148 protein-coding genes, 3 tRNA genes and 5 pseudogenes are annotated in these 167,130 nt (G+C 73.0%); 94 read left to right on the plus strand and 62 right to left on the minus strand.

Annotated features, from left to right (window positions below; all coding sequences use genetic code 11):
• Positions 1-133: 133 nt before the first annotated feature.
• From ACZ462_RS24910 to ACZ462_RS24920, 3 genes and pseudogenes are all read right to left on the minus strand, one after another.
• Complete coding sequence (locus ACZ462_RS24910) at positions 134-1,099, minus strand: Yip1 family protein (protein WP_467805675.1); 966 nt, start codon at positions 1,097-1,099, stop codon at positions 134-136.
• Positions 1,100-1,725: 626 nt separating this feature from the next.
• Positions 1,726-3,933: pseudogene (locus ACZ462_RS24915) on the minus strand (heterodisulfide reductase-related iron-sulfur binding cluster); the annotation flags it as partial.
• A gap of 110 nt (positions 3,934-4,043) precedes the next feature.
• On the minus strand, positions 4,044-4,739 hold the full coding sequence (locus tag ACZ462_RS24920) for a sugar transferase (protein WP_467805674.1): 696 nt from the start codon (positions 4,737-4,739) through the stop codon (positions 4,044-4,046).
• Between the two features lie 217 nt (positions 4,740-4,956).
• Between ACZ462_RS24920 and dnaK the strand changes: the two genes are divergently transcribed.
• From dnaK to ACZ462_RS24940, 4 genes are read left to right on the plus strand one after another with little or no spacing between them, the layout of a single operon-like run.
• On the plus strand, positions 4,957-6,798 hold the full coding sequence (gene dnaK, locus ACZ462_RS24925) for a molecular chaperone DnaK (protein ID WP_467805673.1): 1,842 nt from the start codon (positions 4,957-4,959) through the stop codon (positions 6,796-6,798).
• Positions 6,798-7,487 (plus strand): nucleotide exchange factor GrpE, encoded by a 690-nt coding sequence (gene grpE, locus ACZ462_RS24930; protein WP_467805671.1) that lies wholly within the window; start codon positions 6,798-6,800, stop codon positions 7,485-7,487. Before dnaK ends, grpE begins: the two co-directional genes overlap by 1 nt.
• A 48-nt stretch (positions 7,488-7,535) precedes the next feature.
• Positions 7,536-8,708: a molecular chaperone DnaJ gene (gene dnaJ, locus ACZ462_RS24935; protein ID WP_467805670.1), complete on the plus strand. Its 1,173-nt coding sequence runs from the start codon at positions 7,536-7,538 to the stop codon at positions 8,706-8,708.
• Position 8,709: 1 nt separating this feature from the next.
• Positions 8,710-9,180 carry a heat shock protein transcriptional repressor HspR gene (locus ACZ462_RS24940; protein WP_467805669.1) on the plus strand — a complete coding sequence of 157 codons (471 nt, stop codon included), beginning with the start codon at positions 8,710-8,712 and terminating at the stop codon, positions 9,178-9,180.
• A 154-nt stretch (positions 9,181-9,334) separates the two neighbouring features.
• On the opposite strand, the gene ACZ462_RS24945 is transcribed toward ACZ462_RS24940, so the two are convergent.
• Complete coding sequence (locus ACZ462_RS24945) at positions 9,335-10,351, minus strand: helix-turn-helix transcriptional regulator (RefSeq protein WP_125543357.1); 1,017 nt, start codon at positions 10,349-10,351, stop codon at positions 9,335-9,337.
• Positions 10,352-10,453: 102 nt separating this feature from the next.
• Here ACZ462_RS24945 and ACZ462_RS24950 point away from each other — a divergent pair, with 102 nt between their 5' ends.
• On the plus strand, positions 10,454-10,708 hold the full coding sequence (locus ACZ462_RS24950; RefSeq protein ID WP_246042259.1) for a hypothetical protein: 255 nt from the start codon (positions 10,454-10,456) through the stop codon (positions 10,706-10,708).
• Positions 10,705-11,019: a Rieske (2Fe-2S) protein gene (locus tag ACZ462_RS24955; protein ID WP_114053450.1), complete on the plus strand. Its 315-nt coding sequence runs from the start codon at positions 10,705-10,707 to the stop codon at positions 11,017-11,019. Before ACZ462_RS24950 ends, ACZ462_RS24955 begins: the two co-directional genes overlap by 4 nt.
• Before the next feature lie 177 nt (positions 11,020-11,196).
• Here ACZ462_RS24955 and ACZ462_RS24960 read toward each other — a convergent pair whose 3' ends face one another.
• Complete coding sequence (locus tag ACZ462_RS24960; RefSeq protein ID WP_467805667.1) at positions 11,197-11,610, minus strand: pyridoxamine 5'-phosphate oxidase family protein; 414 nt, start codon at positions 11,608-11,610, stop codon at positions 11,197-11,199.
• Between the two features lie 130 nt (positions 11,611-11,740).
• Here ACZ462_RS24960 and clpB point away from each other — a divergent pair, with 130 nt between their 5' ends.
• From clpB to ACZ462_RS24980, 4 genes are all read left to right on the plus strand, one after another.
• Positions 11,741-14,326, plus strand: coding sequence for an ATP-dependent chaperone ClpB (gene clpB / locus ACZ462_RS24965; protein ID WP_467805687.1), 2,586 nt, complete (start codon positions 11,741-11,743; stop codon positions 14,324-14,326).
• Positions 14,327-14,447: 121 nt separating this feature from the next.
• On the plus strand, positions 14,448-14,984 hold the full coding sequence (locus ACZ462_RS24970) for a YbjN domain-containing protein (RefSeq protein WP_467805665.1): 537 nt from the start codon (positions 14,448-14,450) through the stop codon (positions 14,982-14,984).
• A 285-nt stretch (positions 14,985-15,269) separates the two neighbouring features.
• Complete coding sequence (locus tag ACZ462_RS24975; protein WP_467805664.1) at positions 15,270-15,755, plus strand: prevent-host-death family protein; 486 nt, start codon at positions 15,270-15,272, stop codon at positions 15,753-15,755.
• Complete coding sequence (locus tag ACZ462_RS24980) at positions 15,752-16,102, plus strand: hypothetical protein (RefSeq protein WP_467805663.1); 351 nt, start codon at positions 15,752-15,754, stop codon at positions 16,100-16,102. Before ACZ462_RS24975 ends, ACZ462_RS24980 begins: the two co-directional genes overlap by 4 nt.
• A gap of 70 nt (positions 16,103-16,172) precedes the next feature.
• Here ACZ462_RS24980 and ACZ462_RS24985 read toward each other — a convergent pair whose 3' ends face one another.
• The 5 genes and pseudogenes from ACZ462_RS24985 to ACZ462_RS25005 all read right to left on the minus strand — a co-directional run.
• Positions 16,173-17,342, minus strand: a complete 1,170-nt coding sequence (locus ACZ462_RS24985) for a pyridoxal phosphate-dependent aminotransferase (protein WP_467805662.1) — start codon at positions 17,340-17,342, stop codon at positions 16,173-16,175.
• 13 nt (positions 17,343-17,355) lie between these two features.
• Positions 17,356-18,672: a restriction endonuclease subunit S domain-containing protein gene (locus ACZ462_RS24990; protein ID WP_467805661.1), complete on the minus strand. Its 1,317-nt coding sequence runs from the start codon at positions 18,670-18,672 to the stop codon at positions 17,356-17,358.
• The gene (locus ACZ462_RS24995; RefSeq protein WP_467805685.1) at positions 18,672-20,174 is read right to left on the minus strand and encodes an N-6 DNA methylase; all 1,503 of its coding nucleotides are present in this window, start codon (positions 20,172-20,174) and stop codon (positions 18,672-18,674) included. Before ACZ462_RS24995 ends, ACZ462_RS24990 begins: the two co-directional genes overlap by 1 nt.
• Positions 20,175-20,179: 5 nt before the next feature.
• Positions 20,180-20,371 (minus strand): hypothetical protein, encoded by a 192-nt coding sequence (locus ACZ462_RS25000; RefSeq protein WP_385970871.1) that lies wholly within the window; start codon positions 20,369-20,371, stop codon positions 20,180-20,182.
• Between the two features lie 241 nt (positions 20,372-20,612).
• Positions 20,613-21,392 (minus strand): annotated as a pseudogene (locus tag ACZ462_RS25005) (aminotransferase class I/II-fold pyridoxal phosphate-dependent enzyme); the annotation flags it as partial.
• Positions 21,393-21,521: 129 nt separating this feature from the next.
• Between ACZ462_RS25005 and ACZ462_RS25010 the strand changes: the two are divergent.
• The 7 genes from ACZ462_RS25010 (at position 21,522) to fbaA (ending at position 28,240) form a co-directional block, all read left to right on the plus strand.
• Complete coding sequence (locus ACZ462_RS25010; protein WP_467805660.1) at positions 21,522-21,818, plus strand: hypothetical protein; 297 nt, start codon at positions 21,522-21,524, stop codon at positions 21,816-21,818.
• 331 nt (positions 21,819-22,149) lie between these two features.
• Positions 22,150-22,692, plus strand: a complete 543-nt coding sequence (locus ACZ462_RS25015; protein WP_467805659.1) for a DUF2617 family protein — start codon at positions 22,150-22,152, stop codon at positions 22,690-22,692.
• Positions 22,693-22,884: 192 nt separating this feature from the next.
• The gene (locus tag ACZ462_RS25020) at positions 22,885-24,528 is read left to right on the plus strand and encodes a polyamine aminopropyltransferase (protein WP_467805658.1); all 1,644 of its coding nucleotides are present in this window, start codon (positions 22,885-22,887) and stop codon (positions 24,526-24,528) included.
• A gap of 67 nt (positions 24,529-24,595) precedes the next feature.
• A complete protein-coding gene (locus tag ACZ462_RS25025) occupies positions 24,596-25,528 on the plus strand; it encodes an SRPBCC family protein (RefSeq protein WP_467805657.1) in 933 nt (310 codons plus the stop codon).
• Positions 25,529-25,561: 33 nt separating this feature from the next.
• A complete protein-coding gene (locus ACZ462_RS25030) occupies positions 25,562-26,362 on the plus strand; it encodes an aldose epimerase family protein (protein WP_467805656.1) in 801 nt (266 codons plus the stop codon).
• 31 nt (positions 26,363-26,393) lie between these two features.
• The gene (pyrE, locus tag ACZ462_RS25035) at positions 26,394-26,933 is read left to right on the plus strand and encodes an orotate phosphoribosyltransferase (RefSeq protein ID WP_467805654.1); all 540 of its coding nucleotides are present in this window, start codon (positions 26,394-26,396) and stop codon (positions 26,931-26,933) included.
• Between the two features lie 284 nt (positions 26,934-27,217).
• Complete coding sequence (gene fbaA / locus ACZ462_RS25040; protein WP_467805653.1) at positions 27,218-28,240, plus strand: class II fructose-bisphosphate aldolase; 1,023 nt, start codon at positions 27,218-27,220, stop codon at positions 28,238-28,240.
• A gap of 90 nt (positions 28,241-28,330) precedes the next feature.
• Here the strand turns inward: fbaA and ACZ462_RS25045 are convergent, their stop codons facing one another.
• Positions 28,331-29,677 (minus strand): IS701 family transposase, encoded by a 1,347-nt coding sequence (locus ACZ462_RS25045; protein ID WP_467805651.1) that lies wholly within the window; start codon positions 29,675-29,677, stop codon positions 28,331-28,333.
• 244 nt (positions 29,678-29,921) lie between these two features.
• Between ACZ462_RS25045 and ACZ462_RS25050 the strand changes: the two genes are divergently transcribed.
• From ACZ462_RS25050 to ACZ462_RS25065, 4 genes are all read left to right on the plus strand, one after another.
• Entirely contained in the window at positions 29,922-30,335 is a 414-nt protein-coding gene (locus ACZ462_RS25050; protein ID WP_467805649.1) for a DUF3151 domain-containing protein, read from the plus strand.
• Between the two features lie 223 nt (positions 30,336-30,558).
• On the plus strand, positions 30,559-31,404 hold the full coding sequence (kynA, locus tag ACZ462_RS25055; RefSeq protein ID WP_467805648.1) for a tryptophan 2,3-dioxygenase: 846 nt from the start codon (positions 30,559-30,561) through the stop codon (positions 31,402-31,404).
• Positions 31,397-32,608 carry a kynureninase gene (gene kynU, locus ACZ462_RS25060; RefSeq protein WP_467805646.1) on the plus strand — a complete coding sequence of 404 codons (1,212 nt, stop codon included), beginning with the start codon at positions 31,397-31,399 and terminating at the stop codon, positions 32,606-32,608. The genes kynA and kynU overlap by 8 nt, the downstream gene beginning before the upstream one ends.
• Positions 32,609-32,792: 184 nt before the next feature.
• Entirely contained in the window at positions 32,793-33,680 is an 888-nt protein-coding gene (locus ACZ462_RS25065) for an alpha/beta hydrolase (protein ID WP_467805644.1), read from the plus strand.
• Positions 33,681-33,756: 76 nt separating this feature from the next.
• Here the strand turns inward: ACZ462_RS25065 and wrbA are convergent, their stop codons facing one another.
• Entirely contained in the window at positions 33,757-34,359 is a 603-nt protein-coding gene (gene wrbA / locus ACZ462_RS25070; protein WP_467805643.1) for an NAD(P)H:quinone oxidoreductase, read from the minus strand.
• Between the two features lie 102 nt (positions 34,360-34,461).
• Here wrbA and ACZ462_RS25075 point away from each other — a divergent pair, with 102 nt between their 5' ends.
• Both ACZ462_RS25075 and ACZ462_RS25080 read left to right on the plus strand, forming a co-directional pair.
• Positions 34,462-35,061, plus strand: coding sequence for a TetR/AcrR family transcriptional regulator (locus tag ACZ462_RS25075; RefSeq protein ID WP_467805641.1), 600 nt, complete (start codon positions 34,462-34,464; stop codon positions 35,059-35,061).
• Between the two features lie 94 nt (positions 35,062-35,155).
• Complete coding sequence (locus tag ACZ462_RS25080; protein ID WP_467805639.1) at positions 35,156-35,803, plus strand: hypothetical protein; 648 nt, start codon at positions 35,156-35,158, stop codon at positions 35,801-35,803.
• A gap of 110 nt (positions 35,804-35,913) precedes the next feature.
• On the opposite strand, the gene ACZ462_RS25085 is transcribed toward ACZ462_RS25080, so the two are convergent.
• Positions 35,914-37,197: an adenylosuccinate synthase gene (locus tag ACZ462_RS25085; RefSeq protein WP_114053471.1), complete on the minus strand. Its 1,284-nt coding sequence runs from the start codon at positions 37,195-37,197 to the stop codon at positions 35,914-35,916.
• 184 nt (positions 37,198-37,381) lie between these two features.
• On the opposite strand from ACZ462_RS25085, the gene ACZ462_RS25090 reads away from it, so the two are divergent.
• On the plus strand, positions 37,382-38,188 hold the full coding sequence (locus tag ACZ462_RS25090; protein ID WP_467805638.1) for a diacylglycerol kinase: 807 nt from the start codon (positions 37,382-37,384) through the stop codon (positions 38,186-38,188).
• On the opposite strand, the gene ACZ462_RS25095 is transcribed toward ACZ462_RS25090, so the two are convergent.
• The 8 genes from ACZ462_RS25095 to ACZ462_RS25130 all read right to left on the minus strand — a co-directional run bounded on the left by ACZ462_RS25095 (position 38,172) and on the right by ACZ462_RS25130 (position 47,047).
• On the minus strand, positions 38,172-39,407 hold the full coding sequence (locus tag ACZ462_RS25095) for an MFS transporter (RefSeq protein ID WP_467805637.1): 1,236 nt from the start codon (positions 39,405-39,407) through the stop codon (positions 38,172-38,174). The two genes, ACZ462_RS25090 and ACZ462_RS25095, sit on opposite strands and share 17 nt — an antisense overlap.
• A 77-nt stretch (positions 39,408-39,484) precedes the next feature.
• On the minus strand, positions 39,485-40,681 hold the full coding sequence (locus ACZ462_RS25100) for a cytochrome P450 (RefSeq protein ID WP_467805635.1): 1,197 nt from the start codon (positions 40,679-40,681) through the stop codon (positions 39,485-39,487).
• A gap of 89 nt (positions 40,682-40,770) precedes the next feature.
• Complete coding sequence (locus tag ACZ462_RS25105; protein ID WP_467805634.1) at positions 40,771-41,430, minus strand: response regulator; 660 nt, start codon at positions 41,428-41,430, stop codon at positions 40,771-40,773.
• A complete protein-coding gene (locus ACZ462_RS25110; protein ID WP_467805632.1) occupies positions 41,427-42,761 on the minus strand; it encodes a sensor histidine kinase in 1,335 nt (444 codons plus the stop codon). The genes ACZ462_RS25105 and ACZ462_RS25110 overlap by 4 nt, the downstream gene beginning before the upstream one ends.
• An 87-nt stretch (positions 42,762-42,848) precedes the next feature.
• The gene (locus tag ACZ462_RS25115) at positions 42,849-43,526 is read right to left on the minus strand and encodes a response regulator (protein WP_467805630.1); all 678 of its coding nucleotides are present in this window, start codon (positions 43,524-43,526) and stop codon (positions 42,849-42,851) included.
• Between the two features lie 9 nt (positions 43,527-43,535).
• Entirely contained in the window at positions 43,536-44,852 is a 1,317-nt protein-coding gene (locus ACZ462_RS25120; protein WP_467805629.1) for a sensor histidine kinase, read from the minus strand.
• Between the two features lie 10 nt (positions 44,853-44,862).
• Entirely contained in the window at positions 44,863-46,062 is a 1,200-nt protein-coding gene (locus tag ACZ462_RS25125; RefSeq protein WP_467805627.1) for an acyltransferase family protein, read from the minus strand.
• Complete coding sequence (locus tag ACZ462_RS25130; RefSeq protein ID WP_467805626.1) at positions 46,055-47,047, minus strand: alpha/beta hydrolase; 993 nt, start codon at positions 47,045-47,047, stop codon at positions 46,055-46,057. Before ACZ462_RS25130 ends, ACZ462_RS25125 begins: the two co-directional genes overlap by 8 nt.
• A gap of 337 nt (positions 47,048-47,384) precedes the next feature.
• Between ACZ462_RS25130 and ACZ462_RS25135 the strand changes: the two genes are divergently transcribed.
• A complete protein-coding gene (locus ACZ462_RS25135; protein WP_467805683.1) occupies positions 47,385-47,855 on the plus strand; it encodes an HIT family protein in 471 nt (156 codons plus the stop codon).
• 145 nt (positions 47,856-48,000) lie between these two features.
• Here ACZ462_RS25135 and ACZ462_RS25140 read toward each other — a convergent pair whose 3' ends face one another.
• Both ACZ462_RS25140 and ACZ462_RS25145 read right to left on the minus strand, forming a co-directional pair.
• Positions 48,001-48,528, minus strand: a complete 528-nt coding sequence (locus ACZ462_RS25140) for a MarR family winged helix-turn-helix transcriptional regulator (RefSeq protein WP_467805624.1) — start codon at positions 48,526-48,528, stop codon at positions 48,001-48,003.
• Entirely contained in the window at positions 48,521-49,159 is a 639-nt protein-coding gene (locus ACZ462_RS25145) for a DJ-1/PfpI family protein (protein WP_467805622.1), read from the minus strand. The genes ACZ462_RS25140 and ACZ462_RS25145 overlap by 8 nt, the downstream gene beginning before the upstream one ends.
• Positions 49,160-49,424: 265 nt before the next feature.
• On the opposite strand from ACZ462_RS25145, the gene ACZ462_RS25150 reads away from it, so the two are divergent.
• The 4 genes from ACZ462_RS25150 to ACZ462_RS25165 all read left to right on the plus strand — a co-directional run bounded on the left by ACZ462_RS25150 (position 49,425) and on the right by ACZ462_RS25165 (position 54,869).
• Complete coding sequence (locus ACZ462_RS25150; protein ID WP_467805620.1) at positions 49,425-50,789, plus strand: aminotransferase class III-fold pyridoxal phosphate-dependent enzyme; 1,365 nt, start codon at positions 49,425-49,427, stop codon at positions 50,787-50,789.
• A gap of 97 nt (positions 50,790-50,886) precedes the next feature.
• On the plus strand, positions 50,887-51,567 hold the full coding sequence (locus ACZ462_RS25155; protein WP_467805618.1) for a GntR family transcriptional regulator: 681 nt from the start codon (positions 50,887-50,889) through the stop codon (positions 51,565-51,567).
• A complete protein-coding gene (locus ACZ462_RS25160; RefSeq protein WP_467805616.1) occupies positions 51,564-54,068 on the plus strand; it encodes a glycosyltransferase in 2,505 nt (834 codons plus the stop codon). Before ACZ462_RS25155 ends, ACZ462_RS25160 begins: the two co-directional genes overlap by 4 nt.
• A gap of 150 nt (positions 54,069-54,218) precedes the next feature.
• Entirely contained in the window at positions 54,219-54,869 is a 651-nt protein-coding gene (locus tag ACZ462_RS25165; RefSeq protein WP_467805615.1) for a hypothetical protein, read from the plus strand.
• A gap of 61 nt (positions 54,870-54,930) precedes the next feature.
• Here the strand turns inward: ACZ462_RS25165 and ACZ462_RS25170 are convergent, their stop codons facing one another.
• Positions 54,931-55,698 carry an SLATT domain-containing protein gene (locus ACZ462_RS25170; RefSeq protein ID WP_467805613.1) on the minus strand — a complete coding sequence of 256 codons (768 nt, stop codon included), beginning with the start codon at positions 55,696-55,698 and terminating at the stop codon, positions 54,931-54,933.
• Positions 55,699-55,953: 255 nt separating this feature from the next.
• Here ACZ462_RS25170 and ACZ462_RS25175 point away from each other — a divergent pair, with 255 nt between their 5' ends.
• The 7 genes from ACZ462_RS25175 to ACZ462_RS25205 all read left to right on the plus strand — a co-directional run bounded on the left by ACZ462_RS25175 (position 55,954) and on the right by ACZ462_RS25205 (position 62,117).
• Positions 55,954-56,298, plus strand: a complete 345-nt coding sequence (locus ACZ462_RS25175) for a YbaB/EbfC family nucleoid-associated protein (RefSeq protein ID WP_114053486.1) — start codon at positions 55,954-55,956, stop codon at positions 56,296-56,298.
• 42 nt (positions 56,299-56,340) lie between these two features.
• Positions 56,341-56,940 carry a recombination mediator RecR gene (gene recR, locus ACZ462_RS25180; protein ID WP_189811461.1) on the plus strand — a complete coding sequence of 200 codons (600 nt, stop codon included), beginning with the start codon at positions 56,341-56,343 and terminating at the stop codon, positions 56,938-56,940.
• Positions 56,933-57,607 (plus strand): DUF5063 domain-containing protein, encoded by a 675-nt coding sequence (locus ACZ462_RS25185; RefSeq protein WP_467805611.1) that lies wholly within the window; start codon positions 56,933-56,935, stop codon positions 57,605-57,607. The genes recR and ACZ462_RS25185 overlap by 8 nt, the downstream gene beginning before the upstream one ends.
• 147 nt (positions 57,608-57,754) lie before the next feature.
• Positions 57,755-59,035 (plus strand): aspartate kinase, encoded by a 1,281-nt coding sequence (locus tag ACZ462_RS25190; RefSeq protein WP_125544936.1) that lies wholly within the window; start codon positions 57,755-57,757, stop codon positions 59,033-59,035.
• Positions 59,032-60,105, plus strand: coding sequence for an aspartate-semialdehyde dehydrogenase (locus tag ACZ462_RS25195; RefSeq protein ID WP_467805610.1), 1,074 nt, complete (start codon positions 59,032-59,034; stop codon positions 60,103-60,105). Before ACZ462_RS25190 ends, ACZ462_RS25195 begins: the two co-directional genes overlap by 4 nt.
• A 171-nt stretch (positions 60,106-60,276) precedes the next feature.
• Positions 60,277-61,053: a SigE family RNA polymerase sigma factor gene (locus tag ACZ462_RS25200; protein WP_467805609.1), complete on the plus strand. Its 777-nt coding sequence runs from the start codon at positions 60,277-60,279 to the stop codon at positions 61,051-61,053.
• On the plus strand, positions 61,050-62,117 hold the full coding sequence (locus ACZ462_RS25205; protein ID WP_467805608.1) for a hypothetical protein: 1,068 nt from the start codon (positions 61,050-61,052) through the stop codon (positions 62,115-62,117). Before ACZ462_RS25200 ends, ACZ462_RS25205 begins: the two co-directional genes overlap by 4 nt.
• On the opposite strand, the gene ACZ462_RS25210 is transcribed toward ACZ462_RS25205, so the two are convergent.
• A complete protein-coding gene (locus ACZ462_RS25210) occupies positions 62,089-62,925 on the minus strand; it encodes an SURF1 family protein (protein ID WP_467805607.1) in 837 nt (278 codons plus the stop codon). The two genes, ACZ462_RS25205 and ACZ462_RS25210, sit on opposite strands and share 29 nt — an antisense overlap.
• A 44-nt stretch (positions 62,926-62,969) precedes the next feature.
• Complete coding sequence (locus ACZ462_RS25215; RefSeq protein WP_467805606.1) at positions 62,970-64,775, minus strand: S9 family peptidase; 1,806 nt, start codon at positions 64,773-64,775, stop codon at positions 62,970-62,972.
• A 116-nt stretch (positions 64,776-64,891) separates the two neighbouring features.
• Between ACZ462_RS25215 and ACZ462_RS25220 the strand changes: the two genes are divergently transcribed.
• From ACZ462_RS25220 to ACZ462_RS25235, 4 genes are all read left to right on the plus strand, one after another.
• A complete protein-coding gene (locus ACZ462_RS25220; RefSeq protein ID WP_467805604.1) occupies positions 64,892-65,059 on the plus strand; it encodes a hypothetical protein in 168 nt (55 codons plus the stop codon).
• A gap of 40 nt (positions 65,060-65,099) precedes the next feature.
• On the plus strand, positions 65,100-66,425 hold the full coding sequence (gene codA, locus ACZ462_RS25225; protein WP_467805603.1) for a cytosine deaminase: 1,326 nt from the start codon (positions 65,100-65,102) through the stop codon (positions 66,423-66,425).
• An 89-nt stretch (positions 66,426-66,514) separates the two neighbouring features.
• Positions 66,515-67,027: an HD domain-containing protein gene (locus ACZ462_RS25230; protein WP_467882639.1), complete on the plus strand. Its 513-nt coding sequence runs from the start codon at positions 66,515-66,517 to the stop codon at positions 67,025-67,027.
• A gap of 48 nt (positions 67,028-67,075) precedes the next feature.
• Positions 67,076-67,585, plus strand: coding sequence for a DUF5956 family protein (locus ACZ462_RS25235; protein ID WP_467805602.1), 510 nt, complete (start codon positions 67,076-67,078; stop codon positions 67,583-67,585).
• A gap of 27 nt (positions 67,586-67,612) precedes the next feature.
• Here the strand turns inward: ACZ462_RS25235 and ACZ462_RS25240 are convergent, their stop codons facing one another.
• Positions 67,613-68,725, minus strand: coding sequence for a sulfite oxidase (locus tag ACZ462_RS25240; RefSeq protein WP_467805601.1), 1,113 nt, complete (start codon positions 68,723-68,725; stop codon positions 67,613-67,615).
• Positions 68,726-68,788: 63 nt separating this feature from the next.
• Between ACZ462_RS25240 and ACZ462_RS25245 the strand changes: the two genes are divergently transcribed.
• The gene (locus ACZ462_RS25245) at positions 68,789-69,133 is read left to right on the plus strand and encodes a VOC family protein (protein WP_467805599.1); all 345 of its coding nucleotides are present in this window, start codon (positions 68,789-68,791) and stop codon (positions 69,131-69,133) included.
• Here ACZ462_RS25245 and ACZ462_RS25250 read toward each other — a convergent pair.
• The 4 genes from ACZ462_RS25250 to ACZ462_RS25265 all read right to left on the minus strand — a co-directional run bounded on the left by ACZ462_RS25250 (position 69,128) and on the right by ACZ462_RS25265 (position 72,307).
• Positions 69,128-69,532, minus strand: coding sequence for a hypothetical protein (locus ACZ462_RS25250; RefSeq protein ID WP_467805598.1), 405 nt, complete (start codon positions 69,530-69,532; stop codon positions 69,128-69,130). The genes ACZ462_RS25245 and ACZ462_RS25250 overlap by 6 nt on opposite strands.
• 67 nt (positions 69,533-69,599) lie before the next feature.
• Positions 69,600-71,000 carry an MGMT family protein gene (locus ACZ462_RS25255; protein WP_467805597.1) on the minus strand — a complete coding sequence of 467 codons (1,401 nt, stop codon included), beginning with the start codon at positions 70,998-71,000 and terminating at the stop codon, positions 69,600-69,602.
• A 194-nt stretch (positions 71,001-71,194) separates the two neighbouring features.
• Positions 71,195-71,268: transfer RNA gene (locus ACZ462_RS25260), tRNA-Pro, on the minus strand.
• A gap of 100 nt (positions 71,269-71,368) precedes the next feature.
• Positions 71,369-72,307, minus strand: coding sequence for a metallophosphoesterase (locus ACZ462_RS25265; protein ID WP_467805596.1), 939 nt, complete (start codon positions 72,305-72,307; stop codon positions 71,369-71,371).
• A gap of 67 nt (positions 72,308-72,374) precedes the next feature.
• Here ACZ462_RS25265 and ACZ462_RS25270 point away from each other — a divergent pair, with 67 nt between their 5' ends.
• The gene (locus ACZ462_RS25270; protein ID WP_467805594.1) at positions 72,375-72,836 is read left to right on the plus strand and encodes a GatB/YqeY domain-containing protein; all 462 of its coding nucleotides are present in this window, start codon (positions 72,375-72,377) and stop codon (positions 72,834-72,836) included.
• A 197-nt stretch (positions 72,837-73,033) separates the two neighbouring features.
• Here ACZ462_RS25270 and ACZ462_RS25275 read toward each other — a convergent pair whose 3' ends face one another.
• Positions 73,034-75,310, minus strand: coding sequence for a transglycosylase domain-containing protein (locus ACZ462_RS25275; RefSeq protein ID WP_467805593.1), 2,277 nt, complete (start codon positions 75,308-75,310; stop codon positions 73,034-73,036).
• A gap of 397 nt (positions 75,311-75,707) precedes the next feature.
• On the opposite strand from ACZ462_RS25275, the gene ACZ462_RS25280 reads away from it, so the two are divergent.
• Positions 75,708-76,058: a WhiB family transcriptional regulator gene (locus ACZ462_RS25280; RefSeq protein WP_467805680.1), complete on the plus strand. Its 351-nt coding sequence runs from the start codon at positions 75,708-75,710 to the stop codon at positions 76,056-76,058.
• A 38-nt stretch (positions 76,059-76,096) separates the two neighbouring features.
• Here ACZ462_RS25280 and bagB read toward each other — a convergent pair whose 3' ends face one another.
• Positions 76,097-77,383 carry an ATPase BagB gene (gene bagB, locus ACZ462_RS25285; protein WP_467805592.1) on the minus strand — a complete coding sequence of 429 codons (1,287 nt, stop codon included), beginning with the start codon at positions 77,381-77,383 and terminating at the stop codon, positions 76,097-76,099.
• 143 nt (positions 77,384-77,526) lie between these two features.
• Entirely contained in the window at positions 77,527-78,504 is a 978-nt protein-coding gene (bagA, locus tag ACZ462_RS25290) for an ATPase BagA (RefSeq protein ID WP_467805591.1), read from the minus strand.
• A 123-nt stretch (positions 78,505-78,627) separates the two neighbouring features.
• Between bagA and ACZ462_RS25295 the strand changes: the two genes are divergently transcribed.
• From ACZ462_RS25295 to ACZ462_RS25315, 5 genes are all read left to right on the plus strand, one after another.
• Positions 78,628-78,789 carry a DUF4177 domain-containing protein gene (locus tag ACZ462_RS25295; protein WP_007264966.1) on the plus strand — a complete coding sequence of 54 codons (162 nt, stop codon included), beginning with the start codon at positions 78,628-78,630 and terminating at the stop codon, positions 78,787-78,789.
• On the plus strand, positions 78,786-79,259 hold the full coding sequence (locus ACZ462_RS25300; RefSeq protein WP_467805589.1) for a RidA family protein: 474 nt from the start codon (positions 78,786-78,788) through the stop codon (positions 79,257-79,259). The genes ACZ462_RS25295 and ACZ462_RS25300 overlap by 4 nt, the downstream gene beginning before the upstream one ends.
• 129 nt (positions 79,260-79,388) lie before the next feature.
• The gene (locus tag ACZ462_RS25305) at positions 79,389-80,300 is read left to right on the plus strand and encodes an NUDIX hydrolase (protein ID WP_467805588.1); all 912 of its coding nucleotides are present in this window, start codon (positions 79,389-79,391) and stop codon (positions 80,298-80,300) included.
• Complete coding sequence (locus tag ACZ462_RS25310; protein ID WP_467805587.1) at positions 80,297-81,142, plus strand: MBL fold metallo-hydrolase; 846 nt, start codon at positions 80,297-80,299, stop codon at positions 81,140-81,142. The genes ACZ462_RS25305 and ACZ462_RS25310 overlap by 4 nt, the downstream gene beginning before the upstream one ends.
• On the plus strand, positions 81,139-81,444 hold the full coding sequence (locus ACZ462_RS25315; RefSeq protein ID WP_467805586.1) for a hypothetical protein: 306 nt from the start codon (positions 81,139-81,141) through the stop codon (positions 81,442-81,444). Before ACZ462_RS25310 ends, ACZ462_RS25315 begins: the two co-directional genes overlap by 4 nt.
• A 26-nt stretch (positions 81,445-81,470) precedes the next feature.
• On the opposite strand, the gene ACZ462_RS25320 is transcribed toward ACZ462_RS25315, so the two are convergent.
• Both ACZ462_RS25320 and ACZ462_RS25325 read right to left on the minus strand, forming a co-directional pair.
• Positions 81,471-82,271 carry a nucleotidyltransferase domain-containing protein gene (locus tag ACZ462_RS25320; protein WP_467805585.1) on the minus strand — a complete coding sequence of 267 codons (801 nt, stop codon included), beginning with the start codon at positions 82,269-82,271 and terminating at the stop codon, positions 81,471-81,473.
• Positions 82,272-82,423: 152 nt separating this feature from the next.
• Entirely contained in the window at positions 82,424-83,098 is a 675-nt protein-coding gene (locus ACZ462_RS25325; RefSeq protein ID WP_014046869.1) for a Crp/Fnr family transcriptional regulator, read from the minus strand.
• Positions 83,099-83,451: 353 nt separating this feature from the next.
• Here ACZ462_RS25325 and nth point away from each other — a divergent pair, with 353 nt between their 5' ends.
• From nth to ACZ462_RS25340, 3 genes are all read left to right on the plus strand, one after another.
• Positions 83,452-84,249, plus strand: coding sequence for an endonuclease III (nth, locus tag ACZ462_RS25330; protein WP_467805583.1), 798 nt, complete (start codon positions 83,452-83,454; stop codon positions 84,247-84,249).
• Between the two features lie 145 nt (positions 84,250-84,394).
• On the plus strand, positions 84,395-85,150 hold the full coding sequence (locus ACZ462_RS25335) for an NUDIX hydrolase (protein WP_467805582.1): 756 nt from the start codon (positions 84,395-84,397) through the stop codon (positions 85,148-85,150).
• Positions 85,151-85,163: 13 nt separating this feature from the next.
• Positions 85,164-86,366 carry a MarP family serine protease gene (locus tag ACZ462_RS25340; RefSeq protein ID WP_467805580.1) on the plus strand — a complete coding sequence of 401 codons (1,203 nt, stop codon included), beginning with the start codon at positions 85,164-85,166 and terminating at the stop codon, positions 86,364-86,366.
• Positions 86,367-86,708: 342 nt separating this feature from the next.
• On the opposite strand, the gene ACZ462_RS25345 is transcribed toward ACZ462_RS25340, so the two are convergent.
• The 5 genes from ACZ462_RS25345 to ACZ462_RS25365 form a co-directional block, all read right to left on the minus strand.
• Positions 86,709-87,665, minus strand: coding sequence for an alpha/beta fold hydrolase (locus tag ACZ462_RS25345; protein ID WP_467805579.1), 957 nt, complete (start codon positions 87,663-87,665; stop codon positions 86,709-86,711).
• Positions 87,662-88,120 (minus strand): phage holin family protein, encoded by a 459-nt coding sequence (locus tag ACZ462_RS25350; RefSeq protein WP_467805578.1) that lies wholly within the window; start codon positions 88,118-88,120, stop codon positions 87,662-87,664. The genes ACZ462_RS25345 and ACZ462_RS25350 overlap by 4 nt, the downstream gene beginning before the upstream one ends.
• Positions 88,121-88,224: 104 nt before the next feature.
• On the minus strand, positions 88,225-89,676 hold the full coding sequence (gene nhaA / locus ACZ462_RS25355) for a Na+/H+ antiporter NhaA (protein ID WP_467805577.1): 1,452 nt from the start codon (positions 89,674-89,676) through the stop codon (positions 88,225-88,227).
• A 212-nt stretch (positions 89,677-89,888) separates the two neighbouring features.
• On the minus strand, positions 89,889-91,844 hold the full coding sequence (gene acs / locus ACZ462_RS25360) for an acetate--CoA ligase (protein WP_467805575.1): 1,956 nt from the start codon (positions 91,842-91,844) through the stop codon (positions 89,889-89,891).
• Positions 91,845-92,048: 204 nt separating this feature from the next.
• Complete coding sequence (locus ACZ462_RS25365) at positions 92,049-94,490, minus strand: SulP family inorganic anion transporter (RefSeq protein WP_467805573.1); 2,442 nt, start codon at positions 94,488-94,490, stop codon at positions 92,049-92,051.
• Positions 94,491-94,788: 298 nt separating this feature from the next.
• Between ACZ462_RS25365 and ACZ462_RS25370 the strand changes: the two genes are divergently transcribed.
• Entirely contained in the window at positions 94,789-96,087 is a 1,299-nt protein-coding gene (locus ACZ462_RS25370; RefSeq protein WP_467805572.1) for a polysaccharide deacetylase family protein, read from the plus strand.
• Here the strand turns inward: ACZ462_RS25370 and ACZ462_RS25375 are convergent.
• On the minus strand, positions 96,041-97,081 hold the full coding sequence (locus ACZ462_RS25375) for an ATP-binding protein (protein WP_467805571.1): 1,041 nt from the start codon (positions 97,079-97,081) through the stop codon (positions 96,041-96,043). The two genes, ACZ462_RS25370 and ACZ462_RS25375, sit on opposite strands and share 47 nt — an antisense overlap.
• 109 nt (positions 97,082-97,190) lie before the next feature.
• Between ACZ462_RS25375 and ACZ462_RS25380 the strand changes: the two genes are divergently transcribed.
• The gene (locus tag ACZ462_RS25380) at positions 97,191-98,012 is read left to right on the plus strand and encodes a Fic family protein (protein WP_467805570.1); all 822 of its coding nucleotides are present in this window, start codon (positions 97,191-97,193) and stop codon (positions 98,010-98,012) included.
• A 380-nt stretch (positions 98,013-98,392) separates the two neighbouring features.
• Here the strand turns inward: ACZ462_RS25380 and ACZ462_RS25385 are convergent, their stop codons facing one another.
• Positions 98,393-99,277, minus strand: coding sequence for an HAD family hydrolase (locus ACZ462_RS25385; RefSeq protein ID WP_467805569.1), 885 nt, complete (start codon positions 99,275-99,277; stop codon positions 98,393-98,395).
• 487 nt (positions 99,278-99,764) lie between these two features.
• On the opposite strand from ACZ462_RS25385, the gene ssd reads away from it, so the two are divergent.
• The 7 genes and pseudogenes from ssd to ACZ462_RS25420 all read left to right on the plus strand — a co-directional run.
• Positions 99,765-100,982, plus strand: coding sequence for a septum site-determining protein Ssd (ssd, locus tag ACZ462_RS25390; RefSeq protein ID WP_467805679.1), 1,218 nt, complete (start codon positions 99,765-99,767; stop codon positions 100,980-100,982).
• Complete coding sequence (locus ACZ462_RS25395; protein ID WP_467805568.1) at positions 100,979-102,127, plus strand: TadA family conjugal transfer-associated ATPase; 1,149 nt, start codon at positions 100,979-100,981, stop codon at positions 102,125-102,127. Before ssd ends, ACZ462_RS25395 begins: the two co-directional genes overlap by 4 nt.
• Entirely contained in the window at positions 102,124-103,002 is an 879-nt protein-coding gene (locus tag ACZ462_RS25400) for a type II secretion system F family protein (protein ID WP_467805567.1), read from the plus strand. Before ACZ462_RS25395 ends, ACZ462_RS25400 begins: the two co-directional genes overlap by 4 nt.
• A complete protein-coding gene (locus tag ACZ462_RS25405) occupies positions 102,999-103,784 on the plus strand; it encodes a type II secretion system F family protein (protein ID WP_467805565.1) in 786 nt (261 codons plus the stop codon). Before ACZ462_RS25400 ends, ACZ462_RS25405 begins: the two co-directional genes overlap by 4 nt.
• An 84-nt stretch (positions 103,785-103,868) precedes the next feature.
• On the plus strand, positions 103,869-104,060 hold the full coding sequence (locus tag ACZ462_RS25410; RefSeq protein WP_467805677.1) for a DUF4244 domain-containing protein: 192 nt from the start codon (positions 103,869-103,871) through the stop codon (positions 104,058-104,060).
• Entirely contained in the window at positions 104,047-104,436 is a 390-nt protein-coding gene (locus tag ACZ462_RS25415) for a TadE family type IV pilus minor pilin (RefSeq protein ID WP_467805564.1), read from the plus strand. The genes ACZ462_RS25410 and ACZ462_RS25415 overlap by 14 nt, the downstream gene beginning before the upstream one ends.
• Positions 104,433-104,693, plus strand: a pseudogene (locus ACZ462_RS25420) (Rv3654c family TadE-like protein); the annotation flags it as partial. The gene ACZ462_RS25415 and the pseudogene ACZ462_RS25420, both read left to right, overlap by 4 nt.
• Positions 104,694-104,861: 168 nt before the next feature.
• Here the strand turns inward: ACZ462_RS25420 and ACZ462_RS25425 are convergent.
• Positions 104,862-107,345 carry a DEAD/DEAH box helicase gene (locus ACZ462_RS25425; RefSeq protein WP_467805562.1) on the minus strand — a complete coding sequence of 828 codons (2,484 nt, stop codon included), beginning with the start codon at positions 107,343-107,345 and terminating at the stop codon, positions 104,862-104,864.
• Between the two features lie 82 nt (positions 107,346-107,427).
• On the opposite strand from ACZ462_RS25425, the gene bldG reads away from it, so the two are divergent.
• The 11 genes from bldG to ACZ462_RS25480 all read left to right on the plus strand — a co-directional run bounded on the left by bldG (position 107,428) and on the right by ACZ462_RS25480 (position 123,537).
• A complete protein-coding gene (gene bldG, locus ACZ462_RS25430) occupies positions 107,428-107,769 on the plus strand; it encodes an anti-sigma factor antagonist BldG (protein WP_030152678.1) in 342 nt (113 codons plus the stop codon).
• A 128-nt stretch (positions 107,770-107,897) separates the two neighbouring features.
• Positions 107,898-108,335, plus strand: coding sequence for an ATP-binding protein (locus ACZ462_RS25435; protein ID WP_467805561.1), 438 nt, complete (start codon positions 107,898-107,900; stop codon positions 108,333-108,335).
• A gap of 259 nt (positions 108,336-108,594) precedes the next feature.
• On the plus strand, positions 108,595-110,997 hold the full coding sequence (locus ACZ462_RS25440; protein ID WP_467805560.1) for a sodium-translocating pyrophosphatase: 2,403 nt from the start codon (positions 108,595-108,597) through the stop codon (positions 110,995-110,997).
• Positions 110,998-111,133: 136 nt separating this feature from the next.
• On the plus strand, positions 111,134-111,694 hold the full coding sequence (locus ACZ462_RS25445) for a small secreted protein (RefSeq protein ID WP_467805558.1): 561 nt from the start codon (positions 111,134-111,136) through the stop codon (positions 111,692-111,694).
• Positions 111,695-111,768: 74 nt separating this feature from the next.
• Positions 111,769-113,289: a DUF7059 domain-containing protein gene (locus ACZ462_RS25450; protein ID WP_467805557.1), complete on the plus strand. Its 1,521-nt coding sequence runs from the start codon at positions 111,769-111,771 to the stop codon at positions 113,287-113,289.
• 136 nt (positions 113,290-113,425) lie between these two features.
• Positions 113,426-113,623, plus strand: coding sequence for a hypothetical protein (locus tag ACZ462_RS25455; RefSeq protein WP_114053526.1), 198 nt, complete (start codon positions 113,426-113,428; stop codon positions 113,621-113,623).
• A 268-nt stretch (positions 113,624-113,891) separates the two neighbouring features.
• The gene (gene topA, locus ACZ462_RS25460) at positions 113,892-116,726 is read left to right on the plus strand and encodes a type I DNA topoisomerase (RefSeq protein ID WP_467805556.1); all 2,835 of its coding nucleotides are present in this window, start codon (positions 113,892-113,894) and stop codon (positions 116,724-116,726) included.
• Positions 116,727-116,932: 206 nt separating this feature from the next.
• On the plus strand, positions 116,933-120,184 hold the full coding sequence (tmk, locus tag ACZ462_RS25465; protein WP_467805555.1) for a dTMP kinase: 3,252 nt from the start codon (positions 116,933-116,935) through the stop codon (positions 120,182-120,184).
• Between the two features lie 209 nt (positions 120,185-120,393).
• Complete coding sequence (locus ACZ462_RS25470) at positions 120,394-121,605, plus strand: DNA polymerase III subunit delta' (RefSeq protein ID WP_467805553.1); 1,212 nt, start codon at positions 120,394-120,396, stop codon at positions 121,603-121,605.
• A gap of 172 nt (positions 121,606-121,777) precedes the next feature.
• Positions 121,778-123,346: an alpha/beta hydrolase gene (locus ACZ462_RS25475; RefSeq protein WP_467805552.1), complete on the plus strand. Its 1,569-nt coding sequence runs from the start codon at positions 121,778-121,780 to the stop codon at positions 123,344-123,346.
• A 117-nt stretch (positions 123,347-123,463) separates the two neighbouring features.
• Positions 123,464-123,537: transfer RNA gene (locus tag ACZ462_RS25480), tRNA-Thr, on the plus strand.
• Between the two features lie 131 nt (positions 123,538-123,668).
• Here ACZ462_RS25480 and ACZ462_RS25485 read toward each other — a convergent pair.
• Genes ACZ462_RS25485 through ACZ462_RS25510 form a run of 6 tightly spaced genes read right to left on the minus strand, consistent with a single transcriptional unit; the run spans position 123,669 to position 129,889 of the window.
• Positions 123,669-124,703, minus strand: a complete 1,035-nt coding sequence (locus ACZ462_RS25485) for a hypothetical protein (RefSeq protein WP_467805551.1) — start codon at positions 124,701-124,703, stop codon at positions 123,669-123,671.
• Positions 124,697-125,719, minus strand: coding sequence for a glycosyltransferase (locus tag ACZ462_RS25490; protein WP_467805550.1), 1,023 nt, complete (start codon positions 125,717-125,719; stop codon positions 124,697-124,699). Before ACZ462_RS25490 ends, ACZ462_RS25485 begins: the two co-directional genes overlap by 7 nt.
• Before the next feature lies 1 nt (position 125,720).
• The gene (gene serS, locus ACZ462_RS25495; RefSeq protein WP_467805548.1) at positions 125,721-127,013 is read right to left on the minus strand and encodes a serine--tRNA ligase; all 1,293 of its coding nucleotides are present in this window, start codon (positions 127,011-127,013) and stop codon (positions 125,721-125,723) included.
• A complete protein-coding gene (locus ACZ462_RS25500; RefSeq protein ID WP_467805546.1) occupies positions 127,006-127,719 on the minus strand; it encodes a histidine phosphatase family protein in 714 nt (237 codons plus the stop codon). Before ACZ462_RS25500 ends, serS begins: the two co-directional genes overlap by 8 nt.
• Positions 127,716-128,642, minus strand: a complete 927-nt coding sequence (locus ACZ462_RS25505) for an aminoglycoside phosphotransferase family protein (RefSeq protein ID WP_467805545.1) — start codon at positions 128,640-128,642, stop codon at positions 127,716-127,718. Before ACZ462_RS25505 ends, ACZ462_RS25500 begins: the two co-directional genes overlap by 4 nt.
• Entirely contained in the window at positions 128,642-129,889 is a 1,248-nt protein-coding gene (locus ACZ462_RS25510; protein WP_467805544.1) for a methionine adenosyltransferase, read from the minus strand. The genes ACZ462_RS25505 and ACZ462_RS25510 overlap by 1 nt, the downstream gene beginning before the upstream one ends.
• Positions 129,890-130,095: 206 nt before the next feature.
• Here ACZ462_RS25510 and ACZ462_RS25515 point away from each other — a divergent pair, with 206 nt between their 5' ends.
• Positions 130,096-131,319 (plus strand): helix-turn-helix domain-containing protein, encoded by a 1,224-nt coding sequence (locus tag ACZ462_RS25515; protein ID WP_467805676.1) that lies wholly within the window; start codon positions 130,096-130,098, stop codon positions 131,317-131,319.
• Positions 131,320-131,329: 10 nt separating this feature from the next.
• Positions 131,330-131,812, plus strand: coding sequence for an NUDIX domain-containing protein (locus ACZ462_RS25520; protein WP_467805543.1), 483 nt, complete (start codon positions 131,330-131,332; stop codon positions 131,810-131,812).
• Between the two features lie 60 nt (positions 131,813-131,872).
• Here ACZ462_RS25520 and ACZ462_RS25525 read toward each other — a convergent pair whose 3' ends face one another.
• The gene (locus ACZ462_RS25525; RefSeq protein WP_467805542.1) at positions 131,873-132,355 is read right to left on the minus strand and encodes a hypothetical protein; all 483 of its coding nucleotides are present in this window, start codon (positions 132,353-132,355) and stop codon (positions 131,873-131,875) included.
• A gap of 372 nt (positions 132,356-132,727) precedes the next feature.
• On the opposite strand from ACZ462_RS25525, the gene ACZ462_RS25530 reads away from it, so the two are divergent.
• Positions 132,728-132,836 (plus strand) — tRNA-Thr (locus tag ACZ462_RS25530).
• A 130-nt stretch (positions 132,837-132,966) separates the two neighbouring features.
• On the plus strand, positions 132,967-134,178 hold the full coding sequence (locus tag ACZ462_RS25535; protein WP_467805540.1) for a serine hydrolase domain-containing protein: 1,212 nt from the start codon (positions 132,967-132,969) through the stop codon (positions 134,176-134,178).
• A 6-nt stretch (positions 134,179-134,184) separates the two neighbouring features.
• On the opposite strand, the gene ACZ462_RS25540 is transcribed toward ACZ462_RS25535, so the two are convergent.
• Positions 134,185-135,912 carry a bifunctional 3'-5' exonuclease/DNA polymerase gene (locus tag ACZ462_RS25540; RefSeq protein WP_467805538.1) on the minus strand — a complete coding sequence of 576 codons (1,728 nt, stop codon included), beginning with the start codon at positions 135,910-135,912 and terminating at the stop codon, positions 134,185-134,187.
• A gap of 622 nt (positions 135,913-136,534) precedes the next feature.
• Between ACZ462_RS25540 and ACZ462_RS25545 the strand changes: the two genes are divergently transcribed.
• Positions 136,535-137,713 (plus strand): DUF2786 domain-containing protein, encoded by a 1,179-nt coding sequence (locus ACZ462_RS25545; RefSeq protein ID WP_467805536.1) that lies wholly within the window; start codon positions 136,535-136,537, stop codon positions 137,711-137,713.
• A 158-nt stretch (positions 137,714-137,871) separates the two neighbouring features.
• Positions 137,872-138,108: a DUF397 domain-containing protein gene (locus ACZ462_RS25550; RefSeq protein WP_114053532.1), complete on the plus strand. Its 237-nt coding sequence runs from the start codon at positions 137,872-137,874 to the stop codon at positions 138,106-138,108.
• A 117-nt stretch (positions 138,109-138,225) separates the two neighbouring features.
• On the opposite strand, the gene ACZ462_RS25555 is transcribed toward ACZ462_RS25550, so the two are convergent.
• On the minus strand, positions 138,226-138,744 hold the full coding sequence (locus ACZ462_RS25555; RefSeq protein WP_467805534.1) for an ATP-binding protein: 519 nt from the start codon (positions 138,742-138,744) through the stop codon (positions 138,226-138,228).
• Between the two features lie 351 nt (positions 138,745-139,095).
• Between ACZ462_RS25555 and ACZ462_RS25560 the strand changes: the two genes are divergently transcribed.
• From ACZ462_RS25560 to ACZ462_RS25585, 6 genes and pseudogenes are all read left to right on the plus strand, one after another.
• Positions 139,096-139,974, plus strand: a complete 879-nt coding sequence (locus ACZ462_RS25560; protein ID WP_467805532.1) for a helix-turn-helix domain-containing protein — start codon at positions 139,096-139,098, stop codon at positions 139,972-139,974.
• 86 nt (positions 139,975-140,060) lie between these two features.
• Positions 140,061-141,518 (plus strand): aldehyde dehydrogenase family protein, encoded by a 1,458-nt coding sequence (locus ACZ462_RS25565; protein WP_467805530.1) that lies wholly within the window; start codon positions 140,061-140,063, stop codon positions 141,516-141,518.
• 61 nt (positions 141,519-141,579) lie between these two features.
• Positions 141,580-143,658: a penicillin-binding protein 2 gene (mrdA, locus tag ACZ462_RS25570; RefSeq protein WP_467805529.1), complete on the plus strand. Its 2,079-nt coding sequence runs from the start codon at positions 141,580-141,582 to the stop codon at positions 143,656-143,658.
• A gap of 88 nt (positions 143,659-143,746) precedes the next feature.
• Complete coding sequence (locus ACZ462_RS25575; protein WP_467805527.1) at positions 143,747-144,304, plus strand: DinB family protein; 558 nt, start codon at positions 143,747-143,749, stop codon at positions 144,302-144,304.
• 134 nt (positions 144,305-144,438) lie between these two features.
• Entirely contained in the window at positions 144,439-145,197 is a 759-nt protein-coding gene (locus tag ACZ462_RS25580; protein ID WP_467805525.1) for a MerR family transcriptional regulator, read from the plus strand.
• A 131-nt stretch (positions 145,198-145,328) separates the two neighbouring features.
• A pseudogene (locus ACZ462_RS25585) lies at positions 145,329-145,979 on the plus strand (DedA family protein); the annotation flags it as partial.
• A gap of 162 nt (positions 145,980-146,141) precedes the next feature.
• Here ACZ462_RS25585 and ACZ462_RS25590 read toward each other — a convergent pair.
• Both ACZ462_RS25590 and ACZ462_RS25595 read right to left on the minus strand, forming a co-directional pair.
• Positions 146,142-147,797, minus strand: coding sequence for a threonine/serine exporter family protein (locus ACZ462_RS25590; RefSeq protein WP_467809997.1), 1,656 nt, complete (start codon positions 147,795-147,797; stop codon positions 146,142-146,144).
• Positions 147,798-147,980: 183 nt separating this feature from the next.
• Positions 147,981-148,472, minus strand: coding sequence for an inorganic diphosphatase (locus ACZ462_RS25595; protein ID WP_030199665.1), 492 nt, complete (start codon positions 148,470-148,472; stop codon positions 147,981-147,983).
• A gap of 147 nt (positions 148,473-148,619) precedes the next feature.
• Between ACZ462_RS25595 and dacB the strand changes: the two genes are divergently transcribed.
• The 6 genes from dacB to folE all read left to right on the plus strand — a co-directional run bounded on the left by dacB (position 148,620) and on the right by folE (position 156,328).
• Positions 148,620-150,053 (plus strand): D-alanyl-D-alanine carboxypeptidase/D-alanyl-D-alanine endopeptidase, encoded by a 1,434-nt coding sequence (gene dacB, locus ACZ462_RS25600; protein ID WP_467809707.1) that lies wholly within the window; start codon positions 148,620-148,622, stop codon positions 150,051-150,053.
• 115 nt (positions 150,054-150,168) lie between these two features.
• A complete protein-coding gene (locus ACZ462_RS25605) occupies positions 150,169-151,293 on the plus strand; it encodes a zinc-dependent metalloprotease (RefSeq protein WP_467809709.1) in 1,125 nt (374 codons plus the stop codon).
• Positions 151,294-151,684: 391 nt separating this feature from the next.
• The gene (gene tilS, locus ACZ462_RS25610) at positions 151,685-152,767 is read left to right on the plus strand and encodes a tRNA lysidine(34) synthetase TilS (protein WP_467809710.1); all 1,083 of its coding nucleotides are present in this window, start codon (positions 151,685-151,687) and stop codon (positions 152,765-152,767) included.
• A gap of 66 nt (positions 152,768-152,833) precedes the next feature.
• Positions 152,834-153,394, plus strand: a complete 561-nt coding sequence (gene hpt, locus ACZ462_RS25615; RefSeq protein WP_114053543.1) for a hypoxanthine phosphoribosyltransferase — start codon at positions 152,834-152,836, stop codon at positions 153,392-153,394.
• A 206-nt stretch (positions 153,395-153,600) separates the two neighbouring features.
• On the plus strand, positions 153,601-155,613 hold the full coding sequence (gene ftsH, locus ACZ462_RS25620) for an ATP-dependent zinc metalloprotease FtsH (RefSeq protein ID WP_125541794.1): 2,013 nt from the start codon (positions 153,601-153,603) through the stop codon (positions 155,611-155,613).
• 109 nt (positions 155,614-155,722) lie between these two features.
• On the plus strand, positions 155,723-156,328 hold the full coding sequence (folE, locus tag ACZ462_RS25625) for a GTP cyclohydrolase I FolE (protein ID WP_467809711.1): 606 nt from the start codon (positions 155,723-155,725) through the stop codon (positions 156,326-156,328).
• 75 nt (positions 156,329-156,403) lie between these two features.
• Here the strand turns inward: folE and ACZ462_RS25630 are convergent, their stop codons facing one another.
• The 6 genes from ACZ462_RS25630 to ACZ462_RS25655 form a co-directional block, all read right to left on the minus strand.
• Positions 156,404-156,895, minus strand: coding sequence for a DUF3180 domain-containing protein (locus tag ACZ462_RS25630; RefSeq protein ID WP_114053546.1), 492 nt, complete (start codon positions 156,893-156,895; stop codon positions 156,404-156,406).
• Positions 156,896-156,956: 61 nt separating this feature from the next.
• Positions 156,957-157,565, minus strand: coding sequence for a 2-amino-4-hydroxy-6-hydroxymethyldihydropteridine diphosphokinase (gene folK / locus ACZ462_RS25635; RefSeq protein ID WP_114053547.1), 609 nt, complete (start codon positions 157,563-157,565; stop codon positions 156,957-156,959).
• Complete coding sequence (gene folB / locus ACZ462_RS25640) at positions 157,562-157,921, minus strand: dihydroneopterin aldolase (RefSeq protein ID WP_365506258.1); 360 nt, start codon at positions 157,919-157,921, stop codon at positions 157,562-157,564. Before folB ends, folK begins: the two co-directional genes overlap by 4 nt.
• 128 nt (positions 157,922-158,049) lie before the next feature.
• Positions 158,050-158,493, minus strand: coding sequence for a nuclear transport factor 2 family protein (locus tag ACZ462_RS25645; RefSeq protein WP_467809712.1), 444 nt, complete (start codon positions 158,491-158,493; stop codon positions 158,050-158,052).
• 43 nt (positions 158,494-158,536) lie between these two features.
• Entirely contained in the window at positions 158,537-159,409 is an 873-nt protein-coding gene (folP, locus tag ACZ462_RS25650; RefSeq protein ID WP_467809713.1) for a dihydropteroate synthase, read from the minus strand.
• A gap of 186 nt (positions 159,410-159,595) precedes the next feature.
• Complete coding sequence (locus ACZ462_RS25655) at positions 159,596-161,455, minus strand: phosphatidylglycerol lysyltransferase domain-containing protein (RefSeq protein ID WP_467809714.1); 1,860 nt, start codon at positions 161,453-161,455, stop codon at positions 159,596-159,598.
• 155 nt (positions 161,456-161,610) lie between these two features.
• Between ACZ462_RS25655 and ACZ462_RS25660 the strand changes: the two genes are divergently transcribed.
• Complete coding sequence (locus tag ACZ462_RS25660) at positions 161,611-162,720, plus strand: alpha/beta hydrolase (protein WP_467809715.1); 1,110 nt, start codon at positions 161,611-161,613, stop codon at positions 162,718-162,720.
• Positions 162,721-162,814: 94 nt separating this feature from the next.
• Here the strand turns inward: ACZ462_RS25660 and ACZ462_RS25665 are convergent, their stop codons facing one another.
• On the minus strand, positions 162,815-163,786 hold the full coding sequence (locus ACZ462_RS25665; RefSeq protein ID WP_467809716.1) for an ABC transporter ATP-binding protein: 972 nt from the start codon (positions 163,784-163,786) through the stop codon (positions 162,815-162,817).
• 165 nt (positions 163,787-163,951) lie between these two features.
• Here ACZ462_RS25665 and ACZ462_RS25670 point away from each other — a divergent pair, with 165 nt between their 5' ends.
• The 4 genes and pseudogenes from ACZ462_RS25670 to ACZ462_RS25685 all read left to right on the plus strand — a co-directional run.
• Complete coding sequence (locus tag ACZ462_RS25670; protein WP_467809717.1) at positions 163,952-164,674, plus strand: ABC transporter permease; 723 nt, start codon at positions 163,952-163,954, stop codon at positions 164,672-164,674.
• Between the two features lie 2 nt (positions 164,675-164,676).
• A complete protein-coding gene (locus tag ACZ462_RS25675) occupies positions 164,677-165,342 on the plus strand; it encodes an ABC transporter permease (protein ID WP_467809718.1) in 666 nt (221 codons plus the stop codon).
• A 42-nt stretch (positions 165,343-165,384) separates the two neighbouring features.
• The gene (locus ACZ462_RS25680; protein WP_467809719.1) at positions 165,385-166,362 is read left to right on the plus strand and encodes an ABC transporter substrate-binding protein; all 978 of its coding nucleotides are present in this window, start codon (positions 165,385-165,387) and stop codon (positions 166,360-166,362) included.
• Positions 166,363-166,451: 89 nt separating this feature from the next.
• Positions 166,452-167,033 (plus strand): annotated as a pseudogene (locus tag ACZ462_RS25685) (hypothetical protein); the annotation flags it as partial.
• Between the last annotated feature and the right edge of the window lie 97 nt (positions 167,034-167,130).

Raw genomic sequence — 167,130 nt, forward strand, 5'->3', positions numbered from 1 at the left:
CCCCCCCCCCCCCTCCCCCCCCCCCCCCCCCCCCCCCCCCCCCCCCCCCCCCCCCCCCCCCCCCCCCCCCCCCCCCCCCCCCCCCCCCCCCCCCCTCCCCCCCCCCGGGCCCTTCGTCCTTCGCTGCGGCTCCCTACAGGGTGCCGAGCTTGATGATCGACAGCAGCGCCACCAGCTGGATCGCTGACGCGCCCAGCGCCTTCGGCCACGGCAGGTCGTGCGACTTGCTGATCAGCGACGTGAACAGCGCGCCCGCCGCGACCCAGGTCGCCCAGCCGAGCACCTGGACGAACATGTTGTCGCCGCCGAGGAACACCGCGAAGATCAGGCGCGGCGCGTCCGAGATCGACATGACCAGCATCGACAGGCCGACCGTCGGCTGCCAGGACCCCTCGCCGCCCAGCTGGCGGGCGAGGGTGTGGGTGACGGCGCCGAGGATCAGGCCGCAGATGACGAACGCCACGCCGGCGCTGAGGACGATCGGGACGGCGTTCGCGAGGGTTGCGTTGATGACGTCCTTGCGGGCGTCGTCGAAGCCGAAGACCGCGAGCAGGCCGTACAGGAACGTCACGATCAGCGCGGGGCCCCACACCGGGTAGTCGCGCATCTGGAAGAACGTCGGCCCCGGGCGCATCACGATGCCCTTGAGCAGTTCCTTCCACGGCAGCCGCGGGCCGGCCGGAGCCGCGGCGGCCGCGCCGCCGTCCGCCTGGTACGTGCCGGGCGGGCCGTACGGGTCCTCGCCGTAGGAGAAGACCTGGGTGTGGCCGGGGTTGTCGTTCGCGTACGAGCCGCCGCCGTGGCCGCCCTGGCCGCCGGGCGGGCCGTACGGGGGCTCCTGCGGGTACGCCTGCGGGGGCTGCTGCCGGTGCCCCTGCTGGTGGCCGTGCGGGTGCCCGTACGGGTCGAAGTACTCGGGCTCGCCGTGCCCCCCGCTCGCGGCCTGCTGCGGCCACTGCTGCTGGGGAGGGTAGGGCTGCCGGCCGTACGGTGCCGCCTGCGGCGGCTGCTGCGGGTGCTGCTGACCGTACGGCTGCTGCCGCGGGGGTTGTTGCGCGCGGTCGTCGTCCCTGCCGCGTCCGATCCTGAATCCAGCCACGTGATCGAACGTACCTGGTGCCGGGCATTCGGGTGCAGTCGGTGCCCAAATAAGCACCCTTTGCGGCTGAGCTGTGACATCCCCTAGGGGAACCCCGGGGGGCAGGCCCCCCTTCTGCTCGCGGCCGGTGAGGGGAAGCGGGGAAGCGGAACGGCCGGCCCCCGGGCGGGGGCCGGCCGTTCCGGCGCGGGTTGCGCTGAGGTGCCGCGCGGCTCGGGCTACTTGGCCGTGCCGGCCCCGGCCGCGTCGCCGCGGGTCCCGGACCCCGGCTCCTCGCCGGGCGCGGGCTTGCTCTCGGCTGCGGGCTCGTTCTCGGTGCCGGCCTCGTCCGCCGCCGTCGCCTCGGGCTTCGCCTCGGCCGCGGTCTCGGCCTTCGCCTTGGCGTCGGCCTCCGCCTTCGCCGCAGCCTCGGCCTTCGCCTTGGCCGCCGCCTCCGCCTTGGCCGCCTCCTCGGCCTTGGCCGCCGCCTCCGCCTTGGCCGCCGCCTCGGCCTTCGCGTCGGCTTCCGCCTTCGCCGCCGCCTCGGCTTTCGCCTCGGCTTCGGCCTCCGCCTTGGCCGCCGCCTGGGCCTTCGCCTCGGCCTCGGCCTCCGCCGCGGCCGCCGCGAGTTCGGCCTCCGTCGGGGCCGGGGCCTTCACCGACTCCAGGAGCAGCTGGGCCACGTCCACGACCTGGACGGACTCCTTGGCCTGGCCGTCGTTCTTCTTGCCGTTCACCGAGTCGGTCAGCATCACCAGGCAGAACGGGCACGCCGTCGACACGATGTCCGGGTTGAGGGAGAGGGCCTCGTCGACGCGCTCGTTGTTGATGCGCTTGCCGATCCGCTCCTCCATCCACATCCGCGCACCGCCGGCGCCGCAGCAGAAGCCGCGCTCCTTGTGGCGGTGCATCTCCTGCTGGCGCAGGCCCGGGACGGCGGACATGATCTCGCGCGGCGGCGTGTAGACCTTGTTGTGGCGGCCCAGGTAGCAGGGGTCGTGGTACGTGATCAGGCCGTCGACCGGGGTCACCGGCAGCAGCTTGCCCTCGTCGATGAGGTGCTGGAGCAGCTGCGTGTGGTGGATGACCTCGTACTCGCCGCCGAGCTGCGGGTACTCGTTCGCGATGGTGTTGAAGCAGTGCGGGCAGGTCGAGACGATCTTCTTCGCCGACTTCGGCTTCTTCGTCGACTCGTCCTCGTCGTCCTCGCCGAAGGCCATGTTCAGCATGGCCACGTTCTCCTGGCCCAGCTGCTGGAACAGCGGCTCGTTGCCCAGGCGGCGCGGCGAGTCGCCGGTGCACTTCTCCTCGCCGCCCATGATCGCGAACTTGACGCCCGCCATGTGCAGCAGCTCCGCGAAGGCCTTGGTGGTCTTCTTCGCCCGGTCCTCCAGGGCGCCCGCGCAGCCGACCCAGTACAGGTAGTCGACCTCGGTGAGGTCCTCCACGTCCTTGCCGACGATCGGGACCTCGAAGTCGACCTCCTTGGTCCACTCGACGCGCTGCTTCTTCGCCAGGCCCCAGGGGTTGCCCTTCTTCTCCAGGTTCTTGAGCATCGTGCCCGCCTCGGACGGGAACGCGCTCTCGATCATCACCTGGTAGCGGCGCATGTCGACGATGTGGTCGATGTGCTCGATGTCGACCGGGCACTGCTCCACGCACGCGCCGCAGGTGGTGCAGGACCACAGCACGTCCGGGTCGATGACGCCGTTCTCCTCGACCGTGCCGATCAGCGGGCGCTCCGCCTCGGCGAGGGCGGTCGCGGGGACGCCGGCGAGCTGCTCCTCGGTCGCCTTCTCCTCGCCCTCCATCGTCTTGCCGCCGCCGGCCAGCAGATACGGGGCCTTGGCGTGCGCGTGGTCGCGCAGCGACATGATCAGGAGCTTCGGGGAGAGCGGCTTGCCCGTGTTCCAGGCGGGGCACTGCGACTGGCAGCGGCCGCACTCGGTGCAGGTGGAGAAGTCGAGGATGCCCTTCCAGGAGAACTGCTCGACCTGGGAGACGCCGAAGACGTCGTCCTCGCCCGGGTCCTCGAAGTCGATCTCCTTGCCGCCCGAGGTCATCGGCTGGAGGGCGCCGAGCGCGGACGCCCCGTCGGCGTTCCGCTTGAACCAGATGTTCGGGAAGCCGAGGAAGCGGTGCCAGGCGACACCCATGTTCGTGTTCAGCGAGACCGTGATCATCCAGATCAGCGAGGTGCCGATCTTGACCATGGCGGTGAAGTAGATGGCGTTCTGGAGGGCCGTCGTCGACAGGCCGTCGAACGCGAGCACCAGCGGGTACGACACGAAGTACGCCGGCTCGTACGAGTCGACGTGGTGGATGGCGCCCTCGAGGCCGCGCAGGGCGAGGATCGCCAGGCCGATCGTGAGGATGACGTACTCGACGAAGTACGCCTGCCAGGCCTTCGAGCCCGCGAAGCGCGACTTGCGGCCGGCCCGCGACGGCAGCGACAGCAGGCGGATCACCATCAGCACGGCGATGCCGACGACCGTCATCAGTCCGATGAACTCGATGTACATCTCGAACGGCAGGAACCCGCCGAGCACCGGCAGCGTCCAGTCGGCCTGGAAGAGCTGGCCGTACGCCTGCGCCAGGGTCGGCGGCAGGGTCAGGAAGCCGATCGCGACGAACCAGTGCGCGAAGCCGACGATGCCCCAGCGGTTCATCCGGCTGTGGCCCAGGAACTCGCGGACCAGGGTGAGCGTTCGGGCCTTCGGGTCGTCCGTGCGGCTGCCCGCCGGCACGGGTTGGCCGAGTTTCACGAACCGGTAGATCTGCGCCACGGCTCGGGCGAGCAGCGCGACGCCGACCACGGTCAGGACCAGCGACACGATGATCGCGGCGAGTTGCATGGGAGGGCTCCTCGGGCGGGACTTACTAAGCAGTAACTTATTGAGTCAGGGCTTGAGGTTACCCATTCTCCGCGCTGCGCTGTAGGTGAACGTGCGGTGATCTGTGTCGCTCAGGCATGCCTGTGTTCACGGGCCGCGCGGGGGGTACGGGCGAGGATCGCGAGATCCATCCCCAGCCAGTGGCTCTCCACATAGTGCCGGTCCAGGAGGGCCATCTCCTCCCAGGGGAGGTCCGACCGCGCGCTGACCTGCCACAATCCGGTCATTCCGGGGCGTACGAGCAGCCTGTCGGGCCGGTCGGTACGGGCCTCCGGCCGCGGCCCGACGAGCGACATCTCGCCCCGGAGCACGTTCAGGAGCTGCGGCGCCGCGTCCAGCCCGCACCGCCGGACCGCCGCTCCGACGCGCCCGGCCCCCTCGGTGCGCAGCCGCCACGTGCGGAACGGGCGCCCGCCCAGCCCCGCCGCCGGCTCCCGCAGCAGGATCCTGCCGCCCGCGCGCGGCCGGGCCAGGAACAGGGTGGCGGCCGCAGTGAGCAGCGCCGGCAGGGCCGCGGCCAGCAGGAGGAGGCCCGCGGCGAGGTCGAAGGCCCGCTTGGCCGGGTACGCCGGCATCCGCGGCATCCGCGGCACCCGCAGTACGGGCTTCGGCAGCCGCAGCGCGGGCCGGGGGATCCGGAGCGCCGGCCGCGGCAGCCGCAGGGCGGGCCGGGGGAGGGGGCGTCGCGGGGCGGCGGGGTGCGGGCGGGGGTCGGTGCGCCGGGCGGGGCGCCGGACCCGGGGGAGGGGGAGGGGCGGCAGCGGCATGCAGGCACCGTGCACCGCCCCCGCGCAGGTTGCCGGGCGCCGCGCAGCGCGCGGGCGCCCGCGTCCCCCACTCGGGCGCGCCCCGCTCGAAGTCCGCTCGCGGCTGAGCATAAGACCCAGATAGAAGTTGAGCCGACCCGACTCACCTCTGTTGACGGAGCCGGGCCGGTGCGGCACCCTTGAGTCTGTTCCACTCAAGTCAGCTGGAGGAATCGAAATGGCACGTGCGGTCGGCATCGACCTGGGCACCACTAACTCCGTCGTCAGCGTTCTCGAAGGCGGCGAGCCCACCGTCATCACCAACGCCGAGGGCGCCAGGACCACGCCGTCCGTCGTCGCCTTCGCCAAGAACGGCGAGGTCCTCGTCGGCGAGGTCGCCAAGCGCCAGGCGGTCACGAACGTGGACCGCACCATCCGCTCGGTGAAGCGCCACATGGGCACCGACTGGAAGATCAACCTGGACGGCAAGGACTTCAACCCGCAGCAGATGAGCGCCTTCATCCTGCAGAAGCTGAAGCGCGACGCCGAGGCCTACCTGGGCGAGAAGGTCACCGACGCGGTCATCACCGTCCCGGCGTACTTCAACGACTCCGAGCGCCAGGCCACCAAGGAGGCCGGCGAGATCGCGGGCCTGAACGTCCTGCGCATCGTCAACGAGCCGACCGCCGCCGCCCTGGCGTACGGCCTGGACAAGGACGACCAGACCATCCTCGTCTTCGACCTCGGCGGCGGCACCTTCGACGTGTCGCTGCTGGAGATCGGCGACGGCGTCGTCGAGGTCAAGGCCACCAACGGCGACAACCACCTCGGCGGCGACGACTGGGACCAGCGCGTCGTCGACTACCTGGTCAAGCAGTTCGCCAACGGCCACGGCGTCGACCTGTCCAAGGACAAGATGGCGCTCCAGCGCCTCCGCGAGGCCGCCGAGAAGGCGAAGATCGAGCTGTCCTCCTCCACGGAGACCACGATCAACCTGCCCTACATCACGGCGTCCGCCGAGGGCCCGCTGCACCTGGACGAGAAGCTCACCCGCGCCCAGTTCCAGCAGCTGACCGCCGACCTGCTGGAGCGCTGCAAGACCCCGTTCCACAACGTCATCAAGGACGCCGGCATCGCCCTGAGCGAGATCGACCACGTCGTCCTCGTCGGCGGCTCCACCCGCATGCCCGCCGTCGCCGAGCTCGTCAAGGAGCTGACCGGCGGCAAGGAGGCCAACAAGGGCGTGAACCCGGACGAGGTCGTCGCCATCGGCGCCACCCTCCAGGCCGGCGTCCTGAAGGGCGAAGTCAAGGACGTCCTGCTCCTCGACGTCACCCCGCTGTCCCTCGGCATCGAGACCAAGGGCGGCATCATGACCAAGCTCATCGAGCGCAACACCACGATCCCGACCAAGCGGTCGGAGATCTTCACGACGGCCGAGGACAACCAGCCGTCCGTGCAGATCCAGGTCTACCAGGGTGAGCGCGAGATCGCGGCGTACAACAAGAAGCTCGGCATGTTCGAGCTGACGGGCCTGCCGCCGGCCCCGCGCGGCGTCCCGCAGATCGAGGTCTCCTTCGACATCGACGCCAACGGCATCATGCACGTGACCGCGAAGGACCTCGGCACGGGCAAGGAGCAGAAGATGACCGTCACCGGCGGCTCCTCGCTCGGCAAGGACGAGGTCGACCGGATGCGCCAGGAGGCCGAGCAGTACGCGGAGGAGGACCAGCGCCGCCGCGAGGCCGCCGAGACCCGCAACCAGGCCGAGCAGCTCGTGTACCAGACGGAGAAGTTCGTCAAGGACAACGAGGACAAGGTCCCGGGCGAGGTCAAGACCGAGGTCGAGGCCGCCGTCGCCGAGCTGAAGGAGAAGCTCAAGGGCGAGGACACCGCCGAGATCCGCACCGCCACCGAGAAGGTCGCCGCCGTCAGCCAGAAGCTCGGCCAGGCCATCTACGCCGACGCGCAGGCCGCCCAGGCCGCCGGCGGCGCCGGTGACGCGGGCCAGGCCAAGGCCGACGACGACGTGGTCGACGCCGAGATCGTCGACGAGGACAAGCCGAAGGGCGCGCACTGATGCCGGAGGAGACCCAGGGTTTCGACGAGAAGCCCGAAGTCCCCGACGGCGCCGCCCCTGAGGACGCCGCCGAGCCGAAGACCGCCGACTCCTCCCCGGAGGAGCCGGCGGCCCCGGCCGGGGACTCCGGAGCACGGTCCGCCACGTCCGCCCCGCAGGACGCGGACGCGGCCCTCCTGGCGCAGCTGGACCAGGCGCGCACGGCCCTCGCCGAGCGCACCGGCGACCTCCAGCGGCTCCAGGCCGAGTACCAGAACTACCGCCGCCGCGTGGAGCGGGACCGGGTCGCCGTCAAGGAGATCGCGGTCGCGAACCTGCTGACGGAGCTGCTGCCCACCCTGGACGACATCGGCCGGGCGCGGGACCACGGCGAGCTGGTCGGCGGCTTCAAGTCGGTGGCCGAATCGCTGGAGACCGCCGTCGCCAAGCTCGGCCTGCAGCAGTTCGGCAAGGAGGGCGAGCCCTTCGACCCGACGATCCACGAAGCCCTGATGCACTCGTACGCGCCGGACGTCACCGAGACGACCTGCGTGGCGATCCTGCAGCCCGGGTACCGGATCGGGGAGCGCACGATCCGCCCCGCGCGGGTCGCCGTGGCCGAGCCCCAGCCGGGCGCGGCCCCCAAGTCCGAGTCCGCGGAGGGCGACACGCCGTCGGACAAGGACGCGGATGCTCCCGAAAAGGGCTGACGTCCCGGGGCGTGGTCAGATGAAGGCACGGGAGGAGGGACACCGGGGATGAGCACGAAGGACTTCGTCGAGAAGGACTACTACAAGGTCCTCGGTGTCCCGAAGGACGCCACCGAGGCCGAGATCAAGAAGGCGTACCGGAAGCTCGCCCGCGAGTACCACCCGGACGCCAACAAGGGCGACGCCGCAGCCGAGGAGCGCTTCAAGGAGATCTCCGAGGCGAACGACGTCCTCGGCGACGCCAAGAAGCGCAAGGAGTACGACGAGGCCCGCGCCCTGTTCGGGAACGGCGGGTTCCGCCCCGGTCCCGGCGCGGGCGGCTCGTTCAACTTCGACCTGGGCGACCTCTTCGGGGGCGCCCAGCCCGGCGGCGCCGGCGGCTTCGGCGGCGGCCTCGGCGACGTGTTCGGCGGGCTGTTCAACCGCGGCGGCGCCGGTCCGGGCGCCCGGACCCAGCCGCGCCGCGGCCAGGACATCGAGTCGGAGGTCAGCCTCTCCTTCACGGAGGCGGTGGACGGGGCCACGGTCCCGCTGCGGATGTCCTCCCAGGCTCCCTGCAAGGCCTGTTCGGGCACCGGCGACAAGAACGGCACCCCGCGGGTGTGCCCGACCTGTGTCGGCACCGGCCAGGTGTCGCGGGGCAGCGGCGGCGGCTTCTCGCTGACCGACCCGTGCGCGGACTGCAAGGGCCGCGGCCTGATCGCGGAGAGCCCCTGCGAGGTCTGCCACGGCAGCGGCCGCGCCAAGTCCTCCCGGACGATGCAGGTCCGGATCCCGGCGGGCGTCTCCGACGGCCAGCGGATCCGGCTGCGCGGCAAGGGCGCACCGGGCGAGCGCGGCGGACCCGCCGGCGACCTGTACGTCGTGGTCCACGTGGGCAGCCACCCGGTGTTCTCCCGCAAGGGCGACAACCTGACGGTGACCGTCCCGGTCACGTTCACCGAGGCGGCCCTGGGCGCCGACATCAGGGTCCCGACCCTGAACGGCCCCGCGGTGACGCTGAAGCTTCCGCCGGGCACCCCGTCCGGCCGCACGATGCGCGCCCGCGGCAAGGGCGCCGTCCGCAAGGACGGCACCCGCGGCGACCTGCTCGTCACGGTGGAGGTCGCGGTTCCGGCCGCGCTGTCGGACAAGGCCCGTGAGGCCCTGGAGATGTACCGCGACGCGACGGTGTCGGAGGACCCGCGCGCCGCGCTGTTCGAGTCCGCGAAGGGAGCATGACATGGACGGCCGCCGACGACAGCCGCGGTTCGGTGGCGGGGCGTACGAGCTGACCGACGAGACCCCGGTGTACGTGATCTCGGTGGCCGCCCAGCTCTCCGGCCTGCACCCCCAGACGCTGCGCCAGTACGACCGTCTCGGCCTGGTCTCCCCCGACCGGACCGCGGGCCGCGGCCGGCGGTATTCGGCCAGGGACATCGAGCTGCTCCGCACGGTGCAGGCGCTTTCCCAGGACGAGGGCGTCAACCTCGCCGGCATCAAGCGCATCATCGAACTCCAGAACCAGGTGGCCGCCCTCCAGGCGCGCGTGGCCGAGCTGTCGGCCGCGGTCGACGGAGCGGCCGCGGTGATGCAGCAGCGCGAAGCCCAGGTGCACGCCTCGTACCGGCGGGATCTGGTCAAGTACCAGCCGCCGGCGGCGGGCAGCGCCCTGGTCGTCTGGCGGCCCGCGCCGAAGCGGTCCGCGGACTGACCGCGGCCCCCGCTGCGCCCCCGCCCAGGCGCCCCCGCGGGGGCCCGTACGGTGCGCGCAAGGCCCCGCCCGGTCCTCCGGGCGGGGCTTTGCGCGTCCGGCCGCCGGGGGCCGGCCTCAGGCGTCTGCGCGGGCCTGCCGGGCCCGCCCCCGCTCACTCTGGGTCGTCCTCCTCCAGGATCCCCGACCGGGCGATGAGAAAGCCGAGTTGGGCGCGGCTGCCGCTGCCGAGGATGCCGGCGAGCTTGGCGATGTGCGCGCGGCAGGTGCGTACGTTCATGCCCAGCCGGCGGGCGATCGCCTCGTCCACGTGCCCCTCGACTAGGAGTTGGGCGATGGTGCGCTGCACGCCCGAGATGCCGTCGCGGGTGTGCCGGTAGGTGACCTCCTCCTGGAGCGGCACCGCGCGGTGCCACAGCTGCTCGAACACCTTGATGAGGTAGTCGACGAGGCCGGGGTGGCGCAGCTCCAGGGCGACCTGGCGGTCGTCGCTGGCGGGGATGAAGGCGACGGTGCGGTCGAAGATGATGAGCCGCTCGAAGAGCTCCTCCAGCGTGCGGACTTCGACCTTGCCGGCCTTCAGGATGTCGATGTACGCGAGGGTGCCGCGGCTGTGGCGGACGGTGTGCTGGTAGAGGGTACGGATTCGGACACCGCGGTCCGTGAGCGGCTGGTCCCGCTCCAGGGCTTCCGTAAGCTCCAGACTGGGGCGTGCGCCTCCGGGCTGGACGGTCAGCATCTCGGTGTGGCACTCGGCGGTGGCCAGGTTGAGGGCGGCGTTGATGGCGTCGAAGCCCTCCAGCACGGTGATGGCGTGGGTGCTGGCGGGTGCCTGCGCGCTGATGGCGAGGAACGGCTCGAATGCCTCGGACAGTTCGAGGGAGTCGCGCCGGCGGTCGCGGATCTCGCGCTCGATCGGGTGCAGCCGCTGGGCCAGTGCGACCGCCGGCGGAACCGGGCGGAGCGAATTGACGTCATCGGGATCCGGCTGCAGCAACGCCAGATCGAGCAGGCAAGGAGCCGTTTTCACGTCCGCACGTGCGATGCGGCCGGTGCGCAGCGCGCTCGTATAGAGCCGTGCGCCCTCGCTGCACAGGTCGGTGACCGCATGGGGATGTGTCGCTTTTGTTGTGTTTAGTGCCAAATCTCCACCCCCCAGGGTCCTGAACATGCAAGAACATGATGCATCGTCCCTGTGGCAGCGACGTGCCTGAATGAGCCATCGTCTGACAGGCGGGGGAGAGGATTTCATCAAGTGAGGACGAAGCCGACCATGAACAAGAGAATGCTTCGCTCGGCGCTTGCCACCGTCATCTTCTCGGCTGTGGCCGGTCTGGGACTCGCCGGAGCCACGCTGGGGGGCGCCGGAGGGGGTGCCGCGGACATCCGGGCGGCGCTGCTGGAGGACAGCGGATGGCGTGAGCCGTCGATGGACAGCGGGTGGCGTGCCGCCCCGCTGGACAGCGGATGGCGCTCCGCCCCCGCCGACACCGCGTCCGCCGGACTTGTCGTGGAGAGCGCGGCATGACCCCCGACGACCGCGGCTTCCGCCGCGAGATGGCTTCCGCATACCGCTCCGGCTGGCAGTTCATCGACCTCGCGACGGCCATCCCCCAGGTCGGCGACTCGCTGATGGTCACCCTCTTCGGCCAGCCGATCGTGATCACGCGCGAGGAGGACGAGGACGTCCGGGCCTACCGCTGCCTGCGCCGCCCCCGCGGCGCGCCGCAGCCGGTCCGCTGCGAGGTGCGCTACGGCATGGTCTTCGTGAACCTCGATCAGCGCGACCACCAGCTCTTCGAACCCGACATCACCACCGCCACCCCCCGCAGTGCCTGAGGCGATTCCCCCGTCGTTGCAGATCGCCCCAGGTGCTTCCCCCACACAACGGCGCCATCGTGGACCTGACCACGATGGCGCCGTTGTGATGTCCGCGTCCAGTAGCCGAACCGGACAAGCAGAACCGGACAGCACCCGCGGGGGCGGGCCCGCGGCCCGGCCCGCACGGCCGTCCGCTCAGGCGCGGCCCATCGCCCGGTCCAGGGCGATCTCGATCACGACCCGGTCCGGGTTCGGCGAGGGTGTGCGCCCGTAGCGCTCCGCGTAGCGCGCCACCGCGTCGGCGACCGCCTCCGCCTCCGTGCGGACGACCGCGCGGCCCTCCAGCGTGGCCCAGCGGCGGCCCTCCATCTGGCACACGGCGACGCGCGCCGCGCCGGCCGGCGACGCCTGCGCGGCCAGCACGTTGCGGACCTTCTTGCTGTGCCGGTTGCTGATCACCCGGGCGAGCCCGGCGGCGGGGTCGTAGGTGACGCCGACCGGCACCACGTGCGGGGTGCCGTCCGGGCGGGGCGTGGTCAGCGTGCACACGTGCCGCTCCCGCCAGAAGGCCAGGTACTCGGGCGCCGGATGGCGAACGTCATGGGACATGCGGAGAGACTACGATCCCGGGCTTGAGTGGAATAGACTCAACTTTGCGCACGTTGTCTCTGTCAGATCCTGCGGCACCGACATGCACCCGCAGCCGCACCCGCACCCGTACGGAGAGGAGAAGCCGCCCGTGGACGCCGAGCTGACCAACAGGAGCCGGGACGCGCTGAACAACGCCACCAGCCGTGCCGTCAAGGACGGGCACGCGGACCTGACCCCGGCCCACCTCCTCCTCGCCCTCCTCGCGGGCGAGGACAACGAGAACGTCACCGACCTCCTCGCCGCCGCCGAGGCCGACCAGGCCGCCGTCCGCGCCGGCGCGGAGCGGCTGCTCGCCGCCCTGCCCAGCGCCACCGGCTCCACGGTCGCGCCCCCGCAGGCCACCCGCGAGCTCCTCGCCGTCCTCGCCGAGGCCGACCAGGAGGCGGGCAGGCTCGGCGACGACTACCTCTCCACCGAACACCTCGTGATCGCCATCGCCGCCAAGGGCGGCGCGGCGGGCGAGGTCCTCTCCGCCCAGGGCGCCACCGCGGCCAAGCTGCTGGACGCCTTCCGACAAGCACGAGGAGGACGGCGGGTGACCACCCCCGACCCCGAGGGCCAGTACAAGGCCCTGGAGAAGTTCGGCACGGACTTCACCGCAGCCGCCCGCGAGGGCAGGCTCGACCCCGTCATCGGACGCGACCACGAGATCCGCCGCGTCGTCCAGGTCCTCTCCCGCCGCACCAAGAACAACCCCGTCCTGATCGGCGAGCCCGGCGTCGGCAAGACCGCCGTCGTCGAGGGCCTGGCCCAGCGCATCGTCAAGGGCGACGTCCCCGAGTCCCTGCGCAACAAGCGCCTCGTCGCCCTCGACCTCGGCGCGATGGTCGCCGGCGCCAAGTACCGCGGCGAGTTCGAGGAGCGCCTGAAGACCGTCCTCGCCGAGATCAAGTCCAGCGACGGCCAGATCATCACCTTCATCGACGAGCTGCACACCGTCGTCGGCGCCGGAGCCGGCGGCGACTCCGCCATGGACGCCGGCAACATGCTCAAGCCCATGCTGGCCCGCGGCGAGCTGCGCATGGTCGGCGCGACCACCCTCGACGAGTACCGCGAGCGGATCGAGAAGGACCCGGCGCTGGAGCGCCGCTTCCAGCAGGTCCTCGTCGCGGAGCCGACCGTCGAGGACACCATCGCGATCCTCCGCGGCCTCAAGGGCCGCTACGAGGCCCACCACAAGGTGCAGATCAACGACAGCGCCCTGGTGGCCGCCGCGACCCTGTCCGACCGGTACATCACCTCCCGCTTCCTGCCCGACAAGGCCATCGACCTCGTCGACGAGGCCGCCTCCCGGCTCCGCATGGAGATCGACTCCTCCCCGGTGGAGATCGACGAGCTCCAGCGCGCCGTCGACCGCCTCCGCATGGAGGAGCTGGCGCTGAAGAACGAGTCCGACCCGGCCTCCGTGGAGCGCCTGGAGAAGCTCCGCAAGGACCTCGCCGACAAGGAGGAGGAGCTGCGCGGCCTGACCGCCCGCTGGGAGAAGGAGAAGCAGTCCCTCAACCGCGTCGGCGAGCTCAAGGAACGCCTGGACGACCTGCGCGGGCAGGCCGAGCGCGCCCAGCGCGACGGCGACTTCGACACCGCCTCCAAGCTGCTCTACGGGGAGATCCCGGCCCTGGAGCGCGAGCTCGACGAGGCCTCCGAGGCCGAGGCGGAGGCCGCGAAGGACACCATGGTCAAGGAGGAGGTCGGCCCCGACGACATCGCCGACGTCGTCGGCGCCTGGACCGGCATCCCGGCCGGCCGCCTGCTGGAGGGCGAGACGCAGAAGCTGCTGCGCATGGAGGCCGAGCTGGGCCGCCGCCTGATCGGCCAGGGCGAGGCCGTCCGCGCCGTCTCCGACGCGGTGCGCCGCACCCGGGCCGGGATCGCCGACCCGGACCGCCCGACCGGCTCGTTCCTGTTCCTCGGCCCGACCGGCGTCGGCAAGACCGAGCTGGCCAAGGCGCTCGCCGACTTCCTCTTCGACGACGAGCGCGCCATGGTCCGCATCGACATGTCCGAGTACGGCGAGAAGCACAGCGTGGCGCGGCTCGTCGGCGCCCCTCCCGGCTACGTCGGCTACGAGGAGGGCGGCCAGCTCACCGAGGCGGTGCGCCGCCGCCCGTACAGCGTGGTCCTGCTGGACGAGGTGGAGAAGGCCCACCCCGAGGTCTTCGACATCCTGCTCCAGGTCCTCGACGACGGCCGGCTCACCGACGGCCAGGGCCGCACCGTCGACTTCCGCAACACCATCCTCATCCTGACCTCGAACCTCGGCAGCCACTTCCTGATGGACCCGACGGCCACGCCCGAGGAGAAGCGCGAGCGGGTCCTGGAGACGGTGCGGGCCTCCTTCAAGCCGGAGTTCCTCAACCGCCTCGACGACCTGGTCGTCTTCTCCGCCCTCAGCGGGGACGAGCTGGCCCGGATCGCCGAGCTCCAGGTGGCGCGGCTGGCCAAGCGGCTCGCCGACCGCCGCCTCGCCCTCGACGTCACGCCCGCGGCGCTGGCCTGGCTGGCGGACAAGGGCAACGACCCCGCGTACGGCGCCCGGCCGCTGCGCCGCCTGATCCAGACGGCCGTGGGCGACCGCCTCGCCAGGGAGATCCTGGCCGGCGAGGTCCGCGACGGCGACACCGTCCGGGTCGACGTCGACGGGGACGGCCTCCGCGTGGGCCGGGCCGAATAGGCCCGCGACCGCTCCGGGCGGACCAATCGTGTCCGCTCGGAGCGGATCGCACGTGCGGGGCTGGACACGGGGTAGGCGCCATGGGGGAGGATGACAGCATCCGCACGAAGGGAAGAACACGGTGAGCATCGACCCGGCCTCGATTCCGAATTTCGGAGGGCAGCAGCCCGAACCGCAGGCCACAGGACCGGCGGGCCCCGTGGTCCCCGACCAGGATCTGGTCAAGCAGCTGCTGGAGCAGATGGAGCTCAAGTACGTCGTCGACGACGAGGGCGACCTCGCGGCGCCGTGGGAGGAATTCCGCACCTACTTCATGTTCCGGGGTGAGGCCGAGCAGCAGGTCTTCTCCGTCCGCACCTTCTACGACCGCCCCCACGCGATCGAGGAGAAGCCCAGGCTCCTGGAGACCATCGACGACTGGAACCGCCGCACCCTGTGGCCGAAGGTCTACAGCCACACCCACGACGACGGCTCCGTCCGCCTGATCGGCGAGGCGCAGATGCTGATCGGCACCGGCGTCAGCCTGGAGCACTTCGTGTCCTCCACGGTCAGCTGGGTCCGCGCCTCCATCGAGTTCGACAAGTGGCTCGTGGAGCAGCTGGGCCTGGAGAAGGACCTGGAGGCCGACGAGGAAGGCAAGGACGGCGAGGAGGGCTGACCCCTCCGGCAAGCCGCCGCACCCGAACGGGAGCACGGGCGGGCCCCGCGGCCACACCGGCCGCGGCGCCCGCCCGCGCCGCGTCAGGAGCCCAGCCGCCGAAGGCGGGCCAACCTGATCCGGAGCAGCTTCGTGTGCCGTGCGGAAGCCCTGACGGGGGCGGCCGCAGAACAGGGCCGGTCTGGAGGAGCCAGCGGCCCGGGTGCCGCGCGTACCCGCCCACCCGTCCTGCGCACGGAACACCGAGGTCTGGCACTCAGAACACGATCTGAGTAAAGTCTGAGTATGAGCCTTGCTTACCTGGGAGCCGAACCCGAGTCGGTTTCGTTCACGGATCTGTCGAGAAACCCGAAGGCCGTAGCTGCCCGGGCCGCCGCCCTCGGTGCTCTGCGTGTCACGCATCGGGACGCGCCCGACATGGTGCTGACGACGGCCGTGCACGCGGAGCGCACCGAGGAGAACCTCACGACGGCGTCCCGGCTCTTTCTCGCGCTCATGAAGCACGATGACGGAGTTCGGTCGCTCCTGCTGGCGCTGCCGGATGTCTTCCCGTGGGTGCGGCATCTGGACGACGAAGAGATGCGCGCGTTCACCGTGGAACTCCTGGAAGCGCTTTCCGATGCGGCGGAGCTGGGTGCGCGGGAGGCCGTGCACCGCGCGCTCGTCTCCTGGAGGGCGACGGCTCGTATCAACGCGGATCCGGAGCAGCTCAAGGAAGCTCTGCGTCCGCTCGACGGGGATGGCCTGGGGTTGGTCGAGGTGGGCGGGTGAGCCCGAAGAAGGGCGATCGTGTCAGCGTCCCACCCCTGAGCGGGTGGAACGTGGTCTTCGGGACCACGGAAGCCGTGACGGGGTGGGAGGAGCTGTGCCGCGCGGCGCTTTCCAGTGCCCACCGCTGCCTGGAGGCGCTGCGCACCGACCCGCTGTCGCGTGACAACTGGAACCGTCAGCACCAGCTACGCGGGCGGCTCGCCACCAAGGAGTGGAAGGGCTCCGCTTTGGAGCAATGGGAGTTCGAGGTTACGAGTGGCGGCCGTGTGCGCTATCTGGTCAGCCCCGAGACGTCGACCGTCCTCCTGGTCTACGCATCCACGCGGCACCCAAAGGACACCGAGTAACCCGTAGTTCCCGTGCGGCACGGGCTCCGGCTGAATGGGCCCCGTGCCTGCACGTCCGTCTGGCTTGCGCTCAGCGAGACAGTCGACCGAGGCGCTCGACCGCCTCTTCCAAAACAACCGTCCGCTTGCAGAAGGTGAACCGGACCTGGCTGCGGCCTGCTTCGGGATCGTCGTAGAAGACGGAGTTGGGGATGGCGACGACGCCGCAGCGTTCCGGGAGGACGCGGCAGAAGGCGTAGGCGTCCTTCTCGCCGAAGGGCGTGATGTCGGTGGTGATGAAGTAGGTGCCCTCCGGCTGGTAGACCTCGAAGCCGGCCGCCCGAAGGCCGTCGCCGAGGACGCCGCGCTTGCGTCGCAGGTCGGCGCGGAAGCCGTCGAAGTACGTGTCCGGCAGGCGGAGGGCTTCGGCGACCGCGTACTGGAAGGGGCCGGCGCTGACGTAGGTCAGGTACTGCTTGGCGGTTCGGACGGCGGAAACGAGCGGGCCGTCCGCCATGACCCAGCCAACCTTCCATCCGGTGAAGGAGAAGGTCTTGCCGGCGGAGGAGATGGAGACGGTGCGCTCGCGCATGTCGGGGAGGCTCGCGATCGGGACGTGGGCGGCGCCGTCGAAGACCAGGTGCTCGTACACCTCGTCGGTGACCACGAGCAGGTCGTGCTCGACAGCGAGCGCGGCGATGGTGCTCTGCTCGTCGGCGGTGAGGACCATCCCGGTCGGGTTGTGCGGGGTGTTGAGGAGCAGGAGGCGAGTTCGCGGGGTGATCTTGGATCGCAGCTCGTCCAGGTCCGGGCGAAAGGACGGGGCGCGCAGGGTGAGCGGTACTCGCTTCGCGCCGGCCATGGCGATGCAGGCCGCGTAGGAGTCGTAGAAGGGCTCGAAGGCGATCACCTCGTCGCCGGGCTCCAGCAGCGCGAGCATGGTCGCCGCGATCGCCTCCGTCGCGCCCGCGGTGACCAGGACCTCCGTGTCCGGGTCGAAGGTCAGGTCGTAGAAGCGGCGCTGGTGGTCGGCGATCGCCTCGCGCAGCTCCGGGATGCCCAGGCCCGGCGGGTACTGGTTGCCGCGGCCGTCGCGCAGCGCTCGTACGGCGGCCTCGCGTACGGACTCCGGGCCGTCCGTGTCCGGGAAGCCCTGGCCCAGGTTGATCGCGCCCGTCGCTGTCGCCAGTGCCGACATCTCCGCGAAGATCGTCGTCCCGAGCCCGTCCAGCCTGCGGTTCAGCAGCGGCCTGCCGCCCATGTCTCCACCGTCCTCACTCGTGTCCCCGTCGATTCTCCAGGGACCATCCTGGCTCACGGCCGGTCCTGCTCTCTCGGGGTGAGGGGACCTCAGTGAGGCGAGGAGCGTGAGAGCCCCGTTCGTCCGGCTCGGCGGTCGGCTCCCGGAGAACGCCGGCTTTCGCCGAGATGTCGCGCAGGAGTGTGTCCCGCAAGGCATGCAGTGTCGTGATCTTGGAGACCAAGAATCTTGCCATCGCGTGCAGGGGCTCGGCCGTCCTGTGGAAGTCAGCGCGCGTGCACCGGTCCGGCCATGTGACCTCCAGGCGTTTGAGGGCGCCGGCGGAGATTTCCCGGCCATTCTGGCCTTGCGCTAGCCGTGTGATGTCACCGCTTCGGCTCCTGAGCTCGTGGAACAGCCACCAACCGTTCTCGACCTCGATGGGCCTGACAGCGACGACACCTCTGAGTGGTGTCGCCGGTCGACAGGGCACAGCGATGTGCGCGCCGTCGGAACGGGTGCTCAGCATGAGAGTGCCGGGAGGATGTACCTCACCGGTGCTCGCTGAGCCGCTCAGACGGAACTTCTGGACGTGAGGTACGGGGAGGTCGTAGAGGTCTCTGGGGGCGACTACATCGATGGTGGGTTCTGTGGCCAACGGGGGAAGCGAGCGCTCGGCACCTTTACCGGTCTTCGGTTTGGCGACTTTCGCCAGCGACTGTGTTTCCCACGGTGGAGCCGACGATGCGCAGCTGTCGTGCAGTGCATCGGCCAGCTCCACCGCCTTGCGCGCGGTTGCCTGGTAGAGGGAGGACATCTCTTCGATGAGGCCGAAGGCCCGGTGGTAGGCGGTGATGACGTCCGGTGGGGGCAGCGGAAACGGCATGCGGCGGAGGGTGTCAAGGCTGATGGTGGGCTCGACGTGGGCCGTCACGTCCTCGTCGATCCTGGCCTTCGCCGTGGGTGTCTGAAGCCAGATGCGCAGCCATCGCGCGATGTCGGGCTCGGCGCGGATGATGCCGATCGACCTGGTTGCTGTCCATCCCGCGTGCTCGGCGGTGACCAGCGCGGAATCGCCCACTCGCCGGACGAGTACGACGGCCAGGTCTCCCTCCCTGAGAGTTGCCCGGCTGGGTGCGGAGTCGCCCGGACGGCACTCATTGGCCCTGGGCGAGAGGATCTTGCCGTCCTGGACGAAAGTCGAGCTGACGACTCCTGCCGGCTGGTCGGCAGCCGCCTCGTCGAGGTAACCGGAGGTGGTGTAGATGTCTCTGCGGGTCCGCTCGATTTCGATGGAGGTCGTCTGCCAAGCCGCTTTACCCGAGGAGACCTGGTTGACATTGGCTTCCATTAAATCTCCTCCAGGACGTCCAGCAGTCGAAGTTCCAGCTCACGCATCTGCTCGAACTGATCGGCCAGTTCGAGCTTGAGCTGCTCGACCCGGCTCCGCGTGTCCCGTTCAGGGCTGGGAGGCTCCACCGCGTACGAAGTCGGCATCAGGCTGTACTCGCGGTCGGCGATCTCCTCGGTGGAGCAGCTTCGGGACCAACCGGCTGCGTCGTTGTACGGCGAGGCCGCAGCACCGTCCTCGGAGAGGCCACGCCAGGCCGCCAGGGTGTTCAGGATCAATGCCGTGTTCTTGTCGCCCAGCCTCCGCGCTCTCGAGTCCGGGACCGGTTCGAAGGCTCGCCGTGCGTTGACGAAGAGCACCTGCCGGCGACGGTCCAGGGCACCCCAGCCAGGTCGCGCGCTCTTGTCTTTGTTGAGCACCCACAGACAGGCGGGGGCCTTGGTGTGACCGAACACGCGAGGCGGCAGAGCGATCACGCACTCGACGAGATCGTCACGCAGGAGGCGTTCGCGGAGCCTTCGGGTGACGGGCTGTCTGCTGTTGGCGACACTGTCGGCCATCAGGAAGACGGCGCGTCCGCCCGGAGCCAGGGCATGCGCGATGTGCTGAATCCACGCGGAGTTGGCGGATCCTCGGGGCGGCGGTTCTTCCGGCCACCGGGGATCGATAGGGACTGGGGTCCCCGACCGGCGGGTGCCCTGCTCTGTCTTGTCCTCCGGCGCCCAGCCGCGCTGGTTGAAGGGAAGGTTGGCCAGGATGATGTCGTAGGGATCGGGTTCCGGCTCCGCCAGGCTGTCCCCGGGTGGGAAGACATGAGCCGTGATCCCCCGCACCGCGAAGTTCATGCGGGCCACCTGTGAGGTGTGGGCGTGCTGCTCCTTTCCCTGCAAGGACAGGGCCGGGTGCAGCTCGACGCGCTCGCGGACATAGCGGTGACTCTCGATGAGCAGTCCCCCCGAACCGCAGACCGGGTCCAGCACTCTGTGCCCGTCGCGGGGGACGGCCGCACCGACCATGAGCCGCGCCATGTCACTCGGCGTGAAGTAGTGACTGCCGTCTGCCTGGTCCGCCGAGAGGTCACGGAGGCACTGGTCGAGCAGGGGCCCAACCCGCTGGGCGGCGCCGAGGACCTGGACGAGAGCGTGCAACGGGCCTTCGGAACCAGGGGGCGGAACGGGCATCAGGTTCCTCGTGTCCGCGTCGGCGCCTTGTTCGTCGGCTGCGGGAAGCCAGTGGCTCAGACACTTGCTCACGGCAGCGCGGAATCCCGAACCGCGCCCTGACGGCTGCCTCAGCAACCACGACCAAGTCGGCACGCCGGTGCCGGTGCCGGTGGCGGGGTGCGCGGTCCGGCTCAGGTACAGCAGCCCGAGGACGAGGCGAGTCGCGTCGTGGGCGTTCATCAGCCGCGAGAGGTGGGCGCGGTGTCGGCGTACCTTCGCGAGCACCTCGTCGAGCGAGGAGGCACCCTCGGTCTGCACACGCCCTCCCAGGGAGTCCATGCCGCTCACGAGCCCACCACCCCCAGGGCCCCCATGACGACGACAATGAGCGTCAGGGAACCGCCGAAGGTCAACGCTCCGGTCTTGAATGCCGCCGTGGGACGCCCTCCCTCGACGACGGTCACGACGCTGCCGATCAGAGCGGCGACAAGCGCCGCGAGGACGGCGATGATCACGTACATCAGCCTCAGCTGCACGGGTTTCCTTCCTGAGGTCGGGGGATCTCCCAGTGGATGAGCGAGCCGGTGATCCCGGCTTCAGGAAGGACAGTAGAAGAGGTAGGCCACGCGCTGCGAGGTGCACGCCGTTTGGGATTTCTCTAGGCGCGCGCCCGGATTCCAAGTGCTTTCGTCGAGTGCACGTCGTTTGGGATTAGAGACAGTGAGTCAGTGAGGGGTGTGTTCGGGCATCCGTCTTCCCGATCAAATAGGTAGGCGAAGAATCCTTGACCCAGCCGACCTTCCAGCCGGTGAAGGAGAACGTCTTGCCGGCCGAGGAGATCGTGACCGTCCGGTCGCGCATGCCCGGGAGCGACGCCAGCGGCGTGTGGACGCCCTCGAAGACCAGGTGCTCGTACACCTCGTCCGTCACGACCAGCAGGTCCCGCTCGACCGCCAGCTCCGCGATCGCGGCCAGCTCCGCGGGGCCCAGCACGGTGCCCGTCGGGTTGTGCGGGCTGTTCAGCAGCAGCAGGCGGGTCCGCGGGGTGACCGCGGCCCGCAGCTCGTCGAGGTCGAGGGCGAAGGCGCCGCCGTGCGGGCGGAGCGTGACCGGGACGCGGGTGGCGCCCGCCATGGCGATGCAGGCGGCGTACGAGTCGTAGTACGGCTCGAGGGCGACGACCTCGTCGCCCGGTTCGAGCAGCGCCAGCAGCGAGGCGGCGATCGCCTCCGTGGCGCCCGCGGTGACCAGCACCTCGGCGTCCGGGTCCCAGGCCAGGCCGTAGAAGCGCTGCTGGTGGCGGGCCACGGCGGCGCGCAGCTCGGGCACGCCCGGACCGGGCGGGTACTGGTTGCCGAGCCCGGTCAGGACGGCGCGGGAGGCGGCCTCGGCGATCTGCGCGGGCCCGTCGGTGTCCGGGAAGCCCTGGCCGAGGTTGATGGAGCCGGTGCGCGCGGCCAGCGCCGACATCTCCGCGAAGATCGTCGTGCCGAAGGACGCCAGGCGGCGGTTCAGGAGGGGGCGGCGGCCGGCCGCGGGTTCGGTCATGGGCGCCATCCTGCGGCGAACCTCTGGAGTTGCTCAAGTGCGCTTTGGCCGGGACGGCGCCCGGGCATCGTTGCAGCACGCGGGACGCGGGGATCCCGCTCCTCGGGGGACCGAGGCCTAGGCAAAGGGGGTCGGACGATGCTCCTGGCTCTTCTCGTACTGGTGGCCGCGCTCGCCGTCGGCCTGGTGATCGTCGTGGCCGTCGCCGTCAAAGGCGCCGCCGCCGCGCCCGTCACGTCCCTGTCCAAGCCCGCGGCCAAGCGGCACGGCTCGTCGTCGTCCTCGTCCTCCTCGTCCTCGTCCCCGTCGTCCGGCTCCGGCTGGTGGGCCGGCGGGGCGTCCTGCGGTTCCTCCTCGTCCTGCGGTTCCTCCTCCTCGTCCTGCGGATCCTCCTCGTCCTCGTCCTGCGGGGGCGGGGGCTGCGGCGGCAGCTGACACGGGGCGGCTGCACCGCGCACAAGGGGGCGCCCGGCGGCGCGGGGAAGGCGCCGGTCGCCCCCGTGTTCGTCACCCGGAAGGGGCAAGCGGCAGGGTTCGGAAATGCTGCCGGTGAACACCTGAACTGGCTGGCCCCCGCGGGGATGTAAACCCAACCAAGTTGGGTAAAAACGCTGTGAGTGCCGTGCCTTTCATGATTCCCTCGGTTGAGTAGACCAGTCCCCGGGCCTCGCGGGACCTCCTGTGGCCCGAGCCGGTTTCCCCCCACCCGTTGACCACCGCTGGCGGGGTCCGGCCCCTCTCCCTCGCGCGTTTGCGGAGCCGACTCATGCTCACGACCCTCCAGACCACCTACACCGACACGCGTGCTGCCGACCTGGCCTGGGCCCTGGGCCGCGGGCGGCTGCCCGCCCTGGCCGTGCTGAACCTCGAACTGAACGGCGCCAGGGTGGAGTTGCGCCTGCTGGGGGCCTCGCACCAGGTGCTCCTTGAGGAGGGCGAGGTCGTCTGTTCGGAGACGGTCGCCTGCATGCCCGGCAGCAGCACGCCCCTCCCGCTCGGCGTGGCGAAGCGGATGAGCGGCTGGGAGTACGAGTTCGCGGCGCGCGTCGAGACCCTGTCGCAGGGCTCCTTCGCGGGCCGGGCGCAGGAGCTGCTCGCCCTGGTCGCGGACCACCCGAACGGATTGGCCGGAACCTTCCCCGGCAGCCCGCACGCCTTCACCGCGATGCTCGCGCAGCGCCACGAGGGGCAGGTGGGCTGGCGGACCTGGCACGCGTACCCGCAGGAAGGCCAGCTGGTGGCCACCTGTACGAAGGTCGGGGTGCGCGCGGGTGCACCGGCCGGCGCGTTGCGGACGGTCGCGCCGTAGCGGCCACCGGTGCGCCCCCGCACGGGCGCCGCAGCCGCCCTCCTGCGCACATCGCTGCCGGGGCCGGGGGCGCAGGGTCTCGCGGCCCGCGTGCACCGGCCCCGCATGTTGCGCCAACCGGATGGAACAGGCGGGTACTTGCACCCATGTGGGTGACTCGATGCCCGTGGGCGGTGACGTACGGTTCGCTGCATGATCGACCGTTCCGTCCCCCACCGGGTGCGCCCGGCTCCGGAGCCGCCGGACGCGGCGGCACCGGCGGCCGCCCTCCCCGTACGGCCCCGGACCGGCCGACTCCTCGTCCTGGCCACCGTCTTCGTCTGCGCCGCCTGCGGCCTCGTCTACGAGCTGGAACTGCTGGCCCTCGGCTCCTACCTCATCGGCGACTCCGTCACCCAGACGTCCGTCGTGCTGTCCGTCATGGTCTTCGCCATGGGCGTCGGCTCCCTCCTGGCGAAACGGCTGCGGACGCGGCCCGCCGTCGGCTTCGCGCTCATCGAGGCGGCCCTCGCCCTGCTCGGCGGACTGTCGGCGATGGCGCTGTACGCGACCTTCGCGTGGCTGGGCGAGTCCCGGCCGGCGCTCGTCGCGTTCTCCCTCCTGATCGGGGTGCTGATCGGCGCGGAGATCCCGCTGCTGATGGCCCTCATCCAGCGGATCCGCAGGCAGGACGCGGGCGGCGCGGTCGCCGACCTGTTCGCCGCGGACTACGTGGGCGCGCTCGTCGGCGGCCTGGCCTTCCCCTTCCTGCTGCTGCCGGTGCTCGGCCAGCTCACCGGCGCCCTCCTGACCGGCACCGTCAACGCCGTCGCCGGCGCCGGACTGGTCCTGTGGCTCTTCCGCGGCGACCTCAGCCCCCGCTGGCGCCGGCTGCTCCTCGCCGCGAACGCCGCCGTCCTCGCCGTCCTCGGAGCAGCGACCGTCCTCGCCGACGACTTCGAGGAGGTCGCGCGGCAGGCCGTCTACGGCGGGGAGGTCCGCGTCGCCCGGCAGACCGGCATGCAGGAACTCGTCCTGACCGGCCCCGCCGACGGCTCGCCGCGCTCCCTCGACCTGTTCCTCGACGGGCGCCTGCGGGTCAGCGGCTACGACGAGTACCGCTACCACGAGGCGCTCGTCCACCCCGCCATGACCGGCCCGCACGAGCGGGTCCTCGTCCTCGGCGGCGGCGACGGCCTCGCCGCCCGCGAGGTCCTGCGCCACCCCGGCGTCGCCTCCGTGACCGTCGTCGACCTCGACCCCGGCGTGGTCCGCCTCGCCCGCACCGATCCGGTGCTGTCCGCGCTCAACGGCCGCGTCCACGAGGACCCGCGCGTCACCGTCGTCACCCAGGACGCGTTCCGCTGGCTGCGCGGCCCGGCGGCCGCCCTCCGCTTCGACGTCATCGTCTCCGACCTGCCCGACCCGGGCGTCACCCCCAGCAGCAAGCTGTACTCGCAGGAGTTCTACGGGCTCGCGGCCCGCGCCCTGGCCCCCGGCGGCCGCCTCGCCGTGCACGCCGGGTCCCCCGCCGCCCGCCCCCGTACGTTCTGGACCGTCGACGCCACCCTCCGCGCGGCCGGCCTGGCCACCGCCCCCTACAGCGCGGGCGGCCGCCTGGCCGGCTTCACCGGAGGGCCCGACCGCAGCCCGCGGGCCGGCGACGCACCGCCGCAGGAGTGGGGCTTCGTCCTCGCGGGCCGCGGGCCGGACGCCCCCGAGCTGCGCGTCGACCAGGGCACGCCCGGGCTGCGCTCGCTGACCACGCAGTCCCTGCGCGACGCCGCCCGCGACGCGGAGCGGACCCGGGTGGCGGGCCTGCCGCCGTCGACGCTCCCGCACCCGCGCTACTCCTGACCGCCCCCGCGGATTGCGGAGCGCCGCGGGAGGCCCCGGGGGCGGTTGCGTCGGTAGGCTCGACCGCATGGAGCATCAGGTCTTCCTCCCGGTACCGGCCGACCGCCTCCGCGCCGTGCTGCGCGACCCCGCCCTGGTGGCCCGCTGCGTGCCCGGCCTCCAGCAGGACGCCGACGCGGCCGCCGCGGGCGCCGGCCCGGGGCAGGTCGCCGGCCGGCTGAGACTGCGGGTCGGCGGGAACACCGTCACCTACCGCGGCACCCTCGCCGTGGCCGCGCGCGGCCGGGACCGCTTCACCGTCGAGGGCGAGGGCGTCGAGATCCGCGGCAGCGGCACCGTCAAGCTGACAGTGGAGCTGAGGCTGGCGCCGGCCGGGGAGGGGAGCTCCCTCGAGTTCACCGCGGCGGGCGAGGCGGGCGGGCGGGCCGCCGGCTTCGCACCGGATGCCGTCGAGGCCGCCGTCCGCAGGCTGCTCGACAGGGCCGCCGCACAGCTCGCCGTCCTCGCCGGCGCGCCGCACGCCCCGGACGCCCCCGACGCGGGCACCGGCCTCCCCGCCGCCGAGGACGCGGAGGACGCGGACGCGGAGGACGCGGACGACGCCGAGGACGCCGGGGGCGGCCGGGCCGCCGGGGCCGCCTCCTCGGTGTACGACACCGAGGTGCCGCCGTCCTCCCCCGACCCGGCCCTCGACCCCCTCCTCGACGGCGACTTCGAGGACCTCGGCGGCATCTCCGACTTCGGCGAACTCGATCGCCTCCACGGCGGCGACGCCTACGGCGCCGACCAGCCCCCCGCCGAGGCCGCCCACGCCCGCCGCACGATGATCGGCCGCAGCGCCGAGGAGGTCGACCACGCGCCCCCGCGCGGCCGCTACGCCCCCGTCCCCGCACCGGCGTCCGCCGCCGCGGGGGCCGGCCTGCGCTGGATCGCGCCGGCCGCCGCGTTCGCCCTCGCCTCGGCCGTCGTCATCGGCCGCGCCCTCCGCAGACGCCGCTGAGGCCCCACCGGCCACAGCACTAGGCTCGGCCGCATGAGTACGCAACTGTCGGCCGGCGGCGCGGAAGTGACCGTCGACCAGGAGAACGGCTGCCGGATCAGCAGCCTGCGCATCGACGGGACGGAGCTGCTGCGCCAGGGTGCGCACTACGGCTGCTTCCCGATGGTGCCGTGGTGCGGGCGCACCGCGTACGGCGAGTTCCGCGACGGCGCCACCGTGCACAAGTTGCCGGTCAACCAGCCGCCGCACGCCATCCACGGCTTCGGCCGCGACGCGGCCTGGCGCCCGGCGCCCGCCGCGGTGACCGCGACCGACGCCGCGTTCACGTACGACCTCGCCGACCCGTGGCCCTACCCGGGCCGGGTCACCCAGACCGTCAGCCTCGACCCGGGCGGCGGCTCCCTGACCCTCGCCATGGGCGTGGAGACGTACGGCGACTCCTTCCCCGCCCAGGCCGGCTGGCACCCCTGGTTCCTGCGCAACCTCGGCGCCGGCGGCGAGGACGTGACGCTGGACTTCGACCCCGCCTGGCAGGAGGAGCGCGGCCCCGACCACCTCCCCACCGGCCGCCGCACCGACCCGCAGCCCGGCCCCTGGGACGACTGCTTCGGCATGCCGTACGGCGTCGAGGCGGTGCTGACCTGGCCCGGCGAGCTGGAGCTGAAGGTGGCCAGCCGCGCCGAGTGGCTCGTCGTCTACGACGAGCAGCCGGAGGCCGTCTGCGTCGAGCCGCAGTCCGGGCCGCCGAACGGGCTGAACACGCTGCCGCGCCTGGTGACGCCGGTGGATCCGCTGGAGGTCTCCATGACCTGGGCCTGGCGCCGCCTGTCGTAGCGCCCGCGCACACGCAACTAAGCTCGGGGCCATGAGTGACGTACGCGATGCGCTTCTGCAGCAGATCAAGGACAAGGCCGTCGTGCACGGCAAGGTGACCCTCTCCTCCGGCAAGGAGGCCGACTACTACATCGACCTCCGCCGGATCACCCTCGACGGCGAGGCGGCCCCGATGGTCGGCCAGGTCATGCTCGACCTGACCGCCGAGCTGGACTTCGACTGCGTCGGCGGCCTGACCCTGGGCGCGGACCCCGTCGCGACGTCGATGCTGCACGCCTCCGCCGCACGCGGCGGCCGCCTGGACGCGTTCGTCGTCCGCAAGGCGCAGAAGGCGCACGGCATGCAGCGCCGCATCGAGGGCACCGACGTCAAGGGCAAGCGCTGCCTCGTCGTCGAGGACACCTCCACCACCGGCGGCTCCCCGCTGACCGCGGTCGAGGCCGTCCGCGAGGCCGGCGGCGAGGTCGTCGCCGTCGCCACCATCGTGGACCGCGGCGCCGCCGACGCGATCGCCGCCGCGGGCCTGCCGTACCTGACCGGCTACCGCCTCGGGGACCTCGGCCTGGCCTGAGCGCGCTGCCCCCCGGGGCCTCCCGCGACGGGGACCGGCCGCGGCGCGTCCGCGGCCGGTCTTGCATTCCGGACCGCCGACCGGCTTCCCCGGAGCCCGCCCGCACCCCGGGGCACCCGCCCTGAGCTGCGGTTTTCCGGGCCGGTGGCCTGATTGCCGGAAATCGCCGCGACCGGCGCGGGTCGAGTGACACGCGGAGCGTGGAAAGATAGGCGCGACGGTTACGTCGCCCCCAGGTCAGGGTCAGCAATCGCACACTCCCCGCACAACAGAGGAGCGGACAGATGCCCATCGCAACCCCCGAGGTCTACAACGAGATGCTCGACCGGGCGAAGGCAGGCAAGTTCGCCTACCCGGCCATCAACGTGACCTCGAGCCAGACCCTGCACGCTGCCCTGCGCGGCTTCGCGGAGGCCGAGAGCGACGGCATCATCCAGATCTCCACCGGCGGTGCGGAGTTCCTGGGTGGCCAGCACAGCAAGGACATGGTCACGGGTGCGGTCGCCCTGGCCGAGTTCGCGCACATCGTCGCGGCGAAGTACGACGTCAACATCGCGCTGCACACCGACCACTGCCCGAAGGACAAGCTGGACGGGTACGTCCGCCCGCTGATCGCCCTCTCCGAGGAGCGCGTGAAGGCCGGCCGCAACCCGCTCTTCCAGTCCCACATGTGGGACGGCTCCGCCGAGACCCTGGCCGACAACCTGGCCATCGCGCAGGAGCTGCTGCCCCGCGCCGCCGCCGCCAAGATCATCCTTGAGGTCGAGATCACCCCGACCGGCGGCGAGGAGGACGGCGTCACCCACGAGATCAACGACGAGCTGTACACCACCGTCGAGGACGCGATCCGCACCGCCGAGGCCCTGGGCCTGGGCGAGAAGGGCCGGTACCTGCTGGCCGCCTCCTTCGGCAACGTGCACGGCGTGTACAAGCCGGGCAACGTCGTCCTGCGCCCGGAGCTCCTGAAGGACCTCCAGCAGGGCGTCGGCGAGAAGTACGGCAAGACCAGCCCGTTCGACTTCGTCTTCCACGGCGGCTCCGGCTCCACGGAGGAGGAGATCGCCACCGCGCTGGAGAACGGCGTCGTGAAGATGAACCTCGACACCGACACCCAGTACGCCTTCACCCGCCCGGTCGCCGACCACATGTTCAAGAACTACGACGGCGTCCTGAAGGTCGACGGCGAGGTCGGCAAGAAGTCCACCTACGACCCGCGGACCTGGGGCAAGCTGGCGGAGGCGGGCATGGCCAAGCGCGTGCTGCAGGCCTGCGCCGACCTCCGCTCCACCGGCACCCGCCTGAAGTAGCCGCCGGCCGGACCCGGTCCGGCCCGGATGCGCAGCCGGAAGGGCCCGGTGCTCCCCGCCGATCGGCGGGGGCGCCGGGCCCCTCCGTGTTCACAGGGCCGCGAGCGCCGGCCGGCGTACGGCGGCGGTGTGCCGCCCGCGGGCCGCGACCGGAACCGGAACCGGAACGGTGTCGGGCGTCCTGGCCGGACGGGAGGCGGCGGCGACGGATCCGGCCGCCGGCGCGGCCAGGCAGAGCGCCGCGTGCGCCACCGACGCCAGCGTCACGTGCCGGTGCCAGCCGGGCAGGGACCGGCCGGAGAAGTCCCGCAGGCCCACCCGCTGCACGCTCGCCGCGGACGCGGCCGACACCCGCAGCGCCGTCTTCGTCATCCGCACCAGCGCGGCGGGGTCGGTGCGGACCATGTCCGTCACCCACAGCTGCGTCGGCAGCCGGCGCGCCGCCTCCCACTCCCCGAACAGCAGCACCTCGCGCCGCCGCCCCGGCGCCGGGTCCGGGACCATCACCCGCACCGCCGCCACCAGCGACGTGCGCCGCACGCCGGGCACCTCCGGGTCGGGCCACTCCACCGGCATCCGCAGCCCGCGCACGTTCTGCAGGACGTCCCGCGCGGCCATCGTGCCCGCCCCGAACCCCGGTACCCGCGGGTCGGTCACCAGCAGCCGCGCCTCCGCGCCGATCCGGGCGACCACCGGCACCCGCGCCTCGGCGAAGCGGTGCAGTGTCGACCGGGTCGCGATGTCCCGGACGTCCAGGACGACCGGCCGCCCCGGCAGCCGCGCCTCGCGCACCGCGTTCAGCACGCCGCTGACCGCGCAGCCCGCGTACGACTCCTCCTCGCCGGTGCCGCACCCCTGCACCGAGTCCTGCGAGGGCGCCGGCGCCGACTCCTCGTCGAGGAAGAGCCGCCACCCCACCGGCGTCACCACCGGCGCGGAGGTGTACCACAGCCCGAACGCCTGCTGCCCGCGGAACATCTGACCCCGGTGCGGGTCGAAGCGGTGCCCGGCGCCGACCGAGTGCTCGCCGCCCTTCGGGATCGCCATCGGCTGCGCCACCCAGGCGCTCAGCGGGGCGGACCGCCCCAGGTACTCGGCCAGGGCGGTCCGGATCGGCTGCCAGTCCCAGGTCGAGGCGGCGATGAAGTGGTGCAGGCTCTGCTCCGTGGCCGCGGCGCCGGCGCCGCCGGCCGCGCCCGCCCGGTCGAGCTGGAGGGCGATGTTGCGGATCGACTTGCGGCCCTCGGCGGCGAGCAGCCCCTGCACGTACTGGCGGCCCCGCTCCCGCTGGTCCTTGCGGCGCAGGGAGGCGAACACCGCGGAGCACAGCTCCTCGACTGCCCCGTCCGCGCCGGCCGGTGCGGCGGCGCGGCTGCCGGAGGCGGTGCGGGCGGCGGCGGTGCGGTCGGCGGTGCGGGTGCTGGTGGCGGCGTTCACGACTTCCCCCTTCGTCGATGGCCCCCTTACGGTCCGCCGCCGCCCCCCGCCGCGGGGAGGTGTGCCGGGCACACGGCTCGGCCGCCGGGTGGTGGGGCGCCCACCACACCCCGCCGGCCGCCCCGGCGGCGGTGGGCCGGCCACCGCCGGGTGCGCGGCCGCCGCGGCGCGCGGGGTGCCGGGTGCCGCGCCGCTGCCGGGGGAGGGGCCGCCGTACGGGCGCCGGATGCCCCAGACTTGGGGCATGTCCATTCACCAGAACCTGCTCGGGGGCCCCGCCCCCACCCACCTCCCCGACGAGCCGGGCCGCGAGGCCATCGCCGCGGGCACGCCCGCCGTCGAGGTGGCCGCCGCGCACCCGACGTCCTCGCTCGCCTGGGCGGTCCTGTCCGACGAGGCGTTCGCCGCCGGCCGCAGCGTCGAGGCGTACGCGTACGCGCGCACCGGATACCACCGCGGGCTGGACGCGCTGCGCCGCGCCGGCTGGAAGGGCCACGGCCCCGTGCCGTGGGAGCACGAGCCGAACCGCGGCTTCCTGCGCGCCCTGTACGCCCTCGCCCGTGCGGCCGAGGCCATCGGCGAGAAGGACGAGTACGAGCGCTGCAGCACCTTCCTGCGCGACTCCTCGGAGACGGCGGCTGACGTTCTGGGCGCCTGACCCGGGCGTTCGCCCCGAGGCAGCGGCGGCGCCGGACGGCGGATCGGCCGTCCGGCGGCCCGCCGATCCCGGGGGGTGGGTAAAAAGTCCGTGTGACGACCGTCACGCACCATTGGAGGACCCCGGGGGAGCGGTTTTATGATGCGGGCAGGGGACCGGGGCTCCACACACCCTTTCGGAAGGAGCGGACCGCTACCCGGAAGCACGTGTCGAGGAGACAGCGATGTCGAACACCCTTGATGCCTCCGGAGCCGGTTCGGACACCCCGAACCTCGACTTCGCCGGCACGACCCCGTACGAGGACTACGTCCAGGCGGACGTCCTCACCCACCTCCAGCACCCCCGCTCGGACGACCCGGGCGAGATGGTCTTCCTGGTCACCACCCAGGTCATGGAGCTGTGGTTCACGGTCATCGTCCACGAGTGGGAGACGGCCGCGAAGGCCCTGCGGGAGGACCGCGTCCCCGTCGCGATGGACGCGCTGAAGCGGTCCCTCCGCGAGCTGGAGGCCCTCAACGCCTCCTGGCGCCCGCTCGCCCAGCTCACCCCCGCCCAGTTCAACTCCTACCGCGGCGCCCTCGGCGAGGGCTCGGGCTTCCAGTCCGCGATGTACCGCCGGATGGAGTTCCTCCTCGGCGAGAAGTCGGCGTCCATGCTGGTCCCGCACCGCGGCGCGCCGCGCGTCCACGCCGAGCTGGAGAAGGCGCTGCACGAGCCGAGCCTGTACGACGAGGTGCTGCGGCTGCTGGCCCGCCGCGGCCTGCCCGTCCCGCAGTCCGTCCTCGACCGCGACCTGTCGCGGCGCTACGAGCCCTCGCCCGAGGTCGAGGCCGTGTGGACCGCCCTGTACGAGGACCCCGACGCGCACCCCGACCTGCACCGCCTCGGCGAGGCCCTCACCGACGTCGCCGAGCTGGTGTGGCGCTGGCGCAACGACCACCTCGTCGCGACGCGGCGCGCGATGGGCGCGAAGACCGGCACGGGCGGCTCGGCCGGCGTGAGCTGGCTGGAGAAGCGCGCGTCGAAGAACGTCTTCCCCGAGCTGTGGACGGCGCGCAGCCATGTCTGAGACCACCGCCATCCGGGCGGCGGAGCTCGCGGAGCGCGCCGCCGCGCTCGACGCCGCCGACCCGCTCGCCGGGCTGCGCAAGCGGTTCACCCTCCCCGACGGCGTCGTCTACCTGGACGGCAACTCGCTCGGCGCGCTCCCCGCGGGCGTGCCGGAGCGCGTCGCGGAGGTCGTCTCCCGCGAGTGGGGGACCGAGCTGATCCGGTCCTGGAGCGGGGGCACCTGGTGGACGGCGCCGGAGCGGATCGGCGACCGGATCGCCCCGCTGGTCGGCGCCGCGCCCGGCCAGGTCGTCGTGGGCGACTCCACCAGCGTCAACCTGTTCAAGGCGCTGGTCGGCGCCGCCCGGCTCGCCGGGCCGGGCCGCACCGAGCTGCTCGTGGACGCCTCCACCTTCCCGACCGACGGCTACATAGCCGGTTCGGCGGCCCGGATGACCGGCCTGACCGCCGTCCCGGTGGACCCCTCGCGGGCCGCCGAGGCGATGGGAGAGCGCACGGCCGCCGTCCTGCTCAACCACGTCGACTACCGCGCCGGCCGGCTCCACGACCTGCCCGGCCTGACGCGCGCCGCGCACGCCGCGGGCGCGCTGGCCGTGTGGGACCTGTGCCATTCGGCGGGCGCCCTGCCCGTCGGGCTCGACGCCCACGGCGTGGACTTCGCGGTCGGCTGCACGTACAAGTACCTCAACGGCGGGCCCGGTTCGCCCGCGTACCTGTACGTCGCCGAACGCCACCAGGAGGGCTTCGACTCGCCGCTGCCCGGCTGGAACGGCCACGCGGACCCGTTCGCGATGACCCCGGAGTACGCGCCCGCCGCGGGCGCCGTCCGGGGCCGGGTCGGCACGCCGGACATCCTGTCGATGCTGGCCCTGGAGGCGGCGCTCGACGCGTGGGACGGGGTCGAGGTGGAGGCGGTGCGGGCGAAGTCCCTCGCGCTGACCGACTTCTTCCTGGAGTGCGTCGCGGCGTACGTGCCGGAGGGCCGGGTGGAGTCGGTGACTCCGGCGGCGCACGCCGAACGCGGCAGCCAGGTGTCGCTGCGCGCGGAGAACGCCCGCGCGGTGATGGACGAGCTGATCGCGCGGGGCGTGATCGGGGACTTCCGCGCCCCGGACGTGCTGAGGTTCGGCTTCACCCCGCTGTACGTCGGCTTCGCCGACGCGGAGCGGGCGGCCCGGACACTGGGTCACGTTTTCGGGTGATCTCGGGGCGAAACGTCACGGCACGGGGCGGGCGGGGCGCGGTCCCGCCCGTCACCGCCCGCTCCCGTGCCGGGGCCGGTGACGGGAAACCGCCTCCCCCGGACAGGCCTGTTCCGGCCTGATACGGTCCCGCTCTGCCGGAACACCGGAACACCAGTCCCACGCGTTACGAGAGGTGGAGCCGATGTCGGACCCCGCAGTCGAACGGGACGCCGCCGAGGCCGCCTCGGCCTTCGCCCATCCGCCGGTCGCCCCGGACGCGACCGCCGCGTACGGGGAACACCCGGACCACGTCGTCGACTTCTACGCGCCGCGGGCGGGGGACGGCTCCGCGGCCTCCGCGCCGCTGGTGGTGCTGCTGCACGGCGGTGCCTGGCGCGCCCCGTACGACCGCGCGCACGTGACGCCGCTCGCGGACTTCCTGGCGCGGCGGGGTTTCGCCGTGGCCAACGTGGAGTACCGGCGCGGGAGTTCGCTGCCGCACCAGGACGCGGACGGTCCGGTCGCGGGGCGCTGGCCGGAGACCTTCGACGACGTGGCGGCGGCGATGGACGCCCTGCCGGGGCTGGCCGCCGCGGCGCTGCCGCAGGCGGACCTGCGGCGCACGGTCGTCACGGGGCATTCCGCGGGCGGCCACCTGGCACTGTGGGCGGCCGCCCGGCACGTGCTGCCCGCCGGTGCCCCGGCCGGCTGGCGGCTGCCCGAACCGCCGCCGCTGCGCGGCGTGGTGGCGCTGGCTCCCATCGCGGACTTCGAGGTCGCCGGCAAGCTCGGCGTGTGCGGCGGGGCGGCCGAGCAGCTGCTGGGCGGCGGGGCGCGCCTGGCGGAGCGGTCGCCGTACGCGGACCCGGCGGCGCTGCTGCCGACGGGCATCGCCACCGCCGTGGTGCACGGCCGGGAGGACATCGTGGTGCCGACGGCGGTCGCCGAGTCGTATGTGGAGGCGGCGGCCCGCGCCGGTGAGACGGTGGGGTTGACCCTGCTGGACGGGATCGGGCACTTCCCGCTGATCGACCCGGGCGCGGACGCCTGCGCGGTCGTCGCCGAGGAGATCTCGCAGCTGGCCTGGTAGGCGCGGGCGCGCGGGCCGGCCGCCGGCGCGGGTCACGCCGGCGCGGTCATGCCGCTGCCGGTCATGCCGCCGCCGGTCAGGCCGTCGCGGCGAGGCGGGCGGCGAAGCGGGCCAGGCGTGCGCCCTGGTGGCGGGCCGCTGCCAGGGCCTCGTCGGTCACGGGGCCGCTGCCGCCGGGGTGCGAGGAGCCGTACGGGTTGCCGCCGGCGGCGAAGACGGCCGGGTCGGTGAAGCCGGGGGCGACGATGACCGAGCCCCAGTGGTGGAAGGTGTTGTAGAGCGCGAGCAGGGTGGACTCGTTGCCGCCGTGGGCGTTGTGCGCGCTGGTGAAGCCGGTCGCCGGCTTGTCGGCGAGGGCGCCCTGCTGCCAGAGGCCGCCGGTGGTGTCGAGGAACTGCTTCAGCTGGCCCGCGATGTTGCCGTAGCGGGTGGGGGAGCCGATCGCGTAGGCGTTGGCCCAGGAGAGGTCGTCCAGGGTGGCGGTCTCGACGTCCTTGGCGGCCTCGACGTGCTCGCGCCATGCCGGGTTGGCATCGATGGCGGCGTCCGGGGCGAGTTCGGGCACGCGGCGCAGGCGCACCTCGGCGCCGGCCTTCTCGGCGCCTTCGGCGACGGCCTGCGCGAGGGCGTGCACGTTACCGGTGGACGAGTAGTAGACGACGGCGACCTTGGCACCCATGGCGACTTCCCTCCTGATGAAGCGGAGCGCTATCCGCTTTTGCTGGACCCGAGTCAAGCGGATAGAAATCCGTTTGGCAAGGGCATCCGGTAGCCTGCCTGCATGAGCCGCACCGAGCTTCCCGTCACGGGCCAGGCTCCGCCGGAACGCGCGGACGCCGCCCGCAACCGGCGCAGGATCCTGGACGCGGCCGCGCGGCTGGTCGCCGATCAGGGCCCGGAGGCCGTGACCATGAACGCCGTCGCGCACGCGGCCGGCATGGGCGTCGGCACCGTCTACCGCCGCTTCGGCGACGTCAGCGGACTGCTGATCGCCCTGCTCGACGAGGACGAGAAGCGCTTCCAGGAGGCGTTCCTCGGCGGCCCGCCGCCGCTGGGGCCCGGGGCGCCGCCCGAGGAGCGGCTGCGCGCGTTCCTGCACACGCTGGCCGAGCGGCTCTCGGCCTGCCGGGCCGTGATGGGCGCCGCCGAGGCCGCGTCGCCGGGCGCGCGGTACGGCAGCGGCGCCTACCGCACCATGCACACGCACGTCACCCTGCTGCTCCGGCAGGCCCGCCCGGAGGCGGACGCGCCGGTCCTGGCCCACCTGCTGCTGGCCCCGTTCGTCCCGAGCCTGTTCGAGCACCTGACGGCGGAGCGGGAGGTGTCGGCCGACCGGATCAAGGCGGGCATCGACGCCCTGCTGGGCGCGGCCCGGGGGTGAACCACCCGGCGCCTCGGGGGGCCGCCCGCTGTGATCAAGCCGTGGCCTGATCGGGATCGCCGGAAGCGGGAGCGTCCCGCAGGGGGCCACCGCCGTGGCGCTCAACCTGACCGCCACCGGCCCGCGGGCGGCGGGCCACCTGACCGCTTACCCGAGCGGGCAGGCCGCTCCGGCCACGTCGAGCCTGAACTTCACCGCCGGCCAGACGGCCGCCAACGCGGTGATCGTGCCGGTCGGCGCCGACGGAAAGATCACCGTCCGCAACGGCAGCTGGGACACCGCGGACGTGGTGGTCGACGTCGTCGGCTACTACAGCCGCGACAGCCGGTCCGCCTTCGTGCCCGTCGGACTGCCCTACCGGATCATCGACTCCCGCAAGGACAGCTGGGGCCGGAAGGCGGGCCCGATCCCGGCCCGTACGTACCTTCCCCTGCGGCTCGAGGGCGACACCACGACTCCCGACGTCGACGGCTGGGCGCTGAACACGACGGTCACCCACACCACCGGTTCGGGCTTCCTGTCGGTCGCTCCCGACCCGAACTTCTGGTCCGACTACCAGAAGGGCACCGCGGTGGTGCCGCAGCGGCCGGTCGCATCGGCCCTCAACTGGACGGCGGGGGCGACGGTCGCGAACGTGGCGCAGACGCCCGGAGGCAAGGGCGGCATGGTCGACCTGTGGAATCAGGGCTGGGAGGACATCGACCTGATCGTCGACCTCGTCGGCTACTACCAGAAGCCCTGAACCGCGGGCCGGAGCGCGCGAAGGGGGGTGGTGCACCATGCGGTGCACCACCCCCCTTCGCTATGGGAGGGAGCCGGGGCTTCCCTGCGGAAGGCAGCCGGCCCTTCCGTCTAGAGGAACGAGTTGATCTCGATCGTCTCGGTGCGGCCCGGGCCGACGCCGATCGCGGAGATCGGGGCGCCCGACATCTCCTCCAGGGCCTTCACGTACGCCTGCGCGTTCTTCGGCAGGTCGGAGAAGGTCTTGGCCTTGGTGATGTCCTCGGACCAGCCCGGCAGGTTCTCGTAGATCGGCTTCGCGTGGTGGAAGTCCGTCTGCGAGTACGGCAGCTCCTCGACGCGCTTGCCGTCGATCTCGTACGCGACGCACACCGGGATCTGCTCCCAGCCGGTCAGCACGTCGAGCTTGGTCAGGAAGAAGTCCGTCAGGCCGTTCACGCGGGTGGCGTACCGGGCGATCGGGGCGTCGAACCAGCCGCAGCGGCGGTCGCGGCCGGTGGTGACGCCGCGCTCACCGCCGATGCGGCGCAGGTCCTCGCCGTCCTGGTCGAACAGCTCGGTCGGGAACGGGCCCGCGCCGACGCGGGTCGTGTACGCCTTCAGGATGCCGATGACGCGGCTGATCCGGGTCGGGCCGACGCCCGTGCCGGTGCAGGCGCCGCCCGCGGTGGGGTTCGAGGAGGTCACGAACGGGTACGTGCCGTGGTCCACGTCGAGGAGGGTGCCCTGGCCGCCCTCGAACAGCACGACCTTGTCCTCGTCCAGCGCGTTGTTGAGGATCAGGGTGGTGTCCGCGACGTACGGCTTGATCTGGTCCGCGTACTGGAGCATCTCCTCCACGATCGCGGCGGCCTCGATCGCGCGGCGGTTGTACAGCTTGGCGAGCAGCTGGTTCTTGTTCTCCAGCGCCGCCTCGACCTTCTGGATGAGGATCGACTCGTCGTAGAGGTCCTGGACGCGGATGCCGACGCGGTTGATCTTGTCCGCGTACGTCGGGCCGATGCCGCGGCCGGTGGTGCCGATCTTGCGCTTGCCGAGGAAGCGCTCGCCGACCTTGTCGAGGGTGACGTTGTACGGCGTGATCAGGTGGGCGTTTCCGCTGATCAGCAGCTTCGAGGTGTCGATGCCGCGCTCGTTCAGCCCGCGCAGCTCGGACAGGAGCACGGACGGGTCCACGACGACGCCGTTGCCGATGACCGGGGTGCATCCGGGGGACAGGATGCCGGACGGGAGAAGGTGCAGCGCGTACTTCTGGTCGCCTACGACGACCGTGTGGCCGGCGTTGTTGCCGCCCTGGTAGCGCACCACGTAGTCAACGGATCCACCGAGCAGGTCGGTGGCCTTCCCCTTGCCCTCGTCACCCCACTGAGCTCCGAGCAGCACAAGAGCGGGCACAGGCGTACACCTCTTCCGGATGGGGCATGTCCAAGGCCAGGGGGCGTACGACGATGTACACCGCAGGCTGGGCCGTCGGACCGGTACCCCGGAATAGACGAAGGCCCTGGCGCAATAGCGCAAGGGCCTCTTGCACAAAGATGCTACCCGAGGAAGGACCGAGGTGTCGGCTCCGGAGCCCACCATGAGCCCTGCGGGCGCGCCGGTCGGCGCCCTGCTGGTGCTCGTCGACCCGGTCGCGCGCCGTCTCGACGGAGAGTCCGTGCGCATCGCGAGGGACGTGCTGTCGGCCGGGGCGGCGGCGAAGATCTGCCTCCCCCAGTCGCCCGAGGAGTTCGCGCGGGCGCTCGCCCGCCGCGGCCATCGGCGGCCGGTGATCGTCGGCGACGACCGGGCCCTCGTACGGGCGGTCGGGCTGCTGCACCGGGAGCGGGAGCTCGACGGGGAGGCCCTCTCGGTCGTCCCCGTGGGGCAGGCGGGCTCGCTGGGGCTGGCGCGGCTGCTGGGGGTCCCGACGTCGGCGGTGTCCGCGGCGCGGGCGGCCCTGGACGGGGTCGTCGGCGTCCGCGACCTGCTCGTCGACGACGGCGACGGCGTCGTCCTCGGCGGCCTGCGCATCCCGCCCGCCCGGCCGCCCGTGCCCCGGGCGGCGGGCGCCTCGGTGCGCAGTGCCTACCGGTCCCTGGTGCGCACGCTCGCCGGGCCGCCGGCGGCGCCGGCCGCCGGGCACCGGCTGCGGGTGGAGGCCGACGGGGTGGTGCTGGCCGACGTGGACCGCCCCGTCGACGACGTCGCGGTCGCGCCCGGCGGGGGCGGCCTGGCCGAGGTCGTCGTCCGGGCGGAGGGCTCCGTGGTCCGGGCCCGTGCCGCGGCGGTCACGGTGGCGGGCGCCGACTTCCGCTACCGGGCCGACGCGGCGGTCTCCGGGCCGGTCCGCCGGCGGACGTGGACGGTGCGGCCGGCGGCGTGGGGGCTCATCCTGCCGCGCTGACCGGCGTACGGGCCGTCTCGCGCAGCACCTGGCGGCGGGACAGGACGGTGACGGCGAGCGAGGCGGCCGCGAGGGCCGTGATCGCCGCGGCCGGGCCCACCGCCTGCGCGGCGGCGCCGGCGAGGGCGGCGCCGAGGCCCTGCCAGGTCATCCGCCCCGCGGACTCCGCGCCCTGGACCTGGCCGCGGAACGCGTCCGGCGTCAGCTCGAGGAGCTGCTCCTGCAGCGGCAGCGTCGCCGCGAAGCCGGCGCCGGCGAGGAACACGGCGACGGCGGCGGCCGGCAGCGGCGGGTGCCACGCGAACACGAGGAACGGCGCGGCCATCAGCATCCGGAGCGGGAAGGCGGCGCGGCGCCTGCCCTCGGCGGTGAGCAGCCGCCCGACGGCGAGGTCGCCGAGGAGCAGCCCCGCGGACGCTGCGGCCAGGAGGTGGCCGGCGTACTGCCCGGCGTACGGGATGAACAGCGCCTCGCAGCCGACGACCAGGCCGTTCGGCACCCACAGGTTCAGCAGCAGGGCCCGTCGGCCGGGGCGGCCCAGCAGGTCGGCGTTGCCGGCCCAGGTGCTGCGCAGGCCGGGGCGTCGGGCGACCCGGATCGAGCGTTCGCGCAGGGTCGCCGCGGCGGCGGCCAGGGAGAGCGCGGTGAGCGCGGCGGCGGCCGCGAACAGCCCGTGCGGGCCGATCGCGCGCAGCAGCAGCGCGCCGGAGGCGTAGCCGAGGACGGACACGGTGCCGGCGGTGATGTTCATCAGCGAGCGGGCCGGCGCGTAGGCGGCGGCGGGGACGATCTCGGCGAGCAGGCCCATGCGGGTGCCGGTGCCGAGGGACTGGAAGAAGCCGAGGGCGAGCAGGAGCGCGAAGCGGGCGGCGAGCGGCAGCCCCGGCACCGCCTGGGCTGCGATCCCGGCGAGGGAGGCGCCTTGGAGGGCGAGCAGGGTGCGGCGGGGGCGGCTGCCGTCGGCGACGGACATCAGGGTCAGCGCCCCGAGCACGGTCGCGAAGGTCGCCCCGTACATGCTGACCGCCGTCAGGAAGGGGGAGCCGGTCTGGCGGTCGACGAGGCTGCCGAGGGCGAACCCGGACAGGGCGCTCGCGGCGGCGGTGAGGGCGAAGCCGGCGAAGAGCCCGGCGAACTCCCGGTTCCGCAGCAGCTCCCGGTACCCGGGGCGGGCGCCGGACGGCACGGGCAACTTGGGTGATGAGGCGTCAGAAGGCATGAAAAAAGCCTCCGTTCGCTCCCGTCAGGGAGAGCCGGAGGCCTTGGAGTGGACCATAGCACGCGAGGGCGGGGCCCTCAGAACTCGACGAGCAGCTCCCGCAGCCCGCGGATCACGTACCCGGGCTGCCACTCCGGTTCGCGGACGAGTTTCAGCGGGGGCACGCCGTCCGCGAGGAGTGCGCCGAAGGAGGCCGCCAGCTCGCGGCGGGCGAGCGGGGCGCCCAGGCAGTAGTGGATGCCCGCGCCGAAACTGAGGTGCGGGTTGTCGGTGCGGGAGAGGTCGAGGGTGTCCGGGTCCGCGAAGCGGGCCGGGTCGCGGTTGGCGGAGCCGAACAGGAGGGCGACCTCCGCGCCGCGGGGGATGGCCGTGCCGCCGATCTCGATGTCGTCCAGGACCCACCGCTCGAACATCTGGAGCGGGGTGTCGTAGCGCATCAGTTCATCCACAGCTGTGGACAACTTTTCCCGGCGGAGCGCGGCCAGCTGTGCGGGATTGCGGAAGAGCGCCCACCAGCCGTTGACGGTCGTGTTCACGGTGGCCTCGTGTCCGGCGTTCAGCAGCAGCACACAGGTAGAGATCATCTCCTGTTCGCTGAGCCTCCCCTCCTCGTCGTGCGCGGCGATCAGACCGGAGACCAAGTCCTCGCCGGGCTGCCTGCGCCGCCGGGCGATCAGCTTCCGCAGGTAGGCGCTGAACTCGGTGCTGGCCTGCACGGCCCGCCGCGCCGTGTCCTCGTCGGGCCGCAGCTCGAACATCCCGCAGATGTCCGCGGACCACGGCCGCAGCAGCCCCCGGTCCCCCTCCGGCACCCCCAGCAGCTCCGCGATCACGGCCACGGGCAGCGGCTCGGCGACCACCGTCAGCAGGTCACCGCCGCCGTCGGCGAGGAGCCGGCCGACCAGCTCCCCGGCGAGCCGCTCCACCGCCGGTGCGAGCCGCTCCACCGTCCGCGGTGTGAACGCCTTCGACACCAGCCGCCGCACCCGCCCGTGCGCCGGGTCCTCCAGGTCGAGCAGCCCGTTGTCGTTGAGCACGTGGAACGGCTCGTGCTCCGGCGGCGGCGCCGTCCGCCCGAACTCCTCGTGTGAGAAGCGGTGCAGGTACGTCCGCCCGAGCCGCCGGTCGCGCAGCAGCGCGCTGACGTCGGCGTAGTGCGGCACCAGCCACTGCCCGGTGGCCTCGCACCACACGGCCCGGCCCTGCTCCCGCAACTCCCGGTAGGCCGGGTACGGATCGGCGACGAACGCGGCATCCCACGGATCAAAGCCCATGCCCGCAGCCTAGTGCTGTTACCGCACAGGGCAGCCGGACCGCGCATGGCAGCCGGTCCGCGCACGGCAGCCGGGCCGCGTCGGGACGGCTACGCCGGGGTGACGAGGCGGGTCTCGTAGGCGAAGACGGCCGCCTGCGTTCGGTCCCGCAGGCCCAGCTTCACCAGGATCCGGCTGACGTGCGTCTTGATGGTGGACTCGGCCACCACCAGCCGGTCCGCGATCTCGGCATTGGACAGCCCCTGCGCTATCAGGACGAGTACCTCCGTCTCCCGGTCCGTCAGCTCCCCCACACCGGCGGCGCCGACCGGCCTCGGCGCCGCCGACAGCCGGGAGAACTCCAGGATCAGCCGCTTGGTGACCGTCGGCGCCAGCAGCGCCTCCCCGGACGCCACCACCCGCACCCCCTCTGCCAGTTGCCTGGCAGAGGCGTCCTTCAGCAGGAACCCGGAGGCTCCGGCGCGCAGTGCCTGGTACACGTACTCGTCGAGGTCGAACGTCGTCAGGACCAGCACCTTCGCGTCCGTGCCCATGGCGGCGATCTCACGCGTCGCCTCCAGCCCGTTCATCACCGGCATCCGGACGTCCATCAGTACCACGTCCGGCCTGAGGGCCGCCACCTGTGCGATGGCCTCCCGCCCGTCGACGGCCTCGCCGACCACCTCGATGCCGTCCATCGCGTTCAGCAGGACCGAGAAGCCCTCCCGGACCATCATCTGGTCGTCGACGATGAGAACCCTGATCGTCATACGTTTTCCCGCGCCGTCTCCCGGGCCGCTTCCTGCCCGCGCACGGGTATGAACACCGCCACCTCGTATCCGCCTTCCGCCGTCTGCCCGGCCGTCATCTCCCCCTCCAGCATGGCCACCCGCTCCCGCATGCCGGTGATCCCGTGTCCCGCGCCCGGCGAAGGCCGCACGTTCCCGGTCGGCGCCCCGTTGACGACGCGTATGCCGAGCCCGCCCAGCACGTACGACACCTCGACCTCGGCGGACGCCCCCGGCGCATGGCGCAGGGTGTTGCTGAGGGCCTCCTGCACGATCCGGTACGCCGACAGCTCGACCCCCTGCGGCAGCTCCCGCACCGGGCCCGTCACCGTCTTCTCCACCCGCAGGCCGGCCTCCCGCACGTTGGCCACGAGGCCGTCCAGCGAGGCCAGCGTCGGCTGCGGGGCGTCCGGCGCCTCGTAGTCCTCGGAGCGGACCACTCCCAGCACCCGGCGCAGCTCCGTCAGCGCCGCCACCGCGTTCTCCCGGATCGTCGCGAACGCCGCCTCCAGCTCCGGCGGCGGGTTCTTCACCCGGTACGGCGCGGCCTCCGCCTGGATCGCCACCACCGACATGTGGTGGGCCACCACGTCGTGCAGTTCGCGCGCGATCGTCGTCCGCTCCTCCAGCAGCGTCCTCCGGTCCCGCTCGACCGCGGTGACCTCCGCCTGTGCGCTCACCTCCTGCTCCGCCGCGCGGCGGGTGTGGCGGACCGTCACCACCAGCAGGGAGACGGCCAGCAGGAACAGCATCGGTGCGGCGTTCTCCGAGTCGCCCCCGGCCAGGACGGGGGCCGAGATCCCGAACAGCAGCGTGACCACCCACATCCAGCCCGCGGTCCGGGGCCGGGTCCGCATCGCGACGACGGTCACGGTGAACAGGTACGAGACGAAGCTCGCCGGCCCCCACGGCCAGGTCCCCCCGTCCTCGACGCCCGCCAGGGCGAGCGCCGCGGTCGCCGCCAGAGCCGCCCAGAACGCCCCGACGGGCCGGACCAGCGTCATCAGCACCGGCGCGGCCGCGATCGCGGCCAGCAGAAGCGCTCCCGGAGGCCACAGGAAGTCGTTCGCGGCGAGCGCGAACAGCACCACCAGCAGGGCCGCGCCGGCGATCACCGCATGCGGCAGGAACGGCGCCTTCGCCCTTATCCCCGCAGGCAGACGCCGCACCACCGGGCCGTCCGTGCGCATCGGCTTCAGGGGCCGGTACGCGAAGGCGTCCGTGATCAGCTCCTCGCGCAGGCTCCGGAGGATTCCCGAAGCCAGCCGGATCTCGGGGGTCCCGGGATTCGCCCCGGAAGTCTTCTCGGTCATGGCACCACCGTAGGTCCGCGCCCGTCTCGTCCGCGTCGCCGCACAAGGGGATCTGCGCGCCTCCCCCTCAGGTACTACCCGGGCCCCTCAGTAGCCCGTCGGACGGACCAGACCCGTCTCGTACGCGAAGACCGCCGCCTGCGTGCGGTCCCGCAGGCCGAGCTTCACCAGGATCCGCCCCACGTGCGTCTTCACGGTCTGCTCGGCCACGACGAGCCGCCCGGCGATCTCCGCGTTGGACAGCCCCTGCGCGATCAGCGCCAGCACCTCCGTCTCCCGCTCGGTCAGCTCCGCGATCCGCGCCTTCGACGGCGCGCGGGGCGCGCCGAGCCGCGAGAACTCGGTGATGAGCCGCTTGGTGATGTTCGGGGACAGCAGCGCCTCGCCGGCCGCGACGACCCGCACCGCCTCGGCCAGCTGGTCCGCGGAGGCGTCCTTCAGCAGGAACCCGGACGCGCCGGCCCGCAGCGCCTCGTACACGTACTCGTCGAGATCGAAGGTCGTGAGGACCAGCACCTTCGCCTCGGAGCCCGACGCGGTGATCACCGACGTGGCCTCGATGCCGCCCATCCCCGGCATGCGGATGTCCATCAGCACCACATCCGGCCGGAGTTCGGCCGCCTTCGCCACGGCGTCCGCGCCGTCCACGGCCTGCCCGACCACCTCTATGTCGGGCTGTGCGTTGAGCAGGACGGTGAAGCCCTGCCGCACCATCATCTGGTCGTCGGCGATCATCACCCGGGTCGGTTCGGCCGTCGTCGTCATGGCGTCCTTCTAGTCCTTCGTCCGGGGGTCCACGGGGAGCACGGCGCTCACCTCGTACCCGCCGCCCGGCCGCGGTCCCGCGGCGAGCTCGCCCCCCAGCATGCCCGCACGCTCCCGCATGCCGAGCAGCCCGTGCCCTGCGCCCTGCGAGGGCGGGGCCTGCCGGGTCGGCGCCGTGTTGGCGACGCACAGGTGCAGCTCCCGCGGGCCGTACGCGATGCCCACCTCCACCCGTGATCCAGGGGCGTGCCGAAGGCAGTTGCTGAGCGCCTCCTGCACGATCCGGTATGCGGTGAGCTCCACGCCCGGCGCCAGCGGCCGCCGGATGCCCGCGATCGCCGTGGTCACCTCGAGCCCGGCGCTGCGCACGTTGGCGACGAGTCCCTCCAACTCGGCGAGAGTGGGCTGCGGGTGGTGCGGGTCCGCCGGGTCGTCGGCCTGCTCGGAGCGCAGCACGCCCAACACCCGCCGCAGCTCGGTGAGGGCCTCGAGGGCGTTCTCCCGGATGCCCGCCAGGTTCTCCCTGAGCTCCGGCGGCGGATCCTGGACCAGGTGCGGGGCGACCTGCGCCTGGATGGAGATGACCGACATGTGGTGGGCGACCACGTCGTGCAGTTCGCGCGCTATGCGGCTGCGCTCCTCCAGCAGGGCCCGGCGGGCCCGCTCCTCCTCGGTGAGCGTCTCCTGCTCGACGAGTCTGCTGCGGGCCAGGCGGCCGGCGCGCAGGGCGTATCCGAGCACGCCGGCGAAGGCGAACAGCAGCAGGGTGGCGGGGATCGTGCTGTCGCTGCCCGGCGGGCGGAACCGCACCTCGGCCAGCGCGCCGAACGCGACGGACAGCCCGACCACTGCCGTGGTCACCCGGGGCGGCACCCGCAGCGCGACCAGCAGCACCACGAACGCGAACAGCACCACGCCGACCGGCGTCCACGGCCAGCTCTGCCCCTCGCCGGCGCGGCCGTGCGTCTGCACGGCCACCATGAACGCGGCCGCGAGCGCCATCCACCAGCCGGCGATGGGCCGGAACATGGCGAGGATCACGGACGCGCCGCCCGTCACGGCCGCGAGGAGCGGGTAGCCGCCGGTCACTCCGTAGTCGGAGGACATCTGCTCGGTCGTCAGGAACGTGCAGAGCACCGCCACGTAGGCCAGGCCCAGGTGCGGCAGCCGGGCCAGCCACCGCGGCCGGGACATCCCGGGCAGCGGGTTCCGTTCGAGTGTGAACAGGGCTGCGGCGAGGGCCCGCAGCGGCGCGAACCGCCGCCCGGTGTCCGCGCCCGGCCCGGATCCGGGTGCCGCGGCCGGGGTGCTGTGCTGCTCGTTCACGCGGACCACCCTAGACACGGGACGCCTCCCGGCTCCGGGCCGCCCCGACCGGGCGGACGCCGTCGCCGGCCCCGGCGGTGCCGGTGCCCGTCCGCCCGGCGCGCTCATAGGCGTGGAACGCGGCCAGGCAGACGGCCAGCGCCGCCGCGAACACGGGCAGCCACAGCAGTCGGGCGGGTATCCACAGCGGGGAGTCGGGGACGGTGTGCAGCCCGGGCAGTCCGACCGGGGAGGTCAGGCCGAGCGCGGTGACGGCCATCATCGCCGTCTGGTGCCAGAGGAACACGGTCATCGCGGACAGGTTGAGCAGGGCGACCGCCGCCCACAACCGCGGACGGGACAGCAGTCTCGCCAGCGGCTCCCGCAGCAGCAGGGCGAGCCCGCACTGCGCCAGCCCGAACGCGACCGCGGCCAGCGTCGGCGGGTTCAGGTTCGAGACGGCCGCACCGGGCACGCCCACCATGGACGCCGGGTAGCCGCCCCACAGCACCAGCACCGCGGCGCCCGCGGTCCCGCCGGCCAGCAGCGCCAGGGCCTGGCCGCGCCGGGCGAGCCCCCCGCGCGCCCAGGCCGCGCCGAGGGTGTACGGGACGAGCCAGCCCGCGGCCACGTTGACCCAGGCGATCCACTCGGGCCCGCCGCACCCGAACCGCCACGCGTCCACGGCGGCCACCACAGCCCCGGGCCACACCGGGTGCAGCCGCGCGGCCAGCGGCGTCGCCGCCGTCAGCACGGCGAACACCAGCAGGAACCACAGCGGCGACAGCACGAGCCGCACCAGCGCGTGGACGGTGTCCCAGGCGGCCCCTCCGAGCAGCATCCCGCCCGCGGCCACCGTCCACAGGGCGAGGACCGCGGCGACCGGGCGGAACAGCCGGGACAGCCGCCGCCCCACCCAGGCCCCGTACGGGACGCCCCGCCCGCGGGCTGAGGCGTGGCCGCGGGCGGCGACCCGGCCGCCGACGAAGAAGAACACGGCCAGCGTCTGGAACACCCACGACACGGGCGCCAGCCACGGCATGTGGGCCAGCGGGCTGCTGGTGGCGAGCGCGCCCTCCGAGGAGGTCATCGCCGTCACCAGCCAGTGGCCGAGCACCACGCCGAGGATGGCGAGGGCCCGCAGGGCGTCCACGGACCGGTCCCGGTCGGCGGGGGTGCCCGCCTCGACCCGGTCGGCGAGGCCGGACCAGCGGGCCCGGAGGCTACGCACGGGGCACCTCCGGGGTGGCGCCGGCGGCGCCGAGGACGATGCCGGCCAGGCTGTCCAGGGACGCCGTGCCGGGCTTCAGGTAGTCGCTGTGGCCGCCCGGCCCGGCACGGAACGGCCGGGCGCCGAAGGCCGGGTCGGCCGGGTCCGTACCGAAGCCGACCACGCCGAGGCGGACGTGCGGCACGCTCCCTATCCAGTCCGACCCGCCGCGGCCGGCCCAGACGCGGGCAGCGGTGGGCAGTTCGGCCGCCGAGCGGGCGCCTGTGCCGGGGCTGCCGTACAGGACCACATCGGTGACGGGGGAGCGGGTGGCGGTGCGGGCGCAGACCACCGACCCGTAGGAGTGGCACAGCAGCGACATCCTGGCTCCGGGGCCGGCGCGGCGCGCCAGGCGGGAGAGGAACGGGCCGAGTTCGGCGGCGGCCTCGTCGGCCCGGCCGGCGGTCAGGACGGACGCGCTGACCGTGCCGGGCGTGTCGTACCCGAGCCAGGTGACCACTGCGGACCGGGGGTGCTCGGCGGAGAGCCGCGCGTACAGCGCGGAGGCGCCCTCCCTGAACCGCTGGTAGGTGTCGAGTGTGGTGTCCGAGCCGGGCACCAGCACCGCAATCCGGTCGGCCGCCGCGAGGTCGCCGAACACCTCCACCGCGCGGCCCGCCCCCCTGCCGTCGAAGGCGAGGAACTGCGCGGCACCACCCGCTTCCATGGCGCGCAGCCGGGCCGCCCGGCCGGGGCGGCCGGCGTCCTCGGCCATGCGGGCGGCCGCGGCGAGTCCGGTGCGGTGCGCGGCGTACACCGCCTGCAGCGGCTCCTGCTCGCCGACTGCCGACGGCACGGGTGCGGGCACGGCCGGGGAGGCGGCCGCGGACACGGGCAGCACCACGGCCGCGGCGACGGCACCGGCCAGCAGGGTGCGGCGCAGGCGGCCGCGCAGGCGGTGTCCCTCGCGGCGGCCTCCGGGGCGTCCTTCGCTGCGGCTGGTCATGGTGGTCCCCTGCTCCTTCGTCCTGCGCGTGTCGCGCTGCCAGAGGGGGCCGGACGGGACCTTCACGGCCCGGTTCCGCCTCCCGTGACGAAGCTATGGATCAGGGGCCGTCGCCCGCGTCCCGCCGAGGAGCGTCCTTTGTGAATGGCTCTCAGGTATGACAGGGGAGACCCGCGAGCTACCCGCACGCGCCCCGCAGGCCGTCCCGGTCCGCCCCCGGGACGCATCCCCAAGGCGGCCACCGCCCCCGCCGACCCCCCGAGGCCGGGCCGCCCTTCCAAGCCGACTACCCGTTTCCGGCCCCCTGTCGGAAGCGGCCGCCTACGCTTCACCCGTGATCAACACCGACTGGCGCGCCGATCGCATAGGCAGCGCGCACCGAGGGGAGAACCCCACCGTCCTGCGCCGCCTCGACCAGGGCTTCGCAGTGATCGGCGACCGCCAATTCCTGCCCGGCTACTCGGTCCTGCTCACCGACGACCCCTCGGTGACCCGGCTCTCGGACCTGCCCCGGCCGCGCAGGACGGCGTACCTCGCCGGCATGGAGCGGCTCGCCGAGGCCGTCGAACGGGCCTGCCGCCGCCTCGACCCGGCCTTCCGCCGCGTCAACATCGAGATCCTGGGCAACACCGACCCGTACCTGCACGCCCACGTCTGGCCCCGCTACGACTGGGAGCCGGCCGACCTGGTCCGGCTGCCCGTCTGGCTGTACGGCGAGCAGTACTGGAGGGGCAGCGAGCACGAACTCGGCGACCGCCACGAGGGCCTGCGCACGGCCATCGGCGAGGAACTCGACCGACTCGCCTGAGCCCGCCGAAGCCGGCCGGCCGGGCCGTCGGCGACCAGGCGCCGGTTCGGGTGCCGGGACCGGCCCTGTCTCCGCATCGTCGCCGACAAGGCCCTCCCGGCGGCGGCGACGCGGAGGACCTCGACGGATCGCCCCTCGGAGCAGTTCAGTCGCCGGCCGGGGGAGCGGGCGGCCCCGGCAGGGCGTCCATGGCCGCCGCCAGCCGGTCCAGGGCGGCGACGACCTCCCGGAACGACTCGTCGCCCAGCCGCTCCGCCAGCGCCGTCGCCGCCGCCGCGTGCCCCGGTCCGATACGGGCGATCGCCGCGCGCCCCTCCCGGGTGGGGCGCAGCAGTTTCGCGCGCCGGTGCGCCGGGTTGGGCACGTACTCGGCGAGCCCCTGCGCGGCCAGGAGGTCCGCGACGCGCTGGACGCTCTGCCGGGTGATGCCCATGGCGCGGGCGATGCCGGCCACCGGCAGCGGCTCCCGCAGGACCGCGCCGAGCACCTGCCAGCGCGCCGCGGTCAGCCCGGCCGGCCGGGCCAGCTCCTCCGAGAGGGCGAGGAACCGGCCGTTCAGGCCGAAGACGCCGAGCGCTGCCGCGCTGAGGAGTTCCTGCCGCTCCCGCGTGGACAACCCCCCGCTCCCGCCGCTCCCGGCCGCGCCCGCCGCCGCGGCCGCGCCCTCAGGCATCGCCCCGCTCCGCCGCCGCCATCAGCACCGGGAAGGCGCTCGCGTCCGAGTGGCGGAACAGCCGGTACCACGCGTCGAGCACCTCCGGCCCGTACACGTCAAGCCGGGCGAAGACCTCCCGTGCGAACGCCACCGGCTCCGTCGGCCCGGCGGTGATCAGGTCGCCGTCCGTCACCGCGTCGGCCTCGACGTACCGCCCGGCCCCGCCGTAGCCCGGCTGCTCCGCCAGGTACGCCGCGGCGCCGCTGGTGTGGGCGCGCCCGTCCAGCAGCCCGGCGCGCGCCAGGCCGGCCGTGGCCCCGCAGATCGCCGCCACGGGCACCCCGGCGGCCAGGAACTCCGCCGCCTTCGCCGCGAACGGGGCCAGGTCGTCTCCGGTGTCCCACAGCGACGCGCCGGTCAGGATCAGCAGGGAGGAGTCCTGCGGTGAGAGGTCGGCCAGCGCCCCATCGGGGCGGATGCGGACGCCGCCCATCGTGGTCACCTCCTGCCGGCCGCCGTCCGCGACGGTGCGGACGCGGAACCCGCGCTGGGCGAGGTGGGCCGTGGTGTGGCCGGTCTCCCAGTCCGCGTACGTGTCGTACACGGCCAGGTGGACCGGCTTGTCGGTGCGGTTCGCGGTCATGTTCATCGCCTCCCGTGCGCATCGGCGGGCCGCCGCGGCTAGCGCCGCAGGCCGCCCGTCCGCTTCTTCGGCCGACTGCTTATGACAGCAGACTGTCATTACGTCAGCATGCTGTCAACAGCCCGCCCGCGCCCCCCGCCCGTTCGCACCCGCGCCCCCCGTTTCACCCCGCCCCGCCCCCGTCCGCGGCGACAGACTGCCGAGGCCCGGCCCCGACCCCCATACACTCCGCCGATACCCCCTCCCACCTGCGCACTTCTAGCGTGGCCGCATGACCCCTCACCTCCCCGCCGACGCGGACGGCGCCGCCGTCAAGGCCGCCGATCGCGCCCACGTCTTCCACTCCTGGTCCGCCCAGGCCCTGATCGACCCGCTCGCCGTCGCCGGGGCCGAGGGCTCGTACTTCTGGGACTACGACGGCAACCGCTACCTCGACTTCTCCTCCCAGCTGGTCAACACCAACATCGGCCACCAGCACCCCAAGGTGGTCGCCGCCATCCAGGCCCAGGCGGGCCGCCTGTGCACCCTCGCGCCCGGCTTCGCCGTCGACGTCCGCTCCGAGGCCGCCCGCCTCATCGCCGAACGCACCCCCGGCGACCTCGACAAGGTGTTCTTCACCAACGGCGGCGCCGAGGCCGTCGAGAACGCCGTCCGCATGGCCCGCCTGCACACGGGCCGCCACAAGGTCCTCTCGGCGTACCGCTCCTACCACGGCGCCACCGCCGCCGCGATCAACCTGACCGGCGACCCGCGCCGCTGGCCCTCCGACACCGGCTCCGCCGGGGTCGTCCACTTCTGGGGACCCTTCCTCTACCGCTCCCCCTTCCACGCCGCCACGGAGGCCGAGGAGTGCGAGCGGGCCCTCGCCCACCTCGCCGACACCATCGCCTTCGAGGGGCCGGCCTCCATCGCCGCGATCATCCTGGAGACCGTCCCCGGCACCGCCGGCATCATGGTGCCGCCCGCCGGCTACCTGGCCGGCGTCCGCGAGCTGTGCGACCGGTACGGCATCGTCTTCGTCCTCGACGAGGTCATGGCCGGCTTCGGCCGCACCGGCCGGTGGTTCGCCGCCGAGCACTGGGGCGTCACCCCCGACCTGATCACCTTCGCGAAGGGCGTCAACAGCGGCTACGTCCCGCTCGGCGGCGTCGCCATCTCCGCGGCCATCGCCGAGACCTTCGCCACCCGCCCCTACCCGGGCGGACTGACCTACTCCGGACATCCGCTGGCCTGCGCCGCCGCCGTCGCGACGATCACCACGATGGAGGAGGAAGGTGTCGTCGGGCACGCCGCCGACCTCGGCCGGAACGTGATCGGGCCCGCCCTCGCCGAGATCGCCGAACGCCACCCGTCCGTCGGCGACGTCCGCGGCCTCGGCGCCTTCTGGGCCGTCGAGCTCGTCCGCGACCGGGAGACCCGCGAGCCGCTCGTCCCGTACAACGCCTCCGGCGCCGACAACGCGCCGATGGCCGAGTTCGCGGCCGCCTGCAAGGCGTCCGGGCTGTGGCCGTTCGTGAACATGAACCGCGTGCACGTCGTTCCGCCCTGCACCGTCACCGAGGCCGAGGCGAAGGAGGGCCTGGCCCTGCTGGACGAGGCGCTGACCGTCGCCGACCGGCACACGGCCTCCGCCTGACCGGGGCCGAACTCGGTAACAGCACCGAATCGATCGGTTTTCGGCCGCGCTGCCTGGCCTAAGGTGTCCGAAGTTCACCCAAGGAGTAAGGACCCCCATGGCAGGCAGCGCCGCCGTCACCCGCAACACACTCCGCCGGCAGGTCGCGGACGCGCTGCGCGACGAGGTGCTGGCGGGCCGTCTGCCACCCGGCACCGAGTTCACCGTCAAGCAGATCGCCGAGCAGTACGGCGTCTCCGCGACGCCCGTGCGCGAGGCGCTCGTCGACCTCGCCGCGCAGGGGCTGCTGGAATCCGACGAGCACCGCGGCTTCCGCGTGCGCGTCTTCACCCTGGACGACTTCCGGGGGATGATCGAGGCCCGTACCCTCATAGTCGACGGGATCTTCCGGCGGCTCGTGGAGCGCGGCACCGCACCCGGCTGCGGCGAGAGGCTGGTGTCGGTGCGCCGTCGGGCCGAAGAGGCGTGCCGGGCCGTGCAGAGCGGCTCGCTCGACGTGCTGATCGGCTACGACCTGCGCTTCTGGAGGGAGCTGAGCGGGCTGGTCGGCAACACGTACATCTCCGATTTCCTGCACCGCATCCGCGTGCAGTGCTGGGTCTTCGCCGTGCCGCACCTGAAGGCGGCACCGGACCTGAACGCCGGGCTGTGGTCCGGCCACAACGAGCTGATCGACGCCGTGACCCGCGGCGACGCCAACGAGGTGCGCCGCCTCGTGTACGCCTACAACCAGCACGGCCTGGACTGGGCCGCCACCCTGAAGACGGCCGACGCATGAGCGCCGCGAACGCGGACTCCACCGCCGCCACCCCGCCCTCCGCCACCCCGTCGCAGGCGGCCGCCCCGCACGCCCCGGCCCCCGCCCGCGGCGGCCCCGCCGCGCCCGCCGGCCTGTCCGTCGTCATCCCCGCGTACCGCGACGGGCACCGCATCCGCGCCACCGCCGCCGCCCTCCGCGAGCACCTCGACTCCCGCCTCGGGACCGGGCCCGCCGCCTGGGAGATCGTCGTCGCCGACGACGGCTCCGACGACGGCACCGCCGCCGCCGTCGCGGCCGAGGCGGCCGCCGATCCGCGGATCCGGCTCGTCCGCCTCGACGCCCCCCGCGGCAGGGGCGCCGCCCTGCGCGCCGGAGTCGCCGCCTCCACGGGCCGCCGCATCCTCCTGGCCGACGCCGGGCTCGGCGTACCGCCGGAGGAACTGGACCGCCTGGAACCGCTTCTGGCCCCGCCCGCGGACCCCTCCGCCGACCGTGCCCCCGCCCCCGAACCCCCCGTCGCCGTCCTCGGCCGGACCGGCGGCCGCCTCGTCCGCGCCCTCGGCATCCCCGGCGTGCCCGGCTTCCGCGCCGATACCTGCGGCTTCGCCCTCCTCGACGGCGACCGGGCGCGCGCCGCCTTCGCCGCCTCCACCCTCGACGGGCCCGCCATCGACGCCGAGGCCACCCGCCTGCTCCGCCGCGAGTCCGGCCCCGGCGCCGTCGCCGAAGTGCCCGTACGCCGCTCCGCCGCACCGACCGGCCCGCCCGGCCGCCGCTCCGCGGGCGCCCGCCGCCGCGCGCTCGCCGACCTGTGGCGCCTGAACGCCGGAGGCCTCGCGGTCGCCGGGGTGTTCCTCGCCCTGTCCTTCTACCTCTTCCACGGCCTGTGGGCCGACCTCGACGGCCGCTACCTGCGCGACGCCCTCCAGGACCAGAACCAGTGGGAGTGGTTCACCGGCGTCGTCACCGACAACGTCACCCACCTGCGGAACCCCCTCTTCACCACCGCCCAGGGCATGCCCGACGGCGTGAACCTGATGGCGAACGCCACGATGCTCGGCCTGAACGTCCCGTTCATCCCGGTCACGCTGCTGTTCGGGGAGACCGTCACCTTCGCCCTCGTCCTCACGCTCGGCATGGCCGCCAGCGCCTGGACCTGGTACTGGCTGATCCGCCGCCGCTTCGTCCGCGGCCGGTGGGCCGCCGCCGCGGGAGGCGCGCTCGCCGCGTTCGCGCCGCCTATGGTCTCGCACGCCAACGGCCACCCGAACTTCGTCGTCCTCTTCATGCTGCCGCTGATCGTCGACCGGGCCCTGCGCCTGTGCGAGGGCCGCCGCGTCGTCCGCGACGGGGTGCTGCTCGGCCTGTTCGCGGCGTACCAGGTCTTCATCGGCGAGGAGCCGCTGCTGATCGCCGCGCTCGGCATGCTGTTGTTCTGCCTGGCGTACCTGCTGGTCGACCGGCGGCGCGCCCTGGCCGCCGCGCGCCCCCTCGCGCGCGGCCTCGCCGTCGCGCTGGCCGTGTGCCTGCCGCTGGTGGCGGTCCCGCTGTACTGGCAGTTCCTCGGCCCGCAGAGCTACCACTCGGTCCTCCACGGCGACAACGCCGGCAACAGCCCGCGCGCGCTGATCGAGTACGCCGCCCGGTCCCTCTTCGGCGACGCCGAGACCGCCGCCCGGCTCTCCATGAACACCACCGAGCAGAACGCCTTCTACGGGTGGCCGCTGCTCGCCTTCGGTACCGCCGTGTGCGTCTGGCTGTGGCGCAGGCCCGGCATCCGCGCCCTCGCGCTCACCGGCGCAGCCGCGCTGCTGCTCTCGCTGGGGCCCCGGGTGCGGCTGCCGCTCACCGACATCGTGCTGCCCGGCCCCTGGGCGCCGCTCGCCCACGCGCCGCTGTTCGAGTCGGTGATCGAGGGGCGCGTCGCGATGGTGTGCGCCCCGATCCTCGGCATCCTGCTGGCCCTCGCGCTCGACGGGGCCGCCCGCACCCGGGCGCGCGAGCTGCGGACACTCGGCCTGCTGGCGGCCGCGGCCGCGGTGATCCCGGTGCTGCCGCTGCCGCTCGCGGTGCGGGACCGGGCGCCGGTGCCCGCGTTCATCACCTCGGGCGCCTGGAAGGAGTACGTCCGCGAGGGCGAGGCCCTCGTCCCGGTGCCCCTCCCCGACCCCGGCCAGGCCGACGCGCTGCACTGGCAGGTCGAGGCGGACTTCGGCTTCCGGCTGGCCGGCGGCTACTTCAACGGCCCGTGGGGCGAGGAGCGCATCGGCATCTACGGCGCCCCGCCGCGCCACCTGTCGAACCTGCTGCGGGACGTCCGCTACGGCGCCCCGGCCCCGGAGGCCACCCCGGAGTGGCGGGAGCAGGCCCGCCAGGACCTCGCACACTGGAAGGCGGGCGCCGTGGTGCTGCCGTCCCAGGACCGGGCCGACGAGCTGCGGGGCCTCCTGACGGGCCTGCTCGGCGGGGAGCCGGAGCGGGTGCGGGACGTCTGGGTCTGGAGGGTGGGCCCCCGGTAGCCGCCGGGCCCGCCCCGGGGCGGCCGGCACCGGTCCCGGGCCTGCCGGCGTGTGGCCCACGGGGCCCCGGGTTCTGCGCAGCCCTTCGCTCCGCGTGTCCGGAGCACTACGCTGGCGGCACCGGTGCGGCAACGACTGATCGGAGCCCGAGTGGCCTGTGACCTGTGGCTGGTTCCCCTTGTCGACGTGCTGTGCCACAGCCCCGACAACCCCTTCGCGGAAGAGATCGCCTCGTACGACAAGGCGCTGCGCGAGGCCGGGCTGCCGTCCGTGCCGGTCTTCGCGTACATGCCGGGGCTGAGCGGGGACGTCGCCCCGGTCGCCGGGTTCGACTACGACGCCCTGCACCTCCTGCGGCGGGCCTACCTGCTGCGGGTCTGCGGACTGCCGGTCACCCCCGTCGACGAGCTGGGCGGGGACTACGAGCAGCTGCTGGAGATGTTCGAGGCGGCGGCCCAGCAGTCGCACCTGGTCTGGCACTACGACCACGCGGGCGCGTACGTGCCGGTCGACTTCGGGGCGCCGCTGGCGAACGAGGAACTGCTGGCCGGGGGCGGCCCGCTGGGCTCGGGGCAGGGCCTGCTGCGCGAGCTCGCGGTGGTGGCCCCGTCGATCGGGATCGACCCGGCGAACCCGCCGGCGGCCCCGGCCCCGCCCGGCCGGGCGACATCGCTGGAGGAGCCGGCGGTGCCGATCCCGTACGACGACAGCCCCTTCGCCCGGGAGCGGCACGTGTGGCTGGGCCTGCACGCGGCCGCGACGCGGAGCCTCGGCCAGGGCTCGATGATCATCTTCAGCTGAGGCCCCGCCCCAGCGCACACGGCCCGCGCACGGCCCCGCCCGCCGCCCCTCGCGGCGGGCGTCAGCGGGGCTGCTCGGGCGGCCGCTGCCGCGGCATGTTCGGGCGCGTCCCCGGCGGGAGCGGGAAGCGGGCCGGCGGGGCGCCGGCCTCCGAGGCGCGGCCTGCGGACCCGCCGAGGGACTGCATGACCAGCGGAGCCGGGCCGACGCTGAACTCGACCATCCACTCGGCCGTCTCGGAGCGCACCAGCTCCGTGATGTCCTCCGAGAAGCGGCGCAGGACCGTCAGGCAGCGCTCGGCGGCCTCCCCGGCGGTGCCCTCGGTGGGCCCCAGCACCTCGCGCACGTTCTCCGAGGCCCAGTCGAACTGGAGGGTCTGGAGCCGGCGCTGCACCGCCTGCGCCGTGGCGACGTCCCGCATCCAGCCCGAGGTGAGGCCGAAGAACCGGTCGCAGGCCAGGCACGCGGCGCTCAGCAGCAGCGCGAGGTAGCCGTACTGGGCCGCGCCGTGCGCCGCCCCGGCCAGATCCAGCAGCGGCATCGCGGCGCCGGCGACCGCGCCGGCCGCCGTCCCGGCTCGCAGGATCCGCGCGCCCCGCCGCTTGAAAGCCCGGTCGGAGAGGTACCAGTCGGCGGTGCGCAGCGCGTCGGCCTCCACCCGCCGGTACAGCTCGTCCAGCCGCTCGGCCGGCTCGCCCCAGTCCCCCAGGGGGAACGGCCCGCCGGTCAGGTCGCCCGCCGCCATCGGCCCGCCGCCCTCCTCCCGGGCGTCCCGGGGCTCCCGGGGATCCCGGGCCGGCCCCTCGGGCTGCATCTCCGGCTGGCTCACCCGGCGCTCCCTCTGCTGCGCTGACGTGTGGTGGTGCGCGTGTGCTAAATGGTGCGCATGCCCTTTCCTACCTTCGAAAGGCGGCCGGTGGGCGGGGAATCCCCGGTTTTCCGCCCGCAGGAAGGTCCCCATCAGCGATGCGCACGCCGCGCCCCTCACTCGAAAGAGTTGGTCCTCTCGGCGTAGGGCGCTGCGCGCGGTGAGCACGTAGGCTCGGATTGACCAAGCGTCCCGACGTACGGAGTGAATCACCTGATGTTTCCCGGTGGCGGTCAGCCCAACATGCAGCAGCTGCTCCAGCAGGCCCAGAAGATGCAGCAGGACCTCGCGGCGGCCCAGGAGGAGCTGGCGCGCACGGAGGTCGACGGCCAGGCCGGAGGCGGCCTGGTCAAGGCGACCGTCACCGGCTCCGGTGAGCTGCGCGCGCTGGTGATCGACCCGAAGGCGGTCGACCCGGAGGACACCGAGACCCTCGCCGACCTGGTCGTGGCCGCCGTGCAGGCGGCCAACGAGAACGCCCAGGCGCTCCAGCAGCAGAAGCTGGGCCCGCTGGCCCAGGGCCTGGGCGGCGGCAGCGGTATCCCCGGCCTGCCGTTCTAGCCCCTCCCCGCACCCCCACCCATAGCGAAAGAAGGCGTTCCGTTGTACGAAGGCGTGGTCCAGGACCTGATCGACGAGCTGGGCAGGCTGCCCGGCGTCGGGCCCAAGAGCGCGCAGCGGATCGCCTTCCACATCCTGCAGGCGGAGCCCGCGGACGTCCGGCGCCTCGCGCACGCCCTGCTGGAGGTCAAGGACAAGGTCCGGTTCTGCGCGGTCTGCGGGAACGTGGCGCAGGAGGAGCAGTGCGGCATCTGCCGCGACCCGCGCCGCGACACCTCGGTGATCTGCGTGGTGGAGGAGCCGAAGGACGTCGTCGCGATCGAGCGGACCCGCGAGTTCCGCGGCCGGTACCACGTGCTGGGCGGGGCGATCAGCCCCATCGAGGGCGTCGGCCCCGACGACCTGCGCATCCGCGAGCTGCTCGCGCGGCTCGCGGACGGCGCGGTGAACGAGCTGATCCTGGCCACCGACCCGAACCTGGAGGGCGAGGCGACCGCCACGTACCTCGCGCGCATGATCAAGCCCATGGGCCTGAAGGTCACCCGCCTGGCCAGCGGGCTCCCCGTGGGGGGAGACCTGGAGTACGCGGACGAGGTCACGCTCGGGCGTGCCTTTGAAGGAAGGCGACTTCTCGATGTCTGACGCAACGCTGCACGCCCTGGGACAGGACCCGGACGACTTCGCCGTCCAGATCGCGGACCAGATCGAGTCGTTCATCGTCGCGGTCACCGAGGTGGCCAAGGGCGAGGATCCCGACAGCGCCGTGCCCTTCCTCCTGCTGGAGTTCTCGCAGCTGCTCCTGGCGGGCGGCCGGCTCGGCGCCTACCAGGACGTCCTGCCCGACGAGCGCTACGAGCCCGACCTGGGACCCGAGCCGGACGTGGACGAGCTCCGCGAGCGCTTCGCGTACCTGCTGGAGCCGGTAGACGTCTACTCGGAGGTCTTCGACCCGTACGAGCCCCGGAAGGCGCCGGTGGCGCACCGGATCTCCGACGACGTGGCCGACGTGGTGGCCGACCTGCGGCACGGCCAGGCGCACTACCGGGCGGGCCGGACGGCCGAGGCGCTGTGGTGGTGGCAGTTCTCGTACTTCTCCAACTGGGGCTCGACGGCCTCGGCGACGCTGCGCGCGCTGCAGTCGCTCGTCGCGCACGTGCGGCTGGACCAGCCGCTGGCGGCGCTGGACGGGCTCGACACGGACGAGGACCTCGCGGAGGACGACCTCGCCGAGCAGGCGGGCCTGGTCATGGCCGAGGAGCTGGGGAACGTCGGCCGCCGGCCCGTCCGCGACGCGGTCGGCGAGCGGTAGGCGGGGCGGCCCGCTCCCGCGGGCGGCGTGGCGCGGCGCGATCATGGGCTGAACGGAATGTCTCATGATGCGGTACACGTCGGCCGTATCGCGGTCGCTCGTTAGACTGGCCCGCGACCGCAGTACAGGAATGAGCGAGGAGCGCACGTGGGCCTTGTCGTGCAGAAGTACGGAGGCTCCTCCGTAGCCGATGCCGAGGGCATCAAGCGCGTCGCCAAGCGGATCGTGGATGCCAAGAAGAACGGCCACCAGGTGGTCGTCGTGGTCTCCGCGATGGGCGACACGACGGACGAGCTGATCGATCTCGCCGAGCAGGTATCCCCGATGCCTGCCGGGCGGGAATTCGACATGCTGCTGACCGCCGGGGAGCGGATCTCCATGGCGCTGCTGGCCATGGCGATCAAAAACCTGGGCCACGAGGCCCAGTCGTTCACGGGCAGCCAGGCGGGCGTCATCACCGACTCGGTCCACAACAAGGCGCGCATCATCGATGTCACGCCGGGCCGCATCCGCACCGCGCTCGACGAGGGCAACATCGCCATCGTCGCCGGCTTCCAGGGCGTGTCCGCGGACAGCAAGGACATCACCACCCTGGGCCGCGGCGGCTCGGACACGACCGCCGTCGCGCTCGCCGCGGCGCTCGACGCCGAGGTCTGCGAGATCTACACGGACGTCGACGGCGTCTTCACCGCCGACCCGCGCGTCGTGAAGAAGGCGCGGAAGATCGACTGGATCTCCTCCGAGGACATGCTGGAGCTGGCCGCCTCCGGCTCCAAGGTGCTGCTGCACCGCTGCGTCGAGTACGCGCGCCGTTACAACATCCCGATCCACGTCCGCTCGTCCTTCTCCGGACTGCCGGGTACCTGGGTCAGCAACGAGAAGCCCGAGTCGCAAGGGGACGAGCAGGTGGAGCACGCCATCATCTCCGGAGTCGCCCACGACGTCTCCGAAGCCAAGATCACCGTCGTCGGCGTCCCGGACAAGCCGGGCGAGGCCGCGGCGATCTTCCGCGCCATCGCGGACGCCGAGATCAACATCGACATGATCGTCCAGAATGTGTCCGCGGCCTCGACCGGTCTGACGGACATCTCCTTCACCCTCCCCAAGACCGAGGGCCACAAGGCCATCGACGCGCTGGAGAAGGCGAAGGCCGCGATCGGCTTCGACTCGCTGCGCTACGACGACCAGATCGGCAAGATCTCCCTGGTCGGCGCGGGCATGAAGACCAACCCGGGCGTCACCGCCTCGTTCTTCCAGGCGCTGTCCGACGCGGGCGTCAACATCGAGCTGATCTCCACCTCGGAGATCCGCATCTCGGTGGTGACCCGCCAGGACGACGTCAACGCCGCCGTCGTCGCCGTCCACACGGCCTTCGGCCTGGACTCCGACAGCGACGAGGCCGTCGTCTACGGAGGCACCGGACGATGAACCCCGCCCGGTCCTCCGGCCCGGTGCTCGCCGTGGTCGGGGCGACCGGGGCGGTCGGTTCCGTCCTGCTCCAGCTCCTGTCCGTACGGGCGGACGTCTGGGGCGGAATACGCCTGATCGCCTCCCCGCGCTCGGCCGGCCGCCTGATGGCCGTCCGCGGGGAGGAGACCGAGGTGCTGGCCCTCACCGAGGACGCCTTCGACGGCATGGGCCGCGGCGACGTCGTGGTGTTCCTGACCCCGGCCGACGTCTCGGCCCGGTGGGCGCCCGCCGCCACCGCGCGCGGCGCCGCCGTCGTCGACCAGTCCGCGGCCTTCCGGGCTGACCCCGAGGTTCCGCTGGTGGTGCCGGAGGTCAACGGCGAGGACGTACGGGTCCGCCCGCGCGGCATCGTCGCCGGCCCCGACTGCGTCACGGCCGCCATGGCCGCGGCCCTCGGCGCCCTCCACGCCGAGTACGGGCTCCGCGACCTCACCGTCTCCTCGTACCAGGCCGCCAGCGCGGCCGGCCGGGCCGGCTCCGAGGCGCTGCGCCGCCAGATGTCCCTGGTCGCCGGGACCTCGCTCGGCGGGATGACCGGCGACGTGCGGCGCGCCGTCGGCGAGGACACCGGGCCCTTCGCGGGCCCCCTCGCCCTGAACGTCGTCCCCTGGTGCGGCGACCTCGCCGCGGGCGGCTGGTCCACGCACGAGCTGGCCGTCCGGGCGCAGACCCGCCGGATCCTGCGGCTCCCGGCGCTGCCGGTGGCCGTGACCTGCGTCCAGGTGCCGGTGGTGACCGGCCATTCGCTGAGCATCCGGGCCCGCTTCGACGCCGCCGTGGACGCCGGCCGGGCCCGGGAGGTCCTCCAGGCGGCGCCCGGCGTCGTCGTGGTCGACGACCCGGCGGCCGGCGAGTTCCCCACCCCCGTCGACGCGGCGGGCACGGACCCCGCCTGGGCGGGCAGACTGCGCGCCTCCCTCGACGACCCGTGCTCGCTGGAGTTCTTCGTCTGCGCGGACAACCTGCTGCACGGATCGGCGCTCAACGCCGTCCAGACCGCGGAACTGATCGCGGCTGAATTCGCGTAATGCACTTTGTAGGATCAGGTGCTGATCCCTAGATCAAGGTGATGGCCTGACTGCCGCCTGGACGGACTGGGGCAATCAGGAAGAGCGAGTACGCATGAGGGCAATGAACATGTTGCTGGTGAAGCAGCCTCGCGCGTACAACCCTGGCGGGGGGACGCGTGTCCAACGGGCGTGGCAGAGGCACTTCTCGACTTCGCCGGCATCCCGGTGCGCAGCACGATCGCCGTACCCCGGCGACGGCCCGGCCCGTCCGGCGGGTTCCCGGTGACCGTCCCGATGCCGCCCGCCGTTCCGCCGAACGCGCTGTCCGCCGTGCCGACCCGGGGCGGACTGGTGCCCGCGCCGCGCGGTAGCGCGGGCGCGCCCGGCGAGGGCGGGGCGTGCGAGGACGCCGCGGACGGCGAAGCCGCCGAGGTGCAGGCGGCCGCCGCCGAGCCGCGGGAGATCGTCGCCGGCACCACCGTCGACCACCTCACCGAGACCTACCGGGCCCACTACCGCTCCCTCCTCGGCCTCGCCGCACTGCTCCTCGACGACACCGCCTCCTGCGAGGACGTCGTCCAGGAGGCGTTCATCCGCGTCCACTCGGCCCGCAACAGGGTCCGCGACCGGGACAAGACGCTGGCGTACCTGCGCCAGACCGTCGTCAACCTCTCCCGCTCCGCGCTGCGCCGCCGCATCCTCGGCCTCAAGCTGCTGTCCAAGCCGATGCCGGACATGGCCAGCGCCGAGGAGGGCGCGTACGACCAGCTGGAACGGGACGACCTCATCAAGGCCATGCGGGGGCTCCAGCGGCGGCAGCGCGAGGTGCTGGTGCTGCGGTACTTCGCGGACATGACCGAGGCCCAGGTCGCCGAGACCCTCGGCGTCTCCCTCGGATCGGTGAAGGCGTACGGATCGCGGGGCATTGCCGCGCTGCGTGTGGCGATGGAGGCTGCGCAGTCATGATGGACGACCACACCGGCCCGCGCGGCGGCGAGGAGCAGGAGCTCCGGACCCTGCTGCACTCCGCCGTCGCCGGACTGGAACCCTCCGACGGCGCCCTGGAGCGGCTGCGCCACGCCGTCCCCGCCCGCCGGACCCGCCGGCGCCGGGCCCTCGTCGGCGCGGCGGCGGCCGTGCTGCTGGCCGGAGCCGGCGTCCCGACGGCCGTCCACCTGAGCACCACGGCCGGCAGCGGCACCGCCGGCCACTCCGCCATGGCGGGCCACGGGCACGATCCCACCGCCGCGGGCGCCGGCACCCGCCACGACGGCCGCCACGAGTCGAACGCCACCCCCGACGGCGGCCGCGGCACCGCCGGCCCCGACCCCTCGGGCACCGGATCGCCCGGCGGCGGCACCACCGGCCCCGCGGCCTCCGGCGCCCCGTCGGGCGGCCCCGCGGTCCCCGGATCCGGCCCCATGCCGCCCGTGTCCGCCCAGGGCGCGCCCCCCGGGTGCAGCGCCGACCAGCTCGGCGTCCGCGGCAGCGCCCAGGCCCCCGAGCCCGACGGCAAGGTCTACGGCAGCTTCAAGGTCACCAACGTCTCCGGCCGCGGATGCACCGTCACCGGCCCGGACACCGTCACGGCGGCTCCGGTGAGCGCGGCCGCGGCCGGCAAGGGCGTCGCGGTCGTCGGCCACACCGCCGGCGACCCCGCCGCCAAACTGCCCGACCCTGCGGCCGAGGCACCGCTGCTGGTGCTCCAGCCGAACACCGCCTACGAGGTCCGCTTCGCCTGGGTGCCCTCCGGGGAGCCCTGCCCGGCCGCCACCTCGTCCGGCACCGGCAGCGCCCCGCCGGCCGGCGGCTCCCCGCAGGACGAGCAGCGTACGGAAGCGGGCGGCGGCGCGACGGGCAGCACCGACCAGGGCACCACGCCGGCCCCGGAGACGGCGGGCGTGGAGGTGACGCACACCCCGGCCGCGGCGGGCGCGGCCGCCCCGACCACGCAGACGACGATCCCCGCCGCCTGCGGCGGGACCGTCTACCGGACGGGCGTCATTCCGCTGGACGAGCCGAAGCAGTGACCTGCGTGCCGTCCGCCTCATCGGAGGCGGCGGCAGGGGCGGGGGCTGCGGCGCCGGCCGGCAGGAGGCCCGCCTCGGCGTCGCGCAGCGCCTCCACCTCGCGGCGGTACAGCCGGAACCACATGAACAGCACGAACGCGACGAAGACGAACCACTCGCCGGTGTAGCCCAGGTTCTGGAACGCCTTCAGGTCCAGGCCGGTGTTGGTCGGCGCCTGCGCCGGCACCGGAGTCATCCCGTCCGCCGGCGTCTGCACCGTCAGCCACGCGTCGTACAGCTCGTACGGCACCATGTTGACCAGCGAGGCGGCCCCGATGACGCCCAGCTGCCCGGCGGGCAGCCCGCCGCGGGAGTACACGCCCCTGCTGGTGGACGTCTCCGAGGCCTGGAGGGCGCCCGTGACCTCCACCCGCCCGGTCGGCGCGGCCGGCGCCCGGCCCGCGTCCGCCGCCCCCGGCAGCCAGCCCCGGACCACCGGGACCGCCCTGCCGGAGTCGGTCCGCAGCAGCGTCAGGACGTAGAAGCCGGTCCTCCCGTCGAGCCGCCGCTCCGGGACGAGCAGCTGGTCGGCGTACTCCCCGGAGACCGAGGCGAGCCGGCCGGAGGTCTTCTTGTCCACCGGAAGCAGCGAGTCGAGCGGGGCCGCGGCCTCGCGGGCGGGCCGCTCGGCGGTGGCCTCGCGGTGCGTGGCCACGCGGTCCTCGAACCGGCCGAGCTGCCACGAACCCATGAACAGGCAGAACGGGACGGCGAGCGCGACGAAGACGTTGATCCCCCACCACCGCGGGGTCAGGAGAAACCGGTGCACCCCACCACGGTACGGGGGGTGCACCGCGGCCGCGGTGGCGGGGTTCAGCGCGGGAGGTGCTTCAGCGCGAAGTCGATCTCCATGCCGACCTGCTTGATCCGCTCCTCGACGACGAGCGAGCCGTGGCCGGCGTCGTAGCGGTACACCTCGTGCACCGCCCCGCGCGCCGCCAGCCGGTCGACGTAGTTCTCGATCTGCCGGATCGGGCAGCGCGGGTCGTTCACACCCGCCGCGATGTGCACCGGAGCCCGCACCGCGTCCACGTACGTCAGCGGAGAGGACGCCGCGAAACGCTCCGGGACCTCCTCCGGGGTGCCGCCGAAGAGGGTGCGGTCCAGGGACTTCAGCGCCTCCATCTCGTCGTGGTACGCGGTCACGTAGTCCGCGACCGGCACCGCGGCCAGGCCCACCGCCCACGCCTCGGGCTGCGTGCCCAGGCCCAGCAGCGCCAGGTAGCCGCCCCACGAGCCGCCCGACAGCACCAGCCGCGCCGGGTCGGCGAGCCCGCTGCCCACCGCCCACGCGCGGACCGCGGCGACGTCCTCCAGCTCGATCAGGCCGACCCGGTGCTTGAGCGCGTCCGTCCACGCCCGCCCGTACCCGGTCGAGCCGCGGTAGTTCACGCGGACCACCGCGAACCCGTGGTCCAGCCAGGCCGCCGGGCCCGCCGCGAAGGCGTCCATGTCGTGCCAGGTCGGGCCGCCGTGCAGCTCGAACACCGTCGGGAACGGGCCCTCGCCGCGGCCGGCGGGCCGCTGCACCAGCGCGTGGATCCGGCCGCCGGGCCCCTCCACCCACGCGTCCTCCACCGGGACCGAGCCGGGCGGCCGGAAGCCCGGCGGCTCCAGCACGACCCCGCCCGCCGTCGACCGCACCGCCGGGGGCTCGGCCGCCGACGACCACTGGTACTCGACCGTGCCGTCCGGCCGCGCCGTCGCCCCCGAGACCGTCCCCGGCGGGGTGTCCACCCGGGTCAGCTCCCGCGCCGCCAGGTCGTACCGCCACAGCTCGCTGCGTGCCTCGAAGCCGTGCTCGACGAGCAGGGCCGAGCCGTCCGGATACCACTCGGCGGCCACGTCGCCCGGCAGGTCGAGCGCCAGGTCCGTCTCGGCTCCCGTCGCCACGTCCCACACCATCGGCTCCCAGCGGCCCCGCCGCTGGTGCCCGACCAGCAGCCGGGTGTCGCCCGGGACCGGTGCGAAGCCGAGGACCTCCAGGCCCAGCTCCTCGGTGCCGCCCCGGGAGTCGTCGAGCTCGGCGACTGTCCCCCCGTCGAGGGTGACCACGCGCAGCGACGAGTGCATGGCGTCGCCGTGCTCGGTGTGCTCGATCGCGACGAGCGTCCCGTCCCACGACAGATCGCCCACCCCGGCCGACTCGCGGTGCCGGTAGATCTCCACCGGCTCACCGCCCGGCCGCACCACGTGGATCGTCGAGCCGTCCTCGTCGGTGGACCGGCCGACGACCGCCGTACCGTCCCGGCCGAGCGCCAGGCCGGCCGGGTACGCCGGCTCCAGGCCCGGGACGGCCGGCTCGTCGGGGCCGCCCGCGAACGGCTGGCGCACCCAGACGCCGAACTCGTCGCCGTCCGTGTCGCGGAACCACCAGATCCACTCCCCGTCGGGGGACAGCGTGCCGTCGGTGGTGCCGTGCGGCCGGTCCGTCGCCTGCCGCTGCGCGCCGGTGGCCCGGTCCCACGCGTACAGCTCGTAGGTGCCCGTCGCGTTCGACACGAACAGCGAGCGGTCGGGGGCGTCCTGCGCCCACTCGGGCAGCCCGACGCGCGGCGCCCGGAAGCGCTTCTCCCAGTCGGGCATGGACGGGGCCGGCGGGGCCGTGTTGTCAGTCATGCCTCTATGTAAGCCGATCGGCCTCGCGAACCGATCGGCCGAGGGGATGCCGCGGGCCTCGGACCGGAGGACAGTGGAGGCATACGTACGCCTCCGGCGACCGAGGGAGGACGGCCATGGCCAAGAAGGAGCGCGCCGGCGCGGCGCAGGCCGCGGAGCGCCAGCGGGAGCGGGCGAAGAACACCGCCGCGGAAGCCCGCGCGAAGTCCGCCGCCCGCGACGCGCAGTACCTGTCGGCGAAGACGCGCGGCATGCAGCAGAAGTCCCAGGCCAAACGCGGCTGAACCGCTCCGCGGAGGCCGGCCCGGACCTAGGGTGTTGCCCATGCGGATGACCGTGCGCGGCGCCCGGCTGCCGGAGGCCGGCGGTACCGGGGTGCGCCCCGGGCTGTACGACGTCCACGTCGGGGACGACGGGCGGATCGCCCTTATCCGGCCCCACGAGGAACAACACGCCTCCGGATCCCCGCCGCCCGCCGCGGTACGAGTGGACGCGGACGGCGGGCTGCTCAGCGCCCCCTTCGCCGAGCCGCACATCCACCTCGACACGGCCCTGACCGCCGGGGACCCGCGGCCCAACGCCTCCGGCACCCTCTGGGAGGGCATCGCCTGCTGGAGCGCCCGAAAACCCATGCTGACCAGGGAGGACGTCCTCGCCCGCGCCACCGAGGTGCTGCGCTGGCAGGCGGCGCAGGGCGTCCTGCACGTACGGACCCACTGCGATGTCACCGATCCGGCGCTGACCGCCCTGGACGCGCTGCTGGAGCTCCGCGACCGGGTCCGGGACTTCATGACCCTCCAGATCACCGCCTTCCCCCAGGAGGGCATCGTCTCCTTCCCCGGCGGGGAGGCCCTGCTCCGCGAGGCCGTCGCCCGCGGCGCGGACGTCGTCGGGGCCATCCCGCACTACGAGGACACCCGCGAGGACGGCGTCGCCTCCCTCGGCATCGCCTTCGCCCTCGCCGAGGAGCACGGCCTGCGCCTCGACGCGCACTGCGACGAGATCGACGACGAGCACTCGCGGTTCGTGGAGGTGCTCGCCGCGCACGCCCTGCGCAGCGGGCTCCGCGACCGGGCGACGGCCTCGCACACCACCGCCATGGGCTCGTACGGCGGCGCGTACAGCCTCAAACTCCAGCGCCTCCTGGCCCGTTCCGGCATCAACCTCGTCGCCAACCCCTTCGCCAACCTCAACCTCCAGGGCCGCTTCGACGCCTATCCCAAGCGGCGCGGCCTCACCCAGGTCAAGGAGATGCTGGCCGCCGGGGTGAACGTCGCGTTCGGCCACGACGACGTGATGGACCCCTGGAACGCGCTCGGCACCGGCAACCCCCTCCAGACCGCCCTCGTCGGCCTGTACGCCGCCCAGCTGACCGGCGCCGCCGAGATCCCCGAGGCGTTCGCGATGGTCACCACGCGGGCCGCCCGCGTCCTCGGCCTGACGGACGCCGAGTACGGCATCGCGGAGGGTGCGCCCGGCTCCTTCGTCCTGCTGCCCGCCCCCACACCGCAGGAGGCGCTCCGCCGCCAGGTCCGCCCCCGCCTCGTCGCCGCGCACGGCAGGGTCGTCGCGGAGACCCCGCCGGCGCCGGCGCTGCTGTCGTGGCCGCCCGGCGCACCGCCCGAGGAGGTCGATTTCGGCCGCGGATAGGGTGAACGGCCATAGGGACATGGACACGTGACACCGCATCGGCCCGAGCGGCGCTGGAGATCGCGGCCGAGTACGCCGACGCCACGCTGCTGAACCACTCCGTCCGCTCGTACGCCTTCGGCGCCGAGTACGCCGCCGTCCACGGCCTCTCCTACGACGAGGACCTCTTCTACGTCAGCGCGCTCCTCCACGACCTCGGCCTGACCGCCCCGTTCGACAGCCACACCCTCCCCTTCGGGGAGGCCGGCGGGCACGTCGCCCGCGTCCTGACGGCCGGGCTCGGCTGGCCCGCCGAGCGGCGCGCCCGCGCCGAGGAGGTCATCGTCCGGCACATGCGCGACGACGTCACCGCCGACGAGGACGTCGAGAGCCACCTCCTCCAGGTCGGCACCAGCGCCGACGTGTCCGGCCTGCGGGTCGCCGAGTTCGACCCGGCGTTCACCGCCTCCCTGCTCGCGGCCCACCCGCGGCTCGGCTTCGGCGGGGCCTTCACCGCCCTCGTCCGCGACCAGGCCGCACGCAAGCCGGCCTGCGCGGCCGCCGCCTGGATCGCCTCGGGCGGAGCCGGACGCGCCGCCTCCAACCCCCTGGACCGGCCGTAGCGGCGGGGCTGAGCGGTACCGGCCCGCGGCGCCGGTAGCCTCTCGCGCATGTCGTGGGACGAGGACGGAACACCGCACCCGCTCGCACAGCGCCGCTCCGGCCGCAGCGAACAGGAACCGGACCGGCTGCCGGAGGTCCGCGAACTGGAGGCGCTCGGCTGGGAGCCCGCCCCCGAGGAGGCAGCCTGGGTGTTCCTCCCCTACGTCTGGCCGCCGGCCGACCGCACCTGGATCCCCGACCGGTCCACCCACTGGGCGGTCGACACCGTCCTCGACGGCCACGGCCACATCACCGACGTCCGCGCGGAACCGCTGGCCGGGCCGGACCTGCGCGCCCTCGACCGCGAGACCGACGAGGCCGTCGCCGCGCTCGGACTGCCGCCCCGGCCGCCCGGCCGGCTGTGGCTGCTGCGGCCCGTGGGGCGCTTCACGGGCGTGGGAGCCGTCCTGGACCACCTGCGCGGGCTGGCCGCCGGGCGCGGGGTCGAGCCCGCGGCGACACCCGCCTTCATGGAGCTGGTCCGCGCCGAACTGGCGGAACTGGCCGCGGCGGACTAGAGCCTGCCCGAACCCTGGCGCCCCCGCTCACGCGCAGAGCACCGGCACGTACTGGACGAGGTTGTTCCCGAAGCCGCCGCGGTTCCACGGCTGCTCCAGCGGCTGCACGCGGCCGGCGGCATCCGCGGCCCGCGCCGTCAGCACGTACCGACCCGGCGCCGCCTCCCACACGGCGTGCCAGGCCTGCCAGGCGCAGCGCTCCGCGCCCGGCGCTGCCAGGTCCGCGTCCGCCCAGGTCAGCCCGCCGTCGGTGCTCACCTCGACCCGGATGACCGGCCCGAAACCCGACCAGGCGCGGCCCTCCAGGCGTACCGGGCCCGGCCGCACGACGCGGGTGCGCGACATGAAGTCGGGGAACCCGGGCGGCATGAGCAGGGCGCGCGGGGCGATACGCGTGACGGGCTCGCCCGGCTCGTCCGGCGTCCGCCGGTACCGGTAGGCCACCGTCTGCTGGAAGCCGGTGAACGGCTGCCCGACCAGGGTGACCGCCTTCAGCCACTTCACGTGCGCCATCCCGTACCAGCCGGGGACGACCAGCCGCAGCGGGTGCCCGTGCTGCGGGGGCAGCGGCCCGCCGTTCATGGCGTACGCGAGCAGCGCGCCCGGGTCGTCGCCGATCGCGGCGTCGAGCGGCAGGCTGCGCCGGTAGTCCTGCTCGACACCGCGCTCGATGCCGTGGTCGGCGCCCGTGAAGACGGCCTCGACGGCGCCCGGGCGGATGCCGGCCGCGTCGAGCACGGTGCGCAGCGGGACGCCCGTCCAGTCGGCGGTACCGACCGCCTCGACGAGCCACGGCTGGCTGACCGGCCGAGGCTCCAGCCGGGCCCGGCCGTTGCCCGCGCATTCCATGGTGACGCGGCGGGTGACGGACGGCAGGGCGCGCAGCGCCGCCAAGTCCAGCTCCAGCGGCGTGCGGACCAGGCCGTCCACGGAGAGCCGCCAGGCGCCGGCGTCCGCGGGGGGGATGTCGTAGTGGACGAGTACGTAGTGCAGGCCGGGCGGGGTGACCTCGTAGCGCAGCGCCTCCAGCGGCATGCCGTGGTTGCGGGCCGCCAGGGCCAGCTCGTCCGCGCCGATCCCCTCGTCCGGCCCGGCGATACGGGGCGGCGCGCTCACGTCGGCGGGCCACGGCGTGTCCATGCCCCCATCGTCTCCCCGGCCCCGGCCGGGCGCCCGCGGGAGCCGGGGCCGTACGCTGCCGGCATGCGCGTACGCCTGCACCAGATCGTCGTGGACTGCCGGGAGCCGGGGGAGCTCGTGCGCTTCTGGGCGGAACTCTTCGGGGTGGAGCCCGTGGAGCGGGCCCGCGGATGGTTTCACGTGAAACTGCCCGGGGTCGCGCGGCTCGCGTTCCAGCCGGTCCCGGAGGGCAAGTCGGTGAAGAACCGGCTGCACCTGGACCTGGCGGTCGACGACCTCCCCGCGGCGGTGGCCCGCGCCGTGGCCCTCGGGGCCGCATCCGTCGGCGGGACGGTCACCGACGACCAGGGCTCCTTCCAGGCGATGCGCGACCCGGAAGGCAACGAGTTCTGCTTCGTGACGTCATGAAGCGCATGCCCGGGCGCTACAGCACATCCCCGCCGATCTCCTCGTACGCCCGGCGCAACTGATACCGACCGGGTGGGAGGGGGCCAGCCCGACCCCGTCGACGAGGCTCACGGCCCGGACCCCGACGGCCGCGTTCGTGGCGAACGCGGCCTCCACGCCCGCGACGTCGCCGAGCCCCACGGTCGCCGAGCCGTACGGGCGGACCTGCTCGAGCAGCCGCATCGTCACCCCGCCGAGGCACTCGACCGCGGACCCGGCCGGGAGCAGCTCCCGCAGCCGGGCTGTTGCGTCCCGGGCGAAGCAGGAGCCCACCTCGGGCATCCACACCCGGCAGCCGCACCCGCACCAGCCCCGCAGCGCCGCGGAGTTCCAGGGTGTCGCCGTCCACGACCGTCGCACCACTCCGCGCCTCGGACGCCCCGGCACTCAGCGGCGGCTCTGTGGTCGGTGGGCCGTAAGGCGTGGCTCAGTCGCCGAGCAGGCGCCGGAGGTCGTCCGAGACGAGGCGTGTCTCCTGGGTGGCGGCGCCTGCGTCGAAGCGGACGCCCTCCGCTGCGAGGACGTCGGCGGGCGCGTCCGTGCGGGTGGGGTCGGTCCAGCGGAAGCCGGGGCTGACTCGGCCTGCGGTGTTGAGGACCCGCCAGGCGTTGGGGCACTGGCCGCAGGTCGCGAGGTGGGTGCCGACGGGGACGGCGTGGCTGCCGATCGCGGTGGCCACGTCTCCGTACGTCGTCCACCGGCCGGCGGGGAGGGCCGCAAGGAGCGCGTGCAGGCTGCTCCAGTCCTTGCCGGTGCGGCCGAGCTGCTTGGCCAGGCGTGCGAGGCTGGCGCCGGCCAGAGACCCCCATGCGTCGGGGTCGACGCTGTCGGGGACCTGGGCGGTGTCGACGTCCCACCACGTGGTGCCCTGGATGCCGTCGGCCTTGCGCTCGGTCACGCTGTGGAAGATGTGGTTGGCCAGCCCGGTCGGGGTGTACGCCGTGCCGTCGGCCTGCCATGTCAGCGGCTTCGCGGTGTTGTTGCGCCATATGGCACTCGCTCGGCTGCCGTCCTCACGCACCCAGGCGAGTATCTTCTCGCGAATGCCTTCGGTCACGCCGTGCCTCGGCGTCAGCGTGAGGCGGGTGCCGTCCGGGAGCAGTCCGGCGCCGACGATGACGTGCACGGCGTTCCGGGCCCGCGAACGCTCCTCCAGCTTCTGGGCCGCGGCCTTGGCCTCGCTCCGGGCCGGGGCGAGCGTGAACTCCTCCACCTCGGGCGTGGGGTAGACCTTGCTGAAGCCGGCGACCAGCTGGCCCTTCACCTTCCACAGCCCCACCTGGACGAGGTCGATGTCGAGGTTCATCTCCGACAGCCAGACCACCGTGTGGGTCACCTGCTTGGGGAAGTCGGCGGCGATGATCACCTGCCGGGGGCGCTGGAGGAGCTCCGGACTCCACTCGCCGTCCACGTGGTCCAGGAGGCGCTGTCGGCACTCGTCGATGTCGAGCGGCTCGCCCCGGCTCTTCCGGAAGTCCCGGTGCGCGTGTGCCAGTGTGTCGAGGTCGAACCGGGACACCAGGGCGGCATAGGTGATCGCCTGCAGGTGGACGTCCCGGTCGGCCGTGCCCCGCTTCAGCTCGGCCACCACGAGCCGCCCGGTGGCGTCCAGCCCCAGCACGTCCAGGCGGTCCCGGGCCGGCACTCCGTCCGTGTCGGCCCACCGGTCGAACTCGGAGGTGATCACGAGCACCGACTCGCCGAGGACCTGGGGATGGGCGATCACCCACTCCTGCAGGTGCTGCCGCTCCAGGAGCCCTTCCGCCGCGAGGACGGTCGGCGAGACGGGCGTGGCCGCGCCCCCGTCGACGGTGAAGAGATGATCCACGCTGCCCCCTGCCCCCGGTTCCTGCTGCTGTCGCGTCCTCGCGAAAGCGGTCTCGACCCTACGGGCGGGGTGTGCCCCGGGTCAGCTGATCGCGGCAGATCGCGCCAGGCCGGGAAGCCTCCCGGGAGCCCGGGGAGAAACAGCCAGAGCCGGTGTCCTTGGAAGGACACCGGCTCTGAGCTGGTCTTACTCTGTCGGGGTGGCGGGATTTGAACCCACGACCTCTTCGTCCCGAACGAAGCGCGCTGCCAAGCTGCGCTACACCCCGATCGCCGCCTTGCCGGGCCGTTGCCCTGGCGACATCGATTACTTTAGCGGACCCTCGGCCGGAGACGAAATCCGGTTTTCGCGGGGGTGCAGCGCGGGGGTCAGGCCTTCGGGGCCAGGGTGAGGAGCGTGGCCTCCGGGGGGCAGGCGAAGCGGACCGGGGTGAAGCGGTTCGTGCCGCAGCCTGCGGAGACGTGCAGGTAGGAGCGGTGGCCTGCCGCCTCGTGGGTGGAGAGGCCCTTGACCCGGTCCGTGTCCAGGTCGCAGTTCGTGACGAGTGCCCCGTAGAAGGGGACGCACAGCTGCCCGCCGTGGGTGTGGCCGGCCAGGACCAGCGGGTAGCCGTCCGCGGTGAAGGCGTCCAGGCTGCGCAGGTACGGGGCGTGCACCACGGCGATGGAGAAGTCGGCGTCGGCCTCGGGCCCGCCCGCCACCTGCTCGTAGCGGTCGCGCTTGATGTGCGGGTCGTCGAGTCCGGTGAAGGCGAGTTCCAGGCCGTCGAGCTTGAGCCGGCCGCGCGTGTTGGTCAGGTTGACCCAGCCTGCCGCGTCGAAGGCGTCCCGCATGCCCTCCCACGGGTTGTGGACGGCGCCGACGACCGGCTTGTTGCCGTTCAGGCCGTGCCGGCCCTGCATCTTCTCGATCAGGTAGCGGCCGGGGTTGCGCAGCCGCGGGCCGTAGTAGTCGTTCGACCCGAAGACGTAGACGCCGGGGAAGGACATGAGCGGGCCCAGCGCGTCGAGGAGTTCGGGCACGCCCCCGGTGTCGGAGAGGTTGTCGCCGGTGTTGACGACGAAGTCCGGGCGGAGCCCGGCCAGGGACTGGAGCCAGGCCCGCTTCTTGCGCTGCCCGCACACCATGTGGATGTCGGAGACCTGCAGGACGCGCAGCGGCCGCATCCCGGCGGGGAGCACGGGAACGGTGACCCGGCGCAGCCGGAACGACCGGGCCTCGAATCCGGCGGCATAGGCCACTCCGGCGGCCCCCACCGCCGCGATTCCGGCGGTGACCTTCAGTGGTACTCCGTAACGCGCGCGCATGGCCCCATCGTCTCAGACGGGGAAAACCGGCGGGCGCCACCGCCCCCGCACCTGGCAGACTCGGGTCATGACCACGCTCAAGGCCAAGCTGCAGGAAGACCTCACCACCGCGATCAGGGAGCGGAACGAGCTCCACTCGTCCACGCTCCGGCTGACCCTCGCCGCCATCACCAAGGAGGAGGTCGCGGGCAAGGAGGCGCGCGTCCTGTCCGACGAGGAAGTCCTCAAGGTGATCGCCAAGGAGGCGAAGAAGCGGCGTGAGGCCGCGGAGGCGTTCGCGCAGGGCGGCCGGGCCGACCAGGCCGCGCGGGAGACGGCGGAGGGCGAGTTCCTCGACACGTACCTGCCCAGGCAGCTGACCGACGACGAACTCGGCGCGATCGTGGCGCAGGCCGTCGAGGAGGCGCGGGCCGCGGGTGCGGAGGGGCCGCGGGCCATGGGCGCCGTCATGAAGATCGTGAGCCCGAAGGTGGCGGGGCTGGCCGAGGGCGGGCGCGTCGCTGCCGCCGTCAGGAAGCACCTCGCGTAGCCGCCGCAGGAGAACGCACGAGGGCCCCGGTCGCCGGTTCTTGGGTTCAAGGGGTCGTCGCAACACCGCTTGGTTTCAGGTGGTGAGTAGATCACGTAGACGCTCGGCTGGGGTAGCCCAGTCGAGCGTCTTGCGTGGGCGGCCGGGGCCCTCCCGTGTGCGGGGCGGCTGCCCGAAGGGTGCCGTCTCCGTACCGACTACTGGGTGTCGCGGCCCCCGACGATGCCGGGCTCCAGGCTGATGCCTGGGAACGGGTCGGTCGGCATGCCGCCCGTGCCGCCGGTGGCCTGGCCGCCGGTCTGGCCGCCGGGGCGGCCGCCGGGCTTGCCGTCGCCGCCGGGCTTGCCCGGCTTGGCCGGCTTCACGGGCGTGGTCGGGGTGCCGGGACGGGCGCTTCCGCCGGCGGCTCCCGCGTCGGGCAGTCCGACGGTGGTGAAGCTCGCCACCTCCCGACCGGCGAGGGCGCCGCTGACGGCCTGCTTCCAGATCGGGCCGGGCAGGCCGCCGCCGTACACCTTGTCGTAGTACCTGCCGCCGATGGTGATGTTCTCCATCGACACCTGCTTGGCGCCGCCGGAGCCGACCCACGTCGCGCCCGACATGTTCGGGGTGTAGCCGACGAACCAGGCGTTGTAGCGGCTGTCGGTGGTGCCGGTCTTGCCGGCGCTCTGCCGGTCCGTCAGGCCGGCCTGCGTGCCGGTGCCGGAGTCGACCACGCCGAGCAGCAGCGTGTTGATGGTGTCGGCGGTCCGCTCGGACATCACCCGCTCGCACTTCGACTTCGGCACCGACAGCGCCTTGCCGTGCGCGTCGGTGATCGACTCGATCGACACGGGCGTGCAGCGGACGCCGCGGTTGGCGAAGGCGGCGTACGCGTTGGCCATGGTCAGCGGGGACATGCCCTCACTGCCGAGCGCGATCGCCGGGACCTCGGGCAGCTTGGTGCCGTCGGCGGGGATGACGCCGAGCTTGGTGGTCATCTCGGTGACCGGGCACAGGCCCGTCTCCGCGATCATCTCGACGAAGTACGTGTTGACCGACTTCGCCATCGCCTGGGTCATGCCGTACGGGCCGACCTCGGACTCCTGCTCGTTCTCCAGGCGCTCGTTGTCGGTGTTGACCCACGGCTTGTCGCCGCAGGTCTGCACGGGGCTCGGGTACTGCATCTGGTAGGGCGAGTTGTAGACCCGGCCCGGGGAGATGCCCTGCTCCAGCGCGGCCGCCGCGACGAACGGCTTGAAGGTGGAGCCCGTCGGGAAGCCGAAGTTCGAGCCGCCCATCCGCTTGTCGACGGAGTAGTTGATCTGCGTCTCGTTCTTGCCGAAGCCGTACGGCTTCGACTGGCCCATCGCGAGGACGCGGCCGGTGCCGGGCTGGACCAGGGTGACCGCCGTGGCGATCTTGTCCTCCTGGTTGACGTGGTCCTTGATGGACTCGTTGACGGAGTCCTGCGCCTGCGGGTCGAGCGTCGTGCGGACGGTCAGGCCGCCCTGGTTCCACAGCTTGGCGCGCTCCTCGCGCGTCTTGCCGAAGACCGGGTCGGTCAGGAAGGTGTTGCGCACGTAGTCGCAGAAGAAGCCCGCGCCCTTGACCGCGGTGATGCAGCCGTTCTTCGGCCGGGTCACCTTCAGCTGGACCGGCTTGGCCTTCGCCTCGTCCGCCTCGGCCTGCGAGATGTCCTTGACGTCGGCCATCCGCTGGAGGACGACGTTCCGGCGCTTCATCGCCTCCTGCGAGTCGTTCACCGGGTCGTACCGGCTCGGCGACTGCACCAGGCCGGCGAGCAGCGCCGACTCCTCCAGCGTCAGGTCCTTGGCGGGCTTGCTGAAGTAGCGCTGGGAGGCGGACTCGATGCCGTACGCCTGCTGCCCGAAGTAGGTGATGTTGAGGTAGTTCTCGAGGATCTTCTTCTTCCCGAGCTCCTCCTCGACCTGGATCGAGTACTTCAGCTCGCGGATCTTGCGGCCGAGGCTCTTCTCCTGGGCCTCGCGGACCTTCGTCTCGTCGTCGCCGGCCTCCTCGACGAAGACGTTCTTCACGTACTGCTGCGTCAGCGTCGAGGCGCCCTGCGCGGCGGCGCCCTCCTGCGCGTTGCGGTTGACCGCGCGCAGGATGCCCTTGAGGTCGACCGCGCCGTGCTCGTAGAAGCGGGAGTCCTCGATCGCGACGATGGCCTTCTGCATGTACGGGGAGATGGCCGTGAGCGGCACGACCTGCCGGTCGCGGGAGTACACGGTGGCGATCAGGCCGCCCTCGGCGTCGAGGATGGTGGTGCGCTGGCTGAGCGGTGGTGTCTTGAGGTTGGCCGGGATCTCGTCGAAACCCTCGACGGTGCCCTTGGCGGCGAGCCCCAGGGCGCCGGCGCCCGGGATGGCGATGCCGGCGAGCACGACGCCGGAGAGGACGGACAGGCCGAGGAACTTGGCGGCCTGCTGCGGCCCCGTGAGCCCGGCGCCCGAGCGCTTCTTTCCCATGGAGGGCAGCCTACGTTCTCATTCGCCGGACACGTGCGAATGCCTTGGCCTAAGCTGGCCCCAACTGTCACAGCAGTGTGGTGCGACATCAACCCCTCGGCCTGATTTTCACCCTTCCCGAATGGGGTGGACTGATGTCCGAATCCCGCTCCTCACTCGGACGGCCGCTCGTCACCACTTCGCCGATTTCATCCGAATCGCCGGAATGGCCGGGCATGTCGCCGGATCACTCCGTCGGGTGATCTGCCGCTTACGCATAGTCCGTTCGGACCATTCAAGATTGGGCCCGTCGGGGGTGTTGCACTGTGCTCGCCTTCCGTAACGTCCTCAACTGGCAGCGGTGAATATGCCGCTACCGCCGTGGGGGAGCCTCGATTCGGGAGAGGACGGCGCCGGGATGGGCTGGGTTACCGACTGGAGTGCGCAGGCAGCCTGCCGCACTACCGATCCGGATGAACTGTTCGTTCAAGGAGCGGCACAGAACAGGGCCAAGGCGGTGTGCACCGGGTGTCCGGTGCGTACCGAGTGCCTGGCCGACGCGCTCGACAACCGCGTGGAATTCGGCGTGTGGGGCGGAATGACCGAGCGGGAGCGCCGCGCACTGCTGCGCCGGCGGCCCACCGTCACCTCGTGGCGGCGGCTGCTGGAGACGGCCCGCACGGAGTACGAGCGCAGTACGGGCATCCTCACCGTGGATGTCGACGCGGAGATCGACGCGCCGTACGAGACGTACGCGGCAGCAGGGTAGGCCCACCGGCCGCCCCGCAGCCGTACACGTACGGACGCCTACGCTCCGGCCGGCACCCCGGCCGCGAGGCGTTCTCCGATGGCCCGCAGCCCGGCGAGGTCGTGCACATCGCCGGGAAGGGCCGCCACTTCGGTCACCGCCACTTCCGGATGCAGCGAAGTGAAGCGGTCCCGCGTGCGCTGTTCGCGCGCGATCAGCTGCATGCGCTCGGCGTGCAGACGCAGCAGTCCTGCCGTGATGCCCTCCACATCGGCGCCCTCGGGGGCGTCCGCGTCGGCGCCTGCCTCGGCGCAGTCCGTTTCCGGTGCGACGCTTCCGCCCGCGGGGGAGTGGGCGGCGGGGGCACCGAGACCAGCTTTCCCGGCCTCCTGATCCACAATGCCGCCTTCTTCAAGATTCTCCGCGGCCGCCAGCGCCCGCTCCGCCGACAGCTGGGCGGCGCCGCTGCCGTGCACCCGGTTGAGCACCAGCCCCGCCAGCGGCATCCGCTCCGCCCCGAGCCGCTCCACGAAGTACGCGGCCTCCCGCAGCGCGTCCGGCTCCGGCGCCGCGACCACCAGGAAGGCCGTGCCCGGCGCCTGCAGCAGCCGGAAGGTCGCGTCCGCGCGCGTGCGGAACCCGCCGAACATCGTGTCCATCGCCGCCACGAACGTCTGCACGTCCCCCAGCAGCGAAGCCCCCATCAGCTTGTTGAGCGTCCCCGTCATCAGCGACATGCCGACGTTCAGGAACTTCATCCCCGCCCGGCCGCCGACCTTCGCCGGCGCCATCAGCACCCTGATGAACTTCCCGTCCAGGAAGGAGCCCAGCCGCTTCGGGGCGTCCAGGAAGTCCAGCGCGGACCGGCTCGGCGGGGTGTCCACGACGATCAGGTCCCAGTCGTCGCGGGCCCGCAGCTGGCCCAGCTTCTCCATCGCCATGTACTCCTGCGTACCGGCGAAGCCGGCCGACAGGGACTGGTAGAAGGGGTTCGCCAGGATCGCGGCGGCCCGCTCCCCGTCCGCGTGCGACTCGACGATCTCGTCGAACGTCCGCTTCATGTCCAGCATCATCGCGTGCAGTTCGCCCCCGCCGGCCACGCCCGCGACCTTCCGCGGGGTGTTGTCCAGCGAGTCGATGCCCATCGACTGGGCCAGCCGGCGCGCCGGGTCGATGGTCAGCACGACCACCTTCCGGCCGCGCTCCGCGGCCCGCAGGCCCAGCGCCGCCGCCGTCGTCGTCTTGCCGACCCCGCCCGCGCCGCAGCACACGATGATCCGGGTCCCCGGGTCGTCCAGCAGCCGGTCCACGACCAACTCCGGCGGCATGTCCATGCCCGCTCCCATCCCGATCCGCGCCCCCGTCCCCGTTCCCGTTCCCGTTCCCGTTCCCGTTCTCGTCCCGGCGCCCGTCGCCGCGACGCCCGCACCCGCGCCTGACGCCGCGTCCGTTCCCGCTCCCCCGCCCGCCGCCGGGCCCACGGCCCCGCTCACTCCTCGTCCGCCTGCTTGCGCAGCTCCGCCGCCAGCTCGTACAGGCCCGCGAGGTCCATCCCCGTCCCCAGCAGCGGCAGTTCGTACGCCGGCACCTCCAGCCGGGCCAGCACCCCGCGCTGCGCCCGCTCCAGAGCCACCCGGCTCGCGTGCTCCGCCGCCTGCTCCAGCAGCGGGTCCACCAGCCGCTCCGCGAGCCCGCCGCGGCGCGCCCCGCCGAGCCCGGCCCGGGACAGGGCCCGCGCCACGTCCTCGCGCACCTCGCCGGCGGCCTGCAGGGCCTCGTCGTCCAGGTGGTGCGGGCGGACCATGTTGACCACGACCCGCCCCACCGGCAGTCCCGCCTGCGCCAGCTCGGCGATCCCGTCGGCCGTCTCCTGGACGGGCATCTCCTCCAGCAGCGTCACGAAGTGCACCGCCGTCTCCGGGGACTTGAGCACCTTCATCACGGCCTGAGCCTGGTTGTGGATCGGCCCGATCCGGGCCAGCCCCGCCACCTCGTCGTTCACGTTGAGGAACCGGGTGATCCGCCCCGTCGGCGGCGCGTCCATCACCACGTGGTCGTACACGTACCGGCCGGACCGGTCCTTGCGGCGGACCGCCTCGCAGGCCTTTCCCGTCAGCAGCACGTCCCGCAGTCCGGGCGCGATCGTCGTCGCGAAGTCGATCGCGCCGAGCTTCTTCAGCGCCCGGCCCGCCGACCCGAGCTTGTAGAACATCTGGAGGTAGTCCAGCAGCGCCTGCTCCGCGTCGATGGCGAGCGCGTACACCTCCCCGCCGCCGGCCGCGACGGCGATCTTCCGCTCCTCGTAGGGGAGCGCCTCCGTCCCGAAGAGCTGCGCGATGCCCTGCCTGCCCTCGACCTCCACCAGAAGAGTCCGCCTGCCCTCGCGCGCGAGGGCCAGCGCGAGTGCCGCGGCGACCGTGGTCTTCCCGGTTCCGCCCTTGCCGCTGACCACCTGGAGCCTGCTCACAGCCTCTGAGCCTAACCACTCGCTCCCCGGGCCGCGCAGGACCCTCTCCCCTCGGACCCCGGTCCCGCCCCGACCCGGTCCGCCCGGCGCGCCCCGCCCGCGGCAGGCGATACGCTCGCCCCCATGACCAAGAAGTTCGAATACGCGACGGTCCCGCTGCTGGTCCACGCCACGAAGCAGATCCTGGACACCTGGGGCGAGGACGGCTGGGAGCTCGTCCAGGTCGTGCCCGGCCCGAACAACCCGGAGCAGCTCGTGGCCTACCTCAAGCGGGAGAAGGCATGAGCGGCGCCGTCGAAGCGAAGCTGGCCGAACTCGGCCTGACCCTCCCCGAGGTCGTCCCGCCGCTCGCCGCGTACCAGCCGGCCGTCCGCTCCGGCGCCTACGTCTTCACCGCGGGCCAGCTCCCGATGGTCAAGGGCAGCATGCCGGTCACCGGCAAGGTCGGCGCCGAGGTCTCCGCCGAGCAGGCGAAGGAGCTCGCCGCGACCTGCGCGCTGAACGCGCTGGCCGCCGTCAAGTCCGTCGCGGGCGACCTCGACCGGATCGCGCGCGTCGTGAAGGTCGTCGGCTTCGTCGCCTCCGCACCCGACTTCACCGGCCAGCCCGGCGTCCTCAACGGCGCGAGCGAGCTGCTCGGCGAGGTCCTCGGCGACAAGGGCGTCCACGCCCGCAGCGCCGTCGGTGTCGCCGTCCTCCCGCTGGACGCGCCCGTCGAGGTCGAGATCCAGGTCGAGCTCCTGCCCGACGCCTGACCGGCACCACCGTCGTCCCGCAGGCCGGGCCCGTACGCCGACCGAGGCGCGGGGCCCGGCCTGCGGCACGCCGCCCCGGGGCGGCGGGCGGCTCTCGAACATCGGGCCGGATGGCCGTAGCATCCCCGCATGCCCAACGGTGAGCAGGGACAGCAGCAGACACCCGGAGCCAGGCCCGCCGGAGGCCAGTGGTACCCGCCGGAGTGGCCCGACCGCATCCGGGCCCTCGCGGACGGCAGCCTGACCCCGGTGGAGCCCCGCCGCGCGTCCACCGTGATGCTGCTCCGCGACACCGCCGCCGGGCCGGTCGTGCACATGCTGCGGCGCCGCGCCTCCATGGCCTTCGCGGGGGGTGCGTACGCCTACCCGGGCGGCGGCGTCGACCCGCGCGACGAGGAGCAGCTCGTCGGCTGGGCCGGCCCCGGCCTCGGCGCGTGGGCGGAGCGGCTGGGCACGGACGCGCGTACCGCCCAGGCCATCGTGTGCGCGGCGGTCCGCGAGACCTTCGAGGAGTCAGGCGTCCTCCTCGCGGGCGAGAGCGCCGGCACGGTGGTCGGCGACACCACCGGTGACGACTGGGAGGCCGACCGGCGGGCCCTCGTCGCCCGCGAGCTGTCCTTCGCGGAGTTCCTCGACCGGCGCGGGCTGCGGCTGCGCTCGGACCTGCTCGGCGCGTGGGCCCGCTGGATCACCCCCGAGTTCGAGCCGCGCCGCTTCGACACCTGGTTCTTCGTCGCCGCCCTGCCGGAGGGGCAGCGGACCCGCGACGTCTCCGGCGAGGCCGACCGCACCGTGTGGATCCGCCCCGCCGACGCGGCCGACGGCTACGACAGGGGCGAGCTGCTGATGATGCCGCCCACCATCTCCACCCTGCGCTCGCTGGAGCCGTACGGCAGCGCCGCCGGCGCCCTCGCCGCGGCCCCCGGGCAGGACCTCGCGCCCGTCCTCGCGCAGGCGGCGCTGGAGAACGGCGAGGTGGTGCTCAGCTGGCCCGGCCACGACGAGTTCACCAAGCGCGTCAGCTTCGGAGGTGCCTCGTGACCGACGCCGCCGCACTGCCCGGCCGGCCCCGCGGAGCGGTCGCCTCCGGCCGGGCCACCCCGCGCGCCTTCAACGTCCTGGCGCCCAACCCGTCGGCGATGACCCTCGACGGCACCAACACCTGGATCGTCGCCGAGCCCGACTCGGACCTCGCCGTCGTCATCGACCCCGGGCCCCTCGACGAAGGGCACCTGGCGGCCGTCGTAGCGACGGCCGAGCGGATGGGCAAGCGCGTCGCGCTGACCCTCCTGACGCACGGCCACGCCGACCACGCCGCGGGCGCCGGCCGGTTCGCCGAGCTCACCGGCACCACGGTGCGGGCCCTCGACCCGGCGCTCCGGCTGGGCGACGAGGGGCTGTCCGCCGGGGACGTCGTCCGCACCGGCGGCCTGGAGCTGCGGGTCGTCCCCACGCCCGGGCACACCGCCGACTCGCTGTGCTTCCACCTGCCCGCCGACCGGGCCGTGCTGACCGGCGACACGATCCTCGGCCGCGGCACCACCGTCGTCGCCCACCCGGACGGGCGCCTCGGCGACTACCTCGACTCCCTGCGCCGGCTGCGGTCGCTGACGGTCGACGACGGGGTCCGGACGGTCCTGCCCGGCCACGGCCCGGTCCTGGACGACGCGCAGGGCGCGGTGGAGTTCTACCTCGCCCACCGCGCGCACCGGCTCGCGCAGGTCGAGACGGCCGTCGAGGACGGCTACACCACCCCCGAGGCGGTCGTCGCCCACGTCTACGCGGACGTCGACCGGGCCCTGTGGACGGCAGCCGAATGGTCCGTGCGCGCACAACTCGAGTACCTTCAAGATCACGGACTGATCCCCGGAGGACCCGAGTGACCACCCTTTACCTGCTGCTCGCCCTGCTCGCCGTCGCGGCGTGGGTCACGTCGACCGTGAGCCTGCGCATGAAGGCCCTGGAGCGGCGCGCCGAGCGGCTGGAGCGGCGCCTCGGCCTCGTCCTCGCCCACCTGGGCGTCGAGGAGCCCGAGCCGGCCGGCCTGGAGGAGGTGCGGGCGCTGCTGCGGGAGGGCCGCACCGTCTCCGCGATCAAGGCGTACCGGGAGGCGACGGGCGCTGGACTGGCCGAGGCGAAGGCGGCGGTGGAGGCGCTGGCGGAGCTGGAGGCGGACCGCGTCTGACCCCCGGGGGCGGCCGCCCGGCCGCCTCACCCGCCCTTGGTGCCGATGCGGGCCGCGTACTCGGCCGCGAGCCACGGGCCGAGGTCCTCGACCAGGTCCCGTACGGCGGCCCGGTCGGCCGCGGGCTCCAGGGCCAGCGCGGCCGCGGCCCGCATCTGGGCGGCCCGCTGCGGGTAGTACCGGCCGAAGACCTCCGCGGACTCGGCCAGGTCGCTCGTCCAGCCGCCCCAGCGCGGCATCACCAGGGTGAAGCCGGTGCGGACCAGGTGGCGGGACCAGCCTCGGGCCAGTCTGCGGAGCTCCTCGGGGCCGTCCGCGGCCGCGAGCCGCTGCCGCCAGGCGGGCAGCAGGTCGGCCAGGCCGCCGTTGGTCTCGCGGGCGAGGCGGGTGTCGGGGCGGTAGCGGGGGAGGTCCTCGGCCAGGTCGGGGCCGAGCAGCGGGGTGCACAGGCAGGCGAGGAACCAGCCCAGGTCGTAGCGTTCCTGCTCGCTCAGCAGGCGGTCCCGCCCGTACAGCAGCAGCCCGACCCCGTCGATCTGAGGGAAGTCCTCGTCGAGCGTGCGGGCCAGGACCTCGGCGGTGTCCCGGTCGTCGCCGGCGGGCTCGTGGTGCAGCGCGAGCAGCAGGTCCAGGTCGGAGCGGCCGGGCCGGGCCGTGCCGCGGGGGACGGACCCGTACAGGTAGGCGCTGTGCAGCCGGGGCCCGTAGGCATCCCGGATTCTGAGGCGCGCCGCGGCGACGACGGCGGTGAACGGCTCGCGGACCCGGCCGAGGGAGCCCTCCCGCTCGAAGTAGCCGTACGCGTCGACGCCTCGCTGCTCGCCCATGGCCCTACTGTGCCCTGCGGTGCGGCGGAAGGGGTTTTCGGGGGCCGTGGGGCGTTCGGAGACGCGCGGAGGGGACCCGCCCGGTTGCGCCCCGGGCGGGTCCCCTCTCGTTGCCTCTGCCGCTTGCCTCTGCCGCGCTCGGGCGGCGCCGGTCAGCGCGAGCGCTTGGCCAGGCGCTCGACATCCAGCAGGATCACGGCGCGGGCCTCCAGGCGGAGCCAGCCGCGGCCCGCGAAGTCGGCCAGGGCCTTGTTCACGGTCTCGCGTGAGGCGCCGACGAGCTGGGCCAGCTCCTCCTGCGTCAGGTCGTGGACGACGTGGATGCCCTCCTCGGACTGCACGCCGAAGCGGCGCGACAGGTCCAGGAGCGCACGGGCGACGCGGCCCGGCACGTCGGAGAAGACCAGGTCCGACATCTGGTCGTTGGTCTTGCGCAGGCGGCGGGCCACCGCGCGCAGCAGCGCGGTTGCCACCTCGGGGCGGGCGTTCAGCCAGGGCTGGAGGTCGCCGTGGCCCAGGCCAAGGAGCTTGACCTCGGTGAGGGCCGTCGCCGTGGCGGTGCGCGGGCCGGGGTCGAAGAGCGAGAGCTCGCCGATCAGCTCGCCGGGGCCGAGGACGGCCAGCATGTTCTCGCGGCCGTCGGGCGAGGTGCGGTGCAGCTTCACCTTGCCCTCGGTGACCACGTACAGCCGGTCACCGGGGTCGCCCTCGTGGAACAGGGCGTCACCGCGCGCGAGAGTCACCTCGCTCATGGAGGCGCGGAGCTCCGCGGCCTGCTCGTCATCGAGCGCCGCGAAGAGCGGGGCGCGCCGCAGAACGTCGTCCACGAGTCTCTCTCCTATGTCGACCAGCTCAGGGGACCGTGTTCCCCATTTTGCCGGACGGCTCAAACAGTGCGATCAATCACAAGGATGCCGGACGTACGGGCGTGCTGTGCTGCGAGCGCCCAAACGGAGTGGTGTTACCAGAGGTCCGGGCGGGTGCCCGCGGGCGGGCTTAGGCTGGCCGGGTGTCCAATAAGCCGGTGAGAGCACAGGCCAAGGGGTCCGCGGGAGTGACGCTCGCGCCCGATTCAGCCGTGGGCGAACAAGCCCCCCGAAAGGCGCCCGCCAAGCCGCCGACGGCCCGCGCGAAGCCCGCGGGCAAAGCTTCGGCCAAGAAAACGGAATCCCGCCTGGCCATGGTCCGCAGAGCGCGCAGGATCAACCGGGAGCTGGCCGAGGTCTACCCGTACGCCCACCCGGAACTCGACTTCCGGAACCCGTTCGAGCTGCTCGTCGCCACGGTCCTGTCCGCCCAGACCACCGACCTGAGGGTCAACCAGACGACGCCCGCGCTGTTCGCGGCCTACCCGACTGCCGAGGACATGGCCGCGGCCGTCCCCGAGGAGCTGGAGGAGCTCATCCGGCCGACCGGGTTCTTCCGGATGAAGGCGAAGTCCCTGATGGGCCTGTCCGCCGCGCTCCGCGACCGCTTCGGCGGCGAGGTCCCGGGGCGGCTGGAGGACCTCGTCACCCTGCCGGGCGTCGGCCGCAAGACGGCCAACGTCGTCCTCGGCAATGCGTTCGGCGTGCCCGGCCTGACCGTGGACACCCACTTCCAGCGACTGGTCCTCCGCTGGAAGTGGACCGAGCGGACGGAGCCGGAGAAGATCGAGGCGGAGATCGCCGCGATCTTCCCCAAGAGCGAGTGGACGATGCTCTCGCACCGGATCATCTTCCACGGCCGCCGCATCTGCCACGCCCGCAAGCCGGCCTGCGGCGCCTGCCCGATCGCCCCGCTGTGCCCCGCTTACGGGGAGGGCGAGACGGACCCGGAGAAGGCGAAGAAGCTCCTGAAGTACGAGAAGGGCGGACAGCCGGGCCAGCGGCTGAGCCCGCCGCCGGACTATCCGGGCAGCCCGGCCCGCCCGCTGGAGCCCGCGGCGCGGCAGCCGGCGGACGGCGGTACGGGGGACGGCGGCGCGGCCGCCTCCTGAGCAGGGCGCGGGCCCGCCGCCCCCGGCGGGCCGCGCAGGAACGAAACCGGAGCGGCGAGGCGTTGCCCCGGTGCGGGACGGCGCCGGCAGCGGCGGGCGGCACGGCACGACGGCACGGCACGAAGGCAGGGAGCGGGGATTGCCCATGACGCGCGGAGCAGGCGACGACAGCAGCGTGGCCCAGGCGGCCGCACCACCGGGCCACGGGGACGGCAGGCCGCGCGGCCTCCCGCCCGCCCCCGTGGTCAGCACCGACGGCCTGCCCGACTGGCTCGACCCCGTCGTCGAGGCCGTGCGCACGGTCCGCCCGACGCAGCTCAGCCGCTTCCTGCCGCCCGAGGACGGCCGCGGCCGCCAGTCCGCCGTCCTCATCCTCTTCGGCGAGGGACCCCGGGGCCCGGAGCTCCTCCTGATGGAGCGTGCGGGAAGCCTCCGCTCGCACCCGGGCCAGCCCTCGTTCCCCGGCGGCGCCCTCGACCCGGAGGACGGCGATCCGCACACCACCGGCCCGCTGCGGGCCGCCCTCCGCGAGGCCGAGGAGGAGACCGGGCTCGACCCCGCCGGGGTCCAGCTCTTCGGCGTGCTGCCGCGTCTGTACATCCCGGTCAGCGAGTTCGTCGTCGCGCCGGTCCTCGGCTGGTGGCGCGAGCCCAGCCCGGTGGGCGTCGTCGACCCCGCCGAGACGGCCCGCGTGTTCACGGTGCCCGTGGCCGATCTCACGGACCCCGCGCACCGTGCGACTGCCGTCCACCCCAGCGGCCACCTGGGGCCGGCGTTCACCGTGCACGACGCCCTGGTCTGGGGTTTCACCGCCGGGGTGATCGACCGCATGCTCCACTTCGCGGGATGGGAGCGCCCCTGGGACCGCTCGCGGCGGGTCCCGCTCGACTGGCGCGCATGAGACGGTGGCCCATGTGAACGTGCTGGACATCCTGTTGCTGGTCGCCGCCGTGTGGTTCGCGATCGTCGGTTATCGCCAGGGCTTCGTCGTCGGCATCCTGTCGGTGATCGGTTTCCTCGGCGGCGGTCTCATCGCCGTGTCGGTGCTGCCCCTGGTCTGGAACCAGGTGACCGACGACGGCGCGCAGGTGTCCACCACCGTCGTGGTGGCCGCCGTCGTCGTGGTCATCATCTGCGCCTCCATCGGGCAGGCCTTCACCACCCACCTGGGCAACCGGCTGCGCCGCCACATCACGTGGTCGCCGGCGCGCGCCCTCGACGCGACCGGCGGCGCCGTCGTCAACGTCGTCGCGATGCTGCTCGTGGCCTGGCTGATCGGCTCGGCGCTCGCCGGGACCTCCCTGCCCACCCTGGGCAAGGAGGTCCGCAACTCCAAGGTGCTGCTGGGCGTGTCGCGGGTGCTCCCGGCGCAGGCGAACACCTGGTTCTCGGACTTCTCCTCCGCCCTCACGCGCAACGGCTTCCCGCAGGTCTTCAGCCCGTTCTCCAACGAGCCGATCACCGCGGTGCGGGAACCGGACCCGGCGCTGGCGACGAGCCCCGTCGCCGAGGCGGCCAAGCGCTCGATCGTCAAGGTCGTCGGCACCGCCCCCAGCTGCAGCAAGGTGCTGGAGGGCACCGGGTTCGTCTTCGCCCCGGGCCGGGTCATGACCAACGCCCACGTGGTCGGCGGGGTCAGCGAGCCGACCGTGCAGGTCGGCGGCGAGGGCAAGCTGTACGACGGCAAGGTCGTGCTCTACGACTGGGAGCGCGACATCGCCGTACTGGACGTGCCCAAGCTGAAGGCGCCGCCGCTGGAGTTCACCGAGCGGGACGCCGTCAGCGGCAGCGACGCGATCGTCGCCGGCTTCCCGGAGAACGGCGCCTACGACGTCCGCTCGGCCCGCGTCCGCGGCCGTATCAACGCCAACGGCCCGGACATCTACCACCGCGGCACCGTCCGCCGCGACGTGTACTCCCTGTACGCGACCGTCCGCCAGGGCAACTCCGGCGGCCCGCTGCTCACGCCCGACGGCAAGGTGTACGGCGTCGTCTTCGCCAAGTCGCTCGACGACCCGAACACCGGCTACGCGCTGACGGCGGACGAGGTCCGCGACGACATCCGGCTCGGCAGGACGAACGACCGCCGCGCCGACACCCAGGGGTGCGCCATGTGACCGGGGGCCGCTGAGCCGCGGGGCCCGCACGGGCCCCGGCCCGGACGGCTATGGCGTGCGCTGGTGGCGCAGCCTGGCCGAGACCCAGCGGGCCCTGCGGCGCAGGATGCGCGGGATTCCGAGCTGTGGGTCGTGGGCCTCGCGGCCCGTCCTCCCGTACGCGCCCGGCGTCGCTGCCGGGCGGCGGTCGCGTGCGGTGTCACCGTGGTTGTGCGTCCAGCCCATACAACGAGCTGTGCCCGTGCCCCAAGGTCCGTAACCCCTTCCGCGGCGGCCAATTGGCCTATGCGCGCGGCAATTGAATGCCTGTAGGACCGCGCGGCCGACAATCCGTCAGGTCGGTCAGCGGTCGGGCTCGGGGTCCTTCAGCCAGCCGATCAGCTCGGAGGAGAAGGCGCCCGGGTCCTCCTCGTGGGGAAAGTGCCCGAGGCCGTCGAACAGGCGCCAGCGGTACGGGGCTTCGACGAACTCGCCGGAGCCGGCGGCACTGCGCGTGCGCATCACGGGGTCGAGCGAGCCGTGCATGTGCAGCGTCGGCACCCGTACCGGCATCTTCATCCTGCGGTTGAACTGGAGCCCGTCCGGCCGGGCCATGGAGCGCATCATCCAGCGGTACGGCTCGATCGAGCAGTGGGCGGTCGACGGGATGCACATGGCCCGCCGGTAGACCGCGAGGTCGTCCTCCGCGCCGTCCTCGCGGAGCCGCGGCCCGGACCAGTCGCGGATGAGCCGGCCGACGAGCGCCCCGTCGTCGGCGACGAGCTGCCGCTCGGGGATGAACGGCCGCTGGAAGCCCCAGATGTGCGAACTCGCCCGGGTCTGGCCGACGTCGGACAGCATCGCCGACCGCCAGCGGCGCGGGTGGGGCATCGACACGACGGCGAGCCGGCGTACCAGCTTGGGCCGCATCACGGCGGCCGTCCAGGCGAGGTAGCCGCCGAGGTCGTGCCCGACCACCGCGGCGTCCGGCTCGCCGAGGGAGCGGATCACCCCGGTGACGTCCAGGGCCAGGTTCGCGGGGTCGTAGCCGCGCGGGGTGCGGTCGCTGCCGCCGACGCCGCGCAGGTCCATGGCGACCGCGCGGTAGCCGGCGTCGGCGAGGGCGGTCAGCTGGTGCCGCCAGGTCCACCAGAACTGGGGGAAGCCGTGCAGGAGCAGGACGAGCGGGCCGTCACCGAGTTCGGCGACGTGGAACCGGGCGCCGTTGGCGGCGACGTCCCGGTGGGTCCACGGCCCGTCGAGGCGCACCGCGGTCGCGGCGGTGGGCGGTGTGCTGGAGTCCGGTGCGCTCGCTGTCATGAGGACGAGCGTGCCACACCCACCGCCTTGTCACTCAACGGCCGCGGGTGCGGCTTGACGGTCCCGACGACGGCCGCGGTCTGCTTCATGGAGGCCATGGACTTCTCCGGCGGCTTGACCTTCTTGAGCTTGGCCCCTCCGATCAGGATGAGCAGGCCCGCGATCAGCAGGAACGCCACGCCGACGATGAGGAACGACCAGGCGAGGCCGAGCCCGAGGTTGTGGATCCCGTACGCCGCGGCGAAGCTCAGCACCGGCAGGGAGAACAGGGCGAACACCCCTGCGACGGAGATGGCGGCGCCGCCGATGCCCGCGCGCTTGACGTCCTGGCGGAGCTCCGCCTTGGCGAGGGCGATCTCGTCGTGCACCAGGGCGGACATCTCGGCGGTGGCCGAGGCGACCAGCTGGCCGAGTGTGCGCTCGGCTCCTTGCGCCCCTTGGTCCACTGCGGTCATCGCTCTCTCCCTCTGTCGTCTGCCGGCGGCTGTCCTCCGTCGGACACAAGCGTTCAGTTCAGATCATGCCGGACGCTCGCCCGCGGCGCTGGACCCGGAGGCCCTCAGGTTGTGCCGCCGGGCGCGCCGGAGCCTGCGCCGCCGCTCCCGGGGGTGTCCGCGGCGGCCGCCGCGGCGCGGGCCAGGCGGCGGTGCTCGGCGGCCTTCTCCTCGTGGATCCGCGCCATGCGCAGGTGGTACTCCGGGTTGTCCGCCTCGTAGACGTCGGGGATGCCGTCGTGGTCGTCGTCCCGGTCCTCCGCCTCGGTGAGGGCGCGGTACGTGCGGTTGCGCAGCTTGAGCAGCACGCCGGCGAGGACGGCGGCGATGAGGGAGCCGACCAGGACGGCGGCCTTCACCTCCTCGGTCAGCGCGAGGTCCTCCTTGAAGGCGAGTTCGCCGATCAGCAGCGAGACGGTGAATCCGATGCCGGCGAGGCCGGCCACGGCGAGGACGTCCGGCCAGGCCAGATCGCGGTTGAGCTCCGCCCGCGTGAAGCGGGCGGCCAGCCAGGTGCCGCCGAAGACGCCGACCGTCTTGCCGACGACCAGGCCGAGGACGACGCCGAGGGGCTCCGGCCGGGTGAAGACCTCGGCGAGGGCCCCGCCGGAGAGCGGGACACCGGCGGAGAGCAGGGCGAACAGCGGTACGGCGATACCCGCCGACAGCGGCCGGACCAGGTGCTCGATGTGCTCGCCGGGGGAGTGCTCCTCCCCGTCCCTGCGGGTGCAGCGGAGCATGAGGCCCATGGCGACGCCGGCGATGGTGGCGTGGACCCCGCTGTTGTACATGAGCCCCCAGACGGCGAGGCCGAGCGGGACGTACACGTACCAGCCGCGCACGCCCTTGCGCAGCAGGAACCACATGAGGGCCAGGCCGACGAGGGCGCCGACGAGCTGCGGGAAGTGGATCTGGCTGGTGAAGAAGACCGCGATGATCAGGATGGCGAAGAGGTCGTCGACGACGGCGAGGGTGAGTAGGAAGGCCCGCAGGGCCGAGGGCAGGGAGGTGCCGAGGACCGCGAGGACGGCAAGGGCGAAGGCGATGTCGGTGGCGGTGGGGACCGCCCATCCGCCGAGGGAGCCGCCGCCCGCCGTGTTGACGGCCACGTAGACCAGCGCGGGCACGGCCATGCCGCAGATGGCGGCGATCACGGGCAGGGCGGCCGACTTGGGGTCGCGGAGGTCGCCCGCGACGAGTTCGCGCTTGAGCTCGATGCCGGCGACGAAGAAGAAGATCGCGAGGAGGCCGTCGGCCGCCCAGTGCTGGAGCGAGAGGTCCAGGCCGAGCGCGGCGGGGCCGATGTGCAGGTTGCGGACGGTGGCGTAGCTCTCGGATATCGCGGGGATGTTGGCCCACAGCAGGGCGGCCACCGCGGCCAGGAGGAGGAGGATGCCGCCCACGGTCTCGGTGCGCAGGGCGTCCGCCACGTAGCGGCGCTCGGGCAGGGAGAGGAGGCCGAGGAACGAGCGGCGCGAGGAGTGGTCGGTGGGGCTGGGCGTGCGGGGCGCGGCCACAGGGCTACCTCCGGGGTCGACGGCATGGCGGAACTCGCTGCCGACCAGACTTCCCGGCGCACCCTGTGAACTGTCTACATGCGGTTTTTACGATTCTCATACCTTACAGGTGTGCGCGAGCGTACAGCGGACGATCTTCACCTTATGCGCGAAAGGGGCATCCGGCGCGGCGGTCGCGTCGAATGCCCCTTCCGGCGGGCGGGTCCCGGCGGTCAGTCCTCGGAGGACGCCGAGGGCAGCTTGGTCTGGATGAGGTCCATGACCGAGGAGTCGGTGAGCGTGGTGACGTCCCCGAGCTCGCGGTTCTCCGCCACGTCGCGCAGGAGGCGGCGCATGATCTTGCCCGAGCGGGTCTTGGGCAGTTCGGCGACCGGCAGGATGCGCTTGGGCTTCGCGATCGGGCCGAGGGTGGCGGACACGTGGTTGCGGAGTTCGGCGGTGAGGCCGTCGTCCTCGCTCGCGGTGCCGCGGAGGATGACGAAGGCGACGATTGCCTGGCCGGTGGTCGAGTCGGCGGCGCCGACGACGGCGGCCTCGGCGACCGCGGGGTGGGAGACGAGGGCGGACTCGACCTCCGTGGTGGAGATGTTGTGGCCGGAGACGAGCATGACGTCGTCGACGCGGCCGAGGAGCCAGATGTCCCCGTCCTCGTCCTTCTTCGCGCCGTCGCCGGCGAAGTAGCGGCCGGGGAAGCGGGACCAGTAGGTGTCGGTGTAGCGCTGGTCGTCGCCCCAGATCGTGCGGAGCATCGACGGCCACGGCTCCGTCAGGACCAGGTAGCCGCCTGCCCCGTTCGGAACTTCGGCCGCTTCGTCGTCGACGACGGTGGCGCTGATGCCGGGCAGGGGGCGCTGGGCGGAGCCCGGCTTGGTCTCGGTGACGCCGGGCAGCGGCGAGATCATCATCGCGCCGGTCTCGGTCTGCCACCAGGTGTCGACGATCGGGCAGCGGTCGCCGCCGATGTGCTTGCGGTACCAGATCCACGCCTCGGGGTTGATGGGTTCGCCGACCGAGCCGAGGATGCGCAGGCTGGACAGGTCGAACTTGGCGGGGATGTCGTCGCCCCACTTCATGAACGTGCGGATGGCGGTCGGGGCGGTGTAGAGGATCGTGACCCCGTACTTCTGGATGACCTCCCAGAAGCGGCCCTGGTGCGGGGTGTCGGGCGTGCCCTCGTAGAGCACCTGGGTGGCGCCGTTGGCGAGGGGCCCGTAGACGATGTACGAGTGGCCGGTGACCCAGCCGATGTCGGCGGTGCACCAGTACACGTCGGTCTCGGGCTTCAGGTCGAAGACGGCGTGGTGCGTGTAGGCCGTCTGGGTCAGGTAGCCGCCGGAGGTGTGCAGGATGCCCTTGGGCTTACCGGTGGTGCCGGAGGTGTAGAGGATGAACAGCGGGTGCTCGGCAGGGAAGGGCTGCGGGGTGTGCTCGCTGCTCTGGCGGTCCACGATCTCGTGCCACCACACGTCGCGGCCCTCGGTGAAAGCGGTGTCCTGACCGGTGCGCCGGACGACGAGGACGTGCTCGACCTGCGGGCACTTGGCGAGGGCCTCGTCGATGGCCGGCTTCAGCGCGGAGGGCTTGCCGCGGCGGTGGCCGCCGTCGGCGGTGATGACGAGCGTGGCGTCGGCGTCCTGGATGCGGGAGGCGACGGCGTCCGCGGAGAACCCGCCGAAGACGACGGAGTGGGCCGCACCGATGCGGGCGCAGGCGAGCATCGCGACGACGGCCTCGGGGATCATGGGCAGGTAGATCGCCACGCGGTCGCCGGCGGTGACGCCGAGTTCTGCCAGGGCGTTCGCGGCGCGGGACACCTCGTCCTTGAGCTGGGCGTAGGTGATCGTGCGGGTGTCGCCCGGCTCGCCTTCGAAGTGGAGGGCTACCCGGTCGCCGTTGCCGGCCTCGACGTGCCGGTCCACGCAGTTGTAGGCGACGTTGAGGGTCCCGTCGGCGAACCACTTCGCGAACGGCGGGTTGGTCCAGTCCAGGGTCTCGGTCGGCTCCTGGGCCCAGGTCAGGCGGCGGGCCTGCTCGGCCCAGAAACCCAGCCGGTCCGCCGCGGCCTGTGCGTACGCCGCCTGCGTCACGTTCGCTTCGGCCGCCAGACCGGCAGGCGGAGCGAACCGCCGCTCCTCCTTGAGCAGATTGGCCAGGCTCTCGTTGCTCACGACATCTCCCTTTCCCAGGGTGCCCGTTGTGTCCCCGGGCATAGCTCATCAGTCGAACGGGCCGGTGACAAGGGGTAACCCGAAATTGGTTTAGACCTATTACGGTGTCGTCACCTGCATACGAGCGGCCCCCTCCCGCCGGACGGGGGAAGGGGCCGAACGATGGCACGGAACCGGGAGGGTATCGGTTCGGGTGGGTCCTGATCAGGCACGCCGGCCGACACTGTCAAAAACACGGCAGTCGAAGAAGTCCTCCCCCTCGGACAGCAGGTAGGCCTGGGCCTCACCCACGTGGAAGTACATGCCGTGCAGCTCCAGCGTCCCCTCCGCGAGCCGCCGGGCCACCGACTCGTGCGCCCGCAGGTGCTCCAGCTGCTGCACCACGTTGGTCAGGCACAGCTGCTCCACGGCGTCCGCCGGGAGCCGGCCGGAGATCCGCGCCCAGGCGTGGTGCGGGCTGTCCATCCGCTCCAGGCTCGGCCGGCCGTGCCGCAGCCACCGGCCGAGCGGGCTCGCCGGCTCCCCGGGCGCGGAGTCCAGCAGGGCCTGCATGGCCCCGCAGCCCGAGTGCCCGCACACCGTGATGCTGTCCACCCGGAGCACGTCCACGGCGTACTCGATGGCCGCGGCGACCGAGTCGTCCCCGGTCTCGGCCCCCGGCAGCGGCACCAGGTTCCCGACGTTGCGGACGGTGAAGAGGTCGCCGGGGCCGCTGGCCGTGATCATGCTGGTGACGAGGCGTGAGTCCGCGCAGGTCAGGAAGAGCTGCGAGGGCCGCTGCCCCTCGCGGGCCAGCCGGGCCAGCTCGTCGCGGACGTGCGGCGCGGTGTCCCGCTGGAAGGCCGTGATCCCGCTGGCCAGACGGCTGGCGCCGCGGCTGCGCGGGGCCGCGGCCGGGTCGCGACCCGCAGCGTGGTCGGGACCCGCGGCGTGGTCGGGACCCGCGGCGGCGGCCGCCGGGCCGGTGTCGGCCGGCGCGGGCGCAACCGGAGCGGCCGCCGGGTGCGTACGGTCGCCGGCTGCCTGGTGGTCGCAGTGGTTCTTCCACGGGGTCCAGGGCCGGCAGCAGTGGTGGTCGGAACCGGAAGCGGAAGCCGTGCGGAGGGCGGGGGCGGTGTGGTTCCCCGGCTCCGCCTGCGGGCCGCTGACCTCCAGCGAACCGCCGTGCGCCAGATGGGACTCCTGCCAGTCGTGCAGCGTCTCGTACGCGGCGTGGTCCATGAAGGAGCTCTCCAGCTCCATCACCACATGCCCCTTGTGGGGGATCTGCGCCAGGGTCCGGCTCAGCCGCGGCACCGCGAGGAAGGTCAACTGGCCCCGCACCGCCAGATGGTGGACGCCGTCCCGCGCCTCCACCGTGATCCTGGTCCGGGCCAGCCGGTGGAGGGCCAGCGCCACGGCCACCGCGATCCCGACGGCGACGCCCTCCAGGACGCCGCCGAGAACGACGGCCGCGATGGTGGTCGCGTACACGGCGATCTCCCGGTGGCGGGTGACCGTCCGCATGTGGGTGATGCTCACCATCTGCACGCCCACCGCCATGACGAGCGCGGCCAGCGCGGCCAGCGGGATGAGGTCGAGTACGGGCACGAGGAACCCGGCCGCGAGCACCACCCAGAAGCCGTGCAACATGGCCGATTTGCGGCTCATCGCTCCGGACTTCACGTTGGCCACGCTGCGGACCGCCACACCGGTGATGGGCAGGCCGCCGAGCGCGCCGGAGACGATGTTCGCCGCGCCCTGGCCGCGGAGTTCGCGGTCGAGGTCGGCACGGGGCGGCCGGGCGCCGGTGGGCCGCTCGGAGGCGATCAGCTTGTCCGTGGCGACCGAGGACAGCAGGGACTCGACGCTGCCGACCAGGGTGATGGTCAGGACAGCGGCGATGAGCCCGAGGACCGGGCCCTCGGGCAGCTCGGGCAGGGCGTGGCTGCTCCACGAGGGCAGGTCCACGCGCGGGAGCCGCAGGCCCGCCACGGTGGCGACCGCGGTGGCGGTGCCGACGGCGGCGAGCGCGGGGGGCACCTTGCGCAGGGCCCCGCCGGCCCGCCCGGGCAGCCGCGGCCAGGCGATGAGGAGGAGCAGCGTGAGCGCGCTGATCCCGAGGGCGGTCGGGTGGATGTCCGCGAGCTGCGAGGGCAGCTCGCGGACGTTGGCGAGGGCGGAGCTCTGCGGGGTGCCGCCGAGGACGATGTGCAGCTGGGCCAGGGCGATGGTGACGCCGATGCCGGCGAGCATGCCGTGCACGATCGCCGGACTCACCATCAGGGCGGAGCGGGCGGTGCGCAGCGCGGCGAGGCCGAGCTGGCAGCAGCCGGCGAGGACGGTGATGGCGCAGGTGGTCCGCCAGCCGTACCGCTGGATCAGTTCGGCGGTGACGACGGTGAGCCCTGCGGCCGGGCCGCTGACCTGGAGCGGGGCGCCCCCGAAGTACCCGGCGACGAGGCCGCCGGCGGCTGCCGCCACCAGGCCGGCCTGGAGCGGGGCGCCGGTGGCGAGGGCGATGCCGAGGGAGAGGGGCAGGGCGATGAGGAAGACGGTGAGGGAGGCGGAGAGGTCCGCCGCCAGGTCGGTCCGGCGGGGCGGGGAGGGGGTGCCGGGCTTGGGGCCGACGGTGTCGGCGGGGGGCTTGGGGAAGGTGGCTGTCACGGGGTCCCGTCTCCTCTGTGAGGGATGAAGCGGCGGGAATCAGCGGAAAACAGTCGTCGGCAGTCGGAAACGGTCGCCGTTCGATGCGGACATCTACGGCAGTACCAACAGTCAGTAAATGAAAGGTAATCCTGAGTAAAGCACTGCGGAAGGTAATGCGGGCAAACGGTCCAAAGATTCCCTCCCAGTGCTGAATAAGCATTTTTTACGGCTTGTCACACCATCTCCGAGACGGGCGGCGTGGGACGTTGCGGCCCGGAAGCGAAGTCCTGCGAGGCAAGCGAGGAGAGGTGGACGGATGATCGCCGCCACGAAGAAGACCGCCGGCTGCCTGGTCGCCATGGCGCTGGTGCTGGGCGTCGCCGGGTGCAGCGGTTCGGAGTCCGCCGGCCCCTCCCGCGGGCCCGGCGGGAAGAAGGGCGCGGCCGCACCGGAGGCCCCGGGCAGCGTCAACCGGCCGATCGGCGACGGCTCGACCGCGTACACCGGCCCACAGCCCCATGTGGCCGCGCAGCAGCGGATGAAGCCCGGAGAGAAGCCCCCGCAGTTCGTGGTCTTCTCCTGGGACGGCGCCGGCGAGGACAGCCAGAGGCTCTTCTCGCACTTCCGCGAGGTCGGCAGGAAGTACAACGCCCGGATGACGTACTTCCTCTCGGGCGTGTACATGCTTCCGGAAGAGAAACGTTCCCTCTATGTGGCGCCGCAGCACGAGCCCGGCCGCTCCGACATCGGCTTCGGCGACCTCCAGGGCATCAAGGACACCGCCGCGCAGATCCGCGCCGCGTGGCTGGAGGGCAACGAGATCGGCACCCACTTCAACGGGCACTTCTGCGGCCCCGACGGGGGCGTCGGCACCTGGTCCGTCGACGAGTGGAAGAGCGAGATCAACCAGGCCAAGTCCTTCGTCAAGAACTGGAAGACCAACTCCGGCCTGAAGGACCTCCCGGCGCTGCCGTTCGACTACGACAAGGAGCTCATCGGCGCCCGCACGCCCTGCCTGGAGGGCCAGAAGAACTTCATGCTCGCCGCCAAGGACATGGGCTTCCGCTACGACTCCAGCGGCATCTCCAAGCAGGTCTGGCCCAAGAAGGCGGACGGCCTCTGGGACATTCCGCTCCAACTCGTGCCCCTGCCCGGCCGCGCCTTCGAGACGCTGAGCATGGACTACAACTACCTCGTGAACCAGTCCGGGACGACGACCCAGGGCGACCCCTCGCAGCACGTCTACTGGGGCAACCAGATGCGCGACGGCCTCCTCCAGGCCTTCGAGCGCGCCTACCAGGGCAACCGCGCGCCGCTGATCATCGGCAACCACTTCGAGTCCTGGAACGGCGGCACCTACATGCGTGCCGTCGAGGAGACCATCAAGGGCGTCTGCACCCGCGCCGAGGTCCGCTGCGTGCCGTTCCGCGAGCTGGTCGACTGGCTCGACGCCCAGGACCCGAAGGTCCTGGAGCGGATGCGGACCCTCGGCGTCGGCGAGGCGCCGAAGGAGGGCTGGGCGACGTTCCTGACGGCCGCGCCCGCCTCCCCGTCCGCCGGGGCCGCGGTCAAGCCGGCTGCGGGGCCTGCCGCAGCGGAAGCGGCGCAGGACTGAGCAGTTCCGCCGCGGCGGGCCCGCCGCCGGAGCCCTCGCGCAGGACGAAGCCGGGATCGACCTGGGCCGCCAGGTCGAGCCCGGTCCTGGCGTTGCCCCAGCTCTGCGCGTTGCGCAGGTGGAAGTGCACCATCTGCGCCGTGTAGCGCTCCCAGTCCCGCAGGGCGTACGAGGCGTCGGCCGCCTCCCGGAGCGCGTCCAGGGCCCGGCGGCTGCCCTCCTCCAGCCGTGCGAACGGCGCCGGGCGGCCCTTCTCCATCGCCCGCACCCAGTCGGAGTGCCCGACCGCCACCAGCAGGTCCTCGCCCACCTCGTCCCGCAGGAAGGCCAGGTCGTCCTCGCCCTGCACCTTGTTCCCCACGACCCTCAGCGCCACCCCGAAGTCCCGTGCGTACTCCTTGTACTGCCGGTAGACGGAGACGCCCTTGCGGGTCGGCTCGGCCACCAGGAAGGTCGTGTCGAAGCGGGTGAACATGCCGGAGGCGAAGGAGTCCGAGCCGGCGGTCATGTCGACCACCACGTACTCGCCCGCCCCGTCGACCAGGTGGTTGAGGCAGAGCTCCACCGCCCCGACCTTCGAGTGGTAGCAGGCGACCCCCAGGTCCGATTCGGTGAACGGGCCCGTGGCCATCAGTCGTACGGCCCCGCCGTCGAGGGGCACCTCCCGCGCGCACGCCGCGTAAATCGGGTTGTCCTCGGTGACGCGCAGCAGGCGCGATCCGGCGCCGGGAGGCGTCGTCTTGATCATCGAATCGGCCGAGGCGATCCGCGGGTTGGAGCCCCGCAGGTACTCCTTGATGAGGGGGAGGTGGGCGCCGAGCGCGGGGAGGGCGGCCGCCTGCGCGTCGTCGAGGCCGAGGGCGGCGCCGAGGTGCTGGTTGATGTCCGCGTCGACGGCGACGACGGGCGCGCCCGCCGCGACGAGGTGGCGGATGAACAGGGAGGACAGGGTGGTCTTGCCGCTGCCTCCCTTTCCGACGAAAGCGATCTTCATGTTCACGAAGGGTAGCCGTTCGATCGCTTTGGGTGGTGGGGGTGAGTGGGGAAGACCACTCCAAGGAGGGGTCGGTGGCACGGCCCGGCAGTGCGTAGGCTCCCTACCTATGAGTAGCGCTGCCGACCCGCTGGCCGCCCTGGGCTCCCTGCCGGGCGTCGCCGAAGCCGTGGATTCCGTACGCAAGGCCGTGGACCGGGTCTACGGGCACCGCGTCATGCGCCGGCGCAGCGGCGAGATCACCTCCGAGGCCGCCCTGCGCGGCGCCCGTGCCAGCGCCGCCCTGTCCGGGGCGGACTGGGCGCTGGAGGAGGTGCGCCGCCGCACCGACTTCAGCGCGGACGCGGAGGCGCGCACGGTCGGCGCCGCCCTCCGCCTCACCGCGGAGGCGGGCCAACTCCTCAGCATCTGGCGCCAGTCGCCCCTGCGCGTGCTGGCCCGCCTGCACCTGGTGGCGGTGGGCTCGACGGCCGACGGGGACGCGGTGGGCCGCCCGCGCCTGGCCGGGGAGCCGGTGGACGAGCCCCTGGTCGTGCAGTCGCTGCCGTCGGCCGACGAGGTCGCGGGCCGGCTGGACGGCCTGTCCCGACTGGTCCTCGCCGGGAGTTCGGCCCCGGCGCTCGTGATGGCGGCGGTGGTGCACGGCGAACTGCTCGCGCTGCGCCCCTTCGCCTCCCACAACGGCCTGGTGGCGCGGGCCGCCGAGCGGATCGTGCTGATCAACAGCGGCCTGGACCCGAAGGCCGTCTGCCCCGCGGAGGTCGGCCACGCCGAACAGGGCCGGGACGCCTACCTGGAGGCCTTCGAGGGCTACCTGTCGGGCACGGCCGAGGGCATGGGCCGCTGGATCGCGCACTGCGGCCGGGCGGTCGAGCTGGGTGTCCGCGAGTCGACGGCGGTGTGCGAGGCGCTCCAGCGCGGCGCGGCCTGAGGGCCCGTACACACGGGTTGCGGCGACACCGTCCTGCTGTGGTGTCGCCGCTGGCACTCCCGCCGGGTTACCAAGCGTCCTCGATATGTGCCCATCAGGCCGGGGTCTTTGCCCGGTTGCCTGGTGCGGCTGGCCCGTAATCGACGGGTCGACGTCGCGTGGGTGCTCGGCGTTCGTGCATTCGGTCCGTGGGCCTTACTGCGTTCTTAAAGATGATCCTCTCGGATGTTCTTCGGTCTCGCGGGCCGTGACTCCTTTGTACTCCGCTTGCCGGATAAGTGGAACCCCTTGCTGCTTTTTTTACTTTCCGGGGCGCACAGGGGCGAATCGGACGCCCTGAGTGCGTGCGGGCCGGTGCGGGGGAGCGGGGCGCCGCGGGCTCAGGCGGTGGCGGCCGTGGCGGCCGCGGCGAGGGCGCCGGCCCTGCGGCGGCTCGCGTACCAGACCAGGCCCGCGGTGGCGGCTGCGGCGCCCACCGCGGCGGCGGCGACCAGGGCCGGGCGTGCGGGCATGGAGAAGCCGGGCAGCCGCTGCTTGAGCCGCACGGGCCGGTTGAACACCAGCACCGGCCATTCACGGGCCGTCGCTTCACGCCGCAGCGCCCGGTCGGGGTTGACCGCGTACGGGTGCCCGACCGCCTCCAGCATCGGGACGTCGGTGATCGAATCGCTGTACGCGTAGCAGCGGGAGAGGTCGTAGCCCTCGGACTCGGCGAGCTCCCGCACCGCCTCCGCCTTGGTGGGCCCGTACGCGTAGTACTCGATGTCGCCGGTGAAGCAGCCGTCCTCGCCGATCACCATGCGCGTGGCGACGACCCGGTCCGCGCCGAGCATCTCGCCGATCGGCTCGACGACCTCCGCGCCGGAGGTCGAGACGATCACCACGTCCCGGCCGGCGGTGTGGTGCGCCTCGATCAGGGACGCGGCCTCGTCGTAGATCAGCGGGTCGATCAGGTCGTGCAGGGTCTCCGCGACGATCTCCCGCACCTGCTGCACGTTCCACCCCTTGCACAAGGCGGACAGGTACTCCCGCATGCGTTCCATCTGGTCGTGGTCGGCGCCGCCGACCAGGTAGATGAACTGGGTGTAGGCGGTGCGCAGCACGGCCCGGCGGTTGATCAGGCCGCCGTGGTAGAACGACTTGCTGAACGTCAGCGTGCTGGACTTCGCAATGACCGTCTTGTCCAGGTCGAAGAAGGCTGCGGTGCGGGGCGACGAGTGCGGCAAGGGCTGGATTTCCACGCCCCGAGCATATGCGCCCACCATTCGGCGTAAGGTGTGGCGCGTGGGTTTGCCTGAGAGGCCTCTCGGGTACACCATGGAAGTCACGGATCGTTCGCGACCGTGCTAACCCGGTCTGGCTCCTCCCCCCCCGAGTCGGACCGTGGGGACGACCCCCGCTCTCCCCCCCGGCGGGGGTCGTCGCATGTCCGGACGCGGTTCGCGTCCCTTCCGCCGGTCTCCATCGCTCACTGCCGCCCCCTTGTCCGTCCGCCGGGCCGGCGCGGTGCAGGCCCTCACCCCTCCAGACTCGTCACGGTGCGTGATGGTTCCGCAGCGCTGGGGAACTCGCCTGCGAGGGTGACGGAGTTATTCACAAGGCTCCCGTTGTCCACGGTTTTCGAGCAAGATCCACTTCTTTTTCCCGATCGCTGCACGGTGATTGCGGGCCGCGAAGTCCGCGGCGCCGGGATTTGCAGCGAGAAGGGCCGAGATCGTGGCTGGATCGAAGTCGGGCAACATGACGAACCGGATGGGCGCAGGCGGAATCCGGACGGCGGAGGCCGCCGGCGGGGCGGTGCCGCCGGGCGGACGCCCGCTGATCATCACCGAGGACCCGTTGCTCCTGGACGACCTGCTGCGGCTGTGCGCCGCCGCGGGCGCCGAGCCGTACGTGCACCACGGGCTGCCGGAGCCAAACGGAAGCGGAGGCAGCCGACCCGCCGACGGCGCGCCCCCTGGCGTGGAACCCGGCGGCGCGGGCGGCGGGCCGCCCGCCGCACCGCCCGGCAACGGATGGGAGTCCGCGCCCCTCGTCCTCGTCGGGGACGACGCGGCCCGCAGGGTCCGCGGGGCCCCGCGACGCGGCGGTGTCCTCCTCGTCGGCCGGGAGGCGGCCGAGGGCGACCCGGCGGTCTGGCAGCGCGCGGTGGAGATCGGCGCGGAGGAGGTACTGCGGCTCCCCGCGGCCGAGGGCCGCCTCGTCGACCGCATCGCCGACGTGGCGGAGGGAGCCGGCCGCAGCGCCCTCGCCGTCGGGGTCATCGGCGGCAGCGGCGGCGCCGGAGCGTCCACCCTCGCCTGCGCCCTGGCCGTCCGCGCCGCGCGGGCCGGCGAGCGGACCCTCCTCATCGACGGGGACCCCCTCGGCGGCGGGCTGGATGTCCTGCTCGGCGGCGAGAGCGCCGCGGGCCTGCGCTGGCCGGACCTCGCGGGGTCCCGCGGCCGGGTCGGGGCGGGAGCGCTGGAGGAGTCGCTGCCCGAGCTGCACGCGCTGCGGGTGCTCAGCTGGGACCGCGGGGAGCGGGTGGCGGTGCCGCCGGGCGCGGTGCGCTCGGTCGTGGCCGCCGCCCGCCGCCGCGGCGGGGTCGTCGTCGTCGACCTGCCGCGCCGCGTCGACGAGGCGGTCGCCGAAGCCCTGGCCCAGCTCGACCTCGTGCTGCTGGTCGTCCCGGGCGAGCTGCGTGCGGTGGCCGCCGCCGGCCGGGTCGCCGCAGGCGTGCGCATCGCCGCCCGGGACGTGCGTGTGGTCGTACGGGGCCGCTGCTCCGGCGGGCTCGATGCCGAAGCGGTGGCCGGGCTGCTGGGCGCGCCGCTCGCCGGGGAGGTGCCGGTCGAGGTGGGCCTGCCGGGGCGCGTCGCCGACGGCGAACCGCCGGGGGCGCACGGGCGGGGGCCGCTCGCCCGCTTCTGCGACGGCTTCTGGCGGCGGGCCCTGGGCCCCGTACCCGAGCGGGAGGTGACGGCATGAGCGCCGTACTCCTGGACGCGGTGCGCCAGCGGCTCGCCGAATCGGGGGCCGAGCCGACCCCGGCCCGGGTGGCGGCGGCCCTGCGAGCCCAGGGCCGCCTCCTCGGGGACGCCGAAGTGCTGGGCGTCGCCGCCCAGTTGCGGTCCGAGCTCGTCGGCGCGGGCCCGCTGGAGGCGCTCCTCGCCGACCCCGCCGTCACCGACGTGCTGGTGGCCGCCCCCGACCGGGTGTGGGTCGACCGGGGCGGCGGGCTCGAACTGACCGCCGTCACCTTTCCCGACGCGGACGCCGTCCGGCGGCTGGCCCAGCGGCTGGCCGCCGTCGCGGGCCGCCGCCTCGACGACGCCCGACCCTGGGTGGACGCCCGCATGCCCGACGGCACCCGGCTGCACGCGGTGCTGCCCCCGGTCGCCGTCGGCTCCGCCTGCCTCTCCCTGCGCGTGGTCCGGCCGCGCGCCTTCACCCTCGACGAACTCGTGGAGGCAGGCACCCTGCCGCCCGGCGGCCAGCACCTCTTCCGGGACATCATCGGCGCGCGGCTGTCCTTCCTGGTCTCCGGCGGTACCGGAACCGGGAAGACCACCCTGCTGAGTGCGCTGCTGGGGCTCGTCGGCGCGGGGGAGCGCATCGTCCTCGCCGAGGACTCGGCCGAGCTGCGCCCCGACCATCCGCACGTGGTGCGGCTGGAGACGCGGCCCGCCAACCAGGAGGGGGCGGGCCTCGTCACCCTGGCCGACCTGGTCCGGCAGGCGCTGCGGATGAGGCCGGACCGGCTTGTCGTCGGCGAGGTCCGGGGCGCCGAAGTCGCCGACCTGCTCGCGGCCCTGAACACGGGTCACGAAGGCGGCTGCGGCACTGTCCACGCCAACGCGGCGGCGCACGTCCCGGCCCGCCTCGAAGCGCTCGGCACGGCCGCCGGCCTCGACCGGGCCGCCCTGCACAGCCAGCTGGCGGCCGCCCTCACGCTGGTGGTCCACCTGGTCAGGGACCGGGCAGGGCGGCGCCGGGTGGCCGAGGTGCACGTACTGGAGCGGGATGCCGCCGGCCTGGTGGTCACCGTGCCCGCGCTGCGCTGGTCGGCCCGCGGCTTCGTACGCGAGCAGGGCTGGGAGCGGCTGCGGCCGCTGCTGGGAGGGGCCCGGTGAACGCCGCGGCGGTGCCCGTGCCGGTGTTCGCCGGCGTGCTGTGCGCGGCCACGGCCGCATGGACGCTGGCCGGCTGGGAGCGGGCCGCCCGCCGGGCCCGGATCGTCCTGGCCGGAGGCGGCGCCGAGCCACGCGGGCCGGGCCGCGGGCAGCTGCTGGCGGCCGCGGTCCGGGTGCGGGCCGAGCGCTGGCGGGAGTGGGCCGGCCTCGGCGCCGGGCTGCTGCTGGCGCTGATCGGTGCGTCGGTGATCCCGCTGGTGGCCGGCGCGGCGTCGGTGCCGCTGCTGAGGCGTTGGCTGCGGGCCCGGCAGCGGCAGCGGGAGCGGTCGGCGCGCCGGGCGGAGGTCGTCGCCCTGTGCGGGGCCGCCGTGGGCGAACTGCGGGCCGGGGCGCAGCCGGGCCAGGCGCTGACCGCGGCCCTGCGCCGGTCGGCCGTCGGCACCGGGGCGCCGGGGCCGGCGGAGACGGCGGTGCTGGCGGCAGCCGCGTTCGGCGGGGACGTGCCGGCGGCGCTGCACGAGGCGGCCCGGGAGCCGGGAGCGGAGGGGCTGGCCGGCATGGCGGCCTGCTGGCGGATCTCGGTGGACGGCGGCGCGGGCCTGGCCGCCGGCCTGGACCGGCTGGAGGGGGCGCTGCGGGCGGAGCGGGACCGGCAGGAGTCGCTGCGGGCCCAGCTGGCCGGGGCCAGGTCGACCACGGCCGTGCTCGCCCTGCTCCCGCTCGTCGGGCTGCTGATCGGCTCGGGGCTCGGCGCGGACCCCCTGCGGGTGCTGCTCCACACCCCTGTCGGCTGGGGCTGCCTGCTCGCGGGAAGCCTGCTGGAGGGGCTGGGGCTGCTGTGGTGCAGCCGCATCGTGCGTGAGGCGGAGCGGTGACCGGCGCGATGGCCGTCCACAGGCTGGGGGCAGTGCTCTGCCTCGCGGCGGCGGTGCTGTGTGCGGCCGCCGCGGTCGCCGCGCGGCTGCGGCTGCGGGCCGCCCGGCGCAGAACGGCCGCCGTGCTGGCGCTGCCGCAGGTACGGCGGCGGCCCCTCCCCGGGCCGCGGGTGCGGAGCGCCGCTGCCGAGTGGGCGGTCCCGGCGGTGGTGCTGGCCGCGGTGTGGCTGCTGGTCGGCGGCCCGGTGGGCGCTGCCGCGGGCGGCGCGGCGGCGCTCGTGGTGCGGCGGCTGCGGCGCCGGCCGCGGCCGGACCCGGGCACGGAGGTGGATCCGCGGGAGGTGGAGCGTCGGCTGCCGTTCGCGGCGGACCTGCTGGCGGCCTGCCTGGCCGCCGGGGCCGGGCCGGTGCAGGCCGCGGAGGCGGTCGGCGAGTCGCTGGGCGGGCCCGTCGGCGAGGGGCTGGCGCTGGCCGGGGCGGAGGTGCGCCTCGGCGGCGAACCGTACGCCGCGTGGGGGAGGTTGGCCGCGATACCCGGCGCGGCCCCGCTGGCGCAGTGCCTGGAGCGGGCCGCCCGGACCGGGGCGCCGGCCGCAGAGCAGGCCGCCCGCCTGGCGAACGCGCTGCGCGAGGAGCGGGCCCGGTCGGCGGGGGCCCGGGCGCAGCGTGCCGCGGTCCTCGTCACGGCGCCGGTGGGGCTGTGCTTCCTCCCCGCGTTCCTGGCGGTGGGAGTTGCCCCGGTCGTGATCGGAATGGCTACGGGCCTGCTCTCCACCCGCTGAACAGGAATCAGAAGTGCCGGATGGGGCGCAAAGAGAGCTGAGAGAACGTCAGTAAAAGGATTTCCACAGGAGGTTGCCGTGAAGATGATCTGGTTTCGTGTGCGGGCCGCGGTCGGCGGGCGTGCCGGCGATGCCGGGATGTCGACTTCGGAATACGCCATGGGGACGATCGCGGCGTGTGCGTTCGCCGCGGTTCTGTACAAGGTGGTGACGAGCGACGTGGTCTCCGCGGCGCTCCAGTCGACCATCGGAAAGGCGCTCGATGTGCCTTTCTGAGGAAAAGCCGCGGCGGGCTCCGGTTCGGCCGCGCGACGGCGGATTCGCCACCGCGGAGGCCGCCCTGGTGATTCCGGCCCTGGTGCTGTTCGCCGCCCTGCTCGTGTGGGCGCTGATGGCGGCCGCCGCGCAGATCCGCTGCGTGGACGCGGCCAGGGTCGGCGCCCGGGCCGCGGCCCGCTCCGAGCCGGGGCAGGACGCGGCCGCGGCGGCCCGGGCGGCCGCCCCGTCCGGGGCGGAGGTGGCCATCGAACGCAAGGGCGACTTGTGGCACGTTCGGGTGGATGCTCCCGCGCCGGGGCCGGCCGGGCTGCAGGTGCGGCTCGGGGCCAGGGCGGCGGCCCTGGCCGAGGACAGCGTGGGGCCGCCGCCATGAGGGGCGACCGGGGCTCGGCGACCGTGTGGGCGGCCCTGGTGGCCACTGCCCTCGGAGCGGTGTTCGGCGGGGTGCTCCTGCTCGGCCAGGCGGTGAGCGCCCGCCACCGGGCGGCCGCAGCCGCCGACCTGGGGGCGCTTGCAGCGGCCGCCACCTGGGCCCACGGCCCCGAGGCCGCGTGCGGCGCCGCCGGGCGCGTGGCGGCGGCGCAGGGCGCCTCCGTCGCCGCCTGCGCCCTCCACGGGGAGGTCGCCGAAGTGGCGGCACGCCCCGCCGCGGGCCCTTTCACCCCGGTGATCACGGCCCGCGCGGGCCCGCCCCTCACGGACGACGCGCCGCCCCCGGCGGGGACGGGGCCGTCTCCGGCCGGGGACGGGCCGCCCCGTGCCGGTGATCCGTCCTCGGCAGGGGGCAGGTCGCACGGCTCAAGGGATGGGCGGGTGGTTCTCGGGGGCGTCCGGGGCGGGGGCGTTGGCGAGGAGGCGGGTCAGCAGGCGGATCGCGCCGCGCTTGTGGAGCGGGTCGTTGCCGTTGCCGCATTTCGGGGACTGGATGCAGGAGGGGCAGCCCGCCTCGCACTCGCAGGAGGCGATGGCGTCGCGGGTCGCCGTCAGCCAGGCACGGGCCGTGTGGAAGGCCCGCTCCGCGAAGCCGGCGCCGCCGGGGTGGCCGTCGTAGACGAAGACCGTCGGCAGCAGGGTGTCCGGGTGCAGGGGGACGGAAACACCGCCGATGTCCCAGCGGTCGCAGGTCGCGAACAGCGGCAGCAGGCCGATGGAGGCGTGCTCGGCCGCGTGCAGGGCCCCGCCGAGGATCTCCGGGCCGATCCCGGCCTCGTCCAGCTGGTCCTCGGTGACGGTCCACCACACGGCGCGGGTGCGCAGGGTGCGCGGTGGCAGGTCCAGCTTGGCCTCGCCGAGGACCTCGCCGGTGATCAGCTTGCGCCGCAGGTAGGACACCACCTGGTTGGTGACCTCCACCGAGCCGTAGCAGAGCCGGGCGTCCCCCCAGGGGACTTCGGCGTCGGTCTCCAGCACGGAGATGGCGGTGGTGTCGCGGGCGGTCGTGGAGAAGGGCGGGCTGGCCTCCTCGACCAGGGCGACGGAGTCCTCCAGGTCGAGGCGCCGCACCAGGTAGGTGCGGCCCTGGTGGAGGTGGACGGCGCCGTCGTGGACGGCGGTGTGGGCGGCGGACTCGTCCACCGTGCCCAGCAGCCGCCCCGTGGCGGCCTCCACGATCTGCACCGGGCGGCCGCCGCCGCCCCGGATGTCCGCCAGGTCGGCGGCCCGCTCCCGGCGCGTCCAGTGCCAGGCCGTGGCCCGTCGGCGCAGCAGCTTCGCGGCCTCCAGCTGCGGGACGAGCTCCCGGGCGGCCGGCCCGAACAGCGGAAGGTCCGCCTCCGTCAGCGGGGCCTCCGCGGCGGCCGCGCACAGGTGCGGGGCCAGGACGTACGGGTTGTCCGGGTCGAGGACGGTGGCCTCCACCGGACGGCTGAACAGCGCCTCCGGATGGTGCACGAGGTAGGTGTCGAGCGGGTCGTCGCGGGCGATCAGCACCGCGAGGGCGCCCTGGCCGGAGCGGCCGGCCCGGCCCGCCTGCTGCCACAGCGAGGCCCGGGTCCCCGGATATCCGGTGATCAGGACCGCGTCGAGCCCCGACACGTCCACGCCCAGCTCCAGGGCCGTCGTCGCGGCCAGGCCCAGCAGCTCGCCGGAGTGCAGGGCCGCCTCCAGGGCCCGCCGCTCCTCCGGCAGGTAGCCGCCGCGGTAGGCGGCGACCCGCCCGGGGAGCGACCGGTCCACCTCGGCGAGCCGCTCCCGGGCGATCACCGAGATCAGCTCGGCGCCCCGCCGGGACCGGACGAACGCCACCGTCCGGACGCCCTGCACGACCAGGTCGGTCAGCAGGTCGGCGGTCTCGGCCGTGGCCGTGCGGCGCACCGGGGCTCCCCGCTCGCCCCGCAGGTCGGTCAGCGGCGGCTCCCACAGGGCGAAGACCACCTCGCCCCGCGGCGAGGCGTCGTCGGCGACCTCGCGGACGGACAGGCCCGTCAGGCGGGACGCGGCGGCCGCCGGGTCGCTCGCGGTGGCGGACGCCAGCAGGAACACCGGGTCGGCGCCGTAGCGGGCGCACAGGCGCCGCAGCCGGCGCAGCACCTGCGCCACGTGCGAGCCGAAGACGCCCCGGTACGTGTGGCACTCGTCGACGACGACATAGCGCAGGGCGCGCAGGAAGGAGGACCAGCGGGCGTGGGCCGGCAGGATCCCGCGGTGCAGCATGTCGGGGTTGGTCAGGACGTAGTTGGCGTACTGGCGCACCCATTCGCGTTCTTCCACCGGCGTGTCGCCGTCGTACACGGCCGGGCGGACCGAGGTGCCGAGCGGCGCCGCCAGTTCGCGCACGGCGCGCCGCTGGTCGGCGGCCAGGGCCTTCGTCGGGGCCAGGTACAGGGCGGTCGCGCCCCGCCCGTTCGGGGCCTCGCTGCCGTCCGCGAGGGCGGACAGGACGGGCGCCAGGTACGCCAGCGACTTGCCGGAGGCCGTCCCGGTGGCGACGACCACGGACTCGCCGTCCAGGGCGTGCTCCGCGGCCGCCGCCTGGTGGGCCCAGGGGTGCTCGACACCCGCGGAGCGGATCGCGGCCACGACATCCGTTCGGATGCGGTCCGGCCACACTGCATGACGGCCCTCCCGAGGGGGCAAGTGCTCCGTATGAGTGATGCGTGCAGCCCTGTACGGCCCCCGTGACAGGCGGTCCAGGACCGTGCCGGGAGCGGGTTTCGGGTCCCCGGGCGCCATACGGCGACCGGGGCGGTGAGTATTGGCCATTGGAACCGAGTGTGTCACCGGCGTGCAGGACAATGGTCGGAAGGCGTCGTGCGCGCCTGCCGGTAAGTGGTTGAATGCCATCGCGGCAGCCAATCTCTTCCCCGCCCGCGGGTGGGGGAGGCCCCTGGGGGGCGCCGCTCGATAGCAAGGTGCTGGAGGATCCGTGGACCTGTCCCTGTCGACTCGCACTGTCGGCGACCGCACGGTCGTGGAGGTCGGTGGCGAGATTGATGTGTATACCGCGCCCAAGCTGCGCGAGCAGTTGGTCGAGTTGGTGAACGACGGCAGCTACCACCTGGTTGTCGACATGGAGCGGGTGGACTTCCTCGACTCCACCGGCCTCGGTGTGCTCGTCGGCGGCCTCAAGCGCGTCCGCGCGCACGAGGGCTCGCTGCGCCTGGTGTGCAACCAGGAGCGCATCCTGAAGATCTTCCGCATCACGGGTCTGACCAAGGTGTTCCCGATCCACACGACGGTGGAGGACGCCGTCGCCGCCACCGACTGACGTCCGTCCCCGCCCCGGGCGCGGCCGTACGGCCGCACCCGGGCAGCGGGGGCGCCGGAGAGGAGCGGGGGCGCGGGCCGCAAGCGGCCCGGGCCTCCGCAAGGCACGCCCAGTCCGAGGGGGACGCAATGGCCACCGTTGAACTCCGCTTCAGCGCCCAGCCCGAGCACGTCCGCACGGCCCGCCTGGTCGCGGCCGCCGTGGCACGGCGGGTCGGCGTGGACGAAGCCGTGCTCGACGAGGTCCGCCTCGCCGTGGGCGAGGCCTGCTCGCGCGCCGTCGGACTGCACCTGAGCAACGGGCTCACCGCGCCCGTCCGGGTCGTGCTCACCGAGGAGGAGAAGTCGTTCTCCATCGAGGTCGGCGACGAGGTCCCCGGCCCGTCCGGCGGGGCCGTGCCCGGCCTGGAGGCCGCCCTGGACCCGGACGGCGACGCGGAGGACGAGATGGGGCTCGCCGTGATCAGCGGCCTCGTCGACGACGTCGAGGTGATCAGCGGCGAGGCCGGCGGCACCATCCGCATGAGCTGGCCCGTCTCCGGCTCCGGCGAAGGCGAACTGCCTTAGCCGGTGTTCCCTGAATATTTTTGGATCTTATTCAAGGCCCTGCCGAGCAGGGCCTTTTCTCATGCCCGGGCCGGTATTCCGGATCAATGACCAGGCGTCAATGCCTTTGCACCGTTACTTCTTTCGGGGGTAATGGAGTGACGCGATCTATTGGTGGGGTGCAAGAGCAGGCCAATTCCGTTTCCCGTGCACTGTTTTGATGCGGAAGAGGTCCCTACAATCCGTCCACATCTTGAGCTCATCACGTCAAGGAGGACGAATGACGGGGCTCTTCACCCCCAACGCGCCGGACGGCACCACCGATCTGGCAGCCGCAGTACTCACCGAAGACAATCGGCTCATCGTCATGGTGATCGCGGCCGTGGCAATCGCCGCACTCGTCGTCGCGCAGATCCTGGTCCGCCAGGTCCTCTCCGCCGACGAGGGAACCGACAGCATGAAGAAGATCGCCGCAGCCGTCCAGGAAGGCGCCAACGCCTACCTCGGCCGGCAGCTGCGCACCCTCGGAATCTTCGCCGTCGTCGTGTTCTTCCTGCTGTTCCTGCTGCCCGCCGACGACTGGGGCCAGCGGGCGGGCCGCTCCGCCTTCTTCCTCGTCGGGGCCCTCTTCTCGGCGATCACCGGCTACATCGGCATGCGCCTCGCCGTCCGGGCCAACGTCCGCGTCGCCGCCGCCGCACGCGAGGCCACCCCGGCCGAGGGCGAGCCCGCCAAGGACCTGACCGATGTCTCCCACCGGGCGATGCGCATCGCGTTCCGCACCGGCGGCGTCGTCGGCATGTTCACCGTCGGCCTCGGCCTGCTCGGCGCCTCCTGCGTCGTCCTGGTCTACGCCGCCGACGCCCCCAAGGTCCTGGAGGGCTTCGGCCTCGGCGCCGCCCTGATCGCGATGTTCATGCGCGTCGGCGGCGGCATCTTCACCAAGGCCGCCGACGTCGGCGCCGACCTGGTCGGCAAGGTCGAGCAGGGCATTCCGGAGGACGACCCGCGCAATGCCGCGACCATCGCCGACAACGTGGGCGACAACGTCGGCGACTGCGCGGGCATGGCCGCCGACCTCTTCGAGTCCTACGCCGTCACCCTCGTGGCCGCGCTCATCCTCGGCAAGGCGGCCTTCGGCGACCTCGGCCTCGCCTTCCCGCTCATCGTCCCCGCCATCGGCGTCGTCACCGCGATGATCGGCATCTTCGCTGTCTCCCCGCGCCGCTCCGACCGCAGCGGCATGACCGCCATCAACCGCGGCTTCTTCATCTCCGCCGCGATCTCGCTGGCCCTGGTCGCCGCCGCCGTCTACGCCTACCTGCCGTCCTCGTACAAGGACCTCGTCGGCGTCGAGAACGCGGCGATCACGGGCCACTCCGGCGACCCCCGGATCCTGGCCCTGGTCGCCGTCGCCATCGGCATCGTCCTGGCCGCACTGATCCAGCAGCTCACCGGCTACTTCACCGAGACCACCCGGCGCCCCGTCCGCGACATCGGCAAGTCCGCCCTGACCGGGCCGGCCACCGTCGTCCTCGCCGGCATCTCCGTCGGCCTGGAGTCCGCCGTCTACACGGCGCTCCTCATCGGCCTCGGCGTCTACGGAGCGTTCCTGCTCGGCGGCACCTCGATCATGCTCGCGCTCTTCGCGGTGGCCCTGGCCGGCACCGGCCTGCTCACCACCGTCGGCGTGATCGTCGCCATGGACACCTTCGGTCCCGTCTCCGACAACGCCCAGGGCATCGCCGAGATGTCCGGCGACGTCGAGGGCGCGGGCGCCCAGGTCCTGACCGACCTCGACGCGGTCGGCAACACCACCAAGGCCATCACCAAGGGCATCGCCATCGCCACCGCCGTGCTCGCCGCGGCCGCGCTGTTCGGCTCGTACAACGACGCCATCTCCACCGCGGTGAAGGAAGTCGGGGCCAAGGCAGGGGAGATGAACCTCAGCCTCGACATCGCCCAGCCCAACAACCTCGTCGGCCTGGTCCTCGGCGCCGCCGTGGTCTTCCTCTTCTCCGGCCTCGCCATCAACGCCGTGTCCCGCTCCGCGGGCTCCGTCGTCTACGAGGTGCGCCGCCAGTTCCGCGAGCACCCCGGGATCATGGACTACACGGAGAAGCCCGAGTACGGGCGAGTCGTCGACATCTGCACCAAGGACGCGCTGCGCGAACTCGCCACGCCCGGCCTGCTCGCCGTCATGGCGCCCATCGCCGTCGGCTTCGTCCTCGGTGTCGGCGCGCTCGGCGCGTTCCTCGCGGGGGCCATCGGCTGCGGCACCCTGATGGCGGTGTTCCTCGCGAACTCGGGCGGGGCCTGGGACAACGCGAAGAAGCTCGTCGAGGACGGCCACCACGGCGGCAAGGGCAGCGACGCCCACGCCGCGACCGTCATCGGCGACACCGTCGGCGACCCGTTCAAGGACACCGCCGGCCCGGCCATCAACCCGCTGCTGAAGGTCATGAACCTGGTGGCACTGCTGATCGCGCCCGCCGTCGTGCAGTTCAGCTACGGCGCCGACACCAGCCCGACCGTCCGCGCGATCGTCGCGGCCGTCGCGATCACCGTCATCGTTGCCGCGGTCTACGTCTCCAAGCGGCGTGACATCGCCGTCGGCGACGGCGGCGACGGGGCCGCGGCCGAACGGGTGGCCAAGCCGTCCGACCCCGCGGTGGTCTCCTGACCCGGTCGGACCCCTCGGCGGACCACGGAGGCGGACGGGCGGCGCGTACGGGCGCGCCGCCCGTCCGCCTTTCCGCGGCGGGCCGCGGCGGCCGTGTATCTTCCCCGCGGAGAGCCTCCTCGAAGGGACCGATCCGGTGAACAAGAAGCTTGCGGCCGCGGTATCCGGCTGTGCGGCGCTGGTGCTCGTGCTGTCCGGCTGCGGCGACGACGGCGACGAGAAGGCCAACGCCTGGGCCAAGAAGGTCTGTGACGTGTGGCAACCCCACCTGGAGAAGATCGAGAAGGCGAACGCCGAGATGAAGCGGGTCTCGTCGCAGGACAGCAAGTCCGACGAGGTCCAGAGGGTCGACTCCGCCGCCTTCCAGACGCAGGCCGAGGCGTACACGGCGATGGCCAAGGCCCTGCAGGACGCCGGGGCACCGCCCGTCAAGGACGGGCAGTCCACCCTCGACGCGTCGGCCGGCGGCTTCGAGACGGCGGCCAAGGGCTACGCGGACGTGAAGACGAAGATCGATGCGCTGGACGCGAAGGACCCGGCGAAGTTCGCCGACGGCCTCGAAGCGCTCGGCGGCGACATCGACGCGGCGAACCAGGGCAGCAAGAACGCCTTCGGCGAACTCAACGAGAGCGGCCTGGCGAAGGCGTTGAACGCGCAGAAGGGCTGCAAGGTCGCGGCCCCCGCGCCGACGGGCTGAGCCGCCGGGCCGCCGCCCGGCGCCCCCGGCCGCGCGCCGCACGCATCGGCGGCGCCGGCCGACACAATGGACGGGTGAGTACCTCCAGCCTCCCCACGCCAGACCGCGCCGCCGAACTCCGCACCGCGCTGCTCGCCGCCGGCTTCACCGCCGACGGGCTGCTCGACCTGCTCGGCGCCCCCGCCTACGCCGCCCTGGCCCGCAGCGAGACCGTGCCCGCCCTGCGCGCCACGCGGAGCGCCGGCAGCAGCCCGCTCGCGAGCCTGGTCCGGCTGTTCCTGCTCCGGCAGACCGTGCCGACCGCGGACGCCGCACGGGCGCTGCCTCTTGAGGCCGCACTGGCCGACGGCTGGCTGCACCGCGCGGACGGCGCCGGCGGGGACGCGGTCCGCGCCGCCGTCGACGTCCGCCCGTACGGCGGGCCGGACGGCGAGGACTGGTTCATCGTCTCCGACCTCGGCTGCGCCGTCGGCGGGGCCGGCGGGATCGGCTCGCGCGAGGAGGGCGTCGTCCTCGGCGTCGGCGGCGCCTCCACCACCCTCGCCGGGATCACCGTGCGCACCCCCGTCGGCACCGCCCTCGACCTCGGCACCGGATCCGGCATCCAGGCGCTGCACGCCGCCGGGCACGCCACCCGCGTCACCGCCACCGACGTCAACCCCCGCGCACTGGAATTCACCCGTCTGACGCTCGCGCTGTCCGGGGCGCCCGAGGCCGAGCTGCTCCTCGGATCGCTGTTCGAGCCCGTGGGGGACGCCGCGTACGACCTCATCGTGTCCAACCCGCCGTTCGTCATCTCGCCCGGAGCCCGGCTGACGTACCGGGACGGCGGCATGGGCGGCGACGACCTGTGCCGGACGCTCGTCCAGCAGGCCGGCGCGCACCTCAACCCCGGCGGCTACGCGCAGTTCCTCGGCAACTGGCAGCACGTGGAGGGCGAGGACTGGCGCGACCGGGTCCGCTCCTGGGTGCCGCGCGGCTGCGACGCCTGGATCGTGCAGCGCGACGTCCAGGACGTGACCCAGTACGCCGAGCTGTGGCTGCGTGACGCGGGCGACCACCGCACCGCGCCGGAGGAGTACGCGCGCCGGTACGAGGAATGGCTCGACGAGTTCGAGGCGCGCAAGACCAAGGCGGTCGGCTTCGGGTGGATCACGCTGCGCCGCAGCGGCGCGGAGGAGCCGTCGATCGTGATCGAGGAGTGGCCGCACGCGGTGGAGCAGCCGCTCGGCGACGCGGTCGCCGCGCACTTCGCCCGACAGGACTACCTGCGCGACCACGATGACGCGGCCCTGCTGGAGGCCCGCTTCGTCCTGGCCGGCGAGGTCGTCCAGGAGCAGGTCGGGGCGCCCGGCGCGGAGGACCCGGAGCACGTGGTGCTGCGGCAGAACCGGGGCATGCGGCGGGCCACCAAGGTCGACACGGTCGGGGCCGGCTTCGCGGGCGTCTGCGACGGCTCGCTCAGCGCGGGCCGGATCCTGGACGCCATCGCGCAGCTGGTGCAGGAGGACCCGGTGGGGCTGCGGGACCGGACCCCGGAGGCGATCCGGCTGCTCGTCGAGCAGGGGTTCCTGGAGCCGGTCGCCGACCGCTGAGCCGTCACCCGGGGTTCGCCCTCCGTTCCCCTGCGGCTGGCATGCTCCGGCCAAGGGGTACGGCCCCGGGGGCCCCGGAGTGCCGGGGGGACGCCGGGGCTCCCGGGGGCGGCCCGGGCGACGAGGGGGGAACGGCATGGAACGCGGTCCGGCGGTGTTCGCGGCAGCGGTGTTCCTCCTGTACGGGACCGCCCTGCTGGCCTGGACGGGGGCGTGCGTCCGACGCGGCGCGCCGGTCGCCGAGGGCGTGCGCCCCTCGCTCGCCCTCCCGGCGGCCCTGCTCGGCGCGGCGGTGTCCCTGGGCCTCGGGGCGTGGTGCCTCGCACACCTCTGACTCCGCGCGCCCGGCAGGCCGCGGCCCGCGGAGCAAAGCGGGACGTCAGGAGGGGTGCGGGGGCGGGGCCAGACGGCCCCCTGGCCACTCGGGCCGGTGATCGGGACGGGTCCGGCGGGGTATCCGGGCGGCAGAAACGGCACTAGTCGGGTTACCGTTCGAGTGGCCGTTGCGGGCTTGTGCCGTTTGACACGGGGGCGGGTTGTACCGTCACACTCCGCAGCGTCGCCGTACTGCGACCGAGTGCCGACCGGAGAGAAGAGCCAAGTTGTCCCCGACTAGCGAGACCGCACAGGGCGGCCGCCGACTCGTCATCGTCGAGTCCCCTGCCAAGGCGAAGACGATCAAGGGCTACCTCGGCCCGGGATACGTCGTCGAGGCGAGCGTCGGGCACATCCGCGACCTCCCGAACGGCGCCGCGGAGGTACCCGAGAAGTACACGGGCGAGGTGCGCCGCCTCGGCGTGGACGTCGAGCACGACTTCCAGCCGATCTACGTCGTCAACGCCGACAAGAAGGCCCAGGTCAGGAAGCTCAAGGAGCTGCTGGCCGAATCCGACGAGCTCTTCCTGGCCACCGATGAGGACCGCGAGGGCGAGGCCATCGCGTGGCACCTCCAGGAGGTCCTCAAGCCCAAGGTCCCCGTCCACCGGATGGTCTTCCACGAGATCACCAAGGACGCGATCCGCGACGCCGTCGCCAACCCGCGCGAGCTGAACCAGCGCATGGTCGACGCCCAGGAGACCCGCCGCATCCTCGACCGGCTCTACGGCTACGAGGTCTCCCCGGTGCTGTGGAAGAAGGTCATGCCGAAGCTCTCGGCGGGCCGCGTGCAGTCGGTGGCCACCCGCCTCGTCGTCGAGCGCGAGCGCGAGCGCATCGCCTTCCGCTCCGCCGAGTACTGGGATCTGACCGGCACCTTCTCCACCGGCCGGCCCGGCGACCCCTCCGACCCGTCCACCCTCGCCGCCCGCCTGAACACCGTCGACGGCAAGCGCGTCGCCCAGGGCCGCGACTTCGGTGCGAACGGGCAGCTGAAGAACGCCGAGGTGCTGCACCTCGACGAGGCGAACGCCCGCGCGCTGGCCGCCGCCCTCGCGGACAGCTCCTTCACCGTCCGCTCGGTCGAGTCCAAGCCGTACCGCCGCTCCCCGTACGCCCCGTTCCGTACGACGACGCTCCAGCAGGAGGCCTCGCGCAAGCTCGGCTTCGGAGCCAAGGCGACCATGCAGGTGGCGCAGAAGCTGTACGAGAACGGCTTCATCACCTACATGCGAACCGACTCCACGACGCTGTCCGACACCGCCGTGGCCGCGGCCCGGGCGCAGGTCACGCAGCTCTACGGCGCCGACTACCTGCCGGAGAAGGCGCGCGTCTACGCGGGCAAGGTCAAGAACGCGCAGGAGGCGCACGAGGCGATCCGCCCCTCGGGTGATCGTTTCCGAACGCCGGCCGAGACCGGTCTCACCGGCGACCAGTTCCGGCTCTACGAGCTGATCTGGAAGCGGACCGTCGCCTCCCAGATGAAGGACGCGACCGGCAACTCCGTCACCGTCAGGATCGGCGGCACCGCACGCGACGGCCGGGACGCCGAGTTCACCGCGTCCGGCAAGACCATCACCTTCCACGGCTTCATGAAGGCGTACGTCGAGGGCGCGGACGACCCGAACGCCGAGCTCGACGACCGCGAGCGGCGCCTGCCGCAGGTCGCCGAGGGCGACGCGCTCGCCGCCGACGAGATCACCGCGGACGGCCACGCCACGAAGCCGCCGGCCCGTTACACCGAGGCCTCGCTGGTCAAGGAGCTCGAAGAGCGCGAGATCGGCCGCCCGTCTACGTACGCGTCGATCATCGGCACGATCCTCGACCGCGGCTACGTCTTCAAGAAGGGCACGGCCCTCGTGCCGTCCTTCCTGTCGTTCGCCGTGGTCAACCTGCTGGAGAAGCACTTCGGCCGGCTCGTCGACTACGACTTCACCGCCAAGATGGAGGACGACCTCGACCGCATCGCCCGCGGCGAGGCCCAGGCGGTGCCGTGGCTCAAGCGCTTCTACTTCGGCTCCGAGGAGGCCTCGGGCATCGTGCCGGCCGACGGCGACCACCTCGGCGGCCTGAAGGAACTCGTCACCGACCTCGGCGCGATCGACGCCCGCGAGATCTCCTCCTTCCCGGTCGGCGAGGGCATCGTGCTGCGCGTCGGCCGCTACGGGCCGTACGTGGAGCGCGGCGAGAAGGACGCCGAGGGCCACCAGAGGGCCGACGTGCCCGACGACCTCGCCCCCGACGAGCTGACGGTGGCGTACGCGGAGGAGCTCTTCGCCCGGCCGAGCGGCGAGTTCCAGCTGGGCGCCGACCCGGTCAGCGGCAACCAGATCGTCGCCAAGGACGGCCGGTACGGGCCGTACGTGACCGAGATCCTGCCCGAGGGCACGCCCAAGACCGGCAAGAACGCGGTCAAGCCGCGCACCGCCTCGCTGTTCAAGTCGATGTCCCTGGACACCGTCACCCTCGACGACGCGCTGAAGCTGATGTCGCTGCCGCGCGTCGTGGGCACCGACGCCGAGGGCGTCGAGATCACCGCGCAGAACGGCCGGTACGGCCCGTACCTGAAGAAGGGGACGGACTCGCGGTCGCTGGAGTCGGAGGAGCAGCTCTTCACGATCACGCGCGACGAGGCGCTGGCGATCTACGCCCAGCCGAAGGTCCGCGGGCGGGCGGCGGCCAAGCCGCCGCTGAAGGAGCTGGGCACCGACCCGGTCAGCGAGCGGCCCGTCGTCGTCAAGGACGGCCGCTTCGGCCCGTACGTGACGGACGGCGAGACGAACGCGACGCTGCGGCGCGACGACGACGTCGAGACGATCACGCCGGAGCGCGGCTACGAGCTGCTCGCCGAGAAGCGGGCGAAGGGGCCGGCTAAGAAGACGGCCAAGAAGGCCGCCGTGAAGAAGGCCCCGGCGAAGAAGGCGACGGCCGCGAAGAAGACCGCCGCGAAGAAGACGGCGGCGGCCAAGACGACGACGGCGAAGAAGGCCGCGGCGAAGAAGGCGACCACCGCGAAGGCGGCGGCCGCGAAGAAGACGGCCGCGGCGGCAGCCGAGGAGTAGGCGGAACGGCAGGATCCGGCGGGGGCGGGGCGTCGCCGCGCGTCAGCGCGGGGCACCCGCCCCCGCCGCACGTCCGGCCCGTGCGGCCTTTGCCGTGCCGGCGGTGCCGGGTGGTGCAGGGGGAGGCCGGGCGGGAGCGGGGGAGGGGCGGCCGGGGTTGTCCACAGGCCTCCGCAGCCGTCCGGCGCAGCGGATAGGCTGGGCGGATGACGCGAGCCGAGCAGCCGACTGGCGTGACCGCCCCCGTGAACCCCTCCTACGACGAAGCCCTCGCCGCGGACTCCCGCGAGCGGGCGGTGCGCGCCCTGCTGCGCACACCCAGGCTGCGGCGGCTGTGGAGCGCCCAGCTCGTGAGCGGCATCGGCGACGCCCTCGCCCTGCTGGTCCTGGTGCTGCTGGCCTTCCAGACAGCCGTCTCCCAGGAGGCGTTCGGCGGCGGCTACCGCGGCTGGGCCCTGACCGTCGCCGCCGTCTTCGGCGTCCGCATCGCCGCGACCCTGGTCTTCGGCGCCGTCCTGCTCGGCCCGCTCGCCAAGCTCACCGCCCCCGGCGGCAAGCTCGACCGCCGCTGGACCATGATCGCTGCCGACGGCGTCCGGATCGGGCTGTTCGTCGTCGCCCCGCTGTGGCTCGACTGGATCCCGGCGCACGCGCTGACCGCACTGCTGGCCACCGTCTTCGTCTCCGGCGCCGCCGAGCGGCTGTGGACCCTGGCCAAGGACAGCGCCGCCCCCGGCCTGCTGCCCGCCGCGCCGCCCGAGGGCGCCGCCGTACGGCCGCTGCCCGACCACCTCGACGCGCTGCGCCGGCTCACCCTGCGCACCTCCTTCGCCGCGATGCCCGCCGCCGCGGGCGTGCTGCTCGCCGCCACCCTGATCGGCAAGGCCCTCGGCCTCGGCGTGGACTGGCTCGCCGCGAACCAGGCCGCCCTCGGCTCGTACGTGGCCGCCGGACTGTTCGCCGCGTCCCTGTCGCTGCTCGTCCCGCTGGTCCTGCCCGACGGCAGGACGCCCCGCCCGCGCTCGCCGCTGGAGGGGCTGCGCGCCCCCAAGGCGGGGGACCGGCCCGACAAGGGGCGCACCGGCTCCATCCCGCTGTTCGTCCTGGCCTGCGCTGCCGTCGCCGGAGCAGTCGCCGGCGCCGCCGCCGTCGCCGTGCTGCACGCGTACGACCTCGGAGGCGGCCCCGCCACCTTCGCGCTGCTCGTCCTCGCCCTCCTCGGCGGGACCGCCGCCGGCATCCGCGCCACCCAGGCCGGGAAGGTGCTGCCCGCCCTGTCCCGGCGCCGCCTGCTCGCCCTCGCCACCGCGGTCGCGGGCGCCGCACTGCTGCTGAGCGGCCTGGTGCCCGACACCGCGACCGTGCTGCTGCTGTCGCTGCTCGCCGGCGCCGCCGCGGGCGTCGCCGCGAACACCGGGCACACCCTGCTCGACCTGGAGACCGAGGAGCTCCGCCGCGGCCGCGTCACCGAGCACCTGCAGGCCGTCGTACGGGTCGGGGTCGGGCTCGGGGCGCTCTGCGCCCCCGTCGTGGCGGCCGGGATCGGCCCGCACCGGCTCACCGCCGGCGACCTGGTGTTCCGGCACGGCGGCGCTGCCTACACGCTGATGATCGCCGGTGCGCTGCTCCTGCCGGTCGCCGTGATCGTGCTCGCCAAGGCCGACGACCGGGGCGGCGTACCCCTGCGCCGCGACCTGCGTGACGCGCTGCGCGGCGGGGAGCCCCTCCAGGCCCCGGCCGCCTCCGGTTTCTTCATCGCCCTCGAAGGCGGCGACGGCGCCGGCAAGTCCACCCAGGTCCAGGCCCTCGCCGAGTGGATACGGAGCAAGGGCCACGAGGTCGTCGTGACGCGCGAGCCTGGCGCCACCCCCGTCGGCAAGCGGCTGCGCTCCATCCTGCTCGACGTCTCCTCCGCGGGGCTGTCGAACCGGGCCGAGGCCCTGCTGTACGCCGCCGACCGCGCCGAGCACGTCGACACGGTGGTCCGGCCCGCCTTGGAGCGCGGCGCCGTCGTCATCAGCGACCGCTACATCGACTCCTCCGTGGCCTACCAGGGCGCCGGCCGCGACCTGTCCCCGACCGAGATCGCCCGCATCTCGCGCTGGGCGACCGACGGGCTCGTCCCCCACCTGACCGTGCTGCTCGACGTCTCCCCGGAGACCGCGCGCGAGCGGTTCACCGAGGCCCCCGACCGGCTGGAGTCCGAGCCCGCCGAGTTCCACCAGCGGGTCCGGGCCGGCTTCCTCACCCTCGCCGCGGCCGACCCCGGCCGCTACCTCGTCGTGGACGCCGGGCAGGACCCGGAGGCGGTGGCCACCGTCGTACGCCACCGCCTGGACCGGATGCTCCCGCTCTCCGAGGCGGAGGCGGCCGCCCGGGTCGAGGCGCGCCGCAAGGCGCTGGAGGAGGCCCGGCGCCGCGCGGAGGAGGAAGCCGCGCGCAAGGCCGAGGAGGAGCGGCTGCGCGCCGAGGAGGAGGCCCGCCGGGCCCGCGAGGCCGAAGAGGCCCGCCGCCGCGCCGAGGCCGAGGCCGCCGAGGCACGCCGGATCGCCGAGGAGGAGGCCGCGCGCAAGGCCGAGGAGGAGCGGCTGCGCGCCGAAGAGGAAGCCCGCGCCCGCGCCGAGGCCGAGCGGCTCCGCGCCGAAGCCGAGGCGAAGGCCCGCGCCGCCGAGCAGGAGCGGCTGCGCCTCCAGGCGGAGGAGGAGGCCCGGCTGCGCGCCGAGGCCGAGGAGCGGCGCCGGGAGAAGCAGCGGCGCGCCGAGGAGGCGCTGCTGAAGGCCGAGGAGGCGCGCCGGCTGGCCGAGGCCCAGGCGACCGCCGCCGCAGCGGAGGCCGCCCGCAAGGCCGCCGCGGCCGCTGCCGCCGCGCCCGCCGAACCCGCCCCGCGGGTCTCCATGACCAAGGAGCCCCACCCGGACGACGCGGTGACCGTGGAGACGCCCATGGTCCGGCCGCCGGTGGACAAGCGGGTCGTCCGCCCGGACGACGTGACGCAGACGGTGCCGATGCCGAAGGCGGACCCGGCGGGCTCCGCCGACCGGGCCGCCGACCGGGCCGCCGACCGGGTAGATCCGGCGGCGGAGACCGCCGTCCTGCCGCCCGTGCCGGCGTCCGGCCCGGCCGACGAGACGGCCGTTCTGCCGCCCGTACGCCCGGACGGGCCCCGGCCCGGCGGGCGCGGAGCGGACGAGGCCCGTCCGCAGGCTCACTCGGCGGTCCGGCCGACGGCCCGGCGCCCCGACCACGACCCGGCGGACCGGGTGCCGCCGGGCATCTTCCGGGAATCCGGCGACGACGCGACCCGCGAGCTGCCGCTCCTCGACGAGGCCGGCCGGCCGCGCGCAGGGCGCCCGTCGTGGGCGGAGGACGCCCCCGAGGACGACGACCTGCCGACCCTTGCGGACGAGCTGCTCGGCCCGCGCCGGGACGACGACGAGGACGGCCGGCGCCGCCGCTGAGCGGGGCGGGGACGGCAGGCAGTGAAGGCGCCTGGCCCATGCGCCGGCCCGGCTCCGGGCCGGGATCCCGGGCCGGAGCCGGGCACGGCCGGGACTGTCGGCGGCGGGCGCCACACTGGAGGGCGCACACGCCGGTCCGGAAACGGCCGCACGGCCGTCACCGACAGCCGGGCGAATGGCACAGGAGCACGTGGAAGGCGGTGGGCGGGATGCCCGTGTGGGACGACCTGGTGGGCCAGGAGCGGGTGCAGGCGCAGCTTGCCGCGGCCGCCCGTGACGCCGACGCCCTGGTCACGGCCGTGGAAGCCGGGCAGGAGCCGCCCGCCGCGTCCAAGATGACCCACGCCTGGCTCTTCACCGGCCCGCCCGGCTCCGGCCGGGCCTCCGCAGCCCGCGCCTTCGCCGCCGCCCTCCAGTGCACCAGCCCCGACCGGGCCCTCGGCGGCGAGCCCGGCTGCGGCTTCTGCGACGGCTGCCACACCACCATGGTCGGCACCCACGCGGACGTGGAGATCGTCCGGACCGACCTGCTGTCCATCGGCGTCAAGGAGACCCGCGACCTCGTCCGCCGAGCCCAGCTCTCCCCGGCCGTCGGCCGCTGGCAGGTCATCGTCCTGGAGGACTCCGACCGCCTGACCGAGGGCGCCGCCAACGTCCTCCTGAAGGCCGTGGAGGAGCCCGCTCCGCGGACCGTGTGGCTGCTCTGCGCCCCCTCCCTGGAGGACGTGCTCCCCACCATCCGCTCCCGCTGCCGGCACCTGACGCTGCGGACCCCGCCGGTCGCAGCCGTCGCGGACGTGCTCGTACGGCGCGACGGCATCCCGCCCGACATGGCCGCCTTCGCCGCCCGGGCCACCCAGGGGCACCTCGACCGCGCCCGCAGGCTCGCCCAGGACCAGTCGGCCCGCGCCCGGCGGGCCTCCGTCCTGAAGCTGCCGCTGCGCGTCGGTGACGTCGGCGGCTGCCTGAAGGCCGCCCAGGAGCTCGTCGACGCCGCCGCCGAGGACGCCAAGCAGCTCGCCGAGGAGGTCGACGCGAAGGAGACCGAGGAGCTGAAGGCCGCCCTCGGCGCCGGAGCCGGCACCTCCGGCCGGCTGCCGCGCGGCACGGCCGGCGTGATGAAGGAACTGGAAGACCGCCAGAAGCGCCGCCGCACCCGCACCCAGCGCGACAGCCTCGACCTCGCCCTGACCGACCTCACCGGCTTCTACCGCGACGTCCTCGCCCTCCAGCTCGGCAGCGCCCTCGCCATCGCCAACGAGGACCTGCGCCCCGACCTCGAACGGATCGCCCGGGCCGGCGGCCCCGAGCGCACCCTGCGGCGGATCGAGGCGATCAGCGCCTGCCGCGAGGCCCTCGACCGCAACGTGGCGCCGCTCCTCGCGGTCGAGGCCATGACGATGGCGCTACGCGCGGGCTGACAGCCGCGGGCCCCTCCGCCCGCCGGAGCCGGGCCCGCCGCAGTCGACCGCGGTTGACCCCTCACCCGTACGAGCGAACCGCCCGGTCGCGGCGCACGAACGCCGGGCACCGTCCGGGCGGCCGCCCGAGGCTCACCCGGCCGGGCCGCCCGCCAGCACGTAGGCTCCGAGGATGGACACCAGTCGCCTCCTGCGCACCACCGGCACCGTCCTGGCGGCGGCCGGGCTGCTGCTCTCCGGCTGCACCTCGGACGGCTCGACCGCCTCCCGCGCCTCCGCGTCCGCGGTCCGCGGCACCACGCCGTCCCCGCAGCCGACCGCCGTGCCCGCCGCGCTGCGCCCGTACTACGAGCAGAAGCCGGCCTGGCGCGACTGCGGTGTCCCCGGATTCCAGTGCGCCACGATGAAGGCCCCGCTGGATTACGACCACCCCGAGTCCGGCCAGGACGTCGACATCGCCGTCGCCCGCCGCCCCGCCACCGGCCCCGGCAAGCGCCTCGGCTCGCTGGTCGTCAACCCCGGCGGGCCGGGCGGCTCCGGTATCGGCTACCTCCAGGCCTTCGCCGGCATCGGCTACCCGGCGTCCGTGCGCGCCCAGTACGACATGGTGTCCTTCGACCCGCGCGGCGTGGACCGCAGCAGCCCCGTCCAATGCCTGACCGGCCCCGGCATGGACAAGTACACGCAGGTGGACCAGACCCCCGACGACGAGGCGGAGCGCGCCCGCCTCGTCGCCTCCTTCAAGGAGTTCGCGGCCGCCTGCCGGGAGCGCTCGGAGCGCATCCTGCCGCACGTCTCCACCGTCGACGCGGCCCGCGACATGGACATGCTGCGCGCGGTCCTCGGCGACGAGAAGCTGACGTACGTGGGGGCCTCGTACGGCACCTTCCTCGGCGCCACGTACGCGGACCTCTTCCCCGGCCGGGTCGGCCGGCTCGTCCTGGACGGGGCGATGGACCCCTCCCGCTCGGCGATCGACATGAACCGCGACCAGACCGCCGGCTTCGAGACCGCCTTCCGCTCCTTCGCCCGGGACTGCGCGAAGCAGCCGGACTGCCCGCTCGGCAAGGGCGGACCGGACGCGGTCGCCGCCCGCCTCGGCGAGTTCTTCACCGCGCTCGACGCCGAGCCGGTGCCGAGCGGTGACCCGGCCCGCCCGCTCGGCGAGTCCCTCGCCACGACCGGCGTGATCGCCGCCCTGTACGACGAGAGCGCCTGGCCGCAGCTGCGCGAGGCGATCGCCGCGGCGATGGACGGCGATGGCTCGGGCCTCCTCGCCCTCGCCGACACCTACTACGAGCGCGAGCCCGACGGCCGGTACGCGAACCTGATGTACGCGAACGCCGCCGTGAACTGCCTCGACCAGCCGCCCTCCTTCTCCGGCCCCGAAGCCGTCCAGGCCGCCCTCCCCTCGTTCCGCAAGGCGTCCCCGGTGTTCGGCGCGGGCCTGGCCTGGGCCGCGCTGAACTGCACGTACTGGCCGGTCAAGGCCACCGGGGAGGCCCGCCCGCTGACCGCGAAGGGGGCCGCGCCGATCGTGGTCGTCGGCACCGTCCGGGACCCGGCGACCCCGTACAAGTGGGCGCAGGCCCTGGCGGGCCAGCTCGACTCGGGCGTCCTCCTCACGTACGACGGCGACGGCCACACGGCGTACGGCCGCGGCAGCACGTGCATCGACAACACGATCAACACGTACCTCCTGGAGGGCAAGCCGCCCCAGAACGGCAAAAAGTGCACGTAACACCCCCGCCCGGCGGCCGCCTCGCAACCCGGTTCGGGGCACCCCGTCCGAGCCTGTAGACTAGGCGCCGCTGCTGATGAGCGAACCCCACCAGGGGAACACTTGTCTACCGGCGGTGCCGCCTTAGCTCAGTTGGCCAGAGCAACGCACTCGTAATGCGTAGGTCTCGGGTTCGAATCCCGAAGGCGGCTCAGAGAAAGGCCAGGTCAGATACCAGCTGACCTGGCCTTTTCTGTTGCTCGAGGCATGATGAGTCACACGCCCGGAGTGCCGTGACTTTGTCGGCGTATTTCTTCCGCCTGGCCTTCGCCGTCCCGGTCTTCTACGCCTCCTCAGCGGCAGGACTGGCCTGCGCTTCTCGCTCGGTTTTGGGGCTTCTCTCGATCATGCGAGCGATCTCCGGCCATGGAGCACGCAAGGCGTCGAAGAGCGACCAGTAGTCGTAGGCAGCTCGAACCATGGCGCTGACGCCGAGGCGGGTGGCTTCGGGATCGATGGCGCCTATGACGCGCCGTGTGATTCCGCCGGCACCCCGAGCTGCTGGGGCGATCCCGTTGCCGAGCAGGAGCGTGGCGGTACGGAGGGCGTCCAGCGTCGGTGGTGTCGCCATCTGTGCGAAGCGCCCAAAGATCAGGGGGCGCCAGCTCGCCCTGGTACGCGCCCAGGCCAGGCGTTCCAGCCCAGTACCGAGGTCAACGGCCATCCGGTCCGGGTGATCCGTGTTCCACAGGAGGACGATGTCGCCAAGGGTGAGGTCCAGGTGGCGGAAGCGCAGTGTGATGCCTTCGACCTGCCGTCGGCGCCACGGGGTGAGCGCTCCGTAGATGCTCAGGTGCCGTGCATGAAAGCCGAGTTGGGAGAGGACGGTCAGCCAGCCGTCGAGGATGGCGCCGTACTCGTCCAGCCCGACTATGGGTTGGACTCGGGAGACGTTGACGAAGGAGGTTAGGAAGCCGTCCATCAACTGGCCGTCCGCGTCCCTTTGGCCGGTGAAACGGACGACCGGCTGCGGAATGAATCCGCTGCGATATGTACGCAGTTGGCCGTTCTTGAGGACCGGGTCCAGGGCCTGGACGGCGGAGATCGTCAGTTCAGTCTCCCTGCCCCATCGGAGTGGGAGGCAGGCGTCACGTGGGGCGCCGTCCCGCGCGAAGCCGGCTTCCAGGGAGTCGAGGATCTCCCTCCACGTGGGTGATCTGCGTGGCGGCTGGTAGGGGCTTCCCCGGTGCGGGTGAAGAATCTCGATGTGGGGGCCGTCGGCGGTGAACTCCCAGTGGGGGCCTAACGCGGCGCTCAGTACGTCGGGTATCCGCTGGGCCAGGTCGTCTCCGACGGTGCCGGCGGCGCGGGTCAGCACGATCGGGCCGACATCGCCTGGAAGTGCCGCGCCGGGTCGAAGCGCTGCAGTCCGATCGCCTGGACGCGCTGGTGGTCGAGGCTTTCCGCCTGTTCGATCGCGTCGGCGAGCCTCCGTGCCGCGGTCTCGTCTTCCTCCCTGGGGTCGACGACCGCGACCGCGCCCGTCTCGTCGCACAGGGCGGCGTGGGCGCAGGTTCCTTCGCGCCAGGTCAGGGCGGCCATCGGAGTGCCGGCGCGGAGGGATTCGCCGAAGACCGCGGCACCGGCTTCCACGTACGTGCGGGCGTACGTGTAGACGAAGACTGAGGCGTCGGCGATGGCTGCGGTCTTGGCGGGACCGCCGAGTTCGCCGATCCACTTCACGTGGTCGGCGCCGAAGAGCCGTTCGTGGCGTCGCACGTACGCCTCGTCGAAGACGGGGCCGACGATCCGAATGCGGCGACCGAGGATCTGGGCCGCCCGCACGGCGATGTGCGGTGCCTTCTCCTCGTCGATCCGGCCGAGCCAGACGAGATCGGTGCCCGCGGTGGCCGGCGGCTCCTCCTCGTCGAGGCCGAGATGGACGGCGAGCTCAGGGATCGGCCGGTGGTCCGCGTACCGTTCGATCATCTCGGGCGAGTAGCAGTAGAGCCGCGAGCGCTGGCCGTCGAAGGCGGTGGCGGTGTGCTGGAAGACGGGCGAGTGCTGGAAGGTGGCGACGTCGCAGTCCAGCTCGTTCCAGGTGCGCGTCCACGCGGGAAGCGACGGGTACTCGTGGCCGACGACCAGGAGGCCGTACCCCGTGTCGCGCAGCTCGCGCTCGGCGAGCGATCCGGTGGAGATGTCCTCGAGCCGGACCGGCTTGCGGACCCAGTCGTGCTCCAGGTCCGTGAGCCAGCCCGGCCCGAGGAGGTGTACGTCGGCGCCTGCGGCACGGGCGCCTACGGCGACCGCCCACAGCCATCGTTCGATCCCGCCGTATCCGGCGGGTGGAAAGGCGTGGCTACCAGGGAAGTCGCAGACGCCGACGAGCACGTTATGCCTCCGGTGTTCCGTCCGCCGAGATACGGCGGAAGCCGAGATACGGGAAGAGTGATTCGGGCAGGACGATCGAGCCGTCCTGCTGCTGGCACTGCTCAAGGAGCGCGGCCAGGGTGCGGCCGACAGGCAGACCGGAGCCGTTGAGGGTGGCGACGAGCTTGGGCTTGCCGTCCTCGCCGCGGGTCCGGATGTTCGCCCGGCGGGCCTGGAAGGTTCCGAAGTTGGAGACCGAGGAGATCTCGCGGTACGTGTTCTGGCTCGGGATCCAGACCTCGAGGTCGTACGTGAGCTGGGCGGAGAAGCCGGTGTCGCCGGCGGGCAGCTTGATGACCCGGTAGGCGAGGCCGAGCTCCTTGAGGCACGCCTCGGCGTGGCCGACCATCTCCTCCAGCTCGGCGTCCGCCGTCTCCGGATCGACGATCTTGACCATCTCGACCTTGGCGAACTGGTGCTGGCGGATGAGACCGCGGGTGTCGCGGCCGTACGAGCCGGCCTCGGACCGGAAGCACGGAGTGTGCGCCGTGAACGCGAGCGGCAGCTCGGCGGGCGGGATGATTTCGTCTGCGTGGAGGTTGGTCAGCGGAACCTCGGCCGTCGGGATGAGGAACAGCTCCCGGTCGGCGACGCCGGTCTTGAACAGGTCCTCCTCGAACTTCGGGAGCTGGCCGGTGCCGGTCATCGTCTTGCGGGTGACCAGGTACGGGACCGCGTACTCGACGTACCCGTGGCGGCGGGTGTGGAGGTCGAGGAAGAGCGCGGCCAGGGCTCGCTCCAGAGCAGCGCCGGCGCCGCGGGAGACCGCGAAGCGCGGGCCGGACAGCTTGGTCGCGCGGCCGAAGTCGAGGATGCCGGTGGCCTCTCCGAGATCGACGTGGTCCTTCGGCTCGAACGGAAACGCGGGAGGCGTGCCGATGCGCCGGATCTCGATGGCGAACTCCTCGGAGTCGCCATCAGGCGCCGAGTCGTCCGGCAGGTTCGGGATGCTCAGGAGCAGATCACGGAGCTGGGCCTCGATCTCTTCCTGCCCCGCTTCGATGTCGCGGACCTGCTCCTTGATCTCGCGGGCGCGCTCCTTCAGCTTGCTGATGTCGCCGCCCTGCTTGGCCGTCTGCTGAACCTCACTCGCCACCCGCTTGGACTCGGCCCGCAGCTCGTCAGCCGAGCGGATGTTCTGGTTCCGACGAGTCTGGAGCGACTCCAGCTCGGACAGGTCCAGGGAGTAACCGCGACGAGCGAGCCGACGAACCGCTTCGGCACCCATTTCAATCAGGGCGCGGGCATCATGCATGAGGAAGATCCTTCTGATCCGGCGAGTGGTGGGATACGGGATCGACGGTAGCAACCGCGGCCCCTTCGCCGATCCGCATTACCTCCCTGTCACCAGAGCCGACCGCGTGATCGAGAACGCCAGTTTCAAGATCGTTCATCAGGGCCCCGACGAATACCGGCAACTCGTCATCGGGGATGGCGACCGGCTCGATGTACGGGGCTTCCGGGAAGAAGAGGGGCATGGCCCCGCCAGGAGTCCGTTCGCGGTGCCACAGAAGCACGGAGACCAGCAGGCCGTGGGCCACCAGGACGCGGGGTCCGGGGTGCTCCAGGGCCGCGAGCACCCCGGTGAGCATCCTGCGGATGCCCTCGCGCTGCGACTCGCTGCCGTCGGGCGGGCGCTCGTGGGCGCCGTGCCCGTCGAGCCAGACGGCGTATTCCAGGAACGGGTTTCCCTCGAATTCTCCGTAGTCGAGTTCGTTCAGCCGAGGATCGGTGATCAGTTCCGGCCCGGGGACTCCCATCAGGAGGTTGGCGGTCTGCTGAGCGCGGGGGAATTCGCTGGCCAGCCACGTTTTCACGCTGTGGAGGGGGACGCTGCTCCATCCTCTGTTCAGCGACCGGCGGCCTTCCTCGCTCAGGCGGATGGGCTTGGTCGGATCGCCGTTGACGAGATAGCGCCGGCTGTAGTTCGTCTGTCCGTGACGGAGGACGTAGGTCGTCATGATCGGTTCCTTGGGGTCGGCGCCGACAGCCACGCGAGGACGTCGGCCATCCTCGGCGCGCGCGGATCACCGGTGTCGAGGTAGAAGAGCAGGCCGTCCAGGGCCAGGGCCCTGCACCATGGCGCCAGGACGGGCACGGGGATGCGGGAGATCCGGGCGGCTGTGGCCAAGCGAGCGTCCGTGCCGTGCCCGAGGTCGTAGTACACGGTCCAGAAGGCCCAGTCGAAGGCTGCGTCGCCCACCATCGGCAGGGGATCGATCAGGCGGGGGTGGCCCAGCCAGTCGAAGAGGACGTTCTCTCGGTAGAGGTCCGCGTGCAGGACGGTGGATCGAGCGGAGTCCTCCTCCAGGGCCACGAGGGCCGGGACGGCCGCGTCGACGTGCTCCTGCCACGGGCTGGCGTCGACCGATTCCAGTCGGCGCCGCACCCTGGGGCGTACCTCCTGGTCGAGGTACGTGGTCAGGAGCGGAAGGTGACGCGGCCGGCGCCGACGGCGGCCGAAGGTGTGGAGGCCCTGGAGGGCGGCGGCCACGGTCGGAAGCTCGCGAGGCGGTCGCTCATCGCCACCGGGGCTCTCTCCGATCATCTCCAGGGCCGCCACGGCCAGGTCGTCCGCCGCCTCGACGACGCCCGCCGTTGGCCCGCCCGCCCACAGGCGTAGGGCGTTGCCCTCGTTGCGGAACCGGGCGGGATCGGCCCACGCCTTGAGAAGCAGCGGACGCCCGTCGAAGGTTCCGGCCGTGACGACCACCGAGGCGTGTCCGGCGTCGTGGTAAGTCCCTAGCGTGAGCTTCCAGCGCTCCGCCGCGCGCTCCATCAAGGTGGGCACGGCGTCGAGCCAGCCGGAGACTCCAGGACCGTAGTGCGTGACCAGCCGCCGTCGGCATTCCTCGGAGACCTCGCCGAGCGTCCGCTCCTCCATCAGCTCAGCACGATCCCGTCGGAGACCAGCTCGTCCGTGAGGGCGGGGAAGCCCTCCAAGGATTCGGCGACGAGGGCCTGGACCTTGTCAGTCTCGACCTCCGAGGAGGACAGCCGGACCAGGATCCGCCACGGCTGGTCGAGGCGCTGGCCGGTGGTGCTGACGAGGTGCACCTCCGCGTGCCCGTCGGTGGCCTCGTACAGCCGCTGGGCCAGGCGCTGGGCGGCGATGTTGTAGAGCTTGCCGACGTGGTAGACGGGGTTCTTGCCGTTGGCACCCTCCAAGTTCATCGGCCGCAGTGGCGTGATCAGTCCGTTGACCCGGTTGCCGCGGCCGACGACGCCCTCGTCGCCGGACTCGATCGAGCTGCCGGTGTAGGTGAGGTACAGCTCGTCCTTCTCCGGCACGTCGCGCGCGTTGAGCCGGAAGCGCGTCTCGGCTCCGGGCAGGCGGCGGCCGGCCATCCGGTGGCACTCGGCGAGGACGCTCTCGGTGTTCCGCACGTACTCCGCGCGGCTGGCGACGAGCCGCGACTTCTGCGGGACGCAGAGGACGACGTCCGCCTGTTCACCGTCCCAGTAGCCCATGAGTTTCACGTCCGATCCGCACCAGGCATGGGAGAGGGTGAAGTCGCTCTCCCCGGAGAAGTGGTCCACCAGCTCGCGGACGAACGACTCGAAGGGGTTCTCCGGCGCCCAGCCGGTTCCGAGGGAGGTGTCGTTCGACAGCCGGACCCGGCGCTCACGCAGGTCGTCGATGGAACGGGGGTTGAACCAGCGGGTGCGGTCCGGCACCGCGTCACCGGTGAGGACCGCTCCGGGGCTGGAGTTGCTGGTGATGTTAAAGGTGATGTTGAGGTGCTCCGACACCTCCGGGAGCCGCTCGGCGAAGAATGCCCCGACCTCGGCCTCGACGATCTCCTCGACGGGGATCTTCTCGCCCCCGCACATGGGCGCGGCCCGCCCGTTGACCAGGACGCGCACAGGGGCTGTCATGCGGCCAGCGCCGTAGCGGACCTCGCTGGCACCGCCGAGGAGGGCGAGCTTGTCGAAGTTGTGGTGCAGCACCGAGCCGAAGCGCTCGACGGTGTAGCGGCTGTACGCGCGGGACAGTCGCTCGGCGAGGTGGTCGGCCAGGGTGTCCGGGTGACCGAGCCCCTTCCTCTCGACGATCGTGGTCGCACCGGGCTTGGCGGTGCCCGTCTCAATGGACAGGTAGCCACCCTCGGTCGTGATGGTTTCGCGCATGACAAACTCCGATCTCTCAGCCTGAGGAAGACGGGTGGGACGGATGAACGTCCTCGGTCAAAGCCGTTTGCCACGGGCTGAGTTGCTCGCATCGCCCTGCGGCGTTCTCGGTCTGCTGCGACAGTAGCCAGGGCACCCCAGGGCACCCCGGAAATTCCTTCCGGGGTCCACTTCGGCCACGAGGTGATGATCAGGACATGCGCGGGATGACACAGAACCTGACCATCGGGGAGCGCGTCGCCTGGTACCGGCGTCGGCGCGGCCTCTCCCAAGAGGTCCTGGCCGGCCTTGTCGGCCGGACGACGGACTGGCTGAGCAAGGCGGAGAACAACAGGATCGAGCTTGATCGCCTTTCGGTGATCACCTCACTCGCCGACGCGCTCGACATCTCCCTCGGAGACCTGCTTGCCGAGCCGACCCTCATGGAGTGGTCGGCCGACAGCGGGCGCCGGACCGTCCCTGCGCTGCGCGAAACACTCATGGACTACAAGCAGCTCACTCCTTTACTGAGCCTCGCAGCCGAGGATGAGCCACCTGCCCTGCAGGACCTTCGAGGCAACGTGCGCGATGTGCTCGATGCCTACCAGGCATCCCGGTACGGCTTTGCCACCCGACGTCTCCCCCTTGTCCTGGCCGATGCCCTCGCCGCGTCCCGCGCCTACTCGGGGCACGAGGCAGAGGAAGCCCAGGCGCTGCTCGCTCTCGCCTACCACGGGGCGGCCATGGTGCTGGGCAAGCTGGGAGAGCCCGAGCTGGCATGGATCGCCGCGGACCGCGGCCTGGCAGCAGCACAGTCCAGCGGCCGCAGCGAGGTTACGGGCTCGCTCTTCCGAGCAGTCACACACTGTCTCCTGGCCACCGGGCGCTTCACAGCCGCGGTCCAGCTGGTGAACGACGCGGCAGCCGTCATGCAGCCGGAGTTGGGCGACGCCAATAACGAGTGCCTCTCGGTCTACGGCACGCTGTTCCTCGCCGGCGCGATGGCTGCCGCGCGGGCAGATGACCGGGCGACCACGCAGAGCTTCCTCCGCGAAGCCGACGAGGCCGCGCAACGACTCGGCACCGACGCCAATCACATGTGGACGGCCTTCGGCCCGACCAACGTGGCTATCCACTGCGTGGCCACCGCCGGCGAACTCGGCGACATCCAGATCGCCGCAGATCTGGGCTCACGAATCGACACGACCGCCCTGCCGGTGGAGCGGCGCGTACGACACAGCCTCGAAGTCGCCAGAGCGCTGAGTTCCTGGAACCGCACCGACGAAGCCCTGGCCGTCTTGCTGGACGCCGAACAGGCCGCGCCTGAGCAGGTGCGCCACCACTACCTGAGTCGGGAATTGGTCATCGGCTGGATACGTGGCACCAGGGGCCGGCCTTCCCATCCCGTGGCAGATCTGGCCCGCAGACTGGGCGTCGTCGCGGGCAGCTAGAGTCCGAACCGTGAGCGAGAACGAGCACGAAGCGAAGATGGCCCGCCCCCGCATGGCTGCCGGCGCTCTCTTCTTCGATGAATCCGATCGAGTCCTCCTCGTCGAACCGTCCTACAAGGACTACCGCGACATCCCAGGAGGCTACGTCGAAGAAGGGGAGTCACCTCGACATGCCTGCGTACGCGAGGTCCAGGAGGAACTCGGCATCGCACCACACATCGGCCGCCTGCTAGTCGTCGACTGGGCACCGAACCCTGGAGAGGGAGACAAGGTCCTCTACCTCTTCGACGGCGGCCGCCTGAGCGCAGAAGACCGCCGCCAGATCGCCCTGCAAGCAGAGGAGCTCCGCGGCTACGACTTTCACGACGCAGTCCAGGTGTCGGACCTCACCATCCCCCGCCTGGCTCGCCGAATTGCCGCGGGAATCAAGGCCCGGACGAACGGTCTCACCCTCTACCTCGAACACGGGGAGTCACCGACAAGGGAGAGCTGACCCGCTACGGCAAGCGAAGCTGTTCGTCCAGTGGCACGGTCGCTGGAGGAAGCGTGGTGATCAGCAATTCCTCGGCTGATCTCTTTCCGGAACGTCCAGCTGCCGAGTAGCGCGTGGCGACCAATCTCGTGGTAATCCGCCACTGCCGCACGCCGAGAGTCTCGCGACTTCGTTTCGTGTCAGCACATCGGTGACATCGTCGAATCCGACCCCCGATGCGCCTGCGTCGCGAACGACTGCCAGCCGAGATTGAATGAGTTCCGACTCGTTGGGCAGCGGCGCAGTGCCGCGGACTCGAAGCAGGATGATCTCTTGATCTTCGAGTATGAAACCGGATTCTGTGTTGTCTCCCGCGACGGCAAGAAGGAAGCCGCCCCTCGGAACTCCCCCGACCTTCTCCTTCTTGAAGTCATCGGTCAGCACCACAGCTGAGTCGTAGTCCAGACGGTAGATACCGCCGACCGGTACGCAGCCCCTGTTGATTAGCGCAGTCAGTGGCTTCTTGAGTTCGATCGACTGGGACAGCCCCTGAGTGATGCTCAACGCGTCTCGCCCCTCTACCAGCCATGCCGGTGGAGGCGCGGCTGCGGTGTGGATGTGGTCCAGAGTCGTTCTGGACGGTACACGCGACCACTGACAAAAGTAGCCCATACGGCGGATGTTGACGGCAGGTCAGCATGGCCGGCCGCGAGTGCTTGGCTGTGCCGCGTCGCGTCGTCGACTGGAGGTACTCGATCAGATCCGATGGGGTGCTGACCGGCGGGGCGGCATCTGGATGCCGCGGTCCGGGTCGTCTGCGGCACGACCGGGAACCTGCGGCTTTGCGGTCGCCGGACGCTCTTCTTGCGTGAGCGCTGCGTGAGCGGACTTGGTGGCACCAGGGCGGACGAGCCGTCACCCTGATCAAGGTCGCAAGCCTCTGATCAGCGAAAACGGGATTCGGTGGCATCTTCCGGCACCACCCGGGATGATCTTGCGGGCCCTCGTAAGGCCTAGGTCTCGGGTTCGAATCCCGAAGGCGGCTCAGAAGAGGCCCGGATCACCCATGGTGATCCGGGCCTTTCGCATGGGCGCGGGGCGGGTCTGGCAGCGGTCGCCGGGGGTGGGGGGTGGGGCTAGCGTGGGAGGGGTCGGGCTTCGGGTTGGAGGCCGGGATGGTGACACGGTGGCGCAAGGCGGCGGTGGGGGCGGTCGCGGCGGGGCTGGTGGCCGTACCGCTCGGAGGGGGCGTCGGGTACGCCCTGGAGGCGGCGGCGCCGCCCGCGGCGGTCGCGCCCGCCCGGGACGACGGGGACTTCACGCAGCTGACGCCGGCCGTGGCCCGGCAGTTGGACGCCGCCGTGCGGAAGGTGATGGCCGAGGCCCGCGTGCCCGGGGTGATGGTGGCCGTGTCCGCGCCCGGCAAGGGCGAGTACGTGCGTACTTTCGGCGTTGCCGACAAGGCGACCGGGGCGCCCATGGCCACTGATCTGTACATGCGCATCGGGAGCGAGACCAAGACCTTCACGGTTACCGGGCTGCTGCGGCTCGTCGACGACGGGAAGGTCGGGTTGGACGATCCCATCGGGAAGTACGTCTCCGGTGTCCCCAACGGGGATCGGATCACGTTGCGGCAGCTCGCGGGGATGCGGAGCGGGCTCTTCAACTACTCCGAGGACGAAGGGTTCTTCAAGGCGCTGACCAGTGATCCGCGGCGGCCGTTCACGCCGCAGGAGCTGCTCGGGTACTCGTTCAGGCATCCGGTGCTCTTCCAGCCGGGCGCCAAGTTCGACTACTGCAACACCAACCTGATCCTGCTCGGGCTCGTCATCGAGAAGGTAAGCGGCAGGGGGTTGGGTGACTTCCTCGCCGACGAGGTCATCGAGCCGGCCGGGCTGAAGCGGACCGCGCTGCCGCCCGGTGCCGCGTGGCCGTCGCCGCACGCGCAGGGCTACACCGACCAGACCGCCAGCGGGAACGTCGAGGACGCCGCCGACTGGAACCCGTCGTGGGCGTGGGCGGCCGGAGCGATGTACTCCGACCTCGCCGACCTGCGCACGTGGGCCCGCGTCGTCGCGACCGGCACGCTGCTGGAGCCGGAGACGCAGAAGGAGCGGCTGGAGATCGATCCGGCGCTGCCCGGTACGGGTTACGGGCTCGGGATCTTCGTCGACCACGGGTGGGTCGGGCACAACGGGTCCCTGCCCGGGTACCAGTCCCTGACCCTGTACCTGCCGGAGGCGCAGGCGACCCTGGTGGTGCTGCTCAACACCGACATCTCCGCCGAAGGCGAGGAGCCGAGCACGCTGTTCGGGCAGGCCATCACAAAGATCGTGTCGCCCGACAACGTGTTCTCGCTGCCCGCTCAGCCCGCCGCCGGGAAGTGACCCCCCTCATTTGGCGTCCGCGTAGCACTCCACGATCGCCGTCGTGAACGGGAAGCGGACCGGGATGTCGCCGAAGGCGATGCGGGAGGCGCGGTCGCCCGCCGCGCGGATCGCCTCCGCGACCACCTCCGCCTCCTCGGCCGGGCAGTGCACTATCACCTCGTCGTGCTGGAAGAACACCAGCTCCGCCCGCATGCCCGCCGCCGCGATCGACTGCCGCAGCGCCGCCAGCATCAGCAGCGCCCAGTCCGCCGCACTGCCCTGCACCACGAAGTTGCGGGTGAAGCGGCCGCGGGCCCGGGTGTTCGTCGAGGCGTAGCTCGGGGTCCAGGCGTCGGTCTGGTGGGTTTCGGCCCCGTCGGCGGGCGGGGCGCCCGGTTCCTGCGGGATGCCGGCCTCGCCGTACGGGTCGTCGGCGGCCGAGCCGGAGTGGGCGGGCGGCGGGCAGGTGCGGCCCAGCCAGGTCCGTACGAGGCGGCCCTCCTCGCCGGCCCGCGCCGCGTCGTCCACGTACGCGACCGCCTGCGGGAAGCGGCGGCGCAGCGCGGCCAGGTTCTTCAGGCCGTCGCCGGACGTCTGCCCGTACACGGCGCCCAGTACGGCGAGTTTCGCCATCTCCCGGTCACCGGAGAAGCCCTGGCGGGAGACGGCCGTGTACAGGTCCTCCGCGCGGCCCGCGACCTCCATGAACGCCGGATCGCGGGAGATCGCGGCCAGCACCCGCGGCTCCAGCTGGTCCGCGTCCGCGACGACCAGGCGCCAGCCGGGGTCCGCGACGACAGCTCTGCGGATGACCTTGGGGATCTGCAGGGCGCCGCCGCCGTTGGTCACCCAGCGTCCGGTCAGCGTGCCGCCGGGGACGAACTCCGGGCGGAAGCGGCCGTCCCGGACCCAGTCCTGGAGCCAGGACCAGCCGTGCGCGGTGTAGATCCGGTACAGCTTCTTGTACGCGAGGAGCGGCGCGACGGCCGGATGGTCCAGGCCCTCGATCTCCCAGCGGCGGGTGGAGGTCAGGCGGATGCCCGCCCGGGCGAACGCCTTGGTGACGTCCGCCGGCAGATCCGGGCGGACGCGGCGGCCGAACGCCGCGGACACCGCGTCCGCCAGCTCGGCCAGGCGGCGGGGCTCGCCGCCGCCCGCGTAGCGCTCGCCCAGCAGATCCGTGAGCAGGGCGCGGTGGATGTCCGCCCGCCACGGCATGCCGGCGCGGTGCATCTCCGCCGCGATCAGGAACGCCGCCGACTCGGCGGCGGTCAGCAGGCGCATGCGGTCCGGGTGGGCGGCGGCGTCGTGCCGGCGGGCCTGGTCCTCGTAGACGGCGATCAGCGCATCGAGGGGAAGGGGCGCGGGCAGCGGATCGAACAGGGAGTCCTGCGCGCCGGGCGCCGCCGCGCGCGCCGGAGGGTCCGGCGGTACGGGCGCACCCGTGAGGCGGGCCCACGCGGCCGCGGCCGAGCGGGGCTCGCCGGAGCGGCCCTCGTGGCCGAGGAGAAGCAGCTCGGCGACCTCCACGTCGTAGCAGCGGTCGATGCGGATGCCGGCGGAGAGGAGGCGGGGGTACACGGCGGCCGTCGACTGCCAGATCCAGCGGGTGCCGGCGGGGGCGGCGCGGATCGCCTCCGCGGGGTCGCGGGTGCGGAGGGGACGGGGTGCGGGAGTGGGGGTGAGGGCGGCCGCCTGCCAGTGGCCTTCGGCGTCTTCGGCCAGGGCCCAGCGGGGTGCGGGGTCGCTCATGCATGCGAGTGTCCCACCGGGGGCTGACAGCAGGGCCGCGGCCCGGCCGTGCGGGCTGGTGCGGGGGCGGGGTGCCGTTTCCGGGGGCGCCGCCCCGGGCCCTGCGCCTCAAACGCCGGCGGGGCTGGAATGGCCGGCCGGGGCGGGCGGTGGTGTGAGGGCGCGGCCCCGGGGGTGGTTCGGGGCTCTGCCCCGGGCCCCGCGCCTCAAGCGCCGGCGGGGCTGGTTTTGCGGGCCGGGGTCGCAGACGTCGGGGCGGGCGGGCTGTGGTGGTGGGGCGATTCCGGGTCGGTGGTGGTGTGAGGGCGCGGCCCCGGGGTGGTTCGGGGCTCTGCCCCGGGCCCCGCGCCTCAAGCGCCGGCGGGGCTGGTTTGGCGGCCGGGGTCGGAGACGACGGTGGGGCCGAACCGGGTCGGTGGTGGTGTGGGGGTGCGGTCGTGAGGGGGCCGGCCGCGGGGGTGGTTCGGGGCTCTGCCCTGGGCCCCGCGCCTCAAGCGCCGGCGGGGCTGGTTTGGCGGCCGGGTCGGAGGCGCCGGGGGCGGGCGGGCTGTGGTGGTGGGGCGGTCCGGGCCGTGGGGCGGTCCGGGTCGGTGGTGGTGGCTGGTCGTGGGAAGGTGGTGGGGTGAAGGGGATTGTTGAGCGGGGCTGTGAGCTGGCGCTTTATGGGCAGGGTGATGCGGGGCTCGATGCCGGGGCCTCGCTGCTGGCTGCCGACGGGCAGCAGTGGGGCGGGGTGGCGCGGGAGCTGATCGCGCGGGGTGAGGGGTATCTGCGGCAGGCCTGGGAGCGGGGGTGGCAGCCCGCGGACGTGCTGCGGCTCGTGCGCCGGGACCTCGCCGACCGGCATCTGCGGATCACCGCCGACCTGGTCGCCGCCGAGGCGCGCAGCTACGCGCGGCTGCCCGAGCGGTGGACCGACGCCGAGGTGTGGTGGGGCGACGACGACGCGCGGTACGGGGAGCAGCTCGCGCTGAGGGAGAGGGCGGACCGGTTCTCGCTGGCCACGGCCGTGCTGGAGGTGTTCCGGCTGCTGATTCGGCTTCCGTCGGTCGAGCCGGTGGGGCCTGTGCCGGGGGATCCTGCTGCCGATGCCCTTGCGCACGTGCACATCGAGCCGCGCATGCTCGGCCGTATCCGGGCCCTCCTCGCCAAGGCCGAGGCCACCTCCTATCCGGAGGAGGCGGAGGCGCTCAGCGCGAAGGCGCAGGAGCTGATGGCCCGGCACACGGTGGACGAGGCCCTGCTCGCCGCGAGCGGCAAGGCGCCCGCGCAGGCGCCGTCGGCCTGCCGGATCGGGGTGGAGCCGCCGTACGAGGAGGCGAAGGCGGTGCTGCTGGACGCGGTCGCCGGGGCCAACCGGTGCCGGGCGGTGTGGAACAGCGGCTTCGGGTTCTCGACGGTGGTCGGCTTCGAGAGCGACCTGGAGGCGGTGGAGCTGCTGTACACCTCGCTGCTCGTGCAGGGGACGGCCGCCATGACGCGGGCCGAGGCCGGGCAGCGGGCCGGCGGCCGCAAGCGTACGAAGACGTTCCGGCAGTCGTTCCTGCTGGCCTACGCGAGCCGGCTCGGCCAGCGGCTGGCCGAGACGGCGGAGCACACCGCCGGGGAGGCCCCGGACAACCTGCCGGCGCTGGTGGCCCGCGACGTCGCCGTCACGGCCCGCGCCGACGAGATGTTCCCGAAGACCACGACGACCCGGCTTCGCGGGGCGACCGACCTCGCGGGCTGGAACGACGGGACCGCCGCCGCCGACCGGGCCAGCATGGGGCGGGACGGGTCGCGGCGTCCGCTGCCGCGGTAGCCGCCTGACGCCCCGCGCCCAGCGGAGCGTCTGCTTCCGTTGCCCCTCACCGTGACCGGCGCACCACCCTCCGCGTGCACGTGCATCTGCCCATGCAGCTACTCGTGAACACAGCTATGATCCGGTGGAGTTGACATCTGCACTATCGGGGGCTTCCTGTGGACCACGCGTACAACGGGATGGCAGCTGCAGAACTCGACGGGGTGACCTGGCAGAAGAGCAAGCACAGCAACTCGCAGGGCTCCTGCGTGGAGTTCGCGAAACTGCCGGGCGGCGCCGTCGCCGTGCGCAATTCGCGGTTCCCGGACGGACCGGCTCTCGTCTACACGCCGGCCGAGATCGAGGCGCTGCTCCTGGGCGTCAAGGACGGCGAGTTCGACCACCTGATCCACTGAGGGCGGGCTCGGAAGACTTCGGAACGGTGCCGCAGATCCAGCCGTGCACGTGCACCGGCCGGAATCGATCCATGATCGATCCCGGCCGGTGGTTGCGCCCTCGTGCCCAGCCGCCGCCTACTCGTGGAGCATGAACAGCGCCCACACGACCTTGCCGGTGAGCCGGCCCGCGAGCGGGTGCCAGCCCCAGCTGTCGCTGTAGGCGTCCACGAGGAACAGTCCGCGCCCCGACTCCAGGTCGCAGTTCTCCTCCGTGTGCTCCGGTTCGAACGCGCCGCCCGGCCGGTCCTCGCTGGGGTCGCGCACCGCGCACACCAGCCGGGAGCTCCACCGCATCAGGTGCAGCCGGACGGCGGCCTCCGGCTCGCCGCACCCGGCCCCGGACGGCCGCGGATCCCCGGGAAGGGCGTGGCGCAGCGCGTTGGTGACGAGCTCGGAGACGACCAGGGCCACGTCGTCGAAGCGCTCGTCGAGGCCCCACTGGGCCAGCGTCGAGCGGGTGAACGACCGGGCCCCGCCCACCGCCTCGAAGCGGGCCGGGAGGGAGCAGGAGGCAGACCCGGACACAGCCGTGGGGTCGACCGGGGGCAGGCCCTGCCGTAACGGCTCGAGCATGGTCGATCCATTCGTCCCCATGCGAGGCACTCCCGGGATTCGCGGACGTGGCGGCGGCTTGCGTCCAGAAAGAACTGCGGGGTGGGTCGGTCCGGCGCCGGCGCGAAGAGCACGCAGGTGCGCGGCACCATCGTTCCGAATGGCGAAGCCGGATGCAAGGGCAGATGCACGTGCACGCGCCGGACCTGTCCCCACCCGTGATGGTTCTTGCTCATTTCTTCCTACGTACACTTACGGACTTCTTTTACGGCAGCCCGGATTCCGTTACAGAACGAGTACGGGCCGATGCGTTTTGGTGGCAGACTGCGAGCCCTGGGGACACGGGGGCCCAGCGATGCAGCACACACGCGCAGACCACGCGTATCCATGGCGATGGGGAGGGCAGGACTAGTGACCGCAGAAGCAGGCGGTTCCGTGGTGCGCCGCATCCTCCTGGGCTCACAGCTCAGGCGACTCCGAGAATCCCGCGGCATCACCCGTGAGGCGGCCGGCTACTCGATCCGCGCATCCGAATCGAAGATCAGCCGCTTGGAGTTGGGAAGGGTGAGCTTCAAGGCAAGGGACGTGGAAGACCTCCTCACGCTCTACGGGGTCACGGACGGCACCGAGCGCGAGTCCCTCCTGGGCCTCGTCCGCGAGGCCAACGCGGCGGGCTGGTGGCACAGCTACGGCGACGTGCTGCCCGGCTGGTTCCAGACGTACATCGGCCTGGAGGGCGCGGCGTCCCTCATCCGCATCTACGAGGTGCAGTTCGTCCACGGCCTGCTCCAGACGGAGGCCTACGCGCACGCCGTCGTCAGCCGCGGCATGCCCGGCGCCGGCAAGGCCGAGGTCGAGCGCCGCGTCGCGCTGCGCCTGGAGCGGCAGAAGGTGCTCGTCTCCGAGAACGCCCCGGTCTTCCACGCCGTGCTCGACGAGGCCGCGCTGCGCCGCCCGTACGGCGGCCGGGACGTCATGCGGGGCCAGTTGGAGCACCTGATCGAGGTCTCGCAGCGGCCGAACGTTCAGCTCCAGGTGATGCCGTTCTCCTTCGGCGGGCACTCCGGCGAGAGCGGGGCCTTCACCCTGCTGCGGTTCCCCGAGTCGGACCTCCAGGACATCGTCTACCTGGAACAGCTCACCAGCGCCCTCTACCTGGACAAGGACGAGGAAGTGGCGCAGTACGAGCGGGCGATGGAGCGGCTTCAGGCCGACTGCCCGGACCCCGACCAGACCCGGGATCTTCTCCGCGGTCTCCTCCAACTGTCTTGATCCGCACGTACTATGACGTCTGATCAGTGCATGACCGAACGGTCTCGGGTGCAGCGCCCGGGTGCGCGCTCGCAGTAAGGGATGGCATGTCCATATTCGAGGACCTGGCTCACCAGTACATCGACGGCACCTGGCTGGCCGGCAACGGCTCGTGGGACATCATCGACGTCAACCCGTACAACGGGGAGAAGCTCGCCGCCATCACCGTGGCCACCGTCGAGCAGGTGGACCAGGCCTACCGGGCAGCCGAGCGCGCGCAGCGCGAATGGGCCGCCACCAGCCCCTACGCGAGACGCGCCGTCCTGGAGCGGGCCCTGCGGATCACGGAGGAGCGCGAGAAGGAGATCGTCGAGGCGATGATCGACGAGCTCGGCGGGACCCGTCCCAAGGCCGAGTACGAGATCCACCTCGCCAAGGAGTTCATCCGCGAGGCGATGCAGCTCGCCGTCCGCCCCGAGGGCCGGATCCTCACCTCGCCCGTCCCGGGCAAGGAGAGCCGCGTCCAGCGCCTTCCCGTCGGCGTCGTCACCGTGATCAGCCCCTTCAACTTCCCCTTCCTCGTCACCCTGAAGTCGGCCGCCCCCGCCCTCGCCCTCGGCAACGCCGTCGTCGTCAAGCCCAACCAGAACGCGCCCGTGGTGGGCGGCGGCGTCATCGCCCGGATCTTCGAGGAGGCGGGCCTGCCGGCGGGGCTGCTGAGCGTCCTCGTCACGGACATCGCCGAGATCGGCGACGCCCTCCTGACCCACCCCGTCCCGAAGGTGATCTCCTTCGCCGGCTCCGACCGCGTCGGACGGCACGTGGGCGCCGTCGCCGCCCGCCACTTCAAGCGCACCGTCCTGGAGCTCAGCGGCAACAGCGCCCTCGTCGTCCTCGACGACGCCGACGTCGACTACGCCGTCGAGGCGGCCGTCTTCAGCCGCTTCGTCTACCAGGGCCAGGTCTGCATGGCCGCCAACCGGATCCTGGTCGACACCCGCATCGCCGACGAGTTCGCGGAGAAGTTCACGGCCCGTGTGCGCGCCCTGCGCACCGGCGACCCCCGCGAGGCCGACACCCACATCGGCCCGCTGATCAACTCCTTCCAGGCCGAGGCCCTCACCGCGCTCGTCGACCGCGCCGTCGCCTCCGGCGCCCGCGCCCTCGTACGCGGCGCCACGCGCGGCAACCTCGTCGAGCCGACCGTGCTGACCGGCATCCCCGAGGACTCCCCGCTGCTCACGCAGGAGATCTTCGGCCCGGTCGCCCTGCTGATGGTCTTCGACGGCGAGGAGGAGGCCGTCCGCATGGCGAACGCCACCCCGTACGGCCTGAGCGGCGCCGTCCACACCCGCGACATCGAGCGCGGCATCCGCTTCGCCGAGCGGGTCGAGACCGGCATGATCCACGTCAACGACTCGACCATCGGCGACGAGCCGCTGGCCGCGTTCGGCGGGGAGAAGGCCTCCGGCCTGGGCCGGCTGAACGGCGAGTCGACCGTAGAGGCCTTCACCACCCAGAAGTGGATCTCCGTCCAGCACGGCAGGAGCACCTTCCCCCTCTGACCCCCGTCCGCTCTAGACTCGGCGGAGTCGGCGGCGGGCAGCGTTTCGGGGGAGTCATCAGTTGAGCAACATTCCGGAGACGGGGCGGACGCCCCGGGTCCAGAACCGCCTGGTGGTCATCCAGGTGGTCGTCTTCTCGCTGCTGCTCACGCTCGGCGGCCGCCTGTGGTACCTCCAGATCCGCAACGGAGAGGAGTACACGGACGAGGCGAAGAACAACCACGTCCAGCAGGTCGTCCAGCCCGCCGTGCGCGGCTCGATCCTCGACGCCCGCGGCGTCCCCCTCGCCGACAACGAGACCCGCATGGTGGTCTCCGCCAGCCGCACCGAGCTGAGCAAGACCAAGGACAAGGGCAGGGAGGTCCTCACCCGCCTCGCGGGCGTCCTCGGCCTGAACCCGGACGACGTCGTCAACAGCGTCCGGCTGTGCGACGCGAAGACCCCCAAGCCGTGCTGGAACGGTTCTCCGTACCAGCCGATCCCGATCACCGACGAGGCGACCACCGAGCAGGTGCTGGAGATAAGGGAGCACGCCGAGCGCTTCCCCGGCATCACGGCCGAGCCGACCGCCGTACGCCGCTACGCCGGCCCCGAGGGCGCCAACACCTCCCAGGTCCTCGGCTACCTCTCGCCGGTCACCGACGCCGAGATCACCAAGGCGAAGAAGACCGACTCCCCCTACCTGCGCTCCGACCAGGTCGGCCGCTCCGGCCTGGAGCGCACCTACGACAAGGAGCTGCGCGGCAAGGCGGGCATCACCCGCTACGAGGTCGACAACCTCGGCCGGGTCATCGGCCTGGCCAAGGCGGACAAGCCCACCCCCGGCGCGAACATCGTCACCTCCATCGACGCCCGCGTGCAGGCGGTCGCCGAGCGCGAGCTGCACAACGCGATGGTCGAGGCCCGCAAGGGCTACGACCGGAACACGCGCCGCAACTACGAGGCCGACTCCGGTGCCGTCGTCGTCATGGAGGCCAAGACGGGCCGGATCGTCGCCATGGCGTCCAACCCCACCTACGACCCGAACGCCTGGGTCGGCGGCATCTCCGCGAAGGACTACGAGTCCCTCACCGACAAGGAGTCCAACTACCCGCTCCTGAACAGGGCGATCCAGAGCGTGGCCGCGCCCGGCTCCATCTTCAAGGTCGTCACCTCGACCGCCGCGGTCAACGCCGGCTACCCCTTCAACGCCCGCTACCCCTGCCCCAGCTCCTACTCGGTCGGCCGGCAGACCTTCACCAACTTCGAGTCCCAGGGCTACGGCGACATCACCATCGGCCGCGCCCTGGAGGTCTCCTGCGACACCGTCTACTACTACCTCGCCGACAAGGAGTGGAAGAGGGACGGCGGCATCAACCCGAAGAAGGAGCCCGCCGACTGGTTCCTGAAGACGGCGCACCAGTTCGGCCTGGGCAAGCCGACCGGCGTCGACCTGCCCAACGAGGTCGGCGGCCGCGTCCCCGACCGGCAGTGGAAGAAGGACTTCTTCGAGGCCAACAAGGCCGCCTGGTGCCGCGACGGCAAGAAGGACGGCACCTTCGCCGAGCGGATCGCCTACGAGAACTGCCGCCAGGGCAACCAGCTGCGCGAGGGCGACGCGATCAACTACTCCATCGGCCAGGGCGACACCCTCGTCACCCCCCTGCAGATGGCCTCCGTGTACGCGGCCCTCGCCAACGGCGGCACGCTGCACCAGCCCAGCATCGGCAAGGCCGTCGTCAGCGCGGACGGCACCTCCGTCAAGGAGATCGCCCCCAAGGAGCGCGGCAAGCTCCCCATGGACGCCAAGCTGCGCAACGACATAGACGCCGCCCTGGAGTCGGTCGTCACCTCCGGCAGCGCGGCCTGGCGCTTCGGCGGCTGGCCGCAGAAGCAGATCCCGATGCACGCCAAGACCGGCACCGCCGAGGTGCAGGGCAAGCAGACCACCTCCTGGTTCGCCTCGTACACCGAGGACTACGCGATCGTGATGACGATCTCCCAGGGCGGCACCGGCTCCGGCGCCTCCGGACCGGCCGTCCGCAAGATCTACGAGGCGATGTACGGGCTCGACGAGAAGGGCGCCCAGGACCTCTCCAAGGCCCTCCTGCCCAAGCCGATGACGGAACTCCCCGCGATCCGCCCGGACAACGGCTCCTGAGGCCCGAATTAGGACACCGTCTGACCGCGTCGGACCCTACCGTGGAGGTGTCAGCAGGACGGTTCACGGCACAGAAGGCGGTAGGTCCATGCCCACTTTCGTTACCGCAGAGGCTCACGGCGACGAGCGCGGCGCGCTCCTGTCCTACGTGGAGGCCCAGCGCGGAGGACTGCGCCGCGCGCTGCTCGGCCTGACCGAGGAGCAGGCGGCGAGCCGGCCGAGCGCGAGCGGGCTCTCCCTGTCCGGTCTGGTCAAGCACAGCGCCGAGGTCGAGCTGAACTGGCTGCGCCTGGCGCAGCAGCAGCCCAACGAGCGCCAGTACAGCTCGGAGAACTGGGGCGACAGCTTCCGCCTCGTCGGCGACGAGACCGTCCCCGAGATCCTCGACTTCTGGGACGGCGTCACCGCGGAGCTGGAGAAGTTCGTCCGCGGGCTGCCGAGCCTCGACGACACCTTCCCCCTGCCGGACGTGCCCTGGTTCCCCAAGGACACCCGGGTGTCGATGCGGTGGCTGCTGCTCCACCTGGTGGAGGAGTTCGCCCGCCACGCGGGCCACGCCGACATCATCCGCGAGTCCCTGGACGGCGCGACCGCCTTCGAGCTCGTGGGCCGCGCCCAGGCCGGGGAGGGGACGACCGCCTCCTGACCCGCCCTCCGACCGCCCTCCGACCGCCTTCCGACCGCCTCCCGACCGCCTCCGGCGCGGCCCCGGCCGCGCCGGCTTGCACCTCACGCGGCGTGAGGAGGCAGAGTTCCCGGCGAGAGAAAGGGCGGAAGCAAATGAGCTACTCCGTGGGCCAGGTCGCCGCGTTCGCCAAGGTGACGGTGCGCACCCTGCACCACTACGACGAGATCGGCCTGCTCTCGCCGAGCGGCCGCAGCAGTGCGGGGCACCGGCGGTACGGCGACGCCGACCTCGACCGGCTGCAGCGGATCCTGTTCTACCGGGAGCTCGGCTTCCCCCTGGAAGAGGTCGCGGTCCTGCTGGACGACCCGGACGCGGACCCGAGGGAGCACCTGCGCCGGCAGCACGCCCTCCTGTCCGACCGGATCGACCGGCTCCGGCAGATGGCCAAGGCCGTGGAGCAAGCCATGGAGGCGAACAGGATGGGCATCAACCTCACGCCCGAGGAGAAGTTCGAGGTGTTCGGGTCGCACGATCCGGACCAGTACGCCGAGGAGGCCGAGAGGCGCTGGGGCGGCACCGAGGCCTACCGGGAGTCGGCCCGCCGGGCGGCGTCGTACACCAAGGACGACTGGAAGCGGATCATGGCGGAGGGCGAGGACCTCAACCGGCGCCTGGCCGCGCTGATGGACGCGGGGGCGGACCCGGAGTCCGGGGAGGCCATGGACCTGGCGGAGGAGCACCGGGCCTGGATCGAGCGGAACCACTACACCTGCCCGTACGAGATGCACACCTGTCTCGGGGAGATGTACGTGGCCGACGAGCGGTTCACGGCCTTCTACGACGCTGTGCGGCCCGGCCTGGCGGTGTTCCTGCGGGACGCCATCACCGCCAACGCCGTCCGCCGCGGCTGATCCCGCACGGCCGCCATCCGGGACCTGGAACCGGGTGGTGGCCGTGTGCGTTGATAATTGAGACGATCCCCTCCGTCCGCCCCACCCCCTTCATCCGCGGACGCCCCCCGATCCAGGAGAGACCGGCACCCGTGTACACGCTTGCGCTCGGCCCCGAATGGCTGTCCCCGGACTATCTGATCTCGCACTTCGGCCTGATCGGCATCCTGGTCATCGTCTTCGCGGAATCAGGACTGTTCGCGTTCCTCCCCGGGGACTCGCTGCTGTTCACCGCGGGCCTGCTCGTCGCCAACGGCGAGTACATCAAGCAGCCGCTGTGGCTGGTGTGCACGCTGATCACGATCGCGGCGATCGTCGGCGACCAGGTCGGCTACATGATCGGCAAGTACTTCGGCCCGAAGCTCTTCAACCGGCCGAACTCCAAGCTGTTCAAGCGGGAAAACCTGGACAAGGCGCACGAGTTCATGGAGAAGCACGGCCCCAAGGCCATCGTGCTCGCCCGTTTCGTCCCGATCATCCGCACCTTCGCGCCGATGGTCGCCGGCGCCGGCTCCATGAGGTACCGGACCTTCCTCACGTACAACGTGATCGGCGGCATCGCCTGGGGCACCGGCATCACGGTCGCGGGCTACTGGCTCGGCCAGATCGACTTCATCAAGGAGAACATCGAGCCGATCCTCGTCGGCATCGTCCTCGTCTCCGTCATCCCGGTCGTGATCGAGGTCCTGAAGGCCCGCAAGGAGGGCAGGGAGGCGGCCGAGGTCCCCGGCCAGAGCGGCCCGGGCGGCAGCCAGGGCGAGCGCCGGCGCCACGCCAAGCGCTGACCGCCGCCACACCCGGTACGGCGCCCCGCGGACCCGCAGCGGTCCGCGGGGCGCCGCCGTTCCAGGGCCTGTACTGACGTTTCGGGCGTCGCGACGCCGCGGGGCGACTCGGTACAGGCCCTAGTACCCGCGGGTGCGCTTGGCGGCGGCGCGGCGCCGGGCGGCGCTGGCGGCCCCCGGGATCCGCATGAAGAGCCGCGAGGCCTCCTGCCCGAGGTTCACCCCGATGGCGATGGCCAGCGCGATGGCGGCGGCGTTGGTGAGCGAGCCGAGGCCGCGGTTGAGCTCGTCCTCGGCGATGAGCAGCAGCCCGTAGTACGTCGCCGAGCCGGGCAGCAGCGGTCCGATCGCGGCGGTGACGAACGGCAGGGCCGAGGCGAAGCGGTAGCGGGAGAACAGCTGCCCGAAGAGGCCGACGAGCCCGGCGGCGACGGCGGTGGAGGGCACCGGCGGGATCCCGCCGGCGTAGTGCAGGGCCCCGAAGGTCACCCAGGCGACCCCGCCGTTGAGCGTCACGATCCACACGGTGGAACGTTCCTGCTGGAGCAGGATCGCGAAGGTGAACACCAGCACCATCGAGGCCGCGATCTGGATCAGCGGCCGCTGCGTGATCTGGAGGGCCTCCTCCGGCCGGGGCGCGGCGCCGAGCTGGAGGCCGAGGTACAGCACCACCAGGACGCCCATGATGATCCCGATGAAGAGGTACATGACCTCCAGCAGCCGGGCCGACGCGGTGATGTAGAAGCCGGTCAGGCCGTCCTGAACGGCCGCGACCAGCGCCCGTCCCGGCAGCAGCGCGAACAGCCCGCCGGTGATCACCGCCGAGGCGAGGACGTCGAGCTCGGTCAGCGCGAGGCCCACGCCGAGCGCCGCGGGCGGCATCGCGGCGACCACGAACTGGTAGAACTCCGGCAGCCCGCGGCCCGCGCACAGCCAGGCGAGCCGGTCGCCGAGCATGGCGCCGATCGCGGCTGCGAAGAAGACAAGGACGCCGCCGCCGACGAGGACGGAGGCGGCTCCGGCGAGCAGCCCGGTGGCCGCGGTGAGCACCCATGTGGGGTACGGGTGCCGGTTGCGGCGGATCTCGGCGAGGCGCCGGTAGGCCTCCTCCAGCGTAACCCCGGCCTCGGGGGTGCTGATGTCGGCCACCAGCCGGAACACCGCCGCGAGCCGGGTGTAGTCCGTACCGCGGCGGCGTACGGTCCGGCTCGCCGATACGGGGTCGCCCACCAGCGAGGGCTGGTGGGTGATGGACAGCATGGTGAAGGTGACGGTCGGCTCGCAGCGGTCCAGCCCGTAGCTGCGGGCCACCGCGAACATGGCGGCCTCGACGTCCTCGGCGCCCTCGCCGCCGGCGAGCAGCAGCTCGCCGATGCGCAGGGTCAGGTCGAGGACGCGGCCGACGGCGGGACCCGGCTCGCCGTGCCGGTGCACGGGCTCGGGGACGGGCCGCACGTCCACCGGCATGCGCAGCATGGTGCGCATCCGGTCCTGCCAGGGGGACTCCGTCATCCGCGCCAGCGGCAGGCCCGGGCCGTGCACGTACGCCGGCGGGGAGTGCTGGGCGCTGTAGACGGAGGGCGGTGCGAACGCCGATCCCTCCGCGGGCTCCGGCGGAGGCAGGGGCAGCCCCTCCGGCACGGTGAACTCGGAGGTCGGCTGGTCGTCGCCGACCGGCTCCGGCCCGGTGCCGAACGGCGGGGAGAAGGCGCTGTGCGCCTCGTCGGATTGCGGCTTCCGGTCCTCTTCGTCCCCGGATCCCTCGGCCTCCGCCACGCGTCCTCCCGTCCCTGGCCGGCCCGGGTATCAGTATGCGGAACGGTTTCATCCGGGGCGACCACGAGTCCGCCCACCGGGAAACGCCGCGGCGGGCGGCACCCGGTGGGGTGCCGCCCGCCGCGGACGGGGCGCGGGCTCGCCGGAGCCCTCACCGGCCCGCCGGGGCGGACCGGGGCGGCCTCAGTGGCCGCCGTGCTCCTGGAGGCGCTTGAAGGAGCGCTCGATCTCGGCCTCGGCCTCGGCGCGGCCGACCCAGTTGGCGCCCTCGACCGACTTGCCCGGCTCCAGGTCCTTGTAGACCTCGAAGAAGTGCTGGATCTCCAGGCGGTCGAACTCGGAGATGTGGTGGATGTCGCGCAGGTGCTCGACGCGCGGGTCGGAGGCCGGCACGCACAGCAGCTTGTCGTCGCCGCCCGCCTCGTCGGTCATGCGGAACATGCCGATGGCGCGGCACTTGATCAGGCAGCCCGGGAAGGTGGGCTCGTCCAGGATGACCAGCGCGTCCAGCGGGTCGCCGTCCTCGCCGAGGGTGTTCTCGACGAAGCCGTAGTCCGTCGGGTAGCTGGTGGAGGTGAACAGGCGACGGTCCAGGCGGATCCGGCCGGTCTCGTGGTCCACCTCGTACTTGTTCCGCGAACCCTTGGGGATCTCGATGGTGACGTCGAACTCCACGTCCTGCTCCTCCATGATCAGCTTCGTTGCTCGAGTGATAGCGCGTCCGGACCCAGCCCTGCCGGGTGGGGTGCCATGCTCGCGGCAAGACGCAGTGGTTAAGTGTCCCTCACGCACATCCGTGATCGCGAAAGGGGCTGGTGCGAGGTGCCTCTGGTCAAGACGTGGCAGCTCATCGCGGGGTCGACCGCCGCCGGTCTCGCCCTGTCGGTGGCCGCGGTGTCCGCGGCCGGTCCTTGGGACTCCGGTCAGCGTAAGGCCGAGCGGGACAGGGCCGCCTCCTGGGAACCGGCGGGTGGCGCAGATCACGCCGCGCCGCCCCTGCCGCAGCCCGCGCCGAGCGCCCCCGGCGTGCTCGCCGGCATCGGCCCGGGCCTGGGGCAGGCCGCCGGCGCGGTCGGGGCCGCGGAGCCCGCGGGGCTCGCCGAGGCGCTGCGGCCGCTGCTGGCCGACCCCGCACTCGGCAGCGCCCGTACCGCCTCCGTCGTGGACACCGCCACCGGCCGGGTCCTGTTCGAGTCCGGACACGGCCGGCCCATGACGCCCGCCTCCACCACCAAGATCGCCACGGCCGCCGCGGCGCTGACCGCCCTCGGACCCGACCACCGCATCCGCACCACCGTCGCCCCCGGCACCGACCCCGGGCAGATCGTCCTGGTCGGCGGCGGCGACCCCTCCCTCACCGCGAAGAAGAAGCCCCCGGCCGGCTCCGGCGGCAGCCTCGTCGCCCTCGCCGCCGACACCGCCCAGGCCCTCAAGGCCACCGGCCGGGACACGGTCGCCCTCGGCTACGACGACAGCCTCTTCACCGGCCCGGCCAGGCACCCGATCGGCGTCAACGGCAACCTCGCCCCCGTCACCTCCCTGATGGCCGACGAGGCCCGGCCCGACGACTCCGTCTCCGGGCCCGTGGCGCGCGCCGAGGACCCCGCCGCCGACACCGCGCGCTCCTTCGCCGCCCTCCTGGCGGAACGCGGCATCACCGTCACCGGGGAACCCGCCCGGGCCAGGCCCGCAGCGGGCACCCAGCCGCTCGCCGTCACCCTCTCCACGCCCGTCTCGGGGCTCGTCGAGCGGATGCTGACCCACAGCGACAACGACATCGCCGAGGCGCTCGCCCGGCAGACCGCCCTCGCCTCCGGCCGGCCCGCCAGCTTCGAGGGCGCCGAGCAGGCCGTGTCCTACCGGCTCGCCTCCCTCGGCCTGGACGTGGCCGGCTCGCGCTTCGCCGACGGCAGCGGCCTGAACCGCGCCGACCGCCTCACCGGAAGCCTGCTCACCGGGATCCTGGCGAAGGCCGCCGACCCGCACCACCCCGAGCTGCGGCCCGTCCTCACCGGGATGCCCGTCGCCGGGTTCACCGGCACGCTGCGCGCCCGCAACGCGGGCGACTCCCCGGCGGCGGGCCTCGTCCGCGCCAAGACCGGCACCCTCAGCGGGGTGAACGCCCTGTCGGGCACCGTCGTGGACGCCTCCGGGCGGCTGCTCGCCTTCGCGTTCCTCAGCGCCGAGGCCCCCGACGGCCCCGCCGCCGAGAAGCGGCTCGACCGGCTCGCCGCGGCCGTCGCCGCCGCCCGCTAGCGCCTGCCGGGCCCTGATCCGCCGGACAGGCCCCGGAGCGGGCCCGCGCCCGAGGCGTTACACCGGCGGCTGCGCGGGGGATCCGCAGCGGGCCCGGTCCACGTACCGTTGACGCATGACGAGCATCGGTGGTGCCGAGATGGTCGACTGGAACCTCGCGGTGGCGACCGCGACGCGGCTGGTCCGGCCGGGTCCGGAGGTCACGCGCGACGAGGCCCGGGCCGTGGTGGCGGAGCTGCGCCGGCACGCCAGGACCTCCGAGCGCCACGTGCGCGGGTTCACCCGGATGATCCCCGAGGGGGCGGAGGTCCCCGACACCCCCGTCCTGGTCGTCGACCGGGCCGGCTGGGTCCGGGCCAACGTGGCCGGCTTCCGCGAGCTCCTCGCGCCGCTGCTCGGCAAGATGCAGGACCGCCGCGCCGGCACCCCCGGCGCCGGGGTCCTCGGCGCCGTCGGCGGCAAGGTCACCGGTGTCGAGCTCGGCATGCTGCTGAGCTTCCTCGCCTCCCGGGTGCTCGGCCAGTACGAGACCTTCGCGCCCCTGGAGCGCGACCTCTCCCGCGGCTCCGGGGCGGCCGCCGGCGGCCGGCTGCTGCTCGTCGCCCCCAACGTCGTCCACGTCGAGCGCGAGCTGGACGTGCACCCCCACGACTTCCGGCTGTGGGTCTGCCTGCACGAGGAGACGCACCGCACCCAGTTCACGGCCGTGCCCTGGCTGCGCGACCACCTCGAAGCGGAGATCCAGAGCTTCCTCGGCGCGACCGAGATGGACCCGGCCGCCCTCCTGGAGCGGCTGCGCGAAGCCGCCCAGGCCTTCGCCGGGGCCCGGCCCGACGCCGAGCGCGGCGAGGAGGGCCGGACCCTCGTCGAGCTCGTCCAGACGCCCGAGCAGCGCGAGGTGCTGGGCCGCCTCACCGCCGTGATGTCCCTGCTGGAGGGCCACGCCGACTACGTGATGGACGGCGTCGGCCCCGCGGTGGTGCCCTCCGTGGCCGAGATCCGGGAGAAGTTCCAGCAGCGCCGCGCCACCGGGGCCGGCCGGCTGGACGCCGCGCTGCGCAAGCTGCTCGGCCTCGACGCCAAGCTGCGCCAGTACCGGGACGGTGAGCGCTTCGTGCGGGCCGTCGTCGGGCAGGTCGGCATGGACGGCTTCAACCGGGTGTGGACCTCCCCCAACACGCTGCCGACCAAGGCGGAGATCGCCCGGCCCGCGGACTGGGTGGCCCGCGTGCACGGCTAGCGCTGTGGCCGGGAGGGTTTGCGGGGTCGCGGTGTCCGGTGCGGTGCATCGCAAGGCGGAGGGCCGCGGCGCGTACGGGGCGTACGAGCGCGGTCCGGCAACGCCGCGAGGCGCCGGGCCGGGCGCCGCGACCCGGTGAACTCTCCCGGTCACGGCACCAGGGGCGGCGAAGCGGGCGAAGGGGAGTGACCCGGCAGGCGTAAACCTGTCTCATGGAGGGAACGAGCGTCACCCGTCCGAGGGACCGTGAGGCGTGGAAGGGCGTGCGATGCTCAGGGAACGGCTCGGTTCTGTCACCATCGACGCACTCTGAGTGACAACCGCCATCCCCGCGGAGGCCGCTCCCGGCCTCCCACGGCATCTGACGAAACTCCACCGAAGGGCACCGGACATGGGTCCCCATCCTGCGGTCGCGGCGATACGCCTGGCGGTCCGCCGCGTTCTCCACGACGTCCTGACCGACCTCACCGAACGGCCCGCCGACCGAGGCGGCGCCGGCCGGGGCGCGCTCCACCCGGCGCCCGGGGGAGGCACCCCGCCGCTCGTCCTCGTCGCCTGCTCCGGCGGCGCCGACTCCATGGCCCTCGCCTCGGCGCTCGCCTTCGAGGCGCCCAAGCTGGGCATCCGGGCCGGCGGCGTCACCATCGACCACGGCCTCCAGCCCGGCTCGGACCTGCGGGCGGCCGAGGTCGCCACCCGCATGGCCGCCCTGGGCCTGGACCCGGTCGAGGCGGTCACCGTGCGCGTCGGCCGCGAGGGCGGTCCCGAGGCCGCCGCCCGGGACGCCCGCTACGCCGCCCTGGACGACGCCGCGAACCGGTTCGGCGCCGCCGCCGTGCTGCTCGGCCACACGCGGGACGATCAAGCGGAAACCGTCCTGCTGGGGCTGGCCCGGGGTTCCGGAATCCGCTCCCTGTCCGGCATGCCCGAGGTGTCCGCCGGCCCCGGCGGCCAGGGCGCCCCCGGCCGCACCCACCGCTACCGCCGCCCCTTCCTCCGGGTCGACCGGCAGACCGCCCGCAAGGCGTGCATGGTCCAGTCGCTGCCCGTGTGGGACGACCCGCACAACATCGACCCCGCCTACACCCGCTCCCGGCTGCGGCACGAGGGACTGCCCGCGCTGGAGAAGGCCCTCGGCAAGGGCGTCGTCGAGGCGCTCGCCCGCACCGCCCAGCTCTCCCGCGACGACGCGGACGCCCTCGACGCCTGGGCGGCCGAGGCCGAGGCCGGCGTACGCGACGACGACGGACGGCTGGAGTGCGCCAAGCTCTACGCCCTGCCCCCGGCCGTCCGCCGCCGCGTGCTGCGCCGGGCCGTGGTCGCGGCGGGCTCCCCGGCCGGCTCCCTCTTCGCCCGCCACATCGAGGAAGTCGACCGGCTCATCACCGGATGGCGGGGCCAGGGCGCCATCAACCTGCCCGGCCGGGTCGAGGCCCGGCGCCAGGGTGGCAGACTTGTCATCCGGCAGGGCTGATAGGTGCTGAAACACGGCTGAGTCCTCCGGGGTCGCCCCCCGGGGTCCCGGCCGACAACGAAAGTGATGCGGGTGGACGAGAAGGACATGGGCAGCGACCTGGCGTCGGTGCTCATCACCAAGGAAGAGATCGACGCGAAGCTGGCCGAGCTGGCCGCGAAGATCGACGCGGAGTACGCGGGCAAGGACCTGCTCATCGTCGGCGTCCTCAAGGGCGCGGTGATGGTGATGGCGGACCTGGCGCGTGCCTTGTCCACCCCGCTCACCATGGACTGGATGGCGGTGTCCTCGTACGGCGCCGGCACCCAGTCCTCCGGCGTGGTGCGGATCCTCAAGGACCTGGACACCGACATCAAGGACAAGCACGTCCTGATCGTCGAGGACATCATCGACTCCGGCCTGACGCTGTCCTGGCTGCTGTCGAACCTGGGCTCCCGCCAGCCGGCCTCCCTGGAGGTCGTCACCCTGCTGCGCAAGCCCGACGCCGCGAAGGTCGCCATCGACGTGAAGTGGGTCGGCTTCGACATCCCGAACGAGTTCGTCGTCGGCTACGGCCTCGACTACGCCGAGAAGTACCGCAACCTGCCGTTCGTCGGCACCCTCGCCCCGCACGTCTACGGCGGCTGACACAGCTCCTGCGCGGGGGCTCCGACCGGGGTCCCCGCCGGGGAACCCCCGGCCGCCCCCCGCCGTTGAAGCAGGGGAAAGCAGTTCTGTCAGCCGTCCCACGGGCCGCGGGTGACAATACAGGGGTACATTCCGAAGAACAGTCTTTACTCACAGCAGCATTTACCTACGGGCAGGAGGGACGGGGCGCCTTGCGTCCCGTATGGATGGACGTGAAGCGATACTTCCGTGGGCCGGTCATGTGGATCGTGCTGGCCGTCCTCGCCGTGGTCGTGTTGATGAACGTCGTCAGCTCAGGCGGCGGCTACAAGTCGGTGGACACCAGCGAGGTCATCAAGGCGATCAACAGTGGCCAGGTGGAGCAGGCGCGCCTGACCACCGGCGACAGCCAGATGATCAAGATTGACCTGAAGAAGAACGAGAAGCTCGGCGACAAGTCCGGCACGAAGTTCCAGGCCAACTACATCGGAGACCAGGGCGTGCAGCTCGCCCAGAGCCTCCAGACCAAGTACGAAGCAGGTCAGATCCCCGACGGGTACTCCGTCGCCCCGGACAAGACCAGCCCCTTCCTGAGCGTGCTGCTCTCGCTCCTGCCCTTCGTCCTCATCGTGGTCGTCTTCCTGTTCCTGATGAACCAGATGCAGGGCGGCGGCTCCCGGGTGATGAACTTCGGCAAGTCGAAGGCCAAGCTCATCACCAAGGACACCCCGAAGACGACCTTCGCGGACGTCGCCGGATCGGACGAGGCCGTCGAGGAGCTCCACGAGATCAAGGAGTTCCTCCAGGAGCCGGCCAAGTTCCAGGCCGTCGGCGCGAAGATCCCCAAGGGCGTCCTGCTCTACGGCCCGCCCGGCACGGGCAAGACCCTGCTGGCGCGCGCCGTCGCCGGCGAGGCGGGCGTCCCGTTCTACTCGATCTCCGGTTCCGACTTCGTCGAGATGTTCGTCGGCGTCGGCGCCTCCCGTGTGCGCGACCTGTTCGAGCAGGCGAAGGCCAACGCCCCGGCGATCGTCTTCGTCGACGAGATCGACGCCGTCGGCCGGCACCGCGGTGCGGGCCTCGGCGGCGGCCACGACGAGCGCGAGCAGACCCTGAACCAGCTGCTCGTCGAGATGGACGGCTTCGACGTCAAGGGCGGCGTCATCCTGATCGCCGCCACGAACCGCCCGGACATCCTCGACCCGGCGCTGCTGCGCCCGGGCCGCTTCGACCGGCAGATCGCCGTCGACCGGCCGGACATGCAGGGCCGCCTGGAGATCCTCAAGGTCCACCAGAAGGGCAAGCCGGTCGCCCCGGACGTCGACCTGTCGGCCGTCGCCCGGCGCACCCCCGGCTTCACCGGTGCCGACCTGTCGAACGTGCTGAACGAGGCCGCGCTGCTCACGGCCCGCTCGGACAAGAAGCTGATCGACAACCACATGCTGGACGAGGCGATCGACCGCGTCGTGGCGGGCCCGCAGAAGCGGACCCGGATCATGTCCGACAAGGAGAAGAAGATCACCGCGTACCACGAGGGCGGCCACGCCCTGGTGGCGGCGGCGTCCCCGAACTCCGACCCGGTCCACAAGATCACGATCCTGTCCCGCGGCCGGGCCCTGGGCTACACGATGGTCCTGCCGGACGAGGACAAGTACTCGACCACGCGCAACGAGATGCTCGACCAGCTGGCCTACATGCTGGGCGGCCGCGCGGCGGAGGAACTGGTCTTCCACGACCCGACCACCGGCGCCGCGAACGACATCGAGAAGGCCACGGCCACGGCCCGCGCGATGGTCACCCAGTACGGCATGACCGAGCGGCTGGGTGCGATCAAGTTCGGCGGCGACAACACCGAGCCGTTCCTGGGGCGCGAGATGGCGCACCAGCGGGACTACTCGGAAGAGGTCGCGGCGCTGGTCGACGAAGAGGTCAAGAAGCTCATCGAGACCGCGCACAACGAGGCCTGGGAGATCCTGGTCGAGAACCGGGACGTGCTCGACAACCTGGTCCTGGCCCTCCTGGAGAAGGAGACCCTGGGCAAGGAGGAGATCGCCGAGATCTTCTCCACGGTGGTCAAGCGCCCGGCCCGCCCGGCCTGGACCGGCTCGGCGCACCGCACCCCGTCGACCCGCCCGCCGGTGCTCTCCCCGAAGGAGCTCCAGCTGACGAACGCGGCGAACGGCACCTCGGCCGCCGTGTCGGTGGAGAAGGAGCCTGTCACGGAGGACCGCGCCGAGTAGGCGCAGGCCGGGGCAGGTCCCGGAATGGAAGCCGCGCCCCCCGGGTTCTAGCCTGGGGGGCGCGGCATTTTCGTATGCCCGTGTGAGCGAAGACAGGAACGAGGCACAGATGACCGACCCAGTGACGCTGGACGGCGAGGGCACGATCGGCGTGTTCGACGAGAAGCGGGCCGAAGCAGCCGTCCGCGAGCTCCTCCTGGCGGTCGGCGAGGACCCGGACCGGGAAGGCCTCCTGGAGACGCCGGCGCGCGTGGCCCGGGCCTACCGGGAGATCCTCGCGGGCCTGTGGCAGAAGCCCGAGGACGTCCTGACGACGACGTTCGACCTCGGGCACGACGAGATGGTCCTGGTCAAGGACATCGAGATCGTCTCCCTCTGCGAGCACCACCTGCTGCCCTTCCACGGCGTCGCCCACGTCGGGTACATCCCGGCGGAGAGCGGGAAGATCACCGGGCTGTCCAAGCTGGCCCGCCTCGTCGAGGTCTACGCCCGGCGCCCGCAGGTGCAGGAGCGGCTGACCACGCAGATCGCGGACTCGCTGATGGAGATCCTGGAGGCGCGCGGCGCGATCGTCGTCGTGGAGGCCGAGCACATGTGCATGTCGGTCCGCGGCATCCGCAAGCCGGGCGCGAAGACGACGACCTCGGCGGTCCGCGGCCAGCTCCGCGACTCCGCCACCCGCAGCGAGGCCATGAGCCTGATAATGGCCCGCTGACGCGGCGGCCCCGCCGGTGCGCGGGAGGGCGTGCCGCCCGGTGGCCGGAGCCGCCGGGCGGGGCCCGGGCGGCGGTCAGGCCCGCGAGGGGGCCTGCGGCGGGGCGGTGTCGTCGTCCTCGGGGAGCTTCAGGACGCGCTCCAGGAAAAGGGCGGCGGCGATGACAGCGATGCCCGCGAGGACCGAGAACGCCGCGTACCAGGCCTGGTCCCGGCGGGCGGGCACCTCCAGGCCGTCGGCGAGGAGGAAGACGCCCACGCCGCCGTACATGCCCGCGACGAGCGCCGCGACCAGCGCGCTGGCCTGGCCGAAGACCAGCGCCCGGGCGGCCATCAGCGGCTCGACGCCCTTCGCGTCGGGACGGCGCTCCCGCTGGGCCTTCAGCCGCGAGCGCAGCGACAGCGCCGTGGCGAGCAGCACCACGGCGATCACGCCGAGAACGACGGGCGCCGCCAGGGGGACGCCGGGCAGGCTGCCGTAGGCGTTCCACAGCCGGGCGCCCGCCCAGGACAGCACCCCGGCCACGGCGAAGATGCCCGCCAGGACGGCCGGCTTCAGTTGCTTCACGTGCCCGCTCCCCGCTTTCCGCGCCGGTTCCCCGGCTGTCTGGCAGTGACCAGGCTAACGACTACTCGGGCAGGCGGAGTTCCAGGTCGGGGCGCGGCGTCACGCCGCCGCGGCCGAGCCCGTCCAGCAGGCCGGCGACGGGCCCGCGGCCCGGGATCCGAGCCTCGGGGTCGACGTCGTGCCAGGGGGCCAGCACGAAGGCCCGCTCGTGGGCCCGGGGGTGCGGCAGGGTGAGCACGGGGTCGTCGGAGACGACGTCCGCGTACGCGACGATGTCGACGTCGATGGTGCGGGGGCCCCAGCGCTCCTCGCGGACGCGGTCGAAGGCCTCCTCGATGGCGTGGCCGCGCTCCAGCAGGGAGGACGGCGGCAGGGTCGTCTTCACCAGCGCCACCGCGTTCAGGTACGAGGGCTGCGAACCGGGCTCGACGCCCCACGGCTCGGTCTCGTAGACGGGGGAGACGGCCTTGACGCGGATGCCGGGGGTGTCGCCGAGGGCGTCGACGGCGCCCTGGAGGGTCTCCATCCGGTTGCCCAGGTTGGAGCCGAGGGCGATCACGGCCCACTTCGGGTTGGACAGGGTGACGTCGGCGGCGTCGACGGCTTCGACGACGGACGCCGGCACCGGCTGGACGGTCGGGTCGCTCTGGGCGTTCAGTCCGTTGTTCACGCGCGGCTCCGGGTGATCGTGATGGTCACGTCGTCGAAGGGGACGGTGATCGGCGCGTCCGGCTTGTGGACGACCACCTCCACCTGGGCGACGGCCTCGTGCTTGAGGCACTGCTGGGCGATCCGCTCGGCCAGGGTCTCGATGAGGTCGACGGGCTCGCCCTCGACGACGGCGACGACCTCCTCGGCGACGACGCCGTAGTGGACCGTCTTCGCCAGGTCGTCGTCCGCCGCGGCCGGGCGGGTGTCGATGTGCAGCACGAGGTCGACGATGAAGGTCTGGCCTTCCTCGCGCTCACGGGGGAAGACGCCGTGGTGCCCGCGGGCCTTGAGGCCGCGCAGCGCGACACGATCCACGCGAATCACTCCTGCTTCGTAGTGCTTGCGGTCCGGGACTCCCCGGATCCTTGGGCCTGCGCCGAGTGCGGTCGGCGTCGTCCGCCGTCGAATCTACCTGCGAACGGGGCCCCGGCCTGCCGTAGGGGTCAGCCGGAGGGCTCCTCGTCGTCCTCGTCGGTGTCCGCCAGGACCGGGGATCCGTGGTGGGACCACAGGCGCCAGCCCTCGGATGTGCGTCTGAACACATTCGTGGCGACGACGAGCTGGCCGACGAGCGGGCCGAGTTCGCCGCCGTCCTCGGCGGGCCCCCCGCTGAGGATGTTCTCGGTGCAGGTGACCAGGGCCGTGTCGCCCAGGACGGCGACCTTGGTGTCGGTGAGGAAGAACTGGATGTAGTCGGTGTGCGACATGATCAGCGCGTACGAGCGCAGCACCTCCCCGCGGCCGCTCAGCACGGGCCAGCCGGGGTGCACGCAGGAGACCTCGTCCTCCAGCCAGAGCGCCGACATGGTGTCGAAGTCCCCCTGCTCCATGGCCTCGTAGAAAGCCGTGTTGACCTCTTCGACCGCTTCGATGTCGGTTCTGCTCACCTTGCCCCTTTCCGGGTGGGTCGGGCCTCGGGTGCGGGACCGGTCACAGAGCCCCTTCCACGGCGCGGGCCACCCGAACCGCGTCGGCGGTGGCCCGTACCTCGTGGACCCGTACGGCCCAGGCCCCCTGGTGGGCGGCGATGGCGGAGACGGCCGCGGTGGCGGCGTCGCGCTCGCGGGCCGGCGGCGGCGCGGCGTCGGCGGCACCGGCCAGGACCCGGCCGAGGAATCGTTTGCGCGAGGCGGCGACGAGCAGCGGGAACCCGAGGGCCCGCAGGTCGGGCAGGTGGGCGACGAGGGCCAGGTCGTGCTCGGCGTTCTTCGCGAAGCCGAGCCCGGGGTCGACGACGAGCCGCTCGGGGGCGATGCCGCCGGCGACGACGGCGTCGATGCGGTCGCGGAGCTCGGCGGTGACCTCGGCGAGGACGTCGCCGTAGACGGCGAGGCTGTTCATGCCGGCGCTGAAGCCGCGCCAGTGCATCACGACGAACGGCACCTCGGCGGCGGCCACCGCGGGCACCATCCCGGGGTCGGCGAGGCCGCCGCTGACGTCGTTGACCAGGCGGGCGCCGGCCGCGACGGCCTGCGCGGCGACGGAGGCCCGCATGGTGTCGACGGAGACGGTGACGCCCTCGGAGGCGAGGCCGCGGACCACGGGGACGACGCGGCGCAGCTCCTCCTCCTCGTCGACGCGGGTGGCGCCGGGGCGGGTGGACTCGCCGCCGACGTCGACGAGGTCGGCGCCGTGCGCGACGAGGTCGAGGCCCCGCTTGACGGCGGCGGTCGTGTCGAAGAACCGGCCTCCGTCGGAGAAGGAGTCGGGGGTGACGTTGACGACGCCCATGACCCCGCAGCGGTCCCATTCCGGCAGGCCTGCGACCCGGCCCCTGCCGACGGCCCCGTGCGTGTTGTTCATGGTCCCAGGGTAGGGCTGCCCCGCTCCGGGCACGGCCCGGGCGGCGGCCGGCCGGTTACCCGTGAGTAGGCGCCCGCGGGGCACGGCCCGGGAAAGCACGGAGCCCGGCCCCCGGGCGGACCGGGGGCCGGGCGATGCGTACGACTGCTGCCGCTGATGCCGCGGTGGCGGCGGGCGGGGCGGGGCTCAGGCCGCCTGGACCTCGCGCTCCGGCGCCTTGGCCGGGGCGGCGGCCGCCCGCAGGTGGGCGTGGGCGCAGGTGCGGGCCGGCTTGGGGCGGCGGCGGGCGGCGAAGAGCCGCGGCAGGGCGAGGGTCACGAAGCCCTCGGCCTGCATGGCGGCGAAGCCGATGCGGGGCAGGTCGCCGGTGCTGCGGAAGACCACGAAGCGGGGCTCCCAGCGGGGCCGGAACTTCGCGTTGAACTTGTACAGCGACTCGATCTGGAACCAGCGGGAGAGGAAGACCAGCAGGTTGCGCCACATCCGCAGGACCGGGCCGGCGCCTATCTTCTCGCCGCGGGCCAGGGCGGAGCGGAACATCGCGAAGTTCAGCGAGACCCGCTCGATGCCGAGGGAGGGGGCGGCCTCCAGGGAGGCGACGATCAGCAGCTCGTTCATGCCGGGGTCGGCGGCCCGGTCGCGGCGCATCAGCTCCAGCGACATGCCGTCCTTGCCCCACGGCACGAAGTGCTGGATGGCCTTGAGGTCGCCGAAGGGGCTGGTGTCGCCCTCCTCGGTGCGGTGGGCCGTCGCGATGATGCAGTCGCCGTCCTCCGGGTCGCCGACCCGGCCCAGGGCCATGGAGAAGCCGCGCTCGGTGTCGGTGCCGCGCCAGGCCTCGGCGGCGCCGCGGACCTGCTCCAGCTCCTCCTCGGTCAGGTCGGAGACGCGGCGGACCTTGGTGGTGTAGCCGTTGCGCTCGATGCGCTTCACCATCTGGCGGACGTTGCGCATGGCGCGGCCGGTGAGGGAGAAGTCTTTGACGTCGACGATCGCCTCGTCGCCGAGCTCCAGGGCGTCCAGGCCGGTCTCGCGGGTCCAGACCTCGCCGCCCGTCTCGCTGCAGCCCATGACGGCAGGGGTCCAGGAGTGGGCCTTGGCCTCCTCCATGAACCGCTCGATGGCGCCGGGCCAGGCCTCGACGTCGCCGATCGGGTCGCCGGAGGCGAGCATCACGCCGGAGACCACGCGGTAGGTGACGGCGGCCTTGCCGCTGGGGGAGAAGACGACGGCCTTGTCGCGGCGCAGCGCGAAGTGGCCGAGGGAGTCGCGGCCGCCGTGCCGGGCGAGCAGTTCGCGCAGCTTGGCCTCGTCGTCGGCGGTGAGGCGGGCAGCCGGGTGCTCGGGGCGCAGGGCGAGGTAGATGGTGGTGAGCGCGGTCAGCATGCCGAGGGCGCCGAGGGAGTAGCCGACGGTCCAGGACACCCGTCCGGCGTAATCCACGGGTCCTTCGAAGCCGAACAGGCCATAGATCACATGGGTGATCTGCTCGTAGATCCCCGGACGGCCGATGACGCGGCCGGGGTGGGAGTTGACGATGACGAGTCCGAGGCCGATGGAGCCGGCGCTCATCAGCACGAAGTTGGCCAGCGCCTTCCAGCGGCTGCGCGGGTCGGGCAGCGCCTTGAACTCGCCCTGGTACCGCAGCAGGAGGCCCAGCAGGAGCGCGGCGATGACGACGCCGATGACCGAGTGCCGGTACGTGAACTGCGCCGCGGCGCCCGCGGGCAGCAGGACGACGGCGGCGCGCCAGGCGCGGCGCTTGCGCCGCTTCAGGCCGTGCGCGAGCAGGAGGAGCAGCACGCCCGCGCTGATGGAGAGGGCGGCGGCGAAGGGGCCCAGCGAACCGGGCAGCACCTCGGTGACCGCGTGGATCCGGCTGTGCCTGAACCGCGGGAAGACACCCGCGGCGATGTCGAGGAGGCCGACGATCGTGACGGCCGTACCCACCAGGCCGGGGACCGACTCAGGTCGTGGTCCGCGGAGGATTCGGCGCACTCCGCTCGGAACCTGTCCCGACTTATCGCCATCTATCCTGCTAGACATCGCTTCCCGTTGCTCCGCGAGAGATCATGTGGCCGAAGGCCGCGACGACAGCCTCCGGAGTGTGGTGCGTCCACTAGGACGACGCCGGGGTCGAGCGGGTTCACTCTTTCGCCGAGAAAATCCAGTCCTGCCATCAGAAAGTCGACTGACTGCTCATGGGTCTCACCAGTAACACGGTTCTGGCGCTGGCCGTCGCCGCCGGTGTGCTGCTCTTCGCGGCCACCGTGTACCTCTGGCCCCGGCTCTCGGGCCGCACCTGGCGTGCGCTGCTCGGCCGGATCGGCCTCCTGCTGGCCACCCAGCTGGCGATCTTCGCGGCGGTGGGCCTCGCCGCGAACCAGTCGTTCTCCTTCTACGGCTCCTGGGCGGACCTGCTCGGCAAGGAGACCTCCGTCGGCAAGGTCGTCGACCACTCCCTGAGCAGCAAGGACATCAAGGTCGTCGACAAGCAGAAGCTCGACGTCCCGGGCGGCGCCCAGCCCCAGGTGGGCGGCCAGATCCTCAAGGTCTCCATAACCGGCGAGAAGTCGAAGATAACGAGCCCCGGTTACGTGTGGCTGCCGCCGGAGTACTTCCAGCCGCAGCACAAGGACGCCAACTTCCCGGCCTCCATCGTGCTGACCGGCTACCCGGGCACCGCGGAGAACCTGATCAAAGGGCTGAACTACCCGATGACGGCCTTCAAGCAGGCCAAGGCGGGCAAGATGAAGCCGATGATCCTGGTCATGCTGCGCCCGACCGTCGCGCCGCCGCGGGACACCGAGTGCGTCGACATACCCGGCGGCCCGCAGACCGAGACCTTCTTCGCGCAGGACCTGCCCCAGGCCATCCAGAGCACCTTCCGGGTCGGCAAGAAGCCGGAGAACATGGGCTTCATCGGCAACTCCACCGGCGGCTACTGCGCCCTGAAGATCGCCGCGCACTACCCGCAGACGTTCGGTGCCGCGGCCGGCCTGTCCGCGTACTACGAGGCCCCGAACGACGCCACCACGGGCAACCTGTTCCAGGGCGACGACAACCTGAGGAAGCGCGCCGACATCCTCCACAGCATGGAGCGCAAGCAGCCGGCGGGCACCTCGTTCCTCGTCACCAGCAGCGAGCAGGGCGAGCCGAACCTGGAGGACACCCGCAAGTTCATCAAGCTGGTGAAGGGCCCGGACCGGGTCTCGTCGATCATCCTCGACAGCGGCGGCCACAACTTCAACACCTGGCGCCGCGAGATCCCGCCCATGCTGGTGTGGATGAGCAACCGCATCCAGGCCTGACCGCCGCCCCGGGAGCACCGGGGCGGCGCCTTCACACCCGGACGAGACCGGCCCCCGCGGCCGGTCTTCCGCGTTACCGGGGCCTGCCGCCCCGTCAGGAGCCGCCGTCCTCCGCGGCCTCCGCGCGCCGCAGCGCCCGGTGCACACCCTGCGGGGTCAGGACGCCGGCGAGCCGCCCCGACTCCGGGTCCGCGACCCCGATCCGCCCCGCGTCCTGCCGGAGCAGTGCGGCCAGCGCCTCGCGCAGCGAGGACCCCAGCGGCACCGTGGCCGCCGGGGCCGGCCCCTCGGCCGGCTCCAGGTCCCCGGCCCGGACGGGGGTGACGGCCAGCCGCTTCAGGCCGCGGTCCGCGCCGACGAAGGAGGCCACGTACGCGTTGGCGGGCGCGCCGAGCACGGCGGCCGGGCGGTCGAACTGCTCGATGGTGCCCGCCCCGTACACGGCGATGCGGTCGCCGAGCCGGACCGCCTCGTCCAGGTCGTGCGTGACCAGCAGGATCGTCTTGCGCACCGTCCTCTGCAGGGCCAGGAACTCGTTCTGGAGGCGCTCGCGGACCACCGGGTCCACCGCGCCGAACGGCTCGTCCATCAGCAGCACCGGCGGATCCGCGGCGAGTGCGCGGGCCACCCCGACGCGCTGGCGCTGCCCGCCGGACAGCTGGGCGGGGTAGCGGCCCCCGTACACGGAGGGGTCCAGGCCCACCAGTTCGAGGAGTTCGGCGGCGCGGGCGCGGGCGGCGGCCTTCGGGGTGCCGACGAGCTGCGGAACGGTCGCCGTGTTCTCCAGCACCGTCCTGTGCGGGAAGAGCCCCACCTGCTGGATGACGTAGCCGATGCGGCGGCGCAGCTGCACCGGGTCGGCGGCCGCGATGTCCTCGCCGCCGAGCAGGATCCGGCCGGAGGTGGGCTCGACCAGCCGGTTCACCATCTTCATGGTGGTGGTCTTCCCGCAGCCCGACGGGCCCACGAGGGTGACCAGTTCGCCCTCGGCCACCTCGAACGAGAGGTCGTCGACGGCCGTCGTCCCATCGGCGTAGCGCTTGGTCACGTGCTCGAATCGGATCACCCCGCCATCCTTGCGCACCCGCGGCGCGGACGGGTGGCGGGAGGTGACGGGTGTGTTGCCCCTGTGCGAATGGTTCCGGCCACCCGGGGAACCGGGGGATAGGGTCGCGGAGGACGCCCGGTTCCAGACGGGCGTACGAGCGGCGGCACGGTGAGGGGGTGGGCGATGGCCGGGCAGGGCTGCCTGGTGGCGAACGACTGGCTGTGCTGGGAGTACGTCGCCTCCCGCTCCGAGGAGCTCACCGACGCCACGGTCCAGCATGTGTGGATCACCGCGGCGTCCGTCCTGATCGGCCTCGCCGTGGCCGTGCCCCTGGCCCTGCTGGCCCGCCGGGGCCGGCGCTGGGCCGCGCCCGTGCTCGGACTCACCACCCTGCTCTACACGATCCCCTCGCTGGCCATGTTCTCCCTGCTGCTGCCGCTCTTCGGGCTGTCGGCGGCCCTCGTCGTCACCGGCCTGGTGCTGTACTCGCTGACGATCCTGGTCCGCAACACCCTGGCCGGGCTGGAGGCCGTCCCCGAGGAGGTGCGGGAGGCCGCCCGCGGCATGGGGTACGGGCCGGGCCGGCTGCTGTGGCAGGTCGAACTCCCCCTCGCGCTGCCCGCGCTGCTCGCCGGGGTGCGGATCGCGACCGTCTCCACCGTCGCCCTGACCACCATCGGCTCCATCGTCGGCAAGGGCGGCCTCGGCAACCTCATCGCCCCGGCTGTCAGCAGCGACTTCAAGGCCCAGGTGCTCACCGCCTCCCTGCTGTGCGTGCTGCTCGCCCTTGCCGCGGACCTGCTGCTCCTCGGCGTGCAGCGGCTCCTCACCCCGTGGGCGCGCGCGGCCGGCGCCGACCCAGGCGCCGCGGGCCGGCGGCGGGCGCACCGGAACGGGGAGGTCTGAACGTGGGCGTACCCGGCAGGGTCTTCGACTGGCTGGCGGACGGCGCCAACTGGTCCGGCGAGAACGGCGTGTGGCACCGGCTCGCCGAGCACGCCCTGGTCAGCGGGACGGCCCTGGCGCTCGCCTGCGCCCTCGCGCTGCCCGCCGGACTGTGGCTCGGCCACACCGGCCGGGGCGGGGCCCTGGCCGTGAACCTCTCCAACATCGGGCGCGCCGTACCGGTGTTCGCGGTACTGGCCCTGTTCATGGTCTCCCCGCTGCGCAGCGCCGGCAATGTGCCGACCGTCGCCGCCCTCGTCCTCTTCGCGGTCCCGCCGCTGCTGACCAACGCCTACGTCGGCGTGCGCGGCGTGGACCGGTCCGTCGTCGAGGCCGCCCGCGGCATGGGCATGTCCGCGGGCCAGCTGCTCCTGCGGGTCGAACTGCCCCTGGCGCGCCCGCTGGTGATGACCGGGGTGCGGTCGGCCGCCGTGCAGGTCGTCGCGACGGCCACGATCGCCGCGATGGTCGGCCAGGGCGGCCTCGGCCGGATCATCACGGCCGGGTTCAACACCTACAACACCCCCCAGGTCGTGGCGGGCGCCCTGCTCGTGGCGGGCCTCGCGCTGCTCGTCGAGGGCGTCCTCGTCGCCGTCGACCGGCTGTTCCCCCGCCCGGCGGCGCGCTGACGCACCCGCCCCGCGACCGTACCCACCTCTGGAGGAGCACCCATGAGCAAGCCCGTCCGCGCCCTCGGCGCCGCCCTCGGGGCGCTGGCCCTGGCCGCCTCGCTCACCGCCTGCGGCGGCGACAGCCTGGAGAAGAGCAAGGACGCCGCGGCGGCCTCCGGCGGGGCGGGCGGAGGAAAGGGCGCCCTCGTGGTCGGGGCGGCCGGGTTCACCGAGTCGAACGTGCTCGCCGAGCTGTACGCGCAGGTACTGCGCCACGCCGGCTACAGCACCTCCGTCACCACGGTCAACAACCGCGAGCTGTACGAGCCTTCGCTGGAGAAGGGCGAGATCGACGTGGTGCCCGAGTACGCCGCCACGCTCGCCGAGTTCCTCAACGCCAAGGTCAACGGGCCGAACGCGCCGCAGGAGAAGCCGGCCGCGTCCAGCGACGCCGCGGCGACCGTCGCCGCCTTGGAGAAGCTCGCCGCCCCCCTCGGCCTGAAGGTCCTCCCGGCGGGCGGGGCCGTCGACCAGAACGCCTTCGCCGTGTCGAAGGAGTACGCCGCGAAGAACAACCTGAAGACCCTCTCCGACCTCGGCAAATCCGGGCTTCCGGTGCGGATCGCCGCCGGCGACGAGTGCTCCGTGCGGCCCTTCTGCGCGCCGGGGCTGAAGACGGCGTACGGGATCTCGGTCTCCGGCATCGACCCGAAGGGCGTCGGCACCCCGCAGGCCAAGCAGGCCGTCAAGGACGGCACCGCCCAGCTGGTCCTCACCACGACCACGGACGCCACGCTGGACGGCTACGGCCTGGTCCTGCTGGAGGACGACCGCAAGCTCCAGAACGCCGACAACGTCCTGCCGGTGGTCAACGCCAGGGACGCGGGCGCGCCCGAGGTCGCGGCGGCCCTCGACGGCCTGACGAGGACCCTGACGACCGCCGACCTCGCCGACCTCAACCGCCGGGTCGACGCCCTGCGGGAGAAGCCCGCGGACGTCGCGAAGGCCTACCTGAAGGCCAAGGGGCTGGCCGGCTGACGGGCGCGCGGGCGCGCCGGGCAACGGGCCGGGAACAGATTGCCCGCCGACACCCCCACACGACCCCCACGCCCTGTAAATTTCTGGCCATGCCCCGTGGACGCCACCGCAACCCCGAACCCCTGCACCGGCTGCTCACCCCGACGGCCGTCGCCGGTGTGTCCCTCGCCGGCGCGGCCGCGGCCTGGCTGGTCGACCAGCCCGTGGCGCTGCGGCTGCTCACGGCCCTCGCGGCGGCCGCGGGCACCGCGGGAGCCGTCCTCATGCGCAGCTGGGACCGCGCCGCGGGTAGGCGCGTCGCCGAACTGGCGCGCGAGCGCGTCAAGGACGAGTGGCGGACCGAGGAGCGGATCGCCGAGCTGGAGGTCGCCCTCGAAGAGGCCCGCGTCCTGCGCGGCAGGCTCGACGCCAAGCTGCGGGCCAAGCGGGTCGAACTCGCGGGCCTGCGCGGCGAGCACGCGGCGCTGCTGCGCCGCTACGCCACCGCCGAGACCGAGCGGGCCAGCGCGCTGGAGGGCCGCCGCCTCCTGGCCGCCGGGGCCTCCGCGGGCCCGGCCGACGCCCCCAAGGCGCTCCCGGCGGTCACCGAAGGGCGCACGTCGAGCGGGGCGCCCACCTCTGTCGGGTACGCCCGCGCCCACGCGGCCCTCGCCGCCCTGGCCCGCAAGGCCGAGGAGCGGGGCGGGGGGGGGGGGGGGGGGGGGGGGGGGGGGGGGGGGGGGGGGGGGGGGGGGGGGGGGGGGGAGAGAGCAGGGAGGGCAGAAAAAC

Source organism: Streptomyces sp. NPDC031121 (assembly GCF_055570615.1).

Bases quoted from the DNA above. Each gene is read 5' to 3' on its own strand.
- ACZ462_RS25415 (WP_467805564.1), top strand. From the start codon at position 104,047: ATGTGCCTTTCTGAGGAAAAGCCGCGGCGGGCTCCGGTTCGGCCGCGC.
- ACZ462_RS25470 (WP_467805553.1), top strand. From the start codon at position 120,394: ATGCCCGTGTGGGACGACCTGGTGGGCCAGGAGCGGGTGCAGGCGCAG.
- ACZ462_RS25115 (WP_467805630.1), bottom strand. From the start codon at position 43,526: ATGACGACGACGGCCGAACCGACCCGGGTGATGATCGCCGACGACCAG.
- ACZ462_RS24920 (WP_467805674.1), bottom strand. From the start codon at position 4,739: ATGCCGCTGCCGCCCCTCCCCCTCCCCCGGGTCCGGCGCCCCGCCCGG.
- ACZ462_RS25130 (WP_467805626.1), bottom strand. From the start codon at position 47,047: ATGACCAGCCGCAGCGAAGGACGCCCCGGAGGCCGCCGCGAGGGACAC.
- ACZ462_RS25305 (WP_467805588.1), top strand. From the start codon at position 79,389: ATGCCCAACGGTGAGCAGGGACAGCAGCAGACACCCGGAGCCAGGCCC.
- ACZ462_RS25020 (WP_467805658.1), top strand. From the start codon at position 22,885: ATGATCGACCGTTCCGTCCCCCACCGGGTGCGCCCGGCTCCGGAGCCG.
- ACZ462_RS25660 (WP_467809715.1), top strand. From the start codon at position 161,611: ATGGGTCTCACCAGTAACACGGTTCTGGCGCTGGCCGTCGCCGCCGGT.
- ACZ462_RS25105 (WP_467805634.1), bottom strand. From the start codon at position 41,430: ATGACGATCAGGGTTCTCATCGTCGACGACCAGATGATGGTCCGGGAG.
- ACZ462_RS25505 (WP_467805545.1), bottom strand. From the start codon at position 128,642: ATGGAGGAGCGGACGCTCGGCGAGGTCTCCGAGGAATGCCGACGGCGG.
- tmk (WP_467805555.1), top strand. From the start codon at position 116,933: ATGACGCGAGCCGAGCAGCCGACTGGCGTGACCGCCCCCGTGAACCCC.
- ACZ462_RS25580 (WP_467805525.1), top strand. From the start codon at position 144,439: ATGAGCTACTCCGTGGGCCAGGTCGCCGCGTTCGCCAAGGTGACGGTG.
- ssd (WP_467805679.1), top strand. From the start codon at position 99,765: ATGGGCGCAGGCGGAATCCGGACGGCGGAGGCCGCCGGCGGGGCGGTG.
- ACZ462_RS25385 (WP_467805569.1), bottom strand. From the start codon at position 99,277: ATGGTGGGCGCATATGCTCGGGGCGTGGAAATCCAGCCCTTGCCGCAC.
- ACZ462_RS25515 (WP_467805676.1), top strand. From the start codon at position 130,096: ATGACACAGAACCTGACCATCGGGGAGCGCGTCGCCTGGTACCGGCGT.
- serS (WP_467805548.1), bottom strand. From the start codon at position 127,013: ATGCATGATGCCCGCGCCCTGATTGAAATGGGTGCCGAAGCGGTTCGT.
- ACZ462_RS25555 (WP_467805534.1), bottom strand. From the start codon at position 138,744: ATGGGGACGAATGGATCGACCATGCTCGAGCCGTTACGGCAGGGCCTG.
- ACZ462_RS25375 (WP_467805571.1), bottom strand. From the start codon at position 97,081: ATGAAGATCGCTTTCGTCGGAAAGGGAGGCAGCGGCAAGACCACCCTG.
- ftsH (WP_125541794.1), top strand. From the start codon at position 153,601: ATGGACGTGAAGCGATACTTCCGTGGGCCGGTCATGTGGATCGTGCTG.
- nth (WP_467805583.1), top strand. From the start codon at position 83,452: ATGGTCCGCAGAGCGCGCAGGATCAACCGGGAGCTGGCCGAGGTCTAC.
- bagB (WP_467805592.1), bottom strand. From the start codon at position 77,383: ATGGGAGCGGGCATGGACATGCCGCCGGAGTTGGTCGTGGACCGGCTG.
- folP (WP_467809713.1), bottom strand. From the start codon at position 159,409: ATGAACAACACGCACGGGGCCGTCGGCAGGGGCCGGGTCGCAGGCCTG.
- ACZ462_RS25560 (WP_467805532.1), top strand. From the start codon at position 139,096: ATGGGGAGGGCAGGACTAGTGACCGCAGAAGCAGGCGGTTCCGTGGTG.
- ACZ462_RS25185 (WP_467805611.1), top strand. From the start codon at position 56,933: ATGTCTGACGCAACGCTGCACGCCCTGGGACAGGACCCGGACGACTTC.
- grpE (WP_467805671.1), top strand. From the start codon at position 6,798: ATGCCGGAGGAGACCCAGGGTTTCGACGAGAAGCCCGAAGTCCCCGAC.
- ACZ462_RS25050 (WP_467805649.1), top strand. From the start codon at position 29,922: ATGTCCATTCACCAGAACCTGCTCGGGGGCCCCGCCCCCACCCACCTC.
- ACZ462_RS25195 (WP_467805610.1), top strand. From the start codon at position 59,032: ATGAACCCCGCCCGGTCCTCCGGCCCGGTGCTCGCCGTGGTCGGGGCG.
- ACZ462_RS25410 (WP_467805677.1), top strand. From the start codon at position 103,869: ATGATCTGGTTTCGTGTGCGGGCCGCGGTCGGCGGGCGTGCCGGCGAT.
- ACZ462_RS25215 (WP_467805606.1), bottom strand. From the start codon at position 64,775: ATGACTGACAACACGGCCCCGCCGGCCCCGTCCATGCCCGACTGGGAG.
- ACZ462_RS25380 (WP_467805570.1), top strand. From the start codon at position 97,191: ATGAGTAGCGCTGCCGACCCGCTGGCCGCCCTGGGCTCCCTGCCGGGC.
- ACZ462_RS25425 (WP_467805562.1), bottom strand. From the start codon at position 107,345: ATGGCATTCAACCACTTACCGGCAGGCGCGCACGACGCCTTCCGACCA.
- ACZ462_RS25075 (WP_467805641.1), top strand. From the start codon at position 34,462: ATGAGCCGCACCGAGCTTCCCGTCACGGGCCAGGCTCCGCCGGAACGC.
- ACZ462_RS25155 (WP_467805618.1), top strand. From the start codon at position 50,887: ATGGCAGGCAGCGCCGCCGTCACCCGCAACACACTCCGCCGGCAGGTC.
- dnaJ (WP_467805670.1), top strand. From the start codon at position 7,536: ATGAGCACGAAGGACTTCGTCGAGAAGGACTACTACAAGGTCCTCGGT.
- kynA (WP_467805648.1), top strand. From the start codon at position 30,559: ATGTCGAACACCCTTGATGCCTCCGGAGCCGGTTCGGACACCCCGAAC.
- ACZ462_RS25300 (WP_467805589.1), top strand. From the start codon at position 78,786: ATGAGCGGCGCCGTCGAAGCGAAGCTGGCCGAACTCGGCCTGACCCTC.
- ACZ462_RS25345 (WP_467805579.1), bottom strand. From the start codon at position 87,665: ATGACAGCGAGCGCACCGGACTCCAGCACACCGCCCACCGCCGCGACC.
- ACZ462_RS25535 (WP_467805540.1), top strand. From the start codon at position 132,967: ATGGTGACACGGTGGCGCAAGGCGGCGGTGGGGGCGGTCGCGGCGGGG.
- ACZ462_RS25015 (WP_467805659.1), top strand. From the start codon at position 22,150: ATGCTCACGACCCTCCAGACCACCTACACCGACACGCGTGCTGCCGAC.
- ACZ462_RS24940 (WP_467805669.1), top strand. From the start codon at position 8,710: ATGGACGGCCGCCGACGACAGCCGCGGTTCGGTGGCGGGGCGTACGAG.
- ACZ462_RS25370 (WP_467805572.1), top strand. From the start codon at position 94,789: ATGATCGCCGCCACGAAGAAGACCGCCGGCTGCCTGGTCGCCATGGCG.
- ACZ462_RS25240 (WP_467805601.1), bottom strand. From the start codon at position 68,725: ATGGACACGCCGTGGCCCGCCGACGTGAGCGCGCCGCCCCGTATCGCC.
- folE (WP_467809711.1), top strand. From the start codon at position 155,723: ATGACCGACCCAGTGACGCTGGACGGCGAGGGCACGATCGGCGTGTTC.
- ACZ462_RS24955 (WP_114053450.1), top strand. From the start codon at position 10,705: ATGACCCCCGACGACCGCGGCTTCCGCCGCGAGATGGCTTCCGCATAC.
- ACZ462_RS25350 (WP_467805578.1), bottom strand. From the start codon at position 88,120: ATGACCGCAGTGGACCAAGGGGCGCAAGGAGCCGAGCGCACACTCGGC.
- ACZ462_RS25095 (WP_467805637.1), bottom strand. From the start codon at position 39,407: ATGCCTTCTGACGCCTCATCACCCAAGTTGCCCGTGCCGTCCGGCGCC.
- ACZ462_RS25275 (WP_467805593.1), bottom strand. From the start codon at position 75,310: ATGGGAAAGAAGCGCTCGGGCGCCGGGCTCACGGGGCCGCAGCAGGCC.
- ACZ462_RS24990 (WP_467805661.1), bottom strand. From the start codon at position 18,672: ATGGAAGCCAATGTCAACCAGGTCTCCTCGGGTAAAGCGGCTTGGCAG.
- ACZ462_RS25160 (WP_467805616.1), top strand. From the start codon at position 51,564: ATGAGCGCCGCGAACGCGGACTCCACCGCCGCCACCCCGCCCTCCGCC.
- ACZ462_RS25280 (WP_467805680.1), top strand. From the start codon at position 75,708: ATGGGCTGGGTTACCGACTGGAGTGCGCAGGCAGCCTGCCGCACTACC.
- tilS (WP_467809710.1), top strand. From the start codon at position 151,685: ATGGGTCCCCATCCTGCGGTCGCGGCGATACGCCTGGCGGTCCGCCGC.
- ACZ462_RS25335 (WP_467805582.1), top strand. From the start codon at position 84,395: ATGACGCGCGGAGCAGGCGACGACAGCAGCGTGGCCCAGGCGGCCGCA.
- hpt (WP_114053543.1), top strand. From the start codon at position 152,834: ATGCGGGTGGACGAGAAGGACATGGGCAGCGACCTGGCGTCGGTGCTC.
- ACZ462_RS25145 (WP_467805622.1), bottom strand. From the start codon at position 49,159: ATGAACATGACCGCGAACCGCACCGACAAGCCGGTCCACCTGGCCGTG.
- ACZ462_RS25395 (WP_467805568.1), top strand. From the start codon at position 100,979: ATGAGCGCCGTACTCCTGGACGCGGTGCGCCAGCGGCTCGCCGAATCG.
- ACZ462_RS24985 (WP_467805662.1), bottom strand. From the start codon at position 17,342: ATGGGCGGCAGGCCGCTGCTGAACCGCAGGCTGGACGGGCTCGGGACG.
- ACZ462_RS25440 (WP_467805560.1), top strand. From the start codon at position 108,595: ATGACGGGGCTCTTCACCCCCAACGCGCCGGACGGCACCACCGATCTG.
- ACZ462_RS24945 (WP_125543357.1), bottom strand. From the start codon at position 10,351: ATGTTCAGGACCCTGGGGGGTGGAGATTTGGCACTAAACACAACAAAA.
- wrbA (WP_467805643.1), bottom strand. From the start codon at position 34,359: ATGGGTGCCAAGGTCGCCGTCGTCTACTACTCGTCCACCGGTAACGTG.
- ACZ462_RS25235 (WP_467805602.1), top strand. From the start codon at position 67,076: ATGTCGTGGGACGAGGACGGAACACCGCACCCGCTCGCACAGCGCCGC.
- ACZ462_RS25030 (WP_467805656.1), top strand. From the start codon at position 25,562: ATGAGTACGCAACTGTCGGCCGGCGGCGCGGAAGTGACCGTCGACCAG.
- ACZ462_RS25140 (WP_467805624.1), bottom strand. From the start codon at position 48,528: ATGCCTGAGGGCGCGGCCGCGGCGGCGGGCGCGGCCGGGAGCGGCGGG.
- ACZ462_RS25320 (WP_467805585.1), bottom strand. From the start codon at position 82,271: ATGGGCGAGCAGCGAGGCGTCGACGCGTACGGCTACTTCGAGCGGGAG.
- ACZ462_RS25680 (WP_467809719.1), top strand. From the start codon at position 165,385: ATGAGCAAGCCCGTCCGCGCCCTCGGCGCCGCCCTCGGGGCGCTGGCC.
- ACZ462_RS25270 (WP_467805594.1), top strand. From the start codon at position 72,375: ATGACCACGCTCAAGGCCAAGCTGCAGGAAGACCTCACCACCGCGATC.
- ACZ462_RS25100 (WP_467805635.1), bottom strand. From the start codon at position 40,681: ATGGGCTTTGATCCGTGGGATGCCGCGTTCGTCGCCGATCCGTACCCG.
- ACZ462_RS25205 (WP_467805608.1), top strand. From the start codon at position 61,050: ATGATGGACGACCACACCGGCCCGCGCGGCGGCGAGGAGCAGGAGCTC.
- dnaK (WP_467805673.1), top strand. From the start codon at position 4,957: ATGGCACGTGCGGTCGGCATCGACCTGGGCACCACTAACTCCGTCGTC.
- ACZ462_RS25010 (WP_467805660.1), top strand. From the start codon at position 21,522: ATGCTCCTGGCTCTTCTCGTACTGGTGGCCGCGCTCGCCGTCGGCCTG.
- kynU (WP_467805646.1), top strand. From the start codon at position 31,397: ATGTCTGAGACCACCGCCATCCGGGCGGCGGAGCTCGCGGAGCGCGCC.
- ACZ462_RS25065 (WP_467805644.1), top strand. From the start codon at position 32,793: ATGTCGGACCCCGCAGTCGAACGGGACGCCGCCGAGGCCGCCTCGGCC.
- codA (WP_467805603.1), top strand. From the start codon at position 65,100: ATGCGGATGACCGTGCGCGGCGCCCGGCTGCCGGAGGCCGGCGGTACC.
- ACZ462_RS25510 (WP_467805544.1), bottom strand. From the start codon at position 129,889: ATGCGCGAAACCATCACGACCGAGGGTGGCTACCTGTCCATTGAGACG.
- ACZ462_RS25175 (WP_114053486.1), top strand. From the start codon at position 55,954: ATGTTTCCCGGTGGCGGTCAGCCCAACATGCAGCAGCTGCTCCAGCAG.
- ACZ462_RS25150 (WP_467805620.1), top strand. From the start codon at position 49,425: ATGACCCCTCACCTCCCCGCCGACGCGGACGGCGCCGCCGTCAAGGCC.
- ACZ462_RS25670 (WP_467809717.1), top strand. From the start codon at position 163,952: ATGGCCGGGCAGGGCTGCCTGGTGGCGAACGACTGGCTGTGCTGGGAG.
- ACZ462_RS25565 (WP_467805530.1), top strand. From the start codon at position 140,061: ATGTCCATATTCGAGGACCTGGCTCACCAGTACATCGACGGCACCTGG.
- ACZ462_RS25110 (WP_467805632.1), bottom strand. From the start codon at position 42,761: ATGACCGAGAAGACTTCCGGGGCGAATCCCGGGACCCCCGAGATCCGG.
- ACZ462_RS25090 (WP_467805638.1), top strand. From the start codon at position 37,382: ATGAGCCCTGCGGGCGCGCCGGTCGGCGCCCTGCTGGTGCTCGTCGAC.
- ACZ462_RS25575 (WP_467805527.1), top strand. From the start codon at position 143,747: ATGCCCACTTTCGTTACCGCAGAGGCTCACGGCGACGAGCGCGGCGCG.
- ACZ462_RS25455 (WP_114053526.1), top strand. From the start codon at position 113,426: ATGGAACGCGGTCCGGCGGTGTTCGCGGCAGCGGTGTTCCTCCTGTAC.
- ACZ462_RS25655 (WP_467809714.1), bottom strand. From the start codon at position 161,455: ATGTCTAGCAGGATAGATGGCGATAAGTCGGGACAGGTTCCGAGCGGA.
- ACZ462_RS24995 (WP_467805685.1), bottom strand. From the start codon at position 20,174: ATGGACTCCCTGGGAGGGCGTGTGCAGACCGAGGGTGCCTCCTCGCTC.
- ACZ462_RS24975 (WP_467805664.1), top strand. From the start codon at position 15,270: ATGAGCCTTGCTTACCTGGGAGCCGAACCCGAGTCGGTTTCGTTCACG.
- ACZ462_RS25265 (WP_467805596.1), bottom strand. From the start codon at position 72,307: ATGCGCGCGCGTTACGGAGTACCACTGAAGGTCACCGCCGGAATCGCG.
- ACZ462_RS25500 (WP_467805546.1), bottom strand. From the start codon at position 127,719: ATGACGACCTACGTCCTCCGTCACGGACAGACGAACTACAGCCGGCGC.
- ACZ462_RS24950 (WP_246042259.1), top strand. From the start codon at position 10,454: ATGAACAAGAGAATGCTTCGCTCGGCGCTTGCCACCGTCATCTTCTCG.
- ACZ462_RS25025 (WP_467805657.1), top strand. From the start codon at position 24,596: ATGGAGCATCAGGTCTTCCTCCCGGTACCGGCCGACCGCCTCCGCGCC.
- ACZ462_RS25605 (WP_467809709.1), top strand. From the start codon at position 150,169: ATGACGAGCATCGGTGGTGCCGAGATGGTCGACTGGAACCTCGCGGTG.
- ACZ462_RS25295 (WP_007264966.1), top strand. From the start codon at position 78,628: ATGACCAAGAAGTTCGAATACGCGACGGTCCCGCTGCTGGTCCACGCC.
- pyrE (WP_467805654.1), top strand. From the start codon at position 26,394: ATGAGTGACGTACGCGATGCGCTTCTGCAGCAGATCAAGGACAAGGCC.
- ACZ462_RS25245 (WP_467805599.1), top strand. From the start codon at position 68,789: ATGCGCGTACGCCTGCACCAGATCGTCGTGGACTGCCGGGAGCCGGGG.
- fbaA (WP_467805653.1), top strand. From the start codon at position 27,218: ATGCCCATCGCAACCCCCGAGGTCTACAACGAGATGCTCGACCGGGCG.
- ACZ462_RS24960 (WP_467805667.1), bottom strand. From the start codon at position 11,610: ATGTCCCATGACGTTCGCCATCCGGCGCCCGAGTACCTGGCCTTCTGG.
- ACZ462_RS25435 (WP_467805561.1), top strand. From the start codon at position 107,898: ATGGCCACCGTTGAACTCCGCTTCAGCGCCCAGCCCGAGCACGTCCGC.
- ACZ462_RS25220 (WP_467805604.1), top strand. From the start codon at position 64,892: ATGGCCAAGAAGGAGCGCGCCGGCGCGGCGCAGGCCGCGGAGCGCCAG.
- ACZ462_RS25475 (WP_467805552.1), top strand. From the start codon at position 121,778: ATGGACACCAGTCGCCTCCTGCGCACCACCGGCACCGTCCTGGCGGCG.
- ACZ462_RS25540 (WP_467805538.1), bottom strand. From the start codon at position 135,912: ATGAGCGACCCCGCACCCCGCTGGGCCCTGGCCGAAGACGCCGAAGGC.